The organism is Pseudonocardia alaniniphila, from assembly GCF_022524485.1.
Taxonomy (GTDB): domain Bacteria; phylum Actinomycetota; class Actinomycetes; order Mycobacteriales; family Pseudonocardiaceae; genus Pseudonocardia; species Pseudonocardia alaniniphila.
The window spans coordinates 1-225,889 of the sequence record NZ_JAKXMK010000012.1 but is presented as its reverse complement, the minus strand read 5'-3'; the positions used below and the strand labels follow the sequence as shown (position 1 = coordinate 225,889).

The 225,889-nt window shown below is 69.2% G+C and carries 231 protein-coding genes, 4 tRNA genes, 4 pseudogenes and 2 riboswitches (1 of these 241 cut by a window edge); of the genes and pseudogenes, 84 read left to right on the top strand and 155 right to left on the bottom strand.

The window, feature by feature from the left end:
• A protein-coding gene (locus MMF94_RS16260) for a dienelactone hydrolase family protein (protein ID WP_241037573.1) crosses the window boundary here: on the top strand, positions 1-426 show its 3' portion. 366 nt of this gene lie to the left of the window's left edge; only the last 426 of its 792 coding nucleotides appear in the window; the start codon falls outside the window, past its left edge; its stop codon occupies positions 424-426.
• 374 nt (positions 427-800) lie between these two features.
• On the opposite strand, the gene MMF94_RS16255 is transcribed toward MMF94_RS16260, so the two are convergent.
• From MMF94_RS16255 to eccCa, 9 genes are all read right to left on the bottom strand, one after another.
• On the bottom strand, positions 801-1,202 hold the full coding sequence (locus tag MMF94_RS16255) for a hypothetical protein (RefSeq protein WP_241037496.1): 402 nt from the start codon (positions 1,200-1,202) through the stop codon (positions 801-803).
• Entirely contained in the window at positions 1,199-1,522 is a 324-nt protein-coding gene (locus MMF94_RS16250; RefSeq protein ID WP_241037495.1) for a hypothetical protein, read from the bottom strand. Before MMF94_RS16250 ends, MMF94_RS16255 begins: the two co-directional genes overlap by 4 nt.
• 48 nt (positions 1,523-1,570) lie before the next feature.
• Complete coding sequence (gene glmM / locus MMF94_RS16245; RefSeq protein WP_241037494.1) at positions 1,571-2,914, bottom strand: phosphoglucosamine mutase; 1,344 nt, start codon at positions 2,912-2,914, stop codon at positions 1,571-1,573.
• Between the two features lie 4 nt (positions 2,915-2,918).
• Positions 2,919-3,353, bottom strand: coding sequence for a 30S ribosomal protein S9 (rpsI, locus tag MMF94_RS16240; RefSeq protein WP_241037571.1), 435 nt, complete (start codon positions 3,351-3,353; stop codon positions 2,919-2,921).
• Between the two features lie 155 nt (positions 3,354-3,508).
• Positions 3,509-3,952 carry a 50S ribosomal protein L13 gene (gene rplM, locus MMF94_RS16235; RefSeq protein WP_241037492.1) on the bottom strand — a complete coding sequence of 148 codons (444 nt, stop codon included), beginning with the start codon at positions 3,950-3,952 and terminating at the stop codon, positions 3,509-3,511.
• Positions 3,953-4,178: 226 nt separating this feature from the next.
• On the bottom strand, positions 4,179-4,466 hold the full coding sequence (locus MMF94_RS16230) for a WXG100 family type VII secretion target (protein ID WP_241037491.1): 288 nt from the start codon (positions 4,464-4,466) through the stop codon (positions 4,179-4,181).
• 12 nt (positions 4,467-4,478) lie between these two features.
• Positions 4,479-4,790, bottom strand: coding sequence for a WXG100 family type VII secretion target (locus MMF94_RS16225; RefSeq protein ID WP_241037490.1), 312 nt, complete (start codon positions 4,788-4,790; stop codon positions 4,479-4,481).
• Between the two features lie 133 nt (positions 4,791-4,923).
• Positions 4,924-6,339 (bottom strand): type VII secretion-associated protein, encoded by a 1,416-nt coding sequence (locus MMF94_RS16220; RefSeq protein ID WP_241037489.1) that lies wholly within the window; start codon positions 6,337-6,339, stop codon positions 4,924-4,926.
• Positions 6,340-6,541: 202 nt separating this feature from the next.
• A complete protein-coding gene (eccCa, locus tag MMF94_RS16215) occupies positions 6,542-10,474 on the bottom strand; it encodes a type VII secretion protein EccCa (protein WP_241037488.1) in 3,933 nt (1,310 codons plus the stop codon).
• A gap of 154 nt (positions 10,475-10,628) precedes the next feature.
• Between eccCa and eccD the strand changes: the two genes are divergently transcribed.
• Both eccD and mycP read left to right on the top strand, forming a co-directional pair.
• Entirely contained in the window at positions 10,629-12,008 is a 1,380-nt protein-coding gene (gene eccD, locus MMF94_RS16210) for a type VII secretion integral membrane protein EccD (RefSeq protein ID WP_241037487.1), read from the top strand.
• 8 nt (positions 12,009-12,016) lie between these two features.
• Positions 12,017-13,294 (top strand): type VII secretion-associated serine protease mycosin, encoded by a 1,278-nt coding sequence (mycP, locus tag MMF94_RS16205; RefSeq protein ID WP_241037486.1) that lies wholly within the window; start codon positions 12,017-12,019, stop codon positions 13,292-13,294.
• 62 nt (positions 13,295-13,356) lie between these two features.
• Here the strand turns inward: mycP and eccB are convergent, their stop codons facing one another.
• The 14 genes from eccB to MMF94_RS16140 all read right to left on the bottom strand — a co-directional run bounded on the left by eccB (position 13,357) and on the right by MMF94_RS16140 (position 23,862).
• Positions 13,357-14,790, bottom strand: a complete 1,434-nt coding sequence (gene eccB / locus MMF94_RS16200) for a type VII secretion protein EccB (protein WP_241037485.1) — start codon at positions 14,788-14,790, stop codon at positions 13,357-13,359.
• 263 nt (positions 14,791-15,053) lie between these two features.
• On the bottom strand, positions 15,054-15,998 hold the full coding sequence (locus MMF94_RS16195) for an isopenicillin N synthase family dioxygenase (protein ID WP_241037484.1): 945 nt from the start codon (positions 15,996-15,998) through the stop codon (positions 15,054-15,056).
• Complete coding sequence (locus MMF94_RS16190; protein WP_241037570.1) at positions 15,995-16,459, bottom strand: nucleoside deaminase; 465 nt, start codon at positions 16,457-16,459, stop codon at positions 15,995-15,997. The genes MMF94_RS16195 and MMF94_RS16190 overlap by 4 nt, the downstream gene beginning before the upstream one ends.
• 13 nt (positions 16,460-16,472) lie before the next feature.
• Positions 16,473-17,915 carry a purine-cytosine permease family protein gene (locus tag MMF94_RS16185; RefSeq protein WP_241037483.1) on the bottom strand — a complete coding sequence of 481 codons (1,443 nt, stop codon included), beginning with the start codon at positions 17,913-17,915 and terminating at the stop codon, positions 16,473-16,475.
• Between the two features lie 43 nt (positions 17,916-17,958).
• On the bottom strand, positions 17,959-18,084 hold the full coding sequence (locus MMF94_RS43380) for a hypothetical protein (protein ID WP_277398745.1): 126 nt from the start codon (positions 18,082-18,084) through the stop codon (positions 17,959-17,961).
• A gap of 374 nt (positions 18,085-18,458) precedes the next feature.
• Complete coding sequence (truA, locus tag MMF94_RS16180; protein WP_241037568.1) at positions 18,459-19,271, bottom strand: tRNA pseudouridine(38-40) synthase TruA; 813 nt, start codon at positions 19,269-19,271, stop codon at positions 18,459-18,461.
• Positions 19,272-19,384: 113 nt separating this feature from the next.
• On the bottom strand, positions 19,385-19,999 hold the full coding sequence (rplQ, locus tag MMF94_RS16175) for a 50S ribosomal protein L17 (protein ID WP_241037482.1): 615 nt from the start codon (positions 19,997-19,999) through the stop codon (positions 19,385-19,387).
• A 2-nt stretch (positions 20,000-20,001) separates the two neighbouring features.
• Positions 20,002-21,045, bottom strand: a complete 1,044-nt coding sequence (locus tag MMF94_RS16170; RefSeq protein ID WP_241037481.1) for a DNA-directed RNA polymerase subunit alpha — start codon at positions 21,043-21,045, stop codon at positions 20,002-20,004.
• A gap of 109 nt (positions 21,046-21,154) precedes the next feature.
• Complete coding sequence (gene rpsD, locus MMF94_RS16165) at positions 21,155-21,760, bottom strand: 30S ribosomal protein S4 (RefSeq protein ID WP_241037479.1); 606 nt, start codon at positions 21,758-21,760, stop codon at positions 21,155-21,157.
• Positions 21,761-21,779: 19 nt separating this feature from the next.
• A complete protein-coding gene (gene rpsK, locus MMF94_RS16160) occupies positions 21,780-22,187 on the bottom strand; it encodes a 30S ribosomal protein S11 (protein ID WP_241037478.1) in 408 nt (135 codons plus the stop codon).
• Complete coding sequence (gene rpsM / locus MMF94_RS16155) at positions 22,187-22,567, bottom strand: 30S ribosomal protein S13 (RefSeq protein WP_241037476.1); 381 nt, start codon at positions 22,565-22,567, stop codon at positions 22,187-22,189. The genes rpsK and rpsM overlap by 1 nt, the downstream gene beginning before the upstream one ends.
• A gap of 221 nt (positions 22,568-22,788) precedes the next feature.
• Positions 22,789-22,902, bottom strand: a complete 114-nt coding sequence (gene rpmJ / locus MMF94_RS16150; protein ID WP_010148647.1) for a 50S ribosomal protein L36 — start codon at positions 22,900-22,902, stop codon at positions 22,789-22,791.
• Positions 22,903-22,985: 83 nt separating this feature from the next.
• Entirely contained in the window at positions 22,986-23,207 is a 222-nt protein-coding gene (gene infA / locus MMF94_RS16145) for a translation initiation factor IF-1 (RefSeq protein ID WP_028929190.1), read from the bottom strand.
• Positions 23,208-23,403: 196 nt separating this feature from the next.
• Positions 23,404-23,862, bottom strand: coding sequence for a DUF1707 SHOCT-like domain-containing protein (locus MMF94_RS16140; protein ID WP_241037475.1), 459 nt, complete (start codon positions 23,860-23,862; stop codon positions 23,404-23,406).
• A gap of 170 nt (positions 23,863-24,032) precedes the next feature.
• On the opposite strand from MMF94_RS16140, the gene MMF94_RS16135 reads away from it, so the two are divergent.
• The 3 genes from MMF94_RS16135 to MMF94_RS16125 all read left to right on the top strand — a co-directional run bounded on the left by MMF94_RS16135 (position 24,033) and on the right by MMF94_RS16125 (position 27,903).
• Entirely contained in the window at positions 24,033-25,325 is a 1,293-nt protein-coding gene (locus MMF94_RS16135) for an MFS transporter (RefSeq protein WP_241037474.1), read from the top strand.
• A gap of 245 nt (positions 25,326-25,570) precedes the next feature.
• Positions 25,571-27,724: a carbon starvation CstA family protein gene (locus tag MMF94_RS16130; RefSeq protein WP_241037473.1), complete on the top strand. Its 2,154-nt coding sequence runs from the start codon at positions 25,571-25,573 to the stop codon at positions 27,722-27,724.
• Complete coding sequence (locus MMF94_RS16125; protein WP_241037472.1) at positions 27,721-27,903, top strand: YbdD/YjiX family protein; 183 nt, start codon at positions 27,721-27,723, stop codon at positions 27,901-27,903. Before MMF94_RS16130 ends, MMF94_RS16125 begins: the two co-directional genes overlap by 4 nt.
• A gap of 63 nt (positions 27,904-27,966) precedes the next feature.
• On the opposite strand, the gene MMF94_RS16120 is transcribed toward MMF94_RS16125, so the two are convergent.
• The 34 genes from MMF94_RS16120 to MMF94_RS15955 all read right to left on the bottom strand — a co-directional run bounded on the left by MMF94_RS16120 (position 27,967) and on the right by MMF94_RS15955 (position 52,277).
• Positions 27,967-29,349 carry an NAD(P)(+) transhydrogenase (Re/Si-specific) subunit beta gene (locus MMF94_RS16120; protein WP_241037471.1) on the bottom strand — a complete coding sequence of 461 codons (1,383 nt, stop codon included), beginning with the start codon at positions 29,347-29,349 and terminating at the stop codon, positions 27,967-27,969.
• On the bottom strand, positions 29,349-29,693 hold the full coding sequence (locus tag MMF94_RS16115) for an NAD(P) transhydrogenase subunit alpha part 2 (protein WP_241037470.1): 345 nt from the start codon (positions 29,691-29,693) through the stop codon (positions 29,349-29,351). The genes MMF94_RS16120 and MMF94_RS16115 overlap by 1 nt, the downstream gene beginning before the upstream one ends.
• Complete coding sequence (locus tag MMF94_RS16110; RefSeq protein ID WP_241037467.1) at positions 29,693-30,790, bottom strand: Re/Si-specific NAD(P)(+) transhydrogenase subunit alpha; 1,098 nt, start codon at positions 30,788-30,790, stop codon at positions 29,693-29,695. Before MMF94_RS16110 ends, MMF94_RS16115 begins: the two co-directional genes overlap by 1 nt.
• 162 nt (positions 30,791-30,952) lie before the next feature.
• Positions 30,953-31,780 (bottom strand): type I methionyl aminopeptidase, encoded by an 828-nt coding sequence (map, locus tag MMF94_RS16105; RefSeq protein ID WP_241037464.1) that lies wholly within the window; start codon positions 31,778-31,780, stop codon positions 30,953-30,955.
• A 13-nt stretch (positions 31,781-31,793) separates the two neighbouring features.
• Entirely contained in the window at positions 31,794-32,342 is a 549-nt protein-coding gene (locus MMF94_RS16100; protein WP_241037463.1) for an adenylate kinase, read from the bottom strand.
• Positions 32,343-32,396: 54 nt separating this feature from the next.
• On the bottom strand, positions 32,397-33,704 hold the full coding sequence (secY, locus tag MMF94_RS16095) for a preprotein translocase subunit SecY (RefSeq protein WP_241037462.1): 1,308 nt from the start codon (positions 33,702-33,704) through the stop codon (positions 32,397-32,399).
• A 183-nt stretch (positions 33,705-33,887) separates the two neighbouring features.
• Positions 33,888-34,331: a 50S ribosomal protein L15 gene (gene rplO / locus MMF94_RS16090; protein WP_241037461.1), complete on the bottom strand. Its 444-nt coding sequence runs from the start codon at positions 34,329-34,331 to the stop codon at positions 33,888-33,890.
• On the bottom strand, positions 34,331-34,561 hold the full coding sequence (gene rpmD, locus MMF94_RS16085; protein WP_241037460.1) for a 50S ribosomal protein L30: 231 nt from the start codon (positions 34,559-34,561) through the stop codon (positions 34,331-34,333). The genes rplO and rpmD overlap by 1 nt, the downstream gene beginning before the upstream one ends.
• Complete coding sequence (gene rpsE / locus MMF94_RS16080; RefSeq protein WP_241037459.1) at positions 34,561-35,196, bottom strand: 30S ribosomal protein S5; 636 nt, start codon at positions 35,194-35,196, stop codon at positions 34,561-34,563. The genes rpmD and rpsE overlap by 1 nt, the downstream gene beginning before the upstream one ends.
• Before the next feature lie 31 nt (positions 35,197-35,227).
• Entirely contained in the window at positions 35,228-35,632 is a 405-nt protein-coding gene (gene rplR / locus MMF94_RS16075; protein ID WP_241037458.1) for a 50S ribosomal protein L18, read from the bottom strand.
• A gap of 2 nt (positions 35,633-35,634) precedes the next feature.
• Complete coding sequence (rplF, locus tag MMF94_RS16070) at positions 35,635-36,174, bottom strand: 50S ribosomal protein L6 (RefSeq protein ID WP_241037457.1); 540 nt, start codon at positions 36,172-36,174, stop codon at positions 35,635-35,637.
• A gap of 12 nt (positions 36,175-36,186) precedes the next feature.
• Positions 36,187-36,585, bottom strand: a complete 399-nt coding sequence (rpsH, locus tag MMF94_RS16065; protein ID WP_241037455.1) for a 30S ribosomal protein S8 — start codon at positions 36,583-36,585, stop codon at positions 36,187-36,189.
• Between the two features lie 55 nt (positions 36,586-36,640).
• Positions 36,641-36,826 (bottom strand): type Z 30S ribosomal protein S14, encoded by a 186-nt coding sequence (locus MMF94_RS16060; RefSeq protein ID WP_241037454.1) that lies wholly within the window; start codon positions 36,824-36,826, stop codon positions 36,641-36,643.
• A 56-nt stretch (positions 36,827-36,882) separates the two neighbouring features.
• A complete protein-coding gene (gene rplE / locus MMF94_RS16055) occupies positions 36,883-37,446 on the bottom strand; it encodes a 50S ribosomal protein L5 (RefSeq protein ID WP_241037452.1) in 564 nt (187 codons plus the stop codon).
• A complete protein-coding gene (gene rplX, locus MMF94_RS16050; protein ID WP_241037451.1) occupies positions 37,446-37,760 on the bottom strand; it encodes a 50S ribosomal protein L24 in 315 nt (104 codons plus the stop codon). The genes rplE and rplX overlap by 1 nt, the downstream gene beginning before the upstream one ends.
• Position 37,761: 1 nt before the next feature.
• Complete coding sequence (gene rplN, locus MMF94_RS16045; protein ID WP_241037450.1) at positions 37,762-38,130, bottom strand: 50S ribosomal protein L14; 369 nt, start codon at positions 38,128-38,130, stop codon at positions 37,762-37,764.
• Positions 38,127-38,414 carry a 30S ribosomal protein S17 gene (rpsQ, locus tag MMF94_RS16040; protein WP_241037449.1) on the bottom strand — a complete coding sequence of 96 codons (288 nt, stop codon included), beginning with the start codon at positions 38,412-38,414 and terminating at the stop codon, positions 38,127-38,129. The genes rplN and rpsQ overlap by 4 nt, the downstream gene beginning before the upstream one ends.
• The gene (gene rpmC / locus MMF94_RS16035) at positions 38,411-38,653 is read right to left on the bottom strand and encodes a 50S ribosomal protein L29 (protein WP_241037448.1); all 243 of its coding nucleotides are present in this window, start codon (positions 38,651-38,653) and stop codon (positions 38,411-38,413) included. The genes rpsQ and rpmC overlap by 4 nt, the downstream gene beginning before the upstream one ends.
• Entirely contained in the window at positions 38,653-39,072 is a 420-nt protein-coding gene (rplP, locus tag MMF94_RS16030; RefSeq protein WP_241037447.1) for a 50S ribosomal protein L16, read from the bottom strand. The genes rpmC and rplP overlap by 1 nt, the downstream gene beginning before the upstream one ends.
• Positions 39,073-39,075: 3 nt before the next feature.
• On the bottom strand, positions 39,076-39,921 hold the full coding sequence (gene rpsC / locus MMF94_RS16025) for a 30S ribosomal protein S3 (RefSeq protein ID WP_241037446.1): 846 nt from the start codon (positions 39,919-39,921) through the stop codon (positions 39,076-39,078).
• Positions 39,921-40,340, bottom strand: a complete 420-nt coding sequence (rplV, locus tag MMF94_RS16020) for a 50S ribosomal protein L22 (RefSeq protein WP_241037444.1) — start codon at positions 40,338-40,340, stop codon at positions 39,921-39,923. The genes rpsC and rplV overlap by 1 nt, the downstream gene beginning before the upstream one ends.
• Before the next feature lie 38 nt (positions 40,341-40,378).
• Positions 40,379-40,660 (bottom strand): 30S ribosomal protein S19, encoded by a 282-nt coding sequence (gene rpsS, locus MMF94_RS16015; RefSeq protein WP_020622935.1) that lies wholly within the window; start codon positions 40,658-40,660, stop codon positions 40,379-40,381.
• Positions 40,661-40,675: 15 nt separating this feature from the next.
• Positions 40,676-41,509 carry a 50S ribosomal protein L2 gene (gene rplB / locus MMF94_RS16010; protein WP_241037443.1) on the bottom strand — a complete coding sequence of 278 codons (834 nt, stop codon included), beginning with the start codon at positions 41,507-41,509 and terminating at the stop codon, positions 40,676-40,678.
• 11 nt (positions 41,510-41,520) lie between these two features.
• Entirely contained in the window at positions 41,521-41,820 is a 300-nt protein-coding gene (gene rplW / locus MMF94_RS16005) for a 50S ribosomal protein L23 (RefSeq protein ID WP_241037441.1), read from the bottom strand.
• Entirely contained in the window at positions 41,817-42,728 is a 912-nt protein-coding gene (gene rplD / locus MMF94_RS16000) for a 50S ribosomal protein L4, sunset domain variant (protein WP_465269971.1), read from the bottom strand. The genes rplW and rplD overlap by 4 nt, the downstream gene beginning before the upstream one ends.
• A complete protein-coding gene (gene rplC, locus MMF94_RS15995) occupies positions 42,728-43,381 on the bottom strand; it encodes a 50S ribosomal protein L3 (RefSeq protein ID WP_241037439.1) in 654 nt (217 codons plus the stop codon). The genes rplD and rplC overlap by 1 nt, the downstream gene beginning before the upstream one ends.
• Positions 43,382-43,395: 14 nt before the next feature.
• Complete coding sequence (gene rpsJ, locus MMF94_RS15990) at positions 43,396-43,701, bottom strand: 30S ribosomal protein S10 (protein ID WP_040804197.1); 306 nt, start codon at positions 43,699-43,701, stop codon at positions 43,396-43,398.
• Between the two features lie 308 nt (positions 43,702-44,009).
• Positions 44,010-45,203, bottom strand: coding sequence for an elongation factor Tu (gene tuf / locus MMF94_RS15985; RefSeq protein ID WP_241037437.1), 1,194 nt, complete (start codon positions 45,201-45,203; stop codon positions 44,010-44,012).
• A gap of 109 nt (positions 45,204-45,312) precedes the next feature.
• Complete coding sequence (gene fusA, locus MMF94_RS15980) at positions 45,313-47,412, bottom strand: elongation factor G (protein WP_241037436.1); 2,100 nt, start codon at positions 47,410-47,412, stop codon at positions 45,313-45,315.
• 45 nt (positions 47,413-47,457) lie between these two features.
• The gene (rpsG, locus tag MMF94_RS15975; RefSeq protein ID WP_241037433.1) at positions 47,458-47,928 is read right to left on the bottom strand and encodes a 30S ribosomal protein S7; all 471 of its coding nucleotides are present in this window, start codon (positions 47,926-47,928) and stop codon (positions 47,458-47,460) included.
• Positions 47,928-48,302, bottom strand: coding sequence for a 30S ribosomal protein S12 (gene rpsL, locus MMF94_RS15970; protein ID WP_094926672.1), 375 nt, complete (start codon positions 48,300-48,302; stop codon positions 47,928-47,930). The genes rpsG and rpsL overlap by 1 nt, the downstream gene beginning before the upstream one ends.
• Positions 48,303-48,987: 685 nt before the next feature.
• Entirely contained in the window at positions 48,988-49,179 is a 192-nt protein-coding gene (locus MMF94_RS15965; RefSeq protein ID WP_241037431.1) for an MbtH family protein, read from the bottom strand.
• 795 nt (positions 49,180-49,974) lie between these two features.
• Positions 49,975-50,865 (bottom strand): transglutaminase-like domain-containing protein, encoded by an 891-nt coding sequence (locus MMF94_RS15960; protein WP_241037429.1) that lies wholly within the window; start codon positions 50,863-50,865, stop codon positions 49,975-49,977.
• An 80-nt stretch (positions 50,866-50,945) separates the two neighbouring features.
• Entirely contained in the window at positions 50,946-52,277 is a 1,332-nt protein-coding gene (locus MMF94_RS15955; RefSeq protein WP_241037427.1) for a preATP grasp domain-containing protein, read from the bottom strand.
• 129 nt (positions 52,278-52,406) lie between these two features.
• Between MMF94_RS15955 and MMF94_RS15950 the strand changes: the two genes are divergently transcribed.
• The 5 genes from MMF94_RS15950 (at position 52,407) to MMF94_RS15930 (ending at position 56,930) form a co-directional block, all read left to right on the top strand.
• Complete coding sequence (locus MMF94_RS15950; RefSeq protein WP_241037424.1) at positions 52,407-53,396, top strand: ABC transporter ATP-binding protein; 990 nt, start codon at positions 52,407-52,409, stop codon at positions 53,394-53,396.
• Between the two features lie 2 nt (positions 53,397-53,398).
• Complete coding sequence (locus tag MMF94_RS15945) at positions 53,399-54,157, top strand: ABC transporter permease (protein ID WP_241037422.1); 759 nt, start codon at positions 53,399-53,401, stop codon at positions 54,155-54,157.
• Between the two features lie 10 nt (positions 54,158-54,167).
• On the top strand, positions 54,168-55,001 hold the full coding sequence (locus MMF94_RS15940) for an ABC transporter permease (RefSeq protein WP_241037420.1): 834 nt from the start codon (positions 54,168-54,170) through the stop codon (positions 54,999-55,001).
• 92 nt (positions 55,002-55,093) lie between these two features.
• Entirely contained in the window at positions 55,094-56,263 is a 1,170-nt protein-coding gene (locus MMF94_RS15935) for an argininosuccinate synthase domain-containing protein (RefSeq protein ID WP_241037419.1), read from the top strand.
• On the top strand, positions 56,253-56,930 hold the full coding sequence (locus MMF94_RS15930) for a cyclase family protein (protein ID WP_241037418.1): 678 nt from the start codon (positions 56,253-56,255) through the stop codon (positions 56,928-56,930). Before MMF94_RS15935 ends, MMF94_RS15930 begins: the two co-directional genes overlap by 11 nt.
• A gap of 144 nt (positions 56,931-57,074) precedes the next feature.
• Here the strand turns inward: MMF94_RS15930 and MMF94_RS15925 are convergent, their stop codons facing one another.
• Positions 57,075-59,378 carry a non-ribosomal peptide synthetase gene (locus tag MMF94_RS15925; RefSeq protein ID WP_241037415.1) on the bottom strand — a complete coding sequence of 768 codons (2,304 nt, stop codon included), beginning with the start codon at positions 59,376-59,378 and terminating at the stop codon, positions 57,075-57,077.
• A gap of 327 nt (positions 59,379-59,705) precedes the next feature.
• Here MMF94_RS15925 and MMF94_RS15920 point away from each other — a divergent pair, with 327 nt between their 5' ends.
• The 9 genes from MMF94_RS15920 to MMF94_RS15880 all read left to right on the top strand — a co-directional run bounded on the left by MMF94_RS15920 (position 59,706) and on the right by MMF94_RS15880 (position 69,462).
• Positions 59,706-62,312 (top strand): amino acid adenylation domain-containing protein, encoded by a 2,607-nt coding sequence (locus tag MMF94_RS15920; protein ID WP_241037414.1) that lies wholly within the window; start codon positions 59,706-59,708, stop codon positions 62,310-62,312.
• Positions 62,302-63,198 (top strand): chlorinating enzyme, encoded by an 897-nt coding sequence (locus MMF94_RS15915; protein WP_241037412.1) that lies wholly within the window; start codon positions 62,302-62,304, stop codon positions 63,196-63,198. The genes MMF94_RS15920 and MMF94_RS15915 overlap by 11 nt, the downstream gene beginning before the upstream one ends.
• A gap of 11 nt (positions 63,199-63,209) precedes the next feature.
• The gene (locus MMF94_RS15910) at positions 63,210-64,061 is read left to right on the top strand and encodes an aspartyl/asparaginyl beta-hydroxylase domain-containing protein (RefSeq protein ID WP_241037411.1); all 852 of its coding nucleotides are present in this window, start codon (positions 63,210-63,212) and stop codon (positions 64,059-64,061) included.
• Positions 64,062-64,068: 7 nt separating this feature from the next.
• Entirely contained in the window at positions 64,069-64,749 is a 681-nt protein-coding gene (locus MMF94_RS15905) for an iron-containing redox enzyme family protein (protein ID WP_241037410.1), read from the top strand.
• 14 nt (positions 64,750-64,763) lie between these two features.
• A complete protein-coding gene (locus MMF94_RS15900) occupies positions 64,764-65,882 on the top strand; it encodes a fatty acid desaturase (protein ID WP_241037408.1) in 1,119 nt (372 codons plus the stop codon).
• On the top strand, positions 65,863-66,666 hold the full coding sequence (locus MMF94_RS15895; protein ID WP_241037406.1) for a PhzF family phenazine biosynthesis protein: 804 nt from the start codon (positions 65,863-65,865) through the stop codon (positions 66,664-66,666). Before MMF94_RS15900 ends, MMF94_RS15895 begins: the two co-directional genes overlap by 20 nt.
• A complete protein-coding gene (locus tag MMF94_RS15890; protein WP_241037404.1) occupies positions 66,663-67,949 on the top strand; it encodes a cation:proton antiporter domain-containing protein in 1,287 nt (428 codons plus the stop codon). Before MMF94_RS15895 ends, MMF94_RS15890 begins: the two co-directional genes overlap by 4 nt.
• Entirely contained in the window at positions 67,946-68,683 is a 738-nt protein-coding gene (locus MMF94_RS15885) for a thioesterase II family protein (RefSeq protein WP_241037402.1), read from the top strand. The genes MMF94_RS15890 and MMF94_RS15885 overlap by 4 nt, the downstream gene beginning before the upstream one ends.
• Positions 68,684-68,799: 116 nt before the next feature.
• Entirely contained in the window at positions 68,800-69,462 is a 663-nt protein-coding gene (locus MMF94_RS15880) for a transcriptional regulator (RefSeq protein ID WP_241037399.1), read from the top strand.
• On the opposite strand, the gene MMF94_RS15875 is transcribed toward MMF94_RS15880, so the two are convergent.
• The 19 genes from MMF94_RS15875 to MMF94_RS15785 all read right to left on the bottom strand — a co-directional run bounded on the left by MMF94_RS15875 (position 69,459) and on the right by MMF94_RS15785 (position 93,552).
• A complete protein-coding gene (locus MMF94_RS15875; protein ID WP_241037397.1) occupies positions 69,459-70,400 on the bottom strand; it encodes an alpha/beta hydrolase in 942 nt (313 codons plus the stop codon). The two genes, MMF94_RS15880 and MMF94_RS15875, sit on opposite strands and share 4 nt — an antisense overlap.
• A 15-nt stretch (positions 70,401-70,415) precedes the next feature.
• Entirely contained in the window at positions 70,416-71,021 is a 606-nt protein-coding gene (locus MMF94_RS15870) for a helix-turn-helix transcriptional regulator (protein WP_241037395.1), read from the bottom strand.
• 216 nt (positions 71,022-71,237) lie between these two features.
• Positions 71,238-72,020, bottom strand: coding sequence for a hypothetical protein (locus tag MMF94_RS15865; RefSeq protein ID WP_241037394.1), 783 nt, complete (start codon positions 72,018-72,020; stop codon positions 71,238-71,240).
• Positions 72,021-72,136: 116 nt separating this feature from the next.
• Complete coding sequence (locus MMF94_RS15860; RefSeq protein WP_241037392.1) at positions 72,137-72,400, bottom strand: acyl carrier protein; 264 nt, start codon at positions 72,398-72,400, stop codon at positions 72,137-72,139.
• Positions 72,397-73,719 (bottom strand): type III PLP-dependent enzyme, encoded by a 1,323-nt coding sequence (locus tag MMF94_RS15855; RefSeq protein WP_241037390.1) that lies wholly within the window; start codon positions 73,717-73,719, stop codon positions 72,397-72,399. Before MMF94_RS15855 ends, MMF94_RS15860 begins: the two co-directional genes overlap by 4 nt.
• 10 nt (positions 73,720-73,729) lie before the next feature.
• Positions 73,730-75,100, bottom strand: coding sequence for a preATP grasp domain-containing protein (locus tag MMF94_RS15850; protein ID WP_241037388.1), 1,371 nt, complete (start codon positions 75,098-75,100; stop codon positions 73,730-73,732).
• 22 nt (positions 75,101-75,122) lie between these two features.
• Positions 75,123-76,058 carry a 3-oxoacyl-[acyl-carrier-protein] synthase III C-terminal domain-containing protein gene (locus MMF94_RS15845; RefSeq protein ID WP_241037387.1) on the bottom strand — a complete coding sequence of 312 codons (936 nt, stop codon included), beginning with the start codon at positions 76,056-76,058 and terminating at the stop codon, positions 75,123-75,125.
• Between the two features lie 70 nt (positions 76,059-76,128).
• Positions 76,129-77,211: an alcohol dehydrogenase catalytic domain-containing protein gene (locus tag MMF94_RS15840; protein WP_241037386.1), complete on the bottom strand. Its 1,083-nt coding sequence runs from the start codon at positions 77,209-77,211 to the stop codon at positions 76,129-76,131.
• On the bottom strand, positions 77,208-79,040 hold the full coding sequence (locus MMF94_RS15835; RefSeq protein ID WP_241037385.1) for a beta-galactosidase trimerization domain-containing protein: 1,833 nt from the start codon (positions 79,038-79,040) through the stop codon (positions 77,208-77,210). The genes MMF94_RS15840 and MMF94_RS15835 overlap by 4 nt, the downstream gene beginning before the upstream one ends.
• Positions 79,037-80,218 (bottom strand): DegT/DnrJ/EryC1/StrS family aminotransferase, encoded by a 1,182-nt coding sequence (locus MMF94_RS15830; protein ID WP_241037384.1) that lies wholly within the window; start codon positions 80,216-80,218, stop codon positions 79,037-79,039. The genes MMF94_RS15835 and MMF94_RS15830 overlap by 4 nt, the downstream gene beginning before the upstream one ends.
• A gap of 13 nt (positions 80,219-80,231) precedes the next feature.
• A complete protein-coding gene (locus tag MMF94_RS15825; RefSeq protein ID WP_241037382.1) occupies positions 80,232-81,257 on the bottom strand; it encodes a glycosyltransferase family 4 protein in 1,026 nt (341 codons plus the stop codon).
• A complete protein-coding gene (locus tag MMF94_RS15820; RefSeq protein ID WP_241037380.1) occupies positions 81,254-82,240 on the bottom strand; it encodes an NAD-dependent epimerase/dehydratase family protein in 987 nt (328 codons plus the stop codon). Before MMF94_RS15820 ends, MMF94_RS15825 begins: the two co-directional genes overlap by 4 nt.
• Entirely contained in the window at positions 82,233-83,540 is a 1,308-nt protein-coding gene (locus MMF94_RS15815) for a nucleotide sugar dehydrogenase (protein WP_241037378.1), read from the bottom strand. Before MMF94_RS15815 ends, MMF94_RS15820 begins: the two co-directional genes overlap by 8 nt.
• A gap of 1 nt (position 83,541) precedes the next feature.
• Positions 83,542-84,981, bottom strand: coding sequence for a class I adenylate-forming enzyme family protein (locus tag MMF94_RS15810; RefSeq protein WP_277398743.1), 1,440 nt, complete (start codon positions 84,979-84,981; stop codon positions 83,542-83,544).
• Between the two features lies 1 nt (position 84,982).
• Positions 84,983-85,249 carry a phosphopantetheine-binding protein gene (locus MMF94_RS15805; RefSeq protein ID WP_241037373.1) on the bottom strand — a complete coding sequence of 89 codons (267 nt, stop codon included), beginning with the start codon at positions 85,247-85,249 and terminating at the stop codon, positions 84,983-84,985.
• A complete protein-coding gene (locus MMF94_RS15800; RefSeq protein ID WP_241037371.1) occupies positions 85,246-86,058 on the bottom strand; it encodes a sugar phosphate nucleotidyltransferase in 813 nt (270 codons plus the stop codon). Before MMF94_RS15800 ends, MMF94_RS15805 begins: the two co-directional genes overlap by 4 nt.
• Before the next feature lie 450 nt (positions 86,059-86,508).
• Entirely contained in the window at positions 86,509-89,286 is a 2,778-nt protein-coding gene (gene uvrA / locus MMF94_RS15795; protein WP_241037369.1) for an excinuclease ABC subunit UvrA, read from the bottom strand.
• Positions 89,283-92,657, bottom strand: coding sequence for a non-ribosomal peptide synthetase (locus MMF94_RS15790; RefSeq protein WP_277398742.1), 3,375 nt, complete (start codon positions 92,655-92,657; stop codon positions 89,283-89,285). Before MMF94_RS15790 ends, uvrA begins: the two co-directional genes overlap by 4 nt.
• A gap of 253 nt (positions 92,658-92,910) precedes the next feature.
• Positions 92,911-93,552 carry a response regulator transcription factor gene (locus tag MMF94_RS15785; RefSeq protein ID WP_241037366.1) on the bottom strand — a complete coding sequence of 214 codons (642 nt, stop codon included), beginning with the start codon at positions 93,550-93,552 and terminating at the stop codon, positions 92,911-92,913.
• A gap of 174 nt (positions 93,553-93,726) precedes the next feature.
• On the opposite strand from MMF94_RS15785, the gene MMF94_RS15780 reads away from it, so the two are divergent.
• Positions 93,727-94,014 carry a hypothetical protein gene (locus tag MMF94_RS15780; protein ID WP_241037364.1) on the top strand — a complete coding sequence of 96 codons (288 nt, stop codon included), beginning with the start codon at positions 93,727-93,729 and terminating at the stop codon, positions 94,012-94,014.
• A gap of 225 nt (positions 94,015-94,239) precedes the next feature.
• On the opposite strand, the gene MMF94_RS15775 is transcribed toward MMF94_RS15780, so the two are convergent.
• Both MMF94_RS15775 and rpoB read right to left on the bottom strand, forming a co-directional pair.
• The gene (locus tag MMF94_RS15775; RefSeq protein WP_241037362.1) at positions 94,240-98,163 is read right to left on the bottom strand and encodes a DNA-directed RNA polymerase subunit beta'; all 3,924 of its coding nucleotides are present in this window, start codon (positions 98,161-98,163) and stop codon (positions 94,240-94,242) included.
• Positions 98,164-98,202: 39 nt separating this feature from the next.
• Positions 98,203-101,751, bottom strand: a complete 3,549-nt coding sequence (gene rpoB, locus MMF94_RS15770; protein ID WP_379660384.1) for a DNA-directed RNA polymerase subunit beta — start codon at positions 101,749-101,751, stop codon at positions 98,203-98,205.
• Between the two features lie 617 nt (positions 101,752-102,368).
• On the opposite strand from rpoB, the gene MMF94_RS15765 reads away from it, so the two are divergent.
• Together MMF94_RS15765 and MMF94_RS15760 are read left to right on the top strand one after the other, a co-directional pair.
• Positions 102,369-103,337, top strand: a complete 969-nt coding sequence (locus MMF94_RS15765; protein WP_241037358.1) for a cyclase family protein — start codon at positions 102,369-102,371, stop codon at positions 103,335-103,337.
• A 1-nt stretch (position 103,338) separates the two neighbouring features.
• Entirely contained in the window at positions 103,339-105,000 is a 1,662-nt protein-coding gene (locus MMF94_RS15760) for an AMP-binding protein (RefSeq protein ID WP_241037355.1), read from the top strand.
• Between the two features lie 61 nt (positions 105,001-105,061).
• Here MMF94_RS15760 and MMF94_RS15755 read toward each other — a convergent pair whose 3' ends face one another.
• Entirely contained in the window at positions 105,062-106,495 is a 1,434-nt protein-coding gene (locus MMF94_RS15755; RefSeq protein ID WP_241037354.1) for a protein-glutamine glutaminase family protein, read from the bottom strand.
• 182 nt (positions 106,496-106,677) lie between these two features.
• Between MMF94_RS15755 and MMF94_RS15750 the strand changes: the two genes are divergently transcribed.
• Positions 106,678-107,358, top strand: coding sequence for a phosphoribosyltransferase (locus MMF94_RS15750; protein ID WP_338104216.1), 681 nt, complete (start codon positions 106,678-106,680; stop codon positions 107,356-107,358).
• 93 nt (positions 107,359-107,451) lie between these two features.
• Here MMF94_RS15750 and rplL read toward each other — a convergent pair whose 3' ends face one another.
• The 16 genes from rplL to MMF94_RS15670 all read right to left on the bottom strand — a co-directional run bounded on the left by rplL (position 107,452) and on the right by MMF94_RS15670 (position 124,016).
• Entirely contained in the window at positions 107,452-107,841 is a 390-nt protein-coding gene (rplL, locus tag MMF94_RS15745; RefSeq protein ID WP_241037352.1) for a 50S ribosomal protein L7/L12, read from the bottom strand.
• A gap of 46 nt (positions 107,842-107,887) precedes the next feature.
• Positions 107,888-108,505 (bottom strand): 50S ribosomal protein L10, encoded by a 618-nt coding sequence (rplJ, locus tag MMF94_RS15740; RefSeq protein WP_241037350.1) that lies wholly within the window; start codon positions 108,503-108,505, stop codon positions 107,888-107,890.
• A gap of 393 nt (positions 108,506-108,898) precedes the next feature.
• Positions 108,899-109,753: a hypothetical protein gene (locus tag MMF94_RS15735; RefSeq protein WP_241037348.1), complete on the bottom strand. Its 855-nt coding sequence runs from the start codon at positions 109,751-109,753 to the stop codon at positions 108,899-108,901.
• Positions 109,754-109,771: 18 nt separating this feature from the next.
• Positions 109,772-110,332 carry a hypothetical protein gene (locus tag MMF94_RS15730; protein WP_241037346.1) on the bottom strand — a complete coding sequence of 187 codons (561 nt, stop codon included), beginning with the start codon at positions 110,330-110,332 and terminating at the stop codon, positions 109,772-109,774.
• A gap of 26 nt (positions 110,333-110,358) precedes the next feature.
• On the bottom strand, positions 110,359-111,582 hold the full coding sequence (locus MMF94_RS15725; RefSeq protein WP_241037345.1) for an MCE family protein: 1,224 nt from the start codon (positions 111,580-111,582) through the stop codon (positions 110,359-110,361).
• Positions 111,579-112,874, bottom strand: coding sequence for an MCE family protein (locus MMF94_RS15720; RefSeq protein ID WP_241037343.1), 1,296 nt, complete (start codon positions 112,872-112,874; stop codon positions 111,579-111,581). Before MMF94_RS15720 ends, MMF94_RS15725 begins: the two co-directional genes overlap by 4 nt.
• Positions 112,874-114,073 carry an MCE family protein gene (locus MMF94_RS15715; protein ID WP_241037342.1) on the bottom strand — a complete coding sequence of 400 codons (1,200 nt, stop codon included), beginning with the start codon at positions 114,071-114,073 and terminating at the stop codon, positions 112,874-112,876. The genes MMF94_RS15720 and MMF94_RS15715 overlap by 1 nt, the downstream gene beginning before the upstream one ends.
• A gap of 2 nt (positions 114,074-114,075) precedes the next feature.
• Complete coding sequence (locus MMF94_RS15710; RefSeq protein WP_241037340.1) at positions 114,076-115,041, bottom strand: MCE family protein; 966 nt, start codon at positions 115,039-115,041, stop codon at positions 114,076-114,078.
• Complete coding sequence (locus MMF94_RS15705; protein WP_241037339.1) at positions 115,041-116,189, bottom strand: MCE family protein; 1,149 nt, start codon at positions 116,187-116,189, stop codon at positions 115,041-115,043. Before MMF94_RS15705 ends, MMF94_RS15710 begins: the two co-directional genes overlap by 1 nt.
• Positions 116,186-117,502 carry an MCE family protein gene (locus MMF94_RS15700; RefSeq protein WP_241037337.1) on the bottom strand — a complete coding sequence of 439 codons (1,317 nt, stop codon included), beginning with the start codon at positions 117,500-117,502 and terminating at the stop codon, positions 116,186-116,188. The genes MMF94_RS15705 and MMF94_RS15700 overlap by 4 nt, the downstream gene beginning before the upstream one ends.
• A gap of 31 nt (positions 117,503-117,533) precedes the next feature.
• Positions 117,534-118,373, bottom strand: coding sequence for an MlaE family ABC transporter permease (locus tag MMF94_RS15695; protein WP_241037335.1), 840 nt, complete (start codon positions 118,371-118,373; stop codon positions 117,534-117,536).
• Between the two features lies 1 nt (position 118,374).
• Positions 118,375-119,154: an MlaE family ABC transporter permease gene (locus MMF94_RS15690; protein WP_241037333.1), complete on the bottom strand. Its 780-nt coding sequence runs from the start codon at positions 119,152-119,154 to the stop codon at positions 118,375-118,377.
• Positions 119,155-119,164: 10 nt separating this feature from the next.
• Positions 119,165-120,370, bottom strand: coding sequence for an ABC transporter ATP-binding protein (locus MMF94_RS15685; RefSeq protein WP_241037330.1), 1,206 nt, complete (start codon positions 120,368-120,370; stop codon positions 119,165-119,167).
• Between the two features lie 181 nt (positions 120,371-120,551).
• Complete coding sequence (locus tag MMF94_RS15680; RefSeq protein ID WP_241037328.1) at positions 120,552-121,526, bottom strand: R2-like ligand-binding oxidase; 975 nt, start codon at positions 121,524-121,526, stop codon at positions 120,552-120,554.
• A gap of 29 nt (positions 121,527-121,555) precedes the next feature.
• The gene (locus MMF94_RS15675) at positions 121,556-122,665 is read right to left on the bottom strand and encodes an NDMA-dependent alcohol dehydrogenase (RefSeq protein ID WP_241037327.1); all 1,110 of its coding nucleotides are present in this window, start codon (positions 122,663-122,665) and stop codon (positions 121,556-121,558) included.
• A gap of 76 nt (positions 122,666-122,741) precedes the next feature.
• Positions 122,742-124,016 (bottom strand): sensor histidine kinase, encoded by a 1,275-nt coding sequence (locus MMF94_RS15670; protein WP_241037565.1) that lies wholly within the window; start codon positions 124,014-124,016, stop codon positions 122,742-122,744.
• 268 nt (positions 124,017-124,284) lie between these two features.
• On the opposite strand from MMF94_RS15670, the gene MMF94_RS15665 reads away from it, so the two are divergent.
• From MMF94_RS15665 to MMF94_RS15655, 3 genes are all read left to right on the top strand, one after another.
• Positions 124,285-124,953 carry a response regulator transcription factor gene (locus MMF94_RS15665; protein WP_241037325.1) on the top strand — a complete coding sequence of 223 codons (669 nt, stop codon included), beginning with the start codon at positions 124,285-124,287 and terminating at the stop codon, positions 124,951-124,953.
• 120 nt (positions 124,954-125,073) lie between these two features.
• Positions 125,074-125,688, top strand: coding sequence for a chorismate mutase (locus tag MMF94_RS15660; protein ID WP_241037321.1), 615 nt, complete (start codon positions 125,074-125,076; stop codon positions 125,686-125,688).
• Between the two features lie 105 nt (positions 125,689-125,793).
• Complete coding sequence (locus tag MMF94_RS15655; protein ID WP_241037320.1) at positions 125,794-126,204, top strand: sterol carrier protein; 411 nt, start codon at positions 125,794-125,796, stop codon at positions 126,202-126,204.
• Positions 126,205-126,226: 22 nt separating this feature from the next.
• Here the strand turns inward: MMF94_RS15655 and MMF94_RS15650 are convergent, their stop codons facing one another.
• Positions 126,227-126,424 (bottom strand): hypothetical protein, encoded by a 198-nt coding sequence (locus MMF94_RS15650; RefSeq protein WP_241037317.1) that lies wholly within the window; start codon positions 126,422-126,424, stop codon positions 126,227-126,229.
• A 61-nt stretch (positions 126,425-126,485) separates the two neighbouring features.
• On the opposite strand from MMF94_RS15650, the gene yczR reads away from it, so the two are divergent.
• Both yczR and MMF94_RS15640 read left to right on the top strand, forming a co-directional pair.
• The gene (gene yczR, locus MMF94_RS15645) at positions 126,486-127,967 is read left to right on the top strand and encodes a MocR-like transcription factor YczR (protein WP_241037315.1); all 1,482 of its coding nucleotides are present in this window, start codon (positions 126,486-126,488) and stop codon (positions 127,965-127,967) included.
• 75 nt (positions 127,968-128,042) lie between these two features.
• Positions 128,043-129,155: a CaiB/BaiF CoA transferase family protein gene (locus tag MMF94_RS15640; protein WP_241037313.1), complete on the top strand. Its 1,113-nt coding sequence runs from the start codon at positions 128,043-128,045 to the stop codon at positions 129,153-129,155.
• Between the two features lie 800 nt (positions 129,156-129,955).
• Here MMF94_RS15640 and rplA read toward each other — a convergent pair.
• The 5 genes from rplA to MMF94_RS15615 form a co-directional block, all read right to left on the bottom strand.
• Complete coding sequence (rplA, locus tag MMF94_RS15635) at positions 129,956-130,678, bottom strand: 50S ribosomal protein L1 (protein ID WP_241037312.1); 723 nt, start codon at positions 130,676-130,678, stop codon at positions 129,956-129,958.
• Positions 130,679-130,772: 94 nt separating this feature from the next.
• Positions 130,773-131,207, bottom strand: a complete 435-nt coding sequence (gene rplK / locus MMF94_RS15630; protein ID WP_241037311.1) for a 50S ribosomal protein L11 — start codon at positions 131,205-131,207, stop codon at positions 130,773-130,775.
• A gap of 54 nt (positions 131,208-131,261) precedes the next feature.
• Complete coding sequence (gene nusG, locus MMF94_RS15625) at positions 131,262-132,137, bottom strand: transcription termination/antitermination protein NusG (protein WP_379660383.1); 876 nt, start codon at positions 132,135-132,137, stop codon at positions 131,262-131,264.
• Positions 132,138-132,257: 120 nt separating this feature from the next.
• Positions 132,258-132,593: a preprotein translocase subunit SecE gene (gene secE, locus MMF94_RS15620; RefSeq protein WP_241037309.1), complete on the bottom strand. Its 336-nt coding sequence runs from the start codon at positions 132,591-132,593 to the stop codon at positions 132,258-132,260.
• A gap of 97 nt (positions 132,594-132,690) precedes the next feature.
• Positions 132,691-132,766, bottom strand: a tRNA-Trp gene (locus tag MMF94_RS15615).
• Positions 132,767-132,926: 160 nt separating this feature from the next.
• On the opposite strand from MMF94_RS15615, the gene MMF94_RS15610 reads away from it, so the two are divergent.
• Positions 132,927-134,147 carry a pyridoxal phosphate-dependent aminotransferase gene (locus MMF94_RS15610; RefSeq protein WP_241037308.1) on the top strand — a complete coding sequence of 407 codons (1,221 nt, stop codon included), beginning with the start codon at positions 132,927-132,929 and terminating at the stop codon, positions 134,145-134,147.
• A gap of 25 nt (positions 134,148-134,172) precedes the next feature.
• Here the strand turns inward: MMF94_RS15610 and MMF94_RS15605 are convergent, their stop codons facing one another.
• The 11 genes from MMF94_RS15605 to rpmG (MMF94_RS15555) form a co-directional block, all read right to left on the bottom strand.
• Positions 134,173-134,442 carry a hypothetical protein gene (locus MMF94_RS15605; RefSeq protein ID WP_241037306.1) on the bottom strand — a complete coding sequence of 90 codons (270 nt, stop codon included), beginning with the start codon at positions 134,440-134,442 and terminating at the stop codon, positions 134,173-134,175.
• Entirely contained in the window at positions 134,435-134,728 is a 294-nt protein-coding gene (locus MMF94_RS15600) for a DUF6400 family protein (RefSeq protein WP_241037304.1), read from the bottom strand. The genes MMF94_RS15605 and MMF94_RS15600 overlap by 8 nt, the downstream gene beginning before the upstream one ends.
• A 71-nt stretch (positions 134,729-134,799) precedes the next feature.
• Positions 134,800-135,237, bottom strand: a complete 438-nt coding sequence (locus MMF94_RS15595; RefSeq protein ID WP_379660382.1) for a MaoC/PaaZ C-terminal domain-containing protein — start codon at positions 135,235-135,237, stop codon at positions 134,800-134,802.
• Positions 135,234-135,680: an FAS1-like dehydratase domain-containing protein gene (locus MMF94_RS15590; RefSeq protein WP_241037303.1), complete on the bottom strand. Its 447-nt coding sequence runs from the start codon at positions 135,678-135,680 to the stop codon at positions 135,234-135,236. The genes MMF94_RS15595 and MMF94_RS15590 overlap by 4 nt, the downstream gene beginning before the upstream one ends.
• A gap of 2 nt (positions 135,681-135,682) precedes the next feature.
• Positions 135,683-135,850: a 50S ribosomal protein L33 gene (rpmG, locus tag MMF94_RS15585; protein WP_241037302.1), complete on the bottom strand. Its 168-nt coding sequence runs from the start codon at positions 135,848-135,850 to the stop codon at positions 135,683-135,685.
• A gap of 34 nt (positions 135,851-135,884) precedes the next feature.
• Positions 135,885-135,957: transfer RNA gene (locus tag MMF94_RS15580), tRNA-Met, on the bottom strand.
• A gap of 28 nt (positions 135,958-135,985) precedes the next feature.
• Positions 135,986-136,058, bottom strand: a tRNA-Thr gene (locus tag MMF94_RS15575).
• A gap of 80 nt (positions 136,059-136,138) precedes the next feature.
• Complete coding sequence (gene rpsN / locus MMF94_RS15570; protein WP_241037300.1) at positions 136,139-136,444, bottom strand: 30S ribosomal protein S14; 306 nt, start codon at positions 136,442-136,444, stop codon at positions 136,139-136,141.
• Positions 136,444-136,680: a 50S ribosomal protein L28 gene (gene rpmB / locus MMF94_RS15565; RefSeq protein WP_241037299.1), complete on the bottom strand. Its 237-nt coding sequence runs from the start codon at positions 136,678-136,680 to the stop codon at positions 136,444-136,446. The genes rpsN and rpmB overlap by 1 nt, the downstream gene beginning before the upstream one ends.
• A 5-nt stretch (positions 136,681-136,685) precedes the next feature.
• Positions 136,686-136,925, bottom strand: coding sequence for a 30S ribosomal protein S18 (gene rpsR / locus MMF94_RS15560; protein ID WP_241037296.1), 240 nt, complete (start codon positions 136,923-136,925; stop codon positions 136,686-136,688).
• 1 nt (position 136,926) lies between these two features.
• Entirely contained in the window at positions 136,927-137,091 is a 165-nt protein-coding gene (gene rpmG / locus MMF94_RS15555; protein WP_241037294.1) for a 50S ribosomal protein L33, read from the bottom strand.
• A gap of 89 nt (positions 137,092-137,180) precedes the next feature.
• On the opposite strand from rpmG (MMF94_RS15555), the gene mrf reads away from it, so the two are divergent.
• The 7 genes from mrf to MMF94_RS15520 all read left to right on the top strand — a co-directional run bounded on the left by mrf (position 137,181) and on the right by MMF94_RS15520 (position 145,525).
• Positions 137,181-138,404 (top strand): ribosome hibernation factor-recruiting GTPase MRF, encoded by a 1,224-nt coding sequence (mrf, locus tag MMF94_RS15550; protein WP_241037292.1) that lies wholly within the window; start codon positions 137,181-137,183, stop codon positions 138,402-138,404.
• Positions 138,404-138,571: a 50S ribosomal protein L32 gene (rpmF, locus tag MMF94_RS15545; protein WP_241037290.1), complete on the top strand. Its 168-nt coding sequence runs from the start codon at positions 138,404-138,406 to the stop codon at positions 138,569-138,571. The genes mrf and rpmF overlap by 1 nt, the downstream gene beginning before the upstream one ends.
• Before the next feature lie 100 nt (positions 138,572-138,671).
• Positions 138,672-138,920 (top strand): hypothetical protein, encoded by a 249-nt coding sequence (locus MMF94_RS15540; RefSeq protein WP_241037288.1) that lies wholly within the window; start codon positions 138,672-138,674, stop codon positions 138,918-138,920.
• On the top strand, positions 138,917-141,979 hold the full coding sequence (locus tag MMF94_RS15535) for a helix-turn-helix transcriptional regulator (protein ID WP_241037286.1): 3,063 nt from the start codon (positions 138,917-138,919) through the stop codon (positions 141,977-141,979). Before MMF94_RS15540 ends, MMF94_RS15535 begins: the two co-directional genes overlap by 4 nt.
• 64 nt (positions 141,980-142,043) lie before the next feature.
• The gene (locus tag MMF94_RS15530; protein ID WP_241037284.1) at positions 142,044-143,333 is read left to right on the top strand and encodes a cytochrome P450; all 1,290 of its coding nucleotides are present in this window, start codon (positions 142,044-142,046) and stop codon (positions 143,331-143,333) included.
• Positions 143,330-145,024: a class I adenylate-forming enzyme family protein gene (locus MMF94_RS15525; RefSeq protein ID WP_241037282.1), complete on the top strand. Its 1,695-nt coding sequence runs from the start codon at positions 143,330-143,332 to the stop codon at positions 145,022-145,024. Before MMF94_RS15530 ends, MMF94_RS15525 begins: the two co-directional genes overlap by 4 nt.
• A gap of 249 nt (positions 145,025-145,273) precedes the next feature.
• Positions 145,274-145,525 (top strand): hypothetical protein, encoded by a 252-nt coding sequence (locus MMF94_RS15520; RefSeq protein WP_241037279.1) that lies wholly within the window; start codon positions 145,274-145,276, stop codon positions 145,523-145,525.
• Positions 145,526-145,528: 3 nt separating this feature from the next.
• Here MMF94_RS15520 and MMF94_RS15515 read toward each other — a convergent pair whose 3' ends face one another.
• On the bottom strand, positions 145,529-145,744 hold the full coding sequence (locus MMF94_RS15515) for a hypothetical protein (RefSeq protein WP_241037276.1): 216 nt from the start codon (positions 145,742-145,744) through the stop codon (positions 145,529-145,531).
• 278 nt (positions 145,745-146,022) lie between these two features.
• On the opposite strand from MMF94_RS15515, the gene tenA reads away from it, so the two are divergent.
• On the top strand, positions 146,023-146,706 hold the full coding sequence (gene tenA, locus MMF94_RS15510; protein WP_241037274.1) for a thiaminase II: 684 nt from the start codon (positions 146,023-146,025) through the stop codon (positions 146,704-146,706).
• Positions 146,707-146,712: 6 nt separating this feature from the next.
• Here the strand turns inward: tenA and MMF94_RS15505 are convergent, their stop codons facing one another.
• The gene (locus MMF94_RS15505; protein WP_241037273.1) at positions 146,713-147,108 is read right to left on the bottom strand and encodes a phage holin family protein; all 396 of its coding nucleotides are present in this window, start codon (positions 147,106-147,108) and stop codon (positions 146,713-146,715) included.
• Positions 147,109-147,114: 6 nt separating this feature from the next.
• A complete protein-coding gene (locus MMF94_RS15500) occupies positions 147,115-148,347 on the bottom strand; it encodes a serine hydrolase domain-containing protein (RefSeq protein WP_241037271.1) in 1,233 nt (410 codons plus the stop codon).
• Between the two features lie 170 nt (positions 148,348-148,517).
• Between MMF94_RS15500 and MMF94_RS15495 the strand changes: the two genes are divergently transcribed.
• The 3 genes from MMF94_RS15495 to MMF94_RS15485 all read left to right on the top strand — a co-directional run bounded on the left by MMF94_RS15495 (position 148,518) and on the right by MMF94_RS15485 (position 151,859).
• The gene (locus MMF94_RS15495) at positions 148,518-149,504 is read left to right on the top strand and encodes a patatin-like phospholipase family protein (protein ID WP_241037270.1); all 987 of its coding nucleotides are present in this window, start codon (positions 148,518-148,520) and stop codon (positions 149,502-149,504) included.
• A gap of 57 nt (positions 149,505-149,561) precedes the next feature.
• On the top strand, positions 149,562-151,283 hold the full coding sequence (locus tag MMF94_RS15490) for an FAD-binding dehydrogenase (protein ID WP_241037268.1): 1,722 nt from the start codon (positions 149,562-149,564) through the stop codon (positions 151,281-151,283).
• Between the two features lie 153 nt (positions 151,284-151,436).
• Positions 151,437-151,859: a hypothetical protein gene (locus MMF94_RS15485; protein WP_241037267.1), complete on the top strand. Its 423-nt coding sequence runs from the start codon at positions 151,437-151,439 to the stop codon at positions 151,857-151,859.
• Here MMF94_RS15485 and MMF94_RS15480 read toward each other — a convergent pair.
• The 5 genes from MMF94_RS15480 to MMF94_RS15460 form a co-directional block, all read right to left on the bottom strand.
• Positions 151,801-153,066, bottom strand: a complete 1,266-nt coding sequence (locus tag MMF94_RS15480; RefSeq protein WP_241037265.1) for an MFS transporter — start codon at positions 153,064-153,066, stop codon at positions 151,801-151,803. The two genes, MMF94_RS15485 and MMF94_RS15480, sit on opposite strands and share 59 nt — an antisense overlap.
• Entirely contained in the window at positions 153,063-153,638 is a 576-nt protein-coding gene (locus MMF94_RS15475) for a helix-turn-helix domain-containing protein (RefSeq protein ID WP_241037263.1), read from the bottom strand. Before MMF94_RS15475 ends, MMF94_RS15480 begins: the two co-directional genes overlap by 4 nt.
• Before the next feature lie 100 nt (positions 153,639-153,738).
• Complete coding sequence (locus tag MMF94_RS15470) at positions 153,739-154,350, bottom strand: class F sortase (RefSeq protein WP_241037261.1); 612 nt, start codon at positions 154,348-154,350, stop codon at positions 153,739-153,741.
• Between the two features lie 41 nt (positions 154,351-154,391).
• A complete protein-coding gene (locus tag MMF94_RS15465; protein WP_241037258.1) occupies positions 154,392-155,114 on the bottom strand; it encodes a hypothetical protein in 723 nt (240 codons plus the stop codon).
• Between the two features lie 250 nt (positions 155,115-155,364).
• Positions 155,365-155,919 carry an NUDIX hydrolase gene (locus tag MMF94_RS15460; RefSeq protein WP_241037255.1) on the bottom strand — a complete coding sequence of 185 codons (555 nt, stop codon included), beginning with the start codon at positions 155,917-155,919 and terminating at the stop codon, positions 155,365-155,367.
• Between the two features lie 68 nt (positions 155,920-155,987).
• On the opposite strand from MMF94_RS15460, the gene MMF94_RS15455 reads away from it, so the two are divergent.
• Complete coding sequence (locus MMF94_RS15455; protein ID WP_241037254.1) at positions 155,988-156,680, top strand: alpha/beta hydrolase; 693 nt, start codon at positions 155,988-155,990, stop codon at positions 156,678-156,680.
• A 9-nt stretch (positions 156,681-156,689) separates the two neighbouring features.
• Here the strand turns inward: MMF94_RS15455 and MMF94_RS15450 are convergent, their stop codons facing one another.
• Positions 156,690-157,262 (bottom strand): helix-turn-helix domain-containing protein, encoded by a 573-nt coding sequence (locus tag MMF94_RS15450; protein WP_379660390.1) that lies wholly within the window; start codon positions 157,260-157,262, stop codon positions 156,690-156,692.
• A 130-nt stretch (positions 157,263-157,392) separates the two neighbouring features.
• On the opposite strand from MMF94_RS15450, the gene MMF94_RS15445 reads away from it, so the two are divergent.
• Positions 157,393-158,457, top strand: a complete 1,065-nt coding sequence (locus tag MMF94_RS15445; protein WP_241037251.1) for an NAD(P)/FAD-dependent oxidoreductase — start codon at positions 157,393-157,395, stop codon at positions 158,455-158,457.
• 22 nt (positions 158,458-158,479) lie between these two features.
• Here MMF94_RS15445 and MMF94_RS15440 read toward each other — a convergent pair whose 3' ends face one another.
• Positions 158,480-159,100: a TetR/AcrR family transcriptional regulator gene (locus MMF94_RS15440; protein ID WP_241037249.1), complete on the bottom strand. Its 621-nt coding sequence runs from the start codon at positions 159,098-159,100 to the stop codon at positions 158,480-158,482.
• 382 nt (positions 159,101-159,482) lie between these two features.
• Positions 159,483-159,545: riboswitch (Fluoride riboswitch) on the top strand.
• A gap of 118 nt (positions 159,546-159,663) precedes the next feature.
• On the opposite strand from MMF94_RS15440, the gene MMF94_RS15435 reads away from it, so the two are divergent.
• From MMF94_RS15435 to trpD, 5 genes are all read left to right on the top strand, one after another.
• Entirely contained in the window at positions 159,664-159,972 is a 309-nt protein-coding gene (locus tag MMF94_RS15435; RefSeq protein ID WP_241037247.1) for a DUF3040 domain-containing protein, read from the top strand.
• Between the two features lie 10 nt (positions 159,973-159,982).
• A complete protein-coding gene (locus MMF94_RS15430) occupies positions 159,983-160,495 on the top strand; it encodes a fluoride efflux transporter FluC (protein ID WP_338104215.1) in 513 nt (170 codons plus the stop codon).
• Between the two features lie 5 nt (positions 160,496-160,500).
• On the top strand, positions 160,501-160,869 hold the full coding sequence (gene crcB, locus MMF94_RS15425; protein WP_241037246.1) for a fluoride efflux transporter CrcB: 369 nt from the start codon (positions 160,501-160,503) through the stop codon (positions 160,867-160,869).
• Positions 160,870-160,997: 128 nt separating this feature from the next.
• Positions 160,998-162,173 (top strand): methyltransferase, encoded by a 1,176-nt coding sequence (locus MMF94_RS15420; RefSeq protein ID WP_241037244.1) that lies wholly within the window; start codon positions 160,998-161,000, stop codon positions 162,171-162,173.
• A 221-nt stretch (positions 162,174-162,394) separates the two neighbouring features.
• Positions 162,395-163,498 carry an anthranilate phosphoribosyltransferase gene (gene trpD, locus MMF94_RS15415; RefSeq protein WP_241037242.1) on the top strand — a complete coding sequence of 368 codons (1,104 nt, stop codon included), beginning with the start codon at positions 162,395-162,397 and terminating at the stop codon, positions 163,496-163,498.
• 11 nt (positions 163,499-163,509) lie between these two features.
• Here the strand turns inward: trpD and MMF94_RS15410 are convergent, their stop codons facing one another.
• From MMF94_RS15410 to MMF94_RS15385, 6 genes are all read right to left on the bottom strand, one after another.
• Complete coding sequence (locus tag MMF94_RS15410; protein ID WP_241037241.1) at positions 163,510-164,127, bottom strand: class I SAM-dependent methyltransferase; 618 nt, start codon at positions 164,125-164,127, stop codon at positions 163,510-163,512.
• A 41-nt stretch (positions 164,128-164,168) separates the two neighbouring features.
• Complete coding sequence (locus MMF94_RS15405) at positions 164,169-165,164, bottom strand: acetylserotonin O-methyltransferase (protein ID WP_241037240.1); 996 nt, start codon at positions 165,162-165,164, stop codon at positions 164,169-164,171.
• Positions 165,165-165,203: 39 nt separating this feature from the next.
• Positions 165,204-165,815, bottom strand: a complete 612-nt coding sequence (locus tag MMF94_RS15400) for a GNAT family N-acetyltransferase (RefSeq protein WP_241037239.1) — start codon at positions 165,813-165,815, stop codon at positions 165,204-165,206.
• A 133-nt stretch (positions 165,816-165,948) separates the two neighbouring features.
• Positions 165,949-166,323, bottom strand: coding sequence for a VOC family protein (locus MMF94_RS15395; protein WP_241037237.1), 375 nt, complete (start codon positions 166,321-166,323; stop codon positions 165,949-165,951).
• Positions 166,324-166,546: 223 nt separating this feature from the next.
• A complete protein-coding gene (locus tag MMF94_RS15390; protein ID WP_241037234.1) occupies positions 166,547-167,710 on the bottom strand; it encodes a C45 family autoproteolytic acyltransferase/hydrolase in 1,164 nt (387 codons plus the stop codon).
• The gene (locus MMF94_RS15385; protein WP_241037232.1) at positions 167,707-168,267 is read right to left on the bottom strand and encodes a GNAT family N-acetyltransferase; all 561 of its coding nucleotides are present in this window, start codon (positions 168,265-168,267) and stop codon (positions 167,707-167,709) included. Before MMF94_RS15385 ends, MMF94_RS15390 begins: the two co-directional genes overlap by 4 nt.
• 125 nt (positions 168,268-168,392) lie before the next feature.
• On the opposite strand from MMF94_RS15385, the gene MMF94_RS15380 reads away from it, so the two are divergent.
• Together MMF94_RS15380 and MMF94_RS15375 are read left to right on the top strand one after the other, a co-directional pair.
• Entirely contained in the window at positions 168,393-169,310 is a 918-nt protein-coding gene (locus MMF94_RS15380; RefSeq protein WP_241037230.1) for a TetR/AcrR family transcriptional regulator C-terminal domain-containing protein, read from the top strand.
• A 324-nt stretch (positions 169,311-169,634) separates the two neighbouring features.
• Entirely contained in the window at positions 169,635-170,036 is a 402-nt protein-coding gene (locus tag MMF94_RS15375) for a YidB family protein (protein ID WP_241037229.1), read from the top strand.
• A gap of 159 nt (positions 170,037-170,195) precedes the next feature.
• Here MMF94_RS15375 and MMF94_RS15370 read toward each other — a convergent pair whose 3' ends face one another.
• Positions 170,196-170,690, bottom strand: coding sequence for a DinB family protein (locus MMF94_RS15370; protein WP_241037227.1), 495 nt, complete (start codon positions 170,688-170,690; stop codon positions 170,196-170,198).
• A gap of 203 nt (positions 170,691-170,893) precedes the next feature.
• Between MMF94_RS15370 and MMF94_RS15365 the strand changes: the two are divergent.
• Both MMF94_RS15365 and MMF94_RS15360 read left to right on the top strand, forming a co-directional pair.
• Positions 170,894-171,016 (top strand): annotated as a pseudogene (locus MMF94_RS15365) (FAD-dependent monooxygenase); the annotation flags it as partial.
• A 146-nt stretch (positions 171,017-171,162) separates the two neighbouring features.
• A complete protein-coding gene (locus MMF94_RS15360; RefSeq protein WP_241037225.1) occupies positions 171,163-171,708 on the top strand; it encodes a GNAT family N-acetyltransferase in 546 nt (181 codons plus the stop codon).
• 371 nt (positions 171,709-172,079) lie between these two features.
• On the opposite strand, the gene MMF94_RS43375 is transcribed toward MMF94_RS15360, so the two are convergent.
• Positions 172,080-172,208, bottom strand: a complete 129-nt coding sequence (locus MMF94_RS43375) for a hypothetical protein (protein ID WP_277398749.1) — start codon at positions 172,206-172,208, stop codon at positions 172,080-172,082.
• On the opposite strand from MMF94_RS43375, the pseudogene MMF94_RS43370 reads away from it, so the two are divergent.
• From MMF94_RS43370 to MMF94_RS43365, 4 genes and pseudogenes are all read left to right on the top strand, one after another.
• A pseudogene (locus MMF94_RS43370) lies at positions 172,162-172,374 on the top strand (MFS transporter); the annotation flags it as partial. The gene MMF94_RS43375 and the pseudogene MMF94_RS43370 sit on opposite strands and share 47 nt — an antisense overlap.
• Before the next feature lie 113 nt (positions 172,375-172,487).
• A complete protein-coding gene (locus MMF94_RS15355; RefSeq protein ID WP_277398739.1) occupies positions 172,488-173,435 on the top strand; it encodes an MFS transporter in 948 nt (315 codons plus the stop codon).
• Positions 173,420-174,568 (top strand): annotated as a pseudogene (locus MMF94_RS15350) (amidohydrolase family protein); the annotation flags it as partial. The gene MMF94_RS15355 and the pseudogene MMF94_RS15350, both read left to right, overlap by 16 nt.
• Positions 174,569-174,642: 74 nt before the next feature.
• On the top strand, positions 174,643-175,164 hold the full coding sequence (locus MMF94_RS43365; protein WP_277398748.1) for an amidohydrolase family protein: 522 nt from the start codon (positions 174,643-174,645) through the stop codon (positions 175,162-175,164).
• A gap of 26 nt (positions 175,165-175,190) precedes the next feature.
• On the opposite strand, the gene MMF94_RS15345 is transcribed toward MMF94_RS43365, so the two are convergent.
• Positions 175,191-176,072, bottom strand: coding sequence for a bifunctional 5,10-methylenetetrahydrofolate dehydrogenase/5,10-methenyltetrahydrofolate cyclohydrolase (locus MMF94_RS15345; protein ID WP_241037224.1), 882 nt, complete (start codon positions 176,070-176,072; stop codon positions 175,191-175,193).
• Positions 176,073-176,084: 12 nt separating this feature from the next.
• A riboswitch (ZMP/ZTP riboswitch) is annotated at positions 176,085-176,166 on the bottom strand.
• Between the two features lie 151 nt (positions 176,167-176,317).
• Between MMF94_RS15345 and MMF94_RS15340 the strand changes: the two genes are divergently transcribed.
• On the top strand, positions 176,318-177,046 hold the full coding sequence (locus tag MMF94_RS15340) for an SDR family NAD(P)-dependent oxidoreductase (protein ID WP_277398738.1): 729 nt from the start codon (positions 176,318-176,320) through the stop codon (positions 177,044-177,046).
• 460 nt (positions 177,047-177,506) lie between these two features.
• Here the strand turns inward: MMF94_RS15340 and MMF94_RS43755 are convergent.
• Positions 177,507-177,668, bottom strand: a pseudogene (locus MMF94_RS43755) (M24 family metallopeptidase); the annotation flags it as partial.
• A 99-nt stretch (positions 177,669-177,767) separates the two neighbouring features.
• Between MMF94_RS43755 and MMF94_RS15330 the strand changes: the two are divergent.
• Positions 177,768-177,977 (top strand): hypothetical protein, encoded by a 210-nt coding sequence (locus MMF94_RS15330; RefSeq protein WP_241037218.1) that lies wholly within the window; start codon positions 177,768-177,770, stop codon positions 177,975-177,977.
• 67 nt (positions 177,978-178,044) lie between these two features.
• Here MMF94_RS15330 and MMF94_RS15325 read toward each other — a convergent pair whose 3' ends face one another.
• From MMF94_RS15325 to MMF94_RS15315, 3 genes are all read right to left on the bottom strand, one after another.
• Positions 178,045-179,211, bottom strand: a complete 1,167-nt coding sequence (locus MMF94_RS15325; protein WP_241037216.1) for a CopD family protein — start codon at positions 179,209-179,211, stop codon at positions 178,045-178,047.
• A gap of 139 nt (positions 179,212-179,350) precedes the next feature.
• Positions 179,351-179,824 (bottom strand): hypothetical protein, encoded by a 474-nt coding sequence (locus MMF94_RS15320; protein WP_241037214.1) that lies wholly within the window; start codon positions 179,822-179,824, stop codon positions 179,351-179,353.
• A gap of 209 nt (positions 179,825-180,033) precedes the next feature.
• The gene (locus MMF94_RS15315) at positions 180,034-180,651 is read right to left on the bottom strand and encodes a GyrI-like domain-containing protein (RefSeq protein ID WP_241037212.1); all 618 of its coding nucleotides are present in this window, start codon (positions 180,649-180,651) and stop codon (positions 180,034-180,036) included.
• A gap of 208 nt (positions 180,652-180,859) precedes the next feature.
• On the opposite strand from MMF94_RS15315, the gene MMF94_RS15310 reads away from it, so the two are divergent.
• The gene (locus MMF94_RS15310) at positions 180,860-181,639 is read left to right on the top strand and encodes a phosphotransferase enzyme family protein (protein ID WP_241037210.1); all 780 of its coding nucleotides are present in this window, start codon (positions 180,860-180,862) and stop codon (positions 181,637-181,639) included.
• Between the two features lie 61 nt (positions 181,640-181,700).
• Here MMF94_RS15310 and MMF94_RS15305 read toward each other — a convergent pair whose 3' ends face one another.
• Positions 181,701-182,765, bottom strand: coding sequence for an ABC transporter substrate-binding protein (locus tag MMF94_RS15305; RefSeq protein ID WP_241037208.1), 1,065 nt, complete (start codon positions 182,763-182,765; stop codon positions 181,701-181,703).
• Between the two features lie 980 nt (positions 182,766-183,745).
• On the opposite strand from MMF94_RS15305, the gene MMF94_RS15295 reads away from it, so the two are divergent.
• The 3 genes from MMF94_RS15295 to MMF94_RS15285 all read left to right on the top strand — a co-directional run bounded on the left by MMF94_RS15295 (position 183,746) and on the right by MMF94_RS15285 (position 186,132).
• The gene (locus MMF94_RS15295; RefSeq protein WP_241037206.1) at positions 183,746-184,201 is read left to right on the top strand and encodes a hypothetical protein; all 456 of its coding nucleotides are present in this window, start codon (positions 183,746-183,748) and stop codon (positions 184,199-184,201) included.
• A gap of 375 nt (positions 184,202-184,576) precedes the next feature.
• Positions 184,577-185,356: an inositol monophosphatase family protein gene (locus MMF94_RS15290; RefSeq protein WP_241037205.1), complete on the top strand. Its 780-nt coding sequence runs from the start codon at positions 184,577-184,579 to the stop codon at positions 185,354-185,356.
• Positions 185,357-185,589: 233 nt separating this feature from the next.
• Positions 185,590-186,132, top strand: coding sequence for a hypothetical protein (locus MMF94_RS15285; RefSeq protein WP_241037202.1), 543 nt, complete (start codon positions 185,590-185,592; stop codon positions 186,130-186,132).
• A gap of 385 nt (positions 186,133-186,517) precedes the next feature.
• Here the strand turns inward: MMF94_RS15285 and MMF94_RS15280 are convergent, their stop codons facing one another.
• Positions 186,518-188,227 carry a GMC family oxidoreductase N-terminal domain-containing protein gene (locus MMF94_RS15280; RefSeq protein WP_241037200.1) on the bottom strand — a complete coding sequence of 570 codons (1,710 nt, stop codon included), beginning with the start codon at positions 188,225-188,227 and terminating at the stop codon, positions 186,518-186,520.
• Positions 188,228-189,254: 1,027 nt separating this feature from the next.
• Between MMF94_RS15280 and MMF94_RS15275 the strand changes: the two genes are divergently transcribed.
• Complete coding sequence (locus MMF94_RS15275; RefSeq protein ID WP_241037198.1) at positions 189,255-190,382, top strand: acetylserotonin O-methyltransferase; 1,128 nt, start codon at positions 189,255-189,257, stop codon at positions 190,380-190,382.
• 1,144 nt (positions 190,383-191,526) lie between these two features.
• Here the strand turns inward: MMF94_RS15275 and MMF94_RS15270 are convergent.
• Positions 191,527-191,796: a hypothetical protein gene (locus tag MMF94_RS15270; protein ID WP_241037196.1), complete on the bottom strand. Its 270-nt coding sequence runs from the start codon at positions 191,794-191,796 to the stop codon at positions 191,527-191,529.
• Between the two features lie 518 nt (positions 191,797-192,314).
• Here MMF94_RS15270 and MMF94_RS15265 point away from each other — a divergent pair.
• Positions 192,315-192,761 carry a DUF4231 domain-containing protein gene (locus MMF94_RS15265; RefSeq protein ID WP_241037195.1) on the top strand — a complete coding sequence of 149 codons (447 nt, stop codon included), beginning with the start codon at positions 192,315-192,317 and terminating at the stop codon, positions 192,759-192,761.
• A 36-nt stretch (positions 192,762-192,797) separates the two neighbouring features.
• Complete coding sequence (locus MMF94_RS15260; protein WP_277398737.1) at positions 192,798-194,021, top strand: toll/interleukin-1 receptor domain-containing protein; 1,224 nt, start codon at positions 192,798-192,800, stop codon at positions 194,019-194,021.
• A gap of 66 nt (positions 194,022-194,087) precedes the next feature.
• Here MMF94_RS15260 and MMF94_RS15255 read toward each other — a convergent pair whose 3' ends face one another.
• Together MMF94_RS15255 and MMF94_RS15250 are read right to left on the bottom strand one after the other, a co-directional pair.
• Positions 194,088-194,894: a hypothetical protein gene (locus MMF94_RS15255; RefSeq protein ID WP_241037191.1), complete on the bottom strand. Its 807-nt coding sequence runs from the start codon at positions 194,892-194,894 to the stop codon at positions 194,088-194,090.
• A 4-nt stretch (positions 194,895-194,898) separates the two neighbouring features.
• Entirely contained in the window at positions 194,899-195,726 is an 828-nt protein-coding gene (locus tag MMF94_RS15250; RefSeq protein WP_241037189.1) for an RNA polymerase sigma factor sigma-70 region 4 domain-containing protein, read from the bottom strand.
• Positions 195,727-195,846: 120 nt separating this feature from the next.
• Between MMF94_RS15250 and MMF94_RS15245 the strand changes: the two genes are divergently transcribed.
• The 7 genes from MMF94_RS15245 to MMF94_RS15215 all read left to right on the top strand — a co-directional run bounded on the left by MMF94_RS15245 (position 195,847) and on the right by MMF94_RS15215 (position 201,890).
• Positions 195,847-196,278, top strand: a complete 432-nt coding sequence (locus MMF94_RS15245) for a plasmid replication, integration and excision activator (protein WP_241037187.1) — start codon at positions 195,847-195,849, stop codon at positions 196,276-196,278.
• 118 nt (positions 196,279-196,396) lie between these two features.
• On the top strand, positions 196,397-196,798 hold the full coding sequence (locus MMF94_RS15240; RefSeq protein ID WP_241037184.1) for a hypothetical protein: 402 nt from the start codon (positions 196,397-196,399) through the stop codon (positions 196,796-196,798).
• Positions 196,795-197,085: a WhiB family transcriptional regulator gene (locus MMF94_RS15235; RefSeq protein WP_241037181.1), complete on the top strand. Its 291-nt coding sequence runs from the start codon at positions 196,795-196,797 to the stop codon at positions 197,083-197,085. Before MMF94_RS15240 ends, MMF94_RS15235 begins: the two co-directional genes overlap by 4 nt.
• Positions 197,085-198,662, top strand: a complete 1,578-nt coding sequence (locus MMF94_RS15230) for an FtsK/SpoIIIE domain-containing protein (protein WP_241037178.1) — start codon at positions 197,085-197,087, stop codon at positions 198,660-198,662. The genes MMF94_RS15235 and MMF94_RS15230 overlap by 1 nt, the downstream gene beginning before the upstream one ends.
• Positions 198,659-200,305, top strand: coding sequence for a replication initiator (locus tag MMF94_RS15225; protein WP_241037176.1), 1,647 nt, complete (start codon positions 198,659-198,661; stop codon positions 200,303-200,305). The genes MMF94_RS15230 and MMF94_RS15225 overlap by 4 nt, the downstream gene beginning before the upstream one ends.
• Complete coding sequence (locus MMF94_RS15220; RefSeq protein WP_241037174.1) at positions 200,302-200,511, top strand: helix-turn-helix transcriptional regulator; 210 nt, start codon at positions 200,302-200,304, stop codon at positions 200,509-200,511. Before MMF94_RS15225 ends, MMF94_RS15220 begins: the two co-directional genes overlap by 4 nt.
• 92 nt (positions 200,512-200,603) lie before the next feature.
• On the top strand, positions 200,604-201,890 hold the full coding sequence (locus MMF94_RS15215; protein WP_338104213.1) for a tyrosine-type recombinase/integrase: 1,287 nt from the start codon (positions 200,604-200,606) through the stop codon (positions 201,888-201,890).
• 122 nt (positions 201,891-202,012) lie between these two features.
• On the opposite strand, the gene MMF94_RS15210 is transcribed toward MMF94_RS15215, so the two are convergent.
• Positions 202,013-202,094: transfer RNA gene (locus MMF94_RS15210), tRNA-Tyr, on the bottom strand.
• A gap of 80 nt (positions 202,095-202,174) precedes the next feature.
• Between MMF94_RS15210 and MMF94_RS15205 the strand changes: the two genes are divergently transcribed.
• Positions 202,175-202,666 carry a YajQ family cyclic di-GMP-binding protein gene (locus tag MMF94_RS15205; protein WP_241037171.1) on the top strand — a complete coding sequence of 164 codons (492 nt, stop codon included), beginning with the start codon at positions 202,175-202,177 and terminating at the stop codon, positions 202,664-202,666.
• 324 nt (positions 202,667-202,990) lie between these two features.
• Here the strand turns inward: MMF94_RS15205 and MMF94_RS15200 are convergent, their stop codons facing one another.
• Complete coding sequence (locus tag MMF94_RS15200) at positions 202,991-204,118, bottom strand: cytochrome P450 (protein WP_241037170.1); 1,128 nt, start codon at positions 204,116-204,118, stop codon at positions 202,991-202,993.
• Positions 204,119-204,226: 108 nt separating this feature from the next.
• On the opposite strand from MMF94_RS15200, the gene MMF94_RS15195 reads away from it, so the two are divergent.
• Entirely contained in the window at positions 204,227-204,694 is a 468-nt protein-coding gene (locus tag MMF94_RS15195; protein WP_241037169.1) for a MarR family transcriptional regulator, read from the top strand.
• Positions 204,695-204,880: 186 nt separating this feature from the next.
• On the opposite strand, the gene MMF94_RS15190 is transcribed toward MMF94_RS15195, so the two are convergent.
• Positions 204,881-205,042, bottom strand: a complete 162-nt coding sequence (locus MMF94_RS15190; RefSeq protein WP_241037168.1) for a hypothetical protein — start codon at positions 205,040-205,042, stop codon at positions 204,881-204,883.
• A gap of 89 nt (positions 205,043-205,131) precedes the next feature.
• Here MMF94_RS15190 and MMF94_RS15185 point away from each other — a divergent pair, with 89 nt between their 5' ends.
• Positions 205,132-206,055 (top strand): alpha/beta hydrolase fold domain-containing protein, encoded by a 924-nt coding sequence (locus MMF94_RS15185; protein ID WP_241037166.1) that lies wholly within the window; start codon positions 205,132-205,134, stop codon positions 206,053-206,055.
• Positions 205,983-206,816 carry an MBL fold metallo-hydrolase gene (locus MMF94_RS15180; RefSeq protein ID WP_241037164.1) on the top strand — a complete coding sequence of 278 codons (834 nt, stop codon included), beginning with the start codon at positions 205,983-205,985 and terminating at the stop codon, positions 206,814-206,816. Before MMF94_RS15185 ends, MMF94_RS15180 begins: the two co-directional genes overlap by 73 nt.
• Before the next feature lie 36 nt (positions 206,817-206,852).
• On the opposite strand, the gene MMF94_RS15175 is transcribed toward MMF94_RS15180, so the two are convergent.
• A complete protein-coding gene (locus tag MMF94_RS15175; protein WP_241037163.1) occupies positions 206,853-207,578 on the bottom strand; it encodes an alpha/beta fold hydrolase in 726 nt (241 codons plus the stop codon).
• A 44-nt stretch (positions 207,579-207,622) separates the two neighbouring features.
• Complete coding sequence (locus MMF94_RS15170) at positions 207,623-208,450, bottom strand: helix-turn-helix domain-containing protein (RefSeq protein WP_241037161.1); 828 nt, start codon at positions 208,448-208,450, stop codon at positions 207,623-207,625.
• 107 nt (positions 208,451-208,557) lie between these two features.
• Between MMF94_RS15170 and MMF94_RS15165 the strand changes: the two genes are divergently transcribed.
• The 4 genes from MMF94_RS15165 to MMF94_RS15150 are packed head-to-tail and all read left to right on the top strand — an operon-like array spanning position 208,558 to position 210,951.
• Complete coding sequence (locus tag MMF94_RS15165) at positions 208,558-209,130, top strand: TIGR03086 family metal-binding protein (RefSeq protein ID WP_241037159.1); 573 nt, start codon at positions 208,558-208,560, stop codon at positions 209,128-209,130.
• Positions 209,127-209,483, top strand: coding sequence for a nuclear transport factor 2 family protein (locus MMF94_RS15160; RefSeq protein WP_241037157.1), 357 nt, complete (start codon positions 209,127-209,129; stop codon positions 209,481-209,483). Before MMF94_RS15165 ends, MMF94_RS15160 begins: the two co-directional genes overlap by 4 nt.
• Before the next feature lie 50 nt (positions 209,484-209,533).
• A complete protein-coding gene (locus tag MMF94_RS15155; protein WP_241037155.1) occupies positions 209,534-210,157 on the top strand; it encodes an ArsR/SmtB family transcription factor in 624 nt (207 codons plus the stop codon).
• On the top strand, positions 210,154-210,951 hold the full coding sequence (locus MMF94_RS15150; protein WP_241037153.1) for an SRPBCC family protein: 798 nt from the start codon (positions 210,154-210,156) through the stop codon (positions 210,949-210,951). The genes MMF94_RS15155 and MMF94_RS15150 overlap by 4 nt, the downstream gene beginning before the upstream one ends.
• 15 nt (positions 210,952-210,966) lie before the next feature.
• Here MMF94_RS15150 and htpX read toward each other — a convergent pair whose 3' ends face one another.
• Positions 210,967-211,830, bottom strand: a complete 864-nt coding sequence (gene htpX / locus MMF94_RS15145) for a zinc metalloprotease HtpX (RefSeq protein WP_241037151.1) — start codon at positions 211,828-211,830, stop codon at positions 210,967-210,969.
• A gap of 124 nt (positions 211,831-211,954) precedes the next feature.
• Here htpX and MMF94_RS15140 point away from each other — a divergent pair, with 124 nt between their 5' ends.
• The 3 genes from MMF94_RS15140 to MMF94_RS15130 all read left to right on the top strand — a co-directional run bounded on the left by MMF94_RS15140 (position 211,955) and on the right by MMF94_RS15130 (position 215,853).
• Entirely contained in the window at positions 211,955-212,722 is a 768-nt protein-coding gene (locus MMF94_RS15140) for an enoyl-CoA hydratase (protein WP_241037149.1), read from the top strand.
• A gap of 129 nt (positions 212,723-212,851) precedes the next feature.
• Positions 212,852-214,783, top strand: a complete 1,932-nt coding sequence (locus MMF94_RS15135) for a 2-oxoacid:acceptor oxidoreductase subunit alpha (protein ID WP_241037147.1) — start codon at positions 212,852-212,854, stop codon at positions 214,781-214,783.
• Entirely contained in the window at positions 214,780-215,853 is a 1,074-nt protein-coding gene (locus MMF94_RS15130) for a 2-oxoacid:ferredoxin oxidoreductase subunit beta (RefSeq protein WP_241037145.1), read from the top strand. Before MMF94_RS15135 ends, MMF94_RS15130 begins: the two co-directional genes overlap by 4 nt.
• A gap of 74 nt (positions 215,854-215,927) precedes the next feature.
• On the opposite strand, the gene MMF94_RS15125 is transcribed toward MMF94_RS15130, so the two are convergent.
• Positions 215,928-216,449 (bottom strand): hypothetical protein, encoded by a 522-nt coding sequence (locus MMF94_RS15125; protein ID WP_241037144.1) that lies wholly within the window; start codon positions 216,447-216,449, stop codon positions 215,928-215,930.
• A 244-nt stretch (positions 216,450-216,693) separates the two neighbouring features.
• Between MMF94_RS15125 and rarD the strand changes: the two genes are divergently transcribed.
• On the top strand, positions 216,694-217,623 hold the full coding sequence (gene rarD / locus MMF94_RS15120) for an EamA family transporter RarD (protein WP_241037141.1): 930 nt from the start codon (positions 216,694-216,696) through the stop codon (positions 217,621-217,623).
• Here rarD and MMF94_RS15115 read toward each other — a convergent pair.
• The 7 genes from MMF94_RS15115 to nuoI all read right to left on the bottom strand — a co-directional run bounded on the left by MMF94_RS15115 (position 217,599) and on the right by nuoI (position 225,722).
• Positions 217,599-218,582 carry a polyprenyl synthetase family protein gene (locus MMF94_RS15115; protein WP_241037558.1) on the bottom strand — a complete coding sequence of 328 codons (984 nt, stop codon included), beginning with the start codon at positions 218,580-218,582 and terminating at the stop codon, positions 217,599-217,601. The genes rarD and MMF94_RS15115 overlap by 25 nt on opposite strands.
• A 98-nt stretch (positions 218,583-218,680) precedes the next feature.
• A complete protein-coding gene (gene nuoN, locus MMF94_RS15110; RefSeq protein WP_379660389.1) occupies positions 218,681-220,261 on the bottom strand; it encodes an NADH-quinone oxidoreductase subunit NuoN in 1,581 nt (526 codons plus the stop codon).
• Positions 220,262-220,284: 23 nt separating this feature from the next.
• Positions 220,285-221,916 (bottom strand): NADH-quinone oxidoreductase subunit M, encoded by a 1,632-nt coding sequence (locus tag MMF94_RS15105; RefSeq protein ID WP_241037140.1) that lies wholly within the window; start codon positions 221,914-221,916, stop codon positions 220,285-220,287.
• Positions 221,913-223,823 carry an NADH-quinone oxidoreductase subunit L gene (nuoL, locus tag MMF94_RS15100; RefSeq protein ID WP_241037553.1) on the bottom strand — a complete coding sequence of 637 codons (1,911 nt, stop codon included), beginning with the start codon at positions 223,821-223,823 and terminating at the stop codon, positions 221,913-221,915. The genes MMF94_RS15105 and nuoL overlap by 4 nt, the downstream gene beginning before the upstream one ends.
• A gap of 179 nt (positions 223,824-224,002) precedes the next feature.
• Positions 224,003-224,302 (bottom strand): NADH-quinone oxidoreductase subunit NuoK, encoded by a 300-nt coding sequence (gene nuoK, locus MMF94_RS15095; protein ID WP_241037138.1) that lies wholly within the window; start codon positions 224,300-224,302, stop codon positions 224,003-224,005.
• Positions 224,299-225,123: an NADH-quinone oxidoreductase subunit J gene (locus tag MMF94_RS15090; protein WP_241037551.1), complete on the bottom strand. Its 825-nt coding sequence runs from the start codon at positions 225,121-225,123 to the stop codon at positions 224,299-224,301. Before MMF94_RS15090 ends, nuoK begins: the two co-directional genes overlap by 4 nt.
• A gap of 56 nt (positions 225,124-225,179) precedes the next feature.
• Entirely contained in the window at positions 225,180-225,722 is a 543-nt protein-coding gene (gene nuoI / locus MMF94_RS15085; RefSeq protein ID WP_241037136.1) for an NADH-quinone oxidoreductase subunit NuoI, read from the bottom strand.
• Between the last annotated feature and the right edge of the window lie 167 nt (positions 225,723-225,889).

Here is a 225,889-nt window from a genome sequence, read left to right as displayed (position 1 = left end):
ATCGGCGGCGGGATCGCGATGCTGGCGGCGCAAGACCGTCCACGCGTCCGGGCCGTCGTCACGATCGCGGTTGCGCAGACGCGGCCGTCGGCCATCGACGCCGCCCGTGCTCTCACGATCCCCGTACTGCACCTCGCCGCGGGCAAGGACACCGTCGCGCCCGCCGCTGGGCACGCAGAGCCCATCGCGGCGGCGGCAGGCGGACCCGTCTGGTTGCGCACGCTCTCCAAGGCCACCCACACCGGGTTCCTCGAAGGCCTGCACTGGAGCGACTTCGTGCTCTCGGGCAACCCCGACGCCAAGGCACGCCGCCTCGCCCGCGCCCTGGTCACGGCCTTCCTGCTGCACCACCTGTGCGACGAGGACCGCGTCGACATGCTCATCGACGGGAAGGTCCCCGGCACCACGCTCGCCGACCGCCACTGATCCCGCGCCGGCAGGGGGCAACTCGCGCAATCGGGACAGAGAACTCGTCCGGAACCGACGATTCGCGCGCCCGGAGCGGGAGGCCCGCAGAGCGGGAAACGGGAACTCGCGCAACCCACGAAATCAACTGTCCGGAACAAACGAACCTTTCTCATAGAGAGGGATCGAATCGCGCACCCAGGATGGGCGACCGGCTCAGCAGGAATGGGCTCGCGCAGGACGGTGCCGCCGCCGAGCGGGACGCGACTCTCGCAAGCAGGCCGCCACTCGGGCAGCCGAAGGGAGTGATTCGGGCAACCGAAAGTGGGCCACTCGGGCAGGCAGGGACGGGCGACCTGCGGGCTGGAAGGGGCGGCTCGGGCGGAGACGGGCGGTCAGCCCGTCTCCGGGTTCTCCGCGGGGAGCTGGGCTATGCGCATCCCTCGCTCGCTGTCGGCGCGCTGCGCCGCCGTGCCGCCGAGGCGCATCCCGGGAAGCCGCGAGGACGGCAAGCCCAAGCGAACGGGGTCAGCCGCCTGTCGCGCGTACGCCTCACCCAGTTCGGCAGCCGATCCGGCCTCCCGGCCCAACTCCTGACCCAGCCGCACGACCCGCTCCGCCCACTCGAGGCCACGGCCGTCCGGCCAGTCGTGGCCGATCTGCTCGGAGAGCCGGCCGACGCGTCGCCCCATGTCGGCAAGAGCGTCGCCGAGATCAGCCCACCACCGCGCCGTACGGGACAGGGTCTCCACATCGACGGGGTCGACGGGACCGGGCGGTGTGACCGGCCGGCTCATGTCCAGTCCCCGCCGGACGACCGCGCCGGGCGTGCGGCGCCGAGCGCGTCCTGGATCCGGAGCATCGTCGAGGTGACCACGCCGTCGGCGTCCGCCGACGCGGTGGCGGCACCGGCGAGGGCGACACTGAGCTCCGCCAGTTCGCGGACGGCGCCGAGCAGGACCGCGCGCAGCCGTTCGTGCTCGGCCACGAGGGCAGGGCCGCCGGGCGCGTCGCCGGAAGACGGAGGCAGCACCCCGCGCAGGTCCTCGGAGAGACCGGCGGCCGTGAAGGCGTGGGATCGCAGCCGATCAGGTTGCAGGCGCAGCTCAGGCGGCACGACGCGATCGTGCCGCACTGATCCGGCCGGCGGGGCGGAACGGGAGAATCAGCGCACGGCGGCGACGACGTCGGCCAGCCGCAGCGCGACGGCCTCCGCGACCTCCGCGGTGGGCGCCTCGACCATCACCCGCACCAACTGCTCGGTGCCGGACGGACGCAGCAGCACGCGCCCGGTGCCACCCAGCTCCGCCTGCGCGGCCTCGACGGCCTCGCGCACCGCGGCGGAACCGGCGACCGCGGTCTTGTCGGCCACATGCACGTTGCGCAGCACCTGCGGCAGCGGCGTCACCACCGAGGTGAGCGCGGCGAGCGACGAACCCGTGGCCGTCATCCGCGCCATCAGCCGCAGCGCGGTGAGCAGGCCGTCGCCGGTGGTGGAGTGTTGCGGCAGCACGACGTGCCCGGACTGCTCGCCGCCGAGGCTGAACCCGCCCGTCCGCAGCTCTTCGAGGACGTACCGGTCGCCGACCTGGGTGGTGCGCACCGCGATACCCGCCTCCTGCATCGTGAGATGCAGGCCGAGGTTGCTCATCACCGTGGTGACGAGGGTGTCGTGGGTGAGCTCACCGGCCTCCCGCATGGCGAGAGCGAGCACGGCCATGATCTGGTCGCCGTCGACCTCGGCGCCCGTGGCGTCGACGGCCAGGCAGCGGTCGGCGTCGCCGTCGTGAGCGATACCGAGATCGGCAGCGTGCTCACGGACGGCCTTCTGTAGCGGCCCGAGGTGAGTGGACCCGACGCCGTCGTTGATGTTGAGGCCGTCCGGGTCGGCGTGCACCGCGATCACCTCGGCCCCGGCCCTGCGGTACGCCGCGGGTGCCACGACGGAAGCCGCACCGTGTGCGCAGTCGACGACGACCCGAAGCCCGGCGAGCGAGCCCGGTGTGGCGGCGATGAGGTGATCGCGATACCGATCAGCGGCATCCACGAGGTCGTGGACACGGCCGATCCGCGCACCGGTCGGACGCTCACCGCGGGTGTCGAGGCCTTCCTCGACCGCACTCTCGAGCGCGTCGGGAAGCTTGTGGCCGCCCGCCGCGAAGAGCTTGATGCCGTTGTCCGGCATCGCGTTGTGCGACGCGGAGATCATCACGCCGAGGTCGGCACCGAGCGACCCGACCAGGAAGGCGACCGCAGGGGTGGGTAACACCCCTACGCGTACCGCGTCGGCTCCGGCCGACGTCAGGCCCGCGACGACCGCGGCCTCCAGCATCTCTCCGCTCGCCCGCGGATCCCGCCCGACCACTGCCACCGGCCGGTGAGAACGGTCCCGTTCGGCGAGCACCCGTGCAGCGGACGCGGACAACGCGACAGCGAGCTCAGGAGTGAGCAGGTCGCCGTTGGCCAGTCCGCGAACGCCGTCGGTACCGAACAGACGTCGCTCGCCCAATGGGTCAGCGCTTGCTGTACTGAGGAGCCTTGCGGGCCTTCTTGAGGCCGTACTTCTTGCGCTCGATGACACGCGGGTCACGGGTGAGGAAGCCGGCCTTCTTGAGCGGCGGGCGGTCGTCGGGGTCGGCCTCGATCAGCGCACGGGCGACCGCCAGGCGCAGCGCGCCGGCCTGACCCGAGGTGCCACCGCCATTGAGGTTGGCGAAGATGTCGAAGCGCTCGGTCTTCTCGACCGTGACGAGCGGCTCCCGGATCAGCTGCTGGTGCAGCTTGTTGGGGAAGTACTCCTCGAGCGACTTGCCGTTGAGGCGGAACACCCCGCTGCCCGGCACCAACCGGACGCGGACGACGGCCTCCTTGCGGCGGCCGACGGTCTGGATCGGCCGGTCGGAGAACACCGCCGGAATGGCGGGCACCGCATCGATGTCGGAGTCGATCTCCACCTCGGAGTCGACGTCGTACTCGTCGGCGTTGTCCGCGGCGAGCGCGGCTTCCTCGACGGCCTCGATCTCGGCGGCTGCCGTCTCGGCGGCCTCGCTCCCGGGCTCCGGGGGGGTGGTCACGGGCTGTCCCTCTTCGTTCTCTGCGGTGGTCACTGCGCGACCTGGGTGATCTCGAACGCGGCCGGCTGCTGCGCGGCGTGCGGGTGGTCGGGCCCGGCGTAGACCTTCAGCTTCTTGCTCATGGCCCGGCCGAGGCGGTTCTTCGGCAGCATGCCCTTGATCGCCTTCTCGACGAGACGGTCCGGGTGCTTCTCGATCATCTCGCCGACCGAGCGCTGGCGGAGACCACCGGGGAAGCCGCTGTGGCGGTAGACGAACTTGTCGTCCCGCTTGTTGCCGGAGACGGCGATCTTCTCCGCGTTGACGATGATCACGAAGTCACCGGTGTCCATGTGCGGGGCATACGTCGGCTTGTGCTTGCCGCGCAGGAGTGTGGCGGCGTGCGTGGCGAGGCGGCCGAGCACCACGTCCGTAGCATCGATCACATGCCAGGCGCGGGTGATCTCGCCGGGCTTGGGGCTGTACGTGGGCACGGACCTACCTCGTCGCTGTCGTGTGCTCGTCGAATGCTCGGGAGCTGCCTCTGGTCGCGGGTGCGGAGGAAGGCGCCGGGCCCGGATGGGGCCGTGCGGGACGCTGTTGAGAGCGACCGCGGGTCTCCACCCACCGCACATCGAAGAACGAGGGTACCCGCCGGTCTGAAGCGGGGTCAAAACGCCCCCTCCAACCGCCGGGCACCCTGTTCCGTTGCCGTTGACGCTACCTCCAGCGGGCCGCGTTGGCCCGCTCGACCTGCTGATAACTCTCGTTGGCCGTGCCCAGGGCCACCCCGATCTGGGCGAGCACCGCCGCCAGATCGGCCGCGGCCGTGTCCCACCGGCGCTGAGTGGCCTGGTACTCGGTGGCCGCCTGCCCCTCCCAGCCGGCGACCATCGGCGCCAGGAACCGTTTGAGCTCCTCCAGCTGGCCGGAGATGCGCCCGGCGGTGGTGCCGACGTCCGTCCGCGCCACTTCCAGTGCTCCGAACGTGACCTTGATCTCAGGCATTGCTCGCTCCCCTCAGCCCAGCGCCGCACGGATCGATGACAGCTCTCCGGTGCGCTGCTCCTCCTGGGCCTGATAGCTCGCGCCTGTGCCCTGTATCGCCTCTCCGATCGTGCGCAGGGCCTCGTTCAAGGCGCGGGCGTCGGCGTCCCAACGCGCCATCAGCGCTGTGAACGCCGTGGACGCCTCTCCCCGCCATGCCCCCGCCAACGGGGCGAGCCTGCCGCGCAAAGTGGCGAGATCGGCCTGCACGGCGTCGTTCACCGCGAACACGTGCCTCCCGGCCCGCTGCATCTCCTCGACGGTGGTGCCGAACCCGTCGGCCATGTCGATCACCCCTGTTCCCGTTCCAGCCGTCTGCTGCCGGGCCACCGTCGCAGGGGTGACGACGGCGCGGGGCCGAACCGGCGAGATCGTGTGCAGGTGCGAACGGCAGAACACGAGCGGGCCACTCGCCTGCTCAGGCCGGTCGCACCGAGGCGACGACGACGGCACAGGCAGCCTGCACCGCTGCGCTCCCCGACGTCGTCTGCTTGCAGCCGACGCTGAGCTGAGCATCACCGTCGAGGAGCACGAACCACTCCACGACCGTGGGGCCGGCCTCCTGCTGCCGGTAGGTGGCGACCTCACGCCCGGCGACGCTGGTGATGCGGAAGTCCGAGAGCGGGGACCTGCCCGCCACGGCCGCGTCGAACTCCGCGCGCAGCTCCGCGCGCGCTCGTTCGGGCTCGGCACCGGTGTCGTAGCCGAGCGGACTCAGCTCGACCGCGATGAGATCGCTGCCCTCCGGCGACCCGGCCAGGGTGAGCAGGGTGCGACGCCGTTCTGGCAGGCCGCCGGTGTGCTCCCATCCCGACGGCACGTCCAGCCGGTAGCCGTACTGCACGAGCACCCCGGCCGGCACCGCGGCCGACGGCGATGGCAACAGAGCACCCACGCCGAGTAGGCCTGCGACGACACCGGAGACCGCGACGAGCAGCAGGACCGCGCGCAGCGGCCTGCGAGCGCGAGGATTCGGTGGCGGCAACCTGCGGGCCGCGATCGGCGCTGCGGCCCGTTCGTGACCGGCGGAGGGCGAGCCGGACGAGGCGGCCACGCGCACGGGCGCCACCCGGCCGACCGCGCCAGGCAGCATCAGCGCCCCGAGCACCGCGGCGACGTCGGGCCGCGGCGCCACTGCGACCTCGCCGCCGATCCCGGCCTCGTCGAGCAGCTCCGCCAGCAACGGGGTGCGTGCGACCCCGCCGACGAGCAGCACCCGTGCCGGCCCGGCGCGGTGCACCACCTCGTGCAGGGCATCGATCGCCACCGCGAGGCGCCTCGCCAGCAGATCGCGCACATCGTCGGCAACCACCCGGACCGGCTCCGGGGCCCGCGTCCAGACCTCGGGCAGCAGCGACAGGGCTTCCCGCACCCGCTGCGCCTCGGCCATCGCGGCCGGGTCCGCGTGTGGAAGCCGAAGCAGGCGCATCAGCGCCGCGTCCAGATCGGCCCCGCCCAGCGGTCGGGACGTGACGGCGAGCAGGCGCCCGGCCGTGTCCCAACGCGTGGCCTCCGCCGTGGTCCGTCCGACGTCGAGCACGGCCACGGCACCGAGCCCCGCCGCGGCGAGCGGGGCCGGGACGGCCCGGACCTGCCCGCCGAGCCCCGCGCACTCGCCCAGCCAGGCCACGATCCGCGACGAGGGCCAGCTCGCCGGGTGGACGAGAACGAGCTCCTCGGGGGCCGGTGCGAGCGCCGCCAGCAGGGATGCCACGGTGGCGCCGGGAGCCGTCGTGCGCGCCACCAACCAGGGCTCCCCGTCGCTACCGGCGGCCGCCATCCGGGCGGTCGTGCTGCCCAGCTGAACGGCCACGCGGACCGGCGTGCCGCTCATGGCACGGCGATCGGCGGCGCAGACCGCGGCGCTCCGGTAGCGCGGGGCGCGGTCTCGCGGATCGACCGGAGCGCCGCCCGGCCGCCCACGGGCCGCCCCCACGCCGTCGCCCGCCGAGGCTCACGATCCCCGGCTGCAGCAGAGCCTGCGCCATGGACGTTGCGGCCGGCGACCCGGCCCGCGCGCCGGCGGACCTTGCGGCTCACGGCTCGTCCTCCGTGTCAGGCGGCAGCCAGGCGAGCTGGACTCGCCGGGCCCCGCGCCGCCGGTCGACGAGGGTGGCGCGGCCTGGAGGCAGGGGCGAAGGTTTGACGGACTCCACCAGCGCGCCCTCGTCCGGGCTGCCGTTCATCACCAACCCGGGCGCACCGAGCTCGCGCAGCCGCCCCAGCAACGGGTCGAACAGCGCGCGGCTCGCACCGCCGCAACGACGGGCGACGACCAGGTGCAGGCCCACGTCCTTGGCCTGCGGCAGGAACTCCACCAGCGGCAGCAGCGGGTGCTCGGCGCCGCCGCCGGGCGCCACCAGGTCGTAGTCGTCGATGAGCACGTAGACCTCGGGCCCGGTCCACCAGCTGCGCTCCCGCAGCGCCCGCGGCGTCACGTCGGGGCCGGGCATCCTGCGTCGAAGCGAGGCCGCCACCTCATGGGCGGCTTCGGCGGTGGCGCCTGCGGTGCTCGCGTAGCCGATCAGATGGCTCTCCGGCACCACGCCGAGCAACGTGCGGCGGTGGTCGACGACCACGATCCGAGCGGCTTGCGGCCCGTGCCGGGCGATGACTCCGCGCGCGACGAGGCGCAGCAGGTTGGTCTTGCCGCTCTCGGCGTCGGCGAAGCACAGCAGGTGAGGCTCCGCGGCAAGGTCGAGCTCCACGCGGTCGAGCCCCTCCTCGTCCACGCCGATCGGTATTCCACACGACCCGGGCGGCGCAGGTGCAAGCGCGTCGTGGTCGATGCGTTCGGGCAGCAACCGGACCGGTGGGAACCCCGGGCCGGGCCATGCCGCGGCGACCGCCGCCACCAGCGCGGCCTGATCGGTGGCCCCGGTGCTGAGCTGAGGCGCGGCGACGACGGCCGAGGCCCCATCGGGCGCGAGGCCGTGTGCGGGCCGGGCCGGGACCTCGGCGGCCCGGCGACGGTCGATCTCGGACTCTGCCGGCTCCCCGAGCCGCAGCTCGATGCGGCCACCGAGGAGGTCCTTCAGAGCCGGGCGCAACTCGCTCCACCGCGTGGCCGACACCGCGAGGTGCAGCCCGTAGGACAGGCCCTGCGCGGCCAACGGGAGCAGCCGCGCCTCGAGGTCGTCGAACTCACCGCGCAGCGTGAGGTACCCGTCGACGACGAGCAGGAGGTCGGTGCAGGGCTCGCCCGGGTGAGCACCGGCTGCGCGGTGTGCCCGGAACTCCTCGACGGAGGAGATCCCGGCCTCGCGGAAGAGGCGTTCGCGGCGAGCGAGCACAGCGGTGAGCTCCGCGACGGTACGCCGGACGAGGTCGGTCTCCTGGCGTGCGGCGACCGTGCCGACGTGCGGGAGAGCGGCGAGCGGGACGAGCGCTCCGCCACCGAAGTCGAGTACATGCACGCCCAGCTCGTCAGGTGTGTGCGTGAGCGCGAGCCCGAGCACGGCGGTGGCCAGCGCGGTGGACTTGCCCGTGCGCGGCCCGCCCACCACGGCGAGGTGCCCGGACCCACCGGCCAGGTCGATCACAAGGGGGTCGCGTCGCTGCTGGTAGGGCCGGTCGATCAGACCGACGGGCACGCGGAGCGGGGCCGCCCGGCGAGCCATCGGCCGTCGACCGGGCACCGCGCGGATCGCGCCCAGCACCTCGTCCAACGGCGGCGGGACCTCGAGCGGCGGGAGCCAGACGCGGTGGGCTGCGGGGCCCTGGCCGGCCATCGCTGCGATCACGGTGTCGAGCACGGTGGGGCCCTCGGATTCCTCGGCAGGCGCGGCCGCCTCCACCGGGGCGATCACCGGAACCGGGCCGGCCCGGAACGGGTACGCGGCGGCCTGCCCCGCCACCTCTCCCCCTTGCACTGGTGCGCTGCCCGGACCCGACACGTAGGCGGCGCGGAACCGCACGAGCTCGTCGGTGCCCGTGGCGAGGAAGGCCGACCCGGGCGCCGACGAGAGCTGGTGGGCGTCGGGCACACCGAGCACCGCACGCGACTCCGATGCGGAGAACGTACGCAGGGCGATCCGGTACGACAGATGGGACTCGAGCCCGCGCAGCCGTCCCTCTTCGAGGCGCTGGGACGCGAGCAGCAGGTGGATTCCGAGGGAGCGACCGAGCCTGCCGATCGTGACGAGCAGCTCGATCAGTTCGGGACGCTGGGTGAGCAGCTCGGAGAACTCGTCGACCACGACGAACAGCGCCGGCAGCGGCGGCAGGTGGGCCCCCGCCCGGCGCGCCGCGGCGTATTCGGCGACCCCGACGAGATTGCCCGCCGATCGCAGCGCCTCCTGGCGGCGGGTGATCTCACCGGCCAGCGCGTCGGCCATGCGGTCGACCAGCGTCAGCTCGTCGGCGAGGTTGGTGATCACCGCCGAGACGTGTGGCAGCCCGGCCAGGCCGAGGAATGTGGCCCCGCCCTTGAAGTCGACGAGCACGAGGTTCAGCTCGGCGGGCGAGTGCGTGGCCGCGAGACCGAGCACGAGCGTGCGCAGCAGCTCGCTCTTGCCCGACCCGGTGGCGCCGACGCACAGCCCGTGTGGCCCGCTACCCCCCTGCGCCGATTCCTTGAGGTCGAGCATGACCGGGCCGCCGCGCTCGTCCACCCCGATCGGGACGCGGAGCCGGTGGGTCTCGGAGTGGGCCCAGCGGGCGCGTAGCGCCTCGATGCCCGCCTGGCCGGGCTCCAGCCCCAACAGGGCGGGCAGGCCTGGCGCGGTGCGCGGGGCCGCTTCGCCCACCGGCTCCGCGCCTCCGGGCCGGTAGCGGGCGAGCCGTCGCGCGAGCGCACGCGCCTCGGCAACGCCCAGCCCGTCCGGCTGCCCGATCAGCGCCGGCTGCTCGTCGCCGGCGTGCGGCGCCTGATCGCTACCGATGCGGTGCAGCCCGTCGTGCCCGACGCGCAGCCGCACGACAGACGGGCCGGGACGCCGCCCTGGTGGCGCGCCGACCCGCAACACCGTGACCCCGGCGACGCCCGCCCACGGCCCCGGCCCATCGGCCACCTCGTCGACGACGACGAGCAAGTGCGGCTCGCCCATCCCCGGTCCAGCGGGCCTGCCGGCGAGCTCCGCCACCCACCAGCGGCGCACGTCGTCGGCGTCGGCGGAGATCATCCGCAGCGGGCCGACGGCGTCGCGACGGCGTGGATGGCCGACGTGCGGCAGCCACTTCACCCACTCCCACTCCGGTGCGAGGCTGGGCGGCGCGACGACGGCGAGCAGCGCATCGGACGGGCTGTGCCAGAGCGCGTACTGGGCGACGACGGCGCGGGCGAGCGCGCGGGCAGGCCCGAGTCCCGCGGCGGGTCCGTCCGGTTCCAGCCACACGGTGGAGCTGGCCCGCAGCGACAGGGCGACCGGCAGGTCGGGCACGACGGCGTGGCCGAGCAGGAACCGGCGCAGGGCGAGCGCGGTGACCGGCTCGAGGCCCTCGACCGGCCCGGTCTGCGGGGCTACGAGCCGTGTGGCCAGCCGCTGGGCCCCACGTCCGATGCGCAGCTGCCCGAAGTCCGGATCTGCGGCCCGGCGTTCCCAGAGGCGACCGGCCGCGAGCACCGCGGGCCAGGCGGCCGGATCCGGATGCACCGACTCGAGCACGGTGCGCTGCTCCGCCGCGATGCCCCGCACCCGGTGGCGCAGCACCGACAGGTAACGCAGGTAGTCGCGCCGGTCCTCGTCGAGGCCTGCCGAGCGCTCGGCTCCGCCGCGGCCGGCGCCGGTGAGCATCATGCTGAGCGTCGAGATCGCGAACATGCCACCGAACAGCCACGACGTCGGGTTGCCGACCCCGAGCACGGCGACGAAACCGACGGACCCGAGGAGCATCACGACCGGCAACAACCGAGCCGGCACACCCGCGGGAACGATCCGCTCGGGTTCCGGGGGCGGTTCGAGCGTGAGCTCTCCGCCGGGCATCCGCAGCGGCAGGCGCCTGCGCCGGACGACCCCTACCGTGCCCATCGGCACCCCTCCCCGCCGTTGCCGCCGGCCCCTGACGACTTCCACCGAACGGGCCCGCCCGGGGCCTCGGCGCTGCGATGCTAGGCAGCCGACGGGGGCTGCCGGGGCCGTTCCGGAGAAGTCGTCCCGTCGCTCGGGGGGAGACGAAACGACCATGCGCGCGCCCGCCGCCGATGCGGCCTACTGCCGGCTCACGGTGCTCGCCCCACGTGCCCGGGTCGACGTGGCGCTGCCCGCCGACGTGCCGGTGGCGGAGCTGGTGCCGATGGTGCTGGAGCTGATCGGCGAGCCGGTGTTCGGCCTGCGTCCCTTGCCGTGGCGGCTGTCGGGAGTAGCCGGGGGGCCGCTGCCGTCGGAAGCCACCCTCACCGACCTCGGCGTCCTCGACGGCGATCTGCTGCGCATCGCCCCGGAGAGCCCGGCCCCGGCTTCGCCTGTCTTCGACGACCCGGTGGACGCGCTGGCGGCCACGGCGGCCACTGCCACGTCCGGCGACCGGCGGTTCGGGGCGGGAGCGGTGCTCGCGGCGGCGCTTGCCGCGGCGGCGGTGCTGGCGGGTGCACCAGGCCCCACCCGGACGCCGGCTGCAGTGGCCGCGGCGCTGGGCACGGTGGCCACCGTGGCCCTGGCGGCTCGCCTGGCCCGCCGTGCCGATGAGCAGGACCGCGGTTCGGTACATCCGGCCGCCGGTGCGGCCGCGCTGGCGGCCGTCGCACTCGGGGGCGCGGCCGGGTGGGCTGCACTGTCCGCGTCCGGTGGAGCAGCGCAGCTGCTGCTGGCCACCGTGGCGGCGGGCACCGCGGCCGCGGTGGCTCAGATCGCGCTGCGTGTGGTGGCTCCGGTGCTCGTCGGCATCGTCGTGGCAGCCGTACCTGTGGGCGCGGCCGCTCTCGTGGTCCTGCGGTTCGGCGTCGCCGCAGCCGCCGCGGCCACGGCCGTCGGTGCGGTCGGCCTTGCCGTCGGCCCCGTGCTGCCGCGGGTGGCGCTGCGGCTCGCCGGGTTGCCCCGTCCGGTCGTTCCCTCCGACGGGAGTGAGCTCGTGGACGCCGACGACGGCCCGGATCTGTTGCCGCCCGACGAGCTCGCGGAACGGGCCGACCTCGCCCGCGGCTACCTCGCCGGGCTGGTCGGCGGATCCGCCGTGGTCACAGCAGGTGCCGCGCTGCCGGCAGCCGCGGCGGGCGGCTGGGCCGGCCCGGTCTTCGCGACGGTCGTCGTGGCGGTGCTCGGCCTCCGCGCGCGCAGCTTCGCCGACCAGGCCCCGGTCCGGGTCCTTCAGGCGAGCGCGATCGCCGCGGGCGTCGGGCTCGCTGTCATGGCGGCCCTGCACGCGGGCACGGCGTTCCGGCTCGCAATCGCGGCGGCCCTGCTCGTCACCGCGGCAGCAGGAGCTCTCACGCTCGGCCGCAGCGCCCCGCTGGGCTCCCCGGTCTCCCGACGGGCGGTCGATCTGCTGGAAGGTCTGCTCATCGCCGCCGCGATCCCGCTGGCATTCGCGACGATGGATCTGTTCCGGCTGGTCCGGGGCCTGTGAGACGGGCGGTGTGCGCGATCGTCACGGCGCTCGCGCTCACCGGGGTGCCGGTCCCCGCCGCGGCCGAGCCGGCGCCACCCCCGGTCGGCGTCGAGCCCCCGAGCGGCCGTCCGCCCGGGGCCGCAGCCGGTCTCCGTCCACCACAGCGCTGCGTCCCTCCCGCGGCTGACGGCCACCCCGCCGACGACGCCACCGCCGCCCGTCTCCAGCTGCGCGAGGTCCATCGGCTGGCCACCGGCCGCGGCGTGCTCATCGCCGTGATCGACACCGGTGTCTTCCCGCACCGGCTGCTCGGCGGCCGGCTGCGTGGCGGCGGGGACTACCTCACCGGCGGCGACGGTCTCGACGACTGCGACGGGCACGGCACCGCCGTGGCCGGGCTGCTTGCCGCAGCCGCCGAACCGACCGGTCGCGGCAGCACGCCGATCGGCATCGCGCCCGGCGCACGCCTGCTCGCGATCCGCCAGTCGAGCTCGTCGTTCGAGGTCTCCGCCCCAGGTGGCAACACACGTCCGGCGGGCGACACCCGCACCCTTGCGGAGGCCGTGGTACTGGCGGTCCGCGAAGGCGCCGATGTCATCAACATCTCGGGAGCGGTGTGCTTGCGCGCCGATCTGGCGGCCACGGCGGGCGCCCAGCTGCACGCCGCACTCCGCTACGCCGTGGAGGCCGATGTCGTCGTCGTGGCGGCGGCCGGGAACGTGGGCACGGGCTCGTGCACCGACCGGGACACGGGTCAGGTGTCGCTCCCGGGCTGGTACGACGAGACGCTGCTCGCCGTGGGCGCCGTCGGCCCGGACGACGGCGCTGCGCCGTTCACGGTGCCCGGCCCGTGGGTGGACGTCGCCGCTCCCGGCACCGGGCTGCGCTCGCTGGCCGTCGGTGGCGGCACCACGGGCTCGGGCGTCGACGGCACGAGCTTCGCCGCACCGTGGGTGGCCGGCCTGGCCGCGCTCGTGCGCGAACGCTTCCCCGACCTGACCGCTTGGCAGGTGGCCGACCGCATCATCGCCACGGCCCGCCGACCTGCAGGTAGCCGCGACGACCGGCTGGGCCACGGTGTGATCGACCCCGTCAGCGCGCTCACGGCCGTGCCCGCCGTGCTCGAACCGGCCACCGAGCGGCCCACCGAGCGGTCGGTCGCGCCGTTGCCCGGCACCGCGCCGCACCCGGCTGCGCCGGAACCGGCGAGCCCGCCGGTCGACCTCGCGGCGGCCTGCCTGCTGCTGGCGGCCGGCGCGATGGCCGCGGTGCTGCTGCGCAACCGCCCGCGGCGCACCCGCTGACCAGCGGCGACCCGACGCCCCTCAGCGCCGGAGCGCCTGTCCCCGGCACCGGCCGGGCAGCCTCACCCGGCCGGCAGGACGTCCACCATGCGGCCCGCCGCCGCGAGATCCAGAGCCGGGCCGCTCGGGAGCAACCGCAGCACGGCCTCCGGCGCAGGCTCGGCGGAGGTGATCCCGAGAGCGGCGGCAGTGGCGTCGTCGGCCACTCCGAAAGCGACCCCGGTGGCCGACACCAGCCACAACGGCCCACCGGTGGGCGAGCGTCCCGGTCCGGTCGCCCGTACCGCACCGCCGGAGCCCGCGACGACGGCGTCCACCTTCGGCCCTGACCCGTCGGCCTGCGCCAGGCTCACCGGCTGCGACTGCGCCGGCTCCGCTCCGCCCGCCCACACGGCACCGGACGGCTCCCCGTCGGCGGTCCACATCCAGCACACCACCGGCGCATCCGTGGGTTCGCGCAGCCGTGGGGCGCCGAGCGGCCAGCCCTCCACGGCGAGATCGCCGACGAACGTGGCCGTGGCCAGCTCGTCGGTGCCGACGGGAATGTCCCGTGCCTGTCCCGCAGCCACGCGCAGCAACTCGGCCAGCACATCCGGCACCTCTTGCAAGCCACCCGTCAGCACGACGAAATGCCGCGGCTCACCACCCGCCGGCCGGGTCGTCAGGACGTCGCCGATCCGCCCGGGCAGGCCGACCGGAGCGGGACCGCCTCGACCTGCCACCTCGGGCGTGGCCAGCGCGACTCCCTCGGGCAGCAGCGACACCAGGTCGGGAGCGGCAGCCCGGGGCACGCGGGCGGTGAGCCCGAACGCCGCGAGCACCCTCCCGTCGCCTGCGTCGACGCGGTGGCGGCGACCGCCGGTGACCAGCCATGTCACGCCGTCGGGCCCGTCGAGCAGCACGCCGTCGTTCGCCGGCAGCGGCTCCGGGGCTGTCGGCATGCCCGCCACAATGGTGGTGCCGACGAGCGCGCCGTCGGCCGTGGTCCGGTCACACACCGCCCACCGGGGTGGCACGGTCGAGCTCGGCCGGACGGCCACCGCGCCCGGCACCGCGGCGGTCGGGGTGCGCGGGGCTGCGTCGAGGGAGCTGTCCGGCACCGTGACGGGCGCGGCCTTCGCCGGGTCGGCGTCGGTGCTGCCACCGGAGCGCAGCGCCGCCAGTACCAGACGGGCAGCCGGGAGGTTGGCGACGGGGACGAGCCGGTCGGGCCCGTGCGCCACCACGTACATCGCCCCGGAGTCGGCCCCGACGACCACGGCGGCGTCGGTCCACCTCGGACTCGGCGCCATCCGCGCGAACAGGGCCGCGACACAGATCCCGAGCAGCCCCAGCGCCACACCGGCCATCGCGGCGCGGCGTTGCGACCGGATCTGCTCGTGCAACGGCACGGGATCGCCGCGGACCAGCGCAGCCTCCATGCGGCGCAGGCCGAACCGGTACGCGTCGGCCTGGTCGCGGGTGGCGGGAGCCCGCACGGCGCTCGGTCGGGGCACGGCCAGACGCTAACCGCGCAGGTCGCCCCACCGTGGCCGTTCGGGAGAACTCGCGGCCGGCCCTAGTGTCGAGGAAACGAGGTCGTCTTACCCGCCTCCGACGACAACGCAGCCCAGACGGCGCCTCGCGGCGTTGTCGTCGGCCCCGATACAACAGCGGTATCGGCGCCTCCTCCGCCTTGCGATTGCCCGGGTGCGGGTGTCCCGCAGGGACACTGTCGCCTGAACACCGGATCCGGGCAAGGAACCCCGTTTCCGCGACACTAGCCGACCGAGATGGCGTCGAGCCGTTCGCGCAGGAACGGGGCCGAGACGACCGGAGCCAGGTCCGCGCGGCGGCCGATCGGCGGCGCCAGCGGGGTGACCAGCGCGTCGTGGTCGAGCTCGAAGAAGAACACCAGCGAGATGAGCTCCTCGTCCGGCGACTCGGGCTGCGGCGGCAGTACCCGGTGCCGTCCGGAGCGCCAGCGCATGCCCGTCCAGTGTTCGAGCAGGTCGCCGATGTTGACCGTGAACGCGGATCGGTCGTACGGCGCGTCGGTCCAGCCGATGCCCTCGATGTCGACCTGCAGACCCCCCGCACCAGGCTCCCGGTCCAGCACGGTGACGGTGCCGAAGTCGGTGTGCGATCCGATCCGGAACTGCCCCGGCTCGGGCGGGCCGACCTCGGTGAGCGGCGGGTACCGGTTGATGTTGAACGTCCAGGTCGGGTGGCCTGCCAAGGCGGTGAGCGTCTCGCGCCGCAGGCCCAGCGCATCCGCGCACAGTTCCAGAAGCTCGCGCGACACCGTCGTCATCGCAGCCACGTAGCGGCCGACCGCGCGCTCCAGTTCCGGCACCTCTGGCGGCCACACGTTCGGCAGGAACCACACGTCGTCGACCTTCGGATCACCGGTGGGCGTGGCAGGCCCGACCGCGAAGGACTCCTTCAGGTCCGGCGGTGTGTCCACCCCCTCGACGTTTCCGTTGGCCTCCACCCCCGGTGCGAGCCAGCCGCGCCCGCCGATTCGCACGGCGTAGCGGGCCTTCACCTCGGCGGGCAGCGCGAAGAACGCCCGTGCCGCGTCGCGCACGTCGGTGCGCAGCGCCTCGTCCACGCCATGGCCCGTGACCAGTAGGAACCCGGCCTGCTGCAGAGCAGCGTCGACGGCGGGACCGACGCCCGCATCACCGCTGCGCCACGCAGCCAGGTCGATCGTCGGAATCATGAGGGCTCCCCGATGTCCTCGTGCCACAGGTCCGGACGTGCGGCGATGAAGTCGGTCATGAGCTCGACGCACCGGTCGTCGTCGAGCACCGTGATGGAGACTCCGTGCTCGGCCAGCCAGTCGTGGCCGCCGTGGAAGGTGCGGGCCTCGCCGATGAGCACCGCGCCGATGCCGAACTGGCGCACGAGCCCCGAGCAGTACCAGCACGGCGACAGCGTCGTCACCATGATCGTCGAACGGTAGTCGCGTTGCCTGCCGGCCGCTCGGAACGCGGCGGTCTCGGCGTGCATCGACGGGTCGTCGTCCTGGACACGGCGGTTGTGCCCGCTTCCCAGCAGCGTGCCGTCGGCGGTGAACAGGGCCGCGCCGATGGGGATGCCGCCCGCGGCGAGGCCGGCTTCGGCCTCACCGAATGCGACGTCGAGCAATACGGCCGGGTCGGACACCGCCGGTTCGGGCAGGGTGGTCACCTGCTCACTCTGCGCGGCTACCGTCCGCCCCCGCAACAGGCTCTCGTGCACGTCCCGAGAGTCGCCGGAACAGCAGCGCGTAGACGACGGCAGAGAGCGCAATGCCGACGAGGAACGTCACGTCGCCCACGCCGGGCGCCAGACGCGGGATCAGCCCGACGAACAGCACCTGGTTGGAGAAGAGCGGCACCGACACGACGATGCCCGCGAGGAGGGCCACGATGCCCGCGGGGTTGCGGTGGCCACGGTCGTAGAGCAGCTCGGTCGGCAGCCGGTTGCGGCGCAGGTACTGGTCGGTGAGCACCACGCCGAGCCACGGCCCGATCCAGTAGACGATCACCAGCAGGAAGCCCTCGTAGCTGTGGGCGGCATCGCCGAGCGCGAGCAGCGCGATGACGAGGCCGACCACGCCGAACGCCGCGGCCACCACAGCCCGGGCCCACCGCAGCGGGACGTCCACGCCCATGCTGAGGAACGACATCGCGCCCGAGTAGACGTTCAGCACGTTGGCCGCGATCGCCCCGAGCGCGATGGCCAGCAGCGTGAGGCTCGCGAGCACCCCGGGGAGCACTCCGACGAACGCCGTGGTCGGGTTGTCCGACAGCACGCCCGCTGCCGCGGTCGCGCTCACCGACGCCGCTCCCACGATCATGAGCACGGTGGTGGAGCCGAACAGCCCGAGGCCGGCCGCGAGCCCTGTGCGCAGGCGCGGCGAGTCGGCCGGCAGGTAGCGCGCGTAGTCGGCCGCGTACGGGCTCCAGCCCGCGGAGTAGCCGAACACGGCGCCGACGGTGAGCAGGAACCCTCCGACGCCTCCGGTTCCTCCACCAGCGGGTACGGCCGACGGGTCCGACCGTGCCAGCACGATCACCGCCCCGATCGCGAACACCACCGCGAGGACGGGGAAGGCGAAGCGTTCGAAGACCTGCACGAGGTTGTGGCCGACGAACGCGATGCCGATCTGCACGAGCACGACGACCACGAGCCAGGTCGCCGGGTGCAGTCCGGTGAGCGAGTTCAGCGCGAACGCTGCGCTGACGCTGTTGACCGCGAACCAGCCGAACCCGGACGTGATCGTCATCAGTCCGGCCGGCAGGGCGTTGCCCCGATAGCCGAACGCGAGCCTGCCCAGCACCATCTGGGGCACGCCCGCCAGGGGTCCGCGGGCCGAGAGCACGCCGTGCGCGATCGCCGCGAGGCCGTTGCCGAGCAGCACTGCCGCGACGGCCTGGGCGAACGTGAGCCCGAAGGCCTGCACCGACAGGACGCCCACGAAGATCGTGGCGAACTCGAGGTTGGGCGAGGTCCAGGTCCAGAACAGCTGCCGCGGGCGGCCGTGCCGCTCCTCGGCCGGGATCGGCTCGTTGCCACCCGGCTCCACGGCGATCACGCGTTCGCCGTAGTCGCGCGACGTGGGCACCCTGTCGGGCGCGGGCTCCGGCGTCACGTCGGTGCCGCCTGCATCGCACGAAGAGCCGGCACGGGAAGGCTCACCGCGCGGGCGGGACGACGGTGAGGCCGAGCTCGCGCAGGATCGCGTGGATCTGCTCCACCGCCGACATCCCGGGCCGCTCCCGCAGTTGGAGCACGGCGCGCTCCACCTGTTCCGCTGTCACGGTGCACGCTGCCGGTCCGTGAGCCGACGCTGTTCCTGTTTGATGCGCGGTCGTGGCCGGGTGCGCGGGCGCTGCGCACGGCGCGGCTGCGGAGTCGGCGGGTGCGATCAGCCGCGTGGGGGGCGTGGTGAGCACGGCATCTCCGTTTCTGGTCTGCAGGCACGGGCGCGGGCCGGGATACCGGACACGCCGGATCGATCACGGTCTGGGCGCAGAGCACCCACTCCCATGGGGATAGGGGGGTCGCCCGGGGGAGTTACGCGCTTGGTTGACGACAAGATCAATCGAGGGATGGGGCGCACAGTGTGACTGCCAGGGGCCACTGGCGCCAGAGCTCGGAACGATCTCTCGGCGCCGAGCGCGCCCACCGTGCGTTACTGCGCGCCGAGCACGCGCTTGCGGCGGGTGGCGTCGGCGCGGGCGGCGAGCTCGGCGTCCGGTGGGTAGTCCACGGCCACCAGCGTCAGGCCGTGGGCCGGGGCGACGGGTACCTCGCTCGCCCGCTCGCCGCGGGTGAGCAGCTCGGCGGGCCACGCCGCCGCCCGCCGCCCGCGGCCCACGTCGAGCAGAGCGCCGACCAGGCTCCGCACCATCGAGTGGCAGAACGCATCGGCGGATACGGACGCCTCCACGACGCCGCCGCCGGCCTCCGCCCAGGACAACCGCTGCAACGCCCGCACCGTGGTGGCTCCTTCGCGGCGCTTGCAGAACGCGGCGAAGTCGTGCTCGCCGAGCAGCCGCTCGGATGCATCCGTGACCGCCGCGAGATCCAGCGGATGCGGCCAGGAGAGCGTGTCGCGGGCGCGCAACGGCTCAGCGCCGTGCGGCGCGGTGGCCACCCGGTAGCGGTAGTGGCGGCGCAGCGCCGAGAACCGGGCGTCGAATGCCGCGGGAACGGGGGTGACCGCCCGCACCCGGACGTCGGACGGCAGCAGCCGGGCCAGCCTCCGCACCAGCCACGTCCCGTCGAGGTCGGACGAGAGGTCGGCGTGGGCCACCTGGCCGGTGGCGTGCACCCCGGCATCGGTGCGCCCGGCGACGGTCAGCTGCACAGGCGCCCGCACCACCGTCGATAGCGCCTCGGTGAGCACCCCGCACACCGTGCGGCGGGCCGGCTGGATGGCCCAGCCCGAGAAGTCGGTGCCGTCGTAGGCGACGTCCAGCCGGAACCTGCGCGAGTCGCTGATTTCCCGCTCTCGGGTCGCCTCTTCCGCGGGCCCGATATCCCCCGGAAGACCCGCGAGCCCGCCGTCACGGAGGACGGCGGGCTCGACGGGGTGGTGCGGGTGCTGCGCGGCTATCAGGACTCCTCGGTGGAGTTGTCCTCACGCTTCGACGCGGGCTGACCGGACTCGGCAGCCGGAGCGGCGCTCTCCTCGGCCGGAGCACTCGTGGTGCTCGTGGCCTCGGTCTCGACCGCGGTGGACTCGGCCGCCTCGGTCTTGTCGGTCGCCGGCGTCTCGTCGGCAGCCGGAGCCGCCTCGGCCGGAGCCGGGGTGGCGGGCTTCCGCTGCGACGACGCGACGCGACGGGCGCGCTCCGCCTCGTCGGTGACCGTCTTCTGCTGGACCAGCTCGATCACGGCCATGGGGGCGTTGTCGCCCTTGCGCGGCAGCGTCTTGGTGATCCGGGTGTAACCGCCATCGCGGTCGGCGAAGAACGGGCCGATGTCGGCGATGAGCCGGTGCACGACCGTCTTGTCGCGGATGACCTTCTGGATCTCGCGACGGTTGTGCAGGTCGCCACGCTTGGCCTTGGTGATCAGGCGCTCGGCGTAGGGCCGCAGCCGCCGGGCCTTGGCCTCGGTGGTGGTGATCCGGCCGTGCTCGAACAGCGCGGTGGCCAGGTTGGCCAGGATCAGCCGCTGGTGCGCAGGCGACCCGCCGAGACGAGGCCCCTTGGTGGGCTGAGGCATGGCTACAGCTGCTCCGTTTCTGCGTAGTCCTGGCCGTCATCCCCGAAGTGCTCGGGGTCGAACGTTTCGGAGCCGAAGTCGGTCGCAGCGGCCGACGGGTCGAATCCGGGCGGGCTGTCCTTGAGCGCGAGCCCGAGGCCGACGAGCTTCATCTTGACCTCGTCGATCGACTTGGCACCGAAGTTGCGGATGTCGAGCAGGTCGGCCTCGCTGCGGCCCACCAGCTCACCCACGGTGTGGATGCCCTCGCGCTTCAGGCAGTTGTACGAGCGGACGGTGAGGTCCAGCTCCTCGATCGGCATCGCGAAGGCCGCGATGGTGTCGGCCTCCTGCGGCGACGGGCCGATCTCGATGCCCTCGGCGTCGACGTTCAGCTCGCGGGCGAGGCCGAACAGCTCGACGAGGGTCTTACCGGCCGAGGCCAGCGCGTCCCGGGGCGTGATCGAGGGCTTGGTCTCCACGTCGAGCACCAGCTTGTCGAAGTCGGTGCGCTGCTCGACACGGGTGGCCTCGACCTTGTAGGTCACCTTCAGGACCGGCGAGTAGATGGAGTCGACCGGGATGCGGCCGATCTCGGCGCCGGTGGCCTTGTTCTGCATGGCCGGGACGTAGCCACGGCCACGCTCCACGACGAGCTCCACCTCGAGGCGGCCCTTGTCGTTGAGCGTGGCGATGTGCAGGTCCGGGTTGTGCACGGTGACGCCGGCCGGAGGCACGATGTCGCCCGCCGTGACGGGGCCGGGGCCCTGCTTGCGCAGGTACATGGTCACCGGCTCGTCCTCCTCGGAGCTGACGACCAGCTCCTTGAGGTTGAGGATGATGTCGGTGACGTCCTCCTTCACACCCGGCACGGTGGTGAACTCGTGCAGCACACCGTCGATGCGGATGCTGGTGACCGCCGAGCCGGGGATCGAGGAGAGAAGCGTGCGCCGGAGCGAGTTGCCCAGCGTGTAGCCGAAGCCCGGCTCCAGCGGCTCGATGACGAACCGGGAACGGGTGTCGACGACCGAGTCCTCGGTCAGGGTGGGTCGCTGAGAGATCAGCATGGGTTGGTGCCTCCTCACACCCTGCGGCAACCGCTATTTGATGCCGCAGTGGAAATCCCCCGGCCCCTCCCTGCGGGGCCGGGGGTGTCGAGCTGCTACCCGAGGCAGATCACTTCGAGTAGAGCTCGACGATCAGCTGCTCGGTGACCTGCGTGTCGATCTGCGCACGCTCGGGCAGCTGGTGGACCAGGATTCGCAGGTTCGAGGGAACAACCTGCAGCCAGCCAGGAACCGGGCGGTCGCCCAGCAGCTCCTTGGCGATGATGAACGGGTCGGTGGCCAGCGACTTCGGCCGGACGTCGATGACGTCGTACTGCGACACGCGGAAGCTGGGGATGTCGACCTTCTGGCCGTTGACCAGGAAGTGGCCGTGGTTCACCAGCTGGCGTGCCATCCGCCGGGTGCGGGCGAGCCCGGCCCGGTAGACGACGTTGTCGAGCCGCGTCTCGAGGATCTGCAGGAGGTTGTCGCCGGTCTTGCCCTGGCGACGGTTGGCCTCCTCGTAGTACCGGCGGAACTGCTTCTCGAGCACGCCGTACGCGAAGCGGGCCTTCTGCTTCTCCTGCATCTGCAGGAGGTACTCCGTCTCCTTGATCCGGATCCGGCCGTGCTGGCCGGGCGGGTAGGGACGGCGCTCGAACGCCTGGTCGCCGCCGACGAGGTCGACCTTCAGTCGGCGGGACTTGCGGGTCATGGGTCCGGTGTAACGAGCCATGTCTGGTTACTCCCTTTCCCTAGACCCGGCGCCGCTTGGGCGGGCGGCAGCCGTTGTGCGGCTGCGGGGTCACGTCGGAGATGGTGCCGACCTCGAGGCCGGCGGCCTGCAGCGAACGGATCGCGGTCTCACGTCCGGAGCCGGGGCCCTTGACGAAGACGTCGACCTTCTTCATGCCGTGCTCGGCAGCCTTGCGGGCGGCGTTCTCGGCGGCCATCTGCGCGGCGAACGGCGTGGACTTGCGCGAGCCCTTGAAACCGACGTGGCCTGCGGAGGCCCACGCGATCACGGCACCGGTCGGGTCGGTGATCGACACGATGGTGTTGTTGAAGGTGCTCTTGATGTGCGCGTGGCCGTGCGCGACGTTCTTCTTCTCCTTGCGCCGGACCTTCTTGGGGCCGGACGCAGCGCGAGTGCGGGGCGGCATTACTTCTTACCTGCCTTCTTCTTGCCGGCGACCGTCTTCTTCGGTCCCTTGCGGCCGCGGGCGTTGGTCTTGGTGCGCTGGCCACGCACCGGCAGGCCCCGGCGGTGCCGGATCCCCTGGTAGCAGCCGATCTCGATCTTGCGACGAATGTCGGCCTGCACCTCGCGGCGCAGATCACCCTCGACGCGGTAGTTGCTCTCGATGTACTCGCGGAGGGCTGCGAGGTCCTCGTCGGTCAGGTCGCGCGAACGCAGGTCGCGGTCGATCCCGGTGGCCTCGAGGATCTGGAGGGACCGGGTGCGCCCGATCCCGAAGATGTAGGTGAGCGCGATCTCCATCCGCTTGTCGCGGGGGAGGTCGACGCCGGCAAGGCGTGCCATACGGCGGGTTTCTCCTCTGTTCCGTTGAGCCAGGTCTGCCCGACGCCCGCCCCGGTCCGCCGCCTCGTGCTCGCGCTGTGCCGGGCCCCGGCCTGGTTCCGGGGGTGAACCGGGCCCGTGTGGCCCGGTAGGTGCGTCAGGTTCCTCTGTGTTGCTGGTGTCTCTTGTGGTGTATCCGGTGGTGCTCGGTGGTGCGCCGCCTGCGACGACGGCGACCGCGATCAGCCCTGGCGCTGCTTGTGGCGCAGGTTCTCGCAGATCACCATGACCCGCCCGTGACGGCGGATCACCTTGCACTTGTCGCAGATCTTCTTGACGCTCGGCTGGACCTTCACGTCCGTCGCTCTCTCAGTTGGTGTCGGTGTGTCGAAGTGGCGTCACGAGCGTCGGCACCGGTGAGGGTGACGACGCTGCTCCGTCACTTGTAGCGGTAGACGATGCGGCCGCGGGTCAGGTCGTACGGCGACAGCTCGACCACGACCCGGTCCTCCGGGAGGATCCGGATGTAGTGCTGGCGCATCTTGCCGCTGATGTGGGCAAGGACCCGGTGTCCGTTCTCGAGCTCCACGCGGAACATCGCGTTCGGCAAGGGCTCGACCACCCGGCCCTCGACCTCGATCGCCCCGTCCTTCTTGGCCATGTCCTCCGCGTTCCGTGACAGGTGTGCGTACTCTCGGTTCCGTGCGTAGGCACGTCGCTGCTCCGGGACCGTGAGGTGCGGGGAGGCACGACGGAACCGGCGCCATAGGGCGCGCCGAACTCCCAGTGTACGACCGTTGCGGCCGCACCCGCACATGGGGTAGGCGCCCCACGGGGTGGATCTGGTCACCCCCACGCTACTGCCGCCTGTCGCGCACCCAGGACGACAGCAGCACCAGCCCCCACGGACCGGCCACCCATATCCACCACGGATAGACGAACGAGGCCGTCGCGATGCAGCTCATGGCCCAGATCGCGATCGTCGTGACACTCGCCCCGGCCCATCCGATCACGGCCCCGCGCAGATCCCGCTCCTGAAGGGCGTCGAGATCCTGGAGCGGGCCAGGCTCAGGAGGCGTGGTGGCGGCCGGTGGCGACGGCGGCTGGCCCGGCAGGTCCACGGTGAGCGCACGCAGGTCGGCATAGGTGCGCGCGGCGAGCGTGGAGGTGATGCGCTCGTCGAACTCGTCGAGGTCGAGCCGACCCTCGGCATGTGCGATGCGCAGCCGGTCCAGTACCTGCTCGCGGTCGACGTCTCCGGCGCGCATGTCCTCGGGCCGCACGTGCGGCGGGCCGGGATCCGCCGTCTCGTCCACAGCTCCATGGTGCCTCCGGCTGCCCCGCGCAGCCACCGGCGAACGGCTCCGACCTCGCCGGATCGGGCAAATCACGCGCTTGCCGCACCCCGGTCGGGCTAAGGTCCGCGCGGCCCGTTTCGCCCATTTCTTGACTTGAAGTCCTGTTCACGTAGTTCGTTGGAACGGTGATGAAGGAAACCTCCCCGGCCCCCGAAGCCCGAGCCGTCCGGCTTCCCCGCGCGCTGCGCCCGTTCGCCCACCGCGAGTACCGGTTGCTGGCGGCCTCGATGGCGGCCTCGCTCTTCGCGAGCGGTCTGTGGCTCGTCGCGATCGTGTACCAGGTCATCGCGCTGGACGGTGGCCCGTCCGAGCTGTCCCTCGTGGCCGCCGCCGCGAGCGCCGGGCTGCTCGTGAGCGTGCTGATCGGGGGCGTGGCCGCCGACCGGTTACCCAAACGCGCCGTCATGATCGGGGTGGAGGTCGTCCGGATCGCCTCCGCAGGGTTCGCCGGCGCGCTCGCCGTCACCGGCGGCCTGCAACTGTGGCACCTGGCGGTGATCTCCTTCGTCATCGGCGCCGCCGAAGCCTTCTTCTACCCCGCCTACTCGGCGATCCTGCCCACCCTGCTGCCCCCGGACGAACTGCTCGCTGCCAACGGCGTCGAGGGCACCCTCCGGCCCATTGCTCAGCAGGCACTCGGCCCGGCGCTGGCCGCCCTGGTCATCGGGTGGTTCGTGCCAGGGGTGTCGTTGCTGCTCGCAGCCGGCATCTACGCGCTCGCGCTCGTGGCGCTGATCGCCATGCGCGCCGCACCGGTCGTCCCGGACGAGGAGGCTCGCAGCCCGGTTCTCGACGACCTGGCAGAGGGTTTCCGCTACCTGTTCCGCACCGGGTGGCTGTTCGCCACACTCGCCTTCGCCTCGCTGTACGTCCTCGTGTTGATCGGCCCGATCGAGGTGCTGCTGCCCTTCGCCGTGCGCGACCAGACGGGCGGCGGCGCCAGCAGCTTCGCCCTCGTCCTCGCCGCGTTCGGGATCGGTGGCGCCGTCGGCTCGCTCGCCGTGTCGTCGTTGCGGCTGCCCCGGCGGTACCTCACCGCGATGATCCTGCTCTGGGGCGCGGGCGCTGCGCCGTTGATGCTGCTCGGTGTCACGCGGCAGCTGTGGGTCATGGCAGTGGCCACGTTCGTCGTCGGCTTCACGGGCGCGGCCGCGATGGTCATCTGGGGCACGCTGCTGCAGCGCCGGGTTCCCCGGCACCTGCTCGGACGCGTCTCCAGCCTCGACTTCTTCGTGTCGCTCGCGCTCATGCCGGTGTCGATGGCACTCGCCGGTCCGGCCGGCGAGTGGCTCGGCGTCCCGATGACGTTCGTGCTGGCAGGCGCCATCCCGGTGTTCCTCGCGGTGGCGGCGATCGTGGGCTGGCGGCTGCCCGCCGACGAGATCGCCCACCCCCTCGACACTCCCGATCCCGAGGCGTAAGGGTCACCAGAGCACGGCCCTCCGAACGCGCAACACCGCATCTGGCGAACCGACTACTACGTGTGTCCAAACGGCGGAAGAAAGCGCACAATCTTCGCGCGGATGTCATCCGATAGGGGCACGTGTCTGCTCCTACTGCATCAGACGCCGCGGCGACGGCGCCGCGGAGGCGGGGGAGAACCGATGGTGGCGATGCTGCAACGCAGGGGCCGCCCGTGCGGCGGGACGGCCCGGGGTGGTCTCACATGACGGCGCTGCAGGAGGCGCGGTCACGAATGAGCCCGCGCTCGATACTGATCTGGACCGGGGTGGCCATCCTCGGTGCCATCGCATGGGGTGTGCTCGCCCTCTCGCGGGGAGAACAGATCTCCGCGGTCTGGCTGGTCATCGCCGCGCTCGGCTCCTACGCCATCGCCTACCGGTTCTATGCGCGGTTCATCGTCAAGAAGGTGCTGCGGGCCGACGACACCCGGGCCACACCGGGCGAGCGGCTCGACAACGGCACCGACTTCCAGCCGATGGACCGCCGCGTGCTGTTCGGCCACCACTTCGCGGCGATCGCCGGGGCAGGCCCGCTGGTGGGTCCCGTGCTCGCTGCGCAGATGGGTTACCTGCCCGGCACGATCTGGATCATCGTCGGTGTCATCCTCGCCGGCGCCGTGCAGGACATGGTCACGCTCTTCTTCTCCATGCGGCGCGACGGCAAGAGCCTCGGCCAGATGGCACGTGACGAGATCGGCCCGATCGGTGGGGCCGCGGCACTGATCGCCGTGTTCGCCATCATGATCATCCTTCTGGCCGTGCTCGCACTGGTGGTCGTCAACGCGCTCGCGAAGTCGCCGTGGGGCACGTTCTCCATCGCGATGACCATCCCGATCGCGCTGTTCATGGGCTACTACATGCGCGTCATCCGGCCCGGGAAGGTCGTCGAGACCAGCATCATCGGTGTCGCGATGCTGCTGCTCGCCATCGTGGCCGGCGGGTGGGTGCAGGACTCCAGCTGGGCGGCTGCCTTCACGCTCGACCCGCGCACGCTGGTGATCTGCCTGGTGATCTACGGATTCGCGGCGTCGGTGCTGCCGGTGTGGATGCTGCTCGCGCCGCGGGACTACCTGTCGACGTTCATGAAGATCGGCACGATCGTGCTGCTCGCGGTCGGCGTGCTGATCACCGCGCCGATGCTGAACACCCCCGCCTTCACCGAGTTCGCGTTCACCGGGGACGGGCCGGTGTTCGCCGGGTCGCTGTTCCCGTTCGTGTTCATCACGATCGCCTGTGGGGCGCTCTCCGGCTTCCACGCGCTGATCGCGTCCGGCACCACTCCGAAGCTGATCCAGAAGGAGTCGCAGGTCCGGCTCATCGGCTACGGCGCGATGCTGATGGAGTCGTTCGTCGCGATCATGGCGCTGATCGCGGCGTCCATCCTCGACCCCGGCCTGTACTTCGCGATGAATGCGCCCGCAGGCCTGCTCGGCACCACGGTGGAGTCGGCGTCGCAGGCCGTGAGCAACCTTGGCTTCACGATCACCCCGGAGGCGCTCACCGCGGCCGCCGCGGCGGTGCAGGAGAGCACGCTGATCGCCAGGACGGGCGGTGCGCCCACGCTGGCCGTCGGCATGTCGGAGATCTTCTCCGGTGCCTTCGGCGGCGACGCGCTCAAGGCGTTCTGGTACCACTTCGCGATCATGTTCGAGGCCCTGTTCATCCTCACCACGGTGGACGCGGGCACCCGGGTCGGGCGGTACATGCTCCAGGACACCCTCGGCAACGTCTACAAGCCGATGGCCAACGTGAACTGGAAGCCGGGCATGTGGGCCACCAGCGCCGTCGTCGTGGCGGCGTGGGGCTACTTCCTCTACGCCGGCGTCACCGACCCGCTCGGCGGGATCAACCAGCTCTTCCCGCTGTTCGGAATCGCCAACCAGCTGCTGGCCGCGGTTGCGCTGACGGTCTGCACCACGCTGCTGATCAAGTCCGGGCGGGCGAAGTGGGCCTGGGTCACGGGCATTCCGCTGGCGTGGGACGTCGCGGTGACGCTCACGGCGAGCTACCAGAAGGTGTTCTCGCCCGATCCGACGCTCGGCTTCTTCGCCCAACGCGAGAGGTACGCCGCGGCGCTGGACCAGGGGCAGGTGCTCGCACCCGCCAAGAGCATCGCCGATATGCAGGCTGTCGTCGTCAACTCCACGGTCGACGGCATTCTCTCTGCCCTGTTCGCGATCTTGATCATCATCGTGATCGCCAACGCCATGGTGATCTGGTACCGCGCGCTGAACTCGCCGGTGCCGCTCGCCAACGCGGAAGCGCCCGCCGTGCTGTCGAAGATCGCGACTCCGTCGGGCTTCATCGGCAGGGCCGAGGACAAGCGGACCCTCACCGGAGCCGGGGAACGGTCGTGAGGACGGCCGTACGCGGCATTCTGTGGTACCTGCGGGAGCTCACCGGCGAGAACCAGTACGACCGGTATCTCGAACGGCACGCCCGCGAGCACGCCGGCACAGCGCCGCTGTCGCGCCGGGAGTTCGAACGCCGTCGGATCGACGCGAAGGACGCCACGCCCGGCAGCCGCTGCTGCTGACGTAGAACGAACAGCGCCCCCGCCCGGTGGATCCGGGCGGGGGCGCTGGTGTCGTAGTGGGAGCTACAAGGCCTTGAGCTCCTCGGTCACCTCGGAGACGCTCTTCTTCGCGTCACCGAAGAGCATCGAGGTGTTCTCGGCGTAGAAGAGCGGGTTGTCGATGCCGGCGAAGCCGCTGTTCATCGACCGCTTCAGCACGATCACCGAGCGGCTCTCGTCGACGTTGAGGATCGGCATCCCGTGGATCGGCGAGCTCGGGTCGGTGCGCGCCGCGGGGTTGGTGACGTCGTTCGCCCCGATCACCAATGTGACGTCGGTGCGGGAGAACTCGTCGTTGATGTCGTCCATCTCCTTGAGCGCGTCGTAGGAGACGTCGGCCTCGGCCAGCAGCACGTTCATGTGCCCCGGCATCCGGCCCGCGACCGGGTGGATCGCGTACTTGACCTCCACGCCCTTGGCCTCGAGCAGCTTGGCCATGTCCTTCACGGCGTGCTGCGCCTGCGCCACCGCCATCCCGTAGCCGGGCACGACGATCACCTGCGACGCGTACGCCATCTGGATCGCCGCATCGGCCGCGCTGGTCGCCTTCACCGTGCGGTCGACGCCGTCGTCCGCGCCGGGCAGGGTAGTGGTGCCACCGAAGCCGCCCGCGACGATCGCCGGGATCGACCGGTTCATCGCCTTGGCCATCAGGTTGGTGAGGATCGAACCGGACGCGCCGACGATCATGCCTGCCACGATCATCGCGGTGTTGTTCAAGGCGAGCCCTGCCGCGGCGGCCGAGAGCCCCGTCAGGGCGTTGAGCAGCGAGATCACGACCGGCATGTCCGCGCCGCCGATCGGCAGCACCACCAGCACGCCGAGCACCGCTGCGAGCACGAGCAGCCCGATGATCCAGATCTCGGGGGCGCCGCCCATCCCGGCAACCACGGCACACGCTACGGCGGCCAACAAGAGGAGCCCGTTGACGAACTGCTGGGCCTTGCCCAGCCCGATCGGGCGGCCCGGCAGGATCTCCTGCAGCTTCCCGAACGCGATCAGCGAGCCCCAGAACGAGATCGACCCGATGATCGCGGCGAACAGCGACGCCACGACCACGTATCCGGGCTCGGAGAGGAAACCCTCGCTGGTACGGAACTCCGACCAGGCGATGAGTGCCACCGCCCCACCACCGACGCCGTTGAACAGCGCCACCATCTGCGGCATCGCGGTCATCTTGACCTGACGCGCGGACGGGATGCCCAGTGCGGCGCCGACCACCAGACCGATGATGATCAACACCCAGTTGTGTCGGACCTCCAGCAGAGTGGCCACCACCGCGATCGTCATACCGACCGCGGCGATCCAGTTGCCACGCACCGCCGTCTTCGGGCCGGTCAGGCCCATCAGGCCGTAGATGAAGAGCGCAAACGCGATGATGTAGAGAACCGGGACGAGCATCTCCATCAGTGGCCCTTCCCGTTGGTCGCCGCCTTCTCAGCGGACGGCGCCTGCCGGGCATCCGGCTTGGCCTTGAACATGCCCAGCATCCGGTCGGTCACCAGGAACCCACCGATAACGTTGATCATGCCGAACGCGATGGCGATGACCAGGATGATCTGGTCGATCACCGACGGGTTCTCCAGGTGGCCCAGCACGATCAGCCCGCCGAGCAGCACGATCCCGTGGATCGCGTTCGTGCCCGACATGAGCGGAGTGTGCAAGGTGTTCGGCACCTTCGAGATCACGGCGAAGCCGACGAAGCCGGCCAGCACCAGGATCGCGATGTTCGCGAGCAGTCCGCTCTCCATCACGCCTCTCCCCCACTCGCAGTGGTGGCCTCGACACGGGTGACGCAGGACTTTGCGAGCACCTCGTCGTTCCAATCCGGCGCAAGCGTGACCCCGCCGTCGCCGTCCTTCAGCATCAACTCCAGCAAGGCCGAGACGTTGCGGGAGTACAGCTCCGAGGCGTGCTCGGGCATCGTGGCGGGCAGGTTGAGCGGCGACGCGATCGTGACGTCGTGCTTGACGACGACCTCGCCCGGCTCCGTCAGCTCGCAGTTGCCGCCGCTCTCCCCTGCCAGGTCGACGACCACGCTGCCGGGACGCATGCCCTCCACGGCCGCGGCTGTGACCAGCGTGGGTGCCTTCCGGCCGGGAACGTTGGCGGTGGTGATCACCACGTCGAACCCGGTGATCGCCTCCTCGAGCCGCTTCTGCTGCTCGGCCCGCTCGTCCTCGGTGAGCTCCCGCGCGTAGCCGCCCTCGCCGACCGCCTCGATCCCGAGGTCCAGCCACTGCGCACCGAGCGAGCGCACCTGGTCGGCCACCTCAGGACGCACGTCGTAGCCGGTGGTCCGCGCACCGAGCCGCTTGGCCGTGGCGAGCGCCTGCAGCCCTGCGACCCCGACGCCCAGCACCAGCGCCGTGGCCGGCTTCACGGTGCCCGCCGCAGTGGTGAGCATCGGGAAGAACCGCGTGGCCTTCTCGGCCGCCAGCAGCACCGCCTTGTAGCCGGCCACGTTCGCCTGCGAGGACAGCGCGTCCATCGACTGTGCTCGCGAGATCCGCGGGATCGACTCCATCGCGAACGCCTGTACCCCGGCGTCCTTGAGCGCGGCGATCGTGTCGGGCGAGGTCAGCGGAGCCAGGAAGCCGATCAGGGTGGCACCCGACCGGAGCCGCCCGATCTCCTCGGCCGTGGGTAGCGCCACCTTGACCACGGCGTCGGCCGACCAGGGGTCGCCGATCGTGGCCCCGGCCGCGGTGTACACCTCGTCCGGGATCAACGCGCCCAGGCCCGCCCCGGACTCGACCACGACCTCCACACCCCGCGACCGGAGTTTCTCGACGACCTTCGGCACCAGGGCGACACGGCGCTCACCGGCGGCGGACTCGCGAGGCACCCCCACGGTCGTGCGCCGCGGTACTGTGGATTCTGTATTCACAGGACAGGAGCCTAGCCCAGGGAACGGCCAATCAGGAGATACGTGTGGGCGGTCAGTTCCTGGATGCGAAGCTCGACCGATTAAGAATGCCCTACCAGCGCCGACGGGGCGAGGGGGAGATCAGTCCAGCGGAAGCGTGAGGACGCGGGGCCCGTCCTCCGTGATCGCGACGGTGTGCTCCCAGTGCACGGCACGGCTGCCGTCAGCGGTGACCACCGTCCACCCGTCGTCCAGCTCACGGGTCTCCGGGTCGCCCGCCGTGAGCATCGGCTCCACAGCCAGCGCCATCCCCGGCACCAGCCGGGGGCCCTGGCCCGGGTCACCGAAGTTCGGCAGGAACGGGTCCATGTGCATGGACGTGCCGATGCCGTGGCCGCCGTACTCGGCGACGATCCCGTAGTTCACCCCGTCGCGCTTGCCGGCCTCCTCCGAGGCCGTCTGCACGGCGTGTGAGATGTCGGAGAGCCGGTCGCCCGGCCGGACCGCGGCGATACCGGCCTGGAGCGCGGCCTCGCAGGCCGCCGACAGCGCCCGGTCGGCGTCGGAGACCGCCCCGACCAGGATCGTGACGGCGGCGTCGCCGTGCCAGCCCTCCAGGATCGCCCCGCAGTCCACCGACACGAGGTCACCGTCGGCGAGCACCTGAGAGGCGGACGGGATGCCGTGCACGATCTGCTCGTTCACGGACGCGCAGATCGAGGCCGGGTAACCGTGGTAGCCGAGGAACGAGGGGATCGCACCGGCGTCGCGAATGGTCTGCTCGGCCAGCGCGTCCAGTTCCTTGGTGGTGACCCCCGGACGCGCCAGCTCGATGACGGCAGCGAGCGTGCCCGCAACCAGGCCGCCCGCGGCCCGCATCGCATCCAGCTCGTCCGGGCTCTTCAGCTCGATGTCCCTGCCACGCCAGCGAGCCAGCAAACCCCGGACGCCAGTACGTCCCCCGCTCATTGCGAGCCTTTCGTCATTGTGTGCGTAGCGCCTGGGCCACTCGATCGGTGATCTCCTCGACAGAGCCGACGGCGTCGACGCTGACGAGCCGATCGCTGTAGTGGTCGAGAAGTGGAGCGGTCTCGCTGCGGTAGACCTGCTGACGGCGGCGGATGACGTCTTCGGTGTCGTCGTCACGGCCCCGGCCCATCAGCCGGCGCACCAGCTCGTCCTCCGGCACCTGGAACTCGACGACGGCGTCGAGGTCTTCGCCTCGCTCGGAGAGCAGTTCGCCGAGCGACCTCGCCTGGCTCCGCGTGCGCGGGAAACCGTCGAGGATGAAGCCCTTCGCGGCATCGTCGTGGGTGAGGCGTTCGCGCACCATCGCGACCGTGACCTCGTCGGGCACGAGATCGCCGGCATCCATGTACCGCTTCGCCTCGCGCCCGAGTTCCGTCTCGTCCTTCAGGTTCGCCCGGAAGAGATCACCCGTGGAGATGTGCGGCACGTCCAGACGTTCCGCGAGTCGCACCGCCTGGGTGCCCTTGCCCGCTCCCGGCGGACCAACCAGAACGAGACGCACTCGACCGACCTCCTGATATCGAACCCCAACACGACAATGCCCGAACAGCCGACGCTAGCGCAGGAAACCGTCGTACCTGCGTTGCATGAGCTGGCTCTCGATCTGTTTGACCGTGTCGAGACCCACGCCGACCATGATCAGTACCGCCGTGCCGCCGAACGGGAAGTTCTGGTTCTGGCCACTACCGGTGATGCCGAGGAAGAAGTTCGGCAGCACGGCGATGATGCCGAGATACAGGGAGCCGGGGAGCGTGATGCGGGAGAGCACGAAGTTCAGGTACTCGGCGGTCGGCCGCCCGGGCCTGATCCCGGGGATGAAGCCGCCGAACTTCTTCATCTCGTCGGCACGTTCCTCAGGGTTGAACGTGATGCCGACGTAGAAGTACGTGAAGAAGATGATGAGCGCGACGTACAGGACGATGTGCACCCAGCTTGACTGATCGACCAGGTAGGTCTGGACGAACTGCTGGAACGGGCCGCCGGAACTTCCGGCCAGCCGCGAGATGAGGTCGGGGAGATAGAGCAGCGACGATCCGAAGATCACCGGGATGACACCTGCCTGGTTGACCTTGAGCGGCAGGTAGGTGGAGGTGCCGCCGTACATCCGGCGGCCGACCATGCGCTTCGCGTACTGCACCGGAATGCGGCGCTGGCCCTGCTCGACGAACACGACGCTCGCAATGATCGCGAGACCGAAGATGCAGACGCCGATGAAGATCAGTGCGCCGTTGTTGAGGATGTTGGCACCCTCGGCCGGAATACGGGCCGCGATCGAGGCGAAGATCAGAAGCGACATGCCGTTGCCGATGCCGCGCTCGGTGACCTGCTCGCCCAGCCACATGATGACCGCGGTGCCCGCCGTCATCACGATGACGATGACCGAGAGCTGGTAAACGCTTGAGTCGGGGATGACCGGCAGGGAGCAGTTGCCGAAGAGCGCTCCGCGGTCGGCCAGTGCCACGATTCCCGTGGCCTGGAGAATGGCGAGCGCGATCGTCAGGTAGCGGGTGTACTGGGTCAGCTTGTTCTGACCCGACTGCCCTTCCTTCTTCAGCTGCTCGAACCGGGGAATCACGACGGTGAGCAGCTGGATGATGATGCTCGCGGTGATGTACGGCATGATGCCGAGCGCGAAGATCGACAGCTGCAGCAGCGCGCCGCCGGAGAACAGGTTGATCAGCGAGTAGACACCCGAGTTCTCGCTGCCCTCGACCTGCCGGATGCATTCCTGAACGTTGGGGTACGAGACGCCGGGTGACGGGATCGTCGCCCCGAGGCGGTAGACGGCCACGATCCCGAGAGTGAAGAGGATCTTCTTCCGGAGATCCGGCGTGGTCAGTGCCGACCGGAAAGCGCTGAGCACTCGGTGATCCTCCTGTACTGGTGGCCCGCTCCGGCCCGGATCGCCCGGGCGGACAGCGCCCGCGAGCGTGGCGCGCACCCGGCCTGTGGCGGCACCGGGCGGAGACGACTGTAACAGCGGCCGTGTCGCCCCCACGGCGCGGACCGGCGCATTGGCGCCGGTCCGCACCGAACGGGCACCGAACTACAGCTCGGTGACGGCTCCGCCAGCAGCCGCGATCTTGTCACGGGCGCTGCCGGAGAAGGCGTGCGCGCTCACTGTCAGCGCGACGTCGATGTCCCCGTTGCCCAGCACCTTGACCGGCTGGTTGCGCCGGACAGCGCCGGCCGCGGCCAGGTCATCCGGGCCCACCGTGCCGCCGGAGGGGAACAGCTGGGCGAGGTCGCCCACGTTCACCACCTGGAACTCGACGCGGAAACGGTTCTTGAAACCCTTGAGCTTGGGCAGCCGCATGTGGATCGGCATCTGCCCACCCTCGAAGCCGGCAGGCACGTTCTTGCGGGCCTTGCTGCCCTTGGTGCCGCGACCGGCCGTCTTGCCCTTGCTGCCCTCACCACGGCCGACCCGGGTCTTCGCCGTCTTGGCTCCCGGGGCCGGGCGCAGGTGGTGGATCTTGATCGTGCTCATCAGGAGCCGACCTCCTCGACCGTCACCAGGTGGCGAACGGTGTGGATCATGCCGCGGATCTGCGGGGTGTCGTCCCGCTCGACCGTCTGGCGGATCTTGCGCAGCCCGAGTGACTTCAGCGTGGCACGCTGGTTCGCCTTGGCACCGATGGTGCTACGCACCTGGGTGACCACGAGCTTCGTGCTGCTGGTGGGCGTGCTCTGCGCGGTGGCGTCGGTGGAAGTGGCCATCACGACCTCGCACCCTGCGCCGCAGCGGCGCGCGCCCGGAGCATCTGCGCCGGAGCCACGTCCTCGAGCGGCAGGCCACGGCGGGCCGCCACCTCCTCCGGACGCTGGATCTGCTTCAACGCGGCGATCGTGGCGTGCACGACGTTGATCGCGTTGTCGCTGCCCAGCGACTTGGAGAGGACGTCGTGGATGCCGGCGCACTCCAGAACGGCGCGCACCGGACCACCGGCGATGACACCGGTACCGGGGCTGGCCGGGCGCAGCAGCACGACGCCTGCAGCGGCCTCGCCCTGCACACGGTGCACGATCGTGCCGCCGATGCGGGGGACGCGGAAGAAGTTCTTCTTCGCCTCCTCCACGCCCTTGGCGATCGCGGCCGGCACCTCCTTCGCCTTGCCGTAGCCGACGCCCACGAGGCCGTCGCCGTCGCCGACGATCATCAGCGCGGTGAAGCTGAAGCGCCGACCACCCTTGACGACCTTGGCCACACGGTTGATCGTGACCAGTCGCTCGATGTACGGGGTCTTGTCCTGGGCCGCCCCGCCACGGCCTCCGTCCCGGCGGTCCCGGCGGTCGCCGCTGTTGCTGCGCTCGCCACCGGGCCCTCCGCCGTCACGCCGTGCGCGTCCCGGCATCAGACGTTCCCTTCCATCATCTCGATCTTCATCAGAACTCCAGGCCGCCCTCGCGAGCGGCGTCTGCCAGCGCGGCGATCCGGCCGTGGTAGCGGTAGCCACCCCGGTCGAACACCACCGCGGTGACGCCGGCCTCGCGGGCACGGGCGGCCACCAGCTCGCCGACCTTGGCCGCGCGGGCCTTCTTGTCGCCCTCGAGGGTCCTGACGTCGGCCTCCATCGTCGACGCCGAGACCAGCGTGTGGCCGGCCAGGTCGTCGATGAGCTGCACGACCATGTGCCGCGAGCTCCGGTTGACGGCCAGGCGCGGACGCTCGGCGCTGCCGCTGACCTTCTTGCGCAGCCGGTCGTGCCGACGGGTGCGCGCGATGCGGCGCTTGCTCGACACCTGGGAAGCGGTGCGCTTCCTGGCGTTGGCGGAAATCGTCTCGGCCATGCTCACTTACCCGTCTTTCCGACCTTGCGGCGGATGACCTCGCCGGCGTAGCGCACGCCCTTGCCCTTGTACGGGTCGGGCTTGCGCAGCTTGCGGATGTTGGCGGCGACCTCACCGACCAACTGCTTGTCGATGCCGGAGACCGAGAACCGGGTGGGCGTCTCCACCCGGAACGTGATGCCCTCCGGGGCCTCGATCACGACGGGGTGGCTGAACCCGAGCGCGAACTCCAGCGAGGAGCCCTTGAGCGCCACGCGGTAACCGACGCCGTGGATCTCCAGCTTCTTCTCGTAGCCGTTCGTGACACCGACGACGAGGTTGTTGACGAGCGTGCGGGACAAGCCGTGCATGGCCTTGTTGCGGCGCTCGTCGTCCGGGCGCTTGAGAACGACGGTGCCGGTCTCGTCGCGCTCGATGGTGATCGGCTCGATCACGGTGTGCGACAGGGTGCCCTTGGGCCCCTTGACCGTCACCGTGCGGCCGTCGATGGTCACGTCCACCCCGGACGGCACGGTGACGGGCAGCTTCCCGATACGGGACATGGTGTTACCCCCTCACCAGACGTAGGCGAGGACTTCCCCGCCCACGCCGTTCTTCTTCGCCTGCTGGTCGGTCTGCAGGCCGCTCGACGTCGAGATGATCGCGACGCCGAGGCCGCCGAGGACCCGGGGCAGGTTCGTGGACTTGGCGTAGACCCGCAGGCCGGGCTTGGAGACCCGGCGCAGGCCCGCGATGCTGCGCTCGCGGTTGCGCCCGTACTTCAGCTCGATGACCAGGGACTTGCCGACCTCGGCGTCCTCGACGCTGTGCGACGCGATGTAACCCTCCTTCTGGAGGATCTCCGCGATCGACACCTTGAGCTTGGAATGCGGCATGACCACGCGGTCGTGGTACGCCGAGTTGGCGTTGCGCAGACGAGTGAGCATGTCTGCGATCGGATCGGTCATCGTCATGTGACGTCGTCACTTTCCCGCCGTGGTTCCCCTCTGGGGCCTTCGGCGAACGGAATTACCAGGAGGACTTGCTGACGCCCGGCAGCTCGCCGGCGTGCGCCATGTCGCGCACGCAGATCCGGCACAGGCCGAACTTGCGCAGCACGGCACGCGGCCGCCCGCACTTCTGGCAGCGGGTGTAGCCGCGGACCTTGAACTTCGGCGTGGCCGCCGCCTTGATGATGAGCGCCTTCTTGGCCATCTCACGCCTCCCAGACAGGCAGTAGGGGAAGCCGAGCAAGCGTCGTCGTAGTCATCTCACGCCTCCCTGAAGGGGAAGCCGAGCTTGCGCAGCAGCGCCCGGCCTTCCTCGTCGGTCGTGGCTGTCGTGACGACCGTGATGTCCATGCCGCGCGGCCGGTCGATCGAGTCGGGGTCGATCTCGTGGAACATCGACTGCTCGTTGAGACCGAACGTGTAGTTGCCCCGGCCGTCGAACTGGTTCGGCGACAGGCCGCGGAAGTCGCGGATACGGGGCAGCGCGATTGTGAGCAGGCGGTCCAGGAACTCCCACATGCGGTCGCCCCGGAGGGTCACCTTCGCCCCGATGGGCATGCCCTCGCGCAGCTTGAACTGCGCGATCGACTTGGTGGCCCGGCGGATCTGCGGCTTCTGGCCCGTGATGGTGGCCAGGTCGCGGACCGCGCCGTCGATGAGCTTCGCGTCGCGGGCGGCGTCGCCGACACCCATGTTGACGACGACCTTCACCACGCCGGGGATCTGCATGACGTTGGCGAGGGAGAACTCCTCGCGCAGCTCGCCCGCGATCTGCTCCTTGTAGCGCTGCTTGAGCCGCGGAGCCACGCGTTCTGCGGTGGTCATCAGATTTCCTTCCCGGAACGCCGGGAGATCCGGACGCGCTTGCCGTCGTCGGTGGTCTTCTTGCCCACTCGGGTCGGCTTGCCGTCACCGTCGACCAGCATCACGTTGGAGACGTGAATGGCCGCCTCCTGCGTGACGATTCCGCCGGACTGCGCACCACGCTGGTTCTGGCTGATCCGGGTGTGCTTCTTGATCCGGTTCACGCCCTCGACCAGAACGCGGTCACGCTCGGGGTAGGCCTGGATGACCTTGCCCTTGGCTCCCTTGTCCTTGCCGGCGATCACCTGCACGGTGTCGCCCTTCTTGATCTTCATGTCAAAGCACCTCCGGGGCGAGGGAGATGATCTTCATGAACCGCTTGTCGCGAAGCTCGCGACCGACCGGGCCGAAGATGCGGGTCCCCCGCGGCTCGCCGTCGGGCTTGATGAGCACGGCGGCGTTCTCGTCGAACCGGATGTAGGACCCGTCCGGCCGGCGCCGCTCCTTGACGGTACGCACGATGACGGCCTTGACGACGTCACCGCGCTTCACCCCGGCGCCCGGGATGGCGTCCTTCACCGTGGCGACGATCGTGTCGCCGATTCCTGCGTAGCGTCGCGCCGAACCGCCCAGCACCCGGATGCAAAGGATCTCCTTGGCACCGGTGTTGTCGGCGACGCGCAGCCGCGACTCCTGCTGGATCACTTCGCCTTCTCCAGGATCTCCACCAGCCGCCAGCGCTTGGTGGCCGACAGCGGGCGGGTCTCCATCAGCCGGACGCGGTCGCCGACGCCGGCCGTGTTGGCCTCGTCGTGTGCCTTGACCTTGCTCGTCCGGCGGATGACCTTGCCGTACATCGGGTGCTTCACGCGGTCCTCGAGGGAGACCACGATCGTCTTGTCCATCTTGTCGGACACGACCAGGCCCTCACGGACCTTCCGCTCCGCACGCTCCACCGTCTTCGGCGGCGTCTTGGCTGACTCACTCATGCCGCGCCCTCGCCATCCTCGCTCGGGGCGGCAGACAGGCCCAGCTCGCGCTCACGCATGATCGTGTAGATCCGCGCGATGTCGTGCCGGACGGTACGCAGCCGCCGGTTGTTGTCCAGCTGCCCAGTGGCCATCTGGAAGCGGAGGTTGAACAGCTCCTCCTTGGCCTCCCGCACGCGCAGCACGAGCTCCTCGTCGGTGAGCTCACGCAGCTCGGCGGCGGTGGTCGTAGCGGCCATCAGATGTCACCACCCTCACGGGTCACGATCCGGCACTTCATCGGCAGCTTGTGGATCGCGCGACGCAGGGCCTCGCGAGCGGTCTGCTCGTTGGGGTAGCTCATCTCGAACAGCACCCGGCCGGGCTTCACGTTCGCCACCCACTTCTCCGGCGAGCCCTTGCCGGAACCCATGCGGGTCTCGGCAGGCTTCTTGGTGAGCGGGCGGTCCGGGAAGATGTTGATCCAGACCTTGCCACCACGGCGGATGTGCCGGTTGATGGCGATACGAGCGGACTCGATCTGCCGGTTGGTGACGTAGGCCGGCTCGAGAGCCTGGATGCCGAGGTCACCGAACGTCACGTTGGTGCCGCCGGAAGCGGCGCCGGTGCGGTGCGGCCGGTGCTGCTTGCGGTGCTTCACCTTGCGTGGGATCAGCATGGGTCAGCTCTCCCCACCAGTCTGCGGAGCGGTCTGGTCGGACTCGATGGTGGCGACGCCGCCCTGGTTGCCCGGGGCGTCGGCACGCTCGGCGGCGGCCCGCCCGGCCTCGGTGCTCGTGCCGGTGGTGCCCGACGCGCCCGAACGGCGACGCTGCGGACGCTCGCGCCGCGGAGCGCGCTCGGCGTTCGGAGCGGCCGCGGGAGCACCCTCGCGGCGACCACCCACGACGTCACCCTTGTAGATCCACACCTTGACGCCGATACGGCCGAACGTGGTGCGGGCCTCGAACAGGCCGTACTCGATGTCGGCGCGCAGCGTGTGCAGCGGAACCCGACCCTCGCGGTAGAACTCCGAGCGCGACATCTCCGCGCCGCCGAGACGACCGGAGCACTGCACCCGGATGCCCTTGACCTGCGGCGAGCGCATGGCCGACTGGATGGCCTTACGCATCGCACGGCGGAAGGCCACACGGTTGGAGAGCTGCTCGGCCACACCCTGGGCGACGAGCTGGGCGTCCGACTCGGAGTTCTTGACCTCGAGGATGTTGAGCTGGACCTGCTTCTTGGTCAGCTTCTCGAGCTGCCCGCGGATGCGGTCCGCCTCGGCGCCGCGGCGGCCGATGACGATGCCGGGACGCGCGGTGTGGATGTCGACCCGCACACGGTCACGCGTGCGCTCGATCTCCACCTTGGAGATGCCGGCCCGCTCCATGCCCTTGGAGAGCATGCGGCGGATCTCGACGTCCTCCTTGACGTACTCGGCGTACTGCTTGTCGGCGTACCAGCGCGACTTCCAGTCGGTCGTGATGCCGAGCCGGAACCCGTGCGGGTTGATCTTCTGACCCATCAGCGGGTCCTCCCTCTCGCACCGCGTGCGCCACGACCGGCCTTCGCCGGCTGCGACTCGACCTCGACGGTGATGTGGCTCGTGCGCTTGCGGATGCGGTACGCACGCCCCTGGGCGCGCGGCCGGATGCGCTTGAGCGTCGGGCCCTCGTCGGCGTAGGCCGCGGCCACCACGAGGGTGTCGCGGTCCAGGTCGAGGTTGTTCTCTGCGTTGGCCGCAGCGCTCGCGACGACCTTGAACAGCGGCTCGGCGGCGGCCTGCGGCGAGAACCGCAGGATGTCGAGAGCCTCTTGCACCGACCGGTCCTTGATCAGCGCGACGACGCGCCGCACCTTGGTCGGCGACATGTGCACGTACCGCGCTACCGCGCGCGCCCGAACCGGCTCGAGCGCGGCGGCAGGGCTCTGGCTGTCAGCCATGATTTCCTTTCACCCTTCCCTTTCGCTACTCGAACCGGTCAGCGCCTGCGCGCCTTGCGGTCGTCCTTGATGTGTCCCCGGAAGGTGCGCGTGGGCGCGAACTCCCCGAGCTTGTGGCCGACCATCGAGTCCGACACGAAGACCGGCACGTGCTTGCGGCCGTCGTGCACCGCAATCGTGTGGCCGATCATGTCGGGGATGATCGTGGACCGCCGGGACCAGGTCCGGATGACGGTCTTCTTGCCCGACTCGTTGAGCGCGTCCACCTTCTTGAGCAGGTGGTCGTCCACGAACGGGCCCTTCTTCAGGCTGCGCGGCATTGGTTACCTCCCTGCTCAGCGCTTCTTGCCGGTGCGACGGCGACGGACGATCAGTGCATCACTGGCCTTGCGGTGACGGGTGCGGCCCTCGGGCTTGCCCGCCGGGTTGACCGGGTGGCGGCCACCCGAGGTCTTACCCTCACCACCACCGTGCGGGTGGTCGACCGGGTTCATGGCGACACCGCGGACGGTGGGGCGCTTGCCCTTCCACCGCATGCGGCCCGCCTTGCCCCAGTTGATGTTGGAGTGCTCGGCGTTGCCCACCTCGCCGACGGTGGCGCGGCAGCGCACGTCGACGTTGCGGATCTCGCCGGACGGCATGCGCAGCTGCGCGTAGGGGCCGTCCTTGGCAACGAGCTGCACACCCGAACCGGCCGAGCGGGCGATCTTCGCGCCGCCGCCGGGGCGGAGCTCGATCGCGTGCACCACGGTGCCGGTGGGGATGTTGCGCAGCGGCAGGTTGTTGCCGACCTTGATGTCGGCCCGCGGACCGGCCTCCACCTTGTCGCCCTGCTTCAGCCGCGCCGGCGCGATGATGTAGCGCTTCTCGCCGTCGGCGTAGTGCAGCAGCGCGATCCGGCTGGTGCGGTTCGGGTCGTACTCGATGTGCGCGACCGTGGCCGGCACACCGTCCTTGTCGTTGCGCCGGAAGTCGATCACCCGGTACGCGCGCTTGTGCCCGCCGCCCTGGTGCCGGGTGGTGACCCGCCCGTGCACGTTGCGGCCGCCCTTGCTGTGCAGCGGCCGGATCAGCGACTTCTCGGGCGTCGACCGCGTGATCTCGGCGAAGTCGGAGACGCTCGAGCCGCGACGGCCCGGAGTCGTCGGCTTGTACTTGCGGATGCCCATCGGTCAGCCCCTCAGCTCGCCCGGCCACCGAAGACGTCGATCGCACGGCTCTCCTCGGAGAGCGTCACGATCGCGCGCTTCGTGTCCTTGCGCTTGCCGTATCCGGTGCGGGAGCGCTTGCGCTTGCCCGGGCGGTTCAGCGTGTTGACGCTGAGCACCTTGACCCCGAACACCTTCTCCACGGCGATCTTGATCTGCGTCTTGTTCGCGTCCGGTCGGACGATGAAGGTGTACTGGCGCTCGTCGAGCAGCCCGTAGCTCTTCTCCGAGACCACCGGCGCGAGCAGGATGTCGCGCGGGTCGGGGATCACTGGTCAGCCTCCTCTTCGCTGTCCGCCGCGGTCTCCTTGCGCTGCGACGACGGCTGCCGGAACCCCGCTGCCTCGGCCGCCTCCGCGGAGGCGAACCAGACCTCAGCCTGCGTGCGGGCGTAGAACGAGCTGCCCGGGACGTGGTAGAGCTTCGCCTCGGCGTCGCCCTTGACCGGGAAACCCTCCGGCTGCGAGCCGTCGGCCAGCGGAGCGTGGCTCTGCGGACCGAACGAGGCCTCGCCCGCGCCCCGCGCGGCGGACGCCCTGGTGGGCACCGCGATCGGACCGGACAGGAAGGCGTCGAGCGCCTCCTGCGTGAACACCACGACGTCGTTGACGAGCACGTCGTAGGTGTTCAGCTGGTCGGGCGCGATCACGTGCGCCGTGGGGAGGTTGCGCAGGCTCAGCCACGTCACCTCGTCGTCGCGACCGACGACCACCAGCGCACGGATGTCACCGCCGCCGGCCACGGTGGTGAGTGCGGTGCGCGCCGCCTTCGTGGACGGGGTGTCGCCCGTGACCAGCGAGGTGACGACGTGCACCAGGCCGGCCCTGGCCCGGTCGGAGAGGGCGCCGCGCAGAGCGGCGGCCTTCATCTTCTTCGGGGTCTTCTGCGTGTAGTCACGCGGCGTGGGCCCGTGGACGACGCCACCGCCCGCGAACTGCGGAGCGCGCGTGGAGCCCTGGCGGGCGCGGCCGGTGCCCTTCTGGCGGTACGGCTTCTTGCCACCGCCGCGCACCTCGCCACGGGTCTTCGTGTCGTGGGTGCCCTGCCGCGCAGCTGCGAGCTGGCCCACCACGACCTGATGCATCAGCGGCACGTTCGCGCTGACGTCGAAGACGTGCGCGGGGAGCTCGACGGTGCCGCCGGCCGTGCCCTCGGGCGTGCGGATCTCGACGCTGGTCATTACTTCGCACCACCCTTCGCGGCCGACTTGACCACGACGAGGCCACCGCGAGGGCCGGGAACCGCACCCTTGATCAGCAGCAGGCCGTTGTCGGAGTCGACACGGTGCACGGTGAGGTTCTGTGTGGTGATGCGCGCGTTGCCCATCCGCCCGGCCATCCGCACACCCTTGAAGACCCGGCCCGGGGTGGCACACCCGCCGATGGAGCCCGGCGAGCGGTGCTTGCGCTGGGTGCCGTGGCTGGCGCCGAGGCCCTTGAAGCCGTGGCGCTTCATGACACCCGCGGTGCCCTTGCCCTTGCTGGTGCCCACGACATCGACCACGGCGCCGGCGTCGAACACCGAAGCGGTGATCTCCTGGCCGACCGTGTACTCGCCCGCGTCGGAGGTGCGCAGCTCGACCAGGTGCCGGCGCGGCGTGGCGCCCGCCTTGCTGAAGTGGCCGGTGCGCGGCTTGTTCACCTTGCGCGGGTCGATCGCCCCGTAGGCGAGCTGGACGGCGGTGTAGCCGTCGTTCTCAGAGGTGCGGACCTGCGTCACCACGTTCGGGCCCGCCTGGACCACGGTGACCGGGACCACCCGGTTGTTCTCGTCGAAGACCTGGGTCATCCCGAGCTTGGTGCCCAGGATCCCGGTGATCTGCCTCTCGGTCATCTTCTCGGTCAGCCCTACTGGATGTTGACGTCGACGCTCGCCGGCAGGTCGATGCGCATGAGCGCGTCAACCGTCTTGGGCGTCGGGTCGAGGATGTCGATCAGCCGCTTGTGGGTGCGCATCTCGAAGTGCTCGCGCGAGTCCTTGTACTTGTGCGGCGAACGGATGACGCAGTAGATGTTCTTCTCCGTCGGCAGCGGCACCGGCCCGACGACCCGCGCACCCGTGCGCGTGACCGTCTCCACGATCTTGCGCGCGGAGGCGTCGATGGCCTCGTGGTCATAGGCCTTCAGCCTGATGCGGATCTTTTGTCCCGCCATGGTCGTCGGTCGTCCTCTTCTTCCTGCCGCTCATGTACGCGTGCTCCGGGTGGCGCACACGTGGAGGAGCCCTGCCCTCCATCGGTTGGTCTCACTCCGCATGGCTCCGGTCCACGAGGTCGGGCGTGTCGCGCCGTACTCACAGACCGGTTCCCGGATCACCCGCGTCCCCCTGGGGGTCGCTGTGCTCGAGGGTCGGCGTCCGAACCTGGCGCGCGCGGACTTCTACATCTGCGCGCGCCAGGCCCTACGCACAACCCGTCAAGGATGCCACACGTCAGCGTGGCGCCCTCGACCGGGGGTACTACCTACTTGTTGATCTTCGTGACCTGACCGGCGCCAACGGTGCGGCCGCCCTCGCGGATGGCGAGCTGCAGGCCCTCCTCCATGGCGATCGGCTGGATCAGCGAGACGCTGATCGAGGTGTTGTCGCCCGGCATGACCATCTCGGTGCCGCTGGGCAGGGTCACGACGCCCGTCACGTCCGTGGTGCGGAAGTAGAACTGCGGACGGTAGTTGTTGAAGAACGGCGTGTGACGGCCGCCCTCGTCCTTGGACAGGATGTAGACCTGCGCCTCGAACTCCGTGTGCGGGGTGATCGAGTTCGGCTTGACGACGACCTGGCCGCGCTCGACGTCCTCGCGCTTGATGCCGCGGAGGAGCAGACCCACGTTCTCACCCGCACGACCCTCGTCGAGGATCTTGCGGAACATCTCGACACCGGTGACGGTGGTCTTGGTCGACTTCTCGCGGATGCCGACGATCTCAACCTCCTCGTTCACCTTCACGATGCCGCGCTCGATACGGCCGGTGACCACGGTGCCGCGACCGGTGATCGTGAAGACGTCCTCGACGGGCATGAGGAACGGCTTCTCGGTGTCGCGCTCCGGCTCCGGGATCGACTCGTCGACCGCGTCCATGAGCTCGAGCAGCTTGGCGCCCCACTCGGCGTCACCCTCGAGCGCCTTGAGCGCCGAGACACGCACGATCGGGAGGTCGTCGCCCGGGTACTCCTGCGACGACAGCAGCTCGCGGACCTCCAGCTCGACGAGCTCGAGGATCTCCTCGTCGTCGACCATGTCGGCCTTGTTCAGTGCCACGACGATGTAGGGCACCCCAACCTGACGGGCGAGCAGCACGTGCTCACGCGTCTGCGGCATGGGGCCGTCGGTGGCGGCGACCACCAGGATGGCGCCGTCCATCTGCGCCGCACCGGTGATCATGTTCTTGATGTAGTCGGCGTGCCCGGGGCAATCGACGTGCGCGTAGTGGCGCTTCTCCGTCTGGTACTCGACGTGCGCGATCGAGATGGTGATACCGCGCTGACGCTCCTCGGGAGCCTTGTCGATCTGGTCGAACGCCGAAGCCTCGTTGAGGTTCGGGTACTTGTCGTGCAAAACCTTGGTGATTGCCGCCGTCAGCGTGGTCTTGCCGTGGTCGATGTGACCGATGGTGCCGATGTTGACGTGCGGCTTGGTCCGCTCGAACTTCGCCTTCGCCACTGGGGGATCCTCCTGGACTGGTGTACGTGTCCGCCGTGCTGACGGCAGGTCGTCTGTGTAGTGGTGCCGGTACGAGCCGCGGACGGTACCCGTCCGCGGCACGTGCCTCTTACTCGCCCGTGGCCTTGGCGATGATCTCCTTGGCCACGTTGGTCGGGACCTCCGCGTAGGAGTCGAAGACCATCGTGTAGTTCGCCCGGCCCTGGGTCCGCGACCGGAGGTCACCGACGTAACCGAACATCTCGGAGAGCGGCACCAGCGCCTTGACGACGCGGGCACCAGCCCGCTCCTCCATGGCCTGGATCTGGCCACGGCGGGAGTTGAGGTCGCCGATCACGTCGCCCATGTAGTCCTCGGGCGTCGTGACCTCGACGGCCATCATCGGCTCCAGCAGGGCCGGGTCGGCCTTGCGCGCAGCCTCCTTCAGGGCCATCGAACCGGCGACCTTGAAGGCCATCTCGGACGAGTCGACCTCGTGGAACTGACCGTCGAGCAGCGTGAGCTTGATCCCGACCAGCGGGTAGCCCGCGAGCACGCCGTACTGCATGGCGTCCTGGGCGCCGGCGTCCACCGACGGGATGTACTCCCGCGGGATGCGGCCACCGGTGACCTTGTTCTCGAACTCGTACAGCGCACCGTCCGCCGTGTTGAGCGGCTCCAGCTTGATGATGACCCGGGCGAACTGGCCCGACCCACCGGTCTGCTTCTTGTGCGTGTACTCGTACTTGTCGACCCCGCGGCGGATCGTCTCGCGGTAGGCCACCTGAGGCTTGCCGATGTTGGCCTCGACCTTGAAGTCGCTCTTCATGCGGTTGACCAGCACCTCGAGGTGCAGCTCACCCATGCCGGCGAGGATGGTCTGGCCGGAGTCCTCGTCCAGGGAGACCTGGAACGTCGGGTCCTCCTCGGCGAGCTTCTGGATCGCCGTGGACAGCTTCTCCTGGTCGGCCTTGGTCTTCGGCTCCACCGCGACCTGGATGACCGGGTCGGGGAAGGTCATCGACTCGAGCACGATCGGCGCCTGCGGGTCGCTGAGCGTGTCGCCGGTGGTGGTGTCCTTCAGGCCGATCACCGCGTAGATGTGACCGACCATGGCCTCGTCGACCGGGTTCTCCTTGTTGGCGTGCATCTGGAAAATCTTCCCGATGCGCTCCTTGCGGTCCTTGGTCGAGTTGATGACCTGGGAGCCCGCGGCGACCCGGCCCGAGTACACCCGGATGTAGGTCAGCTTGCCGAAGAACGGGTGCGCGGCGATCTTGAAGGCCAACGCCGAGAACGGCTCGTCCTTGGCCGGCTTGCGACTCGCCGCCGTCTCCCCGTCCTGCAGCGTGCCCTCGACGGGCGGCAGGTCCAGTGGCGACGGCAGGTAGTCGATCACGGCGTCGAGCAGGGGCTGCACGCCCTTGTTCTTGAACGCCGAGCCGCACAGCACCGGGTAGGCACTGCGGTTCCGCACGATCTTGCGGATACCGTGCTTGATCTGGTCGATCGAGAGCTCCTCGCCACCGAGGTAGAGCTCCATGAGCTCGTCCTCGGTCTCGGCGACGGCCTCGACCAGCTTCTCGCGGTACTCGGCGGCACGGTCCGCGAGATCCGCGGGGATCTCCTCGACCGCGTAGTCCTCGCCCTTCTGGACCTCGCCGCGCCACGTGAGCGCGCGCATCTCGACCAGGTCGATGACACCGATGAAGTCGTTCTCGGAACCGATGGGCAGCTGGATCGGCAGCGGCTTGGCGTTCAGCCGGTCCTGGATCGTGCTGACGGTGAAGTAGAAGTCCGCGCCCAGCTTGTCCATCTTGTTGACGAAGCAGATGCGCGGGACGTCGTACTTGGTGGCCTGCCGCCAGACCTGCTCGGACTGCGGCTCCACGCCCTCCTTGCCGTCGAAGACCGCGACGGCGCCGTCGAGCACCCGCAGGTTGCGCTCCACCTCGACGGTGAAGTCGACGTGCCCGGGGGTGTCGATGAGGTTGATCTGGTGGTCTTTCCAGAAGCAGGTGGTGGCGGCGGACGTGATCGTGATGCCGCGCTTCTGCTCCTCCTCCATCCAGTCCATCGTGGCCGCGCCGTCGTGGACCTCACCGATCTTGTAGTTGACCCCGGTGTAGAACAGGATCCGCTCGGTGGTGGTGGTCTTTCCGGCGTCGATGTGCGCCATGATGCCGATGTTGCGGACCTTGCCCAGGTCCGTCAGCACGTCCCGTGCCACTTTTAGCTCGCTTCCCTCAGCAGGTTGGCGCGGACGATCGGCCCGTCACCAGCGGTAGTGGGCGAAGGCTCGGTTCGACTCCGCCATCTTGTGCATGTCCTCGCGCCGCTTCACGCTGGCGCCCAGTCCGTTGCTCGCGTCGAGCAGCTCGTTCATCAGCCGATCGACCATCGTCTTCTCGCGGCGCTGCCCCGCGTAGGACACCAGCCAGCGCAGGCCGAGAGTGGTCTGCCGGACGGCCCGCACCTCGATCGGCACCTGGTAGGTGGCGCCACCGACACGGCGGCTGCGCACCTCGAGAGCCGGCTTCACGTTGTCCAGCGCGCGCTTGAGCGTGACGACCGGGTCGGTACCGGTCTTCTCCCGGGTGCCCTCCAGCGCGGCGTAGACGATGCGCTCGGCAAGCGAACGCTTGCCGTCCTGGAGCACCTTGTTCACCAGCTGGGTGACCAGCGGCGAGTTGTAGACCGGGTCGGAGACCAGCGGCCGCTTGGGAGCAGGACCCTTCCGGGGCATCAGCTCTTCTCCTTCTTCGCGCCGTAACGGCTGCGGGACTGCTTGCGGTTGCGGACACCCTGGGTGTCGAGCGAACCACGGATGATCTTGTAGCGAACGCCGGGCAGGTCCTTCACCCGGCCCCCACGCACCAGCACGATCGAGTGCTCCTGGAGGTTGTGGCCCTCACCCGGGATGTAGGCCGTGACCTCGATCTCGCTGCTGAGCCGCACGCGCGCGACCTTGCGCAGCGCGGAGTTCGGCTTCTTGGGCGTCGTGGTGTACACGCGCGTGCACACCCCGCGGCGCTGGGGGCTTCCCTTGAGCGCTGCGGTCTTGGTCTTGCCGACCTTGTCCTGACGGCCCTTGCGGACCAGCTGCTGGATCGTGGGCATGAACCGTCTGCTTCTTCCCGTCGATGTGCTCTATCTGTGCTGGTGGTACGTGCTGGTGCGGCTCGGCGAGAAGAGACCGGGCTACCCCGGTCGCCCTCCCCCGAGGTCGGGCGTGTCCCAAGATCGGACGTACTGCTGCCCGGGCACCAAGCGATGAGATCGGGGACCTCACGAGGGCCGGGGGGCCCGCGGACCCAGCGGGCCGTTCTCACACGAGTGTGCGGGACCGGCGACCACAGGGCACGCAGATCGGCCCGACCGTGGTCGAGCGCAAGACAACAGAGTACCCGCCCCCCAGGAAGGGGGTCAAAACGGGTCCTCAGCGGCGCCCTGCCGGTACGAGCAGGGTGCCTGAACACCTCGTAAGCCGCAAGAGGGCACGCCCGCTCGCCGCTCGGAAACCCCCGCTCGCCGCAACCGGGCAGCCCCGGGAATCCCCCCGCACCGCCAAGTTCAACGCGGCTTCGGGGCCGTAGATTCCCGCTCCTCCGGCACGAAAGGCAGCGACGAGGATCTGACCCGACAGCCGGTGCCCGCTGGGCGATCGAGGAGTGCTCTCCATCCGCGAAACCACTGAGGCCGGGCCGGATCACGCCGCCAGCGGGACGGTGCGTCGGCCGCCGGGCCGCCAGATCCGGCGCGCGGCGTCAGCGACGGGGCCTTATATATAGCAATGCTGTCGCCGTCACCGGGCGCTGAGCGGGCGCAGGTCGGTCCAGTGCCCCTCGACGTAGTCCAGGCACGTCTGGCGGTCGGCCTCCCCGTGCACCACGCGCCAGCCGTCGGGCACGGCGATGCGGGCGGGCCACAGCGAGTACTGGTCCTCGCGGTTGACGAGCACCAGGAACGTGCCGTCGGGGTCGTCGAAGGGGTTCATGAGCGGCTCCTCACCGGGAATCGGACAGCGCGTCGGGACATCAGAAATGCGTCGAAGGGATCTCGCCGGTGCTGCGACGCAGCACGGAGTGGCAGAACACGGACCCGCTCGTCGGCGTCACGACCCTCGAGGCGGCGGCCTCGCCGCAACAGCTGCCGCGCGGACGGACAGGAGCGCCCGAGTCGGCGCGACCGGAGCCGAGCGGGCGAGCTCGGCATGCACGGTGACGCGCACCCGGTCCCCGAACGCGGGAAAGAAGGTGCGCGACACGAACTCCGTGCCCGCAGCCGCCGTGACGACGTCGCCCCGGAACGGTTGGCGCCGCCGACGCCGCGAGGTAGCCCGTCGCCCCGGAGAGATCGATCCGATGCGGTCGCCGTCACTGTTGGTGTGAACGTCGTTGTCCGCGCGGAGCGTCAGCCGGGAACAGGTGGCCGACGCTCGCGGTCGTCACGTGGACGGACGAACAGACCATCGCCACCTCCGGCCGAGACCCTCCGTCTGCGGCCTGAATGCTATGAGCTGCCCCTCTCGGCATGGAGTCGCCGAAACATGCGACGCGGGATCCGGCCGGCCCGCTGACGCTCATGCGTTGCGCACGCGAGGGCGACGACAGGGCCCGGCGGCTGGTCGACCTGGAGCTCGACCGGGCAGCATGACTCGACCGGCGGTGGGCCACGCCGCCGGACGCACTGCTGCAGGTCCTCCACCCGCGAGTGGCGCCGTCGCACTGTCGCCGGCCGTGGAGCACCGCGTTGCGATGAGCGTGCCGGCACGCTGCGAGCTGGTGGCGTATCAGCCCGGGCGCAGGGTCACATGAACCGGCCCGAGCGCCGCGGGGGAAAAACTCACTACCGTTTCCGGCACTCGCCAGTCCGCCTCGGCGAACAGGCTGATGATCCGCTCCGGCATCACGTCCGGTGATTGCAGGAGTTCGGCCAGCGCATCGAGCTTCGGGGCGAGCTCCTCGGCGTCGACGGTTTCGTCATCGAGCAGACCCCACACGTCCCAGAGGATCATCTCGTGCTTGTTCAGCGCCGCGAGGTCTTGCACGACGTTGTGTGCCAGCTGTGGCCAGCTCCGCAGGAACTGCTCCCGTCGATGCGGCGACACCACGAACCGATCCGGATCAAGCAGGCCGGCGCGGCACTGCGTCCATGCCTGCGGTCCGGTCAGGAACAGTTCTGTCGGCACGTCCAGTACATCGAGCGCACCGTGCTCCGCGAACTGTGCGTCGATCAGGCGCCAGCGGCCCTCGTTCCGATCCCACACCTCGCCGACCACGTGATCCAGAGCCCACTCCGGCTCCAGGTACATCGCGAACCCGACTCGGGCTCGGGCCGGAATGCCGTGATGCCGGGCCAATGCGACCAACAGCAGGGTGGAGTCGCGACAGCAGCCCACCACGCGGTCGGTCAGCGCGCGACCACCGCTCAGTGGCGCGGGATCCAACTCGTGAAGCCGCTCGAGCAGGACGTCGGCGTAACGCTCATCGATCTCGCCGATGCGCCCGGCAGCGAAGCCGTGACGGGTGATGTCGCCGTTGGCCGTGTAGTGGAACACCAGAGAGCACGCCGCAGCGTGGATGCTGGGCAGATCAGCGCCGACACCGTCGAACCACCACGCCATCGCCCGCGGATCGGTGAAGCGACTCTGGGGCGTGTAGAACGACGCGGCCTCGGTCACCCTGCCGTTCTACGAAGTCGGGCGCCGATTGTCAACCGACGACTCGGCTATTCGCATCCATACCGGTCGTATTCGGCGGATCAACGACAGACATCGTAGTGTCGGAGCAATCGCTCACCGCACGTCATCGACTGGATATCGGTGATGATCGCCCGAGCCGACTCCGGGGTCTCGGCCACCGCCGCCGCGGCGAAAATCGGCATCGGCCGACTCAGCCCGCGTACCGCGGTCGGCACGGCCGTGACCCCCTGCGACCACAGCTCCTCGAAGAGCGGACGGATGTGTTCGTCGTAAGAAATCGGACCGCCCGCCGATCGCACGGGAATGCTGTCGTGGGAGTGTGCCACCAGACCTCGCGACCCGTCGTCGCAATGGGCCAGCAGCGCGATGGGGTGCATGGCACCGCTGCGTCGAGCATTGATTTCGGTAACGTACAGTTCGCGATCGCGACCGACGATACAATCCGCGCACAACCAGCCCCGGAAGCCGAGAGCGTGAGCAGCCGCACCAACCGCATTCCCGAGAGAGCGGAGCCGATCCGCGACATCGGGTGACACGAACCGCTCACCCACGGAGACCGACAGGTAGCGCTTCACATCGACGGTCATCGTGCTCAACACGACGGCCTCGACGCCGGCGTCGACGACCCGGATGTCCACGGCAGGGCAACCCGTGTCCTTCGCATGCTCGATGTACGGCTGAACGAACACGGGGAACGTGTGCAGGAAGTTGTCGTGGTAGATGTTGCCCCAGACGGTGTCCAGTTCGTGCCGATGCACGACGATCGATCCGTCCCCGCTTATGCCGTGCATACTCTTCACGATCGCGCGGTCAGCCTCGGCAAGCACGGTGCGCAACGCGCCCTCGAGTTCATCCGGCGTCGTCACCGTGATACCACTCGGCACCCGAAAACCGGCCACTCTTCCGGCCAGATCCAGGCAACTCAGCTTGTTGTCCAGATAGAGACTCGACCAGTAGTCCTGCTTCGCCGGGCCGTCGAGTTCGACATCGAGGCCCCATGCCTCCATCGCGGCCAGCAGTTGGTACACACCCGGGCTGACGCCGAAACACATGATCCGAACTCGACGTTCGCCGAGGACGGCGCGCAACCGCACAAGTGCCGATTCATCAGCCAGCAGATCTGCTATCAGCCGACCTGTGCGGGGCGCCGGGCTGATCACCGGTGGCCGCTCCACACCCAGTACATGATGAACGTCAGCGAACCAGCCCGCATCGAAGCCGTCGGGGAGGACGAGGACCCGGGACGCGAGGCTCCAGAAGACCGCCTGGTCCGACAACATGTCCCCGTTGCCGATGAAACTACGCTCGACCTCCTTGCGCAGGCGCGTCGAGAAGTTCCGGAGGTTGAATTCCGAAATGTTTGGGACGACGAGATCAACCGAGTCCGACATGCCGTTAAATCTTGCCAGACAGGCCCTCGCGACTGTAAGTAAGCGCTCGGGCATGGCCATTCGTTCGGACTTTCCGTTACCGTGACTTTCCCGCGGGCCGCCGCGCCCCCTACCCTACGTCGGGGTTCCATGACGACGATTCCGCACGATCAACAGGGAGGCCGTGACTTGGAAACGGAGTTCGGGCCACCGCTCGACGACATAGCCGTCCTCGGCCGGAAGTTAACCAAACGTTTCGGGGAGTTTGCCGCCGTCGACGCAGTCGACATCGACGTCTATTCGGGCGAGTGTTTCGGGCTCCTCGGACCGAACGGCGCCGGAAAATCCTCCACGATGCGGATGCTGAGCTGCATCTCGCAGCCGACGAGCGGAGCGTTGACCGTGCTGGGGCGTGACCCTCGCCGAGAGGCGGCCAGGATCCGCGCCCAGCTGGGCATCGTACATCAGGAAAACAATCTGGATCTGGATATCAAGGTGGTCGAGAACCTCACCACATACGCTCGATATTTCGGATTCTCCAGGCCCGAGTGCCGGCAGCGCGCATCGGAGATGTTGCAGTTCGCCCAGCTGGAACAGAAGGCCCGGAGCAAGGCCGGCGAACTGTCGGGTGGCATGCAACGGCGGCTGGCGATCGCCCGCGCCTTGGTCAACTCCCCCGAAATGGTGTTCCTGGACGAACCGACCACGGGCCTGGACCCACAGATGCGGCATGTGGTGTGGCAGCGCCTGCTCGAACTCAAGAAGAGGCGCACGACACTGGTCGTGACCACTCATTACATGGAGGAAGCGGAGCAACTCTGCGACCGGATCGTCATCATGGATCACGGCCACATCGTGGCCGAGGGAACACCACAGATGCTGATCAAGGAGAACGTCAGCCAGGAAGTCGTCGAGCTGTGGTTCTCCGACGCGCCGACCGACGAGACGGCCGCTCCGTTGCACGCGATCAGCGAGCAGCTCGACGTGCTGGCCGACCGCATCGTCCTCTACGTGGCCAACGGCGAGGAAGCGGCGAAAGAGGTGCACCGCCGCGGACTGTGGCCGACGCGCTTGACAATTCGCAGAAGCACATTGGAGGACGTGTTCCTGCGCCTGACGGGACGGACGCTGGCGGAGTAACCATGGCAAATCCAACCATCACTGTCCTCGAACGCCACGTGCTCCTCTATCAAAGGCTGTGGCGGGCGTCCGCGTTCTCACTCTTCATACTTCCGATCCTGTTCCTCAGCAGCATAGGACTGGGCGTCGGCGGCTACATCCATGAGATCGACGGGCATGACTATCTGCAATGGATAGCACCGGGACTGATCGCATCGACAGCCTTTCAGACCGGCGCCAACGAGTCGACGTACGGCGTGTTGAGCGAGTTCGAATGGGTGGGCGGAATCAAGGCCATGCGCTCGACGCCGGTCCGCATACAGGACATGATCCGGGGATGGTTGATCTATGTCCTCATCGCGACCGAGTTGGCCGTCGGTGCCTTCCTGATCGTCACGTTCCTGGCCGGCGCTCTTTCGCCGGGACTGGCCATCTCCGCGCCCTTCGTCTGCGGTGCGGTCTCCCTCGCCATCGCGACGCCGACAACGGCGTTCTCGGCGGCGATCAATGACCAGGACTGGTTCCTGGTACTGGCCCGATTCGTCATTCTGCCTGCCACACTGTTCTCCGGAGTGCTGTTTCCAATCAGTCAACTCCCGGCGTTCATTCAACCGATTTCGTATCTCTCACCGCTGACGCACGCCGTCGATCTGATGCGAGACTTCGCGTTCGGGACAGCCGCACCGATGACGGTCACATTGCATTTCGCCTACCTCCTGGCCTGGATAGTTGCCGGTTGGTTCCTGGCGAACCTCGCCTATCGACGGCGCCTCACGGATTGATTCTGGAGCCATGGTCACCACTGACGTCTCGACTCCGATCCGGGCCGCCTCTCCCGTTTCGGCGACACGCATCCGTGCAGTACTGGAATACTTCTTCACCTACAGCTTCCGCACCAGGGAAGCTCTGACGCTGCTGGGCGTCATCTGGCTGACCGCGGTCACCGAACCGGTCCTGTATCTGCTGGCCATGGGCCTCGGGGTCGGCAGCCTCATCGACAGCACGATCCCGGTCGACAGCCATCAGCTGAGCTACATCCAGTTCGTGGCCCCCGCCATGCTCGCGGTATCCTGTATGTCTGGTGCGATCTCGGCATCAATATTCAGTTTCTATACCCGGCATCGACACCTCGGCATGTTTCGAATGATATCGACCGCCGCGGTCAGCCCAGCCGAAGTCGTCGTCGCGGACTGGCTCTGGGAGATCATTCGGGTCTCGATGCTCAGCGCCATTTTCGTGGCGGTCATGGTGGCGGCCGGCGTCATCGGCATCGGCAACGCCCTCGTCGCGTTCGTGGCGACCATCCTGGTGATTGCGGCCTTCGCTGCCGTGGGGATCGGGCTCAGCACCCTGCTGCGCGGATGGCAGGACTTCGACATCATCACCGTGGCACAAACAGTGCTCTTCTTGTTCTCGGGCACGTTCTTTCCGATTCAACAATACCCGTCGTGGCTGCAGGTGATAGTTCAGCTCAGTCCGTTGTACCAAGCGATCGCACTCCTTCGCGCGCTGACGATCGACGACTACGGGATCGCCCTGGTCGTGCCCATCGGCTACCTCCTCCTCATGACCGTGGCCGGGCTCGCGTTCTCCGTGCGACGGATGGGCAGGGATCTCGGCAGATGACGAGAAACACATCACGATCACTTCCGACAGGAGGACCGATGCTTCCTTTCGTCAGTTCGCTCGACGAGTTGGAAAGCTGCGCCCCGCGGCACGTGCTGCTGCTGTACTCGGGTGGCGTGGACGGCACCTATCTGCTGCAGTGGCTGGCGCACCGGAGTATCGAGGTGTCGGCACTCCAGGTCCGCTTCGGCGATGCCGGTGAGGTCGATTCTGACGTCGCGAAGTGGCGCGCGGCCAAGTTCGGGGCGAGCCTGCACACCGTCGACGCCTCCCGTGAGTTCTTCACCGACTTTCTGCCGGCGGCGATCCATGCGGACGCCTACTATCAAGGCCAGTTTCCGGTGGGCTCGACCCTGACCCGGCCGCTCATGGCCAAGGTCGCGGTGGATGCCGCCCGACAGCTCGGCTGCGACGCCGTGGCGCATACGGCCACGTACACGCAGAACAGCTCGCTGCGACTCAGCGCGTCGATCGCCGCTCTCGACCGGGATATCGTCATTGCCGCGCCATTCCTGGGGTCTCAGGTTCCGCGCGACGTGAAGGTGGAGATGCTCAGCGAGGCCGGCATCACCTTCGAGACGGGTATCTACAGCGTGGACGCGAATCCTTGGGCACGCGTGATCGAGTCCGGGCCCCTGGAGAATCCGGAGGACATACTCGACGAGACCGTCTTCACCTTGACCCGCGATATCGACGATTGCCCCGACGGTGGCGTCGAGATCGACATCTCCTTCCAGCGCGGCCTGCCATCGGAGATGGATGGTCAGCCGACGGCGCTGGGCGACCTGGTGTCGGAGCTGAACGGACTGGGTGGCCTGCACGGTATCGGGCGCTTCTCCGGTCTGGAGGACCTCCCGTTCGGCGTGAAGAACCACGAGGTGCGCGAGGCGCCCGCGGCAGCGGTGATCACGACCGCGCACCGTGCGCTGGCCAACGCGGTGTTCGGCATGCGGGAGTTCTCGGTCCGCGCGACGCTCGCCCAGGAATGGACGAACCTGGTCGTGCACGGCGGTTGGTACGGACATCTGGCGCAGAGCCTGGCGCAGTGCCTGGCGAAGCTGGACGAACCATTGACGGGAACGGTCCGGTTACGCCTGGCACGGGGCACGATGCAGGTGCTGCGGCTCCGGTCCGAGCACGGGCTCTACTACTCGCGTTTCCGCGAGGAGTTCGATCAGTGGATGAGCGAGTACTCCTACGGCCCGTGGCTGACCCACACCACGATCACCGACGCGGTCCGCAGCGAGCGCAATGGGCGGTGACACCGCTGTCATCGATCTCAGCCACGTCATCGAAGGTGGAATGACAACCTATCCGGGGCTGCCCGGCCCGGAGATCACCGATCATCTGTCGCGCGACGACTCCCGCGGCCGGTACGCTCCAGGCACCGAGTTCCAGATCGGGCGCATATCGATGGTCGCGAACACCGGGACGTACCTGGACACGCCGTTCCATCGCTTCGGCCACGGCGCCGACCTGACCGGAATTCCGTTGTCGGGCCTGGTGGATCTGGACGGCGTCGTGATCCGTGTCGAAGACCGCGCCGTCGGCACGGCGGACCTGTCCCCCTACCGAGACCTGATCCCTGGCCGGGCGGTTCTTCTGCACACCGGCTGGGACCGGCACTGGGGCACCGTGACGTACGCCGATCCGAACCACCCGTATCTCACGGCGGAAGCGACCGAGTTTCTTTCCGCACTCCGGCCCGCCGTCGTCGGCATCGACTCGGTGAACATCGACGACATGGCCGACCTTTCGCGGCCGGCGCACACAGGACTGCTGGCAGCCGACGTCCCGATCATCGAGCACATGACCGGCCTTGACCGCTTACCGGATCGACACTTCCGGTTCCATGGTGCGCCGATCGCCGTCGCCGGCATGGGGACGTTTCCCATTCGGGCATATGCACTCGTGCGTCCTTTCGAGTAACGACGGCACCAGCACAACACGGGCGGTGCCGGAGGTCGGGATTGCCTGCCCGGTCGAGCCGGAAGAGCCGACCGGGCTCGCCCGCACCACGACCGTTCGGCAGGATCCGTCGAGTGCGACGGTGACGAGTGCGGTCGAGCCGATTCAGCTGCCGGCCACGTCCGGCAAGCAGCTCGCGTGACGTATCGCCGCCGCGACCTCTCGAACAGTGCCGATGAGGAGCTGCTCCGGCTCCGGCTGGGCACCCAGCGTCTGCTTGCATTCGTCGAACAGCTCGAACGCCAGCATGGAGTTGCCGCCGAGCTGGGTGAAGTTGTCCAGCACGCTGACCGACTCGGTCGCCAAGACCCTGCGATAGATGGCGACCACGGCTGCTTCCAGTTCGTCCGCGGGCGGGACGAACCCGTGTTCGCGGTCGTCGCGGTCCCGCCACGCCGCGATCAGGGCCCGATTGTCGATCTTGCCGTTGACGTCCGTCAGGATGCGTGACATCGGCACGATCTGCTTGGGCCGCATGTGGTCGGGCAGGAACCGGGCCGCATGCTGCTCGATCGCCGTGAGGTCGAGATCATCGACGGCGGTCCCGGCGACGGGAACCACGAAGGCGAGCAGCCGAACCGGGGTGTCGTGGGCGATGACCGCGCAGTCGGCGACCGCCGGATGGCTGGCCAACACCGACTCGATCTCGCCGGGCTCGATACGCAACCCTCGGATCTTGATCTGCCGATCGATCCGGCCGAGGTGTTCCAGTACTCCGTCCATCCGATATCGGCAGAGATCACCAGTGCGGTACATGCGGGACCCAGGCGGGCCGTAAGGATCAGGGACGAACCGCTCCGCGGTCCGGCCCGGTGCGCGCCAGTACGCCTGCGCCACACCGATCTCGCCACCGATGTACGCCTCGCCCGGCATCCCGACCGGCACCAGTTCGAGGTTCTCGTCCAAGATCGTGACCCGGAAGTTGGCGGCCGGGCGACCGAGCGGCACAGGGGCTCCAGGCTCGTCCGGCAGCGGCATGTCGGTGACGCTGTTCGCCTCGGTAGGCCCGTAGCAGTTGAGTAGCGTGGTGTCGGGCAGTGTGGCGTAGAAGGTGTCGCGGATCCGCGGTGTCACCGGCTCGCCGCCGCACAGTGTCCAGCGCAGGCGGGCCCGCTCGGCCGAGATCTGTTCCAGAAACGGGCTCATCACGGTCGGCGGCAGGAAGATGATCGATACCGGGTGGCTCTCCACGAGCCGCGCGAGATGGCGCGGGTCCCGATGGCCGCCGTCCCGACAGATCACCAGGCACGCGCCGTGGTAGAGCGGCCAGAAGATCTCCCAGATGGAGACGTCGAATGCGGCCGAGGTCTTGAACAGCGCACAATTGTCAGGCTCGAACGGGTACTTGCCTTGCATGTAGGCAAGATTGGCCAGCGCGCCGGCGGTCGGGTACGCGACACCTTTCGGGCGGCCGGTGGTGCCCGAGGTGTACAAGATGTGGAGCAGCCCCGCCGGTGAGGCGGCGACGATCGGATTGGTGGCGGCACAGCCGTCGAGTTCGCGCTCGACATCGACGAGGTGCCATGGGTCGTCGGGGATTCGGTCCCGGCAGACGGCATCGGTCAGGATGTGCGTCGGCGCGGTGTCCTCGAGTATGTAGGCCAGGCGGGCATCAGGCAGGTCGGTGTCCAGCGGCACGTAGGTGGCGCCCGTTTTCACCGCCGCGTAGATGGCGACGATCTGATGGATACCGCGCCGCAGGCAGATGCCGACGCGGGTGCCGGGCCCGGCGCCCTGCCGAATCAGGAAGTGCGCCAGCCGATTGGCACGCATGTTCAGCTCCCGGTAGCCGACCGCGGTGCCGGACTCGTCCAGCAGCGCGACGGCGTCGGGGGTGCGTTCGGCCTGTTCCTCGAACGGCTCGGCCATCGTGCGATGCCGGATCTCGGGCCGTTGATACCGGTTCAGGCCGTGCAGGATTCGCTCGCGCTCGGCCGCGTCGATCAGCGGAAGGGTGGACATCGGCGCGTCGGGATCACAGGCCAAGCCGGTGAGCAGTTGCACGAACGTTCGCGCCCAGCACAGGGCGGACGGGGCGTCGGCCGAGTTGATCATATTCTCGGCGTACAAGCACGTACCGTCCTGCGAGACCACGATCGTGACGTCGACGCGCTGGTCGGCGCTCTCCGTCCGCGCCGCTGCATTCCGCAGTCCACCTGCCTCGCGCAACGCCGCACGGAAGCTACCGTCCGGCTCGGCGGGCACCGGCGTGATGGCCTCGAGGTGCCCTCGGATCACCCGGACCCGGCGGGTGGAACCGAGCCGGGACAGCCGCTGCGCCAACACCGTCGCGCCGATCGACAACGCTACGAAGTCCTCCGCCCCTGCGGCCACGGCCAACCGGTGCAACCGGCCGGGCAGGTCCGCCGGGACCGCGACGGGACCAGCGCATTCCGGAGGAGACGTCACGCTCCCATCGCCATTCGCCTCGGGACGCGGGCCGGTCGGCCCGGATGGCGATACGGATGCCGATGCTGTCACGGTGGTGGCGTCGGATGTCATGAACGCTCCAAGGGGCAGGGCTGCCTGGTCCTCGACGGACAAAGCGACGCTTCCAGATTCGTCTTCCCACCTCGAAATATCTTGTCCCGCATTCAGTGGACAGCGCGCGGGCGACCTGCGATGCAGGGCTACGTCACCTGATCACGTGACTGCCGTTTCCGAATCTCGCGAACTTAGCGTCGAGTCCTGCGTATAGCAGATGCCGGCCTAGCGGGCCCGATCGGGAGGCGATGCATGGAAACCGTGACACCATCGGTGGCCGACGGCCCGAGAACCGCGTTTCCGGTCGATCTGATCCGTGCGCAGGCCCGAGCCGCCGGGCACCGAGAGGCGTTGGTCGACGAGCGCGAGTCGCTGACCTACACCGCACTGATCGACCGGGTCGACGCATTGGCGCAACGGCTGCGCGTGGCCGGTGCCGGTCCACAGCGCCCCGTGGCGGTACTTCTCGAGCGCTCGACCGACACGGTGATCGCCATGCTGGCGGTGCTCACCGCCGGTGGCGCCTACTGCCCGCTGGACATCACCGCCCCCGACGCGCGCACGGCTGCGATGGTGCGGCGCCTCGGCTGCGGCGTGGCGGTCGCCGACCGTGCCGGCGCGCAGCGGCTGCCGAGCGGAATCACCGTCGTGGATCCCGTTGGGCTCCCGGCGACTTTCCACACGACACCGGTGAACGAGGACGCGCTCGCGTACGTGATGCACACCTCTGGGTCCACCGGCGTTCCCAAGGGCGTCGGGATGACCCATCGCGGCCTGTCCCGGCTGATCTCCTGGCAGCTCGCCAGCGGTGAAACCGGGCTGCGGACGCTGCAGTTCACCGCGACCTCCTTCGACGTGACGTTTCAGGAGGTGCTGTCGACCCTGGCCGCGGGCGGTTGCCTGGTGGTTGCGCCCGAACAGGTGCGCCGCGACCCCGCCGCATTGCTGGATGCGATCGTGCGCCACCGGATCGAACGGTTGTTCCTGCCGTACGTCGCCCTGCAGCTACTGGCCGTCGAGGCCGGTCGCCGGGAGGTGACCCCGGACTCGCTTCGACACGTCGTGACGGCCGGCGAGCGACTGATCGTCACCCCGGCCATTCGCGACCTGTTCGCCGCCCTGCCCCACTGCCGGCTGGACAACCACTACGGTCCGACAGAGGCGCACCTGGTCACCAGCCTGACCCTGTCCTCCGACCCGGCCGAGTGGCCGGAGATGCCGGGCATCGGCACGCCGGTGGGCGGAGTGGTCTGCCGGGTGCTTGACGGGCAGCTGCGCACCCTGTCCGACGGTGGCGTCGGTGAGCTGTACGTGGGCGGCACCGGCCTCGCCCAGGGGTATCTGGGGGACCCCGCCCAGACCTCGGAACGGTTCATCGCCAGCCCGTTCGACGACGGTGAGCGGCTGTACCGCACCGGCGATCTGGTTCGGGTGTCCGCCGACGGCCACCACGAGTTCCTCGGCCGTGCCGACGGACAGCTCAAGGTTCGCGGCTTCCGCGTCGAACCGGGCGAGGTGGAGCAAGCCCTGCTGCGCCACCCCGGGATCGACGCGGCCGCAATCGATCTGCGCGAGGTCGCCGACGGCGTCTCGGTGCTGGTCGGATATGTGCAGACCCATGGCCCGGTCGCGCACCGGGACATCATCGAACACCTGCGCGGCCTGCTCCCCGCCTACATGATTCCGGCGCGGTACGTCCACGTGGCGGCACTGCCTCGGACCGCGACGGGCAAGGTCGATCGCCGCGCACTGGCCGAGCTGGAACTGCCTGCCGGACAAGAGACGCCGGTCGCGGACGCAGCATCGCTCACCGACACCATCACCGATATCTGGGCCCGGGTACTCGGCCACGACGAGTTCGCAGGCGACGACGACTTCTTCGACGTCGGCGGCGATTCGCTGCTGGCCACCTGGGTGGTGGCCGAACTCGGGCAGGTCCTGGGTCGGCCGGTGGAGCTGTCGCTGTTGCTGGACTACACCACGGTCGACGAACTGGCCGACGCACTCGGGTCCACCTCGGCACCGCGATCGCGGCACCGGTCATCGCAGATCGTCACGCTGCGTCCCGGCTCCTCCGGCCGCGGCGTCTACCTCGTACACCCGCTCGGCGGTGAGTTGCTGGGCTATCGAGAACTGGCCCATGCCTCCGCCGCGCCCGTCCGGCTGCTCGGGATCGGCTGGACGGGCGACCCGCCGAAGTTCGGCAGCACGCTGACCGAAATCGCGCGGACCCACGTCGAGCAACTGCGCACCGTCGAACCGGACGGACCGTACTGGCTGGCCGGTTGGTCGTTCGGTGGTGTCCTGGCCTACGAGATGGCGCAGCAACTGCGCGCAGCGGGGGCCGATGTGAGATTCCTGGGTCTGTTCGATGCCAATCCGGTCATCGACCCGATCACCGGACTTCCGATGGCGGAGACCCCGTTCCTGGACATGCTCGACACCGTGACGGCTCGACTGGACGACCCGGCCACTACCCACGCCGAACTGATCGAACTGACGCCCGGACCGACCTGGCTCCAGTTGATGGGCGCGCCTATCACGGCGAAGACGTCGAGCACCTATCTGCGCAAGGTGCTGGACACCGCTCGGGCCTGCATGAACGCAGCGATGCGGTACGAGCCAGAACCGTATCCCGGGCCGGTCCACCTCTTCGAGGCCGCGGGGGCCGACCCGGATCTCCGCGCGAGGTTGACAGCCGTCATGCGGGGATTGTGCACCGGCCCGCTGACGGTCGTTCCGATCACCGGCGAGCACTGGACATTCATCAGGGGAGAAAACGTCGCCGAGGCGGCGGCGCGGCTCGACGCTGCGCTGGAACGGGTCGGCGCAGAAGGGAGCACTCAGCATGGATCTTGAGGACGACGCGAAGACATTCGCCGAACAGGGGTACATCGGGCCGTTCACCCTGTTCGAGCCCGACGAGATGACTGCGTGGTGGAAGGAACAGCGCAAAGCGCTACTCAATCCGGAGGCCGGCGCACGCAAGGTTTTCGACAATCCGGTGAACTACGACCGGCATCTGGACATCCCCGGGCTGAGCAGGCTCATCACCGAACCGGAGATCGTCCGGCGGATGCAGGCACTCATCGGCCCGGACATCCTCTGCTGGCGCACCGAGTTCTTCCCGAAGAATCCGGGCGACGCCGGTACCGGCTGGCATCAGGTGGAAACCTATGCGATCGGCGAGACCAGTCAGGGCATGCTCGAGGCGACCGAGCATTCGCCGGGCATCCCGACAGAGCTGACCTGCTGGGTGGCGTTCACCGAGGCGGCGAAGGAAAACGCCTGCATGAAGGTGATTCCCGGCAGTCATCGAAAGTGGCGCTACGACGAGCACGCGCCGATGAAGTGGAACAATGCCGCCAAGAACAACTCGTTCTTCGGCTACAACTATGACGACATCAAGATCGACAAGAACTGGGATCCGGAGCAGGAGGACGTTCGGTACCTGGAGATGCGGCCCGGCCAGTTTTTCATCTTCACCGCGCGCTGCATCCATGGCTCCGCTCCGAATGTCAGCCGCCGCCAACGTATGGGTTTCGCCATCCGCGTGGTGCCCACCCATGTCCGGGTCTACGGCGGGATGACCGAGTTCGACGAGTTCGGCCACCACTTCGAACTCGACCGGCACGGCAGTGTCCTCGTGGCAGGGGAAGACAGGTACGGGCTCAACCGAATGGCGCACGAGAACGCCTGGGGCGAGCCGTTCACCCCCGTGGAGAAGGGAAGCGTGGTCGGATGAGGACTCAATACGTGGCGGACATTCCGCTCGATGAGGAGCGACTGGCGCAGGACCTCGCACAGGCGGAGTCGTTCCGTTACTCCGAGGCGTACAGCAACTACCTCATCGGCGGCCCCTGGAAGAACGCCATACTCTGGGCCGCCGGCGGGGACGTCGGGAGCGGCCTGGTCACCGAATACACCTACGACCAGCGGCCGGCGTTCACCGAGTACGGAACCAAGCTCCCCTATCTCCAGGAGCTCATCTCAGATCTGGCCGATCTGGACCGGCTGCAGTTCGTCCGGCTGGTCGAGGTCTCGGACAGCGTGATCATGCCGCATCGCGACTACCTCGAGCTGGCCGACGTGCCCGAGGATGCGAAACCGGCTCATCGGATGCACATTCCGCTCGTCACGCACGACAGCTGTTTCTTCAGCGCGGACAACGTCGTGTACCGGATGCGGAAGGGCGAGGTCTGGTTCTTCGACGCGGCGCAGATCCATTCTGTGGTGTCGTTGACCCGCACACCGCGCATACATCTCATGCTCGACTTCGCCGATCGGGCGGGCACCGGACCGCTGGTGAACGTGGCGCAGGTCGAGACCGACGACCGGATCCCGGCCCGGTCACGGGTGGCGCGGCCGCCGCTGCCCGACTCCCGCCGCGCGGAGCTGATGCGATTGGCGGACCTGTTGACGATGGACAACTTCGGAGAGGTCTTCAGCATCGTCATCAAGACGCACTTCCGTTGGGACGGCGGCGAGGACTTCGCCTGGGACACCATCACCGCTCTCGCCCGAGCCAGCAAGGATCCGGCCGTGTTGCCACACGCTCTCGAACTGCTGAGCTACTTCACCCTCAATCGATCCGACGGCAAGGAGTAGGAGAAGAATGACTACAACGCTAACGGTGGGCGACCGGCTCGACGCCAGCCCGGTGTACCAGCGCTTCCGCGAGCACCCGTTCTTCACGGGCGTCGACAGCGCCGAACTCACCCAGGAACAGGCCGTCATCCTCATCGAGCAGTGGTGGCACCCACTGCACTACTTCCCGACGTTCCTCGCCCGTTGCGTATCCGTCCTGCCGGATATCGCCGCCAAGAGCGCGATCACCCGGATCCTGAACCAGGAGACGGGCGGTGGCAAGGCAGCCAGGGCGCACGAGGTGATCTACGTCGACTCGATGCGCAAATGCGGATTCGATGCCGAGCGGGTCACCGGGACCGCGCCGTACTCGCAGACCGCCGCGTTGGTCGATGGCTATCGCCGGGCCTCGGAGGCGCCGGAGAGCGCGCTCGGATTCATCTTCGCCACCGAGAACACCGACCTGCTCATGGTGTCCAGCATCGGCAAGGCCGTCGAGCACGCCACCGGCGTCACCGACAACGCGTGGGTCACCATCCACGTGCAACAGGAACCCGATCACGTCGACCAGGCCAACCACGCACTGCTGACCGGGATGAGCGCCGAGCAGGAAGACATCGTTCTGCGCTCCGCCGATGAGATGTGGGAGCTCTGGACGGCGTTCTTCGACCGGCTCACCACAGAGACCGGCGTCGGCGTCGGCGTCTGATCGAGGTGCGTGTCATGGACGATGTACGGGCCAGCTACCTGCGTTTTCCCGGTTGGACACAGCACTTCTGGACCTGGCAGACCGGCCGGGCGCTGCCGGGGCAGAAACCACTCATCCGGCATACCTGGTCCACCTACCTGGCCATGACACTCACCGTATTCCTCGTCGGCCTGACCGTGTCCACGCTCGCCCTGACATTGATGTTCCCGCAGTGGTACCTCGTGCTGCTGGTGGGCTGGCTGCTCACCGTGCACGGGGAGCGGCTCATGGTTCTGGTCATCGCCCACCAGGCGCTGCATCGGCGGTTCTCCGGCAGCAAGCGATGGGACGCGTTCTGGGGTGAGGTCGTCACGGTGCTGTCGGTGTTCCACACCTTCCGGGACTTCAAGGAGGAGCATTTCGACAACCATCACCGCCGGGAGATCTTCGCCACCGAGGCCGACCCGCCGTTCCAGTCCCTGCAAGCCCTCGGCTTCCGGCCGGGACTCAGCAGGGCCGCCCTGTGGCGGCGCGCCTGGGTGGTGTTCCTGTCGCCGGTCTTCTACTGGAACGGTTTCGCCGGCCGGCTCGTCAGCAACCTCAAGGGTGGGCCCGTACGCCTGATCGCGTTCACCGTGTGGATCGGCTGGTGGCTGTCGCTGCCGTTCTGGCTGCCGAACGGCTGGCTGGTGCTGCCGCTGGCATTCGTCGTGCCGGTCATTCTGTTCGCGCAGCTCAGCGCGCTGCTGGATCGGATGGGCGAACACGAGTGGCTGGCGCCGCGCGACCCCGAACTGGGCCATCGGTTCTACACAGCGGCCAATACCGCCGCCCGGTTCTGCGGGTCAGCCGTTCCGGCCCGCGGCGACGGGCCGCTGGCGGGGCTGCGGTGGGTGGCGGCCACCCTCTGCTATCACGTGCCCTCCCGGCTGCTGGTCGTGGTCGGAGACCTGCCGAACCACGACTACCACCACCGGTATCCCTCCACACCGGAGTGGACCACGGTCGCCTACGCGCGCCAGCGCGACATCGACACGGGGCCGGAAGGACCGCCGTACCGGGAGGTCTGGGGCATGGGCGCGGCCATAGATCTGATGTTCCGAAGCCTGTCCACCCGGGAGGAGGACCGCGGCAATGCGCCATCACATCGTTGACACCTTCGCCGACGCACAGAGCGCGGGAAACCCGGCCGCGGTCATCCAGACCCCGGAGTTTCCCTCCGGCACCGAGATGCAGCAGACCGCGCACCGAATCGGGCTGCCGACAACGGCCTTCGTGGTACCGACCCGCGCCGGGGAGTACCGGGTGCGCTGGTTCACCCCGTACAAGGAGATCAACCTGTGCGGGCACGCGACGGTGGCCAGTGCACGGGTCCTGTTCGCCGACAACGACGAGACCCGGCTGACCTTCGTCTCCGCCAACGGCGTGCTGCACGCAGAGCAGCTCGAGGATCTGATCGCCATCGACCTGCCCACCTCGGCGCTGACCGACTGCGCCCCACCGCCCGGCCTGCTCGACGCACTCCGCACGGATGCCGTGTCCTGCGCGGTGTCGGGCGACGACGTCCTGATCGAGGTCGAGTCGCCGACAGCGGTGGGGTCCCTGTGCCCTGACTTCGCGGCGCTGGCCGCACAGCCTTTCCGCGGCCACATCGTGACCGCACGCGGCGACGACGGGGTGGACTTCGTCTCCAGGACGTTCTTCCCGGCCCTCGGGGTGAACGAGGACCAGGTATGTGTCACCGCGCACTGCAAGCTCATCCCGTACTGGGGCCGGCGCCTGGGCAAGGAACGGCTCACGGCGGTGCAGTTGTCCGAACGCGGCGGCCGGCTCGAGTTGCGTGACTCCGGGGAACGGGTCCAGGTGCTCGGCACGGCGATACTTCGCGACGGGGTCTACGACGATCAAACACCACAGCTCGAACGGATGACCAGGTGACCGCCCACACGGCCGCGGTCCTGTCACTGGATCTGGTCGTGATCGCGGGCCTGGCGCGGCTACTCGGGCTACTGGCTCGACGGCTGGGCCAGCCGCCCGTGATCGGCGAGATTCTCGGCGGCATCCTGTTGGGACCCACCCTGTTCGGCGGGGCGCTCACCCATGCACTGTTCCCGGCCGAGGTCCAGCCATCGCTGACCATGCTCGCCAACGTGGGCGTCGCCGTCTTCATGTTCCTCGTCGGTGTCGAGCTCGATCGGAACCTGCTGCGCGGCCAAAGCCGCATCGCCTCCGGCGTGGCGCTCTGCGCGATCTTCCTGCCGTTCGCGCTGGGCACGGTGCTGGCGTTCTACCTGCTCGGCCACCATCCCAGCACCAAGCAACCGGCGTTCGTCCTGTTCCTGGGAACGGCGATGGCGATCACCGCCTTCCCGGTCCTGGCCCGGATTCTGACCGACCGGGGCCTGCTCGCGACACCGATCGGCGCGCTGGCACTGGCCTGCGCATCCATCGACGACATCCTGGCCTGGTCGCTGCTGGCCGTGGTCACCGCGCTGGCCGGCGCGGTCGGGGGCCTGTGGCAGGTACTGCTGGTCGTGCCGTACGCCGCCGTTTTGCTGCTCGTGGTTCGGCCGCTGCTGGTCCGGCTGGCCGCGCGGGCGGAGACGGCCGGCTGGACGAAGCGCCCGGTCTCCTGTCGGGTCGGCGCGGCCGGGGTCCTGGTCATCGTGGCGGCCGGATTGTGGCTGTCCGCGGAGGCGACCCAGTGGATGGGCCTGCACCTGATCTTCGGCGCTTTCCTGTTCGGCGTGGCCATGCCGCGCGATCAGGGTGCGCGGTTGCGTGCGTGGACGCAGCGGTGGGTCGGCCGGATCTGCTCGGTGCTCCTGCTCCCGATCTTCTTCATGGTCGCGGGGACCAGTGTCGACCTGTCGACGGTCGACGGGACCGCGCTCCTGGACCTGGGACTGATCCTGCTCGTCGCGATCGGCGGCAAGAGCATCGGCGCGTTCGCGGGCGCGCGGCTCAGTGGGGCGCGGACGCGCCACTCAGCCGTGCTCGCGATCCTCCTCAATACTCGGGGACTCACCGAACTCATCGCCTTGGCCGTCGGTCTGCAGTTGCACGTGATCGACACCGGGCTCTACTCGCTGATGGTCGTGATGGCACTGGTGACGACCGCAATGACCGGAGTGCTGCTCCGTGTCGTCTACCCCGAATGGCGGGCCCGAACCGACATGGCGCCCCGGACCACCGTTTCCGAGTCGGAGGCACTGTCATGACCGTCATCGGCGCGGGCGCCTGGCTTCCCCGGCAGCCGTCCCCCGCAGCGGCCGGGCGGGTCTTCTGCCTCCCCCACGCCGGCTACGGCGCCGGCGTGTTCGGCAAGTGGCCTGACCGGTTGAGCGGCATCGAGTTCCTGCCGGTCGAACTGCCGGGACGACTGACCCGCTTCGGCGAATCGATGCCGGACACCTTCGGTGAACTGGCCCACGACATGATCGACGGACTCGGGCGCTACCTGGACGTCCCCTTCGCGTTCTTCGGTCACTGCTGGTCAGGGCTGATCGCGTACGACGTGACCACGCAGCTCCAGGCCGCGGATGGCCCGTCGCCGGCATGTCTGTACGTATCCTCGCAAGTGGCGCCGCAAGACGGCCCGGTCGGGCGAATGCTGGATATGGACGACGCCGCCCTGACCGCGGAGCTGGAGTCCACGATCCGCGCCCAGGGCAAGGACCCGCACCCCCAGCTGGTGGCCGTGTGCCTCGCGATGTTGCGCGCCGACGTCGAGTTGAACCGGCGATACATCGTGCCCGAACCCCTCCGGGTGACCTGCCCGATCACAGCCATCGGCTGGACCGACGACGACGAGGTCCGCCCCGAGCAGATGGCCGGTTGGTCGATGTGCGGCGACACCACCTTCGAGCGGTTCGACGGTCACCACGAGCGGTTCCTCGACGCGCCGCCGGAACTGCTCGAGGCGCTTTGCGCGGGTATTCGAAGAAGTGTTTGACGCCGCGCCGGCAGGCAGGTCGCGATGCGACTCGGCAGGCCTGGCGCACAGACGGTAACCGCACCGACACCCCGACGCTCGCCTCGGCGACCGATATCCACGAAGGCAGACGAGTTGTGACTGGGACGGTAGCAGTCGTCGATCGCATTCCGACCTTCCGCGCCGGGCTGACGGCCGTACTCGAACAAGGCGGTTTCGCGGTCGCCGAGCCCGAGCCACCGGATCTCCGGATGCCCTACGACCGAATCGATGCCGCTGTGGTGACCGTCCATACAGCGGACATGCACACCATCCGCGAGCTTGTGGCGGACTTCCCGGACCTGATCGTGGTGGCGGTTCTGGTTTCGCCGGCGATCGCGGACTTCCACGGCGCGCTGCGAGCCGGTGCCCATGCCGGAGTGCTGTGGGATTCCAAGCCCGACGACATCGTCGCGGTGCTGCGTGCGGCCATCGCCGGACAGACCCTGCTCCCGACTCCGATCGTGCGGGCGCTGGCGGAGTCCTCTGTCGAACGTCCCGAGGGCGGGACCCTTCGCGACGACGAGGTTCGGTGGCTGCGCGCGATCGCCCGGGGCACTTCGGTCGTGCGCCTCGCCCGCAACGAGGGGTATTCGCAGCGTGAGATCTTCCGTCGGCTCGCCGACCTCTATGCCCGCATGGGTGTGCGCAACCGGCACGAGGCTGTCGCTCTGGCCAGCCGGTGGGGACTGCTGATGCCGGCACCGGATTCGGCTGCGGAGCACCGCACGACGGTGCTCCAGCTACACAAAACTCGCTAGTCGTGCAGGTGCGGGCCGACCGCCGAACGCACTGCCGCGCATACGGTCTCAGCCGCCTCCCGGGCGCCCGGCAGGAAGTCCACCATGGCGAGAAAGCAGTGGAACAGGCCATCGGCTCGGTGAACCTGTACAGGCACACCGGCCGCGGCCAGCCGAGAACCGTAGGCTTCGCCCTCGTCCCGGAGCGGATCGAATTCCGCGGTGAGCACCATCGCGGGTGGCAGATCGGCCAGATTCTCCGCGCGCAGCGGCGACACGTACGGATGGGCCGCCTCGACGGGCTCGTTCAGATACTGCTGTTCGAACCAGCGCAGGTGCGTCGCGGTCAGGTAGTAGCCCTCGGCGTTCTCCCGGCGTGACGGCAGATCGGCCAGGAAGTCCAGCCACGGGTAGAGCAGTAGCTGGAACGCGACCGGCGGACCGCCGCTGTCGCGGATCCGCAGACAGGTCACCGTCGCCAGATTCCCGCCCGCGCTGTCGCCCGCCGCAACGATCCGCCTCGGATCACCGCCGAGCGAGACCGCATGCTTGTACGTCCAGGACACCGCGCGGTAGGCGTCCGCGACCGCGGCGGGGTACTTGTGTTCGGGTGAAAGCCGGTAATCGACGGAGATGACGATCGCCGGAACACCGGAGGCCAGAATCCGGCAGAGACCATCATGGGTGTCCAGACCACACAGGACGAAGCCACCGCCGTGAAAGTAAACGATCACGGGATGCGGCCCGGCCTGAACACTCGGCCAGTAGATCCGCACCGGGATATCGGGCGGGCCGGCTATCACCCGGTCTTCCACCCGCGGCAGTTGCGGCGCCGGTGGCTGCTTGACGCGGCTCAGCACCCGCCGGGCGGCCGCCGCATCGGTGACGCCGGCGCCGATATCGGGGTAGGACGCCGTCATCAGCTGCAATACCGCTTCCGTCTGCGGGTGGAGTACCACGACCATCTCCTCCGGTCACACGCCGTCGATGATTCCGAATTTCATGGCCGTGACGACGGCCGTCGTCCGGTTCGGCGAGCCGAGCTTCAGCAACAAACTACCCACCAGACGTTTCACACCGTGCTCGGAAATCCTGAGCCGGCGCGCGATCTGCTTGTTGCTCAATCCTTCGGCGAGCAGTTCGAGCGTCTCGTTCTCCCGGGCTGTGAGAGATACCGGGCGCAGATTCCCGGACTGGGCGCCGACCCGGCCGAGCAACTGCCTCGTGAGCACGGTCGGCATCGGGATCTCCCCGCTCCTCATTCGGCGCAACGCATCGTGCAGCGACCGCGCTGACAACTGCTGACGCAACAGGAATCCGTCCACCGGGAGATCGGCCAGCGGGCCGGGGTCGGCAGCCTGCGCCTCATCGATGAGCATGAGCACCTTGGGTCGCGAGTCATGCCACCCCAACGCGCGCAGCCGATGCCCTTCGCTGGATGTCAGAATCAGGACATCGATCTTCACCGAACTCAGCAGCCGCTCCACCTCAACCCAGTCCGGGCACTGATGAATGGCGTCCACGGCAGGGAAGCGGCGCAGTACCATCGCCAGTTCCCGCCGCAGAACCTCGTTCTCCACGAGCAGAGCGTACGCCAATTGGCCAGATATTCCGGCACGGGCGTACTCGATAGAAACCTCGGTCATCGCAGTCCCCTGTCAACAACTCTCGACGTTTGGCAGCGAAGAGTTTCGTGGCCGCCGAAAATTAATTTAACAGGTGATCGTCGTGCTTGGCCGTGCATATTTTCGGGACGGCCGGGACCTGCTGGCGGCATGGTGCTGCCGCATCGGCTGTCACACCCCTGCCAACGGTCCCGGCTCGGCCCCCGGCACGTCAACCGTGCAGAGCGACAGGTAACGCAGTATCGGGTCATAGTCGACCAACACCACCCGCTGCCCGGTCGTCGTCCACTGCGCGAGGCCGTCGGCGAGCTCCGACCACACCCCGGTGCAGGGCAGATCTTCGGGCGCCCATCGGATCGGGAAATCCTCGGCGAGTTCGGGATCGACTCCGACTCCGGCGATCGTCGTCATCGGTGTCCAGGATGTGGCGAGGTCCCGCAACTGCTCGGCCACCAGTCGGCACACCTCTCCGGCCGCCACATCGGCGAAGTTCCGGACCGACATCGAACCGAGCGCACCGTCGCGCGCCAGAACCAACACGACCGCCGAGTCACGGCCCGGCATCCGCGTCCCCTCCGGCAATTGCGCCTCGGCGCCGTTCCACAGAAAGCTCTGGTCCAGAGATATCACCATCGCTCTCCGGAACGCCGCGTCCCGCGCGTATTCGCCGGTGACCCGAATCGCAGTGAACGGCGCCGTGACGCCCTGCTCCGACAACGCGAAGGACAAGGGGTTTCCAGCGAGGACGTTCGACAGATAGCAAGCAGGCCGGGTCGGCCTGGAGTCCGGCGTGGAATGCGCGATGAGCGCAAGGTCGAAAGCTTCGTCCGGGTGCACTACTGCAGGCAGGACTTCACTGATCATGTCGGTGAATGAGTTCGGTGCCGCACCCGTGAAGTACTCTTCGTGAAAGGGCTTCTCGAATTGCCCGGCCAGGTCCGCGAAGTAGTTCACGAACTCGGAACTGTAGGGCTCACCACGGCCGAACCGCCTGTGCTCGATGCGCGCCAACCGCAAGGTCGGTGTGCCGGCAACCTGGAGTGCGGAGGACGTTGCGGGATGCATGCCGCCTAGCCTTTCAGTTGGTCGAGCGTGTACCCGACGAGCGAGCCCACGGTCTCGAAGTGCCGCTGCTCCAGGGTGTCGTCGTCGAATTCGATTCCCGTCTCGTCCTCGATCCGCATGAGCAGTTCGAGCGCGCTCGTCGAATCGAGCCCGAGATCGTCGACCAGTCGCATGTCCCACTCCAGCAGATCGGGCGAGGTCTCGAACATGCCGGCGATGACGGCGACGACCTTGTCGCTGATCACGACCTGGTTCACGGCCTGGTTCATCGTTTCAGTTCCTTCAGTTGTGGGGAATCGGTCCGACGATCCGGCACCCGGAGCGCCGAGAAGTCGTGCAGATACTGCGGACGCAGCAGATCCTCGGTACGATCTCGATCACGGATCAGATATGGCCGACCGCAATGGACCAGGACTTCCGCAGGAGCCCCGTGGCCGAGGAACAGCACCGGCGAGGCGGTCGGCCCGTAGGCGCCGGAGCGCAGCACACCCAGGAGATCCCCCGGTCGCAGCGGGGGCAAGGCCACACCCTTGGCCAGAGTGTCGTTGGGAGTGCACAGCGGCCCGGTCACGGTCCAGCTCTCGGTCGGAGCATCCGCTCCATCGAGCAGTCGCATCGGGAAGTTCCGCTTGACGAACGAACCGATGCCCACCGCCGCCATGTGGTGGTGCGTGCCGCCATCGGTGATCGCGAAATGTTGTCCCAGTGACGTTTTCACGTACCGAACCCGCACCACATACGTTCCCGCGCGCGCGGTGAGGTACCGGCCGAGCTCCATCGCGAGCCTGGTTCGCGGACTGGCGGCCGCGAACTCCGCGATGATCGGCTCGAGCCCCGCAGCCAGCACCGACGGATCGATGTCACGCTCACCGTCGAAGTACGCCACCCCGAGACCACCGCCGACGTCGACCAGCTCCAGCGAGAAGTCCAACAGGGTCGACACCCGCCGAGCCAGATCCAGTACGCGCCTGGTGTTCTCGATGACGACGTCCTCAGCGAGGATGCGCGTGCCCATGTACACGTGCACGCCCATCAACCGGACACCGGGGAATCGCCGCGCCGCGTTCCCGAGTTCGTTGAGCTGCGCCTCGTCGATGCCGAACTGTCTGGGCTTGCCGCCCATGGTGAGGCCGGACCCTTTGACGGCGAATGCGGGATTGATCCGCAGCGCCACGCGCGCGACCTTGCCGCGTAACCGAGCTAGCTGGTCGATCAGCTCCAGCTCGCCCGGCGACTCACAGACGATGGCGAGGATGTCCTCGTCCAGGCACGCAGCCAGCTCGTCGGCACTCTTGCCCGGGCCGACGAAGACGATGTCCTCCGGCAGAACTCCGGCGCGAATGGCGGTGACGAGTTCCGCCGCCGACGACACTTCCGCCCGCGCACCCATGGACTGCAACAGCGCACAGATCGATACGTTCGGGTTGGCCTTGAGCGAGAAGAACATCTCCAGCTTCGGATGCAGCCGCCGACGCAGACCTTCGTACTGCTCGACGAGAACATCACCGTCGTAGACGAACAGGGGCGTGCCGTAATCCAGGGCCAGTTTCGACACAGGTATTCCCTGCACTTCGAATTCGGTCATCATCACCACCTCCCTACACGACCGCGAGGCGGGCCGTGATCTCGTCGTCCAGGGCCGTCAGTTCATCGCTCGACCGGGCGACCACCATTCCGTACAACCGCCCGTCGAACGACCGCTCGGTCGAAGCGCCCCGCACCGCACCGGCCGCATTGACCGTGGCGAAGTTGTTGACCAGCAGGCCGCATTCGGTGTTGCGATCGATCATGACGCCGTGCAGCAGCCGCCGCAGATCGTCGAAGGCCAGTTCGGTCCGCAGCCGGAGTACGTAATGCCTGGCGAGAGCAACCTTTCCGGCCCCGGCGAAGGTCGCCTGGACCAAGGCCTGGTAGGTGGACATGTTGTTGCGCGCGTTGATCTCGACCAGCGGGAACAGGCCGCCCTCCGGATCGACCAGCGCGTCCACCCCGACCACGCCGAAGTAGCCGTCGCCGGCGAGCCGCCCTCCGATCCGCTGCGCGGCCTCGCCCAGTTCGTCCAGTTGTGCCGCCGTGAGCGAGACCGGGAACCGGTGCCCTTTGTGCACCCCGCCGTCGGTCAACGCCTGTTTGACGAAGTCGATACGGACCGCGCCGGCGCGGCTCACCGTGAACTGGTAGTTGAGGTCGGCGGCCTTGGGGACCCACTCCTCCACCACCAGGCCGACCCGCCGCTGTTCAGCCGCCCTGCGGGCGATCATCCGGTGCAGCCGACCAAGGCGATCCTCGGTCTCGATCACGGCAATGCCCTTGCCCGAGACGCCGAACGCGTCCTTGACCACGACCTTTCGATCCACGGCGAGCAGGGCGCGGGCACCGGCGACGGCCTCGTCCAGTTCAGCCGGTGTGTCGCACGCCCAGCCCGGCGCCTGCCGCAGACCGAGCTCATCGGCCAGGCGCCTGCTGTAGATCTTGCTGTTGACCGCCTTGCAGATCGCCGCGCCGGGTGCCGCCAGCCGAAGACCGGATCGCCCCGCAAGTTGCTCCTCCAAGGTCGAAACCCCGTGCGGAGACAGCCAGCAACCCTCGTTCGCCAGTTGGGCGAGCCGGGTGATCGTCGCCGGATCAGCCAGGGCGTCCTCGGTGACCACCCGGTGCGGATCCTGGCGACCGGGGATGATGATCCGCGGCAGTTCCAGCCCGAGGTCGGCCAGATAGCCCAGGTAGCCTTCGTCGGGATCCTGCTTGAGGACCACGTGGTCGGTCTCGGTGGCGAGCAGCAGGGCGAACTCGTCCATTCGGTTCACCACGGCCCGGCCGGTCTCCAAGGCGATGCCACGCAGGCCGAGTTCTCCGATCGCCCACTGGCCTTCGACCTCGAAGTTGCCCAGAAACACGAGGCTCGCGTCCGCTGTACCCACCAGCGCCGATTTCAGTCTGGTGTTGAAGTTGTCCGGCAGTACCCGCATGGTTTGTCCTCCAGGATTCTCGTCAGTGCCGTAAAACCATCGCGGAGAATGTCGCGCCGAGGCCGACCGACACCATCATGTAGTACTCGCCGGGACGCAGGCGTCCAGTTTCCGAAACCGAGAGATAGTTGATGAAGGGATCCGCGCAGAAGCAGTGTCCGACTTCCGGAAGGTTTTCGAGGAAGATCCTGTCCATCGGCAGCTCGATACGCTTGGACAGCCTCTTCCACGAGTTGTGATTGACGTGATGCGGAAGGACGAACGTGATGTCGGCCAGGGTGAGGCCCGCTTGCTCGATCGCGGCCAGCATCACCTCGGCGAGGGCCTCGGGATAGAGCTGGTCGAACTCCCTGGCCTGCTCGTGCGTCAGCCACGGCGCCTGGTTGAACTGCCCGTGGGTGCGGGTCACATAGGAAATGACCTCGTCGTGGTCGCCACCCTGGCGAACCAGGATCGCCGCCATCCCCTCGCCCATCACCGCGGTGTCGATGATGAACTTCTGCGAGTAGGCGGTGTAGGCCTTCTCCCCGGTGAAGATCAGCGCCAACGCGTTCGGATCGCCGTCGGCGGCAAGCAGCTTTCCACACACGTCGACGGCGAGCAGTCCGGTCGCACAGGCATGCTGGGTCAGGCAGAAGGTGACGGCGTGGTCGAGCCCCAGCGCTCGTCGCACATCGTGCACCGGATTGCTCGGATAGGGCGCAGCGACGGGCAGGGTGAGCGCCTGCACGACATAGCGCACGTCCTTCTCCCGCCCGTGCAGCTCCGTGAGACCTGCCGCGGTCGACAGCATCTGGTCGGCCAGCCGGGCCTTCGGTTCCCGCCGGATTCGCGAGAATCCGTAGAAACGCTGGAAAAGTCGGATCTGCGTTTCGCTGATATCGAGGCCGGCGAGGGCCTCATCGATGGAAACGCTTTCTGGCGGCAGATAGGTCGCCACGGCCTCCAGGTGCGTCATCGCGCGCCACCTTTCGATTGTTTCCGCTGACAGTGAGCTCGCCGTCTCCGGCAGATATCGGACGATCGCGCTATCGGCCCGGCCGAATAGCCATACCTGGGCTGTCCGCGGCATCGTCGGGCGTCAGGACGACCTTGAACGCCTCCCGACGGTCGAACAGCTCGTAACCTCGCCGCGCGTCGGAGAGCGGCAACCGGTGCGAGATGATCCGGGCGGGGTCGACGAGGCCGGACCGGACCAGCCGGAGGGCCTCGGCGCGATGCCGAATCGGGTCACCGACGGTGAATCGGACGGTGAGCTCCCGTGTGAAGGCGAGCCCGCTCGGAAACGGCATGGCCTCTGCACTGTGCGCACCCACCGCGACAACGGTGGACCGCGGGCCGGCGCTTCGCAGAGCGGACGCCAGCGCGGCGTCGGTGCCGACGGCTTCGAGAACCACCCGGGCGCCCCAGCCGTGGGACACCTCGTCCAGGCTGTCGCGCAGCTCGCCGGGGGCCACCGCATGCATCCCCAGCGATGCGGCCTTCGCACGTCTGCCCGGATCCGGATCGGACACGATGACCTCGGCCGCCCCGAGCGCCGACGCGCACATGGCCCCGAGCAACCCGACCGGCCCGGCTCCGACCACGCCGACCACATCCCCTGCGCCGATTTCCGCGTCGACCGCCGCGGCGTACGCGGTGCTGAGCACGTCGCCGGCGAACAGCACCTGTTCGTCGGTCACATCGTCCGGCGAACGCGCCAGTACGACATCGGCGAACGGGACGCAGACGTACTCCGCCTGGCCACCGGCCACAGGCGGCCCGACCACGGTGGAGTAGCCGAAGATGCTGGCGTGCTCGCAGTGGTAGTGCCAGCAGCGCGCACATCTCGGGCATCGCCCGCAGGCCACCAGATACGAGGCGAATACGCGTTCTCCGGCGGTGAACGGGACGTCCGCCCCGGCATCCACGACGACGCCCGCGAATTCGTGCCCGAGCACGGTGCCCGGCGCGAAGTCGGGCATCTCTCCGCGATAGGGATGAAGATCCGATCCGCAGATCGCCGTGCGCGTGACCCGGACCACGGCGTCACGAGGATTCAGCACGCGAGGCATCAAGAGTTCCGCGTCGACCGTGACCTGGTACGGGCCTTGGAAGACAACGCCTTTCATCGGTCTGCCTCCTCCGGACGTACGTGCACGATCGTCCAGTCCTTGGTCGTCAACTCGACCCGGGCGGTCGCTCCACCCCAGCTGATCTCCGTGTCGCTGGGCGTCACGCCGTGATTGATGAGCACGAGGCGCCGGCAGCCGTCACGATCGTCGGAGAGAATCTCCACGTCCGGATCAGGGCAGGCCGCGACCGGGGCGACTCCTGCGAGAGCGGCGATGCGCCGATAGAAACGCTCCCAGGGCGCGGCGGTCAACCGTTCCGGCCGGTCGAGCTGTGCCTCGAACGGCGCATTGGTGAAGAGGAACCGGCCGTTGCCCACCCGACGTTGCAACAGGCCCGGCGAACCGTCCAGATAGCGACCGATCACCTCCGCGGTGGTGGGCCGCAGCGTGGTGGTCCGCGTCCGCGTCGCCGCCCAGTCGATCGTCCACTCGTCCGAGTCCCAGCTGAATGCCGACTTCCCGGCACTGGGAGGCGCGTAGTCCACGATCTCCGCGCCCACCATCGGCTCACCGGGAAATCCGTGGATATGGTCGCCCAGTGAGAAATAGACGGTGCCACCTCTAGCGCAGACGGCATGCAGCTTCCGCAGATCGAGTAGCGTGACGTGTGCGACCGACGGGCAGATCACGAGGTCGTATCCGGTCAGATCGTCCGCGACGATGTCGAACTCGATATGCGCACGCTTGAGGAGCAGGTAGGAGAAGAACGTCGCCAGCGTCGCGGTCCCACTGTCCAGATAGGACCCACTGTGGGCACGAACTCGCTGCGGGAGGTACACCGCAACGGACGGCCGCGGGCGCCGCGTCGCGAGTTCGGTTGCGGCACCGATGATTCTGCGGTACTCCCGCATCACCGGCTTTGCAGAACCATCCAGCCGATGCAGTCCGGCGAACCGTTCCATCGGGCGGTCCGCATAGGGTTCGGCCTCCGCGGCGATGTCCTGCCAGCACCAGACGAGGATCCCGGACGCGCCGTTGCCGATGGCCGAGGCGGCGGACGCTCGCAGGTACGCCGCCGCGGTCGCGTCGTCGACGCCGTAGCTGCCGAGTTCGTCCACCAAGGGGACACCGTAGGCAGAGGCGAATCGCACCAGGAACGATGTCAGGTTCGTCGCCTTGAACGACAGCGTCGATTCGATCGACCCCGGTGCCCACACGGGGAATCCGTGGATGCCGATCAGATCGAGTGCCGCGCTGTTGTCGGCGCCGAACGGCGACGGTCCCAGCACACCCGAGGCGTCGTTCGCCTGCAGCACGAGAACATTCGGCGCTTCGAGCCGCAGTACGGCGGCCAGCCGGGCCTGCCAGTCGGCTATCTGCTCCGCTGTCGACGCGGCCGCCTCGACCGGATCCACGCAGCCGATCTCGTCACCCAGATCGAAGGCCAGCACGTTGTCGCACCCGCCCACCTCGCGGGCCACGGCCGTGGCGAACTTCTCCTCCAGGGCCAGCATGTCCTCGTCGCGCCACAGGCTTCGGCCCTGCCGCCACGGGAGATCGAGCAGCTGCCCGTTCATCCAGATGGTGAACAGCGAGATCACGCAGGCGAGCTTCGCCTGCGCGGCGGTGTCGACGACATGGCGCAGGCGCTCGAGCATGTCCATGTCGATGCATCCGGGTTCAGGCTCGAAGTCGCGCCAGAACACGAAGAACCGCACCGTGTTCAGACCGGCTTCGGCCATGCGTTCGAAGTCGTGAGCTATCGCGCCGGGATCCCATTCGGTCCATATCCGGCAGCCCGCCGAGGACGGGTGGTAGTCGACCCCCTGCACGAGGAAGGGCCGATCGTCTCGCAACAGCCGGCCATCGCAGACGGTGAAACTCACGGAATCGACCTTTCCGAGGATCGGACGATGCTCTCGGACAAGCCGTCCACGACCAGGGCCACATCGTCGTCCGACATCAGGGCATGCAGCGGCAACGACAGCAGCCGCGCGGCCACCGCTTCGGTGACCGGCAACGGGTGTTCCCCCGAGTCGAACCTTTCGCGGTAGAACGTGAAGTGATGCGTGGGCCGATAGTGCACCGACGTCTGGATGCCTCTTTCCCGCAACTCCGAGCGCACGTCGTTCCGAGCCACCCCTTCCGGGACCAGCACCGCCATGAGGTGCCTTGCCGAATCACCGTCGTAGTGCGCGAACGGTGCGACCAGGCCGGGCACAGCGGCGAGCCGCTCCCGATACGCGGCGGTGAGCACCGCGCGACGACGGCGATCGTGAGCGAGCTTCTCGAGCTGGATCCGGCCGATCGCCGATGCGATCTCGGTGGGCCGGTAGTTGAGGCCGATGCCGGCAACGTCGTAGTCGGCGGCACCGCTGTGCAGCCGGTCCCACGTGGAGGAGGAGAGGCAGTGCGACCGGGCGGCGCGGATCACGTCCAGCAGCGCCGGATCACGCGCCACGACCATTCCACCCTCTCCGGTGGTGAGGTTCTTGGTCGCGAAGAAGCTGAAGCAGCCGACATCTCCGAGTGTGCCGAGCATGGCGCCTGCGGCCTTCACGACCGGTGCGTGGGCGGCATCCTCGATCAACGCGACGCCGTACTCGCCGGCGAGCTCGGCGAGCGCAGCAACGTCGGCCGGGTATCCGCCGTAGTGCATCGCAACGATGGCCTTCGTCCGGTCGGTGATCAACCTGCGCACATCAGCCGGATCGATCGTCGGATCGGTTTCCGACCGGATGTCGGCGAACACCGGCGTGCCGCCCTGCAGGGCCACCATCGCGGCCGAGGCCACGAAGCTGAGCGATGGCACGATCACCTCGTCGCCGGGCCCGATCCCGAGGGCGAGGACCGCCAGATGCAAGGCTGCGGTCCCGCTGCTCACCGCAACGGCGGCTGGACATCCGAGCGCTTCGGCGAAGTCGCGCTCGAAGGCGCGGGTCTGCGGCCCCGGCGACAACCATCGTGATCGCAGAACCGCGGTCACCGCCTGGATCTCTTCGTCGTCGATGGTGTTGTCCGCGAGACTGACTCGCCACTGCGGAGCCGTTGTCGTCTGTGGCATCGAGGTCTTCATCTCAGTAACCGGCCTCCACACTCGCCGCCACTCGGTCCCAGGTGAAGTTCTGCCGGACCCGCGTCTGCCCGGCCCGCCCCATCGCGGACCGGATCTCGACGTCGGACAACAGGTGGACGAGTGCTTCCGCGATCTCCGCCGGCCGAGGCGTGACGATCAGGCCGTCGACACCGTGCTCGACGACGCTGTCCGCTCCCACGAAATCGCCGCTCACGACCGGCTTTCCGCACATCCACGCCTCGAGGAAGACCAGCGGGAACACGTCGGCGCTGCTCGGCAGGCACAACACGTCGGCGGCCGCGATCGCGTCGTGTTTGGTCTGCTCGTCCACCGCGCCGAGGTCGAAGATCCGCGGATCCGCATGTGTGCGGAACGTTTCCGCCGCAGCCGCATCGGTGTTCGGCCCGAGGAACAGGAGTTGCGTGTCAGGCAGCTCGCGCCAGATCAACGGCGCGGCCCGGAGCAACTCGGCGTATCCCTTCGAGGGGATCCGCCGACCGGCGAATACCACTGTCGGCCCGTGCAATCCCAGCCGTCGGCGAAATCCGGTCGGATCCGGGCGGCCGCGAAGATCGGGAGCGTGTGGAATCCGGCGTATCCGATCCGGTGTCGCGCCGAATCCGGACAGCACCCGCGCCTCGGCCGACGTCAGCACGTAGATGACTCGGGCCTGGCGGCACGCGGCGCGCCCCAGCTCCGCGTCGGGCCACAACTGCGGTGCGGTCGCCGGTGTGAGCGCCATGCGGGCTCCGCCGCGCCGGGCGAGATCGAGCGCCATCGCCACGTATTCCGGCTTGGCCAGGTCGTAGGCGTGGACGACATCGGCCTGCCAGTCCTGCGCGAGGTCCCGATCAGATCGAACGGGCCGCACCGCCTCGCCGTCCAGGTCGGCCGGTGGCGGGGAGTCGGTGAGCGCGGTGACGGAATGGCCACGCCGGGCGAGGCTTTCGCTCGTCCGCCACGCCATCCGCTCAGCGCCGGCAGGCGCGGACGGGTAGCCGCCGAAGGTGATCAGAACCTCGCTCATCGACCATCCCGGTCCGTGTTCGTTCGCCGGTGGCGCGAATACCAGTCGAAGGTCGCGCGTAGCCCGGCATCCAGATCGACCCTCGGCTCGTACCCGATGCAGCGCCTCAGCTCCGACAGCTCCGGCAGCCGACGATCGGGGGAGCCGGCGGGCGGGTCGTAGACGGCGATCTCGGGCCGTCCGCCCGCCAGGGCGAGGACCCGGTCAGCGAGGTCGCGTATCTTGGTTTCCTCCCGGTCGTTTCCGATGTTCACGATGATCGGATCCACGGTGTCCAGGCGAACGATGCCGACCGTGGCATCGACCGCATCGTCGATGTAGCAGAACGCCCTGGTCTGCGCGTCGCCGTGAATGGCGAACGGATCGGCGCCGGACAGTGCGCGCTCGATGAATTCGGGAATCACGTGCGAGTAGCCCATCTGCGGGCCGTAGATGTTGTGGTACCGGCCGATCCGGATCCGGAAGTCGGAACCGCACTGCAGGAAAAGGGCTTCCGACACGGTCTTGCTGAGGGCGTAGGAGGCCCGAGGCGCCCGCGGCTCGGGAAGTACGAACGGCAGGTTCTCCGGTGACGGGAACGGAGCCAGCCCCATCCGCAGGGCACCATCGGCGACCTCACTCGTGGAGCTGAGGAACAGCGTCGCGGGCGATGTGAGCCGGCACCAGTCGAGAAGGTTCAGTGTGGCCAGCACATTCGTGCGCAGCACATGACTCGGATTCTCGTTCGCCCGGCGTACGCCGACGACGGCCGCCAGGTGATACACGGTGTCGAAGTTGCCAGGCAGCAGTCCGTGCGGGATCGGCCTGGTCAGATCGTGCTCGACCACGTGGGGCCGCCGCTGCCCGTCATCGGGCTCGGCAGCGGCGCGGCCGCGCGAGAAGTCGTCCACGACAACGACCTCGGCGCCCTCACGCAGCAAGCGGCGGGCAAGGTGCCGGCCGACGAATCCGGCGCCGCCCGTGATCAGAACGCGCTCAGCCACGGCCCAACCTCAGGTAGTCGACATCGGGCATGCCGCAGAGCTCGGAGTCGAGCAGACCCCACATGTCGAAGACGATCGCGGGTTTTCGCATCCGCGCCCACACGAACTCGGCGTCCAGCTCCCGATAGCGCGGGTGGTCGACGAGCAGGATCAGCACGTCGGCGTCGGTCAACCCGTCGGCCAGACTCGCCGGCTCACAACCCGTACGCGCGATCCGGCTCGGGTCGACCACGAAGTCGTGACCGGCGAGCACGGCCACCCGGTCGCGCAGGGCCGCCGCCACCTCCACCGAAGCCGCGCCGCGCACGTCATCGGTTTCCGGATGTCCCTTGTAGGCGATGCCGCAGAGGAGGACCTTCGCGTCGGCAAGTGACCGTCCCCTCGTCGCCAGGGCGTTCACCACCACGTCGATGACGTGGCCCGGCACGCGCTCGTTGACCGCACGCGCCGCTGCCACCATCGGCGGCCGGTATCCCGCCTCGGCAGCCGAGTGGATGAGTAGGTACGGATCCTTGATCAGGCAGCTCCCGCCGACGAAGCCGGGACGGGACAGGTCGGGCCGCGGATAGCGGAGGTTGGCCCCGGCGATGACCTCGTTCGCGTCGATACCCAGCGCCGACGACATGAGGGCGACCTCGTTGCCGAAGCCGTAGATGAGGTCGGTGTGCGCGTTGCACACCAGCTTCACCATTTCCGCGGCCTCCGGCGAGGAGACGATCACCTGATCCTCCGCAACGGGCTTCAGCAGTCGGCAGGTTCGGTCGAGAGACCGGTCGTCGAGCGCGCCGATGATCTGGGGTAAGGACTCGATCTCGCGCAGTGCCTGTCCCTGGATGATCCGCTCGGGACACATGGCGAGCATCGGAGCGTCGACGTGGGCTTTCAGCAGCGGCAGCAACGTGCGCCGGCAGGTGCCGACAGGCACGGTGCTACGGACGACGACGAGCGTCTCCGCCGACATGTGCGCGGCGACGTGCTCGGTGGCTGCGACGAGGTGGCGCAGATCGGGCTGTCCCGTGGCCGAGTCGATCGCGGTCCCGACACAGATGACGACCGAGCGCGGCGCCAGCTCGGGCAACCGGTCGGTCACGGTGAAACGTTCCGTGGGAACGGAGTTCAGCAGCTCCGTCACGCCGGGTTCGACGAACCGGGGCCTGCCCGCAGCGAGGGAGGCGCGCACCTCGGGATCGACGTCGACGCCGACCACTCGCCGGCCCGACCGCGCCAGCGACAGCGCCAGCGGCAGCCCGACGTAGCCGAGGCCGATCACCGCGACGTAGTCACCCGTGGACTCGGTCATGTCATGCCCTTTCTTGGATGAGTCGCGGAACCGACACCTTCCCGAGCGCCGTCCTCGGCAGTTCGGATACGACGTGCACGCGGTGCGGCACCTCGTACGGCATCAGCCGGGAGCGACAGAACCTGAGCAGCTCCGCCACGCCGGTCGAACCGGTGAGCACAACGGCCGCGTGGATCTCCTGCTCGTCACCTTCGGATCCGGCGCCGTAGACGGCGATCTCGGCGACCTCGCGATGTTCGGCGATCAACCGCTCGATACGCCGCGGGTTGACCTTCCGGCCACCGACGTTGACGAAGGTGTTCTTGCGTGCAACGACGAAGACGTGGCCCCGCTCGTCGACGCGCACCAGATCGCCGGTGTCGTAGAACCCGCTGCAGGCATCGGGCGCCGCGGAGTCCAGGTAGCCGTCGAACATGGTGGAGGTACGCACGAGCAGCCGGCCCGCGCCATCCTGGGTCGTCGCATCGTCGTCGGCCATCCGCCATTCGACACCGGGTGCGAACCGGCCCACCGAGCCGTCCGGCCATGGCTCCGCGCGGTCGTAGGCGCAAGCGACCAAACCTGTTTCGGTACTGCCGTACACCTGGTGGATGCGGACGCCCAACCGGTGCGAGGCCGTGGCCGCCACCCGCTCCGACAGCGGCCCGCCCGAGGACAGTGCGAGACGAAGGCTGTTCTCCTGGCGCGCGGGGCTGCTCGCCGCCGCGATGAGCTCGTATCCGAGCGGTGTGCTCAGCATTACCGTCGCGCCGTCGTGGAGGCCCGCTACCAGGACTCGGAGATTGAAGCGGTTCAGGGTCAGCAATCGGGCACCGGAGACGAGCGCGGCCGCCAGTCCGCCGATGAGCCCGAACGAATGTGCGAGCGGAACCGTCACGAAGACGCTGTCGGCATCGGTCAGTCCGTGGACCTCGCGATAGATATGGCCGCCCCGCACCATGTTGTCCACGCTGTGGCGGACGATCCGTGGCTCGCCGGTGGATCCCGAGGTGAGCTGGTGAATCATCGACCCGCCCTCGCCGGGCGCCGGCGCCCGCGACGGCCCGGCCGTGAGCTCACCGAAACTCAGGTAGGTGAGCCGGGTGGACACGCTCGTCGCGAGTCCCTCCGGTCCGACCACGCACGAGGGTGCGGCCCGCAAGACCGCCGACTGTTCGTCGGCCAGATACGAGTTGGCCGATTCGACCAGCAGCACCTCGCGCGAGGCGATGGCCAGCCCGAGCAGCACCGTTACACAGGCGATGCTGTTGTCCACGACCAGGACCACCGGTCCGGCACCGGCCGGGAGTCCGCGAGCCCGCCTGGCCACGGCCGACGCGGCGTCGCACAGCTGCGCCCAGGTCACCGATTCCCAGCCGGTCGGCGTGCCAACGCTCATCGCGACTGTGCCAGGGGATTTCTCGGCATGCCGGTGGAGCAGGTCGAGTATCGAAGGTTTCATGTCAGTACCTCTCGAATACGACCGCGAGCGCCTGTGGCGTACTGTCGTCGAACATTGCCAGCACGAGTTCTTCGTGCAATCGCTCCGCTCGTGCAGAATCATCAGGTCCGTAGCGGACGACGAGTTCGGACAGGACCTCCATTGCCCGATACGAGTCGCCGCCCGCGCCGAAGAAGTCGTCGGTGGCGGCGAGGGGAGGGAGAGCCAGAACGTAACCCATGGACTTCCCTATGATCGTGATGAGATCACCCGCATCCGGTTCGCTCATTTGACGAGTGAGATGCTCAGTTGCGGTCGGCCATTTGTTCCCGTTGCCAGCGGCGGTCGCACCTCGGTGTTCGCCTCGTCGAAGGCCTCCTGCCCGATCTCCTCACTCGGATAGAGGTAGTGTTCCTGGTTCGCCAGGAACAATCGTTCAGCATTTCTGTAGGTGGTCGGCGTGCCGATGTCGTGCCATTCGTCTCGAAACGCGTAGGCGTTGACGCGCTCACCCTTCCGCAGAAGGGTGTCGATAACGTCGGGCATGTCCACCCGGACACCTTCCGGTATACAGTTCCGGATCGAAGGGTCGACGACATACATTCCCGAGCACACGTCGATCGCCAGGGACGGCTTCTCCCATATCGCCTGCACCTGCGTGTCACCGACCTGGAGAACTCCCAGCTCGACGGGAATCTCCCGACGCTGGAACGCGACGGAGAGCACACTTCCACTCCGTTCGTGCATCCGCTGGAAATGTGCGAAGTCCAGCGTGGTCAGCACATCGCCGTTCATGACGACGGCCGGTGAATCCCAGTCGGGCACGAGCAGTAGCGGTGCCGCGGTACCGGACGGCGGATCGTCGGTACAGTATTCGATCGTCAACCCCAGCAGTTTGCCGTCCCCGAATTCCGCGCGGATCATCTCGCCGAGATGAGCGGTGCACAGTGTCACGCGGTTGAAACCGTAGGCGCCCAGCCTTCGGATGATGATCTCGAGAATCGAGTACCGGCCGAGTCTCATCAGCGGCTTCGGCCGAGACTTCGTAAACGGTAGCAGGCGCGACCCCTTACCTCCGACCAGAATGACGGCATGCACGACCTCTCCTGCCCCGAACCGCGGTTCGCCACGGAAATCTACAGCAATGTCGAGTATCGTCGACGATCAAGAGTCACGTAATAATCCGACGGGCGCGCAGTCGAGCTGGAAAATCGACCCTAGCCGAAAGTCAGCACCCACGCGCGGGCCGGCGGTGCTTTGATACCCGGCAGACCCCAGATTTTTCCTCATCGATGCGACAGTCATATGACAGCGCCGGATTTGAGGATTGATGGGCTGCCCGTCGCCACGACATCAGGCCTCCCGGTCAAAGAATTCCCGGTACTCGCGACGGCTCGGCTCCCGCCGGCTCGCCCCAGCAGTTCGAGCCGCGGCGGGGCGTGCCTCTCCGACCTGGTCCACGCTCTTGTCCGACGCACGCCGAGCTCACCTCGAGGCATGCGCGGAGGCCGTGGCCGATGTCGCGGAGTCGCTCGCTCGGGGTGCGAGTCACCCACGTACGCGCGATGTGACGGCCAGAGCCTCGGACAGGAAGGGTGCCAACGCACTCCGCGCATCAGCGGCGATGGTCTCCGGCGTACCCTGCGCGACGATCCGACCGCCGTCCGCGCCACCACCGGGACCGAGGTCGATGACCCAGTCCGCCGAGGCGATCACGTCCACATTGTGCTCGATCACCACCACGGTGTCGCCGCGGTCGACCAGCCGGTGCAAGAGGCCGATGAGCAGGCTCACGTCGGCGGCGTGCAGCCCGCTGGTCGGCTCGTCCACGATGTAGAGGGTGCGCGCCGAGTCCAGGTCGCGCAGCAGTTCGCGGGACAGTTTGAGGCGCTGGGCTTCTCCCCCGCTCAATGTCGCGCAGTTCTGCCCGAGCCGAAGGCCGCCGAGTCCCACCTCGTCGAGCATGTTCAGCGCCCGCGCGATCCTCGCCCGCCCACCGAAGAACCCGACAGCCTGCGAAACTTCCAGGTCCAGCACGTCGGCGATGGTCAGGCCGTCGAGCCGGGCGTCGAGCACGTCGGCGTTGTAGCGCCTGCCACCGCAGACCGAACAAGGCACGACGACATCGGCCATGAAGTGCATGGGCATCGCCTGCTCACCGGAACCGCGACAGGTCCAGCATTGGCCGGCCTCGGAGTTGAACGAGAAATGCGTTGTGGTCCAGCGGCGTTCGATCGACAGCGGAAGCTGGGCGAAGAGCTGCCGGATCTCGTCGAAGATGCCGATGTATGTCGCCGGTATCGAACGGCTCGAACGTCCCATGGGGTCCTGCGCGGCGCCGATCACTCGGCCGAACACGTGGTGGCCGCGCAGCGTGTCCAGGACGTCACGGCGGCCGGGTTCGCCGTTGATCGAGGCTGCCACCTCGGGTTCCAGAATCCCTTTCACCAGCGAGCTCTTACCGCTCCCACTCGGTCCGGTGATGCAGATCAGCACATCCAAGGGGATGGACACGTCGATCCCGCGCAGGTTGTGCAGGCGGGCGCCGGTGAGGACGATGTGCGCGGCAGGATCCGGCTTCCGCCGTTCGGGACGGCCACCTCCCGGCACGTCCGCACCCCTCAGATACCGGGCGGTCAGCGACGACGGATGCGCCATCACCTCCCCCGGCGGTCCGACCGCCACGAGCTGCCCGCCCGCGTTGCCGGCTCCCGGGCCGATGTCGATGAGGTGATCGGCGGATCTCATCATCTCGGCATCGTGCTCGACGACGATCACGGTGTTGCCCGCGTCCCGCAGTCTCCGCAGACTCTCGATCAGCCGCCCGGTGTCGCGAGGGTGCAGGCCGACCGACGGTTCGTCCAGGACGTATACGACACCGATCAGGCCGCAGCCGAGTTGTCGTGCAATGCGCAGCCGCTGGCCCTCTCCGGCTGACAACGCGGGCATCTGCCGGTCCAGCGACAGGTGGTCGAGACCGACCTCGCAGATGTGCGAAAGCCGTTGGAACAGCTCGTGAACGATCTTCTCAACCGCTTCCGCGACGACACCGGACAGCTCCAGCTTCGACACCTGGTCCAGCCACCGCGGCAGTTCGGCTATCGGCCGTGCCATCACCTCGGTGATATCGAGTCCGTCCAGGCGGACCGCCCGCGCGTCGGCATTCAAACGCGTGCCGCCGCACTCCACGCAGGACTCGGTGATCATGAACCGGTCGTAGTTGTGCCTGCGCCCGTCAGCCGCTGCGGACCGGGCGAGCCTGTCGATCTGCGGTACCAGACCCGAATCGGTCCGGCCAGGTAGAAAGGCTTTGACCTCGGCGGACAGCGGCCGTGACGTCTCACCGTGGATCACGATGTCGCGCAATGCGGCCGGCAGGTCGCACCAGGGCGTGTCGAGTGCGGCGCCGAACAGGGTCAGCAGCTCCGGAAGGTCCCGCACCGGCCAGTAGGTCTTCTTGGGTTGACGCCGCCGGTCACCATAGAACGCCAAGGCCCCCGCCCGGATCGAGAGGCCAGGGTCGGCAATCATCTTCTCTGCGGACACCGCGATACGCGTACCGAGTCCCTCACAATCCCGGCACATTCCGTCGGGCGTGTTCGGGCTGAAGAACCGTGACGAGACCGCGGTTGCCCTGCGGCCGCACCGGGCGCAGAGGTGGCCGGGCGCCAGATACAGCGGGTTCCCGCCGTCCGGTTCGATCACCAGCACGGCGTCATCGCGGGCTCGCACAGCCGCGACACCGCGACGGATGTGCTCGGCGTCTCCCGAATCTCCGTTCAGGCGAACGACATCGAGCGAGTACCGGTGATCCAGTGGTGAGCCGGGACTCTCCACCGGCAGCGTCCACCGCGGTACCTGGCCCAGCCTGACGGGCCCGTCTCCCAGCGCGGCGAGCGCCTGGGCGAGCAACTCGTCGGCGGTCCGCGGCACCACGTCCGCTCCACAATGCCGGCAGGTGTGCAGGCCCGCCCGCGCGAAGAGCAGCCGTAGGAAGTCGCCCACCTCGGTGATCGTGCCCACCGTGGAGCGCGGATTGCGGCCCGGCGCATGCTGCTTGACCGCGATCGTCGGACCGAGCCCGCTGACCGCCTCGACCTTGGGTTTGGGGACCTTCTCGAAGCCGCGGCGCATGTACGGCGACAGGCTCTCCTGGTACTGGCGCTGGCCTTCGGCATAGATCGTCCCGAAGGCCAGCGACGACTTACCGCTCCCGGATACACCCGTGATCACCGTGATCGCGTTCCGCGGGATCTCGACGGTGATCGACCGCAGATTGTTCTCCCTGGCTCCACTCACCCGGATCGACAGCTGGTCGGTGTTCACGCCACCGCCCCGTGCTCGACGAGCTGGTCGACGATGCCGCGGATCGTCGGCTGCATCAGGAAGCGCACCACCCCCAGTTCGATTCCGAACTCGCGCAGCACCGCGGTCAGCATGGCCGTCACCGCCAGGGAGTCGCCCCCGAGTGCGAAGAAGTTGTCGTCGGCACCCGGCGACTCGCCCTGCAGCGCCTGTGACCAGATCGTCCGGATTCGCTGCTCTGCCGCGGAGAGCTCATCGGAGCCCGCCAGGCCGTGGTCGCGCTGGGTGGTGACCGATGCGGCGATCGCGCCGCGGTCGAGTTTCCCGTGCGCGGTGAGGGGCAACGTGTCGATGACGTTCACGCGGGCGGGAACCATGTAGGACGGCAGCCGGTACTGCAACGTCAGCCGAACCTCGTCCCCGAGCAGCTCCGTGCCGGATCGCGGCACCACAGCGGCGAGGATGCAGTCACCCGAGAGGGTGTGCTCGGCCCATGCCACCGCCCCGGACACCCCGTCGATCGCCCGCAGCGCCGATTCGACGTGCGCCAGTTCGACCCGGAAGCCACGCACCCGGACCTCCCGGTCCCCGCGTCCCGCGAATATCAGCTGCCCTTCGGTATCAAGGTAGCCGAGATCTCCGGTGTAGCAGCTGGGCATGTCCCGATCGGACGGCACTCCTGTCCGGAATCCGCCGGTGCGCTCCACATTTCCGGCCGACAGGTACCCCATTCCTGCCGACCCACCGGCCACCACCAGTTCGCCGGCCACACCCGGCGGGACCGTTTCACCCCATTCGTCAACAACGAACACGCGGGTATTGTCAATCGGTCTTCCGAGGGGGACGTCCGCACCGACCGGCAGACCGGTCACCTCGGAGTAGGCGACGTATCCCGTTGTCTCCGAACTTCCGTACAGATTGACCAACCGGCATTCCGGCAGCGCCTCTCGGACCCGACCCAGCAGATCGGCATCGAGCTCCTCGCCGGTGAAGGCGCATACCCGCAGGGTCGTCAGTGCCTCGGGCGCCTCGGGGAGCGAGTGCAGCATCGTCCACATCAGCGACGGCGTCACCAGCAATCTCGTTCCCCGGTACCGGCGCACCCACTCGGCGGTCGTGCGGGCATCGGATGCCGCCGTGTCGGGCAGTACGGCGAGGGGGACCCCGGCCAGGAGCGGCGCCAGCGTCTCGGTGATCGCGTCGACCGGGCTCGCAAGACCGTGCACGACGGCCACTTCCCCCGCCTCGTAGGGGAAGGTGTTCCACGTCCAGACGCAGCGGTCGAGCAAGCCGCGATGGCTGCCTGCCACGACCTCGGGCTTGCCGGCGGGGCCGAGATCGGCGACCAGCCATGCTGGATCGTCGGGCCGGCACCTCACCGGCGCGCCGGTGTACGGCGACGCCGCCGCCACGTCGCCGGCGGAAATCACCACAGGCCCTTGCGGATTCGTCTCTCGGCCACCGACGAGGACCGCGGGTCGGCACGCACTCATCAGCCGGTCGCGCTGCCAACCGGACCATCCCGGATCGATCATCACCACGACCGCGCCCACCGACCAGGTCGCAAGCATCGCGGCCACGGACAGCGCCGAATTCGAGACATCGACGGCGACGACGTCGCCGGGAGTCACCCCGTTCTCGACGAGGCAGCCGGTGACCCGATCGCGCAATTCTCCCAGTTCGCGAAAAGTCACGTCGGACGTCGTTCCGTACAGCGCGATTTCGCCGCCCTGGCGGGCGACGACCGTCTCGAACAAGCCGCAGATATCGACATCCGGCGAGCCGCTGACGTCGATACTGTCGATCTGCGCGAGCTCAGCCCGTGTCGGACGCAGCAGCTCGCGCAGGGTGATGTTTCCGTCTTCCGGGAGCGCCCACGCGAGTTGCTCGAATACAGACCCGAGTTCAGCCACCTCTTCGGCGGTGAGCACCTCGGTAGCGTACTCCCAGCTCAAATGCAGTATTCCGGAAACACGGATGGCTTCGAGCATGAGATCGAACTTGGCCGTACCAGTATGCATCCACAACGGCTCCGTGACACAATCCGCAAGCATCAGCGGCACATCGTCGTTGTTCTGCAGAACCATGACGACATCCACCAGCGGGGTGCGTGCCGGGTCCGGGGCGCGACGGGTGCGAACCGCGAGCTCCTCGAGGGGCACTCCCTGATGGGTGAACACGTATCGCCACTCCTCGCGCAGCGATTCGATCAGCTCGCCGAATGTGGCGTCGGGCGACGCCGTGGCACGCACCGGCACGGTGTTGGTGAAGTAGCCGACAGTCCCGTGGTCCTGCGGCCGGCTGCGCCCCGCGACGACCGTTCCTATCAGCGCATCCCACTGCCTGGTCCGCCGCGCCAGACACACATGCAACAGCGCGAGCAGCACGACGAACAGCGAGGTCCGCGACTCCTCGGCCAGCCTGGCCAGCTTGTCCCCGATCTCCGGCGGCAGATCGGTGTAGAGCACCTGCCCCTCCAGAGAGCGAGTGGGTCGGCGCCTGCGCCCGTTACCGAGTTCGATCCGCTCGGGCAGCGGCAGCAGCCGTGCGGCCCACTCCTCCGCCTCTTCCTCCATCCCTGTCGAACTCCGTTGCCACTGCGCGAAATCGCGGTAGTCGACGGATTCTCCGGGGCCCGGATCATCGCCGGCGTACAGAGCGGCCAGTTCGCGATAGATGATGTCCATCGACCAGCCGTCGATCGCAATGTGATGCAGGATCACCTGCAACAGCCACTCCTGCTCACCTGTGCGCCAGGTGCGCACCCGCAACAGGCGGCCACTGGTCAGGTCGAACGGCTCCTGGATACCGCGTTCGGCCGCCACCTCGGCCTCCGACCACGGTATGACCTCACGATGATGCACGACATCGACCGATGGCCCTGCCCGACCATCTCGATCGACCGCCGGATGGTCCGGCGCATAGCGCGTCCGCAACGCAGGATGCCGATCGACAAGAGCCCGCACGGCCCGATCGAGCGCTGCAAGATCGAGCATCCCCGTTACCCGGAAACCGCCGACGGAGTGATAGGTCGAACGGTCCCACTGATACTGGTGGGCCGTCCAGAGCCGTTCCTCGCCGAAGGACAATTCCGTCGACGGCGCATCCTCGGACTCCCCGGCGACCTCCTGTTCCAGGGAATCCAGCACGATCCGCGCGAGCGCTTCTCCGGTCGTACCGTCGAGCAGCGCCTCAAGAATTGTCCCGTCCATCGCGGCCGCGGCGTTGAACTCGAACGCGATCCGACCAGCGGCCTTCAGCGCACGCAATGAGTCACCCCCCAAATGGTGGAAACTCTGCGTCAGGTCCGCATCGTCGATCCCGAGCACCTCGCCCAGGATCCGCTGCACGGCCTCGGTCACCTCCGAGTCGGTTATCGCAATGTCAGTCATGCTCCGGGCCTTCCGCTGTACGTCGGGACATTGCATGGAGCAGCACTCGTGGAAGTCGTTGCACGCCACTTGGTCTCAGCCGCACGAGCCCGAGTATCCGAGCACGGGCATGACCGGATAAGCCCCGGGCGAGCGCACGGTCGACCTGGATGAACGGCTACGCATTCCCGATGCGGTGGAGACGGCGGCGTGCACCACCGCCGGCACTCCGCGACGGTGGACCGCGAGCGGCGCGTGGTGGTCCCCCGCGGCCTCAGACCGTGACCCCGGACGCGCCACGCAGGAGAGCGAACCTGGTCAGCTCAGCCTTGTTGCCGATACCGAGCTTGGCGCGGATGCGCTTCACGTAGGTGTCCACTGTGTGCGGGCTGATCCGCAACCGGCTCGCGATCTGGCCGTGGGTCAGCCCGTGCGCGATGTGCGTCAGGACCTGAGATTCGCGCGTCGACAGCGTCCGACCAGCGAGGTCACCCTCGGCCGCGCGCCGGCGCGTGGTCCCGGCCTCGCTCGCCGTCGGCGCGAAGAGCATCGTTCCTGCGCCCGCGACGACCTCGCAGACCGCGTCGACGACGCGGTCGCACGACACACCCTTCTCGACGATGGCGGACGCGCCGTCAACGAGCAGCGACGGTTCGGCGTTGACCACGAGGACAGGGGTGTCCGTCCATCTCGGAGCGACGAATTGCAGGTGGGGCTCCAGCTCCAACGTCTCGGCGTCGATGATCACCGCATCGGCAAAGATCGACGGGTCCCCCTCTCCGGGCGATGTCTCCGCCACCAGCACGGAAATGCCCGACTGCCGCAAGAGATGGACCAGCCCCATTCGATAGATCGGACACAGCGCGAACACATCCACTCTAATCATGAGACGTCCCTCGAATTGTCCGGACGGCATCGGAAACCTGCCTTGATCGGCACGCCACGCCGTGCGAGCGGACTCAACTCGTCGCCGCACCCGGCCGGCGCCCATGACTCGGCGGTGCGGTCGGCGAATCCGATCACGCCGCTACCCTGCTCTACGGAAACCTCATGGGCGCCGTGGACACCAGCCAACCTCAAAGATTGTTCCGTGATCTACAGCACAATCGAATATTGGCCGGTGCATTTACTTGCTGTTGCCATGGTCAATAGCCCGATTGTACTGATAGTGGATATTGTCGATCTTGTTGCCATTTGCGGTGATCAATCTTCACCATCGGCACTTTCAATGGAATCGCGGATCAATCAGATCAACACGATGTATCCCCTGGTCGGCAAGTCCGTGCGAAAGACGCAGGGATGCACAGCTGACGGATTCACGCGGGTCGTCGCGACACGGCGGCATATCGACGCCGGCGGGGACACACTGCTTCCATAAGGGCGGCGTGCCACTGATCCCCTCACACCACCGTCGCGAGGAGATGCGCTGCTGAGCGTCCAGAGCACGGGGGTATGGGAATCGCAGCGTAGAGACCGAACTGTGTGCAGGCGAACAAAGAACGGGGCCGGACACCGCCACGGGAGAGCGGTATCCGGCCCCGTTCGGGACCTGCCTTCGGCATCAGGCCCTCCGCCGTCGCGGAGGGCCTGATGCGCCTACCGGTTACCGGTAGTCGCGCCCGAAGTCGTAGTCGTCCAGCGGCACCGCGGCACCGGTGCCCGTGCCGAACACGTCGGGGCTGTAGTAGCCGTCGTCGTAGCTCGGCAGCGCGTAGGCGGCCGCGCGGGCCTCCTCCGTGGGCTGGACCTGGATGTTGCGGTACCGGTTGATACCGGTGCCGGCCGGGATCAGCTTGCCGATGATCACGTTCTCCTTCAGCCCGACGAGCTTGTCGCGCTTTCCGTTGATCGCGGCATCGGTGAGGATCCTGGTGGTCTCCTGGAACGAAGCCGCGGACAGCCACGACTCCGTGGCCAGCGAGGCCTTCGTGATCCCCATGAGGACCGGGCGACCCGAGGCCGGCTCGCCGCCCTCGGCCACCACCTGGCGGTTCTGCGTCTCGAACTCCGCCCGCTCGGCGAGGGCGCCGGGCAGGAACTCGGTGGAGCCGGAGTCGATGATCGTGACCCGCCGCAGCATCTGGCGGACGATGACCTCGATGTGCTTGTCGTGGATGTCCACGCTCTGCGTGCGGTACACCTTCTGCACCTCACGCACCAGGTGCAGCTGCACCTCGCGCGGGCCCATGACACGCAGCACCTCGTGCGGGTCGGCCGTGCCCTCGAGGAGCAGCTGGCCCACGTGCACGTGGTCGCCGTCGGAGAGCGGGCGCTCCTGGCCGTCGACCGTGGTCATGGCCAGCCACTGCCGCTTCGACAGCTTCTCGTAGACGATCTCCTCGCCGCCGTCGTCCGGGGTGAGGGTGATCTTCCAGAAGCGGTCGCCGTCCTCGATCGCGATGCGGCCGTCGACGTCGGCGATCGGTGCCTTGCCCTTCGGGACGCGAGCCTCGAAGAGCTCCTGCACGCGGGGCAGACCAGTGGTGATGTCGTCGCCCGCCACACCACCGGTGTGGAAGGTACGCATCGTCAGCTGGGTGCCGGGCTCACCGATCGACTGCGCCGCGACGATGCCGACCGCCTCGCCGACGTCCACCAGCTTGCCGGTGGCCATCGAGCGGCCGTAGCACATGCCGCAGATACCGGTGGCCGACGCGCAAGTCAGGGCGCTACGCACCTTGATCTGCCGGACACCGGCCGCGACCAGCGCGTCGAGGGCGGGGTCGCCCAGGTCGTCGCCCCGCCGGACGACGAACTCGCCGTCGGGACCCATGACGTCCTCGGCGGACGAGCGGGCGTACACCGAGGTGCGCAGGTAGCGGTGCGGGATGAGGCGACCGTCGCTGGTCTCCTCCGTGACGGGCATCGTGATGCTGCGCTCGGTGCCGCAGTCGACCTCGCGGACGATGACGTCCTGCGACACGTCCACCAGACGACGGGTCAGGTAACCCGAGTCGGCCGTGCGCAGCGCGGTGTCCGCCAGACCCTTGCGGGTGCCGTGCGTGGAGATGAAGTACTCCAGCACCGACAGGCCCTCACGGAAGTTGGCCTTGATCGGACGGGGGATGTACTCACCCTTCGGGTTGGCCACCAGACCACGCATACCGGCGAGCTGCCGGACCTGGGTCATGTTGCCCGCCGCGCCCGACTTCACGATCGTCGGGATCGGGTTGTCCTCGGGGAAGTTCTCCTCCATCGCCCTGGCCACCTCTTCGGAGGCCTGGCTCCAGATCTTGACCATCTCGTCGTTGCGCTCCTGGTGGGACAGGGCGCCCCGCTGGTAGCGCTTGTTGACCTGGTCGGCCTTGACCTCGTAGCCGTCGAGGATCTGCTGCTTGTTCGGCGGCACCACGACGTCGGAGACGGCCATGGTGACACCGGACCGCGTGGCCCAGTAGAAGCCGGCGTCCTTGAGGCGGTCGAGCACCTGCGCGACCTCGGTCATCGAGTAGCGCTCGGCCAGGTCGTTGATGATCGCGGCCTGACGCTTCTTCGGCAGCTGCTCGTTGACGAACGGGTAGTCGCTCGGCAGGAGCTCGTTGAACAGCACCCGGCCCAGCGTGGTCTCGGCGAGCCACGGTGACCCCGGCTGCCAGCCGTCGACACCCAGCTTCGCCGCGACGTCCGCGGGCGGAACCGCGTCGGTGAGCCGGATCTTGATCGGCGCCTGCAGGTGAAGTGCCTTGCGGTCGTAGGCCATGATCGCCTCGGCCGGCGAGGAGTACACCTGGCCGGAGCCTGCGGCGTCGTCGCGCTGCCGGCTGAGGTGGAACAGGCCCGTGACCATGTCCAGACGCGGCATCGCCAGCGGCCGCCCGGAGGCGGGCGACAGGATGTTGTTGCTGGACAGCATCAGGACGCGGGCCTCGGACTGCGCCTCGGCCGACAGCGGCAGGTGCACCGCCATCTGGTCACCGTCGAAGTCGGCGTTGAACGCCTCGCAGACCAGCGGGTGCAGCTGGATGGCCTTGCCCTCCACCAGCTGCGGCTCGAAGGCCTGGATGCCGAGGCGGTGCAGGGTCGGTGCGCGGTTCAGCAGCACCGGGTGCTCGGAGATGACTTCCTCCAGCACGTCCCACACCTGCGAGCGGCCACGCTCGACCATGCGCTTCGCGGACTTGATGTTCTGCGCGTGGTTGAGGTCGACCAGCCGCTTCATGACGAACGGCTTGAACAGCTCCAGCGCCATCTGCTTGGGCAGGCCGCACTGGTGCAGCTTCAGCTGCGGGCCGACCACGATGACCGAACGGCCGGAGTAGTCGACGCGCTTGCCGAGCAGGTTCTGGCGGAACCGGCCCTGCTTACCCTTGAGCAGGTCGGACAGCGACTTGAGCGGGCGGTTGCCCGGTCCGGTGACCGGACGGCCGCGACGGCCGTTGTCGAACAGCGCGTCGACGGCCTCCTGCAGCATCCGCTTCTCGTTGTTGACGATGATCTCGGGCGCGCCGAGGTCGATCAGTCGCTTGAGGCGGTTGTTGCGGTTGATGACCCGGCGGTACAGGTCGTTCAGGTCGGACGTGGCGAAGCGGCCACCGTCGAGCTGCACCATCGGGCGCAGGTCCGGCGGGATGACCGGGACGCAGTCGAGCACCATGCCCATCGGGCTGTTGCCCGTGGTCTGGAACGCCGCGACGACCTTGAGGCGCTTGAGGGCGCGGAGCTTCTTCTGCCCCTTGCCACTGCGGATGGTCTCCCGCAGGTTCTCGGCCTCGGCCGGGATGTCGAAGTTCTGCAGAAGCGTCTGGATCGCCTCGGCGCCCATCGCCCCGGTGAAGTAGTCGCCGTAGCGGTCGTAGAGCTCGCGGTAGAGCCCCTCGTCCGCGATCAGCTGCTGCACGTCGAGCTTCGAGAAGGTGGTCCAGATCTCCTCGAGCCGGTCCAGCTCGCGCTGGGCACGGTCACGGAGCTGGCGCATCTCGCGCTCGCCACCCTCCTTGACCTTGCGGCGGACGTCGCTCTTGGCGCCCTCCGCCTCCAGCTCGGCCAGGTCGGCCTCGAGCTTCTGGGCCCGCGCCTCCAGGTCGGCGTCGCGGCGCTGCTCCACCCGCTTGCGCTCCACGCTCATCTCGTTCTCGAGCGTGGACATGTCGGTGTGGCGCAGCTCCTTGTTCACCGAGGTGATGACGTATGCCGCGAAGTAGATGATCTTCTCGAGGTCCTTGGGCGCCAGGTCGAGCAGGTAGCCCAGGCGGCTCGGCACACCCTTGAAGTACCAGATGTGCGTGACCGGAGCGGCCAGCTCGATGTGGCCCATCCGCTCACGACGCACCTTGGCGCGCGTGACCTCCACGCCACAGCGCTCGCAGATGATGCCCTTGAAGCGGACGCGCTTGTACTTACCGCAGTAGCACTCCCAGTCGCGGGTGGGACCGAAGATCTTCTCGCAGAAGAGCCCGTCCTTCTCCGGCTTGAGGGTGCGGTAGTTGATGGTCTCGGGCTTCTTCACCTCGCCGTGGGACCACTGTCGGATGTCCTCAGCGGTGGCCAGGCCGATGCGCAACTCGTCGAAGAAGTTGACGTCGAGCAAATTCGTGTCCTTCGTTCGTTATTCGGCTCTGGGCGGGGATCAGTTGACGACGTCGTCGACGGTCATCGAGTCGGAACCGGGACGGCTGGACAGGTTGATGCCCAGGTTCGCCGCGGCCCGCTCCAGGTCCTCGTCGTCGGTGTCGCGCATCTCGATCGCCGCGCCGTCGCTCGAGAGCACCTCGACGTTCAGGCAGAGCGACTGGAGCTCCTTCAGCAGCACCTTGAACGACTCCGGGATTCCCGGCTCGGGGATGTTCTCGCCCTTGACGATGGCCTCGTACACCTTCACTCGGCCGACGACGTCGTCGGACTTGATCGTGAGCAGTTCCTGCAGCGTGTAGGCCGCGCCGTAGGCCTGCATCGCCCAGCACTCCATCTCGCCGAACCGCTGGCCACCGAACTGGGCCTTACCGCCCAGGGGCTGCTGCGTGATCATCGAGTACGGACCGGTGGACCGGGCGTGGATCTTGTCGTCCACGAGGTGGGCCAGCTTGAGGATGTACATGTAGCCGACGGCCACCGGGAACGGGTACGGCTCCCCGGAACGCCCGTCGAACAGCTGGGCCTTCCCGTCGGGCTTGACCATCCGCTCACCGTCACGGTTGGGCAGCGTGGAGCCGAGGAGACCGGTGATCTCGTTCTCCTTGGCGCCGTCGAAGACCGGCGTGGCCGTCTTCGTGCCGGCGGGCACGGTGTAGAGCTCCTCGGGCATCTTCGACGCCCAGTCGGGCTTGCCCTCGATCTCCCATCCGGACTTGGCGATCCACCCGAGGTGGGTCTCCAGCACCTGGCCGATGTTCATCCGTCGTGGCACACCGTGGGTGTTCAGGATGATGTCGACCGGGGTGCCGTCCTCCATGAACGGCATGTCCTCGGCGGGAAGGATCTTGCCGATGACGCCCTTGTTGCCGTGGCGGCCGGCGAGCTTGTCGCCGTCCTGGATCTTGCGCTTCTGGGCCACATAGACGCGCACCAGCTCGTTGACGCCGGGAGCCAGCTCGTCCTCGTCGTCGCGGGAGAAGACCCGGATGCCGATGACCTTGCCGTTCTCGCCGTGCGGCACCTTCAGCGAGGTGTCGCGCACCTCGCGCGCCTTCTCGCCGAAGATCGCGCGCAGCAGGCGCTCCTCCGGGGTCAGCTCGGTCTCGCCCTTGGGCGTGACCTTTCCGACCAGGATGTCGCCCGGCTGCACCTCGGCGCCGATGCGGATGATTCCGCGCTCGTCGAGGTCGGCGAGCACCTCCTCGGAGACGTTCGGGATGTCCCGGGTGATCTCCTCGGCGCCCAGCTTGGTGTCGCGGGCATCGATCTCGTGCTCCTCGATGTGGATCGACGTGAGCACGTCGTCCTGCACCAGGCGCTGCGAGAGGATGATCGCGTCCTCGTAGTTGTGGCCCTCCCACGGCATGATCGCCACGAGCAGGTTCTTGCCCAGGGCCATCTCACCGTTCTCGGTGCACGGCCCGTCGGCGATGACCTGGCCGGCCTCGACGCGGTCGCCCTCGTCGATGATCGGCTTCTGGTTGTTGCACGTGCCCTGGTTGGACCGGCGGAACTTGTTCAGCCGGTACGTGGTGCGCGTGCCGTCGTCGGCCATGACCGTGATGTAGTCGGCGCAGAGCTCCTCGACCACACCGGCCTTGTCGGCGACGAGAACGTCACCGGCGTCGACCGCGGCACGCAGCTCCATACCCGTGCCCACCAGCGGCGACTCGCTGCGCAGCAGCGGCACCGCCTGGCGCTGCATGTTGGCACCCATGAGCGCGCGGTTGGCGTCGTCGTGCTCGAGGAACGGGATCAGCGCCGTGGCGACCGACACCATCTGCCGAGGCGAGACGTCGATGTAGTCGACGCCGGTCGGGGAGATGAAGTCGACCTCGCCGCCCTTGCGGCGCACGAGGACGCGCTCCTCCTGGAAGTTGCCGTCGTCGTCGAGAGGCGCGTTGGCCTGCGCGATGACGAAGCGGTCCTCCTCGTCGGCGGTGAGGTAGTCGATCTGCTCGGTGACCCGGCCGTTGTCGACCTTGCGGTACGGGGTCTGGATGAACCCGAACGGGTTGACCTGCGCGAACGTGGACAGCGACCCGATCAGGCCGATGTTCGGACCCTCAGGGGTCTCGATCGGGCACATCCGGCCGTAGTGGCTGGGGTGCACGTCGCGGACCTCGAAGCCCGCACGCTCACGGGACAGACCGCCGGGGCCCAGCGCCGACAGGCGGCGCTTGTGCGTGAGGCCGGCCAGCGGGTTGTGCTGGTCCATGAACTGCGACAGCTGCGACGTACCGAAGAACTCCTTGATCGCCGCCACGACCGGGCGGATGTTGATCAGGGTCTGCGGGGTGATCGCCTCGACGTCCTGGGTGGTCATCCGCTCACGGACGACGCGCTCCATCCGGGACAGGCCGACACGGACCTGGTTCTGGATCAGCTCGCCGACCGTGCGCAGGCGCCGGTTGCCGAAGTGGTCGATGTCGTCGGTCTCGACGGGGACCTCGATGCCGCCCGTCTTGGCACCGCCCTCGGCCCCGTCCTCGACGGTGCCGCCGACCGTCATCGTGGTCTCGCCGGCGTGGAGCCGGACGAGGTACTCGATGGTGGTGGCGATGTCCTCCTCGGTCAGCGTGCCGACCGAGGTCTCGATCGTGAGACCGAGCTTCTTGTTGGCCTTGTAGCGGCCGACCTTCGCGAGGTCGTAGCGCTTGTCCTTGAAGAACAGGTTCTCCAGCAGGGTCTGCGCGCTCTCACGGGTGGGCGGCTCGCCCGGGCGCAGCTTGCGGTAGATGTCGAGCAGCGCCTCGTCCTGCCCGGCGGTGTGGTCCTTCTCGAGCGTGGCCATGATCGTCTCGGAGAACCCGAAGCGAGCCTGGATCTGCTCGGCGGTCCAGCCCAGCGCCTTGAGCAGCACGGTGACCGGCTGGCGGCGCTTGCGGTCGATGCGGACACCGACGGTGTCGCGCTTGTCGACGTCGAACTCCAGCCAAGCACCCCGGCTCGGGATGATCTTGACCGAGTAGACGTCCTTCTCCGTCGTCTTGTCGATGCTGTGATCGAAGTAGACGCCGGGCGACCGGACGAGCTGGGAGACGACGACACGCTCGGTGCCGTTGATGATGAACGTGCCCTTGTCCGTCATCACAGGGAAGTCACCCATGAACACCGTCTGGCTCTTGATCTCGCCGGTGGTGTTGTTGGTGAACTCCGCGGTGACGAACAGCGGGGCACCGTAGGTCATGTCCTTGTCCCGGCACTCCTCGACGGAGGCCTTGACCTCGTCGAAGCGGGGGTCGGAGAAGGACAGCGACATCGAGCCGGAGAAATCCTCGATCGGAGAGATCTCCGTGAGGATCTCCTCCAGGCCACCCATCGGATTCTCGTCGCCGGCATCGATCCGTCGCTGGAACCAGGCCTCGTTGCCGACCAGCCACTCGAACGACTGAATCTGCAGATCGAGGAGATCGGGCACCTCGAGGGGCTCGCGGATCTTCGCGAAGGTGACCCGGGTGGGAGCCCCGGGGAAGCTCGGGTTGGCCGAGACGGCAGCCGGCACGTGGGTCGCGAGGGGGCTGGTGGCGCGGGACGAAGCCAAGATGCGTCCTTCCGAGAACTGCGCTCTCGTCTGGCGGGCACCGGCTCCCGCGCGCTACCGTCTGCTCGTCCGACCCGGGCGGGAGGTCCGGGGCGATCGGGCTCGCGGATGCGGGATCCGGGGCACGCCGTCTGTTGTCATGCGCAGCCCCCGACCAGACGCGCGCGAGCACTTGGGGCGGACTCCCGGTGGGGGAACTCCATCTGAGCGCACGCGAGGCTGGACGAGGGCAGCGCAAAGAGGCAGTCTAGCTGCAAACGCAGCGGCTGTCGAGACAGGTCACCGAGACAACCATCGAGACCTAAGAGTGACCTGACCGGCGCACGGCGTCAAGACTCTACGCGGCGGTAAATGGTCCTTTTCGCGGGATGACCGGCGAAGACGTCGCACGTCGTGGCCGCGGGGCGCCTCGGAGGCCGCTGAACCGACCGTCCGTCGACCAAGTCTGGCACGTCTGCCGCCCGCACCCGGACGTGGGCCCCTCCACCCGGTCGGGTGGTCCTTGACACACCGCTGCGCCCGCCAGAGGCTCGACCCACGATCAGGTTCGCGTCCTGGACGACGGCGAGGGCCGGCGTCGCCGGCCGACGGGGTCACCCCCCGGTGAGGAGACAACGATGTCCGACACCCCCTCGATGGCTGATCTGCTGGGTGCCGATGCCCCGTCGAACTGGGGCCGATGGGGCCCGGCCGACGAGTTGGGGTCCCTCAACTACCTCGACGCGGGCGAGGTGCTCCGCGGCGTGCAGCAGGTGCGCACGGGCGAGGTCTTCACCCTGCAGATCCACATGGGCCGCACCGAGAGCCCGGGCGACCCGCTGTGGCCGGGGCGGGAGAGCATCAAGCGGCAGAACGTCATGGACGAGAGCACGTGGGACGGCGACGGCGCCCCCCAGTTCCCCGGCGGCCTGCACTACGCCGACGACACGGCCCAGATCTTCCTGCAGGGCTCCACGCAGTACGACGCGCTGGGGCACGTCTGGTACGACGGCAAGCTCTGGAACGGCTACGACGCCCGATCCACCGTGGGTGCGATGGACAAGGCCTCCGTGCTGCCGATCGCGGAGAAGGGCGTGGTGGGGCGCGGGGTGCTGGTCGACATGGCGCGCCACCGCGGCAAGGACTGGCTGGACAAGGGCGAGACGTTCGACCACGACGACCTGGAGGCCGCGGCCAAGGCCCAGGGCGTCACCATCGAGCCGCACGACGTGCTCTGTGTCCGTACCGGCTTCATGAAGTACTGGTACGAGCTCAACGACAAGGAGCGGTTCTACGACGGCTTCAACGAGCCGGGTCTCACCTACTCGCGTGAACTTGTGGACTGGTTCAAGGACCGCGAGATCCCCAATCTCGTCACCGACACCATCGCGAACGAGGTGACCTACGAGCCGGGCTCGGGCATCGCGCTGCCGCTGCACTGCGCGCTGATGCGCAACCTCGGCGTCGCGCTCACCGAGATCGCCTGGCTCGACGACCTGGCCGATGCCTGCGCCGCCGACGGCCGCTGGAGCTTCTTCTACGTGGCTGCTCCGCTGAAGATCGTCAACGGCACCGGCGCCCCGGTGAACCCGGTGGCGATCCGCTGACATGGCCACTTACGACGAGAGGCCGTGGCTCCCGCTCTACGCCGACGGGCAGCCGCACGACATCGAGCCCGAGTTCACCGACGCACTGGCGATGTTCCGGGAGGCGGTGGGGCGCAACCCCGACGGCGACATCATCCGCTACTTCGACGGCCGGATCACCCTGCGCGAGCTCGACGAGCTCTCCGACGCGTTCGCGGTGGGCCTGCTCGACTCCGGGTTCTCCGCAGGCGACCGGGTAGCGCTGTACCTGCAGAACGTGCCGCAGTTCGTCATCGCGATGGTGGGCACCTGGAAGGCGGGTGGCATCGCCGTCTCCGTCAACCCGATGAACCGGGCACGTGAGCTGGACCTGCTGCTGCGCGACTCGGGCTCCACGGTGCTGGTGTGCCTGGAGGGCCTGTACCGCGACGTCGCGGCCGCGGTGGTGGATCGCACCGACGTGGCCACGGTGATCACCACGTCGGAGCTGGAGTACCAGGCCCGCGACGATGCCCGGATCCTCGGCGGGATCGAGCGGATGGAGCTGCCCGGCACCGTCGACATGGCGGGGCTGATCGACCGGTTCCGCGGGCAGCGGCCCCCGTCGGTGTCCTTCTCCCCCGACGACACCGCGTTCCTGACCTATACCTCCGGCACCACGGGCCCGCCGAAGGGCGCGATGAACACCCACGGGAACGTGGTGTTCAACAGCCACGCCTACCGGCAGTGGTGCGGCCTCGGGCAGGACGACGTCGTGCTGGGCGTGGCACCGCTCTTCCACATCACCGGCCTCATCGCCCACGTCACGCTCTCGCTGCTGCTCGGGGCGCCGCTGGTGCTGTTCTGCCGCTTCGAGCCCTCGCTGGCGATCGAGACCATCCGCGACGAGCGCCCGACGTTCACGGTCGGGTCCATCACGGTGTTCATCGCCCTGATGAACGCCCCGAACGCGGACCGCGACGCGCTGGCGTCGCTGACGAAGATCTGGTCGGGCGGGGCACCCATCCCGCCGTCGACCGTCACGGCGTTCTCCGCGGCCTTCGGGCAGTACATCCACAACATCTACGGGCTCACGGAGACCACGTCCCCGTCGCACGGCGTGCCGGAAGGCGTCGAGGCCCCGGTGGACAAGGCGTCGGGTGCGCTGTCGGTCGGCGTGCCCATCTACAACACAGTGGTGCGCATCGTCGGCGACGACGGCGAGGACCTCCCGCCCGGGGAGATCGGCGAGATCGTCACGACGGGGCCGCAGGTCGTCGCGGGTTACTGGAACAAGCCCGACGAGACCGCTTCCGCCATCCCGAAGGGCGCCCTGCACACAGGCGACGTCGGTTATATGGACGACCGTGGCTGGTTCTACATCGTCGACCGTAAGAAGGACCAGATCAACGCGGGCGGCTACAAGGTATGGCCGCGCGAGGTCGAGGACGTGCTCTACGAGCACGAGGCGGTGCGGGAGGCCGCGGTGGTGGGCGTCCCGGACGAGTACCGGGGCGAGACGGTCAAGGCGTTCGTCAGCCTGCGGCCGGGCCGGTCGGTGACCGCTGAGGAGCTCATCGCGTTCGCGAAGGAACGGATGGCGGCCTACAAGTACCCCCGGCAGGTCGAGTTCCTGGACGAGATTCCGAAGACGGTGACGGGCAAGCTCCTGCGCCGGGAGCTGCGCACGCGCGAGCAGACCTGAGACGCGGCACCCCGCCGGCAGCCCGCCTGATCTCCCTGGCGGGGCCGCCGACCATCACGCATCACGGCAGGCCCCGCCGCCACCGGCGAAGCCATGTGCCTCGCCGCGTGGTGCGACCGGGAGCAGGCTGCTGCTCGCCCCGCCACTCCATCTCGTAGACATTGCGCTCGGAACCCGCGGCAGGACCGGGGCCTTGAGGGCGCTGGTTCGGAACGAGCACGTCGTTCGGCGGCCGGCGCAGCGCAAGGGCGCTGTTCGGTGGCCAGCGGAGGGACGGGGGGCCACCCGGCGTCCCGCCCCCGGGGGCGACGCTCGAAGCGAGCCCCGCGGGCCCGTCCGACCCCGACGCGGTACCACCGGGCAGGAGGCGTCGATACCACTGGGACGCTCGCTCCCGCTCCCACTGTTCCCTCTCCTCGCGCGCCATGTGCGAGTTCTCCACCTGCCCCTCGAGCTCCTCGCGCCAGTTGCGGAAGTCCGAGGACATCCCGTCCATCGACAACGGATAGGACTGGGGGTTTCCCGATTTGTCGATCTTCGGGATGTTCACGGCCCCCGGCTCCGTGGCAAGAACCCAGGTGGAGCCGAGAGGAAAGCCGAGCCCGTTCACCGGCCTGCTCGGATCCTCCGCGTGAAGCTGCTGGAGCCTCTCCGTCGCCTCATCGTGGCTCTCCCCGATCCGGTTCATATGGGGAGCTTCCGTGTCGGCGTGCACTGCCTGTAACCACTGATTCAGGAAGATCGGGCCCGCGGGATCAACCGCCGGGTCGAAGATCATCTCCGCGGGCTTGCCTGCATCGTCCTGCACGTCGACGGCGACGGCCACGTGGTAATCCCACGGGAGCTTGACCGGCCGTCCGGGCCGGGCGCCCCGTGCCGTCGTCGAGTTGACCCACAATCCCGGGGCACCGTCGGCCAGGGACTTCACGACGAAGATCCTCTTGCACGCCACACCGACCGACGTGAGTTGCAGAGCGATGTGACTCGCCCTGTCCGCGCAGTACAGTTCGGCCTGGTCGTAAGGGATTTCCTCCATCCACCCCTTCGTGCTGAGGAACTCGCGGTCCTTGACCCCGTCGAAAAGTCGCCGGGCTTCGCCCACGCTCATGTAGCCGGCACGACCTGCCGAAGCGGCGTCGGCCATGGCGCCCCATGGGCGAGGAGGCGCCGCCGCAGTTCCAGCGCTGGGCCCGGCGGCCCCGGCCGTTGCAGCGCTCGGCCCTTCGGTCCCCGCTGCCCAGGCGCTCCATACTCGGTAGTCGGCTGCGAGATCGTTGTCGACGAACCGGTCATCGTCGCCTGAGCGCTGGACGGGCGCGACCCCGTCTTCCTCGCTGGCCTCGCGGTGGAGGATCTGCGTGACGGCGAGATTTCCCGCGAGCCGCTGCAAGGCCAAGATCTTCTCCGGACCGTTCGCCGACCTCGGCAACGACATGCCCGGGGCGGGCGAGCGCAGCTGCGGACCCTCGCCGCGCCGCGCGTGCATCCAGGCCATCTGCGCTCTCCCCCCGTCCAGGGCCGCAGAACGTTTGCGTCGAGGCCCTCTCCCGATAATCACGGCGTCCACAACCAGAAACAAGCCCGTGGTGCGCGACCTGCCGTAGGTCCCGCGGAACGGGAGCCCGTCGCAGCAGCGACACATGTCGATGTCGCGGTGCCGACGGGTACCCGGGGCGCATGAGGATGCGCAGGCGGCGAGCCGCGTTCGCCGACCGCGCCGAGGCGGGCACCCGGCTCGGCGCCGACCTGCGCGCACGGAAGTGGTGCGACCCCGTGGTGCTGGGCCTGGCCAGGGGCGGGGTGCCGGTGGCGGCCGGCGTGGCCACGGCTCTCGACGCTCCGCTCGACGTGGCCGTGGCACGCAAGATCGGCGCACCCACCCAGCCCGAGTGGGGGCTCGGTGCAGTGACCGCTGACGGCCCGGTCAACTGGGACCCTGCCTCGCTCCGCCGTGCGCACGTGGCCGCCGCGGATCTGGCCGACGCCGTTGCACGGGAGAAGGAGGAGGCGGGCCGGCAGCTGCGGCGGTACCGGGAGGTGGCTGCGGCGGTGCCCGTCGCGGACCGGGACGTGGTGCTCGTCGACGATGGGCTCGCCACCGGGGTGACCGCCCGCGCCGCGCTGCGCCGGCTCCGTGAGGACAGCCCGCGCTACGTGGTGCTGGCCGTGCCGGTGGGCCGGGCGGGCACAGCGGACCTCATACGAGCGGAAGGTGCCGCCGACGACGTCGTGGCCCTCGTGGCACCGGCCGTGCTGGTGGCCGTGAGCTGCTGGTACCGGGACTTCGGCCAGACCCCCGACGCCCAGGTGCTCGCCGTCCTGGCTGCCGCACGGCGGGCTGACAACCCCGGCCCGTGATCGGGCGACACACGTGGAAGGGCCGCTCACGCGCGAGGGGCGGCACCCGGATCGGGTGCCGCCCCTCGGCGTGGTGCTACCGGTGTGCGGTGATCAGCTCAGGCTGACCTTGGCGCCGGCGTCCTCGAGCTTGGCCTTGGCGGCGTCGGCCGCCTCCTTCGGAACAGCCTCGAGGATCGGCTTGGGGGCCGACTCGACGAGGTCCTTGGCCTCCTTGAGGCCCAGGCCGGAGACGAGCTCACGGACGACCTTGATGACCTGGATCTTCTTGTCACCGGCGGCCTCGAGGACGACGTTGAACTCGTCCTTCTCCTCGGGGGCGTCGGCGGCGGGGCCGGCAGCAGCCGGGCCGGCGGCGACCGCGACCGGGGCGGCGGCCGTGACGTCGAAGGTCTCCTCGAACTTCTTCACGAACTCCGAGAGCTCGATGAGGGTGAGGTCCTTGAAGGCCTCGAGCAGCTCGTCGGTGGACAGCTTCGCCATGGTGGCGCTTCCTCTCTTGGGGTGTAACTACGCAGGGGGGTGGTGGTCAGCTCTCGGCGGAAGCCGGAGCCTCGGAGGCGTCGGCGGACGCCGGAGCCTCGGTGGCGTCGGTGGCATCGGCGTCGGCACCTGCCGGAGCCGCACCGCCCTCCTCCGCGCGCTTGTCGGCCAGGGCCTGCGCCAGGCGAGCCACCTGGGACGCCGGGGCGGCGAACAGGCCGGCAGCCTTGGCCATCGTGCCCTTCATCGCGCCGGCCAGCTTCGACAGCAGGACCTCGCGCGACTCCAGGTCGGCAAGCTGGTTGACCTCGGCGACGGTCAGCGTGCGACCGTCCATGAAGCCGCCCTTGATCACCAGGGCCTGGTTCGCCTTGGCGAAGTCGCGCAGCGCCTTGGCGGCGTCGACGGGCTCGCCGGTGATGAAGGTGATCGCCGTGGGGCCGACGAGCAGCTCCTCGAGACCATCCAGGCCGGCGTTCTCGGCCGCCCGCTTCACCAGGGTGTTCTTGGCGATGCGGTAGCTGGCGCCCTCGCCCAGCGAGCGGCGCAGCGTCGTCAGCTGGGACATGGTGAGGCCGCGGTACTCGGTGACCACCGAGGCGGACGAGCCCCGGAACTTCTCGGCGATCTCGTCGACCGCCGCGACCTTGTCAGGTCGGGCCATCCCTTGCCTCCTCTCGGTTGTCGGGTGGTCGTGCACGTGACTGACCCACCGTCGACGGAGCCGGAGAAGACGAACGCCCCGGCGCAGGAGCACACGGGGCGTGGCAGATGGCGCGCAACAGCGCACCTCGCGATGACCTCGTCCTCCTGCGCGGGCCGCCCGCTGTCGCGGAACCTTCGTACGCCACCGGCGATCACTCGCCGACGACGTAGACCTGCGGTCTTCGGTGGAACCGCTGACCAGGATACGCGACGTGACCTGCGTGCCGACACCGGTATGTCACGACGCCGCGCCGGGGGTCCCGAGTCGGCCCGGATTTCGGGTGAGATGGACGCCAGAGCGATTCGGTCACGGCATCCAGAGCATTGGTGTCGATCTCACCTCATCTGCTCCTTATTTGCTCTCGACGCCGGCGATCTTCCAGCGGCCGTCGATCTTCTGCCCCGTGACGGTCAGGCGGCCTGCCGCCGCGAGCTGGGTGGGCTGGCCGTCGTCGGCAGCGGCCCGGGTGGCCTGCTGGTCCATGAACGCCACGAGCACCGCCCGGTCGCCGGTGATCTCCTTGACCGCCGAGAGCGTGACCGTCGCCGATACCACGGCCTGTTGCTGCGGCGCGAGATCGCGGACCTGGGCGAACAACCGGTTGAACTGGTCGGCGAACTCCGGCGTGATCACGGCGCGGGCGGCGCGCTCGTTCTCGTCGAGCCGGGCGAAGTCGTAGGAGTAGATGGTCTGCAGCGCGTCGGTGAGCTGGCCCGAGACCTCAGCTGTGGTTCCGACGTCGACCAAGGCGGAGTTGGCGGCGGACGGGGCGTCGCGCAGGTGCGTGTCTTCGATGCCGAAGAACACGGCGAGGCCGGTGAGCACCACGAGCGCGGCGGCGAGCAGCGGCACCCGCAAGGATCGCTTGCCCTCGTCGTCCGACGCGAGATCGGCCGCCGGCTCCTCCACCGGCGTCACCGCGCGTTCCTCGGTCGTCGGCTCGTCGGACGCCGATATCTCCTGCGCCGGCTGCTCGGGCGCTGGTTCTTCGGCTGCCGGGTCCTTCGGCCGGCGGCCCGGTGCGCTCAGGTCCGACGGAGGCTCGGCGACCGGTCCGGAACCGAGCGGGATGGGCCGGGTGCGTGTGTCGTCCGGGACGGAGCGATCAGCGGTGGTGCTGCGCTGCGCAGCGGGTGCGGTTCCGGCCACCCGGGGGCGACGGATCGTGCTCACCCGGGCGCGCGGTGTGCGGGGACGTGGGGGCATGGTGAGCGACTCCTGCTCTCAGCTTGCCGGGGAGCGGACCGGGGCGAGCCTGCTCGCCTTCCAGCCGGCATCGGTGCGGGTCATCTCCAACTGCAGCCGCTGGCGGGTGACCACGGGGTCCTGCCCTTGCGGAACGACCTTGACGTCCACCCCGATGATCACGCGGGCGGTGCCGGCTCGGACGTCGAGCTCGGCCACCGCGGCGTCGGCGATGGTGGCCGTCGTGACGCGCTTGGAGTCGGTGACGACCTTGGAGTACTCGGCGCGGTTGGCGCGGAACTCGTCGAGCAATGGTCCGGTGGAGGTCTGTTCCCACAGGTCGAGTCCGGCGTCGACGTGGGTGAAGTCGAGGCTGTTGAGGTTGATGGCCGCCTGCTGCGCGTCGAGGAGCACGGCGTCTCGCTGGTCGGCCAGTTCGAGGCCGTCGTCGCCGAGCGCGAGGGCCCACCGCACGCCGAAGAAGGCCGCCACCACCGCCGCCACCGCCACCAGCACGGCGAGCACCCGCACCAGGGTGGTGGCCTGCCGTGGCCGGGCAGGCGCTGACGGGGCCGTGGGCGGGTCGTCGAGAACGGTCATGGAACCTCCAGCCGTCGGGGGACGGATCAGCTGAGCAGGATCTGGGCCAGGGAGCTCAGCGGGGGAGCCGAATCCACGGGGGCCGATCCGGCGGGCAGCGGCCCGGGCGGTCCGACCGGGGCGTCCACGGGCGGCGTCGGGGTGGCTGCGTGCGGGACGTTCTGGGCACCCCGGACGTTGATCGGGCTTCCGGGCGGCTCCGCACAGTAGGCGTCCTCGTTGAGCTCGACCGGACCGACCTCGCTCCCGGCCCGGTGTGGTGTGTCCTCGTAGCCCTGCGTGCACGGGAACGGGTCGAAGAGGTTCACGGCGAGGCCGAGGTGGGCTGTGCCGTCGTCGGGAACCGCGGTGTAGCCGTTCGAGGCCAGCCCGGGATAGGTGACGAGCAGCTGCCGCAGCCCGTCCTGGCGTGGCTCGGCGACCCGCGAGACCGTGAGCAGGTCGGCGAGGAGCTCGGAGAGCCCCGGGCCGCTCTCCCGGAGCAGGCCGACCACCTCGTCCGACACGTCCGGGCCGGTGACGAGCAGCCTGCGCAGGTCGGGATCGGATGTCGCGAGCTGGTCGGCGAGCAGCGACAGGTCGTGGCTGAAGCTCTTGAAGTCCCCGGACACGTCGTTCTGGGTGGTGAGCACAGTGCGCCCGTCGTGGATCAGCGCCAGGGTCTGCGGCAGCGCGTCGACGGCGTCGGCGGTGAACGCGTTGGTGGTGTCCAGAATCTTCTGCAGGGGCTGCGCGGTGCCCTCGAAGGCATCGCCCAGCTGGTCGACGACGGTGCGCAGGGAATCCAGCGGCACCGACCGGACGAAGTCGTCCAGACTGACGACGAGATCCTCGATCGGCACCGGGGTGCTGGTCCGCGACATCGGGATCACCGATCCGCCGTCGAGTACCGGGCCCCCGTCGCTGGTGGGCTGCAGGTCGACGTACTGCTCCCCGATCGCGGAGAGGTTGTGTACCGCGGCGTCCAGGTCCGCGGGGATCGGCGGGGCGTCGCGGTTGATGTCGAGCCTCGCCTCCACGCCGTCGGGGATCAGCGTGAGCGGACCGACACGGCCGACGCTCACCCCGCGGTAGGTCACATCGGCGCCGGTGAAGATGCCGCCTGACTGGGCCAGCTGCAGTCGCACGGGATACGTCGTGGCGCCGAAGAGGTCGCCGAATCCGGCGTACCGGAAGCCCGCGTAGCCCACCCCGAGAGCGGTCACGAGGAGGAACGCGATCAGCTGAAGCCGTACCGCCTTGGTGATCACCGGCCGCCTCCCAACAGGCCACCGAGGATGCCGCCGCCTTCGCTCGGCTCAGGTGTGGAGGTCGGCGACGGCTCCGAGGAGTCGGGGTCAGGGTCGGAGTCGGAGTCGGGTGGGTGCGACCCGGGAAGCCCCGGCAACGGGAGCAGGCCGTCGTCGCCGAGCAGCGGGACCTTCGGGAGCGACGGGCCGATCGGGCCCAGCAGGGGGCCGAGCAGCTCGGCCGTGGGCGGCAGCCCGGGGATCGGGCCGTCCGGGCCGGGGAAGGGCTGGTTGGACCGCGCGAGGTTCTGCAGGACGTGGCCGAGGTCGAGATCGGCGCGCACGTAGAGGTTGGCGTAGTCGCCTGCGAAGCCGTCGACCGAGCCGTCGGTGAACGGGAAGGTGGGCAGCAGCTCGAGCGAGTTGACCAGGTCGGGGCCCGATTCGGCCAGCTTGCCCAGGATGGGCTGCAGCAGCTTCAGGTCGGCGAGCACGTCGTCCCGGCTGCGGTTGATCACGTCGGTGGCGACGCCGGAGAGCCTGTCGAGTGCCTGAAGCATGTCGACGAGCTGCCCGCGCTGGGCCTCCAGCTCCTTGAGCCCGGGCGCGAGGTCGTCGAGCGCGGTCTTGATCTGGTCGCGCCGGTCGTTCAGCGTGGACGACAGCCGGTTGATCTCGTCGAGCGCGCGCGTGATCTCGGTCTTGCGGTCGTCCAGCGCGCCGACGAGGTGGTCCAGGTCGTCGAGCAGCGCGCGGATCTCGGGCTCGTTGCCGGTGAGCGCCTTGTTGAGCTCGCTGGAGATCGTCCGGATCTGCGCGATGCCCCCGCCGTTGAGCAGGAGCGACAGCGCCCCGAGCACCTCCTCCACCTCCGCCGCCCGGCTGGTGCGGGCGAGCGGGATGGTGGCGCCGTCGGCGATCCGCGGTGGCGATACCGCCCCTGGGGCCTCCTGCGGCCGCCAGAGCTCGACGAACTTCTCGCCCAGCAGGCTCGTGGTGCGGATCCGGGCCTGCGCGTCGGCGGGCAGCGCGACGTCGCGGTTGACGAGCACGCTCACCATCGCCGTCCAGGTGGGGCTGACGCTGATGTCGGTGACGGTGCCGACGGAGACGTCGTCGACCTTGACCAGCGACTGGGGAACGAGGTCGACGACGTCGGAGAACTCGATCGTGAGCCGGTACGGGTCGGGGCCCAGGGCCGCGCCACCCGGCAGGTCGACGCCGCGCAGCCCGCCGGAGAGCACGCCGCACCCGCTGGTGAGCAGCGCGACCACGGTGATGAGAGCACCGAGTCGGAGCGACGCCCGGCCCATCACCGGTCACCGCCCGGGTGCGCCGGCGGCGGGTCCGTCGGTAGCGCCAGCCCCGGCACGGGCGGCAGCTGGCCGGACTGCAGGGAGTTGAGGACCTGCGCGGGGCTCGGCAGCGGGACGGCCCCGGACAGCACGGGTTCGAGCTGGGAGCAGGTGCCGGAGAGGGTGGGTGGCAGGTCGGCAGGCGTGCCGCGCTCGAGCGCCTGGCAGACCAGCACGATCGGGGGCAGCGACAGCTCGTTGATGTCGGCGCGGGTGTCGAGGGTGCCCGAGGAACCGTTGTAGGTGTTGGCGAGGTTGGACAGGCCTGCGGGGGCGATGTCGAGGATCTCGGCCAGCGCCTTCTGCTGCTTGACCAGCACCGCGGTGACGTCGGTGAGCTTGTCGACGTTGGACTTGATCTCGCCCCGGTTGTCCCGCACGAAGTCGGCCACCTCGCCGAGGGCGATCGACAGCTCCGAGACGGCGCTGCCGAGGTCGCCCCGCTCGTCGGCGAGGAAACCCGAGACGTCCGCGAGCCTGCCGTTGAACTCCCGCACCTGGTCGTCGTTGTCGGCGAGCATCGAGGTGAACTTCTGCAGCTCCGTGACAGTGCCGAAGAGATCCTCACGTGAGTTGGCCAGCGTTCCCGACAACTCGCCCAGGTTGTGGATCGTGTCGCCCAGCTTCCGGCCGTTCCCGTCCAGGTTCTCCGCCCCGACGTCGAGCGCGTCGGAGAGGGCTCCCTTGGCGTTCACCCCGTCCGGTCCGAGTGCCTTCGAGAGCTCGGTGGCCGTGCGCGTGAGCTCGTCCACCCCGAGCGGGGTGGCGGTGCGCTCGACCGGGATGACGGCCCCGTCGGTCAGCTCCGGACCGCCCGAGAAGGTGGGGGTGAGCTGGACGTAGCGACCCGTGACGAGGCTCGGCGAGACGACGACGGCGCGCACGTCGGCCGGGAGCTTGAGCTCGCCGTCGGTGATCCGCATCTCCACCCGCACCTGCGTGCCCTGGGGCTCGACCTTGGTGATCGTGCCGACCGGCACGCCGAGCACACGCACGGAGTTGTCCTCGAACAGAGCCGTCGCCGACGTGAAGTACGCCGTGACCAGCCGTCCGGGCGGCTGGAGCACGAGATAGAGCCCGCCGGCGACCAGCACGGCCACCACGGCCGCCAGCGCGGTGAACTGAAGCTGGCGGCGGTCGGTGAGGGTGAGCCCCATCCTCAGCACCCCCCCGGGTTGATCGGGCCGGCGGTCGGGGGCAGCAGTCCGCAGAGGTAGCTGTCGAACCAGCGGCCGTTGCCGACGGAGTTGGTGAACAGCCGCACGAACACCGCCTCGAGCCGCAGCCCGTTGTCGAGGGCGTCCCGGTTGCGCTGCAGCAGCGCGGCGACCTTGTCGAGCTTCTCCAGCGTGGGTCGCAGCTGGTCGCGGTTGTCGGCGACCAGGCCCCGCAACTGTTTCGACAGCTCGCGGGTGCCGTCGAGCAGTGCGCTGATCGCTTCCTTGCGCTTCTGCAGCTCGGAGAGCAGGAGGTTGCCGTCGGAGAGGAGCTTCTCGAACTCGTCGTTCCGGTCGGCGAGCACGCCGGAGAGCTTGTGGGTGCCTTCGAGCAGCTTGTGGATCTCCTCGTCCCGGCTCGCGATGGTGGTGGAGAGGCGGGAGAGCCCGTCGAGGGCGCCGCGGACCTCGGGAGCGGTGTCGCGGAACGTGTCGGCCAGCGTGGTCAGGCTCTGCGCGAGCTGCTTCGTGTCGAGCTGGTCGATCGTGCCGGAGAGCCCGTCGAACGCCTCCACCACATCGAACGGGGACGCGGTGCGGGCCAGCGGGATCACGCCGCCGGGTTCGAGGGCGTTGTCGCCCTGCGGGTCGAGCGCCAGGTACTTGGAGCCGAGCAGGGTCTTGATCTCGATCGAGGCGGACGTCCGGTCGCCGACCCAGGCATCGGAGATCGTGAAGGTGACGAGAACCCGGTCGCCTGCCAGCTCGACGGAGCCGACGCGCCCGGCCTCGACGCCTGCGATGGTGACGAGGTCGCCGGAGGTGAGCCCGGCGGCCTCGCCGAACTCGGCGCGGTAGGTGGTGCCGCCGCCGAAGATCGCCGGACCGTTGAAGGCCAGCACGACGATGAGCACGATCGCCAGCAGGCCGATCACGGCGGTGCGGACGGGGTTGCGCTGTCCGGGCATCAGTGGTCCCCCGGCAACGACAGAGCAGGTGGCAGCGCAGGCAACTTCGGACCGTCCGGGGCGACGGGCGGGATACCGCCCAGCGGATTCGGCTTCTCGCCCTCCACGCCGTCGGGGTCGGGCCCGCACCGCGGGGAGGCGCTGGTGAACGCCGGGATCTCGGCAGGCGGGAGGTAGGGCTCCAGCCCGACGGAGCCGGTGAGGCCGCACAGATAGAACTGGAACCAGCTGCCGTAGCTGCCCGCCCGGGAGACCGTCTCCAGCTTGCCCGGCAGGTTCAGAAGGGTCTGCTCCAGCTTGGGCGCCTGGTCGTTCAGGTTGCCTGCGAGGTCGCCCAGCGAGGCGATGTCCTGGCGCAGCGCCGGCCGCCCCTCCTCGACGAAACCGGACGTGACCTTGGTGAGCTTGCCGATCGAGACGATCGCGTCCCCGATCGGCTTGCGGTCCTCGGCGAGGCCCGACACCAGCGCCTGCAGGGAGCTGATGAGGTCCGACAGCTGCTGGTCCCGCGCGTTGACGGTGTCGAGCACCGCGTTGAGGTTGTCGATGACCTGGCCGATCACCTCGTCGCGGTCGGCGAGCGTGTTGGTCAGCGACGACGTGCTCGCGAGCAGGCTCTGCACGGTGCCGCCCTGCCCCTGAAGGACCTGGATGATCTCGAAGGAGAGCTGGTTGACCTGCTGCGGGTCGAGCGCGGCGAACAGCGGCTTGAACCCGTTGAACAGCGTGGTGAGGTTCAGCGGCGGGCGGGTGCGCTCCACCGGGATCGTGCCCCCTGGCGGGAGGGTGTCGCCGGTGGGGCCTGCGCCGAGTGCGAGCGAAAGGAACCGCTGGCCGATGAGGTTCTTGTAGAGGATCGCGCCCGTCACCGATGCCGGGAGCCGCTGGTCCCGGGAGACGCTGAAGGCCACCTCGGCGACCCGCCGGTCGACGATCCGGATGTCGTCGACGGTGCCGACGACGACCCCCGCGATCCGGACGTCGTCGCCGGGCAACAGCCCCGATGCATCCGTGAAGCGCGCGGTGTAGGCCGTGTGCTCTCCCGGCGACGCGTTCGCGATGGTCAGCGCGAGCACGGTGGTGGCCAGTGCGACCACGACCGTCAGCGCGGTGAACTTGATCAGCGGCCCGTAGGGGATCCTGTTCACGTCAACGCCACCTCGGCGCCCCGGTAGAGCGGACCGACCAGCATCGAGCTCCAGTTCGGCACCGCGGACGGCGACGTGCCGTCGCGGGCCGCGGTGAGCTCGGCGACGATCCGCTGCTCGCCCGGCGAGTTGGGCAGGCCCATGCCCGTGTAGCCGGCCGGACCGGGGAACGAGGCCGGGATCGCACCGAAGTCCTCGGCGCTGCCCTTCGGCGTGCCGACGGGTGCGGGGCTGGGCTCCGACCCGTCCTTGAACGGTCCGCCCGGCGGGTGCTGGGGGCCGAGCGGCTCGATCGGGTAGCAACGCGGGCCGCGGTCGTCGAGGTAGCGCGGCTCGTCCTGATTGGGCACGTACTTGCCCTTGTTCGCGACGATCTCCAGCGTGATGCGCAGCCCCGGCCGGTCGGTGCCCACGCCGAACGCCTTGTCGATGCGCGGGACGAGACCTGCGAGCTGGTTGAACAGGCACGGGAACTCCGGCGCGTAGCGCGCCAGGCTCTCCAGGGTGGGGCGGCTCGACGAAGCCAGCCCGATGATGTTCCCCCGGTTCTCCACGAGGAACGCCTTCAGGTCGTCCGACGCCTCGGTGACCCCGGTGAGCAGGTCGTTCAGCTGCTGGCGCTGCTCCACGACCGTCCGGCTGGTGACGCTGAAGTCCTCCAGTGCGTCGAGCAGGTCGGGGGCGGCATCGTTGGCGTTCGCGGCGAAGTCGGCCAGCTGCGTGATGTCCTCCTGCAGGTCGGGCACCGCAGGGCGCAGCCCGCCCGTCAGCTGCTGCAGCTGCACCAGCGTCTTGCCGAGGTCCTCACCGCGGCCGGACAACGCCTGCGACAGGGCACCGAGCGTGGTCGCGAGATCCTGCGGCTCGACGGCTTGGAGGAGCGGGAGCAGCCCGTCGAGCACCCGTTCCACCTCGCGGGCGGCCGCGCTGCGGTCCTCCGGGATCACGTCACCCGCCGCGAGTGACGGCCCCGGCGGCCCGCTGGGCGGCACCAGCGACACGTACTTCTCCCCGAACAGGGTCTTGGGGATCAGCCGCGCCGAGACGCTGCGCGGGATCAGCGCGATCTTGTCGCGGTCGAGGGCGAGTTGCACGGTGGCGCCGGTCCCGTTCGTGCTCACCGACCTGACCGTGCCGACGTTCAGACCGCGGACCTTCACATCGGCGCGGGGGGCGAGCTGGGTGCCGACCCGGTCGACCTTCAGCGTCACCGGCACGGCGGCGGAGAAGAACCCGGCGTAGGCGCCGACGGCGAGCCCTGCCATCGCGAGCAGCACCACGACGAAGGCGAGCCCTTGCAGCCTGCGCTTCACGACAGGCCTCCGCCGATGAGCTGCGCCGCCGTCATCCGGCCACGCTCACCGACGTCGAGGTGCCGTAGATGACCAGCGTGAGGAAGAAGTCGAGGATCGCCGTGCTGACGATCGACAGGCGCACCGACCGCCCCACCGCGATGCCGACGCCCGCGGGGCCGCCCTTGGCGCTGTAGCCGTAGTGGCAGTGGATCAGGATGATCACGACAGCGAAGATGATCACTTTGAGGTACGAGTACAGCACGTCGCTGACCGGCAGGAACAGATCGAAGTAGTGGTCGTACGTGCCGCCGGGCAGGCCGTTGATCAGCGTGACGTTCAGCCGTGACGCGGCGAAGCTCGCCAGGAGCCCGATCGTGTACATCGGGATGATCGCGATCACGCCGGCGATCACGCGGGTGGTGATGAGGAACGGCACGCTGGGCACCGCCATCACCTCCAGCGCGTCGACCTCCTCGGAGATCCGCATCGCGCCCAGCTGCGCGGTGAAGCCTGCGCCGAGGGTGGCGGTGAGCGCCGCCGACGCCACGAGCGGCGCGATGTCGCGGGTGTTGAAGTACGCGGTGATGAAGCCGGTGAGCGCCTCGACCCCGAGCGAGTCCAGCGCGCGGAAGCCCTGCAGACCCACGAGGCTGCCGACGAACAGCGACAGCGACAGCATCACGCCCGCGGTGCCGAGGATGACGATCAGCGCGCCGGAGCCGAAGCTCACCTCGGCCAGCAGCCTGGCGATCTCCGAGCGGTAGCGGCGCAGCGTGCGCGGGATCCACACGATCGCGCGGGCGTAGAGCGAGAGTTGTTCGCCCAGCTCCTCCAGCACGTGCAGCGGCGCGTCCACCACCCGGCGCGCCCGGCCGTTCAGCGGCGCCACGTCACGACCCCTTCGGCGGCACGAGCTCGAGGTACAGCGACGTCAGCACCAGGTTGATCAGGAACACCAGCACGAACGAGATGACGACGGACTGGTTCACCGCGTCGCCGACGCCCTTGGGCCCCGGTGGTGGGTTGAGGCCGCGGTAGGAGGCGACGATGCCGGCGGTGAAGCCGAAGAGGGCGGCCTTGATCTCGCTCACCACGATGTCGGAGACCTGCGCGATCGACGAGAAGCTCGCGATGTAGGCGCCCGGGGTGCCGCCCTGCACCACGACGTTGAAGAAGTAGCCGCCGCCGACGCCGACCACCGTGGCGAGCCCGTTGAGCACAACAGCCGTGGTGGCCATCGCCAGCACCCGAGGAACGACGAGGCGCTGGATGGGCGAGATGCCCAGCACCTCCATGGCTGCGATCTCCTCGCGGATCGTCCGGGCTCCGAGGTCGGCGCACACCGCGCTGCCGCCTGCGCCGGAGATCAGCAGCGCCGTGACGATCGGAGCGGCCTGCTGGACGATCGCGAGCACACTGCCCGCGCCGGTCTGGCTCTGCGCGCCGAACTGGCGGGTGAGGTCGGCCAGGAGCAGCGCGATCGTGGCGCCGAACGGGATGGTGAACAGGGCCGTCGGGAGCGCGGAGACCTTGGTGACGAACCAGGTCTGCTCGATGTACTCGCGCAGCTGGAACGGTGGTCGGAAGGTGTTGCGGACGACGTCGATCCCGAGTCCGAACAGACGTCCGACGGGGGTGAGGGCGCGGGTGATCGGGGCAGGTGCCGTCATGTTCGCCGTCTCAGGGCCGGTGCCGGCCGGGACCGGGCGGAGGGGGTGGTGGTCCGTCAGGTCCCGGCCGCGGATCACGATCGGGATCGCTGACGTAGCCGGGGTCGAAGGTGTCGAAGCCGTCGGCGTCCGGGCCGTACCCCGGCGCCCGGGGCGGGTAGCCCGGCACCGGGCCGCGCGAGCGCCATCGCCAGCCCGTTCTCGGCGGTGGCGCCTGCAGGGGCGGTTCGACGGGCCGGGGGTCGGGCAGCGGGTCGTGGGCGTAGTTCTCCCGGATCGCCTGCTGGGCCGCGGCAGGCAGCGTGTGCAGCATCTGTTGCACACGCGCGCGGCGACGACCGACGGCCTTGCGCTCCCCCACACCCGGGCTCGGCTGCAGCTGCGGCTTCATGGGCGGCAGCCCCGCGAGCTCCCCCGCCTCCTGCATCTCCCGGGCGGCCTGCGCGGTGTCCTTCTCCTCCGACATGCCGATCGGCCCCTGCCTGCGCCCGTTCAGGAACTGGGCGACGACCGGCTCCTCCGACGTCAGCAGCACCTCGCGCGGCCCGAACATCGCCAGGTGCTTGCGGTAGAGCATCCCGATGTTGTCCGGCACCGTCTGCGCGGTGTTGATGTCGTGCGTGACGATCAGGAACGTCGCGTCCGTCTGCGCGTTCAGGTCGATGATCAGCTGGTTCAGGTAGGCCGTGCGCACGGGATCGAGACCGGAGTCCGGCTCGTCGAACAGGATGATCTCCGGGTCGAGCACCAGCGCTCGGGCCAGGCCCGCCCGCTTGCGCATCCCCCCGGAGATCTCACCGGGTAGCTTCCGCTCGTCACCGGTGAGGCCGACCATCGCCATCTTCTCCGCGACGATGTGCCGGATCTCCGACTCCGACTTCTTCGTGTGCTCGCGGAGCGGGAACGCGATGTTGTCGTAAAGGTTCATCGAGCCGAACAGCGCGCCGTCCTGGAACAGCACGCCGAACAGCTTGCGCAGCTCGTAGAGGCGCGATTCGGAGCAGCGCACGAGATCGGTGCCGTGGATGACGATCGATCCGTGCTCGGGCTTCAGCAGCCCGATGAGGGTCTTGAGGAACACCGACTTGCCGGTGCCGGACGGCCCGAGCAGCACCGACACCTCGCCGGGCGGCAGCGTCAGCGACACGTCGGACCAGATGTTGGCGCGGCCGAAGGACTTCGAGAGCCCTTCCACCTTGACTTCGACGCCAGCCACCGGTGCCTCCTGAACCTTCTCGTCGGGAGCCGGCCGGCCGATGTGCGCGGACCGGCCGGCTGCCCACGAAAGGGTCAACGAGGCCTGGTGATCTCGGTTACTCACCGGTCATAGAACGCCGCGAGGTTACCCCGGATGGACGCTCATCCACCACCAACCGCAGTAGCCCGATCGCGGTGTGTCATGCCACGGGGACGGGGAGCAGCGCCAGATCCTCGGCGTGGAACCGCTCCTCGAGCTGCTCAGGAGAGGCGTCGACGTCGATCGAGCGCACGTCCGCACCCCGTGCCGACTCGATGGCACCGAGCCTGCGCCCGACCTTGTCCATCGCGTACTCGGCCAGCTCGTCGAGGTCCACCGAGAACGGCGGCTCCTCGCCCTCGAACTCCTCGAAGGTGTGGGTCACCACGCCCATCGCGGGCACCAGCAGCTCCTGCATCCGCTCGTCGACGACGTCCCAGAGGCTGTCGTCGGCGGCGACGTGGCGGCGGCAGGTGAACGTCCCCCACGCCATGTGGCGGCGCTCGTCGTCGCCGATGAGCTTGATGACCTGCTGCATGCCGGGCAGGATCCCGCGGCTCGAGCACACCTTCGCCCACGTGAAGTAGCCGGTGAGCGCGAGCGTGCCCTCGACGATGTGGTTGTAGGTGACCGAAGCGCGGATCTGGTTGCGCGGCGACGGATCGGCCGCGAGCGCGTACAGGCTGTCCGGCAGCTGCCGGGTGAAGATCTCCATGTAGTGGGGGTTCGTCTCGATGTAGGAGTGCAGATCCTCGGTGAGCCCGACGGCGTCGAACCACCGGCGGAACGCCTCGGTGTGCCGGGCCTCCTCGAACACGAACTGCGTCAGGTACATCTCGTCCGCGATACGGCCCTCGGCCGCCATCGCCGCCACGAACGGCTGCAGGTCCTGGGTGACCGACTCCTCGCCCGCCATGAACTGCGTGGCGAGCGAGCAGGTCCACCAGCGCTCGTGCTCGGTCATCTCGGCGATGTCACGCGCGTCCTGCGTGAAGTCGATGTCCGCGGGGTTCCAGTGCCGGGCATTGCCCTTGCTGAACAGCCGCATCGGCAGGGAGTCGAAGTTCAGCCCCCCGCGCTGCAGGGTCGCGAACCCGGTGCGCCTGCCGTGCTCGATCGATCGCTTCTCGGTCACCGTCTCGCTCCTTTGCTGCAGTGGTCTGCTCAGTACCGGATGACGCCGCGGATGTTGCGGCCCTCGCGCATGTCCTGGTAGCCCGTGTTGATCTCTTCCAGCGGATAGGTCCTGGTCACGAGCTCCTCGAGCTTCAGCTGGCCGAGCCGGTGCAGCTCGAGCAGCCGCGGCACGTCGTGCTGGGCGCTGGAGCTGCCGTACAGGGCGCCCCGGATCTGCTTCTCGTAGAGCGTGAGCTCCAGCAGCGAGAGCTTGGCCGTGTCCTCGTCGGGATGACCGAGCGCCGTGACGACCACCCGGCCCCGCTTGCCGACGAGCTGCAGCGCGGGCTGCAGGTAGCTGCCCTCGGCCACGTCGGTGGTCAGGATGGCGGCGTCGGCGAGCTGGCCACGGGTGAGCTCGGAGACCGTGGCCCACGCCTCGTCCATATCGGCGGCCACGTGAGTGGCCCCCAGCTCCAGCGCCTTCTCGCGCTTGAACTCCACGGGGTCGACGGCCATCACGTACCGGCAGCCCGCCAGCTTCGCGCCCTGCACCGCGTTGGCGCCGATCCCGCCGACGCCGATGACGACGGCCGTGTCACCGACCCGCAGGTCGGCCGTCCGGATCGCCGAGCCGACGCCCGTGGTGACCCCACAACCGACGAGCGCGGCCAGCTCCAGCGGGATGCCCTCGTCGATCTTCACGACCGACTTGACCGGCACCACGGTGTGCCGCGCGAACGTGCCGAGCAGGCACATCTGCCCGATGTCCTCGCCGCCTTCGCCGTGGAAGCGGTAGGTGCCGTCGAGCTGCGGGCCGAGCATCGAGCCTGCGCCGTCGTTGCACAGGGAGGTGTAGCCGCGCACGCAGTAGCTGCATCGGCCGCACGACGGCAGGAACGTCATCACGATCGGGTCGCCGGTCTCCACCTCCGTGACCCCCTGCCCGACCTGGAGGACGCGCCCGGCTCCCTCGTGCCCCCCGATCATCGGGAAGGCGATGGGCAGGTCGCCCGTGACCAGGTGTTCGTCGGAGTGGCACAGCCCGCTCGCGACCAGTTCCACCAGCACCTCGCCGGGGCCCGGTGGATCGAGCTCGACCTCCTCGACCTCCCACTTTCCGCCGAGCTCCCGGATCACAGCCGCCGTGGTCTTCATGGCGATCAGCATGTCGTGGATCACGACCGGACGCAGGGGGCCGCGGGTTCCTGTAGTGGCCCATGGGTGCCAGCTGTCACGTCACGGGGAGAGGGAGCTCCAGGTGGGCCACCAGGCCACCGCCGTCCCGGGGCAGCAGGTGCAGCTCGCCGTCCATCGCCGCCACCAGCGCCTCGACGATCCACAGCCCGATACCCGCGGTGCCCCGCCGATCCCCGAGTGCGACGCCCTTCGCCGTCACCATGCCCTCCTGGCCGGGAGGGAGGCCCGGACCGCGGTCGCGCACCTCGGCCACCAGCCGGCCGTCCGCGTGCCTCAGCTCCAGCTCGACGACCGCCTCACCGCTGTGCCGGGCGGCGTTCTCCACCAGGTTGGTGAGCACCCGGCGCAGCCGCTGCGGGTCACACCGGACCACCGCGTCCGGCGGCGACACCTGTGCCGACCGCCGCGCCGGTTCCACTCCCGCCGCGTCCAGCACGGCCTCGGCGAGCTCGCCCAGGCGGACCGGCCGCTCCCGCACCCTCCCGAGCGGCGAGCCCTCCCGCACGGCGACGTCAGCGAGCCCGTCGAGCATGTCGCGCAGGTGCACGGCGTGCTCGGCCAGCAGCCGGGTCGCTGTCTGCCGGGCTTCCCCGGTGAGCCGGTCGGCGGCGAGGTCGGCCGTCAGCGCGGTGAGCGAGGCGACGGGCGTACGGAACTCGTGCAGGACGACACGCACGCCGTCCATCCGCGCCTCCTGGGCGGCGAGCAACCGGGCCCGCAGATCACGCTCCTCCAGGAAGGCCTCGTGCTCGGCGAGCGCCCTGGCACGGGACACCGCGGCTGCGGCGAACTGGCGCTCCAGCATGCGCAACAACACGCCGACCAACACCGCGGCGGCGACCAGATAGCCCGTCCACCACGCCCCGGCGAGCAGCCGGTCGATGAGGGCAACGCCTGCGTCCGACCCGAGAACCGAGCACACCGTGAACGCGACGCCGACCCCCAGCGCCGCGAACCTGCCGATCACCGCCCCGCCACGCAACGACGCGGCGATGACGACCAGCGGCAGAATCGCGACCATGATGCTGGTGGCCCCGCCGGTCAGCGCGCAGGCGACCAGCGTCAGCACCGCGTCCACCGACGTCGTCAGCCACGCCGGCAACAGCTGCCGTCCGCGCCATTCGGCCACCGCGAGTCCGGTCGCGTAGCCCAGCGCCGCCAGCACGAGCACCCCGAGCGTCACCGCATGCCCGCGGGCGAGCTCCGGGCCGAGGACGACCGCCAGCCCCACCGAACAGACGACCAGCAGGCGGATGAGGACGGTGATGCGCTCCTCGACCGACGACAGGGCGCGGACGGCGCCGTCCATGTGCACGGCGCCAGCATCTCCCACATCACGGCGGCCGTACGAGGCGCTGGACCGGGCGGATCCGAGGATGGACACCTTGTGCGGTTTGCGCGCACTCGTGTCGCGGAAACGGGGTTCCTTGCCCGATCCGGTGTCCAGACGCAGTGCCCCGCGGGACACCCGCACCCGGGCAATCGCAAGGCGGAGGAGGCGCCGATACCACTGTTGTATCGGCGCCGAACGACAACGCCGCGAGGCGCGCGTTTCCGCGGCACTAGGATCCGGCGCCGTGCGCGACGGCCGGTACGTCGTGGTCATCGTCGACGACCACGCCCTGTTCTCGCAGGGGTTGGCACTGCTGCTGGAGTCGCGCGCAGGCGATGCGTTCGTCGTGGCCGGATCGACCACCGCCGGTGAGGAGGCGGTGGCCCTGGTGGGGCGGGAGGCGGCCGACATCGCGATCGTCGACCTCGCGCTGCCCCCGCTCGGCGGCGTGGCGACCATCCGCCGTCTGACGGCGGCGTACCCCGCGACCAGGGTGCTCGCGCTCTCGGGCACCGAGGACATGGGGCTCGCGGCGGCCGCGCTGCGGGCGGGGGCCACCGGTTTCCTCGGCAAGTCGGCCGATCCCGAAGTGCTCGTCGCACCGCTGCTGACGATCGCCGCGGGAGTGCGTGTGCTGCCGGCCGACCTGCTCGACGCCCTGCTCGCGGCGGGCGACCGGGCAGGCGACGGGCTCCTCGACCGTCTGGACCGCCGGGACCTGCAGCTGTGGGAGTTGCTGGCTCGCGGCCTGGAGACCGCGGAGATCGCCAAGCCGATGCTCGTGAGCGAGCGCACGGCCAAGCGGATGATCGCCGCTCTGCTGCACAAGCTCGGCGCGGCGAACCGGATCGAAGCGGCAGCCCTCGCCGGCCGCTACGGCCTGCTGGACGACAACGACCGAATCCGCCGCTGAACACGACACAAATTTGGCGCATCCGGCACGAACAGCACAATTTTCGAGAAGCTGTCCGCCGCGTTTCACGCCGCGTTCCGCGGACTTGCCGCACATCGAGCACTCACCGATGATTGACAGGTGAGAAAGCATGTGCGGAATTTCATCGTGGTAGCTGCTGTCGCTCCCTTTTCACTGGCCCTCGTGGCCGCCGGCACGGCGAACGCCGCCACGTCGGCACCGGCCGTCCCGTCCGCCCAGCACGCCACCGCACCTAGCGACTCGCTGGAGTCGCTGGTCAACCTGCTCGCGCAGCGGCTGAAGACGGCCGACTCGGTCTCCACCGCGAAGTACGGCACGCCGTCGCCGGTGGACGACCCGGCGCGGGAAAAGACCGAACTCGATTCCGCCGCAGCGATGGCGACCAAGCAGGGGCTGGATCCGAACGCCACCCGGAAGATATTCAGCGACCAGATCCAGGCCAACAAGGTCGTTCAGTACGGCCTCTACTCCCGATGGACCGCGCTCCCGAACGAGATCCCCAAGATCAAAGCGGACCTGACCAAGCTCCGCACCCAGCTCGACACGATCACGGGCGATCTCATCCGCGACCTGGCGGCGACGAAGACCGCCCGCAGCGCCTCCGACTGCAAAGCCCACCTGCAGTCCACGGAGCGCAGCGTCAGCCGCGCGAACCACTTCGACGCGCTCCACGTCCAGGCGTTCGACCGGGCTCTCATCTCCGTCTGCACCTGACCCTCTGGCCCGCCCGGGCCGGACGTGGCCCGGAAGCCGGGTCGTGCTCCGCCACGCCATCCGCGAGACTGCGCCGATCGAACGACGATCGAGAGGGGCTGCGACGTGACGGCGTTCCGCGACGAGGCCGAGGTCTACGAGTTCCTCGGCGGGATCTTCCGCCGGGGAATGATGGACCACGAGTTGGTGGAGAAGCTGCGTCCGTCAGGGGTGGTCCTTCGGATCACGTACTCCGACCCGCAGGCGGTGATCACGGTGGACATGCCGAACTCCGAGATCCACGAGGGAGCGGGCACGGGGCCGGAGCCGAACGTCGAGCTCTTCATGACAGCCGACACGGGCAACCGGTTCTGGCTCGGCAAGGTGGTCCTCCCCGTGGCGCTGGCGAAGGGCGAGGTGCGGGCCAAGGGACCGGTCGCGAAGCTGCTCAAGGTGCTCCCGCTGGCGAAGGGCATGTTCGGTCCCTACCGCGCCCATCTCCAGGAAGCCGGTCGGGCCGACCTGCTCGACGCGTGATCGGCCCTCGACCGGCGCAGGTCTACGCGCTTGGTCTGTAGGAGCGCACGAGCTGAAGGCAGGCGCGGAGCAGAGCAGCGACGTCGTCGCGCACCCGGTGGCGTGACCGGGGAGCAGCGAGCTCGCCCGGAGCGGGCAACCTGCTGTCCACGCCGTAGCGCGGGGCGGCGACCGCGATCGCGACGAGGACGACGGGCAGTAACCAGACCGGCGTGTCCATGGCTGAAGCCTGTCTAGGATTGGCCTGCCTATAAATGGCCAATTCTGCGGAGGTGGCTTGCGTGGACCGGGACGACGTCGAACGCCGGATCGGAGCACGCAGCTTCGCGCGGCTGCTCGGCGACTGGCGCCCGCCCGATGGCAGGCGCCTCGCCGGCGCCCTCGCCGACCGGATCCGGCTCCTCGTCCTCGACGGCCGGCTCCCGTTGCAGACGCGTGTTCCGGCCGAGCGCGAGCTGGCCACGGCCCTCGCGGTGAGCCGCACCACCGTTGCCACCTGCTACGACGTGCTCCGCGACGCCGGCGTACTTCGCAGCAGGCGCGGCGCGGGGAGCTGGACACAGCTCCCGGCCGAGGCCCCCGGTGCCGTGCGCGCGTCGCCGTTCTCCCCCCATGGCGACCGGTCACTGTTCGACCTCGCACACGCCGCTCTGCCCGCGCCGTCGCCGAACCTTCGCGCCGCCGCAGCCGCGGCCGTCCACGATCTCGACGCACACCTGGGCGGCCACGGCTACGAACTGCTCGGGCTGCACGCGCTGCGCGCCACCGTGGCCGACCGCTTCACCGCGCGCGGCGTGCCGACGAGCCCCGAACAAATACTGGTCACGAGCGGTGCGCAGAACGCGATCCTGCTCGCTCTCACGGCGCTGGCCGGTCCGGGCGACCGCGTGCTGGTGGAACACCCGACGTACCCCAACGCACTCGACGCCGTCGCCGCGCGCGGTGCCCGTGCCGTGCCGGTACCGATGGGCCCGCATGCGGACGGCACCGGCAGCTGGGACCTCGACCTGCTAACGGGCGTGATCCGCGACGTCGTGCCCCGCCTGGCCTACCTCATCCCCGACTTCCAGAACCCCACCGGCGCCCTGCTCGACAACGCCGGCCGCGAGCGGCTCGCCGACCTCGCCCGCCGCACCAGCACCCCGCTCATCGTCGACGAGACGCTGGCCGAACTGGGCCTGGACGGACCGTCGGTGCGCCCCGTCGCCGCCTACGGCGCCGCCGACTCACCCCTCGTACTCACGATCGGTTCGGCGAGCAAGGTCTTCTGGGGCGGCCTCCGGGTCGGCTGGATCCGGAGCTCGGCCGCGATGGTGCGCCGGCTCGCCGCTGTGCGGGCATCCGTCGACCTGGGCAGTCCGGTGCTAGAGCAGTTGGTCGCCGCGCGCCTGATGGCCGACGTCGACGCGATCAGCGCGGCCCGGCGGGCCGAGCTCACCGCCGCGCGCGACCACCTGCTCGGGCGCCTCACCGAGGCCTTCCCCCGGTGGCGACCGTCGCGGCCCCGCGGCGGGTTGAGCCTCTGGGTCGATCTCGACGAGGCCGTCTCCAGCCGGCTGACGGTGGCCGCCAGACGCCACGACGTGCTGCTCGCCGCCGGGCCCCGATTCGGCCTGGACGGCGCTTTCGAACGTCATCTGCGGATGCCGTACACACTGCGGCGAGACCGGATGGACACCGCGCTGGAACTGCTCGTCGCCGCCTGGCGCGGTCTCGATCACGTCGGGCCCACAACGGATGTCGACCCCGTCGCGGTGGCGTGATCACAGCTACGAAACGGTCAACATCGACCGTAAGGTGAGCGCGAAGGTGGCCGCAGCGAACGGATGGAGGGCCGGATGACGCACGGGGCCGAGGCACGTACCGGGCCGCTGGCCGGGCTCAAGGTCGTGGAGCTGGCCGGGATCGGTCCGGGCCCGCACGCCGCGATGATCCTCGCCGACCTCGGAGCCGACGTCGTGCGCATCGACCGGGCCTCCGGCGGCCTGAAGCTCGGCTCCCCCGATGTGCCGGACCCCACGCAGCGCGGTCGTCGCCGCGTGGTGGCCGATCTGAAGGACGAGGCGGGACGGGAGACGGTGCTGCGCCTCGTCGAGCACGCGGACGTGCTGCTGGAGGGCTACCGGCCGGGCGTCACCGAGCGGCTGGGCGTCGGCCCGGGGCAGTGCCACGCCCGCAACCCGCGGCTGATCTACGGGCGGATGACCGGCTGGGGCCAGGACGGCCCGCTCTCAGCACGAGCAGGCCACGACATCAACTACATCTCGCTGACCGGGGCGCTGCACGCCATCGGCCGGCCCGGGGAGCGGCCCGTGCCGCCGCTGAACCTCGTGGGCGACTTCGGTGGCGGATCGATGCTGCTGGTCGTCGGCGTCCTCGCGGCGCTCTGGGAGGCACAGCGATCGGGGCAGGGACAGGTGGTCGACGCCGCGATGGTCGACGGCGCGTCGCTACTCGTCCAGATGGTCTGGGGCTTCCTCGCGCAGAAGGCATGGACGGACGAGCGAGGCGCCAACCTGCTCGACGGCCACGCCCCCTTCTACGACACCTACACCTGCGCCGACGGTGGGCATGTCGCGGTGGGTGCCCTCGAACCGCAGTTCTACGCGGCCCTCGTGGCCGGGCTCGGGCTGGCCGACGCAGGGCTTCCCCAGCAGTACGACCGTGACAGCTGGCCGGAGCTTCGGGCCCGGTTCACCGAGACCTTCGCGATGCGCACCCGCGACGAGTGGGCCGCAGTTTTCGCCGACACGGACGCCTGCGTCACCCCGGTTCTGGCCTTCGGCGAGGTCGCCACCCACCCGCACGTCGCCGCCCGCCACACGGTCGTCGAGAACGAGGGCGTGCCCCAGGCCGCACCGGCCCCCCGGTTCTCCCGCACCACCACACAGCTGCCGGGCCCGGCTCGGGAGCCGGAGGACCTCGACCAGGTCCTGGCCGATTGGTCGTAGGGCGCAGGCGCCGACGGGACCGGCCGCCGGCCGGCTGCGGATGGCATGGATTGCGCGGCCGATCTGCTGATCACGGCCAACCGGCTGCAGATAGCACGGTTGTCAGGCCCGAAAGGTTGATCATGAGCGACCCGCCGGCATGTGCCGCCGGTGATCGTTACTTGGGAACTGCCGGCCGCGGATAGCACGGCCGCCCGGCCCCAAGCGCTGATCATGGACCGGCCACCGGAGCACGCCCTCGCTCCCGGCGCCATCTACCGCAGACGCGGCTCCCTGATCCCGAGCCGCCACTCGCCGACCGGGCCACCACCGCCCGCGCCACCATGATCACCACTTGGGGACGCGCAGCTGCGGATAACCCGGTTGCCGGCCCCCAACCGCTGATCATGACCAGCCAGCCGCCGACCACCACCGGAGGCGCAAATAGCACCGTCCCCCGGCCCGACACGCTGATCAAGGACCGGCCACCGACGCACCCGCTCACTCTCCCGGCGCCATCTGCCGCAGACCCGGCTCCCTGATCCCGAGCCGCCACTCGCCGACCGGGCCACCACCGCCCGCGCCAGCATGATCACCACTTGGGGACGCGCAGCTGCGGATAACCCGGTTGCCGGGCCCCAACCGCTGATCATGACCAGGTGGCCGCCGACCACCACCGGATGATCATTGTTCGGGGACAGCCAGCTCGCCCGGGCACCAACTGCCGATAACCAACCGAGTACGGCCGCGGTGGCGCCGACCGTGCCAGACGACGGCACCCCGCCGCCCAGTGGGCGACGGGGTGCGTCGGGCAGGTGCGCTCAGGCGGTGGGGGTCTCGTCCACCAGCAGGTTGCGCGTGCGGTTGGGGTCCACCGGGATGCCGGGGCCGGTGGTGGTGGAGATCGTAACCTTCTTGACGTAGCGACCCTTGGCGGCCGAGGGCTTGGCCCGCAGGATCTCGTCGAGGGCGGCGCCGTAGTTCTCCACCAGCTTCTCGGTGTCGAACGAGGCCTTGCCGATCACGAGGTGCAGGTTGGCCTGCTTGTCGACCCGGAAGTTGATCTTGCCACCCTTGATGTCCTGGATGGCCTTCGTGACGTCCGGAGTGACGGTGCCGGTCTTCGGGTTCGGCATCAGGCCACGCGGGCCCAGGATGCGGGCGATGCGGCCGACCTTGGCCATCTGGTCGGGCGTGGCGATCGCCGAGTCGAACTCCAGCCAGCCGCCCTGGATCCGCTCGATCAGGTCCTCGGCGCCCACCGCGTCGGCGCCGGCGGCCTCGGCCTCAGCGGCCTTGTCACCGGTGGCGAACACGATGACGCGCGCCGTCTTGCCGGTGCCGTGAGGCAGGTTCACGGTGCCGCGGACCATCTGGTCGGCCTTGCGCGGGTCGACGCCGAGTCGCATCGCGACCTCGACCGTGGCGTCCATCTTCGTGCTGGCCGTCTCCTTCGCCAAGCCGGCGGCCTCGAGCGGGCTGTAGAGCCGCTCGGCGTCGATCTTCTCGGCGGCCTGGCGGTAGATCTTGCTGCGCTGTGCCATTGCTCTGTCCTCGTTCTGCGACCGGAACCGGCCGCGGGTCAGGTCGTGGTACGAGCCGCGCGCGGCTCTCCCACGCTTACGCTTGTGGAACGCTTCAGCTCTGGACCGTGATGCCCATCGACCGCGCGGTGCCGGCGATGATCTTCGCCGCCTGGTCGATGTCCTTGGCGTTGAGGTCCTGCATCTTCGTCTGCGCGATCTGCCGCACCTGGTCCATGGTGACCGAGGCGACCTTGGTCTTGTGCGGCTCGCCGCTGCCCTTCTCCACACCGGCGGCCTTGAGCAGCAGCCGAGCGGCGGGCGGGGTCTTCAGCTCGAAGGTGAACGAGCGGTCCTCGAACACCGAGATCTCAACGGGGACGATGTCACCCCGCTGCGACTCCGTGGCCGCGTTGTACGCCTTGCAGAACTCCATGATGTTGACGCCGTGCTGACCCAGTGCCGGGCCGACGGGCGGCGCGGGCGTGGCCGCGCCCGCCTTGATCTGGAGCTTGATGATCGCGGAGAGCTTCCGCTTCTTGGGGGGCATCTCGTATTCCCTGTTGTCGTTGTGCGCGCCGCGGACCTGCCGACCGCGGCGTGGTCAGATCTTCGAGACCTGGCTGAAGGCCAGCTCGACGGGGGTCTCGCGACCGAAGATGGACACGAGGACCTTGAGCTTCTGGGCGTCGACGTTGACCTCGTTGATCGTGGCGGGCAGCGTGGCGAACGGGCCGTCCATGACCGTGACGGACTCGCCGACCTCGAAGTCGACCTCCACGGCCGACTTGCCGGCGCCGGCGGCGACGTCGCTCTTGCCACCCGCGGAAGCGGCCTGCTTCGGCTCGACCTTCGGCAGCAGGAACTTGATGACCTCGTCGTGCGTGAGCGGGGACGGCCGCGAAGTGGCCCCGACGAACCCGGTGACGCCCGGGGTGTTGCGCACGGCGCCCCACGACTGGTCGTTGAGCTCCATGCGCACGAGGATGTAGCCGGGCAGGACCTTGCGCTGCACCTGCTTGCGCTGCCCGTTCTTGATCTCGGTGACCTCTTCGGTGGGCACCTCGACCTGGAAGATGTAGTCCTCGACGTCGAGGGTCTGCACCCGCGTCTCGAGGTTGGTCTTCACCTTGTTCTCGTAGCCGGCGTAGGAGTGCACGACATACCAGTCACCGGGCGCGCGCCGCAGCGCTGCGCGCATCTCCTCGACGGGGTCGGCCTCGGCGGCCTCTCCGTTGGTGGCCGCGCCGCCCTCGGCGACATTGTCGGCATCGTCATCGTCGGCTGCATCGGCGTCGACGGCCGAGTCGGAGTCATCGGCGGAGTCGTCGTCGGCGTCGAGCGAGGTGGTGGCGTCATCGGCCACGGTCGGCGTCTCGTCGTCGGCCACGTCGTCGTCGGCGGCGTCGGTTGCGGTATCGACCTGGTCGGCCTCCGACTCGACGTCGGTCGGCCAGCGGCCACCGTCCTGGGAGGTCACTTCTGCTCCTCGCTAGCGCTCGACGCCGAGCGGACCGGCGCTGCCGCGGTGATTGGTGACCTCGCCAGCTCGGTCACGGCGTCTCGCTTCCTTGTCCCTGTTGTGCCTGTGCCGGTCGTGTCACGTGCCGAACAGGAGCATGACGCCCTGTGCGAACAACAAGTCCAGCAGCCACACCAGTGCGACCATGAACGACACGAAAACGAGTACGACGATCGTGTAGGTGACCAGCTGCTTGCGGGTGGGCCAGATGACCTTCCGCAGCTCGGCTACCACCTCGCGAAGGAACCGGACCAGCCGCTTGGGCAACGAGATCTTGGCGGGGCGGCCGTCGCGGACTGCGGTGGCGCGGCCCTTGTCGCCCGTGGGCGCAGGGCCGGAACGCCGACCACGACGGTCGGCGGCGGTGCTCGGGCGGTCCTGCCCGCTGCCGCTCGCCTCGCGCTCCTCAGCCACGCCCGCATCCTCCAGCTCGCGTGCGGCCCGACCTAAACCGAACCGCCGTCAGTTCCCGTCGCTGTCCCGTCCCGTACCCGATCCAGCATTCCTACAGTGGCAGGGGCGACAGGACTTGAACCTGCAACCTGCGGTTTTGGAGACCGCTGCTCTGCCAATTGAGCTACACCCCTTAACCAGCCCCACACATGGACCGTCGGCCCGTATGCGGAGGGGTGCATCGCGTGACGACGCACCCAGCAGAACGAGTGTACGGCACCCCTTCGGTGCGGCTGAAACCGCACACCCCGGGCCACCGTGGCAACCGTTCCGGCCGTGCGGAAGTATCGAACCATGGCCACTACGACCACCGCCCCTGCCCGGATCTCCGCGCGGATCGGAGGCATCGCCGAGTCCGCCACGCTGGCGGTCGATGCGAAGGCCAAGGCCCTCAAGGCGGCCGGACGCCCCGTCATCGGCTTCGGTGCGGGCGAGCCCGACTTCCCCACTCCGCCTGCTGTCGTGGCCGCGGCGCAGGCCGCCTGCGCCGACCCGCGCAACCACCGCTACACCCCCGCATCCGGCCTTCCGGAGCTGCGTGAGGCGATCGCCGCCAAGACGCTGCGTGACTCGGGCTACGAGATCGCCCCCGCTCAGGTGCTCGTCACGAACGGTGGCAAGCAGGCTGTGTACGAGGCCTTCGCCACACTGCTCGACCCGGGCGACGAGGTGCTCCTTCCCGCGCCCTACTGGACCACCTACCCCGAGGCGATCACGCTCGCCGGTGGGGTGCCGGTCACCGTGGTCTGCGGCCCGGAGGCCGACTTCCTGCCGTCCGTCGACCAGCTCGAGGCCGCGCGCACGGCGCGCACGAAGGTGCTGCTGTGGTGCTCCCCCTCGAACCCGACGGGTGCCGTCGCGTCCCGTGAGCTCACCGAGGCCGTCGGCCGCTGGGCCGTCGAGCACGGCATCTGGGTGGTCACCGACGAGATCTACGAGCACCTCGTCTACGACGGCGCCGAGGCGCTCTCCATGCCGGTGGTCGTGCCCGAGCTGGCCAGCACGTGTGTGGTGCTCAACGGCGTCGCCAAGACCTACGCGATGACCGGCTGGCGGGTCGGCTGGCTCGCCGGGCCCGCCGACGTGGTCAAGGCCGCCACGAACCTGCAGTCGCACCTGTCGTCCAATGTCTGCAACGTGGCGCAGCGGGCCGCGCTGGAGGCCGTCTCGGGTCCGCTCGACGCCGTGGCGGAGATGCGGTCGGCCTTCGACCGGCGCCGCCGCACGATCGTGGACCTGCTGCGGGCGATCCCGGGCGTGGAGTGCCCGACGCCGCGCGGCGCCTTCTACGCCTACGCGTCGGTGCAGGAGATCCTCGGCAAGGAGCTGCGGGGCGCACGTCCGCAGACGAGCGTCGATCTCGCGGCGGCCGTGCTGGAGCACGCCGAGGTGGCGGTGGTGCCGGGTGAGGCCTTCGGCACCCCGGGCTTCTTCCGGCTGTCCTACGCGCTCGGCGACGACGACCTGCGCACCGGCGTCGAGCGGATGGGCGCGCTGCTCGCCGAAGCGAAGTAGTCCTGCGCACGGGCCGCGCGGGCGCTCAGACGATCGCGCGGCCCGGCGCCGGGAAGTCGGGCAGGGCATCGAGATCGCGCGGGCGGTCGCCGGCACCGAAGCCGGTGTCGTGCCACCACCGGTGCCGGCAGCCCGGGCACTGCACGAACAGGCGCCTGCCCTCCGCGGCGAGCAGGAAACGCCAGTGCACCTCGCAGGTACCGCCGGCCGCGCAGCTCGGGCATCCGTCCTGGTCGGCACAGCGCGGGCACGTCGTCCAGACGCGGCGGGCGATGTCCGCCTGGGCGTCACGCATCGCGCGCTCCGCTGTCGTCGAGTCCGGCGTCGAGCACCCCGGCCTCGACGAGCAGCCGGTACGTCGCCTGCTGCTCCGCATCCAGATCGCTGTAGAGCATGCGGTGGGCCTGTGCCTCCGACTCCAGCACGGCCAGGACGTCGAGGTCCGGCGAGGCCGCGAGCACCGCGGCGAGCCTGCGCTGCTCATGCGCACCGAGGTCGAACGAGTGGGTGGCTCGGTCGGCGGCTGCGGGCGGGAGGGGGTGGACGCGCTCGGTCCCGCCGCCGTCGTTCATCGGATTCATCGATTCCACGGGTACGCCGTGGCGAGCCCGTTCCCCAGGGTTCGGGAGTTACCTCACGACTGTGGGGTGGATCACTTCTGCGGAAGGCGGACCTCGGCGACGCCCCGGCTCAGCACGGTGCGGCCGTCGAACCGGGCCGTGACGGCGACGCGGGCGACACGGCAGCCGTCGGCGCCGGTGGTGACCTCGGAGACGGAGCCGGACAGCTCGACGAGGGCACCCTCGTCGTCGTCGGGCACGACCACGGGCCGGGTGAAGCGCACCCCGTAGCTGACGACCGCGCCCGGATCGCCCACCCACTCGGTGACCACCCGGCCGGCGAGCGCCATGGTCAGCATCCCGTGGGCGATCACGCCGGGCAGCCCGACGCTGCCTGCTACGCGGTCGCTCCAGTGGATCGGGTTGAAATCGCCGGAGGCTCCGGCGTAGCGCACGAGGTCGGCGCGGGTGACCCGCACCGACAGCGGCGGTAGCTCGTCGCCGACGGAGACATCGCTCAGGTCGCTCACGATCCGGCCGCCTGCGTGACGAGCAGCGCATGGGTGGTGGCCACCGGGGCGCCTTCGAGGTCGGCGACCTCGCATCGCAACTTCAGCATGTGGCTACCGCCGCGTGTGGTGAGATCCTCGACATGGATGGTGGTGACGAGGTCGTCGCCGCCGTGGATCGGACGGTGCAGCGTGATCGACTGGTCGCCGTGCACCATGCGCGAGTAGTCCCAGCCGAAGGCGGGGTCACGAAGGAACGCCTCGATCGCGGGCATCGTGAAGGTGACGGGGAACGTCGGTGGGGCGACCAGGTCGGGGTATCCGGCTGCCTGCGCGGCCTGGAGGTCGTGACACACAGAAGCGCCCTCGCCTATGGCGAGGGCGAACTCCCTGATCTTCTCCCGGCCGACGCGGTACGGAGCCCCTGGCGCCAGTGCCCGCCCGACGAAAGACTCGTCCGGCACGCTCAGCGCGTCTCGCGGTGCTCGCGGTGGACGCCGCAGTTCGGGCAGAACTTCTTGATGCTGAGCCGGTCGGGGTCGTTCCGCCGGTTCTTCTTGGTGATGTAGTTGCGGTGCTTGCACTGCTCGCACGCCAGCGTGATCTTCGGCCGTACGTCGGTGGCCTTGGCCATCGCGGGTGCCTCCTGCGTTCCTCTTGTCGGTCTGTAGCGGTGGCCGGACTTGAACCGGCGACACAGCGATTATGAGCCGCTTGCTCTACCGACTGAGCTACACCGCTTCGCGAAGCTGGTCACACCAGCTCGCCGAGCCCCTTTACGGAATCGAACCGTAGACCTTCTCCTTACCATGGAGACGCTCTGCCGACTGAGCTAAAGGGGCGGCACACCGCGCGGTTGGTCACTCCGAACGGCCGCGGACAATGCTACACACCGCCTCCGCGACCCCGGAAAGGGGTTCCCTCACCAGCTGGACTTGCGAACCCCCGGCAGGCTGCCGTCGTGCGCGAGCTCGCGCAGCCGCACCCGGGACACCCCGAACTTGCGCAGGAAGCCCCGCGGCCGCCCGTCCACGGAGTCACGGTTTCGCACCCGAGTGGCGCTCGCGTCGCGCGGCTGCCGGTCGAGCTCCCGCTGGGCCGCCGCACGCTCGGCGTCCGGAATGCCGGGCCTGACGATGATCGCCTTGAGCTCGGCGCGGCGAGCCGCATGCCGGGCGACGATCTCCTTGCGGCGCTCGTTGCGAGCGATCTTGGCCTTGGTCGCCATCAGACCTTCTCCCCCCGCGCCCTGATCCTCGCCACCGCCGCCTCGACGCCGATCCGGTCGATCGTCCTGATGGCGTCGGTCGAGAGCTTCAGCCGGACGAACCGGTTCTCGGCGGCGAACCAGTAGCGCTTGGTCTGGATGTTCGGATCCCATCGGCGCGGGGTGCGCCGGTGGGAGTGCGAGACCGAGTTGCCGAACCCGGGTTCACGACCGGTCAGCTGGCAGCGTCGCGACACGGCCGTCACCCGCGCCCTGAGTTGGGGTAGGGCAGCAGGGCCATCTCGCGCGCATTGCGGATCGCGACGGCGACCCGCCGCTGCTGCTGCGGCGTCAGGCCGGTCACCCGGCGGGCACGGATCTTGCCTCGGTCGGAGATGAACGTGCGCAGCAGCGCCGTGTCCTTCCAGTCGACCTCCGCCACCTTCTTCGCGTGCAGCGGGTTCGCCTTGCGCCTGGGCGGGCGTTGCGATCGGACGGCCACCTCAGCGCTCCTCACGGAACTCGACGTGCCGCCGCACGGCCGGGTCGTACTTGCGTAACACCAGCCTGTCCGGGTCGTTGCGCCTGTTCTTGCGCGTGACGTACGTGGTGCCGGTGCCTGCGGTCGACCGCATCTTCACGATCGGCCGGAGCTCGTTTCGAGCCATGCCCACCCCTTCCAGTAACGACATCCATTTTCATCTAGGCTAACGCTAGCGCATCGCCGAACATGCCCACCGACCGGAGGAGGAAGCCCGTGACACGACCAGAGCTCCTGATACTCGCCGGACTGCACACGTCAGGGGTCGAAGCCGTGATCGCCCGGATCCGCGCGCTCGACCCCTCCGTCGCCGTCCTGCATCACGACCTGCGCGACGTCGGCTCGGGGCTCGTCCACCGGCGGCTGCGCGCCGGCGACGCGGACGAGAGCACCGAACTCGAGCTCGTCCACGGCTGCCTGTCGTGCACCGTGCGCGAGGATCTGCTGCGCGTCCTGGCCGGACCGGCCCACCGGGTCGTGCTGCACCTGGATCCGGCGCTCGAACCCGAGCACGTCTGCTTCTCGCTGCTGCACCTGGCCGACGGGGGCACGATCGCCGACGGCGCCGATCTGCTGGGCGTCGTCACGTGCATCGACAGCGGCAAGTGGCTCGCCGACGCCACGGGCGACGACGGGCTCGCCGAGCGCAGGATGAGCGAGCTGCCCGACGACGAGCGGACCGTCGCGCAGGTGGCGGTCGGGCAGGCCGAGTTCGCCGACCTGCTCGTGCACACCGGCACCGCCGACGCGTGGACGCTGGCCCGGACCGAGGCGGTGCTGACCCGGCTCGCCCCGGCAGCTGCGCGGTTGCGGCTGGCCGAACTCGACGAGCGGGTCTTCCTGACCGGCGCGGCACGCCCGGCGCGCCGCGGCCGCCCCGACAACGTCCACGCGCCGCTGCTGCGCGGACACCCGCCGCTCGCCCGCGACTGCGGGGTGCAGCTGCTGCTCTTCAGCGCGCGCAGGCCGTTCCACCCCGAGCGGCTCCACGAGGCGATGGACGTGCTGCTCGACGGGGTCGTCCGCACGCGGGGCCGCGTCTGGCTCGCGACCCGGCCGGAGGCGGTGTTGTGGCTGGAGTCGGCGGGAGGCGGCCTCCAGCTGGGGTACGCCGGTGAGTGGCTGGCCGGGGCCGACGCCGCCGCATGGGAGCAGGCGCCGCCCGAGCGCACGGCACTGGCGTCGCTGGCCTGGGATCCGCAGTTCGGCGACCGCGCCCAGGACGTGGTGGCGATCACGTACGACGCCGACCACGCGGAGATCGCCGCCGCGCTGAACGCGGCACTGCTCACCGACGCCGAACTGGCAGCGGGCGAGGAGGCGTGGCGTGCGTTCCCCGACCCGTTCGCCTGGTGGGACACCGCAGCGGGCGCACCCGCCTGCCCGGCCCCTGCCGAACTGATCGCCTCGTCCGCACACGGAGAGAAGGAGGAGTCCTGATGGCCGTGCCCAAGCGCCGTACATCACGGTCGAACACGCGCAGCCGCCGCGCACAGTGGAAGTTGCAGGCGCCCGACCTGGTGCCGATCACCGTGGCGGGGCGCCGGATGCTGGTGCCGCGCCGACTGGTGCGGGCCTACCAGCGCGGCCTGCTCCCGCCCGAGTAAGGGCCCCGGCCGCCTTACCCCGGCGCTCCTCACCCGTAGGGGCCCACGACGACGTGATCGTCCGATGTCCGGGCAGGGGCCTCAGCCCGATGCTCGATGCATGCTCATCAACCTGTCCCACAGCCTCGCCGACGCCGAGCACCACCGCCGCGCCCTGATCGCCGACGCCGAGCACTTCCGGCTCGCCAAGCTGGCCAAGGCCGCTCGGCGGCGGGCCGCGGCGGCCGTGCCGCCTCCGGTCGAACCACCACGCCCACCCGAGCCGGAGGCGGCAGCCGATGATCGCGCTGAGCCGAATCGTGCACACGGCAATGAAGGCGCAAACCGTCGGTACTCCGTGTCACGATGACCGGCGTGGCGCGGCTGGGGGTCGGGATCGGGTTGGTGGGCCGAAGGCCCGAGATCTCGGCACTCGCCACCGCGCTCGACCGTGCCGCCACCGGCCGGCCCACTGGCGTGCTGTTGTCGGGGGACGCCGGAGTGGGCAAGTCGCGGCTGGTGGCGGAGACGGTCGAGCGCGCTGCGGCAGCCGGGTTCACGGTGCTGCTCGGCCGCTGCATCGACACTGCCGAGTCCGCACTCCCCTACCTGCCGTTCACCGAGATCGTCGGAGCGCTCGCCACCGCACATCCCGAGCTGGTCGCCGACCATCCGGCCATGCGCCACCTGCTGCCCGGCGGCTACCCGCGCGGCACGCAGAACGGCGAGGACCGCGATCTGGGCCAGCTGCGGGTGTTCGACGCCGTTCTCTCCGCGCTCGACGGCCTCACGGCCACCAGCCCGGCCCTGCTCGTGGTGGAGGATCTCCACTGGGCCGACCGCTCCAGCCGCGATCTGCTGGTCTTCCTGCTGTCGCGGCTCACCGGCCAGCGGCTGGTCGTGCTGGCCACCTACCGCGCGGATGATCTCCACCGGCGCCATCCGCTGCGCCCGGTTCTGTCGGAGCTCGTGCGCCTGCCGGCGGTGGAACGGGTGGACGTCGCCCCGCTCGGCGCGGAGGAGGCGCTCGAGCTGGTGCGGCTGCTCGCCGACGGGAGCCTGTCCGAGCCGATGCTCCACCGGGTCGCCCGCCGTTGCGAGGGCAACGCGTTCTTCGCCGAGGAGCTCGTCACCGCATGTTCCGACGGGCTGCCCCACGGGCTCGCCGAGGTGCTGCTGGCACGTGTCGAAGGCCTCGCCCCCACCACCCAGCGTGTGCTACGCATCGCGTCCGTCGCCGGGCGGCGGGTCGACCACGGCCGCCTCTCCGCGGTGTCCGGACTCACCGTCGACGAGCTGGAACAGGCGCTGCGCGAGGCTGTGACCCACCACGTTCTGGTGGCCGGCGGCGAATCCGACGGGATCACCACCGACGACGCCTACGTCTTCCGCCACGCCCTGCTGCGCGAGGCGATCTACCACGAGCTGCTGCCCGGCGAGCGCAGCCGGCTCCACGCCGCCTACGCCGGGCTGCTCGCCGAGGCCGACGCTCCCCAGCGGGCCGCCGCGCCCGGCCACGCTGCCGAGCTCGCCCACCACGCGATGGCGGGCCACGATCTTCCGCTCGCGCTCGCCGCGTCCGTGCAGGCGGCCAACGAGGCCAACGACCGCGAGGCACCGGCCGAGGTGCTGCTCCACGCGGAGCGCGCGATGGAGCTCTGGCCCGTCGTGCCCGACGCCGAGACGGTGGCCGGGATCGACGAGGGCACGGTCACCCGCTGGGCCGCGGGGGCGGCCAGCGCCACCGGCGACCCGGACCGGGGCATCGCGCTCGGGCGCCGCGCGCTCGAACTCGCCGAGCAGCGCGGCGATCCGAAGCTCACCTCGGCGATCGCCCGGCGATACGCCTGGCGCCTGCTGGATCTGAGTGGCCGGGAGCACGAGGCGCTCGAGGTGGCGAGGCACGCCCTCGAGCTCGTGGCCGACCTGCCGCCGTCCAGCACCCTGGCCTGGGCGCACGCAGTACTGGCACGGGTGCTGGGCAGGCTCGACAACCTCGCGGAGGCCCGAGAGCAGGCGGAAGCGGCTCTCGAGGTCGCCCACGGGAGACCCGCTGATGACGTCATGGCCGCCGGTGCCACCGCCGACGCGCTCGTCACGCTCGCGGTGTGCGCGGAGTACGGCGGCGACCCGGAGCGGGCCCGCCGGCTGCTCGGCGAGGCGATACCGCTCGCCCGGCGTTCCGCCAACCTCGGGGTGGAGCTGCGCGCGTACTACGCCCTGGGCATCTCGTTCCTCGACGAGGGGCGGCTCGCCCAAGCCGGCGACGAGTTCGCCGCGGGCGAGGAGCGTGCCGCCGCCACCGGCACCACGTGGGGCGGCTACGGGTTGGAGCTGCGGGTCGCCCACGTCATCGCCCGGTTCCAGCGCGGCGACTGGGATGCGGCCGAGGCCGCAGCGGAGCTCGCCGGGGAGTCGGTGTCGGCCACGGTCGCGAGCAGGCTCGCAGCCGCGGGGCTGCTCACCGCCGTGGCCCGGGGCCGCTTCGAGTCCGCCGGCAGGCGTTTAGCGGAGCTGCGCGATTCCGCTCCGGTCGACGAGCAGGTGATCATGCTCGTCGGCCAGACGGGTGCGGAGGCCGCGCTCTGGCAGGGGCGGCCCGCAGAGGCGGCGGAACTCGTCACGGAGGCGCTGGCCGGGCTCGAGAGCGGCCCTTATGCCCAGCTTGCACCCCATCTCGGCGGCATCATGCTGGCCGCGCTCGGAGTGGCAGCGCAGGCCGAGATCGCCGCCTCCGGTCAGATGCCCGCCGATGACGTCGCCGCAGCCGCACGCGCGCTGCTCGCCGCGGCAGAACATGCGGCGTCCAACGGGCTGCCGCGGGCCGGCGCCCTCGGTCCCGAGGGCAGGGCGTGGTTGTGCCGGGCGCGGGCCGAGTTCACCAGGATCATCGGGCCACCCGACCCTTCGGTGTGGAGCAGCCTCGTCAGCGCCTTCGCCTACGAGACGTGCACGCCGCACGGCGAGCCCTCCGCCGACGAGGTCCACGGCTACCGGCAGGCGTATGCGCTGCTGCGCCGGGCCGAGGCGACCCTCGCCACCGGAGCACCGCACGGGGAGGTCGCGCCCGACCTGCGCGCCGCGCTGGCTGCCGCCGAACGGCTCGCCGCCACGCCGCTGGCCACCGCCGTCCGAGAGCTCGCCGCCCGCGCCGGGGTCCTGCTGGACGCCCCCGACGCCCGTCCCGCGTCCGTCGATCCCGACCCCCTCACGCCGCGGGAGCGGGCCGTGCTCGGACTGGTCGCGGCCGGGCGCACCAACCGGCAGGCCGGCGCCGAACTGTTCATCAGTGAGAAGACGGTGAGCGTCCACCTGTCCCGCGTGATGGCCAAGCTCGGAGCGAGCAGTCGCACGGAGGCGGTCAGCGTCGCGTACGCGCGTGGCCTGCTGGCACCCGCAGACCGTGAGATGGCGCGGGTGGACCCTTGAGCCGTTGTTGACGATCTCTAGGGTGTGGGTGATCGCGCTCACCCATCCGTGAGGAGGCTCAGCGTTGGCACCCACGAGCACTGCCGCCGAGGGCAGCACCTGGACCGGACGCCCAGACCTGTCCGACATCTCGGGCTTCTGGACATTGCCGGTCGCGGAGCGGGCCGCGGCCTTCGCCGCGCTCCGTGAGCAGGAGCCGATCGCGTTCTATCAGGAGCCACAGCAGGCGTACCTTCCCCGCGGAGCGGGCTTCTGGGCCGTCACGCGGCTCGACGACCTCCTGACGGCCAGCCGCACTCCGGGCCTCTTCACATCGGGCAAGGGCTCCACGTCGATCGCCGACTTCCCGCCGGAGTTCATCGAGTTCTTCGGGTCGATGATCGGCATGGACGACCCACGCCACGCCCGACTACGGCGGATCGTCTCCCGCGGGTTCACGCCCAAGCGGCTCGGCGCCCTCACCGACGACGTGCAGCGCACGGCGCGCACCATCGTCGACGACGTGATCGACGCAGGCGAGTGCGACGCCGTCACGGCGATCTCCGCTCGGCTGCCCCTGAAGATCGTCTGCGACATGATGGGCGTGCCGGAGAGCCAGTACGAGTTCGTCTACCACCGGTCGAACATCATCCTGGGCGCCGGCGACCCCGACTACGTCCCCGACGCCGACAACATCGTCACCGCGATCCTGACGGCCGGCGGAGAGCTGGCCGAACTGATGCGCGACCTGGGCAGGCTGCGCACCGAGAAGCCCACCGACGACGTCACGTCCGCGCTGGTCAACGCCGAGATCGACGGCGAGCGGCTCACACCCGACGAGCTCGCGTCCTTCTTCATCCTGCTGGTCGTGGCGGGCAACGAGACCACCCGCAACGCCATCAGCTGGGGGCTGCACCTGCTCACCGAGAATCCCGACCAGCGCGCCGCCTGGCTCGCCGACATCGACGGCGTCACTCCCACCGCGGTGGAGGAGATCGTGCGCTGGGCGTCTCCGGTGATCTTCATGCGCCGCACCGTGGCCTCCGACACGGTGCTCGGCGGCCAGGCGATGAGCGAGGGTGACAAGGTGGTGCTCTTCTACTGGGCGGCCAACCGCGACCCTGCGCACTTCGCCGACCCGGACATGTTCGACGTCCGACGCTCGCCCAACCCACACGTCGGGTTCGGCGGCCCCGGTCCGCACTTCTGCCTGGGTGCCCACCTGGCACGCCGGGAGATGTCGGTGATGTTCCGCGAGCTGCTCACCCGGGTTCCCGACATCCACGCCACCGCCCAGCCGGATCGCCTGCAGTCGATGTTCATCAACGGCATCAAGCGGCTGCCGGTCGCGTTCACCCCCGGTGGCGTCCGATGACGGAAGCCGCTCTCGATCCCACCCCCGCCACGCTGGACTACCCGGAGGTGCCGGTCGGGGCGGTGCTCGCCGGCTCCGCACGTCGCTTCGGCGATCGCACCGCCGTGCACTTCGTGGACCGCGAGCTGTCGTTCGCCCAGCTCCACGAGCGGGCCTGCGCGTTCGCCAACGCCCTGCGCGCGGCCGGTGTGGGCCGGGGCGACGTTGTCGCCATCCATCTCCCCAACTGCCCGCAGTACCCCATCGCCTACTACGGCGTCCTGCTGGCCGGGGCCACGTTCTCGCCCACCAACCCGCTGCTGCCGCCTGCCGACCTCGCGGCCCAGCTGGCCGACTGCGGTGCGGTGGCGGCGGTGACGTGGGCGCCTGCCGCTCCGGCGCTGGCCGCGGTACAGGCACACACAGCGGTCCGGCTCGTCCTCGTCACCGATCGCGAACAGGCGATCGACCCCACCCACCGCGTGGCGCTCGACGCCGTCGCCGGTGCGCAGGACTTCGAGGCCTTCCACGCCGACGCGCCCACCGCCGATCCCGGCGTACCGATCGACATCCACCACGACCTGGCCCACATCGCCTACACCGGCGGCACCACGGGCCGGTCGAAGGGCGTGCAGCTGCCGCACCGCAACGTGGTGGTCAACTCGCTGCAGTACGCCTGCCGCGGCAGCGGCTCGCTACCCGCCCTGGACGAGCTCGGCGGTCTCGTGCTCGACCAGCAGGCGCCCGTCGAGGAGTACCCGGTGCGCCTGGGCACCGGCACCGGCATCAACCTCACGCCCTGGTTCCACGCCATGGGCACGATCGGCGGTCTCAACGTCCCGTTGCTGAGCGGCAGCACCACCGTGCTGCACGAGCGGTTCGACCCGGGTGCCTACCTCGCCGACGCCGAGCGTTTCCGCGTCACGGGCATGGGCGGTGCTCCGCCGCTTTTCGGCGCCCTGCTGCGCCATCCCGAATTCGCCACGCGCGATCTGACCTCCGTCCGCGGCATCTCCTCCGGAGCCGCGCCGCTCCCCGTCGAGATGATCCAGGCGTTGCAGCGCCGGTTCGGCGACGACGTCGTGATCTGCGAGGGCTACGGGCTCACCGAGGTGACGATGGGCGCCACGATCGGGCCCGGCTGGCGGTCCGGCGTACGCAAGGTCGGCACCGTCGGCACGCCGGTGGCCGACACCGAGATCCGCGTCGTCGACCCCGCGGGCGCCGACGTCGCGCCGCTTCCCACGGGCGAGGCGGGCGAGGTGTGCATCCGGGGCCCGCAGGTGATGATCGGCTACAAGGACAGGCCGGAGGAGAACGCCGCCGCGCTCGTGGACGGCTGGCTGCGCACCGGCGACATCGGTGTGCTCGACGAGGACGGCTACCTGTCGATCGTCGACCGCAAGAAGGACATGCTGCTCTACAAGGGCTACAACGTGTACCCGAGGGAGCTGGAGGAGCTCCTCTTCATGCAGAACGGCGTGGTGGGTGCCGCGGTGGTCGGGCGGCCCGACCCGCTGGTCGGTGAGCTGCCGGTGGCCTTCGTCGTGGCCCCCGGGCTGGACGAGGACGGCGCCGCCGCGGTCATGAACGCCGTCAACGAGCAGGTGCTGCCGTATAAGCGGCTCCGCGAGGTGCACCTCGTGGAGGAGATCCCGGTGTCGGCTGCGGGCAAGGTGCTCAAGCGGGAGCTGCGCGACCGGCTCCGCTGAGGCACCCGCGAGTGCGGCAGCGCCGCTCTCACCCGCTGTGGTCGCAGCGGGACGGCGCTGCTGCAACCCGGGGTGAGCAGCAGCGCAGCGCCACTGACGAGTGACCCGCCGTTAACGGATGGCCCGCCAGCAGCGATGTCCCGTTCGTACGGACACCCGGCATGCGCGCACCGGACCGGACACCCGACCGCCACCGCATCAGCGGCATGGCGGTCGTCACCTGTCCCTGCTCACGAAGCCGGTGGTCGCATGCCCGCTGCATCCTCCGACGACGGCGGCGCCACCGTCCGGTCGCGCCCCCTCCCGGGCGAGCCGGGCGGCAGGCACCGCCGACAGCTCACGCCACTGGCGCGCGCCCTCGACGTGATCGGACGCATGGGCACGCTCGTGATGCTCACGGCATTGCTCGTGGTGGCGGCCACCGCCGGCGCACTGGTCGACGGAATCCCGGCCGGAGCGAACGCGACCGTCACGGCCACGTACGACCGGAGCGGGCCCTGATGATCAGGCCGCCTCGGTCTGGGTGATCGGGGACTGGAGCACATGGTCGACCAGGCGCATCACGAGCTGGCTACCGCCTAGCCGGTACCCGAACTCCTCCCACGTGAGCAACTCACGCGAGAGCAGCTCGCCGACCGGGCCGGGGTAGAGCCGAGTGGCACGGAACGCGGCAGCCCGCAGCCGCATCTTGTCGTGGTGATCCATGGGGACGGGGACCATGCTGGCGCTCTCCTCCGGGGTAAGTGCGGTCCGGCGCGCTCTCAGCGCTGAGTCGCCACCCGGTAAGGCACCCATGGTGGAACCCGCCCGGTCGATCGAAACTGAAGAGTGACTGACATCTCACGTCGCGACGAACCTCGGGTGTCCGGAAGGTGACTCGGCGTCCCGTGGTGTGTGCCACATCCAGGCGCCGAAGCCTGAGGTTGAGGTGTCCCCCGCGGCGCGGCGTCGAAACGAGTTGTTCCGCACCACTCGTCTACGCCCGTAGCGTGATCCGCATGACCCCGACCCGCTCCGCCGAGCGCACTCGCGACGTGCTCTGGTCCGACATCGAGGACATCTACGCCGCGATCCTCGCCCACCCGTTCATCGCGGGGCTGACGGACGGCACCCTTCCCCGGGAGTCGTTCCGCCACTACATCGTGCAGGACGCGCACTACCTGCGCGGCTATGCGAAGGCCCTCGCGGTGTGCGCGGCCAAGGCGCCCGACGAGGACGGCACCGTGATGTTCGCCTCGCACGCCGCCGCGGCGGTCGCCGCCGAGCGGGACCTGCACGCGACCCTCATGGGCGAGATGGGCACCACATCGGAGGAGGCGGCACTCGAGCCGATCGCCCCCACGACACAGGCGTACGTGAGCTACATGATGGCGTCGGCTCTCGGCGGGTCGTTCGCCGAAGCGGTGGGTGCGGTCCTGCCCTGCTACTGGATCTACGCGCGGGTCGGAGAGGAACTGCTGGCGCGCAGCTCGCCCGACCCGCTGTACGCCCGCTGGATCGCGATGTACGGCAGCGAGGACTTCCAGGCCGTCGTCGACTCGGTGCTGGCGCTCACCGACCGCATCGGGGAGGGGATGTCCGAGGGCGAGCGCAACCTCATGCGTCGGCACTTCCACACGACGTCGCGCTACGAGTGGATGTTCTGGGACGCCGGCTACCGCCGCGAGACCTGGCCGGTGTAGCGCGCTCTACCGGTGGTCCAGGCGGTCGGGGATGAGGAAGTGGAGGACGAACCCGACCACCGCCACCACGATGGCGCCGACGAACGCGGGGCCGAACCCCTCGACGCGGAACGGCACCCCGAGCCCTTCAGCGATGTAGCCGACCAGCATGAAGAGCAGCGCGTTGACCACGAGCCCGATCAGCCCGAGGGTGAGCACGTAGAACGGGCAGCCCACCACCTTGATCAGCGGCTTCAGCACCGCGTTGATGAGTCCGAAGATCAGGGCGACGACGATCAGGGTGCCGGCCCGGCTGCTGCTGGTGCCGGCGGTGTTGTCGATCCCCGGCACGATCAGGGTGGCCACCCACAAGCTGACGGCGATCACGATCACGCGGATCGTGAGTGCTAGCGCGTTCGACATGGGCAATCAGTCCAGAAGGGCCTGGTTGATCAGCGTGCGGAGCTGAGGGCGGATCGGGTAGGTGCTCGAGGGCATGAGCTGGGTGAAGAACAACGCCGTGACCTCGGCGGCGGGGTCGATCCAGAAAGCCGTGCTCGCCAAGCCGCCCCACGCGTACTCGCCGTCGTGGGTGATCGCCTTGCCCTGCGCCGCGTCGATGACCACGGAGAAGCCGAGGCCGAAGCCGACGCCGCGGTAGGGCGACTCCGAGAACATCGGCCGTCCCACCTGGTCGAGGTCGGCGCCGCCGGGCAGGTGGTTGCGCGCCATGTACGCCACGGTGTGCGGGCCGAGCAACCGGTTGCCGTCGAGCTCGCCACCGCGCGCCAACATCTGGGTGAAGCGGTGGTAGTCGGCGGCGGTGGAGACGAGTCCGCCTCCCCCGGAGAGGAACGTCGGCGTCCGCGTCGCGCTGTCGCCCATCGCCGAGTTGCGAGTCAGCCCGCCCTCGGGGTTGGGCACGTACAGGGCGGCGAGCCGGTCGAGGTCCTCCGTCGCCACCGAGAAGGCGGTGTCCTGCATGCCGAGCGGAGCGAAGATCTCCTCGGCGAAGAACGCGTCCAGCGACTGCCCCGAAGCCACCTCGACCACGCGGCCGAGGACGTCGGTGGCCACCGAGTAGTTCCACTCGGTGCCGGGCTGGAACAGCAGCGGCAGTCCGGCCCACACGTCGCACGCACCGGCGAGGTCCATCCCGCGCGGGGCTCCGAACTCGAAGCCCTTCGCCCGGTACATCTCGTCGACGGCATGGGCGTGGTGCCAGCCGTAGGTCAGCCCGGAGGTGTGGGTGAGCAGGTGCCAGACCCGAACCGGCTCGGTGGCGGCCACGGTGCCGGGCTTGGCAGCCGAGCCGCTCACGTAGACGCGCGCATCGGCGAAGGCCGGGATGTAGCGCGAGACGGGATCGGTGAGCTCGATCGCTCCCCGCTCCACCAGCATCAGCGCTGCGACGGAGGTGATGGGTTTGGTCATCGAGTAGATGCGCCACATCGTGTCGTCGGTGACGGGCCGCTGCGCCTCGATGTCGGCCAGACCGTAGTGGCTCAGATGCACCACCCGGCCGCGCCGCGCGAAGGCGATCGTCCAGCCCGCGAGTCGCCCGTCATCGACATAACGCCGAAAGTGCGAGTCGACGCGCTGAAGGCGCGTCCCGTCGATCCCGACCTCGCCCGGCTCCGTGTCCACCTTGAGCTGCGCCACGTGGCCGACACTACATGCGCGTGATCTCCCGGCGCCGAGTCTCGTTCCTGTGAAACCGGCACGTGGAGCGGTCAACCGATGTAACCCGGCCGTGGGAACGACGTCCCACTCTCGTGCGGTACCCGCTCGTAAGTATCTGCGTACGGAATGTGACGAGGAATGCTCGAAGAGTGACCACGCACCCGATACCGATCCTCGGCGCCCCGCCCTCGCCCCGCGGCGACGGCGAGGTACTCCGTGTGCTTCAGCGCCGCGCTGCCCGGGGCAGCCGGGCTGACGGGAACAGGGTCGCGCTCGTCATCAGTGGCGGCGGCATGCGGGCCGCCTACGCCGGCGGCATGGCCCACGCGCTCGAGGACGCGGGGCTCGGGGACTGCTTCGACGTCATCTACGGCAGCTCGGCCGGCGCCTACATCGGCGCCTCGCTGCTGCTGGGTTGCGGCCACGGTGCGGGACACATCTTCTTCGAGGACCTGGCCTGCCGCGCGTTCATCGACCCGCGCCGGCTCGGGACCCGCCGTCCGGTGGTGTCGCTGAACCACCTGATCGACCACGTCCTCGTGCACTCCAAACCGATGGACTGGGAACGGCTCGCCGCCACCCCCGTACCGCTGCGGGTGGTGGCGACCGCTGCCGACGACCTGCGGCCGCACGCGCTCGATCCCGCCACACCCCACGAGTGGAAGGTGGCGCTGCGGGCGACAGCGGCGATTCCGCTGCTCGCCGGCCCGCCCGTCGAGTTCCACGGGCGCCGCTGGATGGACGGCTCGGTCGCGGAGCCCGTGCCGGTGCTCCGCGCGCTGCGGGACGGCGCCACCCACGTGCTCGTGCTGCTCAACCGGACCGGCACCGAGCTGCGCCGGCCCGACCCCGGTACGGGACCGGGGCGATGGGCCCGCACACTGGACCGGCTCGCGCCGGGCCTCGGGCGGATCACCCAGGAGAGCGTGCGCCACGGCCCGGCCCTGGCCGTCCTCGACGACGTCACCCATCCGTCGCGGGGCGACGCGCACCTGCTGGCGCTGACCCCGGAGCACGACCTCGACGTCCACGGACTGACGATCGACGCGCCGCGGGTGGCAGGGGCGGCCGCGGCCGGGTACGCCACGGTCGCAGCGACGCTGGCCCGGATGCGGATACCCGCTCAGAGATCCTGAGCGGGCGATCGTTGCGCCAATCTTGACCCGATCCGCTCGCGCCAGGAGTGTTGCCGCGTGGACGCGGATGTCGCTGATGTCATCGTGGTCGGAGCGGGCCTCACAGGTCTCGTCGCCACCGCCGAACTGGCCGATGCGGGCAAGCGGGTGGTGCTGCTCGACCAGGAACCCGAGACGGGCCTCGGCGGGCAGGCGTTCTGGTCGTTCGGTGGCCTGTTCCTCGTCGACTCCCCCGAGCAGCGCCGGATGGGCATCAACGACTCGTTCGACCTCGCGATGCAGGACTGGCTGGGCACAGCGGGTTTCGACCGCGGCGTCGACGACCCGGCGGGCGAGGACTTCTGGGCCCGCCAGTGGGCCACCGCCTATGTGGACTTCGCCTCCGGGGAGAAGCGGTCCTGGCTGCACGCGCAGGGGGTGCGCTGGTTCCCCATCGTGGGCTGGGCCGAGCGGGGCGGCTATCTGGCCGACGGGCACGGCAACTCCGTGCCGCGCTTCCACATCACCTGGGGCACCGGGCCGGGTGTGGTGGCCCCGTTCGAGCGCCGGGTGCGCGAGGCGGTGGCGAAGGGGGTCGTCGAGCTGCGCTTCCGGCACCGGGTGGACGGCCTGACCGTCACCCACGGCGTGGTCGACGGGGTGCGCGGCGCCGTCCTCGAACCGAGCACCGCCGCGCGGGGAACGGCGAGCTCCCGCACCGAGGTCGGCGAGTTCGAACTGCACGCGCAGGCCGTGATCGTGACCTCGGGCGGGATCGGCGCCGACCACGACCTCGTGCGCGCCTACTGGCCGTCGCGACTGGGTCCGGCACCGCGGCACATGATCTCCGGCGTGCCCGAGCACGTCGACGGCCGGATGCTCGCGATCAGCGAGCGCGCGGGTGCCCGGCTCGTGAACCGCGACCGGATGTGGCACTACACGGAGGGCGTCCACAACTGGGACCCGATCTGGGCGCGGCACGGGATCCGCATCCTCGCGGGGCCCTCGTCGCTCTGGTTCGACGCGCGGGGCCGGCGCTTCCCCGCCCCGAACTTCCCCAGCTTCGACACCCTCGGCACGCTCAAGGCGATCACCGACACCGGTTACGACCACTCCTGGCTGGTGCTCACCCAGAAGATCATCGAGAAGGAGTTCGCGCTCTCGGGCTCGGAGCAGAACCCCGACCTGACCGCGAAGGACATCAGGGCGACGCTGGGCCGGATCCGGCCGGGGGCGCCGGCACCGGTCGAGGCGTTCAAGAACAAGGGTGTCGACTTCGTCGTCGCCGACACGCTCGCCGAACTCGTTGCGGGAATGAACAAGCTCGGAGCGATCCGCGACCCGGGAGACACCGAGACCGCGGACCTCGAAACCGGTGGGCCGCTGATCGACCTCGCCGACCTGGAACGGCAGATCGTCGCCCGCGACCGCGAGATCGACAACCCCTTCACGAAGGACATGCAGCTCGCCGCCATCCATGCCGCCCGCCGCTACCGCGGCGACCGCCTGTCCCGGATCGCGTCGCCGCACAAGATCCTCGACCCGGCGAACGGTCCGCTGATCGCCGTGCGCCTGGCCATCCTCACCCGCAAGACGCTGGGCGGGGTGCAGACGGACCTGGCGGGCCGAGTGCTGGGTACCGGTGGCGAGCCCGTGCCCGGTCTGTACGCCGCGGGGGAGGTCGCCGGGTTCGGTGGCGGCGGGGTGCACGGATACCGGTCGCTGGAGGGGACGTTCCTCGGCGGGTGCCTGTTCTCGGGCCGCCAGGCCGGTCGTGCGGCCGCGATCTCGACCGGCTGACCGCCCAGCTCCCCCGGGCGCGAACGCGGACAGTCCGTGATCGCCGCTCGGCGCGCATAAGCTACCCCTGCACGTGATCATCGCCAGCCGCGTAGCGATTGCAGGCGCCTCGTCGACCACTCTGGTGTGGCGGCGCCGACGACAGGGACAGGCATGAGCGATCGTTCGCTCCGGAAGCGGCCCGGCCGTGCCGCTCCGCTCACGGCAGCCGCGCTGGGTGCGAGCGAGGGGTTGCTGTTGATCGGGTTCGCCACCGTGGCCATGCTGCACAGCGGTGCCGGCGACCTGGCTCCCTCGGCGATCGCCCTGATCAGCGGGCTGGTGCTGCTCTGGGGCGCCGTGGCGATGACCAGGAGGATGCCGATCGGCCGGGTGCTGCTGTCCGTCGCGGCCGTCGCTGTCGCGGTCGGCCTGGTGATCCTGCTGGTCCTGAAGCCTCCGGCGTCCGGCCTGCTCGTCGACGTCGTGACCGGCGCGGTCCTCGTCGGGCTGCAGGCGGTGATCGTCGCCTGCGCGCTCAGCCGGTCGACGCTGCTGTGGATCGTGGGCGCGCCGGACTCCCGCCGTCGCCGGTGACCCGTGGCGCACCGGCGCCGAGACGCGTGGCGAGCGCGGCCGCCAGCAGATACAGCCCGGCCTGCACCTGCAGGGCGACGGTCAGGCCCGTTCCGGTGCCCACAAGTCCTGCCAGGAGCATCCCGAGGGCCTGCACCCCGCCGAAGACCGCGAAGAAGGTGCTCATCACCCGGCCCCTGGCTTCTTCCGGGGAGTGCTCCTGAAGGAGTGCGACCAGGCCGGTCATCGCAGCCAGGCCGGGTATCCCGGCCGCGATGAAGAGGCCGACGTAGACGCCGAGGGCTGTGGTCACCGCAGGCGCGTTCCACGTCAGGAGTGAGACGAGGCCGAACACTGCCAGGGAGATCGCGACGAGGCGGGGAACCCCTGACCGCCTGCTCACGAGCCCGAGCAGCGCTCCACCCGCGACCGCACCGACAGCTTGCACCCCGCGCAGCAGCCCGACATCGGTCTCGCTGCCGTGCAGGTCGCGGAACACGAAGAGCACGAACAGCACGACGAACGCGCCCTGTGCGAGCGCCATGCACGCGGTGACGCCCATCGCCCGTCGCAGGGTGGGCACCCTCGCCACGACGGCGATGCCGTCCGCCCAGTCACGGAAGAGCCGCACCCGAGCAGACGCTGCAGGGCGGCCGGCTCCCCGGCAGCCGGGCACGAGCAATGCGGCAGCGGCGAGGAAGGTCGCGGCGTCGGCGAGAAGCACCAGGTCGATGCCACCCAGTGCGAGCACGAGCCCACCGACCGGCCCGCCGACGAGCCGCGCGACGCTGGAGAGAACGGCCATCAACTGGTTGACGGCCATCAGGTCGCCGACGGGCACGAGCGAGGCAGCGGTCGCCGTGCGGCACGGCTCGATGATCGTCCCGAGCACCGATTCGGCAACCACGACGACGTAGACCAACCACAGGTCCGCAGCCGAGTCGACCAGGAGCAGCGGCAGCAGGAGGAGAGCCTGCAGCACGGCCACGCAGGACATCAGCCGCCAGGGATCAACACGGTCGATGAGCACCCCCGCAAGCGGCCCGACCAGCACGGTGGGCAGGAGTTCGAGGGCGAACACGGCAGCCGTGATCAGCGGCGAGCCACTGAGCTGCAGGACGAACACCGGCAGGGCGATGAAGAGCATCCAGTCGCCTGCCTCGGACAGGAGACCGGCACCACCGAGCCGGGCGACACCCGGCGAGCGCAGCACGGCGACCGCGTTCACGGCTGCGGCTCCTGAGCGTCGGGGTTGAGGAACGCCCGCAGCGAGACGTGGACGACGGCGCTCCCCGCAGGGGCATCGTCGCGGATCGAGCGCACGTAGGGCCGGATCAGCTGGTCGAGGGCGTCGGCGAGCGCCCGCAACTCCCCGGGCGTGAGCTCGAGCGAGTAGCTGCTGGTGCCCGACACCTCGGTCCATTCCTCGGGCAGCAGCTCCTGCCGCGCGAGATAGCGGCGGTAGAGATCGTCGCCGCACTCCGCGGACATGACCGCCAGCGCGTTCCTGGCGATCGCTCCCGCCGGCCCCGGCTCGCCCGAGAAGTCGAAGCCGACCGCGGTGGCCCGCCATGGGCGTGTACGTCCGTCGGCGCTCTTCTCCGGCGCCGGCTCGACGAGCCCGACCTTCGCCAGTGCGCGCAGGTGCCACGAGCAGTTCGACGGCGTCTCGCCGACGACCTCTGCGCATTGGCTGGCGGTGCGGGGCCCCGCCGCGAGCAGGTGGTTGAGCAACGCGAACCGGGCCGGAACAGCGAGGGCCGCAAGGGCCGCGTTGCTCACCAGGGCGCGGGAGGGCATGTCGGGCACGGTGACCCCAATCTGAAGGAAGGGCTTCAGATTGAGGCCACCGGGGTCACGATGTCAAGCCACGACTTCAGATAGTTGGCGGCGCGGGCGGCTAGACCTTCGCGGAGCCGACCATGCTGGCGTAGACGACGATGTTGTCGAGGTAGCTGTGCGCGGCGCGGTCGAAGTCGCCGCCGCACGTGATCAGCCGCAGGCCGGAGTAGGGGATGTCCCCGTACACCGCTCGGGTCGGGAACTTGTGCTTCGGGTACCTGTCCACCCGGTCCACGCGGAACAGCACCGTCGCTCCGTCACGCCGCACGACGGCGACCTGATCACCGGGCCCGAGCTCGTGCAGCTTCGCGAACACGCCGGGATCGCCGGACCAGTTGACATGCCCGGCGATGATCGCCGGACCGATTTCGCCGGGCGTCGGCGATCCCGTGTACCAGCCGGCGGGATAGGCCTCCGGCGGCGTCTCCATCGTCCCGTCGCGGTTCAGGCCCAGATCCATCAGGTCGGACTTCACACCGAGGATGGGGATCTCGATCCGCAACGGCTCGGAGTGCGCCAGCGGCGCAACCATGGACCCTCCGGCAGGTGCCTGCGCCCCGGGCGCAGGAACACTCAACGGAGGTTGATCCAGCTCCGGCTCCAGCCCGCACGCGACGAGACCGAGGCTGAACACGGCGCAGACCGTCGCCACCCCCGTCAGGACCCTCACCAGGATCCGACGGGGGCGACGGCGTACGAGACGGTGACGCATCAGGCCTCGTGACGTCCCATGCGACGGCGGGACGAGCGGCGGGCGGTCACGGCGGCCGCACCACCCATGCCGGCCAGAGCGAGGGCACCGATCACGTAACCGGTGGGCGACGTGGTTCCGTCACCGGCCGCGACACCGCCGACCGGGGCGTTGGACACCTGCGGGGCCGGGCCGGAGTTGTTGTCGTCGTTCCCGCCGTTGTCGTCGTCGCCGCCGTCGTCCTTGTTGTAGTCCTTGTTGTACTTGCTCAATTCCTTGCTGTCGGCGTCGTCGTTGCTCTCGTTGTCGCCGTTGGCTTCGGAGGACTTGTCGTAATCCCCGTTGTCCTCGGAGCTCTTGTCCTCGTCGTCGTTCACGAGGGACGCGTTGTAGATCTTGACGCTGTCCTTCTCGTCGGCCTTCGCCTCGTCGTCGACGTGGGAGATCGGCAGACCGATGATCGGGGTCACGGGGCCCAGGTTGGCCTGCGGCAGTGGGAGCTGCGGCAAGGGGAGCTGCGGCACGAGGGCACCCAGCGGGCCGAGCGGCGCGGGCGCAGCGCCCCCACCAGGCGGTGCGGGCGCGGCCTGCTGCGCGACCGCGGGGGACGCGGTGGCCGTCGACGTAGAGGCTGTCGCCGCTGCCACCATCACCACCATGGCGGTGGCGGCCCCGGCTGCGAGCGCCGCCCCGAGCCAGGGCCGCAAGGCCTTCGTACGAGCCGACCTGTGTGCCGATGCCACGAGTTTCTCCCTTTTCGGTGAACGCCCGGACTGATCCCGAAAGGCTCGGACATGCCGGGAAACTGAGTTGGCTCCTCAGCGAGGTACAACGAACCCGGCGGCGTGAAGAAACGGCACAGAGCAACGATTACCGGGGTTTCACCCGAGCGTTCACAAATACCCGTTCGAGGGAAGATCAATTCTCGATCACGACCACAGTGCGTGAACATTTCGCGGTGCGGTGGCGCCCGGTCGCCCGACCGGGGCCGGGTCAGCCGGCGAGCAGCCCCTCGATGCGCGCCAGCATCTCCCGGACGTTCGGCTCGGTGGCCTCGTTCGCCTGCGCCACGGTGAGCCAGCGCAGCGGGGCGTTCGGCTTCTCCGGGCGAACCGCACCGGGTTCCGCGGTGGCCAGCACGAAGCGCAGGTCGGCATGCTCGTGAGCGGGTTCGTCGCCCTTGGCGTTGACCGGAACGATCGCCACCTGCACGAGGCTCGCGTCCGGCCACGGAACCAGGTCGTGCAGGCCCGTCTCCTCGCCGCCCTCGCGCAGCGCGACCTGCATCGGATCGATCTCCCCTGGATCACCGTGGCCACCGACCTGCAACCAAGCTCGCTGCCGCTGGTGCCAGCGCAGCAGGACCCGGCCGCTCTTCGGGTGCACGATCATGGCCGACGCCGTGACGTGCAGCGGGATCGACCGCAGCCAGGGATCCTCCGCCGCCTCCAGCAGCTCACGAGTCCTGGCCACGTCGGCGGCCTCAGCAGGATTCCGCGGCCGGAACCGCGCGAGGAGGTCGAGACAGCCTTGCCGGGAGGTGGACACGAGCCCACCCTACGAGCTTGGTGAGGAGCGTCACGGCCGAATCCCCGGCGCCTACATATGCTCCGCGAATGCCCCAACCCACGATCGTCTTCGTCCACGGCGCCTTCCACGGACCCTGGGCCTGGGACGCGGTGATCCGTGAGCTGCCCGATCTGGCGACGAGGACGGTGACGCTTCCGTCGTCAGGCCACGACGCCGCCACGCTCGGCGACATGTACAGCGACGCGGCGGCGATCCAGGAGGCGGTGACGGCGATCGAGGGTCCGGTCGTGGTCGTGGCGCACTCCTACGGCGGCGTCCCGGCCACCGAGGGCCTCGCCGGTCTCGCGCAGGTCTCCCGCCTCGTCTACCTGGCCTCGTTCCAACTCGATGTCGGCGACTCGCTCTTCAGCGCCGCCGGCGGCAAGAACGTCGATTGGTGGGACGTGCACGAGGCCGAGGGCTACTTCGACGCGCTGCGTCCCGAGGAGGTGTTCTTCGCCGACGTCGACGAGGCAGCGACACAGGCGGCTGTCGCACGGCTGGGCCACCAGTCCTGGCCGGCGATCAACCAACCCCTCACGCGCGCGGCATGGCACGCGATCCCGAGCACCTACGTGGTGTGCGAGAACGACGTCGCCATCCCGCTGGCCGCCCAGGAGGCGATGGCGCAGCGGTCCGGACGGGTGTTGCGGCTGCCGACCTCGCACTCGCCGTTCCTGTCCCGGCCCGCGGACGTGGCATCGATCCTGCGCGCCGAGGTCGCCTCGGCCACGGCCTGACGCCACGTCTCACCTGCCGGTCGGACGCGCCCGGATGTGAAGACGTTCCCCCTGCGGACCGAAGAGACTGAGCAGCTCCGCCGGCTCCGGACCGGGATTGCCGAACCAGTGCGGGATGTGGGTGTCGAACTCGGCGACCTCGCCCGGTGTGAGGATCACGTCGTGCTCGCCGAGGATCAGGCGCAACCGCCCGGAGAGGACGTAGAGCCATTCGTAGCCCTCGTGGACGCGCGGGTCGGGCTCGCAGTGGGGCCAGCTCGGCGGCATGACCTGCTTGAACGCCTGCAGGCCGCCCGGGCGCCTGCTGAGCGGGATGAAGGTGGAGCCCCACCGCTGCAACGAGCGCAGCTGCACGCGGGGGTCTCCGGTGGGCGGCGCGTCCACGAGCTCGTCCAGCGACACCTGATGGGCCCTGGCCAGGGGCAGCAACAGCTCAAGTGTCGGACGGCGCTGCCCGGACTCCAGCCGTGACAGCGTGCTGATCGAGATGCCGGTGGACTCCGCCAGCTCGGTCAGCGTGGCTCCGCGCTGCTGACGCAAGGTCCGCAGCCGCGGCCCGACGGCGTGCAGGACGTGGTCCAACCCAGCGGTGTCCTCGCTCACCCGCCCAGTTTGCCATACCCGCAAAGGAACTTGTCGAAATCGCATCCCCGTCACAGAGTTCCGACGAGGTGGCCACCGTCGGCCGCCCGGACGTGGGAAGGGATCGCAGGTGGACAAGAACTATGACGTCGTGGTGGTCGGGGGCGGCGCTGCGGGACTCAGCGGCGCGCTGACCCTGGCACGGGCCCGGCGCTCGGTACTGGTGGTCGACGAGGGCAGGCCACGCAACGCCCCGGCCGGCGGCGTACACAACTACCTCGGCCGCGAGGGCACACCGCCCGCGGACCTGACCGCCGCCGGGCGGGCGGAGGTGGCCGGGTACGGCGGGACGGTCGTCTCCGGTCGCGTGACCGCCGCCCACCGGGCGTCCGACGGCGGGGGCTTCGAGCTCACCCTCGACAACGGCACGCAGGTGGCATCGCGACGGCTGCTGGTGACCACCGGCCTCGTCGACGAACTGCCCGACGTTGCGGGGCTCGCGCAGCGCTGGGGCCGCGACGTGCTGCACTGCCCGTACTGCCACGGCTGGGAGGTTCGCGACCAGGCGATCGGCGTGCTCGCGACAGGTCCGGCGGGACCACACCAGGCGGAGCTGCTCCGGCAGTGGAGCCCGGACGTGACGCTCTTCCTGCACACCGCGCCCGATCTCGACCCCGAGCAGTGGACCAGGCTCGCCGCCCGCGGTATCGCCGTGGTGGACGGTGAGGTCACAGCGGTGGAGGTCGCCGACGACCGGATCACCGGCCTGCGCCTGCACACCGGCCGGGTCGTTCCCTGTCAGGCCGTTGTCGTCGCCCCACGCTTCGTCGCCCGCGCCGAGCTGCTCACCACCCTCGGCCTGCAGACCGTGGAGCAGAAGTTCGGCGACCACGTCCTGGGCACCGTGGTGCCGGCCGACCGCACCGGGGCCACGGCGGTGGACGGGGTGTGGGTGGCCGGCAACGTCACCGACCTGCAGGCGGGAGTGATCAACGCCGCCGCGGCCGGTTACAGCGCGGCCGTCGCGATCAGCGCCGACCTCGTCGCCGACGACGTCCGCCGCGCCATGACGGGCCACGCCCGCGACGGAGTCGACGACCGCGGTGTGCGAGCAACGACGGCGGCGCCGTTCTCCGCGCTCGCGGAGGCCGCCGTGAGCGAACGCGTTCTCGGGGCTCGCCGCCACGGACTCTGATGACGAGGACTCCGCAGGACGCTCAGCGCGCGGCGCCTGCGGTCTGGTCCGATTGTGCGGGGCGGGCCACGGGCGCCCCGTAGCGCAGGCCGTCCATGAGCAGGTCGAGCAGACGCCCGGCCTGCTCACGCCGAGCCGGATCACCGGCCGCGAGGGCGACGCCCCCGACGCTGATCAGCACGTCGTCCGGCTTCACGTCGGACCGGACCTCACCGGTGGCGGCTGCCGCCGACAGCAACTGCTCGATCGCGGCGTTCAGCCGCTCACGGCTGTGGGCATAGGGATCGGCGCCCGAGGCGATCACCGCGCGGAGCGCATCGGCCATGCCGATCTTCGCGGTCATGTAGTCGATGAAGCGGTCCATCCAGGCGCGCGTGGCCTCCACCGGCGGGAGCGACTCCAGCAGATCGGACGCCGCGTCGCAGACGGCAGCCAGCTCGTTGCGGTAGGCGGCCTCGATGAGCGCTTCCCGCGTGGGGAAATGGCGGTAGAGCGTGCCGATCCCCACACCGGCGTCCTTGGCGATCGCATCCAGCGACGCGTCGAGCCCCTTCTCGGAGAACGCGCGCACCGCGGACGCGAGCAGCAGATCGCGATTGCGTCGGGCGTCCGCGCGAAGGGGCCGTCCGGCGGGGTCGTCCACGTGCTCCTCCTCTTGCAGCCCGTCGAGGTGAGGCCGCACACACTCGTTGCCATGTGGAGGACATCCGGCTACGCCAAAAGACCGGAGCTTCCTCCACTTTCAGGCTAGCGCGTCGACCGTCGCCGCGCTTCGAAACAGGACAATCATGACTGTTACGACTCGAATCACCACCCCGTTCGGTCGCGAAACCACCGCACAGGACGTTCTCCACGGGGTCGACCTCACCGGCAAGCGGGCCGTGGTCCAGAAACCGCCCGTGCGCCGGCCGCGTCCGGGGCCGAGGTGACTCTCGCCGTGCGCAACATCGAAGCAGGCGAGAGCGTAGCTGCCGAGATCGTCGTCGGCACCGGCAATGCCAGGCGAGGGAACGGGTAGTCTGGAACAGCACACAGGTGATGGGGCTCGCCTACAACCGCCCGGCTGGGCTGATGGCTCCTACCGACAGGGCTGTTCTGTGGGTAGGAGGTGGTGATGTCAGCCCTATCCGTTTCTACTACCGCCATGAGTTGCGGCTGTCGCCGACTCCATCCGCACTGGTGGAGTCAATATGAACGGCGACGTCGATGAACCGGCGGGAGCGGCGCGCGCTGCGCGCGATCGCGCGGAGACTCGCCCAGGAGGACCCATCGCTGGCCCGGCGACTGCACCACGGGGCACCTCCTGCCCCGGCCACGGTGCTCGACCGGATCGCCTGGACGTACTTCGCGGTGTCGATCACGCTCATGGTCTCCGGGTTCGTGCTCGACGACACCAGCCTGCTGAGGGGTGCGACGTTGCTGCTCGCCGTGTTCCCACCGCTGATCCTCGTTCTCGCGGCGGCGTTCCGGGTCACCTCCCACGACCAGTACATGGCTCGCCGGCTACGGGATTGAGCGGGTGCGAATGAGCGCCGACGTTCCCCGCGACCCTGAGCCTGCGAGCGGCATCGACCCGGACGTCGACATCGGCATTCCGGCGCAGCGACGCGAACTCGCGGGGCATCCGCTGGACGTGCTGGGCGCGATCGCCGTCGGCGGCGTGATCGGTGCCGAAGCCCGCTACGGAATCGGGCTGGCGTGGCCGCACGGACCCAGCGGATGGCCGTGGGCGACGCTGCTGATCAACCTCTCCGGTTGCCTGCTGATCGGTGTGCTGATGGTGGTCATCACCGAGCTCGTCGAGCCGCATCGCCTCGCTCGCCCATTCCTCGGGGTCGGGATCCTGGGCGGCTACACCACCTTCTCCACCTACACGGTCGACGCCATCTCACTCGCTGACGGCGCCCGGCCCGGTCTGGCGCTGGCCTACCTCGTCGTCACACCGGTCCTCGCCGTGCTCGCATGCGCACTCGGCGCAGGCGCGACCAGGCTGGCCGCCCGCCTTGCGGGTGTGCGGCGCCCCGGAAGCGGGGGGTGACGGCGATGGAGGTGTTGTGGGTGGCACTCGGCGCGGCGATCGGGGCGCCGCTGCGATACGTCGTCGACCGCACGGTGCAGACCCGGCACCGGACACGGTTTCCGTGGGGAACCTTCGCCGTCAACATGATCGGTTCGTTCGTGCTGGGCGCGCTGGTCGGAGCCAGCAGCGCGCTCCCCCCGGCGCTGGAGGCGGCCGCCGCGGTCGGGTTCTGCGGTGCATTGACCACCTACAGCACCTTCAGCTACGAAGCGTTCGCCCTGCTTGAGGGCCGCGCCCGCGCCGTCGCCGTCGCCTACGTGGCAGGCAGTGTCGTCGCCGGGCTGGGCTTGGCCGTCTTGGCCTGGTGGGCCGCGCGCGCACTGGTGTCGTGAGGGAGATCGGCACTCGCAATCTCCGTGGACGGGGATCCCCTTTCCGGGTCTTCTGATCGGCGACGCGCCGCCGATTCAGGCGACGCCCGATACGATGCCGGTCCGCTTGGACTCCCGGGAGTCCTCCCATGCTCGACAGGTCGTCACACGATCAGATCCTGAGCTGGCGAGAGCACGGCACGAATATGCGTGCGCGCTGGCTCACTGCCGACGGCCATCGGCCGCCATGCCGCGTGATCGTCGTCGGCGACGACCTCAGCGCCGACAAGGCCTGCCGGATGGCGGCGGAGGGAACAGGCCTTCTGTGGCGAGGTGACTACCACAACGCCCGCCAGTTGCTGGCCGCGATGCGACGCCGTATCGATCGCTTCCCGCGGAGACGCGAGCTGGCGCCGGCCGAGGAGTTCCGCCGCCAACGCCAGGATCGGGCGAAGCAGTCCCGCCTGCTGGGAGCGGTGCTCGTTCAGCTGGACCCTGGCTTCGTGCTCGACCTGCGGCGGGCCCCGTCGATCGACCGGGCATGCCAGGAGGTCTACCGCGACCTGGCGTCGGAGGCGGTGGTGTCGCTTCAGGAGCTGGCAGGCGTGCTCGGGGCACACGAATGGCGTCGCAACGGCATCATGATCCCCGCTCTCGGCGCCCGCATTCATCCGCATTACGGGGTCTTCGCGCCGACGCGCACTGACTATCTGGATCTTGTCGCCGAGGTCCCACTCCCGTCTGCCCGGACCGCGTTCGACATCGGCACCGGCACGGGCGTGCTCGCCGCGATTCTGCTGAGTCGCGGAATCCCCCGGGTGGTCGCAACGGATATCGAGGACCGCGCGGTGGCGTGCGCCCGCGACAATCTCGATCGGCTGGGATACGCCGAGCGGGCAACGGTCATCCGCCACGACCTGTTTCCCGCCGGTCGCGCGGATCTGGTCGTGTGCAACCCACCCTGGGTGCCCGGCACGCCGACCTCGGCCCTCGATGCCGGGGTGTTCGACCGGGGAAATGCGATGCTGACCGGGTTCCTTCGGCAGTTGCCTGACCACCTCACGTCACACGGCGAAGGCTTGCTCCTGCTTTCCGACCTTCCGGAGCGGCTCGGGCTGCGAGATCCGGACCTGCTCCGCAGAACCGCCACCGCGGCCGGGTTGGTCATCCGCGGCCGGTGTGCCGCGGCGAGCGCCGCTCGGAGCGGGAGCCGTCCACGTGATCCTCTCGCCGCGATCAGATCCTGCGAGACGATCAGCCTGTGGACGTTCGGCTGTCCCGCGGGAGGCCAGGAGCAGCTTGATCGGGTGGACGCGGACCCGTGATCTAAACCATTGCCGTGCCCGCCGTGAGGGTGCTCTGATGTGCGGGTGATGTCGTCCGTGCAGCTCTGGTGGTGGTCGCCTTCCTGGCGACCGTGAGCCTGCACCGTTCTCGGCCGCCCGCACGAGCGGCCGAGCAGAACGACATCCCGCCTTCCTGATCGCGGGTCCCGGCGCTCCACGCGAGGCGGCCGGTACTCAGAAGATCCGGAAGGACCACCCCGATGTCCCACCCCGCACCGCCGACTCCCCGTCCCGCCCGGGCGGTCACGGGCTTGTGGCCGACCGTGCTCGCTGCCCTGCTCCGCGGCGAGGATCTACCGGCGCCGCTCACGGAACAGGTGATGGACGAGGTCGTCTCCGACACGGCCACACCGGCCCAGATCGCCGCCTTCGCGGTGCTGCTGCGGGCCAAGGGAGAGACCGCCGGCGAGATCGCCGGGCTGGTGACCTCGCTGATGCGCAACGCTGTCCCGGTACCGCTCCCGGGAGCGGCGGTGGACATCGTGGGCACCGGTGGCGACGGGGCCGACACCGTGAACATCTCGACGATGGCGGCGCTGGTGGTCGCCGGCACCGGCCGTCGCGTGATCAAGCACGGGGCACGCAGTTCCTCGTCCGCATGCGGCGCCGCCGACGTCCTGGAGGAGCTGGGGGTTCGGATCGACCTGCGGGCGGACGGAGTGGCCAGGACGGTCGCGGCCTGCGGGATCGGCTTCTGTTTCGCCCCGGCCTTCCAGCCCGGGCTTCGCCACACCGCCGTACCGCGCCGTCAGATCGGTGTCCCCACGGTGTTCAACCTGCTCGGGCCCCTGATCAACCCGGCTCGCCCGCCTGCCTCGCTGGTCGGTTGCGCCGATCTTGCGAAGGCCCCGCTGCTGGCTCAGGTGTTCGCCGACCGCGGCGTCACCGCCCTGGTCGTGCGTGGTGACGACGGCCTCGACGAGCTCACGACGACGACCACGTCGACGATGTGGATCGCCGGCGACTCGCGCGTGGAGCAACTGCACATCGACCCCGCAGCGCTGGGCGTTCCCCCCGCTCCCGTCGGCGCGCTTCGCGGAGGCGACCGGGTCCACAATGCCTCGGTCGTCCGCGACGTCCTCGCCGGGGAGCGCGGACCGGTCCGCAATGCGGTGCTGATCAACGCCGCCGCCGCGATCGTCGTCCATGACGTGGCGAACCGCCCGTCGTCGCCCGCCGCGGTCCTTGGCGCCCTCCCGGAAGCTCTCGACCTCGCAGCTCGATCCATCGACTCCGGCGCCGCGGCCCGCACGCTCCAGAACTGGATCCGGGCCGGCACCGCCGATGAGCGATCGAGCACCTGACGCGGGAAGTGTCACCCGCTGCGGGCCATCAGCATCTGGTGTCCGCCGCTGCCTTCGGGAACGAACTCGTCACGCTCGATGATCAGTCCCGCCGAGGTCAGCCAGCGACGGTAGGTCTGCGCCCCTGGGTGGCTCCACCACATGCGTTCCCCTCCGCCGAGCCAGTCCTCCTCCTCGCCGGTCCAGGCCCTGGCGCCGACGGTCGCGAGAAGGACGCCGTCGGGCTTCAGCCATGTGCCGAGGTTCCTGATGAGCGCTTCCTGCTCACCGTGTGGCAGGTGGATCAGCATGTACAGACAGACGATCGCGTCGAAGGAGCCCGGAGCGAAGGAGAGGCTCGCTGCATCGGCCTGGATGAACCGCGCGGCCGGGACGAGCCGTCGGGCGCGTTCGACCTGGACCGCGCTGATGTCGACCCCGACGACGTCGTGCCCGAGATCGGCGAGCGTCCGCGAGACGGGCACGCCGCAGCCGCAACCGAGATCGAGGACGGACGCGACGGGCGGCAACCAGGCACGGAGGTCGGCGAGCCAGGCCGTGTACGCGGGTGGCTCGTCGTCATCCGCCCGGTAGCGCTCGGAGACGGCGTCGTATCCCCGGCGGACGATCTCCTTCGGTTCGCTCGGCACGTCGGCGGCTCCAGCACGTGGCCGCGACTCCTGGCGGCCCGTCATGTCGTGGAAGCGAACTCGAGCAGGGTGCGTCCTTTCGCGACCGGCGTGGTCGATGCGAGCTTCAGGTCATGGTCGGCGGCCAGTTCGGAGAGTTCCTCGATGCTTCGTTCACGGCCACCGAAGAAGACGAGCATCGACAGATCGATGGCCGTGTCCGCGCCGTGCCCGCGTACGGGCTCGATGACCAGGACGACCCCATCGGATCCTGCGGCCTGGCTGCAACGAGCCAAGATCTGGTGGGCGTGCTCGTCGTCCCAGTCGTGGAGGATGTCCGAGAGGATGTAGGCGTCGGCGCCCTCCGGAAGGGGCTCGAAGAAGCTGCCGGCGATCGCCTGAGCACGACCATCGAGCCCGGCGGCGACGAACTCCTTCGTGGCCTGCGCTGCGGTGGGAGCGAGGTCGACCAGCCGGCCGTGAACGGCCGGATGTGCACGGAGGATGGCACTGAGGACGGTGCCCTGTCCGCCGCCGACGTCGACGATGGTGCCGAAGCGGCTCCAGTCGAATTGGCGGGCGATCGCCGGGGCATGCTCCCGGAATCGGCGGGTCATCTTGGCGTCGAAGGACCGCTGCAGCGCGGGGGTCGTCGCGGCGTCGGCCCAGAAGTCCTTGCCGTAGCGCTCCGGGTAGCCGGCCCGCCCGGTCTCGACGGTGTGCCAGAGTTCCACGAACGCCAGTTCTGCGCGCCCGATGGCGGAGGTGATGTCGAGCTCGTCGAGCAGCCCGTTGTCGGCGTCTTCCCGCAAGTGGTCGCCGAGCGCGGTGGTCCGGTAGCGATCGTCCGTGAGATCGAGGACGCCCACCGCCACGAGGTGGTCCAGTAACCGGGCCATGGCTGCCCGGTCGGTCCCGGTCTGCACAGCGAGGTCTGCGGCGGTGGCACCGTCGCTGCTCAGGCGGTCGGCCAGGCGCAATGTGACAGCGACCCGCAACGCCATCGGCGTCGCCAGCCCCGCCATCCCGCGCAACTTCCGGATCTCCACGTCGTCCATGAGGCAGGACGCTCCCGGAGATCGGGCCGCGCCGTCCACTCAGTTGGACGACGACCTGCCCTCACGAGGTGGGTCGCTGCTGAGGCGAGCGTGCAGATGCATGTCATGCCATCCGTCAGGGTGCAGTGCCTCACCTCGTTTCGTCCCCTCCATCGCGTAGCCGGCGTTTTCCGCCACCCGGCACGAGGCAGAATTCATCGTGGAGTGATTGACTTCCAGTCGATGCAGATCGAGGCGGGCGAAAGCCCAGGCAGTGAGCGCAGACAAGGCACTTGTGGCGACTCGGCGGCCACGCGCTGCAGGTACCACCCAATAAGAGACTTCCGCAATGCCGTCAGACAGGTACAGCCGCCGCAGGCTGATTTGACCGAGCAGCCCTGCCTCATCGGCAATCGCCCAGCCCGCCCCACTCTCCTCGGCCCAGCGGGCAGGCCACGAGTCGATCCACGCGCGAGACTCGGCCTCCGTCATCGAGCGGGCGTGCCAGTGCTGGATGTCAGGATCCGAGTAAGCAGCCACCACAGCAGACACATCTGACGATTGCCAGGGCCGCAAGGCCATGTCCGTGAGGTCGAGAACCGGTTGAGCCAGTCGCGCGAGGCGACCGGGTGGGATGGCGGGACCGGCGAGACGCGGCATGACGATCATCATCGTGCAACGCGAACCGGGTCGACAGCCGTTGCGGGCCGGGCAACGGCGATACGGCCCCTGCCCTGCGCTTCCACAGGTCAGGGGCCGTATCTACAGGGCGCGACATGTGCGCCCGGCGCGGTGAGATGGCGGGCTAGAGGTAGGGCCGGGTGATCAGCTCGATGGCGTGACCAGCGGGATCCTTGAAATACACTCCCCTGCCGCCGTGCTCCGTGTTGGTCTCGCCAGGGCGGGTCATCTGCGGATCCGCCCAATGCTCGACGCCGGCCTCACACAGCCGCCGGTACGCCCGGTCGAAGAGGTCGTCGTCGAGCAGGAACGCGTAATGCTGCATCTGAATCTCGACGGGCGGCTCCGCGAACTGCAGCAGCACCCCTCCATCGAGCTGGACGTTGGTGAACGGGCCCCAGGACGGGGCTTCCGGGAGTTCCAACAGCTCGCGGAAGAACCGAGCAGACTCGTTCCGGTCCTTGGCGGCGATGATGGTGTGGTTGAAGGTGACGCTCATTCGGCTGTCCTCGCGTTCGTACGTGGGGTGGGTGTGCGGTGTTCACGCACGCCTGGTGGTCCCCGCGTCGAACCTGACGGGCGCCCTGCCGGCACCCGCGGTGCGATCAGCCCTCCACCGGGTCGCCGATCCGTGCATGGCTCGAAGCCGTCCCGGTGATCACGTTGCGCAAGCTACCCGGTCTCGTGGAGCTTGTCGAAGTGCTCACGCCGCCCGCCCGGCCTCAGTGGACGGCCGTGAACACCAGTTCCTCGCTGTAGCGCAGGCCCGTCTCGTCCTCGCCGAGGAAGAAGTGCGTGGACATCGAGCGATCTTGCAGGTCGAACACCGTGCGCCAGAGCGTGCGCACCGGATATGACTCGGCGGTGGCCGCGTCGAAGCGGATCTCGTCGAGCGACTCCCGCAGCCGCACGGCCGACATCGCACCGCCCGTGCTCCCGTGCAGGCGGCGGTAGCGCTGGTAGGAGAGCATCGACTCCTCGTTGTCCTCCGGCAGCGCGGCCACGTCCGGGTTGCGGTGCAGCAGGTGGTTCGTCACGCAGAGCGCCCCGTCCGACTCGGTGATGTGCTCGTCGCCGCCCGGCCCGCGCTCCCAGACGAACGCCGCGCCGCTCGCGTCACCGACCAGGTAGTGCAGCGGCGTGCCGAGGTCGTACTGCTTCGCGTCGAGCAGCGCAGCCTTGGCGTCCTCGACGGAGGCACACGTGTCGAGCAGGAACCGCGGTAGCTGAGCGCTGGCCAGGCCGACCTGCGGCCAGGCGTCGATCGGCGCGCTCGCGTTCTCGCCGTCGGCGATGAGCAGGGCGACGGCCAGCCCGTGCTCGTTGACGCCCTCCATGCACCCGTCCAGCTCGTTCATCGTGATCAGCGTGGTGGCCGGGCCGTCGTCCGGCACGCTCGCGAGCACGTACGGGCGGGCGGCCATGGGCGGCCCCGCGTCCTCCACCTGATGGCCGGCAAGCATCGCGAAGAGCGCCGCCTGGCTGGTGGTGAAGAAGTCATAGTTGCGCCCGAGCAGCGCGTGGCCCTCGGCCGTGGAGCCGGGTGGGCAGTAGGCCGCCGAGCAGGCCGAGCCGTCCGGCACGCCGGTGAGCCCGTCGAGGTGGAACGCGTCGGCCTCGTAGTCGACGCCCGCCGCCTCCGCCACGCCCTGCAGCCGCGCGTGGTGCTGCGGCCAGTTCCGCTCGAACCACCGCCTGCGCGCCCTGGCCAGCACCCGGTCGCCCGTGGGCACGGGCGACCAGCCGTAGGTGGAGCGGGCCTCCTCGGCCAGCACCCGCCCGATCTCGGCCTGCGAACCACTGGCGCTGACGTGGCGCACGAGCATGAAGTCGGCGGTGCTTCCGGCCACGATCTCGCTGCGGACGGAACCGGTGGTCGTCGTCATCGGAGGTCTCCTTGTGAGGGGTTGGGTTCACGCCACATCGGCAGGACCGATGGGCCGTCGGGGAGGTGGATCGGGTCGCCGGTGGGGCGGAACCCGTGGCGTTCGTAGAGCGGCACGTTGCGCGGCGAGCTGGCCTCCAGATACGCGGGCAGAGCCTCGGCGTCCGCACGGGCGAGCCGGTCGGCCAGCAGCCGCCCGCCGAGGCCGCGGCCCTGCTGTTCCGGGCGCACGCCGAGGAACGGCAGGTAGAGGTGCGCCCGGCCGGACGGATGGCGGGCCGCGATCAGCTCGACGAAGATCCGTACCCGTTCGGGAACGTCCTCGGGCGGGTCGAACTCCTCGACCACCCGCCGCTCGGCCGATACCGGGAGCCAGACGGCCACGGCGTCGTTTCCGGCGAACGCCAGCTCGCCAACGGCCGCCGACTCCGCCGCCGGCGGAGCGAAGATCTCGGCTCCGTCGCCGGGCACGAGCCAGCGCCCCACCGGGTCGCCCGCGAAGGCCTCCGTGAGGATCGCGACCGCCCGCTCCGTTTCGGAACGCTGTACGGATGTCATGCCTCGAAACTAGGGATCACATGCCGACCGGGCAACAGAAATCGGGCAATACGGGGGAATTCTCCACCCGCGTCCATCCGGCACGCCGGCCTCGGTCAGCGCATGTGTACTAGTACGCTGACACCGTGGCTTCAGCTGTCGAACCGCCCTACCAGCGCATCGCCACCGCGATCCGGGAGCGCATCCGCGCCGGGGAGCTGCGGCCGGGCGATCGGGTGCCCTCCACGCGGGCGATCGTGCAGGAGTGGGGCGTGGCGATGGTGACCGCCGCCAAGGCGCTCGGCGTGTTGCAGCAGGAGGGGCTCGTGGAGGCCCGGCCGGGCATGGGCACGGTCGTGCGGGCGAGCGAGCACACCCGGGCGCCGCACCGCCGCGGCGGCCGCCCGCCGGCACTCACCCGGAGCCGGATCGTCGCCACAGCGATCGCGATAGCCGACGCCGAGGGCATCGAGGCGCTGTCCATGCGCCACCTCTCCACGGAGCTGGGTGTCGGTCCGATGACGCTCTACCGCTATTTCGCGGGCAAGGACGAACTGGTGCACGGGATGGTGCGGGAGCTGATGGCCGCCCGCCCGCTGCCCCCCTCCGGACCGGGGCACTGGCGAGCCGCGCTCGCGCTGGTGTGCCGGCTGCAATGGGATCTCTACCGGACCCACCACTGGCTGGCCGGGGTGATGTCGATGACCCGCCCGCTGCTCCTCCCGGAGGCGATGGCGCACTCGGAGTGGGTCCTGGGTGCCCTCCACGGGCTCGGGCTCTCGCCCGAGGAAATGGCCCGGGAGGCCATCACGCTGCCCGCGTTCGTGCGGGGCATGGCGCTCACGATGAGCGCAGAGGCCGAGGCCGAACGCGAGACCGGACTGACCAACCTGCAGTGGTGGCAGGCCATCGACCACGAGGTGCAGGAACAGCTCGGCTCCGGGCGCTTCCCGCACCTCTCCACCATGGCTGCCGGGGTCGTCGACGACCTCGACGGGCTGTTCGAGCACGGTCTCGCCCGGCATCTCGACGGGCTGGCGGCGCGGCTCACCGCGGTGCAGTAGGCGAGCGCCGCGGTCGCCGCCTTCACCATCGGGATGATTCTGGGCCGTGCGGTTTCCGGCCTGACTCTCGTCAACCACACCGTGCAATCAAGTGGTCCCGGAAAACGGATCTTCCGCGGCAACAAGGAATGCCTGGAAGCCCTTTGTGGATCGAGCTACAACGTGCGACAACCGCCGTCTCGCTCAGCCGTAAGCCGAGTGTCACCAACCCGAATGGCCGAGCACATCCAAACAGCTCGTCCTGGTGACCTTAGGCTCGGGTAGCTACGGTCAATTGGCGCTCAGATGCCGATGACGGGCGCCCCCTCGACCTAAGGAGGAATCATGACCGAAGGACTGAGTGGCATGCTGAGCAGCTTGCTCGGCGGTAAAGGCGGCGACCTCATCAAGTCTGCGCTGCAGATGTTCCAGGACGGCAGCGCGAAACAGGGCGGCCTCGCAGGCCTGCTCGATCAATTCATGGGCGCCGGCCTCGGGGACAAGGCCGACTCGTGGGTCGGCACCGGCAAGAACGAAGCCATCAGCGGCGACGAGGTGGAGCAGGCCCTCGGTAGCGACAAGGTCGACGAGCTGGCACAGAAGGCCGGCGTATCCCATGACGAGGCCAAGGAGGGGATGGCCGAAGTCCTCCCGAAGGTCGTCGACAAGGTCACACCGCAGGGCGAGCTGCCCGACACGGGCAGCCTGCAGGAGATGCTCGCCAAGCTCCTGAGCGGCGCGAAGTAGTTCGCCTGACGTCGGCTCGACTCTCCGACAGCGGGGGCTTCCGTTCGCCGGCCCGTCCCGGTTCAGCCGGTCGCCTCCGCTGTCGAGGGCGTCGTTTTCCTGGTGGTCGCCCGCGGCGAAGCTGTTGGCATCATCCTCGTGTCGTGTTCGCCGGGCGTCTTAGCGACCGGTAGTTCCGTCGATCTGCTCTCTGAGAATGTCTGCGTGGCCGGCATGGCGCGCCGTCTCTCCGGTCATGTGAGCGAGCACCCACCTCAGCGTGCGTCTCTCGCCCTCGAAAGACCCGACAGCGAGCGCACTCGGATCACCCACGGCTTCGATGGCCTTGTCGCTCTCAGCGATGGCCGCAACATAGTCGTCCATGATCTGCCGGGTGGTTCGTCCGGCCGGAATCGTCATGCTGAAGTCCCAGGTCATGTCATTGAACGACCCGACGAGATAGTGGCCGAACCAATATCTTTCCGTGACCGCCAGATGATGGACGAGTCCGAGGAGTGAGGTACCAGAGGGCACCAACGCACGGCGAAGCTGCTCATCGCTCAAACCATCGGTCTTCTTGATGACGCACTGCCGTACGAACGTCAGGAAGGCGACTGCCGTATCGAGCTCACCCGCATCGTTCCGCGGGACGGGTTGACGCTGTGTCTCTGCCACGGTCGCCACCGTAGCGGGCCCGTTGACCGCTGAAGAGCGTGCGAGAAATGCCGCGACTCGCGCGCCGGAGATTCCCGAGGATCCCCCGCTTCACGCCCTGCAGATCCCACACCCGCGACTCGAGCGCGGGCTCGACGAACGCGCCCGCGAACTCGGCTCCGACATACGCCGGGGGCACCAGGTGGTCGGGCCGACCCGACCCAGGCGCGGATCTACTGCTGGGAGAACCGCGCCGGCTCTCGCGCTTCACCTTCGCGGCTCGGCAGGCCGAGCGCTACCGCGACGGACAGATCCTGCTGGCAGGCGATGCGGCTCACCTGTTCCCTCCGCCCCGACGGCCATATCGCCTGGGCCGCAACCATCGACGAGCCCGCCGACACCGCCGCGTCCACGCTGTGAGAAGCACTCTCCGGCTGGTTCGGCGCGCCCCTGTGAACGACGGTGCCGCTCATCGATCAACCATCATGATCCGATGATCGACGCGGACGTCTTCCGAAACCAGCCGACGCTCACGGGCGAGCGTGTACGACTCGAGCCGCTGACCCCTGCGGTCCTGACCGACTATCTCGCCACATTGGACGACCATGAGGTGCAGCGGCTCACCGGCAGCCACGAGCATCACGACCCGGACCGCATCGCGCAGTGGCTCGCCACCCGGCAAGATCACCACGACCGGTCCGACTGGGCTGCCATCCGCATCACCGACGGCGTGTTCCTCGGCGAAGCCGTGATCAACCAGTTGGACGCCCACAACGCCTCGGCCAACTACCGGATCCTTCTCGGTAGCCCACACCTGAACCAGGGCTACGGCACCGAGATCACGCGTCTCGTCGTGGACTACGCCCTGGGCGCGGGCCTGCACCGGCTGAGCCTGAGCGTGTACGACTTCAATCCCCGCGCGCGGCGGGTGTACGAGAAGTGCGGGTTCGTGCTGGAGGGCCGACTGCGCGAGGCCCTGTACTGGGAAGGCGAATGGCACGACGAGTTCGTCATGGCTGTGCTCGCCGGCGACTCGTGAGAGCACGTCGGGCCTTCCGGCGCCGGATGCGCGGTCCTTCGGTGACGGTCGTTCTCCGAGGTATTCGGCCCGCCGGATTCACGATCGATGCGGTGGAGGAACCGCAGCCGGTCGAGGGCGCAAGCATACCCGACGATCTGATGCAGACCGATAGTACAAACACCACCTGCCGACCGCAGGAATTTCCGCAACGATGTCGCTGAAGCCCGCGACCGCATCATCCAGCGATGTGCGTTTTCTGGACTGCAGCGGACGGCGGCCTCACCGAAGGAAGCAGGTCACACGCCAGGGCGGTGGCCCACATGTCCTATCGATGACCACATGCGCCCGAGAGGCACGTTGTATGGAATGCCCGCCCCACCGTTCCACGGTCAGAGCTCGCCGATCGGGCCGCACATGAACGACGTCGGTGACCAGTCGCCCGGTGCGCGGCCCTCGACGGCGAGACTTGCGATCACCGCGCTGATCGGCACTGCAATCGAATGGTATGACTTCTTCATCTACGCCACCGCAGCGGCGTTGGCGTTCGACAAACTCTTCTTTCCGGCTACTGATCCCGCTGTCGGCACGCTTCTCGCTTTCGGGGCCTTCGCTGCGGGCTTCGTGGCCCGCCCACTCGGGAGCATTGTCTTCGGGCACCTCGGGGACCGGTTCGGACGGCGCAACACGCTGTCCATCACCCTCGTCATGATGGGATCCGCGACGGTCCTCATCGGACTTCTGCCGACGTACGCCACCGCCGGATCTGGGCGCCGATCCTGCTGGTCGTCCTGCGCATCGTGCAGGGCGTCTCGGCGGGCGGTGAGATGGGCGGCGCGGTTCTCATCGGCATGGAACACGCGCCGAAGCGGCGCCGGGGCCTCATGGGGTCGTGGGCAGCGGCGGGCGCACCGGCCGGGGTCACGCTGGCCACCCTCGTCTTCCTGGCGTTGAGCCCGCTCAGCCCGGACGCCTTCCTCTCGTGGGGCTGGCGCGTCCCGTTCTTCGCCAGCGCGCTGGTGGTGTGCATCGGCCTGTTCATCCGTCTGCGCTTGGCGGAGTCCCCCGAGTTCGCCGAGGCCGAAGCCACGGGGGCGACGATCCGGCTGCCCATCGTGGAGGTGGTGCGGGGCTACTGGCGAGAGGTCCTCGTCACGGCGGGGATGAGCCTCGGGGCGAACACGACCAGCTACCTGCTGGCGACGTTCTTGCTCTACTACTGGGCGGTCGAGCTCGGACTGCCGCGCGGGCAGTTCTTGATCGCGACCGCCGTCGGCACGTTCGCCATGACCGCGGGCGAGCCGTTGTTCGCGGCGTTGAGCGACCGGGTCGGGCGGCGTGTGGTCATGATCGGTGGTGCCGGCTTCACAGCGCTGTTCACCTTCGCGTGGTTCCCCGTGCTGGAGATCAGAGGCCCGCTGCTCATGGCCATCATGCTGGTGGTGGCGTTCGCGGGCGTGGCACCGCTCGCGGGGCCCATGGGAGCGGGCATCGCGGAGCTGTTCCCGACGCGGGTCCGCTACAGCGGATCGTCGGTCGGCTACCAGCTCGGTGCGACCATCGGGGGTGGGCCGGCCCCCGTGCTGGCGACGAGCCTCCTTCTCACCGGAGGAACGACGACGGTGGCGGTGTACGTATTCGTCACCGCGGCGATCAGCCTGGGCTGCGTGCTGATGCTCCAGCAGACCAGCCATGACAACGCCGCCGGCCCAGCGACGACGGCTGCAGCTGAATGGGGTCTGCGATGACCGAAGCCGAAGGCGCCACCGTCGTGCTGACCGGCGGCACCGTCCGCGTGGACGAGACACTCGTGGTCGACGCTCTGGGCATCCGCGACGGTCGTGTCGTCGCTGCAGGCGAGCTGGAGGAGGTTCTCCAGGCCTGCCCTGGTGCCGAGCAGGTCGACGTGTCGGGTCTCGTCGTGGCCCCTGGTCTCGTCGACACGCATCCGCACGCTCTGCACTTCGCCGCCTTCGCCGCGCCCACCGTCGACGTCGGTGACGCCCGAGACCACGCCGACATCATCAGCGCGATTCGCCGACAGGCCGCGCGGACGCCGGCCGGGGAATGGGTGATGACGACGCCCGTCGGTGAGCCGCACTACTTCATCGGCAGGACGTGGCGCGACCTCACCGAAGGCGTGCTGCCCGACGCCGTGACACTCGACGCGGGGACTCGCGATCACCCGGTCATGGTGCAGGCGTGGGCCCCCAATCTGCCGAACCACGCTGCCTTCAACACGGCAGCGCTCGCCGTTCTCGGGATCGGTCACGACACCCCGAACCATCTCGGCAACGTCGTCGTCGAGAAGGACGACTACGGCCGGCCGACCGGGCGACTGCGGGGGGCGGTGAACAACTACTACAACCTGAACCATGACGACTTCTGGGCAGCGAAATGGGCGCAGATACCGTTCGTGCGCCGGGCGTTGATCCCCGGGGCGGCACGCGAGGCCATCGCGGCACAGAACGCACTCGGCGTCACCACCATCTATGAGGGCCACGCGATGGAACCCGAGCACATCGCGGTCTACCGCACCCTGGCCGAGGAGGGCGCACTCACCGTCCGGGTGCTCGCGGCCTCCGAGGTGCTCGGCGCCGCTCTTCACGTCGGGTCCGCCGACGCAGCGACGCTGAGAGGCGAGCTCACTCGCGCCACGGCGATCGAGGGTGATCACGGTGACTTCCTGCGGGTCGACGGCTTCACCATCAAGCCTGCAGGGCCCTTCAGCAACGGCAAGATGGTCATGCGGGAGCCCTACATCGGGCCCTTCGGCGAGCGGACGACCGGCGAATGGCACACGTCGCCGTCCCTGCTCGGCACAGCGCTGCGCCAGCCGGCGAGCGAGGGGCTGCGCGTCAACCTGTGTGCGAGCGGACTCGGCGAGCACGACGTGATCCTCGGAATCCTCGACGAGATGCGGGCTGAAGGCAGCATCGACGGGAGCGAGCGCGGATTCTCCAGCACGCCTATTTTCTCGACGAACGTCAGGCGACGCGCTATGCCGAGCACGGCCTGCAGGTCACGGTCAGCATCGGATTCACCACGGGCAAGGGAGCGCGCATCCGGCAACGCGTCGGCGAGCACGTCATGGGCCATCTGAACGCGTTCCGTCGAATGATCGACTCCGGCCTCACCGTAGCGGGGAGCAGCGATTGGGGGCCCAAGAACCCGTTCGAATGCATCGCGCTCGCAACCACGCACCGGATCGGCGCGGGACCGTCGCGCAACGACGGCCCCGCGCAGGTGGTGAGCAGGCGAGAGGCCTACGCGATGTGGGGCCGCCGGGCAGCGGAGGTACTGGGCTGGCACGAGGTCGGCGACCTGCGACCGGGAAGCCACGCCGACCTGGTCCTCCTGGATCGTGACCCGGTCACCTGCGCTGTCGATGACCTGCCGGGCACCCGCGTCGTGGCCACCGTTGTCGCAGGTCGCACCGTCACCGGCGCGCTCCCCGGTTCACCGCGCGCGGGGTGATGAAGCGAATGTGGGCAGGGCCCCACTCAGGTTCTTTCCACCGTCCGCTCCGCGGCGGCGACAGCGTTCCGGAAGAGCATCGCCACGGTTGTGGGCCCTACTCCGCCGACTCGTGGAGTGATCGCGCCGGCCACCTGGTCGCAGGACTCCTCGACGTCGGGCAGTAGACGCCGCCCCTGGTAACGCACCCCGCCACCGATCACCACGCTGCCCGGGCGGACGTGCTCGGGGCGGATGATGCCGGGCACGCCGGCTGCGGCGATGAGGACATCGGCGTTGCGCGTGTAATCGGCCCAGTTCGGAACTCCGGTGTGCACGACGGTGACCGCGGCGTCGGCGGTGCGGCGCTTCTGCGAGAGCAGGATCGACAACGGCCGTCCGAGGGTGGCACCACGGCCGAGTATGACGACATGACGACCCCGGACGGGAATCTCGTAGTGGTCGAGCAGGGCTTCGATCCCTGCCGGGGTGCACGGAACGGGCGCGGGAAGGCCGGCGGCCAGACGACCGAGGTTCATCGGATGCATGCCGTCGACGTCCTTGTCCGGGTCGACCAGCATCAACGCCTCGCCGTAGTCGAGGTGTCCCGGGATCGGGAACTGGATGAGCAGCCCGTGCACCGCGGGATCGCCGTTGAAGGCGCGGATCACGTCGTGAAGCTGTTCTTGGGTCGCATCGGCCGCAAGATGGGCATGCGGGGACCGGAATCCCAGCTCGGCCGCCTGGCGCTGCTTGATCCTGATGTAGCCGGCGCTCGCATCGTCGTCACCGACGAGGATGGTCGCGAGCGAGGGCGTCACCCCACGGTCGCGCAGCGCCTGCGCCCGGGACCGGACGTCGTTCAGGACTGCGTCCGCAACCGGTGCTCCAGGGAGCAGGCGAGCGGTGGAGGTCTGTGCGATCGGCATGGAACCGCCTCGGGCGAGAGCCCAGGCGGTCGGCTCCCGCGATCAGGCTTCCCGATGGTGCTCCATCCTCGTCCCGCCAGTCGCGCGCTGCGACCAGCATGCCCGCAGCGCCCGTCCACCGTCGAGCCCCGCGGCTACTGAACGGACCGAGCGCGGGCTTCCATATCGACGTGCAGGGCTCGGGCCGAGGTCTCTAGGGTCTCGCGGATGACCTTCATGCCGGCGATCTTGGGAGCCCCCACGGAATGAAGAGGCTGGGAGATGGTCCTCTGGAAGCGGTAGTCACTGGAGCCGCTGGTGGCATCGGGCTGGCTTTGGCGGAAGCGCTGCATGCCAAGGGGGTTGAGCTCGTCCTGGTCGATGTCGACGCGGTCGGAGTCACCGCAGCGGCGACGCGGCTCGGCGCAACCGCCGTTACCGGCGATGTCGCCGATCCTGTGGCAATGCAGGCCCTCGCCGACCGCGCGCCGCAGGCCCGGCTGATCTGCCTCAACGCCGGCATCGTCGGACGGTCCGTCGGCGCGCCGTGGGAGGTGCCTGCTGAGGAATGGGACCGGGTGTTCGCGGTGAACGTGTCCGGTGTCGTCAACGGTCTGAGGGCCTTCGTGCCGCGGCTGCTCGCGATGGACGAGCCGGCCCACGTGCTGGTCACCGCCTCACTTGCCGGCCTCACGGTGTTTCCCGGTGGTGGCGCGTACGGACCGTCCAAGCACGCGGTGACCGCTGTCGTGAAGCACGCGGCCATGGTGCTGGCCGGTACTCCGGTGAGCATCAGCATGGTCTGCCCTGCTCTGGTGGCCACGGGGATGTCGCCCGAAGGCGTCTCGCCCGCACTCGTTGCCGAGGAGGCGCTGAGGACCGTTGAGGACGGGACGTTCGCGATCCTGCCCGAGGAATGGCGTGAGACCGTGGTCGACCAGATCCGCGCGACCGTCGCCGGGAATCAACCGGCACCACCCGTTCCGCGCGTGTAACCGTGTCGCTCCGGGAACGGCCACCTTCGGCACCAACGCGGTGGACTGGGAGCAGCGGGTCGATCTCGACGGGCTGCGCGGGGACCGGCTCCGGCGGCTGCGCGGGCAGTTGGAGAAGCCGGAGCTGGGCGCGGTGCTCGCCTTCGACTTCACCAACATCCGCTACATGACCGCCACGCACATCGGCACGTGGGCGATCGACAAATTGATCCGCTTCTCGTTGCTGGTGCGCGGTGGCGAGCCGATCGTCTGGGATTTCGGGTCCGCCGCCCGCCACCACCAGCTCTACGCGCCGTGGCTTGACTATTCGGGTGCGCAGGTCGAGGACCCACACGCGCCGCACCACGGCGCGACGCCGCTCAACCCCTCCGGGGCTCGAGCCGGGATCTCGACCCTGCGGGAACGCGAAGACCATGCCCTCCTCGAGCACCTCCGGGTGCTCCAGCGACACCAGCCGGGAGAAGATCGGCTTCTCCCAGATCGACAGCCCTACCCCGTGCCCGTGCTGCAGGGCGAACGCGGCCTCCTCGTCAGGGAAGCCGAACTCCTGGGCCGTGGGCCAGACCGACACCATGTCCGCGGTGGTGGCACCGGGCCACACCAGGGCGATCGCCTCGTCCATGTACTCGCGGCACCGCGTGTACGCGTCTCTCTGGGCGGCGAGGCACTGCCGACCGCGAACGTGCGGTAGTAGCAGGTGCGGTAGCCGACGTAGCTGTGCATGGAGACCTACTGGCCCTCCGCGGACGGGCTGGGCGCAGCGCGGATCGAGGAGGAGCTGGTGGTCACCGCCGACGGGTGCGAGGTGATCACCAAGTTCCCGGCCGAGGAGCTACTGGTGGCCGGTCGGCGCTACCACACGGTCGGCGGGGAGCTGCCGACCGTGCGCAACGCGCAGTCCCACCTCAACAGAGGAAAGATCTCCGGGTAGCGCCATTCCTGACGCCTCGAGCATCGACGCCCTTGTCGGCTGACGCCGTCGCGCCAAGCCCGGCAGCTCAGATCGCGGACTCCACCGGGACCCGCCGCCCGAGGCGGTCACCCAGCCGCGCAGCCGCGACGAACGACACGACGAGCATCGCGGCGAAGAGCACCCCGATCAGCAGCACGCTGACGTCCAGCTCGGGGCTGCCCGTCTCGCCGGCCTGCTTGCGAGCCGATCCACTGAGGAACGGCACGATGACGAGGACCGCCAGCCCGAGCAGCCCCTCCAGGGCGACGACCCGCGGGAAGTGCCGCAGCGTGAGGCGGAGCAGCGATATGTCGTCGGGCTCGATCCGGCGCACCCGCGCGATGCGGGGCAGCAGCGAGAGCTGGTTGAGCGCGCCTGCGATCAGCATCGCGAGCACCAGCACCAGCTTGATCAGCAGGAACCGGCCGTAGGTGGTGGTGAGCAGCTGGGCCGGGCTGCCGACGTGCATCCACAGCAGCCAGAGCCCGGACACGAGCACCAGCCCGACGGCGGCCATCGCCAGCGTGCTGAACGATGCCCAGACCGCGGCCCAGACGTCCCCGGCGCCGGGGGCGTGCCGGGCGGCCAGGGCGAGCCCGGCCAGCATCCCGAGCCCGCCGAGCCAGGTCGTCCCGCCCAGCACGTGTAGCTGGGTGAAGACGCCACCGAGCTCCTTCGCGACGCCGTTTGCGCTCGTCGGGACCGCACCGACCGCCGTGCCGACGACGGCGAGGACGGCGGCACTGCCGGCGAGTCTCCGCACCCGCGCCCGAGCAGCCGGGACGAGCAGCGCGGCGAGCACGAGCGCCGCCGCCAGGTAGAACGCGAACTGCACGGCCGTCAGCACTCCCGGGGCCAGCCACTCGCCATCGGCGGCCGGTTTGCCGATGTACGTCGCGATCGCGGCGGGCGAGAGCGCCGACCCGAACGGCATCCCCTTGCCGGCTCCCGCGACGGTCGCCGCGAGCTGCATCCAGAGCGCCACGACGAGCACCGGGCCGAGCACACCGAGCCCGGTCGCGGCCTTCCGGGCGATCGTGGGCGCGACAGCCGGGCCGTGCCGCAGAGCAGGACCGACGGCGAGCACGTAAGCCCCGGCGCCGCCGGTGGCTCCGCATAGTGCGGCGAAGTAGAGGAACTCCGGGAGCACCCGCCAGGCCGGCGGAGCGGCGGGCGCAGGCGCTGCGGCCGCAAACGTTGAAACGACAACCATGCAGTGAAGTTAGCCTTACCTTTCCCAGTATGCGTAGCGAACTGGATCACACGCAAACCGAACTTGTCACGCAATCTTCCCGAAACGGAGTACGACGAGGAGACTCCCGGCGGCCCTTCTCACGATCCGATGCCGATAACTAGGAAAGGCGCTCCGTCGACCCGGCGGCGAGCGCTGCCGCGATGTTCTCCATGATGTTCGTGACCATCGCCCCGTAGGGATCATCACCGAGTGCGTCACTTGCAGACCGAGCCCGAGCAAGGAAATCGGCGGCCTGATCCGCGTCGCCGAGGCGGCGGTGGTCGTCGGCAATACTCAGGTAGAGCGACGGCATGAAGCTGCGGACCTGCAACGACTCGTCGTATTTCTGCGCTCGTTCGTCGGTCACCGCGGCAACGGCAGCCAACGCTCGTTCGTCCCACAACAGCTCGCTGCGGTCGTCATCCTGGAGATCCGCTGTGAAGTGCGCGATCACGCACCGGTGGAAGGCATCGCCGTCGTCCTCCCCGATCTCGGTCCAGAGCGCCTCGAGGTCAGCCCGAGCGTCTGCCCTGTCACCCGTGCGCCCACGCTCGACGGCAGCGGTCAGGCGAGCCATCACGTCGTCGTTCATCTGTGCCCCTGTCTGACGGGTGTCGATCTGTTCGAGGATCGAGCCTCAGGTAGGTCGAGAGTCAACTGTGCGCTCGCGTCCACCCGCCCGGGACAGCGTCGACGTCTTGCTGCGGGTCTACGAAACTACCGGCACCACGACGTGGAGAGTCATCGACCGAGGGGGCGATAATCCGTCGCCCCTCGCACGGAATCCGACGATGAGATGGCTCATGCATCAGCAACGGGCTGTCGCAAGATCGTGCGCAGCTTGGCGGGTTCCGCCCTCCGCGGATCGCTGAGGTAGATCTCGTGGTGCTTTCCGACCAACTTGAGGCCCTGATCAGGGATGAACTCCTCGTGCATGTACCGCAGCAGGTCGGCCTCGTCGTCATAGGCCCCGACGTGGAGAGCCTGGACGCAGCGTCCCTCCGACAGGGCCTCCAGGCGGAGATCGTCGAGTCGGGTGGGTCGATCTTTCATGCCGACCTGCTCGACCGCATCAGCGAGCATCCCGGCCGTGATCCAGTCGGGAACCATGATCATCAAGGTCCAGTCCCACTGCGCCTTGTCCCGAGCGTTGGTGAAGGCGTCCATGTCGTCGGCCCACCACAGGCCCTCCAGCGGCATCACGACATAGTCACGGTCAAGGTCCTTCTTGCTGGCGAATTTGAGCTTGTAGGCCACCGGGTAGAGCGCCGAGACGGCGTCCGTGTAGACGGGCGTGTTCGGATCACCGTGACCATCGATCATGAGGTACTGCAAGTCCGGCACATCGGTGACCTGCGGTGAGTTGCGCCTCGCCCTGTAGCACTCCAGTTCCTGCTTGAAGTCGAGCTTGACTGCCACGAGTTCTCCTGGATCGACAAGTCACGATGAAGTGGCCTCGAAGCCTTCCGTGTCCCGGCGCGCCTGTCACGAGTCGAGCTGAGGAGCGGCAGGCGGTCCCGAAGGGTCGCGGACGCAGACGCGCTCGTTGGGACATGTCGCTGCGCGTCCCGTTGGGCATGCTGCTCGCAGATGCGGGCCCACGACGACGCGAATGGACGACTGCTGCATGAGCGACCGAGAAGAGCGCCTGCCGGGCGGCAACGTGACGGCGGGAGTCGTGCGCATCGGCAACACCGTCCGCCGACCAGCCGGCCCGCACACACCAGCTGTCCACGCCTTTCTCGAACATCTGCACGAGGCAGGGTTCACGTGGGCACCGCGACCACTCGGCGTCGACGAGCTGGGACGCGAAGTCCTTTCCTACATCCCCGGTTCCCCGGTGCACCCCGATCGGCTCGACCTGCTCGACTCCGATCAGTCACTCAGCGAGATCGGCCGGCTGATCCGCGCCTTCCACGACGCGGCCGCCGAGTTCGTTCCGCCTCCGAACGCGTGTTGGCAGGTTGCGATCCCCGACGTCGGCGCCGACCTGATCGTCCACCACGACATCGCCCCGTGGAACCTCATCGGCTCCGGCGACCGCTCCTGGACCCTGATCGACTGGGACTTCGCTGCGCCGGGCACCCGACTCTGGGATCTCGCCTACGCCGCCCACGGATTCGTCCCGCTCACCGCAGACCCATCGGCAACACGACCGAACCCAGCACGCCGTCTCCGCGTTCTCGTCGACGCCTACGACCTGGACGAGGGCCAGCGACACCGGCTGCTCGACCTGCTCCCTCAGCGCACACGTGCCATGTACGACCTGCTTGCCCACGGCGCCGACACCGGCACCGAGCCTTGGGCGACGCTGTGGCGCGAAGGCCACGGTCGAACCTGGGGCGCCAACACCGATTACATCGCCGACAACGCCGCGTGGTGGCGCGCCGCCCTACTCGACGAGTAGCGGACCGGTCCCGCCGCCCGAGGCTCCGACGAATTCACCCTCGAACCGTCGATGCAGGACACTAGGTCGCGTTCGCCCTGTCTATGAAGCCGCTTCGGTCGAGCTCGCCGACCACGCTGCTGTCGTAGAAGTCCTCGGCGGCATGGCGCTGCAGCTCCGGGTTCGGGAACAGCTGCATGACCAGCTTGATGCCATCGACGGCGGGGTAGGGCTTCTCCGGGAACCGGGCGACTTGGCTGTACATGTCCTGCTGCTGCCGAGGATCGGTGACGCCGTACCACTTGGCCAACGCGGCGTAGACGAGTTCCGGTTTCTTTCTCATGAGGGCGTACGACTCGATCGTCGCTTTGAGGAAGCGCACCGCAGTGTCCCTGTGAGCCTCGTACCATCCGACCTCCGCGTTGATGCCGGAGCCCGCGATCGGAATGTGGTAGTCGGACAGGTCTGCGAGGTCTTTTGCACCGTTCTTTGCGGCCATGGTGTAGTAGATCTCGCTGCCGATGAAGGCGTCCACCCTGCCCGCTTTGAGGGCCGAGTAGTCCGCGCCGTCACTTATCAGTGAGATATCGCGGCCCGGGGTCCAGCCTTTCTGCCGCACCAGCGCAAGCGCGATCAGGTTGCTCACCGAGCCCGGGGTGGTGAAGCCGAGGCGTTTACCCTTGAGGTCGTCGATGGACGTCACGGCCGGGTTGCTGACGATGTGAAAGCCCGCCTCGCTGTCGGTGGTGGCGAGAATGACGCGCTGTGTCGTGCGAGCGTCCGTCGTCATCGAGTTGATCAACGGACTGCCACCGCCGACCGAGATCTCCGCGTCATCCCCGTTGCCCCTGTCGACGAAATCGTCGGGCACGGTGATGCCGCTGCGCCGGATGCGGTCGGCTGCGCCCGCCGTGATGAACTCATGCACGTCCAGCCCGTATTTCTGGTAGATGCCGTTGTCGGCGGCGACCAGGAACGCGACCTTGTTCAGGGAGACGTCGCCGAGCGAGACGCTGACCGGCGTCAGATTCTGCGCGGCGCCTGGCGCGGGGCCCGGCCCGGTCGCGGCGCACGCTGAGCAGGCGAGCACCATGGCCAGCCACAGCCAGACACCAGGACGGGCTCGGCGCAAACGGGAGTTGCGCATGCATTCAGTCCCTTCATCGTGTGACGCGGACCCGGTACTGGAAACGCCGGGAGGACGACACGTTCTGGCGGGTCGCGGTGGCTCGGCTCGCGGTGCAGGACCCGACCGATGCCGTCAACCCGCTGCCCAGGCCACCCGCGTCGGGCCGTGCCCGAGCCGGCCAGAGCCATGGTCTCGACGCTACGGCGCAAGCTGTTCACCATCCCTGGACGACTCATCCGCTCCGCGCGGCGCCTGCACCTTCCCCACAACTGGCCGTGGGAGACCGCGTTCCTGACAGCGTTCAACACGATTACCGCGTAACCCATGCGATGTTGATCGCCCAGTGATTCTGCCCACCTCCAACCCGAGGAACCGAACCTGGAAAACCCGGACAGACCGGCGAGCTCACTCTGCCTCCAGGCCAAATCGCCGCCGATCAACAAGATCCTGTCGTCGAGAAGATCACCTCACATCTCGACCGCGGATCCGGGCCGAGACGGTGCCATAAAATTGGAAACGTCGGCCCACTACCTCGCGCCACGACGGCGCCTGCTCGGGACGAGGCACGACCGGGTTGCGGGCGAACGGGGGCGAAGCGCAGCACGCAAAGGTACGACCACGACACGAACACCGAGAATCGGCGGATCCTGCGCTCCGTGTTCCACGCAGGCAGCCAGGACGCAGAACGATCTTGAAAGCGAGGAGCGTGCCGCCGAAGTCTCAGGGCAACGCTGGCCGCGCCTTCCTCGCGCAGCGGCCCGCAGACAGCCCTCTCAGAGCCGGCAGGAACCGAACACCGGTGAAGGATTCGAATCTTCAAAGGCTGAGCCGACGGGTTACAGCGCGTTGTCAACATCGCCTTGACCTGCGAGTTCCCGCCCGACCTCCTCGGCACGTCCGTGCACAGTCCGTGGCGTGCGAGACGGGGCCGGTTCGGGCAGGACGCCGCTCACCGCACGACGTGGGGTCCCGTACCGCCAGTGTCCTAGCATCGCGAAATGGCCTCTGTCCTCATTGAGGATCTACCCCCTGCAACCGCTGACTTCCTCCACCGGCGCGCTCGTCGGGCAGGCGCATCCTCGGTCGCTGATCACATACGACACGAACTGATCACGTTGGCGAGGGAGCGGGCGCCCATCGACAACGTGGTGGAACTCGCCGCTGAGGAAGGCAGCCGCAGCCTGCCACAGCCTGAGATCGACCACGACGCGAGCGTTCTGCGCAGCACCTACAGCCTGCCGAGCGACGTATGGGAAACCCTGTGTGTCCGCGCGGCTGCTACAGGCGTTTCGGTCAGCGACTACGTTCATCAAGAGGTTGTGGCGCTGTCACGTCGGGGGACGATCGATGACGTCATGTGGGAATTCGGGGAAATGCAGGCCGCAAACCCAAGCCTCGACATCGACTTCGAGGCCGTCCTCAAGGCGGCAAGGTACGCGCGCGGCCTGGACTGATCGGCGATCGAGCCGGTTGCCTCGTCTTTGACTGCCCGCGCCCGAGGTGCTCTTCGCGCGGCGCGGGCTCGTCCTTGCCGTCTCGGCGCGCCGTGAGGAGATCGCCATCCCGCCGAAGGGGCGCCGGGCACGGGCGGAGCCCCTTGCGCGAGTTCCACTGCTCGTCGGCGACGCTCGATCTGACGTTGCGCGGGCCTCGTCAAGCCGTTGTGCCCCGCCTGTGGTCGTCTGGACCGGCCCCGTTTGACGGGGAGAGGATGAGAGTTCGGAGCCCGAGCGGAAGACGGGTTCCGGCAGACGCGCAAGCCGGGCGCTTCGGGTTCATCGTCGACCGACGCGTGACGGGGGCAGAACGTGAGCAGCGGGGGGACTCCGATGCAGAGCACAGATACCGAACTGGCGATTGCTGCGGTGCAGGCTGGTATGGACGTCGTCCGGGCAATGTCGGGCGAGCAGCTCGAGCGTACTCAGAAGGGCGCCGCTGACTTCGCAACAGCTGCGGACATCGACGCGGAACGCGCTATTCGATCGGTGCTCCGTGCAGGTCGGGAAAATGACACGATCGAGGGCGAGGAGCTTGGCAAGTCCGGGGGAACGGGGTCGCGCGTGTGGTTGGTGGATCCCCTCTGCGGCACCCGCAACTTCGCCTCCGGCGCGGGGGACTATTGCACGAACGTAGCGCTCTGTTTCGCGGGGTCGCCCACTATCTCGGCTGTAGGTGACCCTCGGCGTGGACTCATCTATTGGACCGACGGAGAGAACGCAGCGGTGCGGAACGAAGATGTCGACATGCCGCTCAGTCCGAGCGCGAAAAACCGCATCATCGAACTCAATGCAGATGAGCCGTGGGATGTCGCGGCCTCGTCCCTCCTCCGCGATCGTGGGCTGCGAGAGTGGATGACACCGAGAGTCAGCGCGACAACCCTTGCTCTGGCTTGGGTGGCGGCCGGACGCAGAGCGGCGTACGTCAACGACGGTGACCTACGCGGAAGCGTGCACTTCGCTGCCGGCATCGCTCTCTGCCAGGGGGCCGGATGCATCGTGACCGACCTACGCGGGGACGACATCGGCACTGGAGTCGGGCTCATCATCGCGGCCGACCATGACGTGCATGGCGAGCTGCGACACCGCATCAGCTCTCTGGGTGTTCTCTGACTCAGGGCTGGAGCGGTTGGCGCAGGCAAGGCCATGGGCTCCCTCCCCGTACTGGACTCCGCTCCAGGCAGTCGTGCCGACGGCGTCCATACCCGTGGCCGGTCGCAAAACGAGCGCTGAGGTTGGCCTCACGATGCCACGGCCCGCTCCATCGGCACCGAACTGCTGTGCCGGCGGGCCGGTGGCGAGTTATCGGGATGCAGGCGGCAGGGTGCGGCGGCGAGTATTGGCTCGTGCACATCGAGTTCGCGAGGCGCAAAGACGGGGGTTCTCTGGCCACGATCGACCGCCCGGACGGGGTCCGGCTCCTGCTGACCTCATACGACCGCGCAAACGCCGTCCCGCACGATCTCGCTCACTTCGTCGCCGAACGCGACCTCGGCCTGCGGCGGGGGTTGTGGGGCAGCATCGCCTCGGGGGCACTGTTCGACAGCCTGCAGTTCATCTCCGGGAAGCGGCGCCACAACGACGCAGCCCGATCACAGGCGGTCCGCCGGGCCAACGCCGACGAGCTGGCTCTCGTCGAGGTCCTGGTCGGAGCGGTGCACCGCGGCCTGCAACTGAGTGACACCGCCGCGACACGCGAGATCGAGCGCGCGTGGTCGAGCGTCCGCGACTCGCCGTGCCCGTTTCCGCCCGACCGACGAATCACCGCTGTCACCGAGCTGCGACGGCTCGGCCACCTCTTCGGCGAACTGGATACCTCCCGCACCCTGCCGCTCGACTGGCCCACTGCTTCGCCCCGCAAGACCGGCGGGAAACGACGGGGCCGCTGACTCCCGTTCGCCGGCCGAAGCGGCACAACTCCGCCTCTCGGTCCCATTCGGTAGTGGGGGCCGGGTAGCCGGCGCCGCCGGCCGCGAGCTGGACGGAGACAGGCGCGAGCGAGCCGAGCGGGGTCGGCGTAGCCGGCCCGCGCGCCGCCACCGGCAGCGCCCACTTCGGCGTGCACGCGGACGCTAGCTCTCGACTGCTGGCGTCTGATGCCGTCGTGTAGGGGTTGACCACCGCGTTCCTTCACTCCTGACCGCCACTCGACTGTCACACCCGTTTTGGCAGGTCAACAGGCGTCGAGTGACAGAGTGACAGGCCGGACCGAGCCGCTCGGCAGCGATGCCGCGGACGTGATCGGCCCCCACCGTGAAGGGGGCCCGTGTGGCTTCACCGGTCGTTGACGCGACTTCCTGACGTCAGGAAAGTGGCCGCCCGCTCGGCGATGGCGAGCACGGTGGCATTCGTGTTGCCCGAGACGATCGAGGGTATGACGGACGCGTCGGCTATGCGGAGGTTCTCGATACCGTGCACCCGTAGATCCGGAGCCACGACCGCATGTGTGTCCGTACCGATGTGACAGGTGCCCACGAAGTGGTGGTAGGTGGACAGACTCCGTCGAATGTGGTCGCGCAGATCGGAGTCGCTGCGTGCGGCAGTGCCGGGGGCGGCCTCGCGTTCCCGCCAGCCGTCGAGGGACCTCGCCCCGCCGAGTTCCCTGGCCCGTTGCACGCCGACGACGAGGCGCTCGAGGTCGCGCTCGTCGGCCAGGTAGTTCGGGTCGATGAGCGGCGCCGTGCCGGGGTCCGCGTCGGCCAGGCGGAGCGAGCCGCGGCTGAACGGGGTCATCAGCGCCACACGTACCGAGTACCCGCTCTCCTCTCCCGGCCGCAGGCGCGGATAGAGGGGGCTGTCGAGAAAGATCATCTGCAGATCGGGCTGGTCGGAAAGACCGCTGCTGAACAGGACGTTCGGCTTGCGGAAGAAGCCCCTCGCAACCGGCTGACGCGCCGTGTACGCAAGGGCGACGAGCGGGTGGTCGTGCAGGTTCTCGCCCACACCGGGCAGGTCCGCCCGCACCTCGACGCCGACCTCGCGCAGCTGCTCGGCCGGACCCACCCCCGACACCATCAGCAGCTGCGCCGAGCCGAACGCACCGGCGGTGAGGACGACCTCACGCTGCGCCTGAACCGTATGTTCCGCGCCGTCCCTGATGTAGACGACACCGCGGCACCGCTGCCCGTCGAGGACGAGCCTGCGGGCGACTGCGCGGCCGACCACGGTGAGATTGCGGCGGTGCAGGATCGGGCGCAGGTAGGCGTCGGCGGCGGACTGGCGCTTCCTGCCGACGACATTCACTTCGGTCCACGACGAACCCTCGCCTTCCGCCCCGTTGAGGTCATGGTGGTAGGCATGACCCGTTTCGATCGCGGCGTCCAGAAGGGCGTCGAACAGCGGATGGGTGTCGTGGGCAGGCGCCGCGATCATCGGTCCACTGGTTCCCCGGTAGGCGGAATCGCATCCCGGCGCGGTCTCGCTGCGCTTCAGGAACGGCAGCAACTCCTGGTAACCCCACCCCATCGCGCCGCCCTTCTCCCAGGCGTCGTAACTGAGAGCGTGGCCGCGGATGTGCATCATTCCGTTGATACTGCTCGATCCCCCGAGGACCTTTCCCCGCGGAACAGGATGCACGGCGCCTTCGGTCTGCTTCTGCGGAGTCGTGGAGAACGCCCAGTCGACCTCCGTACCGGGCAACTGTAACCAGGAACCCGGGTCCGACACGGCGGGAGGGGCATCCGCGGTGCCGGCCTCCAGCAGCATCACCGTCACCGTCGGATCCTCGGAGAGCCGGTTGGCCAAGACGCATCCGGCCGTCCCGCCACCAACCACGACAAAGTCACATTCAATGACCATACAACAAGTGTAAACGTCTTTTGCGTAAGCACGTCGCAGCTCAGCCTTGATCACATCAGGGAATATGACAGACCTCAAATCGTTGCGAAGTCTGCCACGATACTGGGGGCAGCTGCACGGCGTGGATACAACCGCGCATTCCGAGGGGCCACCGGGGCGCGCGGCGCCGCCGTGGACCTCCTGCATGCCGTAGGCGCTCCCGGCACCACCATGCTCCCGGCGGTCGACGCGTCGCGCCAGCCCACTCGGGTCGTGTGCGCAACGTTGGACTAAACGGTCAACAGCAATGTGCGCCAGGCTTTCGTCCGTCTGCGACCCATATAGATCGCCTGCAGCGTGGGGCGACAGCAAGCGGGATAGATGTCCGGACAGGCAGTGAGGCGGAGCGACGCACTGCGGCTCCCTTCCAGCGGCTCGGATGGGGCGGGTCAGCCACCTATTGCTGGGAGGCCGGACGCTGGGCCCTCCGCTTTATCCAGGCGGGCGGGCTTGGTGCGCGACCACCGGGATGCCTCACGCGCCGACTGGAGGACGCCCGGGCGATGTGGTGCGCGCCACTTGCCGCCCTCCTGCGGGCCGCCTGTTTGATGCCATACCCTGGAACGAGTAGTCCAGTTTCAATGCTGACTGTTCCGCAAGGGTCGCATCCCGTCTTGGGAGATCGGCGGGGCGCCGAGTCGCAACCGCCGCATCGCAGTTCAACCAACGTGAACAGGAGATCGAAATGTCTGAGCCCTACTCACTCCCCACTGAACCCGAAGGCGTCGTCGCGTCGCTACTCGAGCGATTTTACTGGGCAAGGTCAGTGCAATAATGATGATCGAGCACGAGCTGGGGGCCGTGTTCATCGCGAGGCATGGCCGTCACCGATGACACCGAGATCGCTGCCGAAATCGAATGCCGCATCAGGCTCATTCTGCCACTGGATACCATTGACAGGCGAATAGAATCCAGCGGGCAATCAATAGGCCGCACCGCGTGCCGGCGACCCTCGCAGAGACCATGACCAAACGCGGTCCACACCACGGCGCTTCGGGACTCGGCACCACTGCGGGCGAAGGCGATGGCGCCTGCAAATCAAGCCGCGGACAGCCACGCAAGAGAATTGCAAGTCGCGGACGTGAAGTTGTCGACGTAAGTCGGATTCGAGATCGCGGCCAGATGCTCACGGGGATGACGAAGCGACAAACCCATGACGCGCGCTGGAAAAGTCGTGATTCGCATCGTCGAAGAGGCCATCCCTGAGAATTTACGCAGTGACGGCAGGACGTTCGAGGGTGGATCTAGCACGTTCGCGCGTCTTGAGGACGAACAGAGCGGGAAGGGAGGGCGCATGCAGGAAGAGACGGACGTCCCGAGGGACCGGTTGGAGCTGCTCGCTGACGGGTATCTGGCGACGCAGCTGCTGTACGTCGGCGTCGATTTGAAGCTCGCCGAACGACTGGCCGACGGTCCGAGAACAGCGGAGTCGCTCGCGACCGAGATCGGGGTGGACGCCGGCAAGCTGCGCAGGGTGATGCGCGGGCTCGCATCGTTCGGCGTGTTCGACGAGCCGGGCGACGGGAGCTTCGGGCTGACCGCGACCGGAACTCTGCTGCGGGAGGGCGTGCCTGGGTCGGCACGCGCAAAAATCTTCGCCAGGGGCGAGCTGTATTACGGTGCGTTCGGCAAGTTACGCGAAGGCGTTCGCGGCGAACGTAGTGCGTTCGAACTCGTGCACGGCACCGACGTCTGGGACTACCTGACCGCGCGTCCGGAGCTCACCACGGCGTTCCAGGCGCATATGACCGACCGTTCCACCCGTGAGGCTGCCGCCGTCGTGGCGTCCTACGACTTCGGCAGGTTGAGCACGCTCGTCGACGTCGGTGGCGGGCGCGGCGTGCTGCTCGCGGCCCTCCTCGCTACCAACCCCGGTCTGTCCGGCGTGCTGTTCGACCGGCCGGACGTCGTCGCGGACGCGCTGCCGAGCCTGCCGGAGGGCACCGGGATCGTCGGCGGCGACTTCTTCGCGGAGGTGCCGGCGGGCGCCGACGTCTATGTGATGTCCAAGGTGATCCACGATTGGGGGGACGAGGAGGCGACGCGCATCCTCGGCACCGTCCGCAGAGCGATGCGGCCGGACAGCACGCTGCTGCTGGTGGAGTCCGTGCTGCCGGCACGTGCCGTCGAGTGCCCCGCCACGGTCCGGCTCGACCTGCTCATGCTCGCGATGGTCACCGGCCGCGAGCGCACCGAAGCCGAGTTCGCCGAGCTGCTCGTCACGGCACGTCTGCGCCTGCAGCGGGCCATCGCAATCGACGACTCCCTCGGTCAGCACATCCTCGAAGCGGTGCCGGCCTGACAAGTCGCGCCGCTGCGGTGGGCGTGCGCCCAGCTGCTCCCGTTCCGCGACAGGCAGGCTTACGAGCTCCTGGCCTCGATGCGGTTGCGCACGTCCCCGCGTGCACCCGCTTTCGCTGGTCCGCGCGCTCGCGCTGCTGGAGCCGTCGGGGCGTACCCCACCGTGGCACGTGTCGTCGAGCACGGGCTGCCGTGGTCGGACGAGTGGTATCGACTGGGCACCATGATCGGAAGGCTGGCCGGGCGACCTGGCGGGTCGGTCGCATCGGCCGGTGGCGTGTCCGCACCGGGTCCCCGCCGGAACTGACTGCGTCCTGCGCACAGATTCCGAGGAGCACGGAACGACTCCCGACGGCCGACCCATCCATGGCGTCCGCGGCGGCCCCCTCCGAGTGCCTCTACGGCCGGTTGTGGGCGTTGGCTGGACTGCCGCTCTCTCCGCGGAGGAGGCCGCCTCAATGCGCACTCCCGGCCCGACGCCCTGCGACACACGGCCGTGTCTTGGTGGCTCAACGGCCGGGTACCCGCACCTCAGGTGGCCGCATGGGCCGGACACAGCGTTGATGTCCTGCTGCGGGTCTATGCCAGGTGCATCGCGGGGCCAGAACGACGCGGTCCGCCGCCGGCTGGAGGAAGCGCTGCGCAATGGCTCTTCATGATCGGTCCGTGCATGGTCTGTGGCCAGCCGTAGAAGCCGGATCGGAGCCGGACAACAGACGAACGGCCCTACGTTTCCGCAGTTCAGGGGCCGTTCGGCCTGGGTGTGGCAGGTGAAGGATTCGAACCTTCGTAGGCTAAGCCGACGGATTTACAGTGCGCTGGCATATCGGCTCTGACCTGCGGCGTAAGGCTGCTCCACCTGTTTGCGTCCGTGCATAGTCCGCGCGGGTTGTTCTTGCCCCTCGCACTCCGGGTCCTGGTGGGGATCTCCTCGCGGCGCGGGCTCGTCCCTGCCAGATCGAGGGGTGGGGTGCAAGGTATGCAGTCCAGCCTTGCGCCCCACCCCTTGGTCTGGCTGCCGTCTCGGCGCGCCGTGAGGAGATCACCACCCCGCCGCACTCCCCTGATCTCCGAGCGGTGTCGGGTTCGGGCGGAGCCCGAGAGGTCATATCGACTCGGGCGCCGCCACCAACGGCCGAGGCGTTTCAACCAAGCTGCGGGCTGACCTCGGCCAGTGCCGCGCGCTCCAGCGCCTCCGATTCGTCGTCCGAGGGCCATGCGAGCGACTTCGCGAGGTGACTCACCGCGAATTCCCACTGCACGGCCAGCAGCCGGATCGTCAGTACCTGGTCCATGGGGGGCCACTGACCGTCGACCCACGGGACCTGGTCCCAGCCGGCTTGGCGGATGTCGCGTGCGACCGTCTCGGTCGCTTCGTCGAAGCCGTGCAGCGCGTTCGTCGCCGTGTTGTCCATCGTCGCGTCGATGACCGACCATGATCGTGCGGTGAGCTGGACAGAGACCGAGACGTCGGCAGGACACATTGGGTGAGCATCTCGCACCCTGCACGCCGCGTGTGAGAGAAGCCGTCCGACTCGTGGCATGGGCCGGGTAGCCGGTTCCGCCGGCCGCGACCGGGCCGGAGGTAGAGGGAGCGAGCCGGCGGGGCCGGCGTGGCCGGCCCCGCGCCGCCGGAGGCGGCGCGCTTGATCTCATACAGGCAGATTCGGCAATGACTTGGGCTGGAGACCTGAGCTACGGCACCGAGGAGCCGAGCAGCGGATGACGCCCAGTCGCCGGAGACCAGCTTGTCCCGCGAGGTGATCCGCTCGTCCCCGACCGGGCGCCCGGATGTGCCCGGACACTGAGCACCAACATCAGGAAATGCCGTTCGGCGCAGACTTCCGTCCGTTAACCGTGCGAGCAGTGGCGCACTCAACGAGACAGCCGGACAATAAGGACTTACCGTCTAATCTCTAAACTCGGAGAGTCTGTGGAGCAAGGGCACGAACCTGGCTACGCTCTGACAGTTGCCGATAATTCATTTCATTGGTATCGCACTGCCGCAATCCGCGCACGCCGACTCTATCGCTCGTCTGAAATCGGGGCTATCGTCCTATCCGCCTTCGTTCCCCTTAGTATCGCAATCATTCCGAGCAATACGATTGTTCCGGCAATACTCGGCTCGGTGGTAGTTGTCGTAACCGGCCTTCGGTCGGTTTTTCATTGGCACGAGAATTACTTGCGTTTTAGTCGTGCGCGCGAGGCGGTCGAAGCCGAGCGCCGTCGGTATCGGTCGGGAATTGCGCCTTATTCGGACACCGTTGCACGGGATGGCATTCTCATAGAGGCAGTCACGCGAATTGAGCAGGAAGAGATGGGTCAGTGGCTGCAGGTGGCAGCGCAATCAAGAAGCGATCAGGCGAAGCAGAGCATCTAGATCGAAACGAAGCACGGGACGGAGTACGGGCATTTAATGGCTAGCAAAAAGAAGCCTCGTAGTCGAAACTCCGCACGGCCCAGCTCCTCTCTGCTTTCAGCCCCGGGTGCCGCACCGGGCGGTACGACCGTACGATCAGTTGTTCGGTCGGACGCGCCGCTCGGCAGCGGGGATGTTCGGTCAACCTCTTTTTGGAGCTACGTCCATGACGACGACGAGGCGGTATTTGGAAAGATCCGCGACCTAAAGGATGACATCCGTCGCATATACAAGTTGATGACCGGCGATCGAATCGAGATCTTCATGGATCGTGACGACATCGGCTGGGGTCAGCAATGGTCGCAAGTGATCAATCTGGGCATCAACAAGACGATCTTTATGATGCCCGTGGTTACTCCGAGCTACTTTCAGAGCAGCGCCTGCCGCGATGAACTGCTTGAGTTTAGCGCTCTATGTGCGCGTCGGGGCCTGTCTGACCTAATCCTGCCGGTGATCTTCACCGGATTAGAACGGATCTCCGTCGACAGCGACGACCAAGTAGTCCGAATTATCGCAGACGCTCAGTTCGAAGACTTCACGGAGATTTGGCCCTACGCACGGGGCGGAGAGCAATGGATGCTTGGAGTTCGCCGCGTAGTGACGGAGCTAGTGAAGGCGGAACGACGGGTCGACGAGCGCCTCGCAGAATTAGCCAACGAGCCGATCGTCGAAGTTCCATCGGACGGAGATGATTTTGATGTGCCTGACGATGAGATGGGCGTCGCGGAGTACATGGCAGAGATTGGCCCGGCCTCAGAAGAGGCTGTGCATGCACTTGAGGCTGCCGTAGCGCAGTTCAGCGAATTCTCGATGGCCCTCACCGGCACCCCCCTGGGCGCTGGCAAATTCACCGCAAGTGATCCACGTCTGTTTCAAGCGCAAATTGCAACCGCAGCAGCCGCAATTAAGGAACCTGCACAGAACCTTGAAGCCGCGGGCTCCAACGCTCTCGACAAGGTCTCCGCCGCCAATGCCCTCGTCATGGGTGTTCGTCAGTCAGTGGCAGGAATGCATAATAGGGAATTCGAGGAGGCGTTTATTTCGTCGCTGGGCAACCTGCAATCAGTAGATGATGTCGTAGCCCAGATGGAGGAGATGATCCGTCAAATGTCAGATCTTGAGCGTCTAAGTTCGGTCCTGCGGAGGGAATTGCGCCCCGCGCGTCGAGGGATGCAATTCCTGCGAGACGCAGGCCGTCTTGTATCGGCGTGGGCGCAGTAGCGCCTCCGGCGAATTCCGGTTCGCAGCCGTGAGCCCGCGAGAGATCGCGATACATCGAGCGGGTGATCACGCCCAGAGCGAGGAAACTACTCCTATGGTTTTGTCGTCGTGACGCTTCGCCCGCGGCAGATGCCGGCCGTCGGGATCGGACTGATCCTCCCAGTCGTGAATTCGTTTTAAGAGCGCCACGAGCTGGGTCTTGTCGAACTGCGCAATGTCGCGCCAGCCGCAGCAGCAATAATCGATGAAGTCGGCCGCCCCGTCCGTTGCGATTACCGCCCATTCGATCGCGTCTCTATGCACGGTCTTGGCGAACGCGTGACTTGCTGCTGCCGGATCAGTTTCGGCGATCCAGTAGCCGCCTTCGACGTTGCGGGCTTGTCGTTGGGCGCGCTGGAGCCACGCAAGCGTGGCGCGATGGGCGTCGTCGTAGCCGTGGCCGGCCCGAAGCTGCGCGAGGTATCGCTCATGCTCGGGCGTCGCGACTAACGAGAGCCGGTCGTCCACGAGTCGTTGTGCCAGGTGGTCGGTGCCGTAGTGGATCGGGCTGTCACCGAGCACGTAGAGGTCGGCAGCGCCGAAGCGAGTTCGCAGGATGGCGACGGTGCTCGACGGGGATGCGCCGGGGCGCAAGTCGAGCTTTGCCGTGGTGCGACGGATCGCCTTGGCGACAGCGTCGGCGATTGGCGCTTCCGGCACCATGGTGAGTTCGTCGGCGATGGTGCGACCGAGGGATTCAGCGTAGGTGCTGGGTTCGATGTCGACCGGTTCGAATGCGCTCGCTCCATCGAGCACGATCACAGCGTTGTCGGTGAGGAAGACGCGGTCGGCGTTACGTCCGTCTCCGGCAAGTTGGGCGGTGTGAACCTTCATCGGGCTACCAGGGGTGGGGGCCGGTGAGGATTTCACTGCCGGTGACGGTGAGGCCGTCGAGGTGGCAGCGAACGGCGAGACTGAATGACTCATCGCCGGTCTGCTGGTACAGCTCGGGAAGGTGGTAGGCGAGGTAGTGCACGACACCTCGGGAGCCGGGGCTATGGATGCCGGCGACGTGGATGATCACGCGGTCTCCGTCTCGGCGGCGGGAGAGGTAGCCGATATCTCCATGCCCACGGGGTTGGTCGCCGAGCGGTGATCCAAACCGCTCCCCCGTGGTCTTGTCGACGATCCACCAGCGGCCGTTGTCGCGGACCATGCCCAGCTTGGGATCGCTGTCCATCAGCTCGGCGCCGATCGGGGCCGACTTCGGTCCGCAGATGACCACCACGTCACCCTCGGGTGCGGTGGTCATGTCCGGCGGGATGGTGAATGGTTCGGCGGCCAGCGCAAGCGTTCCGAGCAGCGTCTCCACGTCTTCCTGCGTGGCGAGGTCGGCGGCGTCGATGTAGCTGCGCATGCGGTCGTCGGTGCCCTCGCGCAGTGGAACGCCGACGTGCACGGGCCCGATGCCGAAGAACGCGCGCTCGCGGCTGGGGGCGCCGCTGCGGATCTGGGTGACGCGGCCTTTGGTGATGCCAAGGGCGGTGGCGATTTCGGTGTAGGTCAGGCCCTGGTCGCGGTGGGCCTCCTCGATCGCCTCCCGGCGCAGTCGGGCCAGCTCGGTGGCGCGCTGTTGGTAGCTCGACATGAGCGTGGTTGCCCGACGACCGCGCCGGATCGGGTCCGGGTCGCGACGGACCGCATCGAAGTCGTCGGGGCTGCTCACCCTGGCAGTTTAGGGGGCCTTGACAGGCTGAGACCACCCCCCTACTCTGGGTTTACCCCCCCTCAACAGCCCGCTTCCGCCGGAGGCCGTGGTTTAGGGGGCTAAACGAAAGGCAGTCGGATGGCGATCAACCCCCGTTTCAAGGTCTCGATGGTCGACGTTTTCCCGCACGGCGCTTACGTGGTGTCCGAAGTGGAGCCGGTGCGGGACTGGGACAAGTCCTCGGCCGGGCGAGCGGTGCAGGCGACCGACAAAGAATCCGGCCTGTTGGTGTGGTCGGTCTCGGTGCTGGACGCGGACCCGGACGCGCGCAAGGACGCCAAGACCGTGACGGTGAAGATCTCCGCCCCGCACCAGCCGGTGCCCCCGGAGGCCATGGCGGGGATGCCGTTCCGCCCGGTGGAGTTCGACGGGCTCACCGTGACCCCGTACGTGAACGAGAACGGCGGTCGGGCGCGGATCGCCTACAGCCTGCGCGCCACCGGCATGCGCGCCCCCCAGATGGGGTCGGCCAAGCCGGCGCCCCGCTCGAACTCGGGGGAGGCCGCCTAGCGAATACAGCCCCTTCATACGCGGAGGGGAGCCTCGGCTGGAACCGGGCTCCCCTCCTGATCTTCCTCACTCGCAACCCCTGGCAGGGAACCAAGCTTCGGAAGGACTTCGAGGGTAGATGCACGCCCACACCCAGCACACCGCCCCGCACTCCGTCTCACACCCGGGCTACTTGGTGAAGATCGCTGCGGCGATCGACGAGCTCAACCAGCAGCACCACGCGGCGCTCGCCATGTCCCACCGCACCGACGCGCAGCGCGCTGCCCGGGCCGCGCGACTGGCCCTCAACTCCGCCCGCATGGCCGCCTGGTGGGGCGTCCTGTCCGGATACCTCGCCCACGACCCACAGATGCACCGGCTGCACCTGCGCGCCGCGGTGATCGCGGAAGCCGACGAGAAGAGCAATGCCCGGTTCTGGCGGGAGGCCGCTGCGGACTGGCAGGCCCGCGCAGAGCATCGCCCCACCTCCGACGCCGCGGGAGCTTTGTCGAACTGGCACGAGCTGGGGGTGACGGCATGACCGCCCGGAACACGCTGTGGCACCTGGATGCCGCCTGCGTCGGTGCCGACCCCGAGGTGTTCTTCCCGCTCGACCTCGCCCCCGTCTCGCACGGCGTGGCGGCGGCCAAGCGCATCTGCGCCCTCTGCCCGGTGCAGGCGGAGTGCCTGGCGGACGTGATGATCGCCGAGGACCCCGCCCGCCGCTGGGGAATCAGCGCAGGCACAACGCCTGCCGAGCGTGCGGCCTTGTTCGCCGCGCAGCGCCAGGCCACCCCGGCTGCGGTGGCGATGCGGGAGGTGGCGTGATGACGAGCCTCCACATTGTGTTGCTGGTGGCCGGCGCGGGTGTCGGTCTCTGGGTGCTGCACAAGATCGGCCAGATCCTGACCAAGGTCCTGGAAGCGGTGGCCGCGGTCGCCGTGGTGTTCGTGACCGCCTTCCTCCTCGTGAAGGGCGCGTGGTGGGCCGGCCGCCAGGTAGTGCGGCACTGGCGGACCAGCCTCACCACCGCCGGGGTTCTGGCCTGGATGTACTGGTGGGGCTGGCTGTCACTGCTGGCCACGATCGCCACGATCGCTCTCGGGCTGTGGGTGTGGCGTCGGCTGCACCGACACTCGTTCGAGCCGTGGGCCGGTCGACGACTACGCGCCTGGTGGCAGCGCTGGATCGTCTACGCCCCACGCCTACCCGGCTGGCTGCGCGCCTGCGGGCTCACCATCGCCGACCAAGGCCAACCGGTCACCATCCAGGTCAACCCGTTCCGCCGCTCCGCCGTCCAACCCCGCATCAAACCCCGCGCCGACCAGCTACCCCGCATCATCGGGGTGCGCTCGGGCCCCTCATGGGACGAAGTCCGGGTCCGGCTCGTTCCCGGCCAGACCCCAGAGGACTTCGACGAGGCCGCCCGCGCCCTGGCCGTCGCCCGCCGCGTCGCGCGCTGCCAGATCCGCGAACTCGCCCCCGATGTCGTCTCGATCGACTTCCAGCGCTGCGACCGCCTCACCGACCTGGTCTCCTGCGCCGACCTCGCCGCGCTGGAGACGGTGAAGGGTGAGGAGATCGACCTTCGGAGGGTGTGGTCCGGGCGCACCGAGTACGGCACCGACTGGCACCAGCCCATCGCCGGCGGCCACACCCTCACCGCCGGCGCCACCGGAGCCGGAAAGAACTCCGTCTCCTGGTCGCCGATCGTCTCCATCGCCCCCGCCATCCGCGACGGACTGGTGCGGGTGTCCGGGATCGACCCGAAAGGCATGGAGTTGGCCTACGGCCGGCGGATCTTCCACCGCTACGCCGTCACCTCGCGTGACGCGCTCTCGCTGCTCGACGACCTGGTCGACGGCATGGAACAGCGGAAAGCCGAGCACGCCGGACGCGTCCGCACCGTGCCGATCTCGCGGGAGCATCCGTTGGAGCTGCTGGAGTTCGACGAGATCGGCGCACTGATCCGCTACGTCGGCGACCGCAAAACCCGCGAAGCTATCACCGAACGCGTCGCCCTCCTCACCACCCAAGGCCGAGCGCTCGGGTACACCGTGCGCGGCTACGTCCAGGAACCCACCAAGGACACCGTCCCGGTCCGCGAGCTGTTCCCGCGCCGTATCTGCCTGCGCGTCGCCTCGAAGAGCCACGTCGCGATGGTGCTCGGCGAACACGCCTACGACCGCGGCGCCTGGGCCAACCGCATCGGCGAATCCGAAGCCGGCGTCGGCTTCCTGTTCGGCGAAGGCATCCGCGAACCTCTCCGCGTCCGTGCGGGCTGGGTACCAGACGAGACGATCAAAGCCCTTGAAGCATTCGTCGCCGGATCGGCCCCTGCCGCGACCGGCAAGGTGCTGTCCCTGCCCGCTCCTGTCCCTGCTCCCGCTGGTGGTGTCGCGTGAACGCGCCCACTGAGACGACACCGGCAGTGGTAGATCACGACCAGCTGACCCGTGCACAGAAGGCCCTACTCGCGCTGACCGGCGACGTCGCCAAGCAGCTCGCCGAGGACCACGGCGTCTGCGTCCGCCCGCTCGCGATGCGCCGCATCGATCTCACCACGGGCCGCGTGGAAGTCGTGCCCGTGCCGTGCGGGGCGCGGCGGGAGGATCTGTGCCGACCCTGCGCGGAGAAGAACCGACGACTGCGCATGGCCCAGTGCCGCCAGGGCTGGCACCTCGAGGAAGAACCCATCCCCGCCCGACCCGACCCCACCACCGAACAGAAACAGCTGCTCGCCGCACGGGCAGACCTGCACGCCGCCTACCAAGCCGCCAGCGCCGACGGAGACGACGAGGAGTGCGAGGAGATCCGCGAGACCGTCGCCGAACTGGACGACGCCCTGCGTGCCGCGGGAGTCACCGGCCGGCTGGAACCACTCGACTCGCCGGACAAGCCCGTCCGCAAGCGCTCGACCCGCCGACGCCAGGACGCACCCAACCTTCCCCGTCGTCCGGTGGAGAAGAGGACGGTGGGCCGGGTGTTCGGGGGCCGCTTCCGGCCTTCCACCTTCCTGACCCTCACCCTCGACTCCTACGGCCGCGTCGACGACAACGGGGCCGCGCTCGACTCCGACCGCTACGACTATCGACGCGCCGCCCGGGACGCCATCCACTTCCCCAAGATCGTCGATCGGTTCTGGCAGAACACACGCCGCTGCGTCGGCTGGGACGTCCAATACTTCGGCACGGTCGAGCCCCAACGCCGCGGGGCCCCGCACTTCCACGCCGCCATTCGCGGGACCATCCCTCGCGCGGAACTCCGTGCCATCGCCGCTGCCACCTACCACCAAGTCTGGTGGCCGGCGCACGACGCGCAGATCTACTCGGGGAACCGCCTGCCGCGCTGGGACGACCGCGCCAAGGGTTTCGTCGACCCCGACACCCGCGAGCCCCTGCCCACCTTCGACGAGGCGTGCGAAGACCTGACCCGCCCCGCCCACGTGGTGCAGTTCGGGACGCAGGTACACGTGAAAGGCATCCTCGGCGGCTCCGAAGAAGCCGGCCGCCACATCGGCTACCTCACCAAGTACCTGACCAAGGACGTCGCCCGCGCCGCCGGCATCGACGACAACGCCTCCGAGCGGATGCGCGCACACCACCGCCGACTCGTCGCCGAACTCCGCGCTACCCCGTGCTCGCCGCGCTGCCCGGTGTGGCTGCTCTATGGCATCCAGCCCAAGGGCGCCCGCCTCTCCACCACGCCGGGACAGTGCAAGGGCAAGGCGCATAAGGCCGAACACCTCGGCATCGCCGGACGCCGCGTCCTGGTCTCCCGCAAATGGTCGGGCAAGACCCTCGCCGACCACGCCACCGAACGCGCCCAGTTCGTTCGGCAACTCCTCGACAAGGCCGGCGTCCGCCCCGGCTACGCCATCGACGACGGACCCTTCGAATGGGAACGCACCAAACCCGGTGACCCCGACGTCCCCACCCGGCCTGCGCTCCTGCTCGCCGCGATCTCCGAACGCCAACGCTGGAAAGCCGACTATGAGGCCGCGCAGCTCGTTGCCAGTAACCAGCTACCGGAAGGAGCGGCAGCGTGAAGCGATCGGCAACCGGTGTACGGGGCGCGACGGAACATCTGACGGTGGATCAGGTGTGCGCAGAGCTGCAGATAGCCCGATCGACCTTCTACCAGTGGCGGCAGGTTGGGAAAGGCCCGCGCTGCATCCGGCTCCCGAACGGTGCGATCCGCATCCGCCGCGATGACCTGGACGCCTGGCTCGTATCACTTTCGGACGTCGCATGAGTGCCCGCGAGACCACCTTCGACGTGAGGGTGTGGGGCGTTTCCAAGCGCACATGGGAGTCCGGCGCCTCTACCTATCGTGTTCGTTGGATCGTGGCTGGGCAGACCTGGCACGACAGCTTCAAGACTCGTGCGCTGGCCGACAGCTTCCGCTCCGAGCTGTTGAGCCTCGCAAGGCAGGGCGAGCCGTTCGACGTCACGACTGGGCAGCCGATTTCGCGGCTCCGCGAGGAGAAGGCTTCGCAGAGCTGGTACGCCCATGCCTGCTCCTACGTCGACATGAAGTGGCCTCACGCTGCCGGCAAGAGCCGACAGGGCATCGCGGAATCTCTCGCCACCGTGACTCCTGCGCTCCTGTCGTCAACGAAGAGCCGGCCGGCCGCTGCGACCCTTCGATCTGTGCTCTACACGTGGTCGTTCAACGCGCGCAGCCGTTCGGCAGGCCCGCCACCGGACGAGTTGGTCCGTGCGGAGCGGTGGATCTCAGCCAACACGCGGCCAGTAGCCGACCTCGCTGACCCTGCGGTCCTTCGACCTGCTCTCGACGCCCTCGCGCTCCGGATGGACGGAAAGCCGGCGGCCGCGGCCACGGTGAGCCGCAAACGGGCGATCTTCTACAACGCCGTCGAGTACGCCGTGGAGCTCGGCCACCTCACTGGCAACCCGATCGCCTCCATGAAGTGGCGGGCACCGAAGGTCACCGAAGCCGTCAACCCACGCGTTGTCATCAACCACGGCCAGGCACGCGCGCTCCTCGCGGCTGTTCGGCAACTGCCCTCGGGCGACCGCCTGGCCGCATTCTTCGCGGTCATGTACTACGCCGCACTACGACCCGGTGAGGCGGTCGACCTGCGAAAGGAGGCACTGTCCCTGCCGGCGAAGGGCTGGGGCGAGCTGTACCTCACCACCTCGGCACCGTCCGCTGGCCGCTCGTGGAGCCAGTCGGGCACACGACGAGAGCCCCGCCAGCTCAAGCACCGCGGCGCCGAGGAAGTCCGCATCGTCCCGTCCCCACCAGAACTGACCGCACTTCTACGAGAACACCTCGAGGAGCACGGCACGACTCCCGATGGCCGGCTGTTCCGCGGAGCCCGCGGGGGCCCGCTCTCGGAAAGCCTCTACGGCCGGATCTGGGCCACCGCACGAACCGCGGCGCTGACGCCGGAAGAAGCAGCCTCACCGCTCGCTCGCCGCCCCTACGACCTCCGACACGCTGCGGTGTCGACATGGCTCAACAGTGGAGTTCCGGCGCCTCAGGTCGCGGCCTGGGCCGGGCACAGCGTCGACGTCCTGCTTCGGGTCTACGCGAAGTGCATCGCCGGCCAGGAGCATGCCGCCCGCCGCAGGATCGAGGAGGCCCTTCGTGACTCGCTTTCATGATCGCGACCACGTAGCGACCGCGAACACCCGTCGACAGCCGCTTCGAGCTGGACACAGCCGGACCACAGACGAACGGCCCCCGTCCTGCGTTTCCGCAGTTCAGGGGCCGTTCGGCCTGGGTGTGGCAGGTGAAGGATTCGAACCTTCGTAGGCTAAGCCGACGGATTTACAGTCCGCTCCCTTTGGCCACTCGGGCAACCTGCCATGTGCGCCGTGGCGCGGATGAAGGATACGACAGCGATGAACCGGGCCAAGCAGGGGCCCGGTCGCCAAGGAGGCATGTGATGGCCGACCCGTCGTTCGACGTGGTGAGCAAGGTCGACCGGCAAGAGGTCGACAACGCCCTCAACCAGGCCGCGAAGGAGCTATCGCAGCGCTTCGACTTCCGGGGGACCGGGACGTCGATCGCCTGGGCGGGCGAGGAGGCCCTGACGATCGAGTCGGAGACCGAGGAGCGGGCGCTCGCGGCCGTCGAGGTGTTCAAGGAGAAGTTGATCAAGCGCAGCATCTCGCTGAAGGCGTTCGAGGCGGGCGAGCCTGCCATCTCCGGGAAGACCTACAAGATCAGCGGCAAGATCCTTCAGGGCATCGAGTCGGACAAGGCGAAGGAGATCAGCAAGGCCATCCGGGACGAGAAGCTCAAGGGCGTGCAGGCCCAGATCCAGGGCGACCAGCTGCGCGTCTCGGGCAAGAAGAAGGACGACCTCCAGGCCGTGATCGCGCTACTCAAGAACAAGGACTTCGGGATCGCCTTGCAGTTCACCAACTACCGGTAGCTAACGGGGCCCTGACCTGCGGGAACAGGTCACGAGGCGGGCGGCACAACCGAGCGCGGACTCGACCAGCGATCGAGTCTGGTCGACCGCGTCCGGCCGGTACCCGACGCAGGTGCTCAGTGTGACGGTCGGAGTGGTGTGCCCCATCGCGAGTTGGACGCCTCAACGTTCGCGCCGCTGAAGATCAGCACCGTCGTGACGTAGTGCCGCGCGCCCGGGCCGAGCACCGCCCAGCACTCCGACCAGCCGAGGAGTCCTCAGCAACCCGGCGCAGGACGTAGACGAGAGGGCCAGAGTTGCGCGCTCCCACCCAACGCGCCGGGTTCAGGTCAGCATGATCGGCAGGGTGGTCAGGCGGCTGCCCATGATGCCGCCTGCGGTGGTGTGGCGAAGGTCGTCGTAGGGCGACAGGAGCCGGGCGTCGGGGTAGTCGGTGGTGATGGTTTCGGCGAGTGCCTGTAGTTCGAGCTGGGCGAGTTGCGCTCCGACGCAGTAGTGCGGCCCGGCGCCGAAGGTGAGGTCATGCTCGTCGGCGTCGAGGTGAGCGTTGATGCCTTCGATGTCGACCAGCACCGGCGTACGGGCGGGCAGGACGGTTCCGGCGAGATCGAGGTCGGTGACGGTGAAGCGCCAGAGACTGAACGGTGCCGGCGGGTGCTCGGTGAGGGTGTCGCGGACGAGGGCGGCGTGGTCAATGGATCCGGTGCCGTCCAACAGGCGCGCGACGACGAAGCCGATCGCGGGGTCGGTGGTGAGCTGGCCTGCGTAGAGCAGGGTGAAGATCTGGTATTCGAGGTCCCCGGTGGTGCTGCCGGGTGGCATGCGCTGGGCCAGGTCGCGGGCGAGGACGCCGTCGGCGTCGAGCGCGGCGTGAGCCAGGGCGGTGAACCCGGACATCGCCTCGCCGACGTGGGCCGGGTAGTCCACCTGCATGAGCCGGCAAGCGGCGATCCCCTGCTCGACACGGTCAGCAGGAACCCCGAGCAGGTCGCACAGAACGGTGAGTGGGTAGCGGGTGCAGAAGTCGTCGACGAGGTCGATCCGCTCGGTCGCGATTTCAGCGAGAAGGCAACCGGCGATGTCGCGCATGCGGCCGTAGGAATTCCGCATGTTCTGAGCGCTGAACAGAGGGGCGAACGTCCGGCGCAGTGCGGCGTGCGGTGACCCGTCAAGGGTTGTGACGGACGCCTGCTCGGCGGCGGTGGGTTCCAAGCCGGCCGTGCGGCGGTCCCAGCCCGGCGGAGCCAACGCGGGATCCTTGGCGAAGCGGGAGTCCGTGAGTACCAGTCGGGCGAGGGCCCCGTCCGTGACTACCCAGACCGGGCCGCCCGCGGGGGCGTCGAGCCGGACCAACGGGCCGGCGGCACGGAGCCGGGCACGGTTGGGATCCGGCGCGTCGAGTGGTCGGGTCGTCGATGTGAACGGGCTGGACGGTGCTGCGTGGTCGGTCATGGCTGCCTGCCTCGCGTGATGGCTCGATCGACGAGGCCCAATGTAACTGCATGGCGCAGTTACTGCACAACACAGCATCTGCGTGGCGCAGTACGATGCCGGCATGCGGTGGTCGAGGTGAGCGCGGGTGGACACGACGACGTCCTGGCGGCCGAGGTTCTGACAGCGCTCGCGGCCTGGCAGATCCCGATCGTTCAGTTCAACGGAATGGTCGCCGAGCGAGTCGGCATGGGCTGGACCGACCTCCAAGCCCTCTACGTGCTGGCCAATCATGGTCCCGCGACCCCGACCGACCTGGCCCGGAGGGTCAACCTGACCACCGGGTCCGCCTCGCGGATGATCGACCGTCTAGAACGGGCTGGGTTCGTGCGCCGTGTCCCCGATCGTCAGGACCGCCGGCGAGTGCTCATCGAGCCGCTGCCCGCCGCGGTCGCTCGCGTGGGCAGCTTCTACGACCAGCTCAACGAGCTACATCGGCACGATCTGGCCGACATGACCCACGACGAGCTACGGACGCTCGCGCGTTTCATGAAGGCTGCTGCAGCCAGCACCGAAGCGGCGATCCGCAGTCTGTGACAGCTCCGCGGCCGCCGCGCGCCATGAGCATCTCGTCGGAGCCGGCCATCACCCGCACGGGCCGATAACGGGGTGCGCGCACGTGCCCTCCGAGAAGGAGCACGTGCGGCCCCGCCTGCCATCGGGAGCTGCCGGCGTCAGGTGCTCACGGCTTCGGCCCCACGTGCTGACGCCGGGTGTTCTGGATTACCGCGATCCGCCAGGAGCCGTCGTCCTCTCCCGGTCGGAGGTCAGCTCGGCGGTTCGGGCGCGCTGGACGCCGCCTCCCGCGGTGTGGACGAGCGCGACGTCGGGCCGGATGAACCGGATGTGGCGCTCCGCCGCAGCGGGCCCCGCGGAGTGGGTCATCCGCGAGGAGCGCAGCGGTCACCACAATCCTTGCGTCTCGGCTCATTCTGGGAGAGGGGCGTAGTCGTGTGCTCGTCCGAGGAGGAGACGTGCGAACCACGCGTCATCCGGCATCGCCCGACGACCTGGGCGTGATCAGCGACGTCCTGAGGAAGACGCGTGCCGCCGCCGGCGATGCCCCTGCTTCTGCCGACACCGGGCAGGCGATGCTCGACCACAGCCGGGCATCGCGCACCCCGCCCTTCGCGACCACCCCGTGGCGGGCCGACGAGGTGACCGGCGAGTGGGTGGCCGCGGTAGGCACCACTGGGGAGGCGGTGGCGCTGTATCTGCACGGCAGGCGCTTCCAGCACGAGGAACCTCCCGACGTGTTCGCCGCGCCTCTGTCGCACGCGCTCGGCATGCCGGTGTTGCTCCTGCACTACCGGCTCGCGCCTGCCCACCCCTATCCGGCCGCGCTGCAGGACGTGCTGACGGCCCTTCACGCACTTCTCGGACGCCGCCCCGCGTCGCGTGTGCTGCTCACCGGCCACTCCGCCGGGGCCACCCTCGCGTTGTCGGCGCTGACGGAACTGGCCGGCACCGGACACGCGCTGCCCACCGCCGCCGTCTCCGTCTCCCCCATCACCGACTTCACGTTCTCCGGCGCCTCGATCACCACGAACGAGGGCAAGGACGGCGTTGGCAGGGCGGAACTGGATGCGGTCCGCGACGCGTATCTCGGCGAGGCCGATCCGGCGGACTCTCCGCAGTCACCGCTGTTCGGCGAGCTCGCCGGCTTTCCGCCGCTGCTTCTGTGCGCCGGCAGCAACGAAATGCTCCTCGACGACACTCTCCGATTCGCCGAACGCGCCGACGGCGCCGGAGTGGAGGTCGAGCTCGACCTCTTCGACGGGATGATCCATGGCTTTCCCGTCATCTGCGCCGGGCAGCAGAGACGATGTTCGACCGGATCGCCGAGTTCGGTACGTCGTGGCCGCGCGGCGGCCTCGAACAGCCGCCGCAGCCGCTGACGATCCGCCGGGTCGGCTGGGCCGGTTACCAGGTCACGACGGAGCAGGGCACGCGTGTGCTGGTCGACCCGTACCAGGCCGACCCGGAAGGAGTCCACAGTGGACTCCCTGCGAGCCCTGTCACGCCGGAGGAGCTGTCCGACTCCGACGTCGTCGCCATCACCCACGCCGGTTACGACCACCGCGGCCAGGCCATCGAGATCGTCCGGAGTAGACAGGCGATCCTCGTCTGCGGCCCCGCGCTCTACCAGCACGCCCTGAGCCACGCCGTCCCGTCAAGACGCTGCGCGCCCATGGTCTCCGGCGTCGAGTTCCGCTGCCGGGACGTCACGATCAAGGCACTGGACGCCCGCCACTCCTCGAGCATGTGCTCCGACGGCCAGTTCCTGTCGGACCAGCCGATGAGCTACCTGCTGACCACCGCCGCCGGCACCCGGATCCTGTGCGGGGGCGACTTCTCGCTGTCCGCCGACCTGAAGACCTGGCGTGAGCTGTACCGGCCGCAGATCGCCGTGCTCGGCATCGGCGGCACGCGCGTCGGACCGGTCACGGTGACCGAACTGCCGCCGGCCGAGGCTGCGATCGCCGCGATGTGGCTGGGCGTGCACACCGTGATCCCGGTGCACTACCCGCCGGGCGACCCGGCCCCCGCCCAGCTCGCCGCCGACCTCGCAGGGCGCGAGCAGCCTATTCAGGTCGTAACCCTGGAGTTCGGCGAGACCTGGACCTCGACGCCCGGCACCGGCCCACGACCGGCATGACTGCCGGCGGTGGCTCGTCGGTCCGGTCAGCAGCGATCAGAAACGCGTGACCAGGGCAGCGACCGCCGCGGGGTCCTCCACGTGAGCGTTGTGGCCGAGGCCGGGCAGGTCGACGGCATTCGGCGCGAGCTCGAGCAGGTCCGCGGAACTGACGAGCGCGTCGTGCTGCCCCCGGGCCAGCACCACCGGCACCGACGCCGCGGCGAGCAGGGCAGCAACGCCCGGCTCGCCGACGCCGAAGGCCCGCGGGTCGAGCGCCGGGCGCCAGCGACCGTCCTCCTCGACGACACCGGCCGTGACTGCCGGGTGATCCACGTCGACGAGACCGTCGAGTCCGGCGACCCGCAGGTGGCGGGCCACGGCCTCATCACGCGTGTCGAAACGTGCAGGCTCCCTGGCAGCGAGCTTCGCGGCGCGGGCGAGCTCGTCGGGCGTCCAGGCGACCTTGATCCCGAGGCCCACCACCGCGCGCACACCGGGGCGACTCGCAAGGTGCAGCCCGACCACCCCGCCGAACGAGTGGCCGATGATCACTGTGTCGGCCGGATCGACCAGGTCGGCCACCGCCTCGGCCGTGGCGGAGAACGTGTACTGCGGCAACGGGTGCGAGCCCCCGTGGCCGGGCAGGTCGGGGGCCACCCAGGCCCGGTCGCCGAGGGCCACGACGACCCCGTCCCACACATCCGAGGTGGCACCCAGCCCATGGAGCAACAGCACGACGGGCGCCTCGGCGCCGCCACGACGCACACGCAGCGAAGTCACGCCGGCAGCATCCCGCATCCGATCACCCGCCGGGGAGCGAACACTCAGGCACTCACCGGGGCCTCGGAGCGCAGGCAGGCCTGTGCATAGGCGACAGGGGTGAGGCCGACGGCTGCGGTGAAGTCGCGGATGAAATGGGACTGGTCGTAGTAGCCCAGCTCGGCCGCGACCTCCGCCCACGGCCGGTGCTGCTCGCGGGCGAGCACGGCGGCGGCCTCGTGGAGCCGGTAGCGGCGCAGCACCCACTTGGGACTCACGCCGACATAGCGCTGGAACAGCCGCTGCAAGGTGCGCGGGTTGATGTTGAACCGCTCGGTGACGTCGTCGACCCGGCTGATGGTGCGGTCGTGGAGCAGCGCCGCGACGATCCGGCCGACCAGCTCCACCTGAGGATCAGGCGGCGGCAGGCGCTCCCGCAGGAAGGCCTCGACCAGCGCGACCAGCTCGTCGACGCCTGGAGCCGCCGTCATTCGCGCAGCCAGCCCGGCTGCGGCCGGCCCCCACAGTTGCTCGGCCGATAGCACCGCATCGGTGATATCGGAGACCGGCGCGCAGAGGAACGGCAGGAACGCCCCCGGCCGGAACTTGACGCCGAACACTCGGCCGGATCCGCGGTAGACGTAGGTGAAGCGATCGCGCCCGACCCCGGAGACGGCGAGCTGCCCGCCGTCGAGCACGAGGTTGACGCACGGATGCGGGAGCAGGGTGACCGACTCCTCGCGCCCCGGCTCCAGCTCCCAGGACACGAGCCAGTGGCGTTCGACGAGATCGGCGAGATCGGGCGCAGGCGGGAAGCGATCGAGGGAGAATCCCGTGGTGTGCTCCCCGAGCACACCGTGTTCGCTCGTGGTGGGCACCGGCACCTGCGTCACGTACTCAGGATGCCCGCGGACCCCGACAATTCGGCGAGTCGCGCGATGGCACGCGCCGGGCGGCGTGGGCACCCGGACGGGGCTTCTGGAAAGCGCAGGTGAGGGGCATGCTCACAGCGGTGGACGTCCGCCAGATCTATGCCCGGTGCAGCGCCGAGTTCGGGGCGCAGGTGCACGCCGTCGACGGCCGCTGGGACGCACCCACGCCGCTTCCCGGCTGGACGGTGCGGGACCTCGTACGCCACATCGTCGAGGAGGAGCGGTGGGCCCCGCCGCTCTTCGCAGGCGAGACGATCGATGACGTCGGTGACCGCTTCGCGGGCGACCTGCTCGGCGACGACCCGGTGAGTGCGTTCGACGACGCCGCCGCCCGGGCACTCTCCGTCGTCTTCGCCGACGGAGCGCTGGACCGTGTGGTGCACCTGTCCTTCGGCGACCACCCGGGAAGCGAGTACGCCTTGCAGCTCGCCGCCGACCACCTCGTCCATGCCGTCGACCTGGCGCGTGCGCTCAGCGCCGACGAGGCCATGGATGCCGAGGTGGTCGTGGCCGTACGGGAGTGGTTCGGCCCGATGGAGGCCGTTTACCGCGAGATCGGGGCGATCGGTCCGCGGGTCGAGGTTCCGGCCGGAGCGGGTGCGCAGGCCGAACTGCTGGGAATGATGGGGAGGACGCCATGAACAGCGGGAATCCGGACAGCGCCCTGGCCGCCGTCCAGCGCTTCCAGACGGCATTCGATGCCCAGGACGTCGACGCGATCATGGCCGCGATGACACGTGACTGCGTGTTCGAGGACACCACCCCGCCGGACGGGGGCAGGCACGTCGGCGCCGACGCGGTGCGGGAGGCCTGGATGGCGCTGTTCGCCGGGGCTCCGGACGGGGGTTTCACCACCGAGGAGCTGATCGAGGCGGGTGACCGGGTGGTGGTGCGCTGGCGCTATTCATGGGGCTCCGGGCACGTGCGGGGCGTGGACGTGTTCTCCGTCCGCGACGGGCTGGTGGCCGAGAAGCTCGCCTACGTGAAGGGCTGACACGCCGGCCAGCCCTTGACAAACTTTCTTGTCGGCGAGACCGTACGTCGGTGCACGAGCTTGCTGTTATCGACGATCCGGCCGCGGCCGGTGTCTCCCTCGACCCGGTGCGTGCCCGGCTGCTGGCCGAGCTGGCCGAGCCGGGTTCGGCCAGCAGCCTCGCCGCGAAGGTGGGGCTGCCCCGGCAGAAGATCAACTACCACCTACGCACGCTGGAGCACCACGGCCTCGTCGAACTGGTGGAGGAGCGCCGCAAGGGCAACATGACCGAGCGGATCCTGCAGGCCACCGCGTCGAGCTACGTGATATCGCCTGCCGCGCTCGACGCCGTTGCACCCGACCCGCAGCGGGCGCCCGACCGGCTCTCGGCACGCTGGCTGATCGCCGTCGCCGCCCGGACCGTACGGGAGGTCGGCGACCTCGTGCGGGGCGCCACGACCGCAGGCAAGCGGCTCGCGACCTTCACGATCGACGGCGAGGTCCGGTTCGCCTCGGCGAGTGACAGGGCAGCCTTCGCCGAGGAGTTGGCGAACGCGGTCACAACTCTCGTGTCCAAGTACCACGACGAAACGGCACCGGGGGGACGCCCGCACCGGGTGGTCGTCGCGGTGCACCCCAGCGCGCGCACCGACGACCCAGCGCGCGCCGAGACCCCTCAGGAGCAGACGACATGAGCGAGCGCCGACTGGAGAAGGACATCGAGCTGGCCGCCGACCCGGAACAGGTGTGGGAGGCGATCGCGACCGAGCCCGGCATCGCCACCTGGTTCGTGCCACACCGCGTGGAGCCACGCGAAGGTGGCACCGTCGGGCAGGACTACGGTTCCGGCTTCGAGACGGCCGGCCGGATCACGGCATGGGAGCCGGTATCGGCCGACGGGCGGGGCCGGTTCGCCTACGGATCCTTCGAGCCGCCGGCCGACGGACGTCCCGACTACGCCTTCGAGTTCCTCGTGGCAGGCCGCGAGGGCGGCGGCACAGTGGTGAGATTCGTGCAGAGCGGCTTCCTCGACGGCGCCGACTGGGACGGCGAGTACGACAGCTTCGACGCGGGCTGGAGCGTGTTCTTCGAGAACCTGCGCAGCTACTTCGCCCACTTCCGCGGCCTGCCCGCACAGAACGTGGTGACGATGGGCTGGACGTCCGACACGGCCCACACGGTCTGGCCCGTGCTGTACGGCGGGCTCGGCCTCACCGGGCGCCCCGATCTCGGCAGCGAGGTCACCCTCACCCCGGACGGTCCAGGGCCGATCACCGGTGTCGTGGACGTCATGACCGAGGAGTTCCTCGGCGTCCGGTCGGCCCGGGGCCTGCACCGCTTCGGCGCGGAGGGCTCCGAGGGCTGCGGCGTGAGCGCCTACCACTACTTCTACGGTGAGCCCGTGGACGCCGCTGCGCTGACGCAGGAGTGGCAGGCGTGGCTCACACGCCACCTCCCGGTGCCTGCGGGCACCGCGGACGTGCGCTGAGCCGCGGCTCCCCGCTCAGCGGTACCGCAGGCCCATCTCCTCCAGCCGCCGGATGCGATCCTGCATCGGCGGGTGGGTGGAGAACAGCCGGGCCGCCTGCTCGCCCGCCCGGAACGGGCTGGCGATCATCAGGTGCGACTGGGACATGAGCTTCGGCTCGGGGGGCAGCGGGGCGAGCTGGGTGCCGCGTTCGAGCTTGCGCAGGGCCGAGGCCAGCGCCAACGGGTCGCGGGTGAGCGCGGCGCCGCTCGCGTCGGCCTGGTACTCCCGGGATCGGCTCACGGCCATCTGCACGAGGCCGGCGGCGACCGGTCCGAGCAGCGCGATCAGCAGCAGCGCGATCGGGTTGGGGCGGTCCTCGTCGCCGCCCCCGAAGAGGCCGGCGAACATCGCGATGTTGGCCAGCAAGCTCACCATCGAGGCGAGGGCCCCGGCCACGGAGGAGATCAGGATGTCGCGGTTGTAGACGTGGCTCAGCTCGTGGCCCAGCACGGCTCGCAGCTCCCGCTCGTCGAGGAGGGAGAGCAGCCCCGTGGTGGCACAGACCGCGGCGTGGCGGGGGTCGCGGCCGGTGGCGAAGGCGTTGGGGGCAGCGGTGGGTGAGATGTAGAGGCGCGGCATCGGCTGGCGCGCGGTCTGCGAGAGCTCGCGCACGATCCGGTACATGACCGGGTGTTCCGGCTCGGTGATCGGGCGCGCGTGCATGGCACGTAGCGCGATCTTGTCGGAGTTGAAGTAGGCATAGCCGTTCATCCCCAGAGCGACGACGAACGCGATCACCAACCCACCACGCCCGAACAGCGACCCGACGAGCAGCACCAGCGCGCTCAGCCCGCCGAGCAGCATCGCGGTCTTCAACCCGTTCCACGACCTGTGCACCTCGGGTCCCTCCTGTCCCGATCTGTGAACGAACAACGACCTGAGCATGTTCCGGACGAGCACCGGAGCGCGACGTGACCGGCGTGACGGCGCGATCGCGGCTCTCGTAGAGCAAGATGCGGCCATGGCCACCGCAGTCCGCACCGAGATCACCGACCGCGTCGCCGTTCTGACCCTGTCCAACCCGGAACGTCGCAACGCCATGAACCTCGACCTGTCCGGCAAGCTCGCCGACGCCGTGCGGACCGTCACCGCCGACGACGCCGTGGGTGCCGTCGTGGTCACAGGCGAGGACCCGGCCTTCTGCGCCGGCGGCGACCTGGGTGAGCTCGCCAAGGCCGACCCCGCGACCCTCCTCGACGTCTATGCGGGCTTCCTCGCGATCGCCGAGTGCCCGCTGCCGACGATCGCGGCCGTGAACGGCGCGGCGGTCGGAGCCGGGCTCAACCTCGCGCTGGCGTGCGACCTGCGCCTCGCCGGCCCGCGCGCGCGATTCGACGCCCGGTTCCTGCCGCTCGGACTGCACCCGGGCGGCGGCTACACGTGGATGGCGCAGCGCGTGCTCGGCCCGCAAGGGGCAGCGGCGCTCACACTTTTCGGTGACGTCCTCGACGCCCAGGAGGCCGCGCGGATCGGCTTGGTCTACCGCGCGGTCGACGACGTCGTGGCGGCGGCCGTGGAGCTCGCCGCCCGGGCCGCGGCGGCGCCGCCCGATCTCGTCCGCACAACAAAGTCGACATTGCGTCTCACGGCTGGGATGGACACGCAGGCCGACGCTGTTGAGGTAGAGGTGCGAGCACAGGCGGCGTCGGTCAACTCCGACGAGTTCCAACAGCGACTGGCGGCTCTCCAGGCGAAGATCAGCAGCTCAGCCCGTGGACAAAAGGGGTAACGGGCGCATGCACCCGTACGAACCGTGAGGTGTGACATCCACCGGGGTGCGAGGACACTCAGACGTAGCGGGAGTTAACCTCCCAAGGCAAGCCTCAGTAAGCTCCGACGACCCGAGGACCGACCTCGAATGACTTCTGACACCGCCGTCGACCAGCCCACAACACAACCCGGCGGCGGCCCTGAGGTAATCCAGCGCGATCGAGTCGTCATCCGCTTCGCCGGTGACTCCGGCGACGGCATGCAGCTCACGGGCGACCGCTTCACCTCCGAGACCGCCGCCTTCGGCAACGATCTGTCGACCCTGCCCAACTTCCCCGCGGAGATCCGGGCTCCTGCCGGCACCCTGCCGGGCGTCTCGTCGTTCCAGCTGCACTTCGCGAACTACGACATCCTGACCCCCGGTGACCGTCCGGACGTCCTGGTCGCGATGAACCCTGCCGCGTTGAAGGCCAACATCGGTGACCTTCCTCCCGGCGGCGTGCTGATCGTCAACACTGATGAATTCAGCAAGCGGAACCTGGCGAAGGTCGGCTACGAGGCCAACCCGTTGGAGGACGGCTCACTCGAGCAGTTCTCCGTCTTCCCCGTCGCGATGGCCACCCTCACCCGTGGCGCCCTCGAGGAGACGGGGCTGTCCAAGAAGGACGCCGAGCGGGCGAAGAACATGTTCGCGCTCGGGCTGCTGTCCTGGATGTACCACCGCCCGCACGAGGGCACGGAGCGCTTCCTCCGCGAGAAGTTCGCGCGGCGCCCCGAGGTCGCCGAGGCCAACATCCTCGCGTTCCGCGCGGGCCATGCCTACGGCGAGACCACGGAGGCGTTCGCGGTCACCTACGAGGTGGCGCCCGCGAAGCTCGACGTCGGCACCTACCGGCAGATCACCGGCAACACCGCCCTCGCCTACGGGATCATCGCTGCCGGCCAGGTCAGCGGCCTCCCGGTGTTCCTCGGCTCCTACCCGATCACGCCGGCGTCGGACATCCTGCACGAGCTGTCCCGGCACAAGGCGTTCAACGTCACCACGTTCCAGGCCGAGGACGAGATCTCCGGTGTGGGGTCGGCGCTCGGCGCGGCGTTCGGCGGCGCTCTCGGTGTCACCACCACGTCGGGTCCCGGCATCGCGCTCAAGTCGGAGACCATCGGGCTCGCGGTCGCCCTGGAGCTGCCGCTGCTGATCGTGGACGTGCAGCGCGGTGGCCCGTCCACCGGGCTGCCCACCAAGACCGAGCAGGCCGACCTGCTGCAGGCGATGTTCGGCCGCAACGGCGAGGCCCCGGTGCCGATCATCGCGCCGCGCTCGCCCGGCGACTGCTTCGACGCCACGCTCGAGGCCGTGCGCATCGCGGTCACCTATCGCACGCCGGTGCTACTGCTCTCCGACGGGTCGCTCGCCAACGGCTCCGAGCCGTGGAAGGTGCCCGACGCGTCCACGCTCGAGGCCATCGACCCGAAGTTCGCCACGGAGCCGAACGCTCCGAACGGCACCGACGAGTTCTGGCCCTACCTGCGCGATGACGAGACGCTCGCGCGCCCGTGGGCCGTGCCCGGCACGCCGGGGCTGGAGCACCGCATCGGCGGCCTCGAGAAGGCCGACGGACGCGGGTCCATCTCCTACGACCCCGACAACCACGACCGCATGGTCCGGCTGCGGGCCGCGAAGATCGACGGCGTCACCGTGCCCGACATCGAGGTCGACGACCCCACCGGCGACGCGGAGCTGCTGGTGCTGGGCTGGGGCTCCACCTACGGTCCGATCGGTGCGGGCGCCCGCCGCGTCCGCGCGATGGGCAAGAAGGTCGCCCAGGCCCACCTGCGCCATCTCCACCCTCTGCCGGCCAACCTCGGCGAGGTGCTCGCCCGCTACCGCACCGTGCTGGTGCCCGAGATGAACCTCGGCCAGCTGTCGGTGTTGTTGCGCGCCCGCTACCTGGTGGACGCCAAGAGCTACACGAAGGTCTCGGGCCTGCCGTTCAAGGCCGAGGAGCTTCAGGACGTCTTCCTGGACTACCTGAACCCGCACAGCATCAACCCGAATCGCATCAATGGGGTGCATGCATGACCGCGATCGACCTCGGGCTTCCGCAGCTCGGTGGGCTCGACGGCGTCCCGACGACCGACGAGAAGCAGACGGCGAAGGACTTCACCTCCGACCAGGAAGTGCGCTGGTGTCCCGGCTGCGGTGACTACGCCGTGCTGGCCGCCGTCCGCCAGTTCCTCCCCACCCTGGGGATCAAGCGCGAGAACACGGTGTTCGTCTCGGGCATCGGGTGCTCGTCGCGGTTCCCGTACTACCTCAACACCTACGGGATGCACTCGATCCACGGCCGCGCCCCGGCCATCGCCACAGGTCTGGCCGTCACCCGGCCCGACCTGTCGGTGTGGGTCGTCACGGGCGACGGTGACGCCCTCTCGATCGGCGGCAACCATCTGATCCACGCGCTGCGGCGCAACGTCAACCTCAAGATCCTGCTGTTCAACAACCGGATCTACGGGCTGACCAAGGGTCAGTACTCGCCCACGAGCGAGGAGGGGAAGGTCACCAAGTCGACCCCGATGGGGTCGGTCGACCACCCGTTCAACCCGATCTCGGTGGCCCTCGGGGCCGAGGCCACGTTCGTCGGCCGGGCGCTCGACTCCGACCGCAAGGGTCTCACCGAGGTGCTCGGCGCGGCCGCGGCACACCGCGGCACGGCTCTCGTCGAGATCTACCAGGACTGCCCGATCTTCAACGACGGCAGCTTCGACGTCCTGCGGAAGGGCGAGGAGGCCACCGAGCGCCTCATCCCCGTCCGTCACGGCGAGCCCATCCGCTTCGGCCCCGTGGCCGAGGACGGGCTGGGCAGCTACGCCGTCGTCCAGGAGGGGTTCGGCCTGGGCGTGGCGAAGGTCGACGAGGTCGGCGCCGACAAGGTGGTCGTGCACGACGCCACCGACCACAACCTGGCGTTCGCACTGTCCCGGCTGTCCGACCAGAACCTCACGCACACCGTCACGGGGATCTTCCGCAACGCCGAGCGGAGCACCTACGACGACGCCGCCAGGGCGCAGGTGGACGAGGCCCGCCGCACCCGCACGGCCGACCTGCAGGCCCTGATCAACGGTCGCGACACCTGGACCGTCGCGGGCTGACGCACGCGAGAGACCGACCGCTTCGGGCCGGCCGACCGATCCGGTCGGCCGGCCCTTTGCGTTCGTGGCATCGGTCAGGGCGGCGCCGGCTCCACCGGAGCTCGCTGCGGCGGTATCTCGGACGGCGTGGTCGCCCTGCGCGGCCGCTGGGGTGTGGCGCCGGCCTGAGCCCGTCCGTCCGCTCGTGCATCGTCCTTCGCACAGGCGGAGCCGTCCGATCCGGGACGTTCGGGGGACGGCCGGGACGCCGGAGCCACGCCGAGCCCGTCGAGCGCGGCTGCCGCAGCCGCGCCGATGCTCCTACGGCGCCGCGCGAGCTCCTGTTCGCGACCGGCGACCTCCCGCTCGTGATCGAGTACTGCGAGAGCCGGGTCGGCGGGGGGTCGGAACGGCTCCTGCTGCTCGGTCGGTGGCGGGGTCGCGGGGCATGGGGGCGGCGGCGCTGGACCCGACCACGGCGCCATTCCCGTGGGCCCGGGCAGGACCGTAGGGCGGAGCGGCACCGCAGGCCGCACGAACACCAGCCACGTCACACCCGCCCCGGCGAGGAACGCGATCGCGCACAGGAGCCACACCTGGCCGACCAGCCACCACATGCCGTTTCCCCCTCGAGACGACGATCTCGGCACGTCAGGACCCGCGCTCGCTACGCGCATCGCCCTCCCTCGATCGGACCATGTCGGAGGGTTCACCCGCGGGTGAAAGTTCTCGGCGAATCGACACGAACAGTGCACGGCCACCACCCGTTCGGCCCGAACCGCCCTCAGGAGCGGTGACCGGACGCAATGTGACACCGGTGGCGCCAGGAGAGCGCCGTCCGTCGAATGTTCTGATAGGAGGGTGACTGCCCCGTTCACCCATCTCGATCGTCGCGGCGTGCTGCTCGGCGTCGGGGCGTACGTGACGTGGGGGCTCTTCCCGGCGTTCTGGCCACTCCTCGACCCGGCAGCACCGATCGAGGTGCTCGCCCACCGGATCCTGTGGACGCTCGTGCTGATGGCCGTGGTGCTGTCACTGCTGCACCGCTGGTCCGACCTGCGCGGGCTCGCGCTTCGCCACTGGCTGACGGTCACGGCGGCAGCGGTGTGCATCGCCGTGAACTGGGGCGTGTTCATCTACGGCGTCGCGATCGGGCATGTCGTCGAGATCGCGCTCGGCTATTACATGAGCCCCCTTGTCAGCGTGCTGCTCGGGGTCGTGGTGCTGCGCGAGCGGCCACGTGTTCTGGAATGGGTGGCGTTGGCCGTCGCCACCTCGGCCGTGCTGATCATCAGTGTCAGCAACGGCAGCCCACCGTGGCTCGGGCTGGCGCTCGCTGTCTCGTTCGGTGTGTACGGACTGCTGAAGAAGGCGGTTCCGCTGAGCTCAGCCGCCGGCCTCACGGCCGAGGGCGTGGTGCTGGGCCCGCTCGCGGCTGTGCTGATCGTGGTGCTGCAGATCGGCGGGACCGGCACGCTCCTGAACCACGGTGCGTGGCACATCGTGCTGCTCATCGCGGCAGGCCCCGTCACCGCGCTCCCGCTGGTGCTCTACGGCGCCGCTGCCCGCCGGATCCCGCTCACCACGCTCGGCACCCTCATGTACCTGACGCCGACGCTGCAGTTCCTCTGGGGTGTGCTGGTCGTCGGCGAGGCGATGCCGGCCGTGCGCTGGGCCGGCTTCGCCCTGGTGTGGCTGGCGCTCGCGATCCTCACCGTCGACCTGGTGCGGGCCGCCCGCGCGGGTCGAGATCGCCTGACGGAGCGTCAGCCCGTGCGATCCACCACGTAGGTGGTGAGGGAGGCGAGAGCCTCGGCGGCGGGGCTCTCCGGGAGCTTCCCGAGCTCTGCGCGGGCGCTCGCGGCTTCGGCGGCGAGCATCGTGCGCGCGCGCTCGAGCCCGGAACCCGTACGCAAGAGGGCGAGCGCCTCGTCGACCTCGGCGTCGTCGGTGAGCGGCCGCGCCAGCAGCACCCGGAGCCGGTCGGCGTCCGCACCGGTGTCCTGCAGCGCGTACAGCATCGGCAGCGTGAGCACGCCCTCGCGCAGGTCGGTGCCGGGAGTCTTGCCGGACCTGTCCGATGCCGACGCGATGTCGATGATGTCGTCCGAGATCTGGAAGGCGGTGCCGATGGTGGCCCCGAAGCGCTGCAGTGCGTCCACGTGCTCGGGCGGGCAGCCCGAGAACATGCCGCCGTACCGGCCGGAGGTGGCGATCAGCGACCCGGTCTTCTCCGCGATCACCTGCAGGTAGTGCTGCACAGGGTCCTCGCCGGGGCGCGGGCCACGGGTCTCCCGCATCTGGCCCGTCACCAGCTCGGCGAACGTCTCGGCGATGATGCGCACGGCGTCGGGCCCGAGATCCGCGACGAGGCGGGAGGCGTGGGCGAACAGGAAGTCGCCGGTGAGGATCGCGACGCTGTTGTCCCACCGCGAGTTGGCGCTCTCCGCCCCGCGGCGCATCGTGGCCGAGTCCATGACGTCGTCGTGATAGAGCGTCGCCAGATGGATCAGTTCGACGACGGCCGCGGCCGTGATCACCTCTGGCACGTCCGGGTGCGGCCCGATCTGCGCCCCGAGCAGCGTGAACAGTGGGCGGAACCGCTTGCCGCCCGCATCGATGAGATGCAGCGACGTCTCGGTGACGAACCCGTAGTCGCTGCGCACCTCACGGCGCAGCAGCTCCTCGACCCTGTCCAGACCTGTGGCAGTGGCCGCGGCAAGCTCGGCGTCGCCGAGCTCGACACCCATAATCGCATTCGTACCCACGCACGCTCCTCGGTGACGCTCGTCGGCCGCCTCAGCGTCACTGCTGTGTTCAGTGTGAGCCCGCGAGCTCGATGACGTACCTACCCTACGAACCCGCCGCCACCTGCCCAGTCCAAGGCCAGTGTCGGAACGATTCCGAGCAGCAGTGTGATCAGCACACCGAGGGTGATGGCCGCGGTGGTGAACGCTCCGGGCACGGTGACGGTCGGACCGTCGACGGCAGGCTCGCTGAAGTACATCAGCACGATCACACGGACGTAGAAGAACGCGGCGACGGCGCTCGCCACCAGCGCGATCACCACGAGCGGGGCCATCCCGTCGGAGAGCGCCGCGGAGAACACAGCGAACTTGGCGGTGAATCCGCTGGTCAGCGGGATTCCGGCGAGCGCGAGGAGGAGGAACGTCATCACGCCGGCCACCACCGGGGACCGCTTGCCGAGCCCGGCCCACTGGGAGAGGTGAGTGGCCTCGCCGTCGGCATTGCGGACCAGGCTGATCACGGCGAACACGGCGAGCGTGGTGAAGCCGTAGGCCAGCAGGTAGAACAGCGTGCTCGAGACGCCCTGCTCTGTGATCGAGATCGCACCGAGCAGCAGGAATCCGGCGTGCGCGATGGATGAGTAGGCGATCATCCGCTTCATGTCGGTCTGTGTGAGACCGAGCACAGCGCCGATCACCATCGACACGATGGCGATCGCCCAGAGCACCCCGCGCCACTCCCACCGCGTGTCCCCGAATGCCACGTGCAGCACCCGCAGGATGGCGCCGAACGCAGCAACCTTGGTGCAGGCCGCCATGAACGCCGTGACGGGTGTGGGTGCGCCCTGGTAGACGTCCGGCGTCCAGGTGTGGAACGGCGCCACCGAGCCCTTGAACATCAGGCCGACGACGAGAAGGGCGAGCCCGCCGAGCAGCAGCGCGTCGGACCGTGCCGAACCGGCGGCCGCGGTGGCGATGTCGGTGAACCGCACCGAGCCCGCGTAGCCGTAGATCAACGCGAGGCCGTACAGGAAGAAGGCGGACGCGAACGCGCCGAGCAGGAAGTACTTGACCGCCGCCTCCTGCGAGAGCAGCCGCCTGCGCCGGGCGAGCCCGCACATCAGGTAGAGCGGGAGCGACAGCACCTCGAGCGCGACGAACATCGTGAGCAGGTCGTTCGCGGCGACGAACGCCATCATCCCGCCGAGCGCGAACAGCGTGAACGGGAAGACCTCGGTCTGCATGGTGGGCGCGAGGCCCGGCGTGCCGTAGGAGCGGTCCTCCGGGAGGTCGAGCCTTCCGCCGCCGGTACCGCCACCACCGCCGGCACCGACCGCGGCCCGCGACGCCGCCGAGGCGATGAACGCCCCGCCGGGCTCCACGGAACGGTCGGCGATCAGCAGGATGCCGCCGAGGCCGAGCGCGAGCAGCGTGCCCCACAGGAAGAGTGTGGGCCGGTCCACCGCCAGCGCGTCGGCCAGCGTGGTGATGCCGTCGGGAGTGCCGCCTGCGTACAGGCCGAGCGCGAGCCCGGCCGCGCCGACGGCGACGACCGACAGCGTCACCTGGGCGGGCCAGCGCTGGTGGCGTGGGAGGAACGCCTCCACCAGCACGGAGATGCACGCCGCGGCGAGCACGATCAGCAGCGGCGCGATCGCCGCGTAGTCGATGGGCGGCGCCATCAGGGGCGCCTGAGCCAGGCTGCTCACCGGGACTGTCCTCCCACCGGGTCGGCGAGACCCACTTCGTTCATGGTGGCCACCACGGACGGGTTGATGACGTCGAGCACCGGACCCGGGAAGAACCCGAGCAGGACGATCAGCACGATCAGCGGCGTCAGCACGCCGATCTCACGCTTCGACAGGTCCGGGAACCCGGATCCGCCGCGCTTGGCGGCGACGCCGGGGTCGAGCATGGTGCCCGGGCCACCACCCGCACGCTCCAGCGCGCCGAGAACGGCGGCGCCGCGCACCGGGCCCTGCATGGTGCGCTGGTACATCCACAGCACGTAGAGCGCCGCGAAGATGATGCCGACGGTGGCCAGGATCGTGTACACGGGCTCGCGCGGGTAGGAGCCGACGAGCACCAGGAACTCGCTGACGAACGAGTTGGTGCCCGGCAGCGCCAGCGACGAGAGCCCGGCGAGCAGGAACGTGCCGGCCAGCAGCGGGGCGAGCTTGTGGACGCCCCCGTAGTCGGTGACCAGCCGCGACCCGCCACGCACGATGAGCAGGCCGACCACGATGAACAGCATCCCCGTCGAGATGCCGTGGTTGACCATGTACAGCGTGGACCCCGCGAAGGCCTGCGTGGAGAACGCGAAGATCCCGAGCGCGATGAACCCGAAGTGCGCGATCGAGGTGTAGGCGACGAACCGCTTCATGTCCGTCTGCCCCACGGCGAGCAGGCCGCCGTACAGGATCCCGATCACGGCCAGGGTGAGCACCAGCGGCGCGAGCTGCTGTGACGCGAGCGGGAACAGCGGGAGGCAGTAGCGCAGGAAGCCGAAGGTGCCGACCTTGTCCAGCACGCCGACGAGCAGCACGCCCGCGCCGACCGGTGCCTCGGCACCGGCGTCGGGCAGCCAGGTGTGGAACGGCACCAGCGGTGCCTTGATCGCGAACGCGACGAAGAAGCCCAGGAAGAGCCAGATCTGCGTGGACTCCGGCAGCGACGCCGCCATCCGCTGCAGTTCGGTCCAGGTGAAGGTGCCCTGCCCGAGCTGCTCGCCGCTCGCGACGAAGAGGCCGATCACCGAGGCGAGCATGATCAGCCCGCCGAGCAGCGAGTACAGGAAGAACTTGACCGCCGCGTACTGCCTGCGCGGGCCGCCGAACCGCCCGATCATGAAGTACATCGGGATCAGCATGGCCTCGAAGAACACGTAGAACAGGAACACGTCGGTGGCGGCGAAGACGCCGACCAGCAGGCCCTGGGTGGCGAGCAGCAGCGCGAAGAAGCCCGACCTCGTGCGGCCCTCCGGGAGCTTCTCCTCCCAGGAGAACGCCATCACGATCGGCACCAGCACGGCGATCAGGGCCAGCATCACCAGCGCGATTCCGTCGATGCCGAGCGCGAACCGTGTGCCGAAGGCGGGGATCCACGGCACCGAGAGCTCGAACTGGAACCGCGTGCCGTTCGCGGCGTCGGCCACCGAGTAGGAGAGCCAGGTGATCGCGGTGATCACGAGCTCCACCAGCGCGAACCCGAGCGCGACGAGCCTGGCCAGCCGCGGGTTCTCCTTCATCGGCGCCACCACGAGCGCGCCGATGAGCGGAAGGAGCAGAAGAACGAGGAGCAACACGCTTCCTCCTGAGTTCACGGAACCGGCGTTCATGAGAACCGCACCGCCAGGAGCGCCGCCACGACGAGCACCGAGCCGCCGAGCATCGACAGCGCGTAGGAGCGCACGAACCCGGTCTGCAGCCTGCGCAGGCGGCCCGAGCTGCCGCCCAGGAACGCGGCCGTGCCGTTGACCAGGCCGTCGACCCCGCGGTTGTCGACGTAGACCAGCGCGCGGGTGAGCCAGGTGCCCGGCCGCGCGATGAGCGTCTCGTTGATCGCGTTGGCGTACAGGTCACGCCGGGCCGCCCGAACGGGAAGCGACACCGGCTCGGGCCGTTCGACGGGTGTGGGCCGCCTGCCGACCAGCAGGTAGGCGATCAGCACACCCAGCGCGGCGAGCACGAGGGTGAGGATCGTGACCTCGGTGTGCGACAGGGCGGCGTGCTCCGGCTCCACCTGCTCGCCGACCGACGGGGCCAGCCAGGTGGCCAGCACGTTGTTGTAGGTGAGCAGGAAGCCTGCGAAGACCGACCCGATCGCGAGCACGATCATCGGCCCGGTCATCGAGGGCGGCGACTCGTGCGGGTGGTACTCCTCGCCGTCGGCTGTGCGGAGCTCCTCCCAGCGCTTCTTGCCGAAGAAGGTCATCAGCATCAGGCGGGTCATGTAGAAGGCGGTGATACCGGCCGCGATCGCGGCCGAGAGCCCGAACACCCAGCCCTGCCAGCCCGGAGCCGTGAACGCGGCCTCGATAATCGCGTCCTTGGTGAAGTAGCCGGACAGGCCGGGGAAGCCGATCAGCGCGAGGTAGCCGAGTCCGAACGTCACGAACGTGATCGGCATGTACTTGGCCAGGCCGCCGAACCTGCGCATGTCGACCTCGTCGTGCATCGCGTGCATGACCGACCCGGCACCGAGGAAGAGCCCCGCCTTGAAGAAGCCGTGGGCGAGCAGGTGGGCGATGCCCAGGGCATAACCGACCGGTCCGAGGCCGACCGCGAGGATCATGTAGCCGATCTGGCTGACCGTGGAGTACGCGAGCACCTTCTTGATGTCGTCGTAGGCGCACCCGATGATCGCCCCGATCAGGAGCGTGATCACGCCGACGAGCGTGACGACCAGCCTGCCAGTCTCCGTGAGGTTGTAGATCGGGCTCGCCCGCGCGATCAGGTACACGCCGGCGGTGACCATCGTGGCCGCGTGGATCAGCGCCGACACCGGAGTGGGGCCTTCCATCGCGTCCGGCAGCCAGGACTGCAGCGGGAACTGGCCGGACTTACCGCAGGCACCGAGCAGCAGCAACAGCGTGATGGCGATCAGCGCAGGCGTGGAGACCTCGCCGATCCGCTCGAACACCTCGGTGTACTGGATCGTGCCCAGCTGCGTCCAGAGCAGGAAGATCGCGAGGGCCAGCCCGACGTCACCGACGCGGTTCATCAGGAAGGCCTTCTTCGCGGCGGTGGCCGCGGACGGGCGGTCCTGGTAGAAGCCGATCAGCAGGTAGGACGCCAGACCGACGCCTTCCCAGCCGAGGTAGAGCATCACGAAGTTGTTGCCCAGGACGAGCAGCAGCATCGCCGCGACGAACAGGTTGAGCTGCGCGAAGAACCGCCGCCTGCCAGGGTCGTGGCTCATGTAGCCGACCGAGTAGATGTGGATCAGCGATCCGACACCGGTGATCAGCAGCACGAAGGTCAGCGACAGCGGGTCGAGCCGCAGCCCGAAGTCGATGTGCAGGGAACCGACCGAGATCCAGTCGTAGAGCGAGAGCTCCCGCGTGCGTTGCGCAGGGTCGAGCGACACGGTCTCGAGGAAGATCAGCAGACCGACGACGAACGACGCGACGACGGTGAGCACGCCGAGGATGTGGCCCCACGCGTTCGCCCGCCGCCCGGCGACGAACAGCACGAGTGCCCCGAGCGCCGGCAGCGTGAACAGCAGCCAGGCCAGTGAGGCCATACCGGTGGCTGCACCGACCTCCGGAAGCTCGGTGGCCTGGGCCAGCACGGCGGTCACCGCGGGCTCCGGGCGGTGGCCGCGCCGATCACGGCACGGACGTCACGAGTAGGCGCCGGCCGGCGACGTTCGCGCCGGGACCGCGGCAACTGGTGCGGGGTGAGCACGGGGAGCTCCTAGTCTCAGTACTTGAGCAGGTTCGCGTCGTCGACCGACGCGGTCCGGCGGGTGCGGAAGATCGACATGATGATCGCGAGACCGACCACGACCTCGGCGGCCGCCACGACCATCACGAAGAACGCCATCACCTGGCCGTCGAGCTGGCCGTTGATCCGCGCGAATGTCACCAGGCTCAGGTTCACGGCGTTGAGCATCAGCTCGATGCACATGAACACGACGATCGCGTTGCGCCGCACCAGCACGCCCACCGCGCCGATGGAGAACAGCAGCGCCGAGAGCAACAGGTAGTAGGTGGGGCTCACCGGGTCTCCTCGGAGGTGTCGTCGGTGGACCGGGAACCGGTGAGGGCGTGGGCGTCCGGGTGCGGTTCGTCGACGGGCTCCACGCGGGTGCCGTCGATGATCGCCGAGAGCGACTCGGGGGCGATCGAACCGTCCGGCAGCACAGCCGGGACGGCCACCGAGTTGGCCGTGGCGTACACACCGGGACCGGGCAGCGGCGAGATCCGGTCGTGCTCGCCCCGGAGCCGGGCTTCGACGGTCTCGCGCTGGCCGCGCTTGGCGTGGCTCTTGCCCTGCGCGAACGCCAGCACCATCGCGCCGAGCGCCGCGGTGATGAGCAGCGCGGACGTGAGCTCGAAGGCGAAGAGGTACTTGGTGAAGATCAGCGCGCCGAGCCCGGTGACGTTGCCGCTGTAGCCCGCGCCGTTCGCGGCGAGCCCCACCGACGTGACGGAGGTGAGCGAGCGCCCGATGGCGGCCACCAGCAGCACCGCCAGCCCGACGCCCAGACAGAGCGCCGCCAGCCGCTGACCGCGCAGCACCTCGACGACCGAGTCGGAGCTGTCCCTGCCGACCAGCATCAGCACGAACAGGAACAGCATCATGATCGCGCCGGTGTAGACGATGATCTGCACGAAGCCGAGGAACGGCGCCTGCTGCACGATGTAGAAGACAGCAAGGCAGAACATCGTGCCCACCAGCGCCAGCGCCGAGTGCACGGCGTTGCGGGCGAACACCATGCCGAGCGCGCCGGCAAGCGCGATCGGGCCGAGAATCCAGAAGACGACGGCCTCGCCGACACCGACGGTGTCTGCCGAAGGGGCGCTTGCGGCCCCGAGCATCAGCTCCGAAGGGGCGCTTGCGGCCCCGAGCATCGGCAGTGCTTGTGCGAGCACGCTCATCTGACCTGCTCCCCCACCGGGTCGGTCTCCGGGTTCTTCCGCGCCAGCTGCGGACCCTGGACGTAGTAGTCCTGCTCGTCCTTGCCCAGGCGCATCGGGTGCGGCGGCTGCTCCATGCCGGGCAGGAGCGGCGCGAGCAACTGCTCCTTCGTGTAGATCAGGTCCTGCCTGTTGTCGTCGGCCATCTCGTAGAAGTTGGTCATCGTCAACGAGCGGGTGGGGCAGGCCTCGATGCAGAGCCCGCACCCGATGCAGCGCAGGTAGTTGATCTGGTAGATCGCGCCGTAACGCTCACCCGGGGAGTAGCGCTCCTCCTCGGTGTTGTCCCCGCCCTCCACGTAGATCGCGTCGGCCGGGCACGCCCAGGCGCACAGCTCGCAGCCCACGCACTTCTCCAGCCCGTCCGGATGCCGGTTGAGCTGGTGGCGGCCGTGGTACCGCGGCGCGGCCGGGGGGAAGTTCTCCGGGTACTCCTCGGTGACGACCTTCTTGAACATCGTCGAGAAGGTGACACCGAAGCCCTTGAAGAACTCAAACATCGTCGGTCTCCTTGGAGGAACCACCCGTCAGAACCGGCTTTCGTTCCGGTTCGGCGTCCATTGCGCGCGGGCGTAGCTTGTGGCGCGACGGTGTGGGCACCGTCAGGTCCAGCGGTGGCACCGGGTAGTCCGAGGCCAGCTCGATCACCGGCTCCTCGACCTTGCGG

Excerpts from the sequence above, each read along its gene's own strand:
- MMF94_RS16225 (WP_241037490.1), bottom strand. The coding sequence starts at position 4,790 with ATGGCCGACGGGTTCGGCACCACCGTCGAGGAGATGCAGCGGGCCGGG.
- MMF94_RS15435 (WP_241037247.1), top strand. The coding sequence starts at position 159,664 with ATGAACCGGCGGGAGCGGCGCGCGCTGCGCGCGATCGCGCGGAGACTC.
- MMF94_RS16195 (WP_241037484.1), bottom strand. The coding sequence starts at position 15,998 with ATGATTCCGACGATCGACCTGGCTGCGTGGCGCAGCGGTGATGCGGGC.
- eccD (WP_241037487.1), top strand. The coding sequence starts at position 10,629 with ATGCGCGCGCCCGCCGCCGATGCGGCCTACTGCCGGCTCACGGTGCTC.
- MMF94_RS15840 (WP_241037386.1), bottom strand. The coding sequence starts at position 77,211 with ATGAAAGGCGTTGTCTTCCAAGGCCCGTACCAGGTCACGGTCGACGCG.
- MMF94_RS15420 (WP_241037244.1), top strand. The coding sequence starts at position 160,998 with ATGCTCGACAGGTCGTCACACGATCAGATCCTGAGCTGGCGAGAGCAC.
- rplQ (WP_241037482.1), bottom strand. The coding sequence starts at position 19,999 with ATGCCTCAGCCCACCAAGGGGCCTCGTCTCGGCGGGTCGCCTGCGCAC.
- MMF94_RS15180 (WP_241037164.1), top strand. The coding sequence starts at position 205,983 with ATGTTCGACCGGATCGCCGAGTTCGGTACGTCGTGGCCGCGCGGCGGC.
- MMF94_RS15950 (WP_241037424.1), top strand. The coding sequence starts at position 52,407 with ATGACGACGATTCCGCACGATCAACAGGGAGGCCGTGACTTGGAAACG.
- MMF94_RS15430 (WP_338104215.1), top strand. The coding sequence starts at position 159,983 with ATGAGCGCCGACGTTCCCCGCGACCCTGAGCCTGCGAGCGGCATCGAC.
- MMF94_RS15125 (WP_241037144.1), bottom strand. The coding sequence starts at position 216,449 with ATGTGGTGGCTGGTCGGCCAGGTGTGGCTCCTGTGCGCGATCGCGTTC.
- rpmF (WP_241037290.1), top strand. The coding sequence starts at position 138,404 with ATGGCCGTGCCCAAGCGCCGTACATCACGGTCGAACACGCGCAGCCGC.
- MMF94_RS15730 (WP_241037346.1), bottom strand. The coding sequence starts at position 110,332 with ATGACCGTTCTCGACGACCCGCCCACGGCCCCGTCAGCGCCTGCCCGG.
- MMF94_RS15535 (WP_241037286.1), top strand. The coding sequence starts at position 138,917 with ATGACCGGCGTGGCGCGGCTGGGGGTCGGGATCGGGTTGGTGGGCCGA.
- MMF94_RS15760 (WP_241037355.1), top strand. The coding sequence starts at position 103,339 with ATGGCCACTTACGACGAGAGGCCGTGGCTCCCGCTCTACGCCGACGGG.
- rplC (WP_241037439.1), bottom strand. The coding sequence starts at position 43,381 with ATGACCGAGAGGCAGATCACCGGGATCCTGGGCACCAAGCTCGGGATG.
- MMF94_RS15755 (WP_241037354.1), bottom strand. The coding sequence starts at position 106,495 with ATGGCCTGGATGCACGCGCGGCGCGGCGAGGGTCCGCAGCTGCGCTCG.
- MMF94_RS43375 (WP_277398749.1), bottom strand. The coding sequence starts at position 172,208 with ATGAAGAAGTCATACCATTCGATTGCAGTGCCGATCAGCGCGGTGATC.
- MMF94_RS15295 (WP_241037206.1), top strand. The coding sequence starts at position 183,746 with ATGGCCTCTGTCCTCATTGAGGATCTACCCCCTGCAACCGCTGACTTC.
- rpsE (WP_241037459.1), bottom strand. The coding sequence starts at position 35,196 with ATGCCGGGACGCGCACGGCGTGACGGCGGAGGGCCCGGTGGCGAGCGC.
- MMF94_RS15785 (WP_241037366.1), bottom strand. The coding sequence starts at position 93,552 with ATGCCGTCCGGACAATTCGAGGGACGTCTCATGATTAGAGTGGATGTG.
- rplR (WP_241037458.1), bottom strand. The coding sequence starts at position 35,632 with ATGGCCGAGACGATTTCCGCCAACGCCAGGAAGCGCACCGCTTCCCAG.
- MMF94_RS15710 (WP_241037340.1), bottom strand. The coding sequence starts at position 115,041 with ATGCCCGGACAGCGCAACCCCGTCCGCACCGCCGTGATCGGCCTGCTG.
- rplD (WP_465269971.1), bottom strand. The coding sequence starts at position 42,728 with ATGACCAGCGTCGAGATCCGCACGCCCGAGGGCACGGCCGGCGGCACC.
- rpmD (WP_241037460.1), bottom strand. The coding sequence starts at position 34,561 with ATGGCCACTTCCACCGACGCCACCGCGCAGAGCACGCCCACCAGCAGC.
- MMF94_RS15670 (WP_241037565.1), bottom strand. The coding sequence starts at position 124,016 with ATGGACGGCGCCGTCCGCGCCCTGTCGTCGGTCGAGGAGCGCATCACC.
- MMF94_RS15525 (WP_241037282.1), top strand. The coding sequence starts at position 143,330 with ATGACGGAAGCCGCTCTCGATCCCACCCCCGCCACGCTGGACTACCCG.
- rplL (WP_241037352.1), bottom strand. The coding sequence starts at position 107,841 with ATGGCGAAGCTGTCCACCGACGAGCTGCTCGAGGCCTTCAAGGACCTC.
- MMF94_RS15325 (WP_241037216.1), bottom strand. The coding sequence starts at position 179,211 with ATGGTTGTCGTTTCAACGTTTGCGGCCGCAGCGCCTGCGCCCGCCGCT.
- MMF94_RS15340 (WP_277398738.1), top strand. The coding sequence starts at position 176,318 with ATGAAGAGGCTGGGAGATGGTCCTCTGGAAGCGGTAGTCACTGGAGCC.
- MMF94_RS15955 (WP_241037427.1), bottom strand. The coding sequence starts at position 52,277 with ATGTCGGACTCGGTTGATCTCGTCGTCCCAAACATTTCGGAATTCAAC.
- rpsG (WP_241037433.1), bottom strand. The coding sequence starts at position 47,928 with ATGCCCCGGAAGGGTCCTGCTCCCAAGCGGCCGCTGGTCTCCGACCCG.
- rpsD (WP_241037479.1), bottom strand. The coding sequence starts at position 21,760 with ATGGCTCGTTACACCGGACCCATGACCCGCAAGTCCCGCCGACTGAAG.
- nuoN (WP_379660389.1), bottom strand. The coding sequence starts at position 220,261 with ATGGCGCCGCCCATCGACTACGCGGCGATCGCGCCGCTGCTGATCGTG.
- infA (WP_028929190.1), bottom strand. The coding sequence starts at position 23,207 with ATGGCCAAGAAGGACGGGGCGATCGAGGTCGAGGGCCGGGTGGTCGAG.
- MMF94_RS15310 (WP_241037210.1), top strand. The coding sequence starts at position 180,860 with ATGAGCGACCGAGAAGAGCGCCTGCCGGGCGGCAACGTGACGGCGGGA.
- rplX (WP_241037451.1), bottom strand. The coding sequence starts at position 37,760 with ATGAAGATCAAGAAGGGCGACACCGTGCAGGTGATCGCCGGCAAGGAC.
- MMF94_RS16230 (WP_241037491.1), bottom strand. The coding sequence starts at position 4,466 with ATGCCTGAGATCAAGGTCACGTTCGGAGCACTGGAAGTGGCGCGGACG.
- MMF94_RS15675 (WP_241037327.1), bottom strand. The coding sequence starts at position 122,665 with ATGAAGACCACGGCGGCTGTGATCCGGGAGCTCGGCGGAAAGTGGGAG.
- MMF94_RS15135 (WP_241037147.1), top strand. The coding sequence starts at position 212,852 with ATGACTTCTGACACCGCCGTCGACCAGCCCACAACACAACCCGGCGGC.
- MMF94_RS15160 (WP_241037157.1), top strand. The coding sequence starts at position 209,127 with ATGAACAGCGGGAATCCGGACAGCGCCCTGGCCGCCGTCCAGCGCTTC.
- MMF94_RS15945 (WP_241037422.1), top strand. The coding sequence starts at position 53,399 with ATGGCAAATCCAACCATCACTGTCCTCGAACGCCACGTGCTCCTCTAT.
- MMF94_RS15330 (WP_241037218.1), top strand. The coding sequence starts at position 177,768 with ATGGAGACCTACTGGCCCTCCGCGGACGGGCTGGGCGCAGCGCGGATC.
- MMF94_RS15540 (WP_241037288.1), top strand. The coding sequence starts at position 138,672 with ATGCTCATCAACCTGTCCCACAGCCTCGCCGACGCCGAGCACCACCGC.
- MMF94_RS15900 (WP_241037408.1), top strand. The coding sequence starts at position 64,764 with ATGGACGATGTACGGGCCAGCTACCTGCGTTTTCCCGGTTGGACACAG.
- MMF94_RS15200 (WP_241037170.1), bottom strand. The coding sequence starts at position 204,118 with ATGACCGACCACGCAGCACCGTCCAGCCCGTTCACATCGACGACCCGA.
- MMF94_RS15230 (WP_241037178.1), top strand. The coding sequence starts at position 197,085 with ATGACGAGCCTCCACATTGTGTTGCTGGTGGCCGGCGCGGGTGTCGGT.
- rpsH (WP_241037455.1), bottom strand. The coding sequence starts at position 36,585 with ATGACGATGACCGATCCGATCGCAGACATGCTCACTCGTCTGCGCAAC.
- MMF94_RS15245 (WP_241037187.1), top strand. The coding sequence starts at position 195,847 with ATGGCGATCAACCCCCGTTTCAAGGTCTCGATGGTCGACGTTTTCCCG.
- MMF94_RS16170 (WP_241037481.1), bottom strand. The coding sequence starts at position 21,045 with ATGCTGATCTCTCAGCGACCCACCCTGACCGAGGACTCGGTCGTCGAC.
- MMF94_RS15165 (WP_241037159.1), top strand. The coding sequence starts at position 208,558 with ATGCTCACAGCGGTGGACGTCCGCCAGATCTATGCCCGGTGCAGCGCC.
- MMF94_RS15140 (WP_241037149.1), top strand. The coding sequence starts at position 211,955 with ATGGCCACCGCAGTCCGCACCGAGATCACCGACCGCGTCGCCGTTCTG.
- MMF94_RS15400 (WP_241037239.1), bottom strand. The coding sequence starts at position 165,815 with ATGATGATCGTCATGCCGCGTCTCGCCGGTCCCGCCATCCCACCCGGT.
- MMF94_RS15650 (WP_241037317.1), bottom strand. The coding sequence starts at position 126,424 with ATGGACACGCCGGTCTGGTTACTGCCCGTCGTCCTCGTCGCGATCGCG.
- MMF94_RS15375 (WP_241037229.1), top strand. The coding sequence starts at position 169,635 with ATGACCGAAGGACTGAGTGGCATGCTGAGCAGCTTGCTCGGCGGTAAA.
- MMF94_RS15235 (WP_241037181.1), top strand. The coding sequence starts at position 196,795 with ATGACCGCCCGGAACACGCTGTGGCACCTGGATGCCGCCTGCGTCGGT.
- rplP (WP_241037447.1), bottom strand. The coding sequence starts at position 39,072 with ATGCTGATCCCACGCAAGGTGAAGCACCGCAAGCAGCACCGGCCGCAC.
- MMF94_RS16115 (WP_241037470.1), bottom strand. The coding sequence starts at position 29,693 with ATGGAGAGCGGACTGCTCGCGAACATCGCGATCCTGGTGCTGGCCGGC.
- MMF94_RS15405 (WP_241037240.1), bottom strand. The coding sequence starts at position 165,164 with ATGGACGACGTGGAGATCCGGAAGTTGCGCGGGATGGCGGGGCTGGCG.
- MMF94_RS15885 (WP_241037402.1), top strand. The coding sequence starts at position 67,946 with ATGACCGTCATCGGCGCGGGCGCCTGGCTTCCCCGGCAGCCGTCCCCC.
- MMF94_RS15105 (WP_241037140.1), bottom strand. The coding sequence starts at position 221,916 with ATGAACGCCGGTTCCGTGAACTCAGGAGGAAGCGTGTTGCTCCTCGTT.
- MMF94_RS15345 (WP_241037224.1), bottom strand. The coding sequence starts at position 176,072 with ATGCCGATCGCACAGACCTCCACCGCTCGCCTGCTCCCTGGAGCACCG.
- MMF94_RS15915 (WP_241037412.1), top strand. The coding sequence starts at position 62,302 with ATGGATCTTGAGGACGACGCGAAGACATTCGCCGAACAGGGGTACATC.
- MMF94_RS15715 (WP_241037342.1), bottom strand. The coding sequence starts at position 114,073 with ATGGGGCTCACCCTCACCGACCGCCGCCAGCTTCAGTTCACCGCGCTG.
- MMF94_RS15190 (WP_241037168.1), bottom strand. The coding sequence starts at position 205,042 with ATGACCCACTCCGCGGGGCCCGCTGCGGCGGAGCGCCACATCCGGTTC.
- MMF94_RS15845 (WP_241037387.1), bottom strand. The coding sequence starts at position 76,058 with ATGACGCACCTGGAGGCCGTGGCGACCTATCTGCCGCCAGAAAGCGTT.
- rplA (WP_241037312.1), bottom strand. The coding sequence starts at position 130,678 with ATGGCACAGCGCAGCAAGATCTACCGCCAGGCCGCCGAGAAGATCGAC.
- rplB (WP_241037443.1), bottom strand. The coding sequence starts at position 41,509 with ATGGGCATCCGCAAGTACAAGCCGACGACTCCGGGCCGTCGCGGCTCG.
- MMF94_RS16130 (WP_241037473.1), top strand. The coding sequence starts at position 25,571 with ATGACGGCGCTGCAGGAGGCGCGGTCACGAATGAGCCCGCGCTCGATA.
- MMF94_RS15805 (WP_241037373.1), bottom strand. The coding sequence starts at position 85,249 with ATGAGCGAACCGGATGCGGGTGATCTCATCACGATCATAGGGAAGTCC.
- rpsC (WP_241037446.1), bottom strand. The coding sequence starts at position 39,921 with ATGGGTCAGAAGATCAACCCGCACGGGTTCCGGCTCGGCATCACGACC.
- MMF94_RS15790 (WP_277398742.1), bottom strand. The coding sequence starts at position 92,657 with ATGACTGACATTGCGATAACCGACTCGGAGGTGACCGAGGCCGTGCAG.
- MMF94_RS15920 (WP_241037414.1), top strand. The coding sequence starts at position 59,706 with ATGGAAACCGTGACACCATCGGTGGCCGACGGCCCGAGAACCGCGTTT.
- MMF94_RS15485 (WP_241037267.1), top strand. The coding sequence starts at position 151,437 with ATGAGCGATCGTTCGCTCCGGAAGCGGCCCGGCCGTGCCGCTCCGCTC.
- MMF94_RS15940 (WP_241037420.1), top strand. The coding sequence starts at position 54,168 with ATGGTCACCACTGACGTCTCGACTCCGATCCGGGCCGCCTCTCCCGTT.
- MMF94_RS15515 (WP_241037276.1), bottom strand. The coding sequence starts at position 145,744 with ATGGTCCCCGTCCCCATGGATCACCACGACAAGATGCGGCTGCGGGCT.
- eccCa (WP_241037488.1), bottom strand. The coding sequence starts at position 10,474 with ATGGGCACGGTAGGGGTCGTCCGGCGCAGGCGCCTGCCGCTGCGGATG.
- MMF94_RS15690 (WP_241037333.1), bottom strand. The coding sequence starts at position 119,154 with ATGACGGCACCTGCCCCGATCACCCGCGCCCTCACCCCCGTCGGACGT.
- MMF94_RS15520 (WP_241037279.1), top strand. The coding sequence starts at position 145,274 with ATGCCCGCTGCATCCTCCGACGACGGCGGCGCCACCGTCCGGTCGCGC.
- rpmG (WP_241037302.1), bottom strand. The coding sequence starts at position 135,850 with ATGGCCAAGGCCACCGACGTACGGCCGAAGATCACGCTGGCGTGCGAG.
- rplF (WP_241037457.1), bottom strand. The coding sequence starts at position 36,174 with ATGTCCCGTATCGGGAAGCTGCCCGTCACCGTGCCGTCCGGGGTGGAC.
- MMF94_RS15855 (WP_241037390.1), bottom strand. The coding sequence starts at position 73,719 with ATGATGACCGAATTCGAAGTGCAGGGAATACCTGTGTCGAAACTGGCC.
- MMF94_RS15860 (WP_241037392.1), bottom strand. The coding sequence starts at position 72,400 with ATGAACCAGGCCGTGAACCAGGTCGTGATCAGCGACAAGGTCGTCGCC.
- MMF94_RS15610 (WP_241037308.1), top strand. The coding sequence starts at position 132,927 with ATGGCCACTACGACCACCGCCCCTGCCCGGATCTCCGCGCGGATCGGA.
- MMF94_RS15905 (WP_241037410.1), top strand. The coding sequence starts at position 64,069 with ATGACTACAACGCTAACGGTGGGCGACCGGCTCGACGCCAGCCCGGTG.
- MMF94_RS15765 (WP_241037358.1), top strand. The coding sequence starts at position 102,369 with ATGTCCGACACCCCCTCGATGGCTGATCTGCTGGGTGCCGATGCCCCG.
- MMF94_RS15750 (WP_338104216.1), top strand. The coding sequence starts at position 106,678 with ATGAGGATGCGCAGGCGGCGAGCCGCGTTCGCCGACCGCGCCGAGGCG.
- rpsQ (WP_241037449.1), bottom strand. The coding sequence starts at position 38,414 with ATGAGTGAGTCAGCCAAGACGCCGCCGAAGACGGTGGAGCGTGCGGAG.
- map (WP_241037464.1), bottom strand. The coding sequence starts at position 31,780 with ATGAGCGGGGGACGTACTGGCGTCCGGGGTTTGCTGGCTCGCTGGCGT.
- MMF94_RS16060 (WP_241037454.1), bottom strand. The coding sequence starts at position 36,826 with ATGGCCAAGAAGGCGCTCATCATCAAGGCGGCGGCCACGCCGAAGTTC.
- MMF94_RS15240 (WP_241037184.1), top strand. The coding sequence starts at position 196,397 with ATGCACGCCCACACCCAGCACACCGCCCCGCACTCCGTCTCACACCCG.
- trpD (WP_241037242.1), top strand. The coding sequence starts at position 162,395 with ATGTCCCACCCCGCACCGCCGACTCCCCGTCCCGCCCGGGCGGTCACG.
- MMF94_RS15965 (WP_241037431.1), bottom strand. The coding sequence starts at position 49,179 with ATGAACCCCTTCGACGACCCCGACGGCACGTTCCTGGTGCTCGTCAAC.
- MMF94_RS15090 (WP_241037551.1), bottom strand. The coding sequence starts at position 225,123 with ATGCTCGGGGCCGCAAGCGCCCCTTCGGCAGACACCGTCGGTGTCGGC.
- MMF94_RS15815 (WP_241037378.1), bottom strand. The coding sequence starts at position 83,540 with ATGACCGAGTCCACGGGTGACTACGTCGCGGTGATCGGCCTCGGCTAC.
- rpsJ (WP_040804197.1), bottom strand. The coding sequence starts at position 43,701 with ATGGCGGGACAAAAGATCCGCATCAGGCTGAAGGCCTATGACCACGAG.
- MMF94_RS15895 (WP_241037406.1), top strand. The coding sequence starts at position 65,863 with ATGCGCCATCACATCGTTGACACCTTCGCCGACGCACAGAGCGCGGGA.
- MMF94_RS15130 (WP_241037145.1), top strand. The coding sequence starts at position 214,780 with ATGACCGCGATCGACCTCGGGCTTCCGCAGCTCGGTGGGCTCGACGGC.
- rpsM (WP_241037476.1), bottom strand. The coding sequence starts at position 22,567 with ATGGCACGCCTTGCCGGCGTCGACCTCCCCCGCGACAAGCGGATGGAG.
- MMF94_RS15360 (WP_241037225.1), top strand. The coding sequence starts at position 171,163 with ATGATCGACGCGGACGTCTTCCGAAACCAGCCGACGCTCACGGGCGAG.
- MMF94_RS15640 (WP_241037313.1), top strand. The coding sequence starts at position 128,043 with ATGACGCACGGGGCCGAGGCACGTACCGGGCCGCTGGCCGGGCTCAAG.
- MMF94_RS16120 (WP_241037471.1), bottom strand. The coding sequence starts at position 29,349 with ATGGAGATGCTCGTCCCGGTTCTCTACATCATCGCGTTTGCGCTCTTC.
- tenA (WP_241037274.1), top strand. The coding sequence starts at position 146,023 with ATGACCCCGACCCGCTCCGCCGAGCGCACTCGCGACGTGCTCTGGTCC.
- MMF94_RS15720 (WP_241037343.1), bottom strand. The coding sequence starts at position 112,874 with ATGGGCCGGGCGTCGCTCCGACTCGGTGCTCTCATCACCGTGGTCGCG.
- rpsL (WP_094926672.1), bottom strand. The coding sequence starts at position 48,302 with ATGCCCACGATCCAGCAGCTGGTCCGCAAGGGCCGTCAGGACAAGGTC.
- MMF94_RS16135 (WP_241037474.1), top strand. The coding sequence starts at position 24,033 with ATGAAGGAAACCTCCCCGGCCCCCGAAGCCCGAGCCGTCCGGCTTCCC.
- MMF94_RS15290 (WP_241037205.1), top strand. The coding sequence starts at position 184,577 with ATGCAGAGCACAGATACCGAACTGGCGATTGCTGCGGTGCAGGCTGGT.
- nuoL (WP_241037553.1), bottom strand. The coding sequence starts at position 223,823 with ATGGCCTCACTGGCCTGGCTGCTGTTCACGCTGCCGGCGCTCGGGGCA.
- MMF94_RS15390 (WP_241037234.1), bottom strand. The coding sequence starts at position 167,710 with ATGACGACGACCACCGGTTCCGTCCGCAGCGAGATCGTGGCCGGAAGC.
- MMF94_RS16255 (WP_241037496.1), bottom strand. The coding sequence starts at position 1,202 with ATGAGCCGGCCGGTCACACCGCCCGGTCCCGTCGACCCCGTCGATGTG.
- MMF94_RS15280 (WP_241037200.1), bottom strand. The coding sequence starts at position 188,227 with ATGCAGGAGGTCCACGGCGGCGCCGCGCGCCCCGGTGGCCCCTCGGAA.
- MMF94_RS15205 (WP_241037171.1), top strand. The coding sequence starts at position 202,175 with ATGGCCGACCCGTCGTTCGACGTGGTGAGCAAGGTCGACCGGCAAGAG.
- rplJ (WP_241037350.1), bottom strand. The coding sequence starts at position 108,505 with ATGGCCCGACCTGACAAGGTCGCGGCGGTCGACGAGATCGCCGAGAAG.
- MMF94_RS15830 (WP_241037384.1), bottom strand. The coding sequence starts at position 80,218 with ATGCCACAGACGACAACGGCTCCGCAGTGGCGAGTCAGTCTCGCGGAC.
- MMF94_RS15115 (WP_241037558.1), bottom strand. The coding sequence starts at position 218,582 with ATGGGTGTCGAGCTCGGCGACGCCGAGCTTGCCGCGGCCACTGCCACA.
- MMF94_RS15320 (WP_241037214.1), bottom strand. The coding sequence starts at position 179,824 with ATGAACGACGACGTGATGGCTCGCCTGACCGCTGCCGTCGAGCGTGGG.
- crcB (WP_241037246.1), top strand. The coding sequence starts at position 160,501 with ATGGAGGTGTTGTGGGTGGCACTCGGCGCGGCGATCGGGGCGCCGCTG.
- MMF94_RS15810 (WP_277398743.1), bottom strand. The coding sequence starts at position 84,981 with ATGAAACCTTCGATACTCGACCTGCTCCACCGGCATGCCGAGAAATCC.
- MMF94_RS15305 (WP_241037208.1), bottom strand. The coding sequence starts at position 182,765 with ATGCGCAACTCCCGTTTGCGCCGAGCCCGTCCTGGTGTCTGGCTGTGG.
- rplK (WP_241037311.1), bottom strand. The coding sequence starts at position 131,207 with ATGCCCCCCAAGAAGCGGAAGCTCTCCGCGATCATCAAGCTCCAGATC.
- MMF94_RS15475 (WP_241037263.1), bottom strand. The coding sequence starts at position 153,638 with ATGCCCTCCCGCGCCCTGGTGAGCAACGCGGCCCTTGCGGCCCTCGCT.
- MMF94_RS15605 (WP_241037306.1), bottom strand. The coding sequence starts at position 134,442 with ATGCGTGACGCCCAGGCGGACATCGCCCGCCGCGTCTGGACGACGTGC.
- rpsN (WP_241037300.1), bottom strand. The coding sequence starts at position 136,444 with ATGGCGACCAAGGCCAAGATCGCTCGCAACGAGCGCCGCAAGGAGATC.
- rplO (WP_241037461.1), bottom strand. The coding sequence starts at position 34,331 with ATGAGCACGATCAAGATCCACCACCTGCGCCCGGCCCCGGGAGCCAAG.
- MMF94_RS15255 (WP_241037191.1), bottom strand. The coding sequence starts at position 194,894 with ATGAAGGTTCACACCGCCCAACTTGCCGGAGACGGACGTAACGCCGAC.
- MMF94_RS15505 (WP_241037273.1), bottom strand. The coding sequence starts at position 147,108 with ATGTCGAACGCGCTAGCACTCACGATCCGCGTGATCGTGATCGCCGTC.
- rplV (WP_241037444.1), bottom strand. The coding sequence starts at position 40,340 with ATGGCTGACAGCCAGAGCCCTGCCGCCGCGCTCGAGCCGGTTCGGGCG.
- rpsS (WP_020622935.1), bottom strand. The coding sequence starts at position 40,660 with ATGCCGCGCAGCCTGAAGAAGGGCCCGTTCGTGGACGACCACCTGCTC.
- MMF94_RS15850 (WP_241037388.1), bottom strand. The coding sequence starts at position 75,100 with ATGCGGGTACTGCCGGACAACTTCAACACCAGACTGAAATCGGCGCTG.
- MMF94_RS15735 (WP_241037348.1), bottom strand. The coding sequence starts at position 109,753 with ATGCCCCCACGTCCCCGCACACCGCGCGCCCGGGTGAGCACGATCCGT.
- MMF94_RS15600 (WP_241037304.1), bottom strand. The coding sequence starts at position 134,728 with ATGAATCCGATGAACGACGGCGGCGGGACCGAGCGCGTCCACCCCCTC.
- rpsK (WP_241037478.1), bottom strand. The coding sequence starts at position 22,187 with ATGCCGCCCCGCACTCGCGCTGCGTCCGGCCCCAAGAAGGTCCGGCGC.
- MMF94_RS15260 (WP_277398737.1), top strand. The coding sequence starts at position 192,798 with ATGGCTAGCAAAAAGAAGCCTCGTAGTCGAAACTCCGCACGGCCCAGC.
- MMF94_RS16220 (WP_241037489.1), bottom strand. The coding sequence starts at position 6,339 with ATGAGCGGCACGCCGGTCCGCGTGGCCGTTCAGCTGGGCAGCACGACC.
- MMF94_RS15385 (WP_241037232.1), bottom strand. The coding sequence starts at position 168,267 with ATGACATCCGTACAGCGTTCCGAAACGGAGCGGGCGGTCGCGATCCTC.
- rpmC (WP_241037448.1), bottom strand. The coding sequence starts at position 38,653 with ATGGCCGCTACGACCACCGCCGCCGAGCTGCGTGAGCTCACCGACGAG.
- nuoI (WP_241037136.1), bottom strand. The coding sequence starts at position 225,722 with ATGTTTGAGTTCTTCAAGGGCTTCGGTGTCACCTTCTCGACGATGTTC.
- MMF94_RS15150 (WP_241037153.1), top strand. The coding sequence starts at position 210,154 with ATGAGCGAGCGCCGACTGGAGAAGGACATCGAGCTGGCCGCCGACCCG.
- MMF94_RS15455 (WP_241037254.1), top strand. The coding sequence starts at position 155,988 with ATGCCCCAACCCACGATCGTCTTCGTCCACGGCGCCTTCCACGGACCC.
- rplE (WP_241037452.1), bottom strand. The coding sequence starts at position 37,446 with ATGACCACCGCAGAACGCGTGGCTCCGCGGCTCAAGCAGCGCTACAAG.
- MMF94_RS15930 (WP_241037418.1), top strand. The coding sequence starts at position 56,253 with ATGGGCGGTGACACCGCTGTCATCGATCTCAGCCACGTCATCGAAGGT.
- rpmG (WP_241037294.1), bottom strand. The coding sequence starts at position 137,091 with ATGGCTCGAAACGAGCTCCGGCCGATCGTGAAGATGCGGTCGACCGCA.
- MMF94_RS15395 (WP_241037237.1), bottom strand. The coding sequence starts at position 166,323 with ATGAGCGTCACCTTCAACCACACCATCATCGCCGCCAAGGACCGGAAC.
- MMF94_RS15270 (WP_241037196.1), bottom strand. The coding sequence starts at position 191,796 with ATGGACAACACGGCGACGAACGCGCTGCACGGCTTCGACGAAGCGACC.
- MMF94_RS15825 (WP_241037382.1), bottom strand. The coding sequence starts at position 81,257 with ATGAGCGAGGTTCTGATCACCTTCGGCGGCTACCCGTCCGCGCCTGCC.